At 60.7% G+C, this 175339-nt stretch carries 159 protein-coding genes and 1 tRNA gene; 73 read left to right on the top strand and 87 right to left on the bottom strand.

Features of this window, described 5'->3' with window-relative positions:
- Window positions 1–92: 92 nt before the first annotated feature.
- Entirely contained in the window at window positions 93–758 is a 666-nt protein-coding gene (locus tag HX812_RS00800) for a polysaccharide lyase family 7 protein (protein ID WP_033898011.1), read from the bottom strand.
- Window positions 759–1069: 311 nt separating this feature from the next.
- Between HX812_RS00800 and HX812_RS00795 the strand changes: the two genes are divergently transcribed.
- Genes HX812_RS00795 through HX812_RS00785 form a run of 3 tightly spaced genes read left to right on the top strand, consistent with a single transcriptional unit; the run spans window position 1070 to window position 4033 of the window.
- Window positions 1070–3175: a bifunctional diguanylate cyclase/phosphodiesterase gene (locus HX812_RS00795; RefSeq protein ID WP_038850226.1), complete on the top strand. Its 2106-nt coding sequence runs from the start codon at window positions 1070–1072 to the stop codon at window positions 3173–3175.
- 41 nt (window positions 3176–3216) lie between these two features.
- On the top strand, window positions 3217–3717 hold the full coding sequence (locus tag HX812_RS00790) for a M48 family metallopeptidase (protein ID WP_038850227.1): 501 nt from the start codon (window positions 3217–3219) through the stop codon (window positions 3715–3717).
- Between the two features lie 19 nt (window positions 3718–3736).
- Window positions 3737–4033 carry a helix-turn-helix domain-containing protein gene (locus tag HX812_RS00785; RefSeq protein WP_038850228.1) on the top strand — a complete coding sequence of 99 codons (297 nt, stop codon included), beginning with the start codon at window positions 3737–3739 and terminating at the stop codon, window positions 4031–4033.
- A 111-nt stretch (window positions 4034–4144) separates the two neighbouring features.
- Here HX812_RS00785 and HX812_RS00780 read toward each other — a convergent pair whose 3' ends face one another.
- Entirely contained in the window at window positions 4145–4597 is a 453-nt protein-coding gene (locus HX812_RS00780) for a GNAT family N-acetyltransferase (protein ID WP_038850229.1), read from the bottom strand.
- Window positions 4598–4798: 201 nt separating this feature from the next.
- Between HX812_RS00780 and HX812_RS00775 the strand changes: the two genes are divergently transcribed.
- Window positions 4799–5536: an ABC transporter substrate-binding protein gene (locus tag HX812_RS00775; protein ID WP_038850230.1), complete on the top strand. Its 738-nt coding sequence runs from the start codon at window positions 4799–4801 to the stop codon at window positions 5534–5536.
- 35 nt (window positions 5537–5571) lie between these two features.
- Here the strand turns inward: HX812_RS00775 and yccS are convergent, their stop codons facing one another.
- The 10 genes from yccS to betI form a co-directional block, all read right to left on the bottom strand.
- A complete protein-coding gene (gene yccS, locus HX812_RS00770) occupies window positions 5572–7755 on the bottom strand; it encodes a YccS family putative transporter (RefSeq protein ID WP_038850231.1) in 2184 nt (727 codons plus the stop codon).
- A gap of 105 nt (window positions 7756–7860) precedes the next feature.
- Window positions 7861–9039, bottom strand: a complete 1179-nt coding sequence (locus HX812_RS00765; protein ID WP_028618249.1) for an NAD(P)/FAD-dependent oxidoreductase — start codon at window positions 9037–9039, stop codon at window positions 7861–7863.
- Between the two features lie 12 nt (window positions 9040–9051).
- Window positions 9052–10389, bottom strand: a complete 1338-nt coding sequence (dbpA, locus tag HX812_RS00760; RefSeq protein WP_235165500.1) for an ATP-dependent RNA helicase DbpA — start codon at window positions 10387–10389, stop codon at window positions 9052–9054.
- A gap of 130 nt (window positions 10390–10519) precedes the next feature.
- Window positions 10520–11947, bottom strand: coding sequence for a multidrug transporter subunit MdtD (mdtD, locus tag HX812_RS00755; protein WP_016977771.1), 1428 nt, complete (start codon window positions 11945–11947; stop codon window positions 10520–10522).
- Between the two features lie 36 nt (window positions 11948–11983).
- Window positions 11984–12832, bottom strand: coding sequence for an alpha/beta fold hydrolase (locus HX812_RS00750; protein ID WP_038850233.1), 849 nt, complete (start codon window positions 12830–12832; stop codon window positions 11984–11986).
- A gap of 163 nt (window positions 12833–12995) precedes the next feature.
- Entirely contained in the window at window positions 12996–14312 is a 1317-nt protein-coding gene (locus tag HX812_RS00745; protein ID WP_038850234.1) for a TldD/PmbA family protein, read from the bottom strand.
- Window positions 14312–15754: a TldD/PmbA family protein gene (locus HX812_RS00740; RefSeq protein ID WP_038850235.1), complete on the bottom strand. Its 1443-nt coding sequence runs from the start codon at window positions 15752–15754 to the stop codon at window positions 14312–14314. The genes HX812_RS00745 and HX812_RS00740 overlap by 1 nt, the downstream gene beginning before the upstream one ends.
- A gap of 190 nt (window positions 15755–15944) precedes the next feature.
- The gene (gene betA, locus HX812_RS00735) at window positions 15945–17648 is read right to left on the bottom strand and encodes a choline dehydrogenase (protein WP_033898022.1); all 1704 of its coding nucleotides are present in this window, start codon (window positions 17646–17648) and stop codon (window positions 15945–15947) included.
- 194 nt (window positions 17649–17842) lie between these two features.
- The gene (gene betB / locus HX812_RS00730; RefSeq protein ID WP_016977776.1) at window positions 17843–19315 is read right to left on the bottom strand and encodes a betaine-aldehyde dehydrogenase; all 1473 of its coding nucleotides are present in this window, start codon (window positions 19313–19315) and stop codon (window positions 17843–17845) included.
- A gap of 110 nt (window positions 19316–19425) precedes the next feature.
- Window positions 19426–20019, bottom strand: coding sequence for a transcriptional regulator BetI (gene betI, locus HX812_RS00725; RefSeq protein ID WP_016977777.1), 594 nt, complete (start codon window positions 20017–20019; stop codon window positions 19426–19428).
- Window positions 20020–20398: 379 nt separating this feature from the next.
- Between betI and HX812_RS00720 the strand changes: the two genes are divergently transcribed.
- The gene (locus HX812_RS00720) at window positions 20399–22333 is read left to right on the top strand and encodes a BCCT family transporter (protein WP_235165501.1); all 1935 of its coding nucleotides are present in this window, start codon (window positions 20399–20401) and stop codon (window positions 22331–22333) included.
- 64 nt (window positions 22334–22397) lie between these two features.
- On the opposite strand, the gene choV is transcribed toward HX812_RS00720, so the two are convergent.
- The 3 genes from choV to HX812_RS00705 all read right to left on the bottom strand — a co-directional run bounded on the left by choV (window position 22398) and on the right by HX812_RS00705 (window position 25432).
- Entirely contained in the window at window positions 22398–23576 is a 1179-nt protein-coding gene (choV, locus tag HX812_RS00715; protein WP_038850237.1) for a choline ABC transporter ATP-binding protein, read from the bottom strand.
- Window positions 23573–24418: a choline ABC transporter permease subunit gene (gene choW, locus HX812_RS00710; RefSeq protein WP_016972877.1), complete on the bottom strand. Its 846-nt coding sequence runs from the start codon at window positions 24416–24418 to the stop codon at window positions 23573–23575. Before choW ends, choV begins: the two co-directional genes overlap by 4 nt.
- A gap of 66 nt (window positions 24419–24484) precedes the next feature.
- Window positions 24485–25432, bottom strand: a complete 948-nt coding sequence (locus tag HX812_RS00705; protein ID WP_038850238.1) for a choline ABC transporter substrate-binding protein — start codon at window positions 25430–25432, stop codon at window positions 24485–24487.
- Window positions 25433–25847: 415 nt separating this feature from the next.
- Here HX812_RS00705 and HX812_RS00700 point away from each other — a divergent pair, with 415 nt between their 5' ends.
- Together HX812_RS00700 and HX812_RS00695 are read left to right on the top strand one after the other, a co-directional pair.
- Entirely contained in the window at window positions 25848–27224 is a 1377-nt protein-coding gene (locus HX812_RS00700) for an L-serine ammonia-lyase (RefSeq protein WP_038850239.1), read from the top strand.
- Between the two features lie 519 nt (window positions 27225–27743).
- Window positions 27744–28847: a GlxA family transcriptional regulator gene (locus HX812_RS00695; RefSeq protein ID WP_005792167.1), complete on the top strand. Its 1104-nt coding sequence runs from the start codon at window positions 27744–27746 to the stop codon at window positions 28845–28847.
- Between the two features lie 70 nt (window positions 28848–28917).
- Here the strand turns inward: HX812_RS00695 and HX812_RS00690 are convergent, their stop codons facing one another.
- The 6 genes from HX812_RS00690 to HX812_RS00665 form a co-directional block, all read right to left on the bottom strand.
- Window positions 28918–29181 carry a hypothetical protein gene (locus HX812_RS00690; protein WP_010207120.1) on the bottom strand — a complete coding sequence of 88 codons (264 nt, stop codon included), beginning with the start codon at window positions 29179–29181 and terminating at the stop codon, window positions 28918–28920.
- 286 nt (window positions 29182–29467) lie between these two features.
- The gene (locus HX812_RS00685; RefSeq protein ID WP_038848900.1) at window positions 29468–30628 is read right to left on the bottom strand and encodes a gamma-butyrobetaine dioxygenase; all 1161 of its coding nucleotides are present in this window, start codon (window positions 30626–30628) and stop codon (window positions 29468–29470) included.
- A 9-nt stretch (window positions 30629–30637) separates the two neighbouring features.
- Window positions 30638–31117 (bottom strand): thioesterase family protein, encoded by a 480-nt coding sequence (locus HX812_RS00680; RefSeq protein WP_038848899.1) that lies wholly within the window; start codon window positions 31115–31117, stop codon window positions 30638–30640.
- Window positions 31118–31130: 13 nt separating this feature from the next.
- Complete coding sequence (locus HX812_RS00675; protein WP_038848897.1) at window positions 31131–32096, bottom strand: L-carnitine dehydrogenase; 966 nt, start codon at window positions 32094–32096, stop codon at window positions 31131–31133.
- Window positions 32097–32126: 30 nt separating this feature from the next.
- On the bottom strand, window positions 32127–33014 hold the full coding sequence (locus tag HX812_RS00670) for a 3-keto-5-aminohexanoate cleavage protein (protein ID WP_038848894.1): 888 nt from the start codon (window positions 33012–33014) through the stop codon (window positions 32127–32129).
- Between the two features lie 73 nt (window positions 33015–33087).
- Complete coding sequence (locus HX812_RS00665) at window positions 33088–34032, bottom strand: choline ABC transporter substrate-binding protein (protein ID WP_038848891.1); 945 nt, start codon at window positions 34030–34032, stop codon at window positions 33088–33090.
- Between the two features lie 193 nt (window positions 34033–34225).
- Between HX812_RS00665 and HX812_RS00660 the strand changes: the two genes are divergently transcribed.
- The 5 genes from HX812_RS00660 to HX812_RS00640 all read left to right on the top strand — a co-directional run bounded on the left by HX812_RS00660 (window position 34226) and on the right by HX812_RS00640 (window position 38450).
- Window positions 34226–35170, top strand: a complete 945-nt coding sequence (locus HX812_RS00660; protein WP_016977789.1) for a GlxA family transcriptional regulator — start codon at window positions 34226–34228, stop codon at window positions 35168–35170.
- A 68-nt stretch (window positions 35171–35238) separates the two neighbouring features.
- Window positions 35239–36402, top strand: coding sequence for an AAA family ATPase (locus tag HX812_RS00655; protein WP_038848888.1), 1164 nt, complete (start codon window positions 35239–35241; stop codon window positions 36400–36402).
- A 241-nt stretch (window positions 36403–36643) separates the two neighbouring features.
- On the top strand, window positions 36644–37150 hold the full coding sequence (locus HX812_RS00650) for a TIR domain-containing protein (RefSeq protein WP_038848884.1): 507 nt from the start codon (window positions 36644–36646) through the stop codon (window positions 37148–37150).
- Window positions 37150–38004: a macro domain-containing protein gene (locus HX812_RS00645; protein WP_152514740.1), complete on the top strand. Its 855-nt coding sequence runs from the start codon at window positions 37150–37152 to the stop codon at window positions 38002–38004. The genes HX812_RS00650 and HX812_RS00645 overlap by 1 nt, the downstream gene beginning before the upstream one ends.
- Entirely contained in the window at window positions 38001–38450 is a 450-nt protein-coding gene (locus HX812_RS00640; RefSeq protein ID WP_038848883.1) for an HIT family protein, read from the top strand. Before HX812_RS00645 ends, HX812_RS00640 begins: the two co-directional genes overlap by 4 nt.
- 40 nt (window positions 38451–38490) lie before the next feature.
- On the opposite strand, the gene HX812_RS00635 is transcribed toward HX812_RS00640, so the two are convergent.
- From HX812_RS00635 to HX812_RS00625, 3 genes are read right to left on the bottom strand one after another with little or no spacing between them, the layout of a single operon-like run.
- Complete coding sequence (locus HX812_RS00635; RefSeq protein WP_038848880.1) at window positions 38491–38904, bottom strand: DUF3010 family protein; 414 nt, start codon at window positions 38902–38904, stop codon at window positions 38491–38493.
- Between the two features lie 27 nt (window positions 38905–38931).
- On the bottom strand, window positions 38932–39414 hold the full coding sequence (locus HX812_RS00630) for a hypothetical protein (RefSeq protein WP_038848878.1): 483 nt from the start codon (window positions 39412–39414) through the stop codon (window positions 38932–38934).
- Window positions 39415–39452: 38 nt separating this feature from the next.
- Window positions 39453–39854: a lysozyme inhibitor LprI family protein gene (locus HX812_RS00625; protein ID WP_016977792.1), complete on the bottom strand. Its 402-nt coding sequence runs from the start codon at window positions 39852–39854 to the stop codon at window positions 39453–39455.
- Window positions 39855–40073: 219 nt separating this feature from the next.
- On the opposite strand from HX812_RS00625, the gene HX812_RS00620 reads away from it, so the two are divergent.
- The 6 genes from HX812_RS00620 to HX812_RS00595 all read left to right on the top strand — a co-directional run bounded on the left by HX812_RS00620 (window position 40074) and on the right by HX812_RS00595 (window position 47853).
- A complete protein-coding gene (locus tag HX812_RS00620) occupies window positions 40074–41051 on the top strand; it encodes a dipeptidase (RefSeq protein WP_005792153.1) in 978 nt (325 codons plus the stop codon).
- A gap of 77 nt (window positions 41052–41128) precedes the next feature.
- Complete coding sequence (locus HX812_RS00615) at window positions 41129–41659, top strand: DUF5943 domain-containing protein (protein ID WP_038848876.1); 531 nt, start codon at window positions 41129–41131, stop codon at window positions 41657–41659.
- Between the two features lie 15 nt (window positions 41660–41674).
- Window positions 41675–43735: a dimethylglycine demethylation protein DgcA gene (dgcA, locus tag HX812_RS00610; RefSeq protein WP_038848875.1), complete on the top strand. Its 2061-nt coding sequence runs from the start codon at window positions 41675–41677 to the stop codon at window positions 43733–43735.
- Between the two features lie 173 nt (window positions 43736–43908).
- On the top strand, window positions 43909–45852 hold the full coding sequence (gene dgcB / locus HX812_RS00605; RefSeq protein WP_038848873.1) for a dimethylglycine demethylation protein DgcB: 1944 nt from the start codon (window positions 43909–43911) through the stop codon (window positions 45850–45852).
- Window positions 45852–47072: an electron transfer flavoprotein subunit alpha/FixB family protein gene (locus HX812_RS00600; protein ID WP_038848871.1), complete on the top strand. Its 1221-nt coding sequence runs from the start codon at window positions 45852–45854 to the stop codon at window positions 47070–47072. Before dgcB ends, HX812_RS00600 begins: the two co-directional genes overlap by 1 nt.
- A gap of 10 nt (window positions 47073–47082) precedes the next feature.
- Complete coding sequence (locus tag HX812_RS00595) at window positions 47083–47853, top strand: electron transfer flavoprotein subunit beta (protein ID WP_033898046.1); 771 nt, start codon at window positions 47083–47085, stop codon at window positions 47851–47853.
- Between the two features lie 662 nt (window positions 47854–48515).
- Here the strand turns inward: HX812_RS00595 and gbcA are convergent.
- Window positions 48516–49811 (bottom strand): glycine-betaine demethylase subunit GbcA, encoded by a 1296-nt coding sequence (gbcA, locus tag HX812_RS00590; RefSeq protein WP_038848868.1) that lies wholly within the window; start codon window positions 49809–49811, stop codon window positions 48516–48518.
- A 282-nt stretch (window positions 49812–50093) separates the two neighbouring features.
- On the opposite strand from gbcA, the gene gbcB reads away from it, so the two are divergent.
- Window positions 50094–51194, top strand: a complete 1101-nt coding sequence (gene gbcB, locus HX812_RS00585) for a glycine-betaine demethylase subunit GbcB (protein WP_033898152.1) — start codon at window positions 50094–50096, stop codon at window positions 51192–51194.
- A gap of 3 nt (window positions 51195–51197) precedes the next feature.
- On the opposite strand, the gene HX812_RS00580 is transcribed toward gbcB, so the two are convergent.
- Both HX812_RS00580 and HX812_RS00575 read right to left on the bottom strand, forming a co-directional pair.
- Window positions 51198–52013: a nitrilase family protein gene (locus HX812_RS00580; RefSeq protein WP_038848865.1), complete on the bottom strand. Its 816-nt coding sequence runs from the start codon at window positions 52011–52013 to the stop codon at window positions 51198–51200.
- Entirely contained in the window at window positions 52010–53449 is a 1440-nt protein-coding gene (locus HX812_RS00575; protein WP_152514742.1) for a cytosine permease, read from the bottom strand. The genes HX812_RS00580 and HX812_RS00575 overlap by 4 nt, the downstream gene beginning before the upstream one ends.
- A 283-nt stretch (window positions 53450–53732) precedes the next feature.
- Here HX812_RS00575 and HX812_RS00570 point away from each other — a divergent pair, with 283 nt between their 5' ends.
- Window positions 53733–55550, top strand: coding sequence for an NAD(P)/FAD-dependent oxidoreductase (locus tag HX812_RS00570; protein ID WP_038848861.1), 1818 nt, complete (start codon window positions 53733–53735; stop codon window positions 55548–55550).
- 58 nt (window positions 55551–55608) lie between these two features.
- Here the strand turns inward: HX812_RS00570 and HX812_RS00565 are convergent, their stop codons facing one another.
- Both HX812_RS00565 and HX812_RS00560 read right to left on the bottom strand, forming a co-directional pair.
- Window positions 55609–55806, bottom strand: coding sequence for a hypothetical protein (locus tag HX812_RS00565; RefSeq protein ID WP_038848858.1), 198 nt, complete (start codon window positions 55804–55806; stop codon window positions 55609–55611).
- 176 nt (window positions 55807–55982) lie between these two features.
- Window positions 55983–57023 carry a low specificity L-threonine aldolase gene (locus HX812_RS00560; protein ID WP_010207092.1) on the bottom strand — a complete coding sequence of 347 codons (1041 nt, stop codon included), beginning with the start codon at window positions 57021–57023 and terminating at the stop codon, window positions 55983–55985.
- A 90-nt stretch (window positions 57024–57113) separates the two neighbouring features.
- Here HX812_RS00560 and HX812_RS00555 point away from each other — a divergent pair, with 90 nt between their 5' ends.
- The 8 genes from HX812_RS00555 (at window position 57114) to fdhA (ending at window position 66694) form a co-directional block, all read left to right on the top strand.
- The gene (locus HX812_RS00555; protein ID WP_038848856.1) at window positions 57114–57842 is read left to right on the top strand and encodes a TraX family protein; all 729 of its coding nucleotides are present in this window, start codon (window positions 57114–57116) and stop codon (window positions 57840–57842) included.
- A gap of 137 nt (window positions 57843–57979) precedes the next feature.
- Window positions 57980–59233: a serine hydroxymethyltransferase gene (glyA, locus tag HX812_RS00550; RefSeq protein WP_033898051.1), complete on the top strand. Its 1254-nt coding sequence runs from the start codon at window positions 57980–57982 to the stop codon at window positions 59231–59233.
- A 22-nt stretch (window positions 59234–59255) separates the two neighbouring features.
- Window positions 59256–60506, top strand: coding sequence for a sarcosine oxidase subunit beta (locus HX812_RS00545; protein ID WP_010207084.1), 1251 nt, complete (start codon window positions 59256–59258; stop codon window positions 60504–60506).
- A gap of 15 nt (window positions 60507–60521) precedes the next feature.
- Window positions 60522–60824, top strand: coding sequence for a sarcosine oxidase subunit delta (locus HX812_RS00540; RefSeq protein ID WP_010207083.1), 303 nt, complete (start codon window positions 60522–60524; stop codon window positions 60822–60824).
- On the top strand, window positions 60821–63838 hold the full coding sequence (locus tag HX812_RS00535; protein ID WP_038848853.1) for a sarcosine oxidase subunit alpha: 3018 nt from the start codon (window positions 60821–60823) through the stop codon (window positions 63836–63838). Before HX812_RS00540 ends, HX812_RS00535 begins: the two co-directional genes overlap by 4 nt.
- Window positions 63839–63895: 57 nt before the next feature.
- Window positions 63896–64528, top strand: coding sequence for a sarcosine oxidase subunit gamma (locus tag HX812_RS00530; RefSeq protein WP_038848850.1), 633 nt, complete (start codon window positions 63896–63898; stop codon window positions 64526–64528).
- A gap of 10 nt (window positions 64529–64538) precedes the next feature.
- Complete coding sequence (purU, locus tag HX812_RS00525; RefSeq protein ID WP_016977808.1) at window positions 64539–65396, top strand: formyltetrahydrofolate deformylase; 858 nt, start codon at window positions 64539–64541, stop codon at window positions 65394–65396.
- 98 nt (window positions 65397–65494) lie between these two features.
- Complete coding sequence (gene fdhA, locus HX812_RS00520; RefSeq protein ID WP_016977809.1) at window positions 65495–66694, top strand: formaldehyde dehydrogenase, glutathione-independent; 1200 nt, start codon at window positions 65495–65497, stop codon at window positions 66692–66694.
- 51 nt (window positions 66695–66745) lie between these two features.
- Here fdhA and HX812_RS00515 read toward each other — a convergent pair whose 3' ends face one another.
- From HX812_RS00515 to HX812_RS00495, 5 genes are all read right to left on the bottom strand, one after another.
- Window positions 66746–67132: a hypothetical protein gene (locus HX812_RS00515; RefSeq protein ID WP_038848848.1), complete on the bottom strand. Its 387-nt coding sequence runs from the start codon at window positions 67130–67132 to the stop codon at window positions 66746–66748.
- Between the two features lie 160 nt (window positions 67133–67292).
- Window positions 67293–67694 (bottom strand): DUF3757 domain-containing protein, encoded by a 402-nt coding sequence (locus HX812_RS00510; protein WP_038848845.1) that lies wholly within the window; start codon window positions 67692–67694, stop codon window positions 67293–67295.
- A 133-nt stretch (window positions 67695–67827) separates the two neighbouring features.
- The gene (locus tag HX812_RS00505) at window positions 67828–68286 is read right to left on the bottom strand and encodes an anti-sigma factor domain-containing protein (protein WP_038848844.1); all 459 of its coding nucleotides are present in this window, start codon (window positions 68284–68286) and stop codon (window positions 67828–67830) included.
- Between the two features lie 76 nt (window positions 68287–68362).
- A complete protein-coding gene (locus HX812_RS00500) occupies window positions 68363–69040 on the bottom strand; it encodes an anti-sigma factor domain-containing protein (protein WP_038848842.1) in 678 nt (225 codons plus the stop codon).
- Window positions 69037–69663, bottom strand: a complete 627-nt coding sequence (locus tag HX812_RS00495) for an RNA polymerase sigma factor (RefSeq protein ID WP_038848839.1) — start codon at window positions 69661–69663, stop codon at window positions 69037–69039. Before HX812_RS00495 ends, HX812_RS00500 begins: the two co-directional genes overlap by 4 nt.
- Before the next feature lie 151 nt (window positions 69664–69814).
- Here HX812_RS00495 and HX812_RS00490 point away from each other — a divergent pair, with 151 nt between their 5' ends.
- Window positions 69815–70387 carry a DUF2780 domain-containing protein gene (locus tag HX812_RS00490; protein ID WP_033898061.1) on the top strand — a complete coding sequence of 191 codons (573 nt, stop codon included), beginning with the start codon at window positions 69815–69817 and terminating at the stop codon, window positions 70385–70387.
- Here HX812_RS00490 and HX812_RS00485 read toward each other — a convergent pair.
- Complete coding sequence (locus HX812_RS00485) at window positions 70384–71271, bottom strand: acyltransferase (protein ID WP_038848835.1); 888 nt, start codon at window positions 71269–71271, stop codon at window positions 70384–70386. The genes HX812_RS00490 and HX812_RS00485 overlap by 4 nt on opposite strands.
- Window positions 71272–71444: 173 nt before the next feature.
- Here HX812_RS00485 and HX812_RS00480 point away from each other — a divergent pair, with 173 nt between their 5' ends.
- From HX812_RS00480 to creD, 4 genes are read left to right on the top strand one after another with little or no spacing between them, the layout of a single operon-like run.
- A complete protein-coding gene (locus tag HX812_RS00480; protein WP_033898063.1) occupies window positions 71445–71945 on the top strand; it encodes an ATP-dependent zinc protease in 501 nt (166 codons plus the stop codon).
- Between the two features lie 9 nt (window positions 71946–71954).
- The gene (gene creB / locus HX812_RS00475; protein WP_038848831.1) at window positions 71955–72623 is read left to right on the top strand and encodes a two-component system response regulator CreB; all 669 of its coding nucleotides are present in this window, start codon (window positions 71955–71957) and stop codon (window positions 72621–72623) included.
- Window positions 72623–74062, top strand: coding sequence for a two-component system sensor histidine kinase CreC (creC, locus tag HX812_RS00470; RefSeq protein WP_038848828.1), 1440 nt, complete (start codon window positions 72623–72625; stop codon window positions 74060–74062). The genes creB and creC overlap by 1 nt, the downstream gene beginning before the upstream one ends.
- 51 nt (window positions 74063–74113) lie before the next feature.
- Window positions 74114–75487 (top strand): cell envelope integrity protein CreD, encoded by a 1374-nt coding sequence (creD, locus tag HX812_RS00465; RefSeq protein ID WP_038848827.1) that lies wholly within the window; start codon window positions 74114–74116, stop codon window positions 75485–75487.
- Window positions 75488–75652: 165 nt separating this feature from the next.
- Here creD and HX812_RS00460 read toward each other — a convergent pair whose 3' ends face one another.
- The 8 genes from HX812_RS00460 to HX812_RS00425 form a co-directional block, all read right to left on the bottom strand.
- Window positions 75653–76282 carry a glutathione S-transferase N-terminal domain-containing protein gene (locus HX812_RS00460; RefSeq protein WP_038843112.1) on the bottom strand — a complete coding sequence of 210 codons (630 nt, stop codon included), beginning with the start codon at window positions 76280–76282 and terminating at the stop codon, window positions 75653–75655.
- 35 nt (window positions 76283–76317) lie between these two features.
- Window positions 76318–76494: a hypothetical protein gene (locus HX812_RS00455; protein WP_098467484.1), complete on the bottom strand. Its 177-nt coding sequence runs from the start codon at window positions 76492–76494 to the stop codon at window positions 76318–76320.
- Complete coding sequence (locus tag HX812_RS00450; protein WP_038843110.1) at window positions 76491–77594, bottom strand: PepSY domain-containing protein; 1104 nt, start codon at window positions 77592–77594, stop codon at window positions 76491–76493. The genes HX812_RS00455 and HX812_RS00450 overlap by 4 nt, the downstream gene beginning before the upstream one ends.
- Before the next feature lie 62 nt (window positions 77595–77656).
- A complete protein-coding gene (locus HX812_RS00445; protein ID WP_038843101.1) occupies window positions 77657–80086 on the bottom strand; it encodes a TonB-dependent siderophore receptor in 2430 nt (809 codons plus the stop codon).
- Between the two features lie 86 nt (window positions 80087–80172).
- Complete coding sequence (locus tag HX812_RS00440) at window positions 80173–81153, bottom strand: FecR domain-containing protein (protein WP_038843098.1); 981 nt, start codon at window positions 81151–81153, stop codon at window positions 80173–80175.
- The gene (locus HX812_RS00435) at window positions 81150–81668 is read right to left on the bottom strand and encodes an RNA polymerase sigma factor (protein WP_038843095.1); all 519 of its coding nucleotides are present in this window, start codon (window positions 81666–81668) and stop codon (window positions 81150–81152) included. The genes HX812_RS00440 and HX812_RS00435 overlap by 4 nt, the downstream gene beginning before the upstream one ends.
- 100 nt (window positions 81669–81768) lie before the next feature.
- Window positions 81769–82476 carry a PolC-type DNA polymerase III gene (locus HX812_RS00430; protein WP_038843092.1) on the bottom strand — a complete coding sequence of 236 codons (708 nt, stop codon included), beginning with the start codon at window positions 82474–82476 and terminating at the stop codon, window positions 81769–81771.
- Complete coding sequence (locus HX812_RS00425) at window positions 82473–84395, bottom strand: putative nucleotidyltransferase substrate binding domain-containing protein (RefSeq protein WP_038843118.1); 1923 nt, start codon at window positions 84393–84395, stop codon at window positions 82473–82475. Before HX812_RS00425 ends, HX812_RS00430 begins: the two co-directional genes overlap by 4 nt.
- Before the next feature lie 246 nt (window positions 84396–84641).
- Between HX812_RS00425 and HX812_RS00420 the strand changes: the two genes are divergently transcribed.
- Window positions 84642–85088, top strand: coding sequence for a response regulator (locus tag HX812_RS00420; protein WP_025857000.1), 447 nt, complete (start codon window positions 84642–84644; stop codon window positions 85086–85088).
- Between the two features lie 50 nt (window positions 85089–85138).
- Here the strand turns inward: HX812_RS00420 and HX812_RS00415 are convergent, their stop codons facing one another.
- On the bottom strand, window positions 85139–87316 hold the full coding sequence (locus HX812_RS00415; RefSeq protein WP_038843089.1) for a malate synthase G: 2178 nt from the start codon (window positions 87314–87316) through the stop codon (window positions 85139–85141).
- Between the two features lie 266 nt (window positions 87317–87582).
- Between HX812_RS00415 and HX812_RS00410 the strand changes: the two genes are divergently transcribed.
- Window positions 87583–88095: a glycine cleavage system protein R gene (locus HX812_RS00410; protein WP_038843084.1), complete on the top strand. Its 513-nt coding sequence runs from the start codon at window positions 87583–87585 to the stop codon at window positions 88093–88095.
- Between the two features lie 237 nt (window positions 88096–88332).
- Here the strand turns inward: HX812_RS00410 and rarD are convergent, their stop codons facing one another.
- The 5 genes from rarD to HX812_RS00385 form a co-directional block, all read right to left on the bottom strand.
- The gene (gene rarD, locus HX812_RS00405) at window positions 88333–89217 is read right to left on the bottom strand and encodes an EamA family transporter RarD (protein WP_033898075.1); all 885 of its coding nucleotides are present in this window, start codon (window positions 89215–89217) and stop codon (window positions 88333–88335) included.
- 55 nt (window positions 89218–89272) lie between these two features.
- A complete protein-coding gene (locus HX812_RS00400) occupies window positions 89273–90247 on the bottom strand; it encodes a serine/threonine protein kinase (RefSeq protein ID WP_016977838.1) in 975 nt (324 codons plus the stop codon).
- A 168-nt stretch (window positions 90248–90415) separates the two neighbouring features.
- Window positions 90416–92314, bottom strand: a complete 1899-nt coding sequence (locus tag HX812_RS00395; protein ID WP_038843081.1) for a PhoX family phosphatase — start codon at window positions 92312–92314, stop codon at window positions 90416–90418.
- Window positions 92315–92392: 78 nt separating this feature from the next.
- Window positions 92393–93157 (bottom strand): TOBE domain-containing protein, encoded by a 765-nt coding sequence (locus HX812_RS00390; RefSeq protein ID WP_038843079.1) that lies wholly within the window; start codon window positions 93155–93157, stop codon window positions 92393–92395.
- Between the two features lie 58 nt (window positions 93158–93215).
- Window positions 93216–93953, bottom strand: coding sequence for a ComF family protein (locus HX812_RS00385; protein WP_038843076.1), 738 nt, complete (start codon window positions 93951–93953; stop codon window positions 93216–93218).
- 92 nt (window positions 93954–94045) lie between these two features.
- On the opposite strand from HX812_RS00385, the gene bioB reads away from it, so the two are divergent.
- The 10 genes from bioB (at window position 94046) to HX812_RS00335 (ending at window position 106193) form a co-directional block, all read left to right on the top strand.
- A complete protein-coding gene (bioB, locus tag HX812_RS00380) occupies window positions 94046–95101 on the top strand; it encodes a biotin synthase BioB (RefSeq protein ID WP_016977842.1) in 1056 nt (351 codons plus the stop codon).
- A gap of 3 nt (window positions 95102–95104) precedes the next feature.
- The gene (gene bioF / locus HX812_RS00375; RefSeq protein WP_038843072.1) at window positions 95105–96286 is read left to right on the top strand and encodes an 8-amino-7-oxononanoate synthase; all 1182 of its coding nucleotides are present in this window, start codon (window positions 95105–95107) and stop codon (window positions 96284–96286) included.
- The gene (locus HX812_RS00370; RefSeq protein ID WP_038843070.1) at window positions 96279–97010 is read left to right on the top strand and encodes an alpha/beta fold hydrolase; all 732 of its coding nucleotides are present in this window, start codon (window positions 96279–96281) and stop codon (window positions 97008–97010) included. Before bioF ends, HX812_RS00370 begins: the two co-directional genes overlap by 8 nt.
- Window positions 97003–97815, top strand: a complete 813-nt coding sequence (bioC, locus tag HX812_RS00365; protein ID WP_038843067.1) for a malonyl-ACP O-methyltransferase BioC — start codon at window positions 97003–97005, stop codon at window positions 97813–97815. Before HX812_RS00370 ends, bioC begins: the two co-directional genes overlap by 8 nt.
- On the top strand, window positions 97812–98492 hold the full coding sequence (gene bioD, locus HX812_RS00360) for a dethiobiotin synthase (protein ID WP_038843064.1): 681 nt from the start codon (window positions 97812–97814) through the stop codon (window positions 98490–98492). Before bioC ends, bioD begins: the two co-directional genes overlap by 4 nt.
- A 106-nt stretch (window positions 98493–98598) precedes the next feature.
- Window positions 98599–98880, top strand: a complete 282-nt coding sequence (locus tag HX812_RS00355; RefSeq protein WP_016977847.1) for a hypothetical protein — start codon at window positions 98599–98601, stop codon at window positions 98878–98880.
- Window positions 98881–99132: 252 nt separating this feature from the next.
- Window positions 99133–100938: a phenylacyl-CoA dehydrogenase gene (locus HX812_RS00350; protein WP_016977848.1), complete on the top strand. Its 1806-nt coding sequence runs from the start codon at window positions 99133–99135 to the stop codon at window positions 100936–100938.
- 203 nt (window positions 100939–101141) lie between these two features.
- Window positions 101142–102431 (top strand): diguanylate cyclase, encoded by a 1290-nt coding sequence (locus HX812_RS00345; protein ID WP_038843061.1) that lies wholly within the window; start codon window positions 101142–101144, stop codon window positions 102429–102431.
- A 90-nt stretch (window positions 102432–102521) separates the two neighbouring features.
- Window positions 102522–104291, top strand: a complete 1770-nt coding sequence (locus HX812_RS00340; protein ID WP_038843059.1) for an acyl-CoA dehydrogenase C-terminal domain-containing protein — start codon at window positions 102522–102524, stop codon at window positions 104289–104291.
- Window positions 104292–104414: 123 nt separating this feature from the next.
- Entirely contained in the window at window positions 104415–106193 is a 1779-nt protein-coding gene (locus tag HX812_RS00335) for an acyl-CoA dehydrogenase C-terminal domain-containing protein (RefSeq protein ID WP_038843057.1), read from the top strand.
- 240 nt (window positions 106194–106433) lie between these two features.
- On the opposite strand, the gene HX812_RS00330 is transcribed toward HX812_RS00335, so the two are convergent.
- Window positions 106434–107333: a LysR family transcriptional regulator gene (locus tag HX812_RS00330; protein WP_016977852.1), complete on the bottom strand. Its 900-nt coding sequence runs from the start codon at window positions 107331–107333 to the stop codon at window positions 106434–106436.
- A 209-nt stretch (window positions 107334–107542) separates the two neighbouring features.
- Between HX812_RS00330 and HX812_RS00325 the strand changes: the two genes are divergently transcribed.
- The 3 genes from HX812_RS00325 (at window position 107543) to HX812_RS00315 (ending at window position 109624) form a co-directional block, all read left to right on the top strand.
- Window positions 107543–108805 (top strand): aspartate aminotransferase family protein, encoded by a 1263-nt coding sequence (locus HX812_RS00325; RefSeq protein ID WP_038843055.1) that lies wholly within the window; start codon window positions 107543–107545, stop codon window positions 108803–108805.
- Window positions 108806–109049: 244 nt separating this feature from the next.
- Window positions 109050–109370, top strand: coding sequence for a DNA-binding transcriptional regulator (locus HX812_RS00320; protein ID WP_038843054.1), 321 nt, complete (start codon window positions 109050–109052; stop codon window positions 109368–109370).
- A gap of 95 nt (window positions 109371–109465) precedes the next feature.
- The gene (locus tag HX812_RS00315; RefSeq protein ID WP_007904205.1) at window positions 109466–109624 is read left to right on the top strand and encodes a YqaE/Pmp3 family membrane protein; all 159 of its coding nucleotides are present in this window, start codon (window positions 109466–109468) and stop codon (window positions 109622–109624) included.
- Window positions 109625–109629: 5 nt separating this feature from the next.
- Here the strand turns inward: HX812_RS00315 and pqqE are convergent, their stop codons facing one another.
- The 10 genes from pqqE to HX812_RS00265 all read right to left on the bottom strand — a co-directional run bounded on the left by pqqE (window position 109630) and on the right by HX812_RS00265 (window position 119388).
- The gene (gene pqqE, locus HX812_RS00310; RefSeq protein WP_038843053.1) at window positions 109630–110760 is read right to left on the bottom strand and encodes a pyrroloquinoline quinone biosynthesis protein PqqE; all 1131 of its coding nucleotides are present in this window, start codon (window positions 110758–110760) and stop codon (window positions 109630–109632) included.
- Entirely contained in the window at window positions 110753–111028 is a 276-nt protein-coding gene (gene pqqD / locus HX812_RS00305) for a pyrroloquinoline quinone biosynthesis peptide chaperone PqqD (RefSeq protein WP_038843051.1), read from the bottom strand. The genes pqqE and pqqD overlap by 8 nt, the downstream gene beginning before the upstream one ends.
- A complete protein-coding gene (pqqC, locus tag HX812_RS00300; RefSeq protein WP_038843048.1) occupies window positions 111025–111777 on the bottom strand; it encodes a pyrroloquinoline-quinone synthase PqqC in 753 nt (250 codons plus the stop codon). The genes pqqD and pqqC overlap by 4 nt, the downstream gene beginning before the upstream one ends.
- 11 nt (window positions 111778–111788) lie before the next feature.
- Entirely contained in the window at window positions 111789–112700 is a 912-nt protein-coding gene (pqqB, locus tag HX812_RS00295) for a pyrroloquinoline quinone biosynthesis protein PqqB (protein WP_038843046.1), read from the bottom strand.
- 66 nt (window positions 112701–112766) lie between these two features.
- The gene (pqqA, locus tag HX812_RS00290; protein WP_003194766.1) at window positions 112767–112841 is read right to left on the bottom strand and encodes a pyrroloquinoline quinone precursor peptide PqqA; all 75 of its coding nucleotides are present in this window, start codon (window positions 112839–112841) and stop codon (window positions 112767–112769) included.
- 159 nt (window positions 112842–113000) lie between these two features.
- Window positions 113001–115343 (bottom strand): pyrroloquinoline quinone biosynthesis protein PqqF, encoded by a 2343-nt coding sequence (pqqF, locus tag HX812_RS00285; protein ID WP_038843044.1) that lies wholly within the window; start codon window positions 115341–115343, stop codon window positions 113001–113003.
- A gap of 48 nt (window positions 115344–115391) precedes the next feature.
- Window positions 115392–116186, bottom strand: a complete 795-nt coding sequence (locus HX812_RS00280) for a carbon-nitrogen hydrolase family protein (protein WP_038843041.1) — start codon at window positions 116184–116186, stop codon at window positions 115392–115394.
- Window positions 116187–116196: 10 nt separating this feature from the next.
- Window positions 116197–117888 carry an NAD(P)/FAD-dependent oxidoreductase gene (locus tag HX812_RS00275; protein ID WP_038843039.1) on the bottom strand — a complete coding sequence of 564 codons (1692 nt, stop codon included), beginning with the start codon at window positions 117886–117888 and terminating at the stop codon, window positions 116197–116199.
- 146 nt (window positions 117889–118034) lie between these two features.
- Complete coding sequence (locus HX812_RS00270; protein WP_038843036.1) at window positions 118035–118481, bottom strand: Lrp/AsnC family transcriptional regulator; 447 nt, start codon at window positions 118479–118481, stop codon at window positions 118035–118037.
- A gap of 37 nt (window positions 118482–118518) precedes the next feature.
- Complete coding sequence (locus tag HX812_RS00265) at window positions 118519–119388, bottom strand: LysR family transcriptional regulator (protein WP_038843034.1); 870 nt, start codon at window positions 119386–119388, stop codon at window positions 118519–118521.
- A 112-nt stretch (window positions 119389–119500) separates the two neighbouring features.
- Here HX812_RS00265 and HX812_RS00260 point away from each other — a divergent pair, with 112 nt between their 5' ends.
- Window positions 119501–119926 carry a VOC family protein gene (locus tag HX812_RS00260; protein ID WP_033898104.1) on the top strand — a complete coding sequence of 142 codons (426 nt, stop codon included), beginning with the start codon at window positions 119501–119503 and terminating at the stop codon, window positions 119924–119926.
- A gap of 44 nt (window positions 119927–119970) precedes the next feature.
- On the opposite strand, the gene HX812_RS00255 is transcribed toward HX812_RS00260, so the two are convergent.
- The 5 genes from HX812_RS00255 to rpsU form a co-directional block, all read right to left on the bottom strand.
- A tRNA-Ile gene (locus HX812_RS00255) sits at window positions 119971–120047 on the bottom strand.
- A gap of 16 nt (window positions 120048–120063) precedes the next feature.
- Window positions 120064–123807 carry a bifunctional diguanylate cyclase/phosphodiesterase gene (locus HX812_RS00250; protein WP_038843031.1) on the bottom strand — a complete coding sequence of 1248 codons (3744 nt, stop codon included), beginning with the start codon at window positions 123805–123807 and terminating at the stop codon, window positions 120064–120066.
- A gap of 122 nt (window positions 123808–123929) precedes the next feature.
- The gene (gene rpoD / locus HX812_RS00245; protein ID WP_038843028.1) at window positions 123930–125780 is read right to left on the bottom strand and encodes an RNA polymerase sigma factor RpoD; all 1851 of its coding nucleotides are present in this window, start codon (window positions 125778–125780) and stop codon (window positions 123930–123932) included.
- A gap of 67 nt (window positions 125781–125847) precedes the next feature.
- A complete protein-coding gene (gene dnaG, locus HX812_RS00240) occupies window positions 125848–127821 on the bottom strand; it encodes a DNA primase (protein ID WP_038843026.1) in 1974 nt (657 codons plus the stop codon).
- A 443-nt stretch (window positions 127822–128264) separates the two neighbouring features.
- The gene (gene rpsU / locus HX812_RS00235; RefSeq protein ID WP_002551877.1) at window positions 128265–128480 is read right to left on the bottom strand and encodes a 30S ribosomal protein S21; all 216 of its coding nucleotides are present in this window, start codon (window positions 128478–128480) and stop codon (window positions 128265–128267) included.
- Between the two features lie 202 nt (window positions 128481–128682).
- On the opposite strand from rpsU, the gene tsaD reads away from it, so the two are divergent.
- Window positions 128683–129708, top strand: a complete 1026-nt coding sequence (gene tsaD / locus HX812_RS00230) for a tRNA (adenosine(37)-N6)-threonylcarbamoyltransferase complex transferase subunit TsaD (protein WP_017739515.1) — start codon at window positions 128683–128685, stop codon at window positions 129706–129708.
- A 33-nt stretch (window positions 129709–129741) separates the two neighbouring features.
- Here tsaD and plsY read toward each other — a convergent pair whose 3' ends face one another.
- Window positions 129742–130311 (bottom strand): glycerol-3-phosphate 1-O-acyltransferase PlsY, encoded by a 570-nt coding sequence (gene plsY / locus HX812_RS00225; protein WP_038843023.1) that lies wholly within the window; start codon window positions 130309–130311, stop codon window positions 129742–129744.
- Window positions 130312–130385: 74 nt separating this feature from the next.
- Between plsY and folB the strand changes: the two genes are divergently transcribed.
- Window positions 130386–130739, top strand: coding sequence for a dihydroneopterin aldolase (gene folB / locus HX812_RS00220; RefSeq protein WP_015886183.1), 354 nt, complete (start codon window positions 130386–130388; stop codon window positions 130737–130739).
- Window positions 130730–131248, top strand: a complete 519-nt coding sequence (gene folK / locus HX812_RS00215; protein ID WP_038843020.1) for a 2-amino-4-hydroxy-6-hydroxymethyldihydropteridine diphosphokinase — start codon at window positions 130730–130732, stop codon at window positions 131246–131248. The genes folB and folK overlap by 10 nt, the downstream gene beginning before the upstream one ends.
- Here the strand turns inward: folK and HX812_RS00210 are convergent.
- From HX812_RS00210 to HX812_RS00160, 11 genes are all read right to left on the bottom strand, one after another.
- Window positions 131243–132472, bottom strand: a complete 1230-nt coding sequence (locus HX812_RS00210; RefSeq protein ID WP_177128186.1) for a multifunctional CCA addition/repair protein — start codon at window positions 132470–132472, stop codon at window positions 131243–131245. The genes folK and HX812_RS00210 overlap by 6 nt on opposite strands.
- Window positions 132473–132535: 63 nt before the next feature.
- Window positions 132536–134101 (bottom strand): SpoVR family protein, encoded by a 1566-nt coding sequence (locus HX812_RS00205; protein WP_033898111.1) that lies wholly within the window; start codon window positions 134099–134101, stop codon window positions 132536–132538.
- Window positions 134098–135369: a YeaH/YhbH family protein gene (locus HX812_RS00200; protein WP_016977872.1), complete on the bottom strand. Its 1272-nt coding sequence runs from the start codon at window positions 135367–135369 to the stop codon at window positions 134098–134100. Before HX812_RS00200 ends, HX812_RS00205 begins: the two co-directional genes overlap by 4 nt.
- A 113-nt stretch (window positions 135370–135482) precedes the next feature.
- Window positions 135483–137405, bottom strand: coding sequence for a PrkA family serine protein kinase (locus HX812_RS00195; protein ID WP_038843013.1), 1923 nt, complete (start codon window positions 137403–137405; stop codon window positions 135483–135485).
- Window positions 137406–137690: 285 nt separating this feature from the next.
- Window positions 137691–138020 (bottom strand): thiosulfate sulfurtransferase GlpE, encoded by a 330-nt coding sequence (glpE, locus tag HX812_RS00190; protein WP_033898114.1) that lies wholly within the window; start codon window positions 138018–138020, stop codon window positions 137691–137693.
- Window positions 138021–138029: 9 nt separating this feature from the next.
- Window positions 138030–138881, bottom strand: coding sequence for a symmetrical bis(5'-nucleosyl)-tetraphosphatase (locus HX812_RS00185; protein WP_038843011.1), 852 nt, complete (start codon window positions 138879–138881; stop codon window positions 138030–138032).
- Window positions 138881–139261, bottom strand: a complete 381-nt coding sequence (gene apaG, locus HX812_RS00180; RefSeq protein ID WP_038843007.1) for a Co2+/Mg2+ efflux protein ApaG — start codon at window positions 139259–139261, stop codon at window positions 138881–138883. The genes HX812_RS00185 and apaG overlap by 1 nt, the downstream gene beginning before the upstream one ends.
- A gap of 97 nt (window positions 139262–139358) precedes the next feature.
- Entirely contained in the window at window positions 139359–140171 is an 813-nt protein-coding gene (gene rsmA / locus HX812_RS00175) for a 16S rRNA (adenine(1518)-N(6)/adenine(1519)-N(6))-dimethyltransferase RsmA (RefSeq protein ID WP_038843006.1), read from the bottom strand.
- On the bottom strand, window positions 140168–141157 hold the full coding sequence (gene pdxA / locus HX812_RS00170) for a 4-hydroxythreonine-4-phosphate dehydrogenase PdxA (protein ID WP_038843003.1): 990 nt from the start codon (window positions 141155–141157) through the stop codon (window positions 140168–140170). Before pdxA ends, rsmA begins: the two co-directional genes overlap by 4 nt.
- Window positions 141154–142491 carry a peptidylprolyl isomerase gene (locus HX812_RS00165; RefSeq protein WP_038843001.1) on the bottom strand — a complete coding sequence of 446 codons (1338 nt, stop codon included), beginning with the start codon at window positions 142489–142491 and terminating at the stop codon, window positions 141154–141156. The genes pdxA and HX812_RS00165 overlap by 4 nt, the downstream gene beginning before the upstream one ends.
- Window positions 142466–145279, bottom strand: coding sequence for an LPS-assembly protein LptD (locus HX812_RS00160; RefSeq protein ID WP_038842999.1), 2814 nt, complete (start codon window positions 145277–145279; stop codon window positions 142466–142468). Before HX812_RS00160 ends, HX812_RS00165 begins: the two co-directional genes overlap by 26 nt.
- 130 nt (window positions 145280–145409) lie before the next feature.
- Between HX812_RS00160 and HX812_RS00155 the strand changes: the two genes are divergently transcribed.
- From HX812_RS00155 to HX812_RS00145, 3 genes are read left to right on the top strand one after another with little or no spacing between them, the layout of a single operon-like run.
- Window positions 145410–146435 carry an aminoglycoside phosphotransferase family protein gene (locus tag HX812_RS00155; protein ID WP_038842997.1) on the top strand — a complete coding sequence of 342 codons (1026 nt, stop codon included), beginning with the start codon at window positions 145410–145412 and terminating at the stop codon, window positions 146433–146435.
- Window positions 146432–147106, top strand: a complete 675-nt coding sequence (gene murU / locus HX812_RS00150; protein WP_038842995.1) for an N-acetylmuramate alpha-1-phosphate uridylyltransferase MurU — start codon at window positions 146432–146434, stop codon at window positions 147104–147106. Before HX812_RS00155 ends, murU begins: the two co-directional genes overlap by 4 nt.
- 1 nt (window position 147107) lies before the next feature.
- The gene (locus tag HX812_RS00145; RefSeq protein ID WP_038842992.1) at window positions 147108–147875 is read left to right on the top strand and encodes a TerB family tellurite resistance protein; all 768 of its coding nucleotides are present in this window, start codon (window positions 147108–147110) and stop codon (window positions 147873–147875) included.
- A 3-nt stretch (window positions 147876–147878) separates the two neighbouring features.
- Here the strand turns inward: HX812_RS00145 and HX812_RS00140 are convergent, their stop codons facing one another.
- Window positions 147879–148853, bottom strand: a complete 975-nt coding sequence (locus HX812_RS00140; protein WP_038842989.1) for an alpha/beta hydrolase family protein — start codon at window positions 148851–148853, stop codon at window positions 147879–147881.
- A 77-nt stretch (window positions 148854–148930) separates the two neighbouring features.
- Between HX812_RS00140 and HX812_RS00135 the strand changes: the two genes are divergently transcribed.
- From HX812_RS00135 to HX812_RS00070, 14 genes are all read left to right on the top strand, one after another.
- Entirely contained in the window at window positions 148931–150925 is a 1995-nt protein-coding gene (locus HX812_RS00135) for a histidine kinase (RefSeq protein WP_038842987.1), read from the top strand.
- Window positions 150926–150943: 18 nt separating this feature from the next.
- A complete protein-coding gene (locus tag HX812_RS00130; protein WP_038842984.1) occupies window positions 150944–151573 on the top strand; it encodes a response regulator transcription factor in 630 nt (209 codons plus the stop codon).
- A gap of 225 nt (window positions 151574–151798) precedes the next feature.
- Entirely contained in the window at window positions 151799–152911 is a 1113-nt protein-coding gene (locus tag HX812_RS00125; protein ID WP_038842981.1) for an ABC transporter ATP-binding protein, read from the top strand.
- 44 nt (window positions 152912–152955) lie between these two features.
- Window positions 152956–153996: an ABC transporter substrate-binding protein gene (locus HX812_RS00120; protein ID WP_033898127.1), complete on the top strand. Its 1041-nt coding sequence runs from the start codon at window positions 152956–152958 to the stop codon at window positions 153994–153996.
- Between the two features lie 164 nt (window positions 153997–154160).
- The gene (locus tag HX812_RS00115) at window positions 154161–155393 is read left to right on the top strand and encodes an ABC transporter permease (RefSeq protein WP_038842977.1); all 1233 of its coding nucleotides are present in this window, start codon (window positions 154161–154163) and stop codon (window positions 155391–155393) included.
- Window positions 155394–155405: 12 nt separating this feature from the next.
- Window positions 155406–156230: an ABC transporter permease gene (locus tag HX812_RS00110; RefSeq protein ID WP_017739612.1), complete on the top strand. Its 825-nt coding sequence runs from the start codon at window positions 155406–155408 to the stop codon at window positions 156228–156230.
- Window positions 156231–156315: 85 nt separating this feature from the next.
- The gene (locus HX812_RS00105; protein WP_038842971.1) at window positions 156316–157464 is read left to right on the top strand and encodes an iron-containing alcohol dehydrogenase; all 1149 of its coding nucleotides are present in this window, start codon (window positions 156316–156318) and stop codon (window positions 157462–157464) included.
- 84 nt (window positions 157465–157548) lie between these two features.
- Window positions 157549–158223: a ribulose-phosphate 3-epimerase gene (gene rpe, locus HX812_RS00100; RefSeq protein WP_010206952.1), complete on the top strand. Its 675-nt coding sequence runs from the start codon at window positions 157549–157551 to the stop codon at window positions 158221–158223.
- Window positions 158220–159038 (top strand): phosphoglycolate phosphatase, encoded by an 819-nt coding sequence (locus tag HX812_RS00095; protein ID WP_033898132.1) that lies wholly within the window; start codon window positions 158220–158222, stop codon window positions 159036–159038. The genes rpe and HX812_RS00095 overlap by 4 nt, the downstream gene beginning before the upstream one ends.
- 70 nt (window positions 159039–159108) lie before the next feature.
- On the top strand, window positions 159109–160590 hold the full coding sequence (gene trpE / locus HX812_RS00090) for an anthranilate synthase component I (RefSeq protein WP_025857058.1): 1482 nt from the start codon (window positions 159109–159111) through the stop codon (window positions 160588–160590).
- A 10-nt stretch (window positions 160591–160600) separates the two neighbouring features.
- The gene (locus HX812_RS00085; RefSeq protein ID WP_038842966.1) at window positions 160601–161194 is read left to right on the top strand and encodes an aminodeoxychorismate/anthranilate synthase component II; all 594 of its coding nucleotides are present in this window, start codon (window positions 160601–160603) and stop codon (window positions 161192–161194) included.
- A gap of 9 nt (window positions 161195–161203) precedes the next feature.
- Entirely contained in the window at window positions 161204–162253 is a 1050-nt protein-coding gene (gene trpD / locus HX812_RS00080; RefSeq protein WP_010206948.1) for an anthranilate phosphoribosyltransferase, read from the top strand.
- On the top strand, window positions 162250–163086 hold the full coding sequence (trpC, locus tag HX812_RS00075) for an indole-3-glycerol phosphate synthase TrpC (RefSeq protein ID WP_038842963.1): 837 nt from the start codon (window positions 162250–162252) through the stop codon (window positions 163084–163086). The genes trpD and trpC overlap by 4 nt, the downstream gene beginning before the upstream one ends.
- Window positions 163087–163088: 2 nt before the next feature.
- Complete coding sequence (locus HX812_RS00070; protein WP_038842959.1) at window positions 163089–163784, top strand: lipoate--protein ligase family protein; 696 nt, start codon at window positions 163089–163091, stop codon at window positions 163782–163784.
- Here HX812_RS00070 and crp read toward each other — a convergent pair.
- Window positions 163781–164425 (bottom strand): cAMP-activated global transcriptional regulator CRP, encoded by a 645-nt coding sequence (crp, locus tag HX812_RS00065; protein WP_038842955.1) that lies wholly within the window; start codon window positions 164423–164425, stop codon window positions 163781–163783. The two genes, HX812_RS00070 and crp, sit on opposite strands and share 4 nt — an antisense overlap.
- 247 nt (window positions 164426–164672) lie before the next feature.
- Here crp and HX812_RS00060 point away from each other — a divergent pair, with 247 nt between their 5' ends.
- On the top strand, window positions 164673–165095 hold the full coding sequence (locus HX812_RS00060; protein ID WP_005792019.1) for an OsmC family protein: 423 nt from the start codon (window positions 164673–164675) through the stop codon (window positions 165093–165095).
- A 71-nt stretch (window positions 165096–165166) separates the two neighbouring features.
- Here the strand turns inward: HX812_RS00060 and coq7 are convergent, their stop codons facing one another.
- The 6 genes from coq7 to hemJ form a co-directional block, all read right to left on the bottom strand.
- Window positions 165167–165814 (bottom strand): 2-polyprenyl-3-methyl-6-methoxy-1,4-benzoquinone monooxygenase, encoded by a 648-nt coding sequence (gene coq7 / locus HX812_RS00055; RefSeq protein WP_038842950.1) that lies wholly within the window; start codon window positions 165812–165814, stop codon window positions 165167–165169.
- Between the two features lie 116 nt (window positions 165815–165930).
- On the bottom strand, window positions 165931–166269 hold the full coding sequence (locus tag HX812_RS00050; RefSeq protein WP_010206940.1) for a histidine triad nucleotide-binding protein: 339 nt from the start codon (window positions 166267–166269) through the stop codon (window positions 165931–165933).
- A gap of 46 nt (window positions 166270–166315) precedes the next feature.
- On the bottom strand, window positions 166316–167104 hold the full coding sequence (locus HX812_RS00045) for an SDR family oxidoreductase (protein WP_038842947.1): 789 nt from the start codon (window positions 167102–167104) through the stop codon (window positions 166316–166318).
- 64 nt (window positions 167105–167168) lie between these two features.
- The gene (locus tag HX812_RS00040) at window positions 167169–168125 is read right to left on the bottom strand and encodes a DUF805 domain-containing protein (protein WP_038842945.1); all 957 of its coding nucleotides are present in this window, start codon (window positions 168123–168125) and stop codon (window positions 167169–167171) included.
- 69 nt (window positions 168126–168194) lie between these two features.
- The gene (locus HX812_RS00035) at window positions 168195–169157 is read right to left on the bottom strand and encodes a nitronate monooxygenase family protein (RefSeq protein WP_038842943.1); all 963 of its coding nucleotides are present in this window, start codon (window positions 169155–169157) and stop codon (window positions 168195–168197) included.
- A 24-nt stretch (window positions 169158–169181) separates the two neighbouring features.
- A complete protein-coding gene (gene hemJ / locus HX812_RS00030; protein ID WP_038842941.1) occupies window positions 169182–169610 on the bottom strand; it encodes a protoporphyrinogen oxidase HemJ in 429 nt (142 codons plus the stop codon).
- A gap of 135 nt (window positions 169611–169745) precedes the next feature.
- Between hemJ and argC the strand changes: the two genes are divergently transcribed.
- On the top strand, window positions 169746–170780 hold the full coding sequence (gene argC / locus HX812_RS00025) for an N-acetyl-gamma-glutamyl-phosphate reductase (protein WP_010206935.1): 1035 nt from the start codon (window positions 169746–169748) through the stop codon (window positions 170778–170780).
- Window positions 170781–170944: 164 nt separating this feature from the next.
- The gene (gene erpA, locus HX812_RS00020) at window positions 170945–171295 is read left to right on the top strand and encodes an iron-sulfur cluster insertion protein ErpA (RefSeq protein ID WP_038843114.1); all 351 of its coding nucleotides are present in this window, start codon (window positions 170945–170947) and stop codon (window positions 171293–171295) included.
- Between the two features lie 67 nt (window positions 171296–171362).
- Here erpA and HX812_RS00015 read toward each other — a convergent pair whose 3' ends face one another.
- On the bottom strand, window positions 171363–172454 hold the full coding sequence (locus HX812_RS00015) for an anhydro-N-acetylmuramic acid kinase (protein WP_038842939.1): 1092 nt from the start codon (window positions 172452–172454) through the stop codon (window positions 171363–171365).
- Between the two features lie 3 nt (window positions 172455–172457).
- The gene (locus tag HX812_RS00010; protein WP_038842937.1) at window positions 172458–173876 is read right to left on the bottom strand and encodes an OapA family protein; all 1419 of its coding nucleotides are present in this window, start codon (window positions 173874–173876) and stop codon (window positions 172458–172460) included.
- Between the two features lie 208 nt (window positions 173877–174084).
- Here HX812_RS00010 and tyrS point away from each other — a divergent pair, with 208 nt between their 5' ends.
- On the top strand, window positions 174085–175284 hold the full coding sequence (gene tyrS, locus HX812_RS00005; protein ID WP_033898150.1) for a tyrosine--tRNA ligase: 1200 nt from the start codon (window positions 174085–174087) through the stop codon (window positions 175282–175284).
- Window positions 175285–175339 lie beyond the last annotated feature (55 nt).

Here is a 175339-nt window from a genome sequence, read left to right as displayed (position 1 = left end):
AAGCCCGGCTCCCACAGGGATCGCTGGCGTGTTCAAAAAGGTGATTGATCTCTGGCTCGTTCGGATAGGGCCTACACGACAGGGAGCGATGCTCAGTCGTGATCAATATCCAACTTCGCAAACGTCACCCGCGCCCCTTCCTTGCTATCCCCACTGTTGTCCTGCACATACGCCCCCGCCTTGAAATACAGAGGCTTGCTGCCCCACGCCGCGCCAATGCGCTCATTCCACTCCCCATCCGCCGCATACACACTGAGCAGCCCGGCCTTATTGAGGTTGATCACATAGGTAAAGCTCTTCTCCAGCGGCACATTCGAGGCCACGATGATCACCCGCCCTTCACCATCATCCGGGCGCATGCGCACCTTGGCGACGATATTGCCGGTCTGGGTTTTTTCCTTGAATTGATACTCCAGTTTGATCAGTGGTTTCTGGCTGTCATAGGCATGGATCTGCCCAATCACGATCTTGCCGCTGGACGGCACCTGGTTGACCTCTAACGTGGCGCGCAGGAAGTTGTCCGCATCCGGGTAGGTCCAGTTACGCAGGCGTCCATCGGCATAGGTCTCACGCAATTCACTGCGCGGGTACACCGCGTTTTCAGTGCGGGTGCCGGTGACGGGGGTCCAGAATTGCACGTTGCTGCCTTCGGCCTGGAAATACTGGTCGTTGAAGCCGCTCATCAGCCTGGGAGTTTCGATGGTCGCGGGCGGGGAGCCGACAGGGATACTGAGGTTCCAGGTGGAAAGGTCGATCATGGCGTAGGCCTTTTTACAGAGAGGTGTAGGCTAAGGCCCTTGGGCCAGACAGGTTCTTTATAGGTGGTGTTAACCGTCTTGTTAAACGTTTGCTGGCAATTTATTGGCGTCAAGGAAGTGTCAAAAAGCCATGTTTCCCATGATCCGTGGGCTCCAGGCATTGACCGTTAGTCGGCTTCCTGAAAATTGGCGCAATGATGGCACCGCCATTACTTCTGATTTTTCGGAACCGGGGCTAGAGTGAGGCCTCAGAGTTTGTCCGGGTTTTCTGTCAGAATTGACCGGAATGGCTCCCAAGGAAGAGACGTAGCATGGAATGCGCTCCACATCACGGCGATGGCAGTTCGGTTCTTCTGGTGGTTGATGACTACCCGGAGAATCTGCTCAGCATGCGTGCGCTCCTGCAGCGTGAAGACTGGCAGGTCATCACGGCGGCGTCTGGCCTGGAAGCCCTGGAATTGTTGCTGCAGCATGACGTCGACCTGGTGCTGCTGGACGTGAAAATGCCCGGCATGGACGGCTTCGAAGTGGCCCGCCTGATGCGCGGCAGCCAGCGCACACGGATGACCCCGATCATCTTCCTCAGCGCCAACGCCCAGTCCCCAGCCGCCGTGCTGGAAGGCTACGCCAGCGGCGCCATCGACTACCTGTTCAAGCCCTTCGACCCGCATATTCTCAAGCCCAAGGTCCAGGCATTGCTGGAGCACCAGCGCAACCGCCGAGCCTTGCAGCGCTTGAGTCATGACCTGGAGTCCGCCCGTGCCTTCAACGCCTCGGTGCTGGACAATGCCGCCGAAGGCATTCTGGTGGTGGGCCAAGGCGGCGTGATCGAGTACGCCAACCCGGCGATCTCGCGTTTGCTCAATGCCACCCTGGACGAGCTGCAAGGCGAGGAATTCCTGGGTTTCCTGCAAAAACCCCATGTGCCGACATGGCTGGACTCGTCGATGTATGCCGCTTACGGCCAGGGCGAGACCTGGCGCCTGCATGATGCGATCCTGCGTACCAGCCGTGGTCAGCAGGTGCCGGTGGCGTTGTCGTGCGCGCCGTTGCCTGCGGAGCAGAAGGCGATGGTGGTGACGGTGCTGGACATGTCCGAGGTGCGTCACCTGCACCAGCAACTGGAATTCCAGGCCGTTACGGACCCCTTGACCGGGCTGCTGAACCGGCGCGGTTTCTACCAGGCAGTTGAGAACACCTTGCTGCGCAGTGAACGCACTGAGCAGTCGCTGGTGTTGCTGTACCTGGACCTGGATGGCTTCAAGCGGGTCAACGATTCCCTGGGGCATGACGCTGGCGACCGGGTACTGCGCTGGGTGTCGGAACAATTGCAGGGTTGCCTGCAGGCCGGCGACATCCTCGGACGCATGGGCGGCGACGAATTTACCGCGCTGCTGGAGCTGGAGTATCCCGAGCAGGCGGCGAAGATTGCAGAAAAACTGATCGAACGCGTATCGATCTGCCAGCAGATAGAGGGCCTGGATGTGATGCTCGGTGTCAGCATCGGCATCGCCACGTTCCCGGATTGTGGTTCGGACTTGAATGGCCTGCTGCGCGCCGCCGACATTGCCATGTACGAAGCCAAGCGTGCGGGCCGTCAGCAGTATCGCTATTACGACCAGGAAATGAACGGCCGCGCCCGCTCGCGGCTGATGCTGGAAGACAGTGTGCGCACGGCAATCCAGAACAAGGATTTCACCCTGGTCTATCAGCCTCAAGTTTCTCTGGACGATGGGCGCCTGCGCGGCGTCGAAGCGCTGTTGCGCTGGCAGCATCCGAGTGTTGGCGATGTGCCGCCGGGGCTGTTTCTGCCGTTGTTGGAAGAGGCGCGGTTGATCAGCCAGCTCAGCACCTGGATTTACCAACAGGTCGCCGCGCAACGCCAGGCCTGGAAAACCACGTTTGATGATGAATTGGTGCTGAGCGTGAGCCTGAGCAGCAACCAGTTCAATATGCCCAACCTGGCCAGCCAACTGCAGCAGGTACTGGAGCGACATGGGTTGCAGGGGCGGCAGTTGGAGGTCGAAATCAGCGAAGACTGCCTGATGAGTAACCTTGAAGAGTCGACCAAGCAGCTCAAGTTGTTGCGCCAGATCGGTGTGCGCACCGCGCTGGATGACTTTGGCTTGGGCAATTGTTCCCTGGCGCATCTGCGCGACCTGGCGTTCGATACGCTCAAGCTCGACCCGCAATTGGTCGCGCGCCTGCCGGGTTCCGCGCGGGACGCGGTGATGGCGCGCAGCATTATCGAACTGTGCGGGCATTTTGAGGTTGTGGTGGTGGCGGAGGGCGTCGAAACCCAGGAGCAAGCCCAATGGCTCAAGGCCAACGGTTGCCCGTTTATCCAAGGCCCGCTGGCAGCCCAGCCGTTGATGGCCGAGGAAGTGACCGACTGGTGCCGCGCTCGCCTGGGCTGAATTCGTTACACTGGCGGCCATCCGAACCTGTTGCAGACCCCATGACCGCGCTGAAATACCTACAGGCCTATCCCGCCGCCCTCCAGGAACAAGTGCGCCAGCTGATCGCCAAGGACCAGTTGGGTGCTTACCTGGAGCAACGTTACCCCGAACGCCACGCTGTGCAGAACGACAAGGCCCTGTACGCCTACGCCCTGGCCTTGAAGCAGGAGCACCTGCGCAATGCACCGGCCATCGACAAGGTGCTGTTCGATAACCGCCTGGACCTGACCCACCGCGCACTCGGCCTGCACACCACGATTTCGCGGGTGCAGGGCGGCAACCTTAAATCCAAGAAAGAGATTCGCATTGCCGCGCTGTTCAAGGAGGCCGCGCCGGAGTTTCTGCGCATGATCGTGGTCCACGAGCTGGCGCACTTCAAGGAATCGGACCACAACAAAGCGTTCTACAAACTCTGTGAGTACATGATGCCGGGCTACCATCAGGTGGAATTCGACCTGCGCGTCTACCTCAGGTACCGCGACCTGCAGGGCAAACCCTGACCGCACAAGGCGACCGACCATGGATGTGAGCAAGACCAAGAGCAGCTTTTACCGCCGCCTGTACGTGGCCTACTTGATCGACAGCGGCCAGGCCAGCAGCGTTCCAGCATTGACCGACGCCACCGGCATGCCTCGGCGCACGGCGCAGGACACGATAGCGGCGTTGGCCGACTTGGACATTGTGTGTGAGTTCGAGCAGGAAGACGGTGCCCGCAACCATGCCGGGCACTATCGGATTCGCAGCTGGGGGGCGATCGATCGGGTTTGGATCGAGGAGAATCTGGCGGTGATCAAGCAGGTGTTGGGGTATCCCTGAGGTCCTTCGGTGGCTGGGCTGACGCTTTCGCGAGCAAGCCCGCTCCCACATTCGACCGCATTACAAAGGTAGTACCCGGTCAAATGTGCGGGCTTGCTCGCGAAGAGGCCCTCAAGCGCGCCGCATACCAATATGTGGAATGTCATCTTCCAAATATTCCTCACCCGCCACCACAAACCCGTAACGCCCGTAGTAACCCTGCAAATGCGCCTGGGCTGACAGGAAGATCGGCGTCTGTGGCCAGATATCGTCAATCCGCTTGAGGGTTTCTTCCATCATCCGATGCCCCAGCCCGGTGCCACGCGCTACCGGCGCCACAATCACGCGGCCGATTACCACGTCACCACCTTGGGTTTCTGGGTCCAGCAGGCGCAGGTAGGCAACCAACTGGTCATCCTGCCAGGCCATCAGATGGTGGGTGTCGCCCGACAGATCCTGTCCGTCGAGGTCCTGATAAACGCATTTCTGCTCGACAACAAAAACCTCGTTGCGCAGGCGCAGGATGGCGTAGAGCTGCTCCTTGCCCAGGTCATCGTGGTGCTTGCAAACCCATTCAACGGTCATGGCGTGTTCTCTTATAGATGTCTGCTGCGGATAGTAAGCGCGGCAGCCGTTTGTGTCTAAATCGACTATTTTTGTGAGTGAAATCAAATTGCCATCATTGAGTGCGTCCGGCGCCGGTTTCTTTGTGTAATCTGAGCTACTGTTAGAACCTCAGGCCTCGCCTGAGCTAAGGCTACCGCCTGCCTGCCAAGGACTTTGAGCATGCCGCGATTCTCTCGTGCCGTTGCTTTGATTGGAGTGTTGTTGCTGGCCCAGCCGGCCTTCGCACAGCGTCTGCGTCTGGTAGCGGATGCCTGGCCGCCGTTTACTGACGCCACTTTGATCAATGGCGGGCTGGCCACCGATATTGTCAGCACCGCCCTGGCCCGCGCGGGTTATGTCAGTGATTTCGAACAGGTGCCCTGGGCCCGGGCATTAATGGGGGTGGGCGACGGGCGTTATGACGTGTTGGTGAACGCCTGGTACGACGATGCGCGCACGCAGCTGGGGCAGTTTTCCGGCGAATACCTGCTCAACCGCGTGCGTTTCATTAAGCGGCGTGACGATCCCATTGCATTCCAGAACCTTGAGCAACTGCACGACTACCCCATCGCCGTGGTGCGCGGGTATGCCTATTCGGCGGCGTTCGATGGCGATGCGCAGTTGCAGAAAGTGCCGGTGCATAACTTCGCCATGGCCGTGCGCATGCTTGCGGCGCAGCGGGTGCGGCTGACCGTGGAGGATGAATATGTGGCGCGTTATTACCTCTCCCGCGAGTCGGCGCGAGTGCGCAATGCGGTGGAGTTTTTACCCAAGCCTTTGAGTGAAAACAGCCTGCATATCTTGGTGAGCTTGAAGAACCCCGAGCATGAACAGATCGTCGCCAGCTTTGACCGGGAGATTGCCAAGATGAAGGCGGATGGCAGTTATGCGCGGTTGATGAAGCAGCATGGGATGTAGTGGCTGCCTCTTGTGGCAAGCCCGCTCACCACAGGTCAGGCCGCGCTGGTGTCTTTGATCAGATGCGCCGCCAACGTGCGCAACGGTCCCAACTGCCGACAGATCAACGCCAATTGCGTCTGCACCAATCGCTGCCCTTCATCAATCTCATCCGGCATCTGCTCCAGTTCGGCCGCCAACGCTTCCTCGGCATCGCTCTGAATCGCAATCGGCTGCTTGTTGGCCAACCCCGTGGCGATTTCATCAATACTCGCTGCCAACGTGTTCCCGGCGCCATCGATCAGATGCTCACGCACCTCAGCCGGCAATTGGGTTTCGCGGTGTGCGCCGAGGCCTGACAAGTAGCTGAGCAAGGTGTGCGACAGCACCAGGAAGCGGAAGCCCACATCTGCCTCCTTACGGAAGTGCCCAGGCTCCATCAGCATGTTCGCCAGCGTGGTCGACAACGCCGCGTCGGCGTTGTGCGCATTGCGTCGGGCCAGGCGATAAGCCAGGTCGTCGCTTTTGCCGGCGGCGTATTGCTGCATGATCTGGCGCAAATAGATGCTGTTGCAGGTCAGGGTGTTGGCCAGCACTTTGTTCAGGCGGCGGCCTTGCCAGTCCGGCAGGAACAGGAACACCGCCAGGCCCGCAATCAAGCTGCCGAGCAAGGTATCGAACAGACGCGGCAGGAACAGGCCGTAGCCGTCACCCACTTGGTTGAAGCAGAACAGCACCATCAACGTGATGGCGGCGGTGGCCAGGGTGTAGCGGGTGGTGCGGTTGATAAAGAACACCAGGCCGGCGGCGATGGCGAACATCGACTGCACCAGGGGGCTTGGGAACAGGTCGAACAGCGCCCAGGCCACGGTAAGGCCGATGGCAGTGCCGATGATCCGCTGGCCGAGCTTGCGCCGGGTGGCGCCGTAGTTCGGCTGGCACACGAACAACGTGGTGAGGATGATCCAGTAGCCTTGGGAGGCGTGGATCGCATGCAACATGCCGTAGCCGACCGTCAGCGCCAGGGACAGGCGCAGCGCGTGACGGAACAACAGTGATGTGGGCGTCATCTGCGTGCGCAGGCGCGTCCACATTTCCTTGAGGTTGCGCGGGGCGCGGTCCAGCAGGTTGCTGTCGGTGGCGTCCGCCAGGCTGTCGGGGTTGCTGGCATCGCCCAGCAGGCGGTCCAGCGTCGACAGGTTGGCCGCCAGCGCGCGCAACGAGCGCAGCAGGCCGCGCCAGGCTGGGTTGCTCTGGATGCGCAGGTGTTCCAGGGAGGCGTTCAGGTCGCCCAGGGCCTCGGCAAAACTGTCGTCATAGATGAACGGCTGGCGCAGCTGGATCGACTCGGCCAGGGTCTGGCACGCCTTACCCTGTTGACGCAGCAGGCGTTGGCAGCGGAACAGCACGTCACTGTGGAAGAAGGCTTCGGCCAATGCGTTGTAGGGATAGTGGGATGAGCTGGCACGCTCATGGATGTCTTGGGCGAGGAAGTACAGCTTGAGGTAGCGGCTGACTTTCGAGCCAGGGCGGCCATTGCCCACGCGATGCAGGATGATTTCCTTCGCGGCATTCAGCGCGGCCACCACCCGCCCATTTTGCTGGGCCAGTTCCAGGCGACGCGCTTCCACATCCAGCTGGCGGATCGGTTCGAACAACGATGACTTGAGCTTGAGGTAGCGCCCCAGTTCGCGAAACAACCGCGCCAGGCTCTGTTGCACCGGCTGGTTGGAAAACAACGCCTGCCACAGTACCGACAACGCGCCGTACCAGGCGGCACCGGCCACCAGCAGCAGCGGCTCATGCCAGAAGTCCGAGACCGCGCCACCGCGCTGGTCCACGCCGATCATGGTGTACACCGACAGGATCAGCGTTGCCGAGGCGATCGCGCCATAACGTTCGCCCAACGCGCCAAGCATGGTCAGGCAGAAGGTGGCCAGGGCGAGGGAGATCGCGAAGATCCAGGGATACGGGAACAGCAGCTCCACCGACAGCGCGGCGATGCTGAAACACACCAGCGTCACCGCCAGGGCATTGAGACGGCCTTGCCAACTGTCATCTGTCTCGGCCAGGGCGCTGGCGATAATCCCCAGGAACAACGGGATCAGCAGCGTCATTTCATCCTGATACCAGCACAGCGCCATGCTGCCGGTGAGGGCGATGAACACCCGGATGCTGTAACTGAATTTATCCAGCGCCCACAGGCGGCGCAGGGACTGCTTGAACGAGGTCGAGGACATGAAGGCTGGAGTCTTCCGGGACGATGCCGCTAAATTGAGCTATCAAGGACGCCACGGCAAGCGTGGCGATCACATCCAACAGCAAAATTTATTCCACTGCGCCGATCAGGCGTACTGCGCCGCCGCGTAACCCGAAGCCCAGGCCCACTGGAAGTTGAAGCCGCCCAGGTGACCGGTCACATCCAGCACTTCACCGATAAAGTACAGACCAGGGCTTTTCAGGGATTCCATGGTCTTGGACGACACTTCACGCGTGTCCACACCGCCCAGGGTCACTTCGGCCGTGCGATAGCCTTCGGTACCTGCCGGTACCAATTGCCAGTTGCCGAGCTTCTGCGCGATGTCGGCGATTTCCGCATGGGTGTACTGCTTCATCGGCTTGGACGCAAACCAGGTGTCCGCCAGCAGGTTGGCCATCTTCTTGGTGAAGATCTCGCCCAGCAGGGTTTTCAGCTCGCTGTTGGGGCGCTCGACCTGTTGCTGTTGCAGCCAGGTGTGGGCGTCATGGTCGGGCAACAAGTTGATTTCCACCGTGTCGCCGGATTCCCAGTACGAAGAAATCTGCAGGATCGCCGGCCCACTCAGGCCGCGATGAGTGAACAGGATGTTCTCGCGAAAGCTCTGGCCGTTGCAGCTCACCAGGCAATCCACCGAGGTGCCAGACAGCTCGCCGCACAAGTCTTTGAGCTGATCGGTGATGGTGAACGGCACCAGCCCGGCGCGGGTCGGCAGCAGTTCGTGGCCAAATTGCTTGGCCACCTGATAACCAAAGCCGGTGGCGCCCAACGTTGGAATCGACAGGCCACCGGTGGCGATCACCAGGGATTCGCAGCGCAGCTCGCCCAAGGTGGTCTGCAACTGGTAGCCGCTGTCGAGCTTGGCGATTTCCTGGATCGAGGTGTCCAGGTGCAGGCTCACGCCGACCTGGATGCACTCGTCCAAGAGCATGCCGAGGATGTCGCTGGACTTGTTATCGCAGAACAGCTGGCCGAGCTTCTTCTCGTGGTACGGCACGCCGTGCTTGGCCACCAGCCCGATAAAGTCCCACTGGGTATAACGGGCCAGGGCGGACTTACAGAAATGCGCGTTGTGCGAGAGGAAGTTGGCAGGCTCCGTGTACATATTGGTGAAATTGCAGCGGCCACCACCGGACATCAGGATCTTCTTGCCGGCCTTGTTCGCATGGTCGATCAACATCACTTTGCGCCCACGCCCGGCGGCGGTCAGTGCGCACATCAAGCCTGCGGCGCCGGCGCCAATAATCACTACTTCGGTAGAACGCAAAACGGTGTCCCCTTACAAGATACGAACGCGCAACGAACGGCCTTTGATCTTGCCGTCATTCAAACGCTGCAACGCCTGCTTGGCGATCCCGCGCTCCACGGCCACGAAGGCCTGGAAGTCAAAGATCGCGATCTTGCCCACCTGGGCTCCCGGGATGCCGGCTTCGCCGGTCAGCGCACCGAGGATGTCGCCTGGGCGAACCTTGTCTTTGCGGCCGGCAGCGATACACAGGGTGCTCATCTGTGGCAGCAGCGGACCACCGCTTTGCGGCTTGAGGTTGTCCAGTTGGTCCCAGTTCAGCGGCGACTTCTGCAGTTGCTCGATGGCTTGGGCGCGGTGCGCTTCGGACGGCGCCACCAGGCTGATGGCGATGCCGGTCTCACCGGCACGGCCGGTACGGCCGACGCGGTGGATGTGGATTTCCGAGTCGCGGGCCAGTTCGACGTTGATCACCATGTCCAGCGAGTCGATGTCCAGACCACGGGCAGCCACGTCGGTAGCGACCAGCACTGAGGTACTGCGGTTGGCGAACATGGCCAGCACCTGGTCACGGTCGCGCTGTTCCAGGTCGCCGTGCAGGCCGACGGCGGAAATGCCCTTGGCCGTCAGGTGATCCACGGTTTCCTGCACTTGCTGCTTGGTGAAGCAGAACGCTACGCAAGACGCTGGGCGAAAGTGCGCCAATACCTTGGTCACTGCGTCCATGCGCTCTTCCGGCGAGATCTCGAAGAAACGCTGCTCGATCTGGTCATCGGAGTGGAAGGCTTCGGCCTTCACTTGCTGCGGCGCACGCATGAACTTCGAGGCCAACTGCTTGATGCTCACCGGGTAGGTGGCCGAGAACAGCAGGGTCTGGCGGCGCGGCGGGGTCTTGCTGATGATGTCTTCGATGGCGTCGTAGAAGCCCATGTCGAGCATGCGGTCAGCTTCATCGAGGATCAGCGTGTTCAGGCCGTCGAGGACCAGCGAACCTTTGCGCAGGTGCTGCTGGATACGGCCCGGCGTGCCGACGATGACGTGGGCGCCGTGTTCCAGGGAGGCGATCTGCGGGCCGAGGGACACGCCGCCGCACAGGGTCAGCACCTTGATGTTGTCTTCGGCACGGGCCAGGCGGCGGATTTCCTTGGCAACCTGGTCGGCCAGCTCACGGGTCGGGCACATCACCAGTGCCTGGCAGCCGAAGTAGCGCGGGTTGATCGGGTTCAACAGGCCGATGCCGAAGGCGGCGGTCTTGCCGCTGCCGGTCTTGGCCTGGGCAATCAGGTCCAGCCCCTTGAGGATCACCGGCAAGCTTTGCGCCTGGATCTGCGTCATCTCGACATAACCCAGCGAGTCGAGGTTAGCCAGCATGGCGGCGGACAGGGGCAAAGTATTAAAAGCGGTGGCGATGGTAGTCACGGGACTGGCTCTGCAAAACAAAATGTCGCGCAGTGTACCAGCCCTGTGGGAATTTCCCCGCAAGTTCTAGACGAGAAGCCTGTTAATGCTCGATATGCTGCTCGGGGCTGGCGGCACGCTTGCCGTCTTTTGGCGACAGTTGCAGGAAGATCGCGGCCGCCAGCATCGCCATGATGCCCACCGTGAGGAAGGTCAGCTGGAATGCGCCGAGTACCGTGCTGACGCCGTCGTTGCCGGTTTCGGCAGTAAACCCGCCGAGCAGCGCGCCGGCGCAGGCGACCCCGAGGCTCAACGACAATTGCGCCACCACCGACAGCAGACTGTTGCCGCTGCTGGCTTGGGCGTCATCGAGGTCGATCAGGGTGACGGTGTTCATCGCGGTAAATTGCAGCGAGTTGATCGCCCCCAACACCGCCAGCATTCCCAGCAGCAGCGGGTAGGGCGTGTGTTCCGTGACCAGGCCCATGCTCGCCAGCATGATGCCCAGGGCCAGGGTGTTGCCGGTGAGCACGATGCGGTAGCCCAGGCGTTCGATCAGCGGGCGCGCCACGGACTTGGCAAACATCGCCGCCGCCGCCAGGGGCAACATGCTCATGCCGGCTTCTGACGGTGAGTACCCCAGCGCCACCTGTAACAGCAACGGCACCAGGAACGGCAGGGCGCCGCTGCCCAGCCGCGCGAACAGGTTGCCGAGGATGCCCACGGCAAAGGTGCGGGTCTTGAACAGCACCGGTGAGAACAGCGGATTATCGATATGCCCGGCCCGCAGCCAATACGCCGCCAGGCACGCGAGGCCGCCGAACAGCAGCAACATCACCCGCAAGTGCGGCAAGTGCAGTTCGCCCAGGCCTTCCATGGCGATGGTGATCAACACCATCGCGGCGCCAAACAGCAGGAAGCCGATCCCATCGAAGCGCGTGCGCTCGCTGCCGCGCAGGTCGGGGATGAATTTCCACACGGCGTAGCAGCCAATCATGCCCACCGGCAGATTGATCAGGAAGATCCAGTGCCAGGTCAGGTATTGCACCATCCAGCCGCCCATGGTCGGGCCGAGCAATGGGCCGAGCAAACCGGGAATGGTGATGAAACCCATGATGCGCACCAGTTCGGAGCGCGGGTAGGCGCGCAGCACCACCAGTCGCCCGACGGGCAGCATCAATGCACCGCCCAGGCCTTGGATCACCCGTGCGCCCACCAGCATGGTCAAGCTGCTGGACAGGGCGCACAGCAGCGAGCCAATGCTGAACAGCATGATTGCGCCAAAGAAGATTTTCTTGGTGCCGAAGCGGTCGGCGATCCAGCCCGACGCCGGGATCAGCAAGGCGACGGTGAGCATGTAGGCGATCACCACCCCTTGCATGCGCAGCGGGTTTTCCGCGAGGTCCCGGGCCATGGCAGGCAATGCCGTGTTGAGGATCGTCCCGTCGAGCGACTGCATGAAGAAGGCAATCGCGACCACCCAGGGGAGCCAGCGGGCGGTCTTGGCATCGAGCGGGACGCGGTTCGGCATGGAAACCCTTTTGGTTAGCAGGCTATGTGTTGGCGATTATGCGCCATTCGTCGCGCGTTTTCCCACCAGGAAATCCAGCAGTTCACGGTGCACCGCCACGGCGGCTTCGTTGGATTCAAGGTCGAGCAAGTGGCCAGTATGTTCGGCGACGGCAAAGCTGCTACGCCCCACGTATTGCTTGAACAGCTGGGCCTCGGCGGCGGGGGTGTATTCGTCCAGGGCGCCGTTGAGGAAGTGTACCGGCGTTTCGATCTGACGCAGTGCTGGCAGGTAGTTGCCGTCACCCAAGGCCAGCACTTGGTGGATATGAAACCGCGCCTGGCGGTATTCGGTGGTAGCCATGGTCGACAGGTGACGGTGGTTGTTGCGCTTGAGCCGGGGCGACAAATATTGGCCCACGGTTTCATTGAGCAAGTGGCCGACGGCGGACTTGTCATCGGCCTCGATCAATACACGTACACGTTCCACATAGTCGAGCATGGCCTGGTTGAGGTTGGGCGCCAGGGCCATCACCACCGAGCTTTCGATGGAGGGTGGGTTGTGCGCCAGGGTCAGCAACGTGGAGATGCCGCCCCAGGAGGCCGACACCAGATGGTTGACCTGGAAGCGCTCGACCAGGGCGCGCAGCATCTGCACTTCGTCGTCCTTGGTCACCAGGTCCAGCTCAGTGTTGTGTTCGCGGGAGTAGCCGGAGAACGGCAGATCGAACAACAACACATTGAAATGCTCGGCCAGGCATTTGCTGGTGCGGGCGAAGGAGCGCGTGGTGGACAGCGCGCCATTGACCATCAAGACGGTCTTCTTTCCAGAATCGTTTCCTAGCTGCTCAACATGAACGTTGTAGTGCTTGAACAGCTTCTCAATGACAAAACTTCCATGGTTCATGTCAACGCTCCAGCTTGCCCTTCCCGGGCAAGGTCGTGCTCTCGTGGGTGGGGGTGGCGGGATGCCATTAACCCTTATAACGAGGATTCTGGAGGAAAGGAAGGTGTCCTACGGTGGAGGAGAAACGCCTGTAGGAATGCCTCTGCCTACAGGCGTAAGACGCTTACAGAGTAAGCGTCAGGCGTTTTACCAACGCTCCTGGCAGCAGATTCGAGGCGGTATTGCGCTGACTGTAAGTGCTGGCAGAAAGCAGCAACTCCCGATCAGCGGTCAGGGCTTCGAGCTGCGAACCGAGCAGGCTGTAGACACTGTCATCAAAGCGCATGGTGCTGACCGGTGCCTTGATCTCGCCGTCTTCCACCCAGAAGGTGGCGAAGCGCGTCATGCCGGTCAGGCGGGCCGCCGGCAGGTCCGAATAGTTCAGGTACCACAGGTTGCTGATATACAACCCGGTGCCCAGCTGCTTGAGGATATCGGCCTGGGCCAGGCTGCCGGCGGCCATCTGCAAGGCGCTGGGCGATTCATCGCTGCTTGCGCCATTGGTGCTTAAGCCATATTCGGCGGCGCTGCGCGAGTTGATCAATTGGCCCTCGGCGCTTCCCGCCTTGATCAGCGTGACGTCGCCGCGCGGGTAACCTTCGGTGGAAAACGCCTGGCTCAGGGAACCGCTGATTTGTTCTGTCAATGTCACCAGCGGGCTCAGGGACTGTTCGCCGGCGTAGAGCTTTTGCAGCGAACTGCCCTTGCTGGCGATGGCCTGGGCTGAAAAACCACCCCAAGTGATGATGCTGATGATCTCTTCAATCGCCGCCGGGGCGAGGTAGGCGCGGTATTGCCCAGGCGCCAGTGTGTGCAGTGGCCGGCCGAGGAACTCCAGCTGTTCGCGGGCCTGCTGGAAGCGCGCGGCAAACTCGGCGCTGTCCCAGGTGTGCCCGGCGTAGCTGGCCTTCACCGCTTCGCCATTGGCGTGAAACAGGCTGAAATCGAAGTTGAAGCTATTGGCCTGGTGCCAGCCGAAGGCGCCCGACGAGCTGGCAAAGCCCCGGCTGATGGGGCCGGCCGCATAAAAGCCGACCAGGTCGACGCCGTGGGCGGCCTGGCTGATGTCTTCCAGTACCTGGGCCAGTTCCGGCAGCGGGCGGGTTTGTTCGTTGCTGCTTTGCCAGGCATTGTGGTTCAGCAGCAGGTACGGATCCTGAGGCAGCAGCGGCAGGGTTTCACGCAGCTGTTGCAGGCCATCGGCCAAACGCTGGCGGTCCAGCTCGGGCTCGCCGGCCAGGGTGATGCCCAGGTCAGCATGGCGGCCGTCGTTGATCAGTTTCAGGTTGAGGCTGGCTTGTTGGACCTGGCCGGCCTGGCGCACCTTGGCGTGATTGAAACGCACGAATTCGGACGCTTCATCCGCATAGCCCAGGTGGAATTGTTCGTTGTCGGTGATGGCGTGCTTGAGCCAGTCCACCAATGCCTTGAAGTTGTTCATCAGGCGTCTCCCCCAAATACGTCGACATCACTGAATACGCAGGCCGGCGACGCATGGCCGACGCGGATCACCTGGTTGGGTTCGCCTTTGCCGCAGTTCGGCGTGCCCAACACCTTGAAGGTGCTGGCGTCGCCGACTGCGCTGAGGTTGCGCCAGAAGTTGGCAGAAATGGCGCGGTAGTTGGGGTTCTTAACGACGCCTTTCAGCTCGCCGTTCTCGATCAATTGGCCCCATTCGCAGCCGAACTGGAATTTGTTGCGCGCATCGTCGATGGACCATGAACGGTTGGTCGACATCAGCACACCGTTTTCGATACCGCCGATCAGTTGCGCCAGGCTCTTGTCGCCCGCCTCAATGTTCAGGTTGGCCATGCGGTCGATGGGCGCACGGTTCCAACTGCTGGCCCGGCTGTTGGCTACGCCGCTCATACCCGAACGGAACTGCGACAGCGCACCGCCTAGCGGCTTGAGCAACAGCCCTTCGCGGATCAGGAACTGCTTGCTGGCGGGCGTGCCGTCGTCGTCATGACTGTAGCTGGCGAGTTGCTCTGGGATGTCCGGGTCGAACGTCACGTTGAGCAACTTGGAGCCATAGTGCAGATGGCCGAAGTCGCTGGCCTTCACAAAACTGGTGCCGGCGTAATTGCGCTCGTCACCCAGGATGCGGTCCAGCTCCAGCGGGTGGCCGATGGATTCGTGGATCTGCAGGATCATCTGATCAGGCATCAGCAACAGGTCGCGCGGGCCGTTGGGCGTGTTGGGCGCGAGCAGCAGTTGCAGGGCTTCGTCGGCAATGCGTGGCGCGGCGCCGACCAGGCCGAAGCGGCTGATCACATCAAAGCCGCCTTGCTGGCCGAAGTTGCTGCCGCCCAGGGTACGGCTCTGGCTATCGTTGCCGTCGTAGGCGGTCACGTTGACGCCGGGGAACACGAAGCGCTGGGCCTGGCGCAGTTCGGCGCCGGCGTTGTTGAGGTAGATCTGCTCGACGTGGGTCAGGCCGAGGCTGACTTCCCAGCTCACCAGGCGCTCATCCTTCGGCACGGCGGCAGACTCATCGCCCAGCAGTTGGTAGCAGTCGCTCAAGGACGGGAAGGGCTGGTTGAGCTCAGGGGACAAATAGTCCGCCACATCACTGGAGACATGCTGTTCGCGCAGGTCGAGCAGGGCGTGGGGCTTGATCAACCGGGCTTGCTGTTCGGCCCGCTCAAGGGCGGCTTGCAGGCCGGGCAGGGAAATATCGTTGGTTGCCGCGTAGGCCTCCACACCGTTGAGACGCACGGTGAGCATGGCGCCTTCGTCGTGGTTCAGGTGCGGTGGTTCGGCGACGTTCTTGCGTACAGACAGATATTGGCCGGATTCGCGTACGTAGCGCAGCGAGAAGAATTCGGCGGTGGTGCGCAGGGCACTGAAGTGTTTTTTGAGTGTGGCGTGGTGGTCGAACATGGGGCCTTCCTTGTGGGCGGCTCGTCGCGGGCAGGCAAACAGAGTAGCTGATCAAGGAGGGGTTTTGCAGTGACTGTTCGGGCCTCTTCGCGAGCAAGCCCGCTCCCACATTTGACCGAGTTCCAACATAGGAATGCGGTCAAAATGTGGGAGCGGGCTTGCTCGCGAAGGGCGCGACGCGGTGTATCAGTTACTGCGCAGTCGGACCCACTTCACGCATCGGCTTGCCACGCACCGGCGCATCGCCCGCGACGTAGTAGTCGGCGGTGCTGCGCGGCAGCGGCTGGCGGCCACGGATCTTGTCGGCGATTTTCTCGGCGATCATGATCGTCGGCGCGTTCAGGTTGCCGGTGGTGATGATCGGCATGATCGACGCATCCACAACGCGCAGACCCTGCATGCCATGCACGCGTCCTTCGCCGTCCACTACGGCCATCTCGTCGGTGCCCATCTTGCACGAGCAGGACGGGTGGAACGCAGTCTCGGCGTGCTCACGGATGAACGTGTCGAGCTGCTCATCGGTTTGCACGTCAATGCCGGGGCTGATCTCGCGGCCACGGTATTGGTCGAGAGCCGGCTGCTGCATGATTTCACGGGTCAGGCGGATGCCATCGCGAAATTCCTGCCAGTCCTGTTCGGTGGCCATGTAGTTGAAGAGGATGCTCGGGTAGTCCCGTGGGTTCTTCGACTTCAGCTGGATGCGACCACGGCTCGGCGAACGCATGGAACCCATGTGCGCCTGGAAACCGTGCTCTTTCACACCGTTGCTGCCGTTGTAGTTAATCGCCACCGGCAGGAAGTGGTACTGGATGTTCGGCCACTCGAATTCTTCACGGGTACGGATGAAACCGCCCGCTTCGAACTGGTTGCTGGCGCCGATACCGGTGCCGTTGAACAGCCATTCGGCACCAATGGCCGGCTGGTTGTACCAGAGCAGCGACGGGTACAGCGACACGGGCTGAGTGCACGCATATTGCAGGTACAGCTCAAGGTGATCCTGCAGGTTTTCGCCGACGCCGGGCAGGTCGTGGACCACCGGGATGTCCAGGCTTTCCAGCAGTTTGGCCGGGCCCACGCCGGAGCGTTGCAGCAGTTGCGGCGACGCGATTGCACCGCTGCACACCAGCACTTCTTTACGGGCGCGGGCTTCAACGCGCTCTTCGGCGGCGCCGATCAGGTAACGCACGCCCACGGCACGCTTGCCTTCGAACAAGACTTTGTCGGTCAGGGCGTGGGTGACGATGGTCAGGGTCGAACGTTTCTTGGCGGTGTCCAGGTAACCACGCGCGGTGCTGGCGCGACGGCCTTTAGGCGTGACGGTACGGTCCATCGGGCCGAAGCCTTCCTGCTGGTAGCCGTTCAAGTCAACCGTGCGCGGGTAACCGGCCTGTACGCCAGCTTCAACCATGGCGTGGAACAGTGGGTTGTTGCCGGCTTTTGGCGTGGTCACGCTGACCGGGCCATCGCCACCGTGCCAGTCGTTCGGGCCGATGTCGCGGGTTTCGGCCTTGCGGAAATACGGCAGGCAGTCCAGGTAGGTCCAGTTTTCCAGGCCTGGCAATTTCGCCCAGTTGTCGTAGTCCATGGCGTTGCCACGGATGTAGCACATGCCGTTGATCAGCGAAGAACCACCCAGGCCCTTGCCGCGACCGCACTCCATGCGACGGCCGTCCATGTGTGGCTCTGGATCGGTCTCGTAGGCCCAGTTGTAGCGGCGGCCTTGCAGTGGGAAGGCCAGGGCGGCTGGCATTTGCGTGCGGAAGTCGAAACGGTAGTCCGGGCCACCGGCTTCCAGCAGCAGGACGGTGACGCCTTCGTCTTCGGTCAGACGGGTCGCCAGGGTGTTACCGGCGGAGCCGGCACCCACAATGATGTAATCGTATTCTTGGGACATTGGATGCACCCTCATATGTGTGGTTCAAGCTGCTTTTGTGGCGAGGGAGCTTGCTCCCGCTCGACTGCGCAGCAGTCGCAAAACCAGCGAACGAGTTCGGTCTGAAGAACTGCGGTGCCTGGGGTGGGGCTGCTTCGCAGCCCAGCGGGAGCAAGCTCCCTCGCCACAAAGGCGCACCCCAGGGCTCCTGTGGGTTAGAACACCGAGGCGTAGTCGCCCAGCTCAACCTGTACCGATTTGATGCGGGTGAAGTTGTTCAGCGAGCTGATGCCGTTCTCACGGCCCACACCGGATTGCTTGTAGCCACCGACCGGCATCTTCGCGTCGGATTCGCCCCAGGCGTTGATCCAGCAGATACCCGCTTCCAGCTGATGAATCACGCGGTGGGCGCGGTTCAGGTCCTTGGTCACCAGGCCTGCGGCCAGACCGAAGTCGGTGTCGTTGGCGCGGCGGATCACTTCTTCTTCGGTTTCGTAGGTGAGGATGCTCATCACTGGGCCGAAGATTTCTTCACGCACGATGACCATGTCGTCGGTGCAGTCGGTGAACACGGTCGGGGCCACGAAGGCGCCTTTGGCGAAGTCACCGTCGGTCAGACGGTCGCCGCCGCACAGCAGACGGGCGCCTTGCTCTTTGCCCTTGGCGATGTAGCCCAGCACGCTTTCCATGTGGGCAAAGCTGACCAGCGGACCGAAGTTGGTGTTTTCGTCTTCCGGGTTACCGACGCGAATGCGCGCGACACGCTCAACGATCTTGGCTTCGAACGCGGCTTGCAGGTGCTTGGGCACGAACACGCGAGTGCCGTTGGTGCAGACCTGGCCGGAGCTGTAGAAGTTGGCCATCATCGCGGTGTCGGCGGCGCGGTCGAGGTCGGCGTCGTCGAAGATGATCAGTGGGGACTTGCCGCCCAGTTCCATGGTCACGTCTTTGAGCGAAGAGCTGGAAGCGCTGGCCATGACTTTCTTGCCGGTGTCGGTGCCGCCGGTGAACGAGACTTTCTCGATGCGCGGGTGCTCGGTCAGCCAGGTGCCGACTTCACGGCCGCTGCCAGTCAGTACGTTGAACACGCCCGCCGGAACGCCAGCTTCGGTGTAGATCTCGGCCAGTTTCAGGGTGGTCAGCGAGGTGACTTCGCTTGGCTTGAAGATCATCGCGTTACCGGCGGCCAGGGCCGGTGCGGATTTCCACAGGGCGATCTGGATCGGGTAGTTCCACGCGCCGATACCGGCGACCACGCCCAGCGGCTCGCGGCGGGTGTAGACGAACGAAGTGTCGCGCAGTGGGATCTGCTCGCCTTCGATGGCCGGCACCAGGCCTGCGTAGTATTCCAGCACGTCAGCGCCGGTAACGATGTCGACATACTTGGTTTCGGAGAAGGATTTACCGGTGTCCAGGGTTTCCAGGGCGGCCAGTTCGTCGTTGCGCTCGCGCAGGATGTCGACGGCACGACGCAGGATGCGCGAACGCTCCATGGCGGTCATGGCGGCCCAGATCTTCTGGCCTTTTTCGGCGCTGACCACGGCACGTTCAACGTCTTCTTTAGTCGCGCGTTGCACTTGGGCGAGAACTTCACCGTTAGCCGGGTTGATGGCTTCGAAGGTGGCATCGCTGCCAGCGTCGCTGTAGCCGCCGTCAATGTAGAGTTTTTGCAGGTCGAAACGGGCCATAAAGTCCTCGCAAGTGCATAAGTGGTTGGCGTTAACCGCCGAACAGTGGGCCATAAGGGTGTGGCAACACTGAGCGACAGCAGTTCAGGGGTTGAGCGGTTATGTGTGCTCTAACTCACCTGCTTGGCCAATTGGAAATCCATGTATTCGTAAGCGATCCGTTGCGCCTGCTCCGTGTCGAAAGCGTCTCCCGACAGGGCGCCGCGCAACCACAAACCGTCGATCAGGGCCGCCAGGCCACGGGCTGCTTTGCGCGCGCGCGGCAGCGGCAGCACTCGGCGAAACTGGCAGCACAGGTTGGAATACAGACGTTGATCGTTGATCCGCTGCAACCTGTGCAATGACGGGTGATGCATGCTGGTGGCCCAGAAGGCCAGCCAGGTTTTCATTGCCGGGCCGTTGACCTGGCTGGCGTCGAAGTTGCCTTCGATGATCACCTGCAGGTGCGCCCGTGGGCTGTCATCCTTCAGGGCACGCCTGCGTTCGTGGACGTTCTCGATCAGCGCATTCATCAAGTACCGCATCGTCGCGGCGATCAGGCCGTTCTTGTCCTGAAAGTAGTGACTGATGATGCCGTTCGAAACGCCGGCCAAACGGGCGATCAGCGCAATGCTGGCATCTCCCATTCCGACCTGATCGATGGCCGTCAACGTGGCTTCGATCAACTGCTGGCGGCGTATGGGTTGCATACCGACCTTGGGCATGTAGCACCTCTCCTTAGGCCTGCCGATGGGCGATCAACGTCCGTCGGCTTGAGGGCCAGTCTATTTTGTTTTGATTGAACGTTCAATCAACAAAGAATAAGATCTGCGACAAATGGTCGCGTCCTACAGGTATTTCCTACTTGTGGGCGCGACATCTGGCACCTGGTTAAACCCCTGAAACGTCCCTGGGCACTGCGCTCATGGGGTGCAGGGATTTAAGGGGTGTCTTTATAACACCCGTCCGTCGACTGCCGAAAAATCGATGTCCCGGGATAACCGTTGCCTTGTGTTTCTCTCTCGCACTGCCCGGAGCATCTGCGCCATGAGTTCTGCCTCTCTTATAAAGACCCCGCCAGAAAAGGTGCGGGTCAACGGTTGGGTGTTCTACACCTCCACCGCGTTGATTCTGTTGTTGACTGCCATCCTGATCATCGCCCCGCAGGAGGCCGGGCGCATGCTCGGTGTCGCCCAGGCGTGGCTGTCGAAAAGCTTCGGCTGGTACTACATGGTGGTCATCGCCTCCTACCTGGTGTTTGTGGTGGGCCTGGCGTTTTCCTCCTACGGAAAATTGAAACTGGGCAGCAAGGACGACACCCCGGACTTCAGCTACGGCGCCTGGGCCGGCATGTTGTTCTCGTCGGGCATCGGCATTTCGCTGTTGTACTTTGGTGCTTCCGAGCCTTTGGACCACTACTTCAACCCGCCCGAAGGCGCTGCAGCCAGCAATGGTGCCGCACGCCAGGCGCTGCAATTGACCTTCCTGCACTGGGGCCTGCACGGCTGGGCGATCTACGCCCTGGTCGGCCTGGCCGTGGCGTACTTCGCGTACCGTCATAACCAGCCGCTGGCCCTGCGTTCGGCGCTGTACCCGCTGGTGGGCGAGCGTTGGGTGAAAGGCGCGGCCGGCCACGCGGTGGACGGTTTCGGCATGTTCGTGACCCTGTTGGGCCTGGTGACGAACCTGGGGATTGGTTCGATGCAGGTGTCGTCCGGGTTGGAAAACCTGTTCGGCATGGAGCACAGCAACACCAACCTGCTGATCGTGATCATCGTGATGAGCACCGTGGCGACCATCGCCGCCGTGTCCGGCGTGGAGAACGGCATTCGCCGCCTGTCCAACCTCAACATCGTGTTGTTCAGCGGCCTGCTGATCTTCGTGCTGTTGTTTGGCCCGACCTTGCACTTGCTCAACGGCTTGGTGCAGAACACCGGTGACTACCTCAACGGCATCATCCTGAAAACCTTCGACCTCTATGTGTACGAAGGCGACGCCGACAAGACCGAGCGCTGGATGGGCCTGTGGACCCTGTTCTACTGGGCCTGGTGGATTTCCTGGGCGCCATTCGTGGGCATGTTCATCGCGCGTATTTCCCGTGGTCGCACGGTGCGTGAACTGGTGGCTGGCGTGCTGCTGATCCCGCTGGGCTTTACCCTGGCGTGGCTGTCGATCTTCGGGAACTCGGCCTTGGACCTGGTGCTGAACCACGGCGCGGTGGAGTTGGGCAAGACCGCACTGGAACAGCCGTCCATGGCGATCTACCAGTTGCTTGAGCATTACCCGGCGTCGAAAGTCGTCATCGGTGTATCGATCTTCGTGGGCTTCGTGCTGTTCCTGACCCCGGCGGATTCCGGCGCGGTGATGATGGCCAACCTGTCGTGCAAAGGCGGCAACGTGGATGAAGATGCGCCGCACTGGCTGCGGATCTTCTGGTCGGCGGTGATCACCCTGGTGACCATCGGCCTGCTGTTCGCCGGCAACTTCGAAGCCATGCAGACCATGGTGGTGCTGGCGGGGCTGCCGTTCTCGGTGGTGTTGATCTTCTTTATGTTCGGCTTGCACAAGGCGATGCGCCAGGACGTGGCTATCGAACAGGAGCAGGCGCAACTGGCCGAGCGTGGCCGCCGTGGTTTCAGCGAGCGTTTGACCGCGCTGGACCTGCAACCGAGCCAAGGCACCGTGCAACGCTTCATGGACAAGCACGTCACGCCGGCGTTGGAAGAAGCGGCCACGGCCTTGCGTGAACAGGGGCTGGAGGTGCAGACGCTGTTGGGTAAATCCAAGCGCTGCATCGGTGTGCGCATCGAGATGGAAGAGGGCAACCCGTTTGTCTACGAAGTGAGCCTGGATGCTTACTCGTCGGCACCGAGCGACCTGCCCGAGGAAGAGCGCACGCGTTACTACCGCGCCGAGGTCTACCTGCACAACGGACCTCAGGAATACGACCTGATGGGCTTCGCCCAGGAACAGATCACCCGGGACGTGCTCGATCAGTTTGAAAGCCATCGACAGCTCCTTGGCCGTGTCTATAGCTGAAGGTTGATCATCCACCTGTAAAACAAAACGCCGCGATCCTCGCGGCGTTTTTGTACCTGGGGGATTACCCCAGGTTTTTGCCCAGCAGGGCGTGGTACAACTCGCTGTCCCCGAGAATCCCCACCACCTGGTTGTTGTCATGCAACACCAGCTTGTTCCCGGTGTGATAACGAATCTGCAACGCGTCGCGCATGCCGATATTTGAATCCACCAGCGTCGGCACTCGGCCCAGGCCTTCCACCGCTTGCCCCGGCGCCCAGTTCTGCAGGTTCATCACCGCGCCATTCTGGCGGGCACCCTTGATGGTATTGCCTTCGGCCAGGTCCAGCCACGAGTCGCCGCCCGGGTCCAGGCACACTGAACCGTTGACGCGCTTGCAGTTGTCCAGCGTGCGCATCAGGCTGCGGCCGCACAGTACGTTCAGCGGGTTGGTATGCGCGACGAAGGTACGCACATAGTCGTCCGCCGGGTTCAGCACGATCTCTTCCGGCACGCTGTACTGGATGATCTTGCCGTCTTTCATGATCGCGATGCGGCTGCCCAGTTTGAGCGCCTCGTCGAGGTCGTGGCTCACGAACACGATGGTCTTGCTCAGCTTGCGTTGCAGTTCCAGCAACTCATCCTGCAGGCCTTGGCGGATCAGCGGGTCGAGGGCGGAGAAGGGTTCGTCCATCAGCAGGATGTCGGCGTCCATCGCCAACGCGCGGGCCAGGCCGACGCGCTGCTGCATGCCGCCGGAGAGTTCGTCCGGCTTCTTGTTGCGCCATTGGGTCAGGCCTACCAGCTCAAGTTTTTCATCCACCAGCTTGCGTCGGTCTTTCTCCGGCCGGCCCTGCATTTCCAGGCCAAAGCTGATGTTTTCGCGCACCGTCAGCCAAGGCATCAGGGCGAACTTCTGGAACACCATGGCGATGCGTTTGGTGCGCATCATTTTCAGCTCGGCGGGTGTGCAGGAGGCGATGTCGATCTGGCGACCTTCATGCTCCACGAACAGTTGGCCACGGCTCACGGTGTTGAGGCCGTTGATGCAGCGCAACAAGCTGGATTTGCCGGAGCCCGACAGGCCCATCAGCACGCAGATCTCGCCTTTCTCGACATCCAGGCTGGCTTTTTCAACGCCGACGATCTGCCCGGTCTTTTTCAGGATTTCGTTACGGCTCATGCCCTGGTCCAGCAGCTTGAGCGCCTCGCGTGGGTCTTTGGAAAAGATCACGTCGACATTGTCGAATCGGATAATGCTCATGCATCACCCCCTACTTTAGCGTCGGGTTGTTTGCAGATGCGGTCGAGCATGATGGCCAGCAATACGATCGCCAGACCGGCTTCAAAGCCCAGGGCGATGTCGGCGGTGTTGAGTGCGTTGACCACGGGTTTGCCGAGGCCGTCGGCGCCCACCAGGGCCGCGATCACCACCATCGACAACGACAGCATGATGCATTGGGTAATGCCGGCAGCGATGCTCGGCATGGCGTGGGGCAGTTCAATGCGCGAGAGCAACTGACGGCGCGAGCAGCCAAAGGCCTTGCCGGCGTCCATCAACTCTTGCGGTACATCGCGGATACCCAGGTAGGTCAGGCGGATCGGCGCGGCAATCGCGAACACCACCGTGGAAATCAGTCCAGGCACCACACCCAGCCCGAAGAGGGTCAGGGTAGGGATGAGGTAGACGAAGGTCGGTACGGTCTGCATCAGATCGAGCACCGGCCGCATCATGGTGTAGAACAACGGTTTGTGCGCGGCAACAATGCCCAGCGGCACACCGATGACCACGCAGACCAGGGTGGCGAACAGCACTTGCGCCAGGGTCTCCATGGTTTCCTGCCAGTACCCCAGGTTGAGGATCAGCAGGAAGGAGGCGATGACAAAAACAGTCAGTCCCCATTTACGTTGGATAAAGTGAGCCAGCAGCGCAATCAGACCGATCAATGCCAGCGGATTGAACCAGGTCAGCGCGAACGTCACGCCGTGGATCATCGTTTCCAGTGTCGATGCGATTGCGTCGAAGTAGTTGGCGCCGTGTTGGGTCAACCATTCGACGAAGGCAGCGATGTACTGGCCTAGTGGGATTTTCTGTTCAGTCAGCATGGTAGTGAATGTCCACATGCGAAGAGGGAAAACATCCCGGGGCAGCGCACCGCCCCGGGGACAACATTACTTGGCGAGGTAGGCTTTAACGGCGTCGAGTCCTGGTTTGCCATCTACGGTGGTGACACCGGCGAGCCAGGTGTCGAGGGCTTGCGGGTTGGCTTTCAGCCAGGCCTTGGCGGCGGCGTCAGGCTTTTGTTTGTCGTCCAGGACTTTACCCATCAGGGTGCTTTCCATGTCCAAGGTGAACACCAGGTTTTTCAGCAACTGGCCGACGTTGCTGCATTCCTGGGTATAACCCTTGCGGGTGTTGGTGTAGATGGTGGCCTGGCCGTAGTTGGGGCCGAACGAGTCGTCACCGCCGGTCAGGTACTTCATCTTGAAGCGGGTGTTCATCGGGTGCGGTTCCCAGCCGAGGAACACGATGGCCTGGTCGCGCTTGGAGGCGCGTTCGACCTGGGAGAGCATGCCGGCTTCGCTGGACTCGACGACTTTGAAGCCGGCGGTTTTCAGGCCGAAGGCGTCTTTGTCGATCAGCGTCTGGATGGTGCGGTTGCCGTCGTTGCCCGGCTCGATGCCGTAGATCTTGCCGCCCAGCTCATCCTTGAATTTGGCGATGTCGGCGAAGTCCTTGAGGCCTTTGTTGTACAGCGCTTCCGGGACGGCCAGGGTGTACTTGGCGTTCTCCAGGTTGGCGCGCACGGTTTCCACGGTGCCGGCATCACGGTACTGCTTGATGTCGTTTTCCATGGTCGGCATCCAGTTGCCGAGGAAGATGTCCATGTTCTTGCCGTCGGCCAGTGACTTGTAGGTCACGGGTACCGAAATCATCGTGGTGCGCGGCTTGTAGCCCAGGCCCTTGAGGATTTCGCTGGTGGTCGCGGTGGTGACGGTGATGTCGGTCCAGCCGACATCGGAGAAGTTGACGGTCTTGCACTGTTCCGGTTCTGCAGCGTGTGCCAGGACTGGCAGACTCAGCATGGCGGCCAACAACAACTGGGGTGAACCTTTCATCTGGGTAGACTCCTGTGTTTTTTCTGGCGGCATTCGCCGCGCTTTATAAGTGTTGCGGTTGGTGCGTGCGACAACAGCTCTGGCACGGTGCCTTGCAAACGAGTCGAGACTGATCATGTACCAGTGAAAATCTGACGCCTACAGGGGGCGTCGTATCCAGTACAGGGATGGTCGTATCCAGTGTCGGTGACGTCGCTTACAGATTTTTCCAGAGGCGAAACTGCAGTTTTCGTCCATCTGCACCGCTAAAAACGGCCAAAACAGGTGATCGTACGCAAGCGACGCTGGTGAGCATGGTTACGTCGGTGTGAGACGCCGTGGCGGTTAGCAAAAGCTTGATGATGCCGCCATCTGGGCGATTTGAGCGTAGCAGCTCCTTGGTGCCCGGTTTGCTCACCTGCGGAGTTCCACGGCAATGGCTATCAGTGTTTTCGACCTGTTCAAGATCGGCATCGGGCCTTCGAGTTCTCACACCGTCGGCCCCATGCGCGCCGCGGCGTTGTTCGTTCAAGGCTTGCGTGAACGTGAACTGTTGGAACAAGTACGGCGCGTCGAAGTTCAGCTCTACGGCTCCTTGTCCGCCACCGGCATCGGCCACGGCAGCGACACCGCGACCATCATGGGGCTGATGGGCGAGTGGCCGGACGCGATCGATCCATCGCAAATCGGCCTGCGCATTCACACCCTGCGCGAGACCGACACCTTGCTGCTGGACGGGCGTTTGCCGGTGCCCTTCGTCTGGGCGCGGGACATGCGTCTGCTCGACGAAAACCTGCCGTTCCACCCCAACGCCATGACGCTGGTGGTGTACGGCGACAGCGCTGAACTGCACCGCGACACCTACTATTCAGTGGGCGGCGGTTTCGTAGTGGATGAAGCCCAGGCGCAAAGCGGCGTGGCCGATATGGACCGCACCGAGTTGCCTTACGATTTTTCCAGCGCGGTCGAGCTGTTGCAGCTGTGCAAGACCCACAACCTGCGCGTGGCCGAGTTGATGCTGGCCAATGAAAAGGTCTGGCGTTCCGAAGAAGAAATCCGCAGTGGCCTGATGAAACTCTGGCGCGCCATGCAGGATTGCGTGGAGCAAGGCCTCAAGCACGAAGGCATCCTGCCTGGCGGTTTGAACGTGCGCCGGCGTGCGGCCAAGTTGCACCGCAGCTTGCAGGAACTGGGCAAGCCGAATGTGATCGGTTCGACCTTGAGCGCCATGGAATGGGTCAACCTGTTCGCCCTGGCGGTCAATGAAGAAAACGCCGCGGGTGGACGCATGGTCACTGCGCCTACCAACGGCGCGGCGGGGATTATCCCGGCGGTGTTGCACTACTTCATGAAGTTCAGCGAGGAAGTCACCGAAGCCAATGTGGTCGACTACCTGCTGGGTGCGGCGGCGGTGGGGATCCTGTGCAAGAAGAACGCCTCGATTTCCGGTGCCGAAGTCGGTTGCCAGGGCGAAGTAGGCTCCGCGTGCGCCATGGCCGCTGCCGGCTTGGCCGAGATCCTCGGCGCTACGCCGGAGCAACTGTGCAACGCCGCTGAAATCGGCCTGGAACATAACCTCGGTCTCACCTGCGACCCCGTAGGCGGACTGGTACAAGTGCCGTGCATCGAGCGCAATGCGATTGCGGCGGTGAAGGCGATCAACGCCGCGCAGATGGCGCTGCGTGGTGATGGCCAGCACTTCATCTCCCTGGACCGGGTGATCCGCACCATGCGCGATACCGGGGCGGACATGCATGACAAGTACAAAGAGACATCGCGGGGTGGGTTGGCGGTCAGCGCCGTAGAGTGCTGATCTGATCGGCTTCTGTGGCGAGGGAGCTTGCTCCCGCTGGAGTGCGCAGCGCTCCCAAGATTTTGGGGCCGCTACGCAGCCCAGCGGGAGCAAGCTCCCTCGCCACAAAGGTTTGCATGCGCATAAAGTGAACACCCGGATCCAAAAGCGCCACCTTTTAGCGCGTCGCAAACAGATAAGTAGCTACCGAACGATTTCCCGCCTGACCACCGGTCACCCGTGCTTGGGGTGACAGACTTCTCCCACGCCCGCAAAGCGCCTTCCCACAAGTGCTACCGTTCTGCTCACGCCCCGTGGGCAGACTCGTTCCTACAGCCGATTCCGGCTATATCCGTACTCGCGGCGCGGGCTTGTTTAGACACGTCATCAGGTCGTTTTTAGGAGTTATTGGACGGCCATTCAATTTTAGGCATGGCATTTGCTCTATCAATTCAAAGCCTCTCTCCTGGCTGGATGAAGAGCGCAATAACAAGAGCCTCGCCTGAGGCCATCACCCGCTTTGTGTGAGGAGATACCGCGATGACGTCGTTCAACTCCGGGGCCCAACCCCAGAACCGTGCGCCTCAATCCATCGGCTTTTTGCTGCTGGACAATTTCACGCTGATTTCCCTGGCCTCCGCAGTCGAACCCCTGCGCATGGCCAACCAGCTCTCCGGTCGCGAGCTGTATCGTTGGACGACCTTGAGTGTCGACGGAAACCAGGTGTGGGCCAGCGACGGTCTGCAAATCACCCCCGATGCTTCCATGCACAAAGCCCCAGCCCTGGACACCGTGATCGTGTGCGGCGGCGTGGGTATCCAACGTACGGTGACCCGTGAACATGTGTCGTGGCTGCAAAGCCAGGCGCGCCAATCGCGCCGTTTGGGCGCTGTATGCACCGGCAGTTGGGCCCTGGCCTGCGCCGGTTTGCTCGATGGGTTTGATTGCAGCGTGCACTGGGAATGCCTGGCCTCGATGCAGGAAGCCTTCCCCCGCGTGGCCATGAGCACACGCCTGTTCACCCTCGACCGCAACCGCTTCACCAGTTCCGGCGGCACCGCGCCACTGGACATGATGCTGCACCTGATCAGCCGCGACCACGGCCGTGAACTGTCGGCCGCCATCTCCGAGATGTTCGTGTACGAGCGCATCCGCAACGAACAGGATCACCAGCGTGTGCCGCTCAAGCACATGCTCGGCACCAACCAGCCGAAGCTGCAGGAAATCGTCGCGCTGATGGAAGCCAACCTGGAAGAGCCGATCGACCTGGACGAACTGGCGGTGTATGTCGCCGTGTCGCGTCGCCAGTTGGAGCGCCTGTTCCAGAAATACCTGCATTGTTCGCCGTCGCGTTACTACCTCAAGCTGCGCCTGATCCGTGCACGGCAGTTGCTCAAGCAAACGCCGATGTCGATCATCGAAGTGGCGTCGGTGTGCGGGTTTGTTTCCACGCCGCACTTCTCCAAGTGCTACCGCGAATACTTCGGCATTCCGCCACGGGATGAGCGTGTGGGTTCCAACACCACCCAACAAGTGGCGATGATGCCGATTCCGCAGGCGCTGGTGTTGTCACCGTTATCGGGACCGATGTCGGCGTTGAGTCAGGCCAGAAACGAATCGACGTTCGCCAGCGTAAGGCTCTAGACCTTTTGGTGAGCTGGGCTGTTGTGGTGAGCGGGCTCACCACAACAAGCCCGCTCACCACAACGATTTATCAGGCGCCAGAGTTCTGTTTGAACTGCACCAACGCCGGCAACAACTGCTTATCGATCGCCTGCCGCACCGCCGGCAATATCGTCGCACTACCGGTGTACATCTGTTCAACCATCCCCTTGAGCGCCTTGGCCCGCGCCTCGCTCAACCCACGCACCGCACATTCGCAGGCCTGCTCGGCGGTGGCGCCGCTGGACACTTCAAAACCCAGTGAGCGCAGTTGGCCCAGCAGGTCATCCTGGTCAATCAAATCCGCATGCATCATGACGTTTATCCTGGTGAAGGGAACGGGGTTTGACCTCGATTCTGGTAGCCGCCCAAGCGGTCGGCAAGGCCAGATTGCACGAATGCCTCAGATGGCTACGAGCATGTCGTTTTCGGGCCATTTACCGAGCGCATTAATGGGCACACTGAACCCAAGCACTCAGCTTGAAGGTTTGGTCACCCTCAGGATGTCACGCTCACACAAGGCACTCTGCCCCGATCCAGTCACGGCTGGATCGGGGCTTTTTTTGTGGGAGCGGGCTTGCTCGCGAAGGGCGCGCCACGGTCTACCGTTGCAACACCAAAATGCGCGAGAGCAACTCATCCCTATCGATATAACATCCTTGAAAATGCCGCGCCCCGGAAGCCGGGTCAAAAGCATGACGCGCATGCAAGGTGCGGCGGTTGTCGAAGCACCACAACTCCCCCGGATTCAAGCGCTTGACCAGACGAAAGCGATCCTCCCGCGTCATGGCGATAAAACCTCGATACGCGCGATACAGCAACGGCATCTGGGTAACGCTGGCCTCAAACGGCCCACGCAAAAAGTTGGCCATGCGAATCTCCGCCACATCCCCCAGCGCATCCAGCGCAATGATCGGCGCCAGGCGGCGATAGTCGCTGTGCCGGTCCTTGTTGCGAAACTCCACCGGGATCTCACACAGTGCCCGGAACGCTTCGGGCTCTTCCGTGCGCAGAGCGTTGGCGATGGCAAACCCGTCGACAAAAATGCTCTCGCCACCGCTGGCATCGTTCACCAGGCAATGCAGGAATTGCAGGCCCGGTTGCAGCTCCCGCGTGGGCAGATCGGTGTGCAAGGGCAGGTTGAAAGCGGTGTAGGCATTGCTATCGGCATCGGCCTTGGATTGCACATTGAACAGCACACCGAAGTTGCTCTCGCGGATGAAGGCAATGCGCTTGGCGATCAGCGCCAGCGAGCCGGGCTCGATTGGGACGCCTCGGATTTGCGTCAGGCCTGAATCGCGCAGCGCCAGCAACCATTGCAGCAGCGCGTTCGGGTCTTCCATGACCGCCGAGTAGTCGAACACCGGCAGTTGGAAGTGACGGTCCCACAGCTGCGATTGGGGCTTTGCCGCACGGCGTTCGGCGCGGGATTCGTCGTCATAGGCATGAGCCCGCAACCAGCCGGGATCGTACTGGCTGCGGTGGCCGCCGCTCCATTCCACCCACAGATTGCCTTGATCAAGACGGGCCGAGGCAGCCCTGAGATTGGCGTCCACGTCGACAATCTCCAGCACTTGTTCACGGGTCACGCTGTACACGCATTCTGCACAGGGGCAGTTGTCCCGCAGCCATTGATGATGAAACGGGCTGACCCGCCCATCGGCCCAATGCACGAGGATTTGATCGTCCAGCACCCGCACGTCCGCGATGTCGCAGATCTTCGGGTAGGTACGGAAATCGGCGACAGCGGCGGCGGTTTGCATGGTGGCTCCTTATTGTTTTTTAGGGGGCAGTCCAATCACTCGGCCAAGCAAGGCAGGGCGCGGCAGGTCAGCCTGCTGCGCACTGATAGCCGTAAGTTTTCCCAGCGTGGCCTCGGTGAACGGCGCCGAATTCGGACCGGCCAGATCAACGTGCAGCAGCATCTGCTCGTTGCCCGCCAGCTCCTTTTCATCGCCCACTAAATGCAGGCTGTGATAGAGGTGCAGGCGCTTGGCATCAAAGGCGATCAGTTGGGTATGCACCTCCACGTCGGCACCCAGTTTCACTTCGTGCAGGTAGTTGAGGTGCAGCTCCAGGGTGAACAGCGAATGGCCGCTGGCTTCGCGGTTTTCACTGTCCAGGCCCAGGGTGTCCATCAGCGCGTCGGTGGCGTAGCTGAAGATCAGCAGGTAGAACGCGTCGCGCAGGTGGCCGTTGTAGTCCACCCAGTCGGGGTGGACCTGGGTGGTGTAGGTGGTGAGTGCGGGCATGTCAGGGGTTCCGTTATTCGGCGAACGTCATGCCGTGCTTGGCCTTGGTGGTTTTCACCGCTTCCAGCACCGCCAGCAGGCAATCATCACGATAGCGCTCCAGTGCCGAAATGCTGTGTTTGCCCAGTTGATCGCTGGTGCCGTCGACCACATCGTCGATCAGCTTGTCGGTCAGCTCTGGCGCTGGCAGGTAGGTCCACGGCAATTGCAGCGCCGGGCCGAACTGCGCCATGAAGTGACGCATGCCGGCGTCGCCGCCTGCCAGGGTGTAGGTCAGGAAGGTGCCCATGAACGACCAGCGCAAGCCCGCGCCAAAGCGGATCGCGTCGTCGATTTCACCGGTGGTGGCCACGCCGTCATTGACCAGGTGCAAGGCCTCACGCCACAGCGCTTCGAGCAGGCGGTCGGCGATAAAGCCTGGGACCTCCTTGCGCACGTGCAGGGGGCGCATGCCGAGGGATTCATACACCTTGATCGCGGCCTGAACGGCTTGCGGCGCGGTGTTCTTGCCGCCGACCACTTCCACCAGCGGCAGCAGGTAAACCGGGTTGAACGGGTGGCCGACCACGCAGCGCTCAGGGTGGGTCGAACCCTCGTAGAACTCGCTCGGCAACAGACCGGACGTGCTCGAGCCAATCAACGCATTCGGTTTGGCCGCAGCGCTGATCTTGCTGTGCAGGTCGAGTTTCAGTTCCAGGCGTTCCGGGGCGCTTTCCTGGATGAAGTCGGCGTCTTTCACGCACTCTTCAATGGTGGCGACAAAGCGCAGGCGGTCCTGGGACGCACCCGGCGCCAGGCCTTGTTTTTCCAAGGCGCCCCAGGCGTTGGCGACGCGTTTGCGCAGTGCGGCTTCGGCACCGGGCGCCGGGTCCCAGGCGACCACATCCAGGCCATGGGCCAAGGCGCGGGACACCCAGCCGCTGCCGATGACACCGCTGCCGAGGGCGGCGAAGGTTTTGATTTCGGTGATAAAGCTCATGGCAAATTCCTAAAAAAGTGGTGGCTGCGATCAACCGCGCTTGGTCAAACCCATCTTGATTCGGCCCTCGGCCGGGGTCATGACCCGTGCACCCAGGCGGCTGAGGATTTCACTGGCGCGCTCCACCAACTGGCCGTTGGTGGCGAGCACGCCTTTGTCCAGCCACAGGTTGTCTTCCAGGCCGACCCGCACGTTGCCGCCCAGCAGCACCGCTTGCGCCGCCATCGGCATTTGCATGCGGCCGATGCCAAAGCCCGCCCACACCGCGTCGGCGGGCAGGTTGTCGACCATGGCTTTCATGGTGGTGGTGTCGGCCGGCGCGCCCCACGGGATGCCCAGGCACAGTTGGAACAGCGGGTTGTCGAGCAGGCCTTCCTTGATCATCTGCTTGGCGAACCACAGGTGGCCGGTGTCGAAGATTTCCAGCTCGGCCTTCACGCCCAGTTCCTGGATGCGCTTGGCGCCGGCCCGCAGTTGCGCCGGGGTGGAGACGTAAATAGTGTCGCCATCGCCAAAGTTCAGGGTGCCGCAGTCCAGGGTGCAGATTTCCGGCAGCAGCTCTTCGACGTGAGCCAGACGGGTCAACGGGCCGACCAGGTCGGTGTTGGGGCCGAACTCCATTGGGTTCTCGCCGCCGCCGATCTCCAGGTCGCCGCCCATGCCGGCGGTGAGGTTGACGATAATGTCGATGTCGGCCTCGCGAATGCGCTCCATCACTTCGCGGTACAGGGCGACGTCGCGGCTGAACTTGCCGGTTTCAGGATCACGCACATGGCAGTGCACAACGGTGGCGCCGGCCTTGGCAGCTTCCACGGCAGCGGCGGCGATTTGTTTGGGGGTGACCGGCACGTGGGGGCTGCGGCTGGTCGTGTCGCCAGCACCGGTGAGTGCGCAGGTGATGATGACGTCGTGATTCATTTGGCGGTTCCTTACAGGCGTGGTGGTGCCGTTCGCAGCCCGGTTGAGCTGCGAAACGGTGGTTCAGAAAAAGTTATTGGCTGGTCAGTTGCAGGTTGGCCGCGGCCGGCTTGCCGTCGAAGGTGGTCACACCCTCCAGCCAGCGCGCCTGGTCTTGCGGGTGGTCCTTGAGCCACTGCTTGGCGGACTCGATGGCGTCCTTGTGATCCAGCAACGGCTGCATCATCCGGCTCTCGTCGGCGGCGGTGAAGGTGAGGTTGGTCAGCAGTTTGTGCACGTTGGGGCACTGCTCGGCGTAGTTCGGCGCGGTGACGCTCCACACGGTGGCCATGCCTTCGTTCGGGCCCAGGGCGTCATCGCTGCCGGTGAGGTAGGTCATGGCGACGTTGACGTTCATCGGGTGCGGCGCCCAGCCGAAGAACACCACGGCTTCCTTGCGGCGCACCGCGCGGTCGACGGCGGCGAGCATGCCGGCTTCACTGGACTCGACCAGCTGGAACTTGCCCAGGCCGAACTGGTTCTTGGCGATCATTGCCTTGATCTGGGTGTTGGCGCCCGAGCCTGGCTCGATGCCGTAGATCTTGCCGCCCAGCTCTTTTTCGAACTTGGCGATGTCAGCGAAGGTTTTCAGGCCCTTGTCCGCCAGGTAAGTCGGCACGGCGAGGGTGGCGCGCGCGTCTTCGAGGCTGGGTTTGTCGAGGACCTTGACTTGCTTGGCGTCGACGAACGGCGTGATGGTCTGGGTCATCAGCGGGTTCCAGTAGCCCAGGAACAGATCCAGGCGCTGGTCGCGGATGCCGGCGAAGATGATTTGCTGGGAGGCGCTGGTCTGTTTGGTCTTGTAGCCGAGGCCGTCGAGCAACACTTGGGTCATGGCGCTGGTGGCGATTACGTCGGTCCAGTTCACCACGCCCATGCGCACGTTCTGGCAAGATGCCGCATCGGCAGCCAGTACGTTCGTGCTCAAGATGGCGCTGGCGCTGAGTGCAAGCACACAGCGGCTGATCAGTCGGTTCATGGTGGATCCCTCGGCAGGTCGTTATTGTGGGGTCCGGCGTCTTTGTGCGCCGTGGGATCAAGTTACGCAGCTTGAGGGCCTATAAAACGCACGGCGGCGACCAGCTCTTGCACTGCAGCGACCTGCCCCCTTGAATCCACCCGAGAACGGGAGTATCACAGTGCCACGCTGCCCGTCCGACGAGAGCGCCACCATGTCCCAGGATTTCTACTTTCTGCTGATGCCGGGCTTCTCGGCCATCGGCTTTATCTCCGCGCTGGAACCGCTGCGGGTGGCCAACCGCTTTCGTGGCGAGCTGTACCGCTGGCACGTGCTGAGCGCCGATGGCGGCGCGGTGCTGGCGAGCAATGGCATGTCGGTCAACGCCGACGCCGCGCTGGAACCGTTGAAAAAAGGCGCGACCTTGCTGGTGGTCGCGGGCTTCGAACCGCTGCAATTCGCCACCCCCGCGCTGGAACACTGGCTGCGCCGCCTCGACCACGACGGCGTGACCCTCGGCGCCATCGACACCGGCGCCTGCGTCCTCGCCGAAGCCGGCCTGCTCGACGGCCACCGCCTGACCCTGCACTGGGAAGCCATCGACGCGTTCAAGGAATCTTATCCACAGCTCACCGTGACCCAGGAGCTGTTCGAAATCGATCGCCGCCGCATCACCTGCGCCGGCGGTACGGCCTCCATCGACCTGATGCTCGACCTGATCGCCCAGGCCCACGGCCCCGAACTGGCGATCCAGGTCTCCGAGCAATTCGTGCTCGGCCGCATCCGCCCACGCAAAGACCACCAGCGCATGCAGATCGCCACGCGCTACGGCATCAACAACAAAAAACTGGTGCAAGTGATCGGCGAGATGGAGCAGCACACCGAGCCGCCCCTGAGCACTTTGGCCTTGGCCGAAGCGATCAAAGTCACGCGTCGCCAACTGGAGCGCCTGTTCCGCCTGCACCTGAACGACACTCCCAGCAACTTCTACCTCGGCCTGCGCCTGGAGAAAGCCCGGCAGCTGCTGCGCCAGAGTGATATGAGTGTGTTGGAAGTGAGCATTGCCTGTGGGTTTGAGTCGCCGTCGTATTTCACCCGTAGTTATCGGGCACGGTTTGCGAAGTGCCCGAGGGAGGATCGGCGAAGGGAAGTGGTTTGACGGCCAATTATAGTCAATTATACTCGTTACTATAATTTATAGTCCTTTCCATAATTGAGTATAAAACCATGTCCAAGCACAGCGGCTTTGTATTCCGCCGTCCCGCGCTGGCAAGCAGCATTGCCGACGGCCTGGTGGGGGCCGGTATCCAGGATTTCACCTCTGGCCTGTTTCTCGCGGCGCCGCGTCGCACGGGCAAAAGTACTTTTTTACGCGAAGACCTGATCCCGGAGTGTCAGCTTCGAGGGTGGCTGGCGGTGTACGTCGATCTGTGGGCTGACAAAGAAAAAGACCCCGCGGAGTTGATTGCCAGCGCCATTGCCGCAGCGCTGGTGCCCTATGAAAAGGGCATTCGCAAGCTGGCCAAGAACCTTGGGATCGAGAAACTGAGCTTTCTGCGTACGCTGTCCTGGGACTTCAGCAAGCCTCAATTGCCGGTCGGCGCGACCTTGACTCAAGCCTTGGAACTGCTGCATCACGCGGCGGAAAAAACCGTCGTCCTGGTGATTGACGAGGCGCAGCACGCCTTGACCAGCGATTCAGGCATCAATGCGATGTTTGCGCTGAAGGCCGCCCGGGATCAGCTCAACCAGGGGCGTGACGAGGAAGGCAGCGGTTTGCATCTGGTGTTCACTGGCTCCAATCGCGACAAGCTGGCCCACCTGGTATTGGGTAAAAGCCAGCCGTTCTTCGGTTCCAGCATTACGCCGTTCCCGTTGCTGGGCAAAGCGTTCACCCAGGCCTATACCGCGCACCTCAACGCGCACTTGGCGAAAACCAACCAATTCAACGCGGCCGATATCGATGAGGCGTTTGAGCTGGTTGGCCGGCGCCCCGAGATGTTGCGCACGATCATCGGTGAAGTGGCACTGGAGCTGGGCGAGGCGAGCAATTTGGGCCAACTGCTGCACAGTCGCGCCGAACTGTTGCGCGCAGGTGTGTGGACCGAATTCGAAAGCGCCTGGAACACGCTCACCATCCCCCAGCGCGCCGTGCTGCAAGTGATGGTAGAGCGCTCTCAAACCAACGAACCCTTCGCGCCGTTCACCGACAGCACCCTCGCTGCGGTCAGCAAAGCGCTGGAAGACATGGGCAGCGACGTGGTGCCGGGCACCCAGACGATTCAGGCTTGCATCGATGCCCTGCGCGACAAGGAACTGGTGTGGAAGTCGAGCCGGGGCGGTTATGCACTGGAGGACAAGACCTTTGGCGATTGGCTTAAAACCCGCTAATTGTTTCTTGAGCGGTGCCAGCAAGCATATTTGATGGGCGCGTGCTCATACTTGAGGTAGCTGCTCGTTTGGCACCAAATTTCACTACGGGATTTACCAAAAAATAAAATTATGAGGTGAGAATGTCTTCGCCCCAGCCATGATGTCATTGTGATATTGTTTGCTGTGCGTGGTGGTTAAATAGGCCGCTGTCAGCGTTGGTGTGTTTTGAATTAATTATTCTGCTAGGGACGGTCGAGCTATGAGTTATAGAAATAAAACTTATGTGGCATTTGCAAGCGAAGATATCAAATATTATTGGTTAATGGATGCTTGGCGAAAAAACGACCACATTGATTTTGAGTTTTTCAATGCTCATGATTTGTTTCAGGCAAGGGATACAAGTACTCCCGATACCATAAAAAGAAGACTTCGCGAGCGAATGAAAAACGCTAAGCAGATAGTTTTTCTCGGGAGTAAGGATGCGCGAAGGAAAGGTGGGGATTACAATACTTTTCTTGGGTATGAAGTGGAAATCCTTAAAGAGTTTAAACTACCTGTTGTGGTTGCTAATATTAATGGTATGCGCGAATCGGATGAACGTTTTATTCCTTCGCCATTGTTTGGGGTTAATTATTACACGCTGTCAGTGTCTTTTCAGCCAAAAATCATTAAGTACGCGCTTGATAATTTTGCTCCAGCCTTTGACTCGTCGAAGACGGGGGCGGTTCACTATATTCCAGATGTTTACTCGAGGTTGGGGTTATAATGGGGTCGTTAGTTAGTGATGTCCGTACGCTGAGATTCTGGCGTAAATTTGTAATAAATGCATTTGCGTTTTTAGGTGTGATCTCTAGTTCTATTCAGTTGCTTTTGTTGTTTTATCCTGAGTTAGATTTCTTTAAGGGAGGGTTGCCGTTTACAATTTTCACTGTGGCTTCACTTTTGTTTGGTGGGTATCGAGCGTGGCCCCGGCCGATAGAACAATCATTTAGCTCTCCTAAAACTGTAATACGTATTTTTAAAGGAGATCTTTTGGAGGAAAATTGTCACATAGTTATTGGGGTCAATGATACCTTCGATACTCAAACTCCTAGAATAATCGCGCCAAAAAGTGTGCAGGGCCAAGTTTTAAGTAAGTTTTTTGGTGATGACACTCAGGAACTTGACGAGTGTATTGATAGGGCTTTGGTCGGGAAACCTAAAGTTGGAGAAATCCTGAAGCCCGGGAAAACCACTCGTTATGGGGTTGGTGCGGTAGCATCAATTAAGCGAGGTAGCAGGTACCTATTTTTGTCCGCTTATACAGAAATGAACGAAAAAAACGAAGCCCGTGGCACGGTTGATGGAGTTTGGAAAAGTCTTCTTGCTTTATGGCAAGAAATTTCCGTTTATGGAAACGGAGAGGCTGTGGCAGTTCCAGTGATAGGTGGTGGTCAGGCAAGACTATCAAATATTCTACCTGCCCAAGATTCAATTAGACTTATTGCCCTTTCGTTTATGTTTGCATCTCGAAAAGAAAGAATCTGTGAAGAACTGAGAATTGTTGTTCATCCTACGGAATTTGAGAAGCTTGATAGGATGGAGTTGCAGTCATTTTTGTCATCTCTGAGGCCATCATGAAAACCTGTGACAATATAGAAATGCCCGATGATGGAGTCTGTGCGTTCTGCCAGTATCTCAATGGCGAGCGCGATTATACAATTGTAGCTCGAAATGATTTGATCGCTATTTTAGTGACGCGAGAGCAAAGAGGTAATCCTCACTTGCTCGTCATACCTATACAGCATAGGCCTAATATACTGCATGTCACCGACGAGGAGTTGGGGGCGTTGGCAATAGGTGTCAAGAGAGTAGCAATAGCAATAGACAAACTTTATGGCAGTGAGGGGATTTCTGTTTGGCAAAATAACGGTGTGTCAGCAAATCAAACAATTAGCCATTTTCATTTTCACGTTGCAGGTACCCTAGATGGCGGAGGGACCGAGTGGGGAGAGGTTCCCGAAATTGCAGTTGCAGATACCGATGGTATCGCAGCTAAAATTAGGCCCCTAATCATTATTGATTAAATTATCTCTCCTGTGCAATGTGATTGCGCAGGAGATGATTTTATTTTAATAACTGCGCGCGCGCGGTCTTGTAAGCCTCATGTTGGTATTTGTTCAACGTCGCCGGCAGTTCAAAAACGTGCTTCTTGTTCAGCGCATTAATGGTCTGCGGCGACAACAACGTCACGTCCACACCGTCCAGCAGCTGGAACACGCCCTCAATCTTGAACGTGGTCGGCCCACCGGCGAATTCACCTTTCTTGCTGCGCTTCTTGATCGCGATACGCTCGATGCCGTTGGCCTGCACAAACGCCTTCACCTGCGAGGCGAAGGTTTTCACGTTGACCGCTTCATCGTCGTCGTCCAAGGCGATTTTCTTGGTGGCCAGGGAGATGTGGTTCAGCGCCTGGTTGTCCAGGGAGGCAACGGCGATGATGGCTTCGCTGCCTTTGATTTCGATGCCGCAAATAATCATGTTCAAGCCTGTGGGATAGAGAAAGTTTCAGTAGTAGCGGTCTTCAGCCTTGTGCTGATAGATCCGATGCACCGTCCAGAGGATCAGCACCCAGCACAGGATCATCAGGCTGGCGCTCACACTCAGGATGTAGAAGTTGGGCGAACTGTAATGGAAGTTCGCCTTGATGTTATGCACTGATGGAAACCATCTTGAATACACCACGGCAACGTCGGCGCCGATTTCGTAGCCAGGGTCTTCAACGTGAAAACTGTTATTGACCATGCCGTCTTCACGCTGGCCTTCATGGTTGAACGTGTAATACACGTTGGTGCTTGAGTTGCGCGGGCCGACGCTTTCGAGTTGGGTGATCTGTCCGACTGTCTCAACGGGCCCCGCCTTGATCAGCCCATGGCGCGCGCCCCGGCTGACGGATAGCGACAACATCAGCGCCAGTATCAAGGTGAATAGAAACAGCAAGACAGCGTGCGTGAACAGGAAATCCCGTTCCGCTTCGCGGGCGTAGTACATGTGACTTCCTTTTCAGTGGATCAAGTTGCTCAACCGGGTTACTCCTGCCCGATCGACTCCAAAAACTCCGACCGCTCATCGCTCATCCGTGCCAGGCAGTCATTCTGCGCAATCGCATACGCCTTGGTGCCGTTCACTGCTGGGAAGGTGTCCACGGCGCAATCGGCATCCCGTAATTTTTCCCACTTCTGCTGGGCATCCTTCAGACGAGCGGTAATGTCCGCCAGCTTGGTCTTGTCGCTGCCGTAGGTCGAAGCCATGCGTTCCAGCAGGCCTTGATAGTTGTCTTTGAGCAGTTGTTCAGCAGTGGTTTTGTTGTAAGAGGCGCATTCCAGGGTTTGCTTGTCGTTTTCGATGCCGTCGCACGGCGTGCTGTCGGTGTCTTCGGCCGCGTGGACGCCGGTTGCGATGAGTGCCAAAGCCAGGAAAATCGATTTCATTGCGCCGTCTCATATCAGGTGATGCGGGAATTCTGGCTCAAGCGTAGGACAAAGAACAGCCGCCAGTCAGACCACTCATAACAGCCTTTGTCGTGGATTGACGCTTTCGGCAATTCCCCTGTCGTTTTTGCACCCGGCTCTGTCGGCCCCTGGGCATATGCTGGCCCCAAAGCGCCGGCAGACGATTCGGCGCATGAATCGCCAATAAGGGGACGCCTGATGAGCCCAGCCGAATTGCACGCCGACAGCATCGTTATCGACGGGCTGATTATTGCCAAGTGGAACCGCGACCTGTTCGAGGACATGCGCAAAGGCGGCCTCACCGCTGCCAACTGCACCGTGTCGGTGTGGGAAGGGTTCCAGGCCACCATCAACAATATCGTGGCCAGCCAGACCCTGATCCGTGAAAACAGCGACCTGGTGATCCCGGTGAAAACCACCGCCGACATCCGCCGTGCCAAGGAGCAGGGCAAGACCGGCATCATCTTCGGCTTCCAGAACGCCCATGCCTTCGAAGACCAGCTTGGCTATGTCGAGATCTTCAAGCAGCTCGGCGTCGGTGTGGTGCAGATGTGCTACAACACCCAGAACCTGGTCGGCACCGGTTGCTACGAGCGTGATGGCGGCCTGTCGGGTTTCGGCCGTGAGATCGTCGCTGAGATGAACCGCGTCGGCATCATGTGCGACCTGTCCCACGTCGGCTCCAAGACTTCCGAAGAAGTCATCCTCGAATCGAAAAAGCCGGTGTGCTACTCCCACTGCCTGCCGTCCGGCCTTAAAGAGCACCCGCGCAACAAGTCCGATGAAGAACTCAAGTTCATCGCCGACCACGGTGGTTTTGTCGGCGTGACCATGTTCGCGCCGTTCCTGGCCAAAGGCATCGATTCGACCATCGATGACTACGCCGAAGCCATCGAATACACCATGAACATCGTCGGCGAGGACGCCATCGGCATCGGCACCGACTTCACCCAGGGCCATGGCCAGGATTTCTTTGAAATGCTGACCCATGACAAGGGCTACGCCCGCCGCCTGACCAGCTTCGGCAAGATCATCAACCCGCTGGGCATCCGCACCGTGGGCGAATTCCCCAACCTCACCGAGACCCTGCTCAAGCGCGGCCACCCTGAGCGCGTGGTACGCAAGATCATGGGCGAAAACTGGGTCAACGTCCTCAAGGACGTCTGGGGCGAATAAGCCACCGCCAACGCATCTTTTTCCCCGGCCATTCGCGCCGGGGGCATTAACAAGAATTTTTCTGGAGTTAAGTTTCCATGGCCAAGATCGCCCCGCAATTGCCTATCGAAGTCGACAGCGAAACCGGTGTCTGGACCTCCGACGCCCTGCCGATGCTGTACGTGCCACGCCATTTCTTCGTCAACAACCACATCGGCATCGAAGAAGTGTTGGGCGCCGATGCCTACGCCGAAATCCTCTACAAGGCCGGCTACAAATCCGCCTGGCACTGGTGTGAAAAGGAAGCTGAATGCCACGGCCTGGAAGGCGTCGCGGTGTTCGAGCACTACATGAAGCGCCTGTCGCAACGCGGCTGGGGCCTGTTCAAGATCCAGGACATTGACCTCGATAAAGGCACCTGCAGCGTCAAGCTGGAACACTCCGCGTTTGTGTACGTGTACGGCAAGGTCGGGCGCAAGGTCGACTACATGTTCACTGGCTGGTTTGCGGGCGCCATGGACCAGATTCTTGAGGCGCGTGGCAGCAAGATTCGCACTGTTGCAGAGCAAGTCTACGGAGGCTCCGAAGAGGGCCACGATGACGGCCTGTTCACCGTCAAGCCGTTGTAAGCCGAGGACCGTGCCATGGCTTTCGAAGCAATGTTCCAGCCGATCCAGATCGGCAAACTGACCATCCGCAACCGCGTGCTCAGTACCGCCCACGCCGAGGTCTACGCGACCGACGGCGGCATGACCACCGACCGCTATGTGAAGTACTACGAAGAGAAAGCCAAGGGCGGTATCGGCCTGGCGATCTGCGGCGGTTCCTCGGTTGTGGCTATCGACAGCCCGCAGGAATGGTGGAGTTCGGTCAACCTGTCCACCGACCGCATCATCCCGCACTTCCAGAACCTGGCCGACGCGATGCACAAGCATGGCGCCAAGATCATGATCCAGATTACCCACATGGGCCGTCGCTCGCGTTGGGACGGCTTCAACTGGCCCACGCTGATGTCGCCGTCCGGCGTGCGTGAGCCGGTGCACCGTGCGACCTGCAAGACCATCGAGCCGGAAGAAATCTGGCGCGTGATCGGCAACTACGCCAGCGCAGCCAAACGCGCCAAGGCCGGCGGCCTGGACGGTGTGGAACTGTCTGCGGTGCACCAGCACATGATCGACCAGTTCTGGAGCCCGCGGGTCAACAAGCGTACCGACGAGTGGGGCGGCACCTTCGAAGGCCGCATGAAGTTCGGCCTGGAAGTGCTGAAAGCCGTGCGCGCCGAAGTCGGTGACGACTTCTGCGTGGGCATGCGCCTGTGCGGTGACGAGTTCCACCCGGACGGCTTGTCCCATGAGGACATGAAGCAGATTGCCAAGTATTACGATGACACCGGCATGCTGGACTTCATCGGCGTAGTGGGCTCGGGGTGCGACACGCACAACACCCTGGCCAACGTGATCCCCAACATGAGTTATCCACCGGAGCCGTTCCTGCACTTGGCGGCCGGTATCAAGGAAGTGGTCAAGGTCCCGGTGCTGCACGCGCAGAACATCAAGGACCCGAACCAGGCCACGCGCATTCTGGAAGGCGGTTATGTAGACATGGTCGGCATGACCCGTGCGCACATCGCCGACCCGCACCTGATCGCCAAGATCAAGATGGGCCAGATCGACCAGATCAAGCAGTGCGTCGGCGCCAACTATTGCATCGACCGCCAGTACCAGGGCCTGGATGTGTTGTGCATCCAGAACGCCGCGACCTCCCGTGAATACATGGGTGTGCCGCACATCATCGAAAAAACCACCGGCGTCAAACGCAAGGTTGTGGTGGTCGGTGCCGGCCCGGCCGGGATGGAAGCTGCACGCGTAGCGGCCGAGCGCGGCCATGACGTGACCCTGTTCGAAAAGAAAGAGTTTATTGGTGGGCAGATCACCACGGCGTCCAAGGCGCCGCAGCGTGACCAGATTGCCGGTATCACCCGCTGGTACCAACTGGAGTTGGCGCGGTTGAAGGTCGATCTGCGCCTGGGCGTGGCCGCTGATGCCGACACTATCCTGGACGTGCGTCCGGACGTGGTGGTGCTGGCGGTGGGTGGACATCCGAACGTGGAACAGAACGAACACTGGGGCGCGGCCGAAGGCCTGGTGGTGAGCAGCTGGGATGTGCTCGACGGCAAAGTGGCGCCGGGCAAGAACGTGCTGGTGTACGACACCATCTGCGAATTCACCGGCATGTCGGTGGCGGATTTCCTCGCGGACAAGGGCAGCCAGGTCGAGATCGTCACCGACGACATCAAGCCAGGCGTGGCCATCGGCGGTACGTCGTTCCCGACCTACTACCGCAGCATGTACCCGAAAGAAGTGATCATGACCGGCGACATGATGCTGGAAAAGGTCTACCGCGAAGGCGACAAGCTGGTGGCGGTGCTGGAGAACGAATACACCGGCGCCAAAGAGGAGCGGGTGGTGGACCAGGTGGTCGTCGAGAACGGCGTGCGCCCGGACGAAGCCATCTACTACGCACTCAAGGAAGGCTCGCGCAACAAGGGGCAGATCGACGTCGAAGCCTTGTTCGCGATCAAGCCGCAGCCGTGCCTGAGCGAGGCGGGTGAGGGGTACTTGCTGTTCCGTATCGGTGACTGTGTGGCACAGCGCAATACCCACGCTGCGATCTATGACGCCCTGCGCCTTTGCAAGGATTTCTGACCCAGCCTTGAACCAATGTGTACTCGGTCAAAAATGTGGGAGCGGGCTTGCTCGCGAACGCGGGGAATCAGCCACCGAATGCGTCAGCTGACACACCGCATTCGCGAGCAAGCCCGCTCCCACATTTGGGGCCAGTTTCACAGTAGACCTGTGTGGTCTTTGGGAGCTTCACCATGTTGAACACCCTGCTTCCCATTTTATTGTTCGCCGCCCTGGGTCTTGCCGTCCTCGGCGCCCTGCGCCGGGTGAACATGTGGCGCCGTGGCCGCGCGTCCAAGGTCGACCTTTTGGGCGGCCTGCTCGCCATGCCCAAGCGCTACATGGTCGACCTGCACCACGTGGTCGCCCGCGACAAATACATCGCCAACACCCACGTCGCCACCGCGCTGGGTTTTGTGCTGTCGGCGTTGCTCGCCATTCTGGTCCACGGCTTCGGCCTGCAGAATCGCATCCTCGGTTACGCCTTGCTGCTGGCGTCGGTGCTGATGTTTGTCGGCGCCACCTTCGTTTACCTGCGCCGCCGCAATCCGCCTGCACGTCTTTCGAAAGGCCCATGGATGCGCCTGCCGAAAAGCCTGATGGCGTTCTCGGTCAGTTTCTTCCTGGTGACCCTGCCGGTGGCCGGGATTCTGCCAGCGGACTTCGGTGGCTGGTTGCTCGCCGCGTTGCTCGGCGTGGGCGTGCTGTGGGGCGTGTCCGAGATGTTCTTCGGCATGACCTGGGGCGGCCCGATGAAGCACGCCTTCGCCGGTGCCTTGCACCTGGCCTGGCACCGTCGCGCCGAGCGCTTTGGCGGCGGCCGTTCCACCGGTTTGAAACCGCTGGACCTCGGCGATAAAACCGCGCCGTTGGGCGTGGAGAAACCCAAGGATTTCACCTGGAACCAACTGCTCGGCTTCGACGCCTGCGTACAGTGCGGCAAGTGCGAAGCCGCGTGCCCGGCCTTCGCCGCCGGCCAGCCGCTGAACCCGAAAAAGCTGATCCAGGACATGGTGGTCGGCCTGGCCGGCGGCACCGATGCCAAGTTCGCCGGAAGCCCGTATCCGGGCAAAGCCATCGGCGAACACAGCGGCAACCCGCATCAGCCGATCGTCAACGGCCTGGTGGACGCCGAGACCCTGTGGTCCTGCACTACCTGCCGCGCCTGCGTGGAAGAGTGCCCGATGATGATCGAGCACGTGGACGCCATCGTCGACATGCGCCGTCACCTCACCCTGGAAAAAGGCGCCACGCCGAACAAAGGCGCGGAAGTCCTGGAAAACCTGATCGCCACCGACAACCCCGGCGGTTTCGCACCGGGTGGTCGCCTGAACTGGGCGGCCGACCTGAACCTGCCGCTGCTCAGCGAAAAAGGCAGTGCCGACGTGCTGTTCTGGGTCGGCGACGGTGCCTTCGACATGCGCAACCAACGTACCCTGCGTGCCTTCGTCAAAGTGCTCAAGGCGGCCAAGGTCGACTTTGCCGTGCTGGGCCTGGAAGAACGCGACAGCGGCGATGTGGCCCGTCGTCTGGGCGATGAAGCGACCTTCCAGTTGCTGGCTTCGCGCAATATCCAGACCCTGGCCAAGTACAGCTTCAAGCGCATCGTCACCTGCGATCCGCACAGCTTCCATGTGCTGAAAAACGAATACGGCGCCTTCAACGGCAACTATCGGGTGCAACATCACAGCACCTTCATGGCCGAGCTGATCGGCGAGGGCGCGTTGAACCTGGGCCAGCACAAGGGCAACAGCGTGACCTACCACGACCCTTGTTACCTGGGCCGCTACAACGGCGAATACGAGGCGCCGCGCCAAGTGCTGCGCGCGCTGGGGATCGAGGTCAAGGAGATGCAACGCTCGGGCTTCCGTTCACGCTGCTGCGGTGGCGGCGGCGGTGCGCCTATTACCGACATACCCGGCAAGCAACGTATCCCGGATATGCGCATGGAAGACATCCGCGAAACCGGCGCCGAGCTGGTGGCCGTGGGTTGCCCGCAATGCACGGCGATGCTGGAAGGCGTAGTCGAGCCGCGCCCGTTGATCAAGGATATTGCCGAGCTGGTGGCCGACGCATTACTTGAAGATGCAGTGCCCACCAAAGCTCCCATCAAGCGTGAACCTGCGGAGGTGCATTAATGAGCGACATTATCCGCCGCGACCCACGGGCCGAATGGATCGCCCGCAACCGCCTGCACCCGCTGCACGCAGCGATGCAACCGGTGCAACACAGCTGGATGGGACCTAACGGGGTCATCCGCAAGAACGTCCATGGCGTCGGCTTCATCGGCCCCAATGGCATCAAGCGCATCGACCGCAGCGGCGCCCAGCAGGGCGGCGCGGCCAAGCGTACCGCGGCGGTGGAAGTGCAGTTGCCGCTGCATCAGGTGGCGGCGCCTGCGTTCTACATCAATGTGGTGCCGGACATGGTCGGTGGCCGCTTGAGCAGCCACGACCGTGACTTGCTCGGCCTGGCCCGACAATTGGCGGGCAGCGACGGTGCGGTGCTGGCGGTGGTGTTTGGCGAACACAAGGAAGGCGCATTTGCCACCGCAGGGGTTGATCGCCTGCTGGTGCTGGAAGGCCACGAATTCGACGGTTATTCACCGGAACAACGAGTGCAAGGTTTGCGCGCTGTGGATAACCAGTTCAATCCGCGTCACTGGTTGCTGCCTGACAGCCGCAGCGGTGGTGGCGAACTGGGCCGACGGTTTGCCGCCAGCCTCAAGGAACGCCCGGCTACGCGGGTTTGGCAGATCAAGGGCGACGAGTGCATCGGCCGCGCCGGTGCGGGCCAGGAAGACTTGGCCCGTCCGCTGCCACGCCTGATTCTGGCGGCCGCTGAATGCGCCGATCCTGTCAGTGAGACACGGCATGAAGTGCTCCCCGTGGAGTTATCCACAGCCCTGGCACGCAGCCTGCCGCGCATCGAAGACCTCGGTGCAGTGGCGGTGGATCCGGCGGCGATTCCCATGGCCGAGGCGGAATTCATTTTCTCTGGCGGCAACGGCGTGAAGGACTGGGCTCTGTTCCACCAGACCGCTGCGGCCCTGGGCGCCACCGAAGGCGCCTCGCGGGTGGCGGTGGACGATGGCTTCATGGCGCGTGATCGCCAGGTCGGCGCCAGCGGCACCTGGGTGACGGCGCGGGTCTACGTGGCCGTGGGTATTTCCGGGGCGATCCAGCACCTGCAAGGCATCGGTGCCTGCGACAAGGTGGTGGCGATCAACCTCGACCCTGGTTGCGACATGATCAAGCGGGCCGATCTCTCGGTCATCGGCGAAAGCGCCGCGATTCTGCATGCCTTGATCGCTGCGGTAGAGGCCTACCGCAACGGCGCCAAGCGCGATGCGGCTTGAGGATATGAGCATGAACACGAATGTTATCAGCCTGGTATCCATCGGCGCCCACCCGACCTCCGGGCGCCCGCGCCGCGCCGAGCAAGACGCGCGCGCAGTGGAACTGGGCCTGCAAATGGCTGGGGATAAGTTGCAGGTGCTGCACGCCGGTAACATTGCTGAGCCGACCCTGCGCAGCTACCTGGGCATGGGGTTGCCGCAGTTGCATGTGCTGGAGCAACCGGCGGGCAGCGATGCCTTGCCGGTGCTCAGCGAATACCTGCGCGACGCCGGTGCCCAGGTGGTGCTTGCCGGCAGCCAGGCCGAAACCGGTGAAGGCTCAGGCATGCTGCCGTACCTGCTGGCCGAGCAATTGGGTTGGCCGCTGATTGTCGGGCTGGCGCAGGTCGAGTCCATCGACGGCGGCGTGGCCCATGTGCTGCAAGCCTTGCCACGCGGCCAGCGGCGACGCCTGAAGGTACGCCTGCCGTTTCTGGCGACAGTGGATAACGCCGCGCCCAAGCCTCGGCAGAGTGCGTACGGCCCGGCGCAGCGCGGTGAACTGGCGGCCCATGAAGTCGAAATCGAACAAGACGAATTATTCACAGGCGCCGTGCTGCAACCGGCCAAGCCACGCCCCAAGCGCCTCAAGGTGATCAAGGCCAAGAGCGGTGCTGACCGCATGAAAGCCGCCACGGCCAAGGCCAGTGGTGGTGGCGGGCAAGTGCTCAAGGGCCTGAGCCCGGAAGCGGGCGCCGAAGCTATCCTCAAGCTGCTGGTTGAGGAAGGTGTGGTTCGCTGAAGCTGAACAGGGAATGTGGCTTACCCACAATCCCTGTTGACCCGTCTGTGGATAACCTGTTCGCGGTTGTCCACACCCCCTGTGAATCAAGCCCTCCAGCCCTCTGTACGAAAAACAACCAAGCTAACTTGCGGTTTTTACTTGGGTTTTTCGCTGCTCCTGTGCATTTCTCCGGCTCGACTTGCCCCCATAGTCTGTTGGCGCTTCTGTGGATAACATGTTCGCTGTCGGCTGAAGCCCTTATTAATCAAGGCTTTCATCGGATTGATCAAAATGTGATCGATTTGGTTTTTTTACCGACTAAAAACCCTGTAAACCCCGATTTGTGAAGGTTTGAGGTGGTTTTCCACAGCACTCTCCAAGTTGCCCCCAAAGTCTGTTGGTGCTTCTGTGGATAAGGTGTTCGCGTTCCGCTACAGGCCACGTACGTCGTGGCTTGTGCTGGTTTGGTCAATAAATAAACAAAGCCGGTTCAAACCGACTGGCTTGAATAAGTCACGGATTTTCTTCATTTAATTTCAGGGAGGAAGCGTAGTTGCCCACAATTGCTGTGGGTGGCTTTGTGGATAAGTTGTTGGGGAAAGGCTGGAGGGCAGGGGAATCAAGGGTTATCAGGGGGTTGGGTGTTTTTTGTACAACCCAGCCCCCCGAAGATCAACAGGTTATTCGTGAACCGCAACGCCCTTGAGGTACGGCGCCGGAGCGGCCCCCAGGTTGCTCAACAGGCGCTCGCTGTACCAGTCCACGAAGTTCACCACGCCGAACTCATAGGTCTTGGAGTACGGGCCAGGCTGATAGGCGGTGGAGTTGATGCCGCGCTGGTTCTCTTCGGCCAGGCGACGGTCCTGGTCGTTGGTGGCGTCCCACACCTGGCGCATGCGCTCCACGTCGTAGTCCACGCCTTCCACGGCGTCCTTGTGCACCAGCCATTTGGTGGTGACCATGGTTTCCTGGGCGCTGATTGGCCACACGGTGAACACGATGATGTGATCGCCCATGCAGTGGTTCCAGGAGTGCGGCAGGTGCAGGATGCGCATCGAACCCAGGTCCGGGTTCTTGATGCGGCCCATGAGCTTGGCACAGCCTTGCTTGCCGTCGAGGGTCATCGACACGGTGCCCTTGAGCAGCGGCATGCGCACGATACGGTTACGCAGGCCAAAGCTGGCGTGGGCGTATGGGATTTTCTCGGCATCCCAGGCGGCGGCGGAGGCGGCCACGTGGTCCTTGAACGCCTGGTCGGCGCGCGGGTCGGTGACGTCGTCCCACTCCAGCAGGGTTTTCAGCAGTTCCGGGTGCGACGCGTTGCAGTGGTAGCACTCGCGGTTGTTTTCCAGCACCAGCTTCCAGTTGGCTTTCTCCATCAAGGTGGTGGTAATCGCCACCTTGGTGTTCTCCATGTCGTAGGGTTCCATGTAATGGTTCAGCGTCGACAGGAAGTCATCGATGGCTGGCGGGTTCTCCGCCAGGCTGATGAAGATGTAGCCACCGGCGGTTTTCACGTTGACCGGCTTGAGGCCGTACTGCTTCATGTCGAAGTCGGCGCCCATCTCGGTGCCAGCGAACAGCAGACGGCCATCAAGCTCATACGTCCACTGGTGGTAGTGGCAGACCAGTTTGGCGACCTTGCCTTTGTCGCTGGTGCACAAGCGCGAGCCACGGTGACGGCACACGTTGTGGAACGCGTGCACCACGCCTTCGGCGCCGCGGATCACGATGATCGGGTTCTTGCCGATTTGCAGGGTCAGGTAGTTGCCCTTGGCCGGGATCTCGCAGGTCATGCCGGCGATCAACCACTCTTTCTGGAAGATCTCTTGCATGTCGATATCAAACAACCGCTCATCAGAGTAGAACGGCTGCGGCAGCGAGAAAGTGCGCTCGCGCTCTTGCAGCATTTGCGCGGTGGCCTTGCGTGCGGGTTCCAGCGGATCGCCCAAGCTTAAGGTTGCGGTGACGTCCATCGTGTGTGTCCTCATGGCCATTCTGTGTGGCCGGCGAATAGTGGCTACGGTTGGTGCTTTGCAAGGCGTAAAGAAAGCGTCTGTGTTGGGAGCGAGTGTGGGGCCGCCGATGCGCCGAACCTTATCCATGGGCGACATGGCCCAATCTGTTCCCGACGCGCAACCCTAGGTCGTTGGGGGCTGGTCGCGATAAGTATGTGAATGTCGCAGATAGGTAAATGGGTGGTTCTGGCGTTACGCAGAATCGCCACCATAAGGCCGATGTCGGCGGTGGAGAACAACATGTCCAATAATTTCCTGAATCCGGTAACCACCCAGACCTGGGCCAATGGTCGGCACATTGTCCGTTGCGTCAAAGTCATCCAGGAAACCTGGGACGTGCGCACCTTCTGTTTCATGGCCGACCAGCCGATCCTGTTCTTTTTCAAACCGGGGCAATTCGTCACCCTGGAGCTGGAAATCGAAGGCCAGCCGATCATGCGCTCCTACACCATTTCCAGTTCGCCGTCGGTGCCCTACAGCTTCTCGGTGACCATCAAACGTGTGCCGGGCGGCAAGGTGTCCAACTGGCTGCACGACACCCTTCATGAAGGGCAAGAGTTGGCGGTGCACGGGCCGGTGGGCTTGTTCAACGCCATCGACTTCCCGAGCCCGAAAGTGCTGTACCTCAGCGGCGGCGTGGGCATCACGCCAGTCATGTCCATGGCCCGCTGGTTCTACGACACCAACGCCAACGTCGACATGACGTTTATCCACAGCGCCCGTTCGCCCAAGGACATCATCTACCACCGCGAGCTGGAGCACATGGCGTCGCGCATCGACAACTTCAGCCTGCACCTGATCTGCGAGAAACACGGCCTGGGCGAGCCTTGGGCGGGGTATCGCGGTTACCTGAACCACAAGATGCTCGAACTGATGGTGCCCGACTTCCTCGAGCGCGAAGTGTTCTGCTGCGGCCCGACGCCGTACATGAACGCGGTGAAGCGCCTGCTGGAAGTGGCGGGTTTCGATATGACGCGCTATCACGAGGAATCCTTCGGTGCTACACCGCCAGAAGCCCGTGCGGATGCGGTCGAACAAGCCGAACAAGCCGCCGACGCGCCGGAAATCGACCTGGCGGATCTGCACCAGGTGGAGTTCATTGCGTCGGGCAAAAGCATTCGCGTCGCACCTGGGGAAACCGTGCATGCCGCGGCCGCCAAGCTTGGCCTGTTGATCCCGAAAGCCTGCGGCATGGGCATCTGCGGCACCTGCAAGGTGATGAAGCTGGGCGGCGAGGTGGAGATGGAGCACAACGGCGGCATCACTGAAGAAGATGAAGCCGAAGGCTACATCCTGTCGTGCTGCAGTGTGCCGAAGGGTGATGTGCGTATTGAGTTCTGATGCTCAGTACAAACCAGGCCGCCGATCCTGATGAACGTGGTTGTGGGCGCTGATTGACTTGTTTCGGGCCTGTTCCAGGGGCAGGTCCGCTACCAGTTGCTGTTCCTCTTGATGTGAGGCTGCCCCGGCCACTGGGTAGCCATCTGCGTCGACAATGACCGAGCCGCCCACCCAGTTGACGCCGCGTTCTTCGCCATGGCGATCGCACGCCGCGATGAACATGCGGTTGACCGCCGCGTTGGCCTGGATCCTTACGATCTCAGCCGGCCGCTCACCCACAGGGCGCGGACCGTCCGGCCAGTTCACCGGAACGCAAAGCAGCTCCGCTTGTGCCAGTGCCGGTAGGCGCACCCATTCGGGTAGTTCAAGGTCATAGCAGATCATCATGCCGATCCGTCCGACGGCGGTGTCGACCACCGGAGGCGGCGCATCACCGGGAGTGAAGATCAGTTTCTCGCGGTCCCACAGGTGTGCCTTGCGATACACGGTCAACCGTCCGGAGGGTTCGATCAGCGCCGCACTGTTGGCGACACGTCCCCCACTCAAGCGCTCGCAAAACCCTGCAACGACGATGATCCCAAGTTCTCGCGCCAGGTTTTTCCACAGGCTCAGGGTCGGGCCGTCGAGGGTTTCGGAGGCCGTGTGGGCTTCCTCGCGGTCGGTGAACGCGTAGCCACTCTGGATCAGTTCCGGCAGGACAATCAGCTGGGCCTTGAGGCTGGCCGCTCCACGGATCGCGTGCTCGGTCAGCGCCCGGTTGTACTCGGTATCGCCGATATGCGGCGCCAGTTGATGGCAAACGACGCGCAGCTGTGTCACGACAGGTCTCCTTCCAATACCCGCTCACTCGCTTGCATGGCCCGCGACTCGGCGGCGTGGTCGAGTCGGCGGCTCATCACGCAGTAAATCACTGCCGAGACCAGCAGGCCTACGACGAACGCAATATCGGCGCCGTCCAGCATCACACTGATCGGGCCTTGATAAAAACCCAGCGACATAAACGGAATCATTGCCGCCAGGCCGAGGAAATACGCAACCAACCCAGCACTCGACCAGCGACCATAGATGCCGGCGGGATTGAAAATGTCACTGATGGCGTAGCGTCCTTGTCGCACGACGTAGAAGTCCGCGAGGTTGACGGCCGTCCAGGGCACCAGGAAATACAGCATCAAGAGCACGAAGGTGTTGAAGCTGCTCAGGTAGCTCTCAGGGATGCTCAAGGCAATCACGAAAATGATTGCGGCCACCAGGCTGATCCCGACGATGCGGCTCTTGATCCTGGGTTTGATCGGGACAAAGCCGTCAATGGCACTGATCCCGGTGAGCATCGCGCCATAGCAGTTGACGGCCATGATGCCGACCAGCGCCGGCACTGCAATCAGTACGGTAAAGGTGCCAAAGCCGGGCAGCAGTTGGTTGCCCACAGCCTGCACACTGCCAATGGCGTCGGGCGAGGGCAGCGCCGAGGCGAGGAATGCTCCCAGCGACATCAACCACAGCGCCGAGCCGGCGGCCCCCAGGTAGGTCCAGAGGATGACACTGCGCGACGGGGTGTTGTGGGGCAGGTAGCGTGAGTAATCCGAGACATACACGGCGTAGCTGATCTGGTAGCCCGCAGCGGCTGACAATTGGATCAGGAAGGCCGACCAGGAAAAATGTGCGTCGGCCACGGCTGAATCGGCTTGCAGATGCAGCAAGGCCGCGACGGTCAGGACCGCGAACACGCTGATCATCACGTAGGTCAGCCAGCGTTGCACGGTGTGCAGCAGGTCGTGGCCAATGACTGCGATCACCACCGCGAGGATGATCATCAACGCATACCAGGGTGCGCGGTCGCCGGGCAGCACGGTATTGATGGCGTCGGTGGCCAGGATCACGTTGAACACGTTGAAGCCGATGTACACGAAAACCACCGCGATAAACGGCACGATGGCACCCCGCAGGCCGAACTGGGCGCGCGACTGGATCATCTGTGGCAAGCCCATGCGCGGCCCCTGGTTGGCGTGGAACGCCATGGCAAAGGTGCCCAGACATACGCCGATCACGATCGCCAGGATCGCGTACACCAGGCTTAGCCCCAAGGCGGCGCCGGTAAACCCGGTGACCATGGTGGTGAGTACGAAGTTACCGGTGAACCAGAACGGCGCCTGATGCCAGACCTTGCCGTGGCGTTCATTGCGCGGCACGTAGTCGATGGAGCGGGTTTCGATTTTCAGCGTGCTGGAAGGGGGAGCAGCCGATCGGTCAGAGGGCATGTTCATAGGTATCACGGTCTGTTTTTTATTGAGTGAGCTGTGCAGAGTCTTGTAAGCAAAAAAACAATTGAATCGGCATTCTCAAATAATCACTTTATGAATCTCTGAACTGAGTGCGCAAAACCCTCTGGAATAAGGTTTGCCTTACTGATGCACTTTTTATTTCCAAGGGATATAGAGATATTTCCTACGAGTGACTACGCTGATGAACACATTCGTCGTAGTCGCCCTTCGCAGTGAAGCAGTAGGTGGACGTCCTGTTTACATACCAAGGATGATTGCCATGTCTGCTATTCCCTCCCGCAGTAAAGGCGCTGCGCGCTTGCTTGCCAACGATGTCACTGCACTGCCTCCCGACTTTCCTTTTCACTACCGCCGGTTCCTTGATACCGCCGTCAGTAACGACACGCCGTTGGCGCAGGTTTCCAGCCTGGCGCATGGCAGCGAGGTGTTGATCGTCGGTGCAGGCGTTGCGGGAATGGTGGCGGCCTATGAAGCCATGCGCATGGGGTTGCACCCAGTGGTGGTGGAGGCCAGTGATCGTATCGGCGGGCGGCTGTATTCCTACGTGGCGGGTGATCCGCTGGATCCCGCTGACAGTGTGATCTGTGAAATGGGGGCGATGCGCTTTCCTATTTCAGGCAAGGCGTTGATGCACTATTTCGAGAAGGTCGGCATGACGGCCAACTCGGCGGATTTCCCTAACCCAGGCTCGGCTGCGACCCCCAGTACGGTGGTCGACTACCAGCAAACACAGACCTATTACGAAGGCAATAACCTGCCGCCGGAATACGCTGAGATTGAGCGGCTGTTGTTTGAGGAGTTCCTTGAGCAGGACCCGATCAAGTTCACCGAAATGGAAACGGCAATGTCCGAGGGCAGCATTGATCAGGCCAAGATCAAGACTTTGTGGAATGCCATTCTGGATGCGGGTTGGGACAACCTCAGTTTTTTTGCCGCGATGGTCGAGCAGGCGGGTTGGAGCCGCGAAGACATCGATCTGTTCGGCCAGATCGGTTTCGGCACCGGCGGCTGGAACACCGACTATCCCAATTGCTTCCTGGAAGTGTTGCGAGTGCTGTATACCGGGCTGGATACCAACCATAAGTTGATGTTCGACGGTTCCAGCGAGTTGCCAGCGCGGTTATGGAGCCGCGCCCCGGATACCTTCGGTGACGCCATGGCGCATTGGCCTGCGGGCACCACTGTCCAAGACCTGACGACCCAAGTCATTGCCCTGCCTTTCAAGCAGGAGGTGCGGCAGATCATACGTCGCCCGGATGGCGAGTTCGACGTATGGGTGTATGACCATAATCGGGGAGAAAATCGTCAATACACCTTTCCTGCCGTGGTCTACACCCCTCACAAGCGGATCCTCGACAAATTCCGCTACATGGATGGTGCCGCCCGCTTCAATCAAATGAACGACCTGTTATCCGCAAAGGAATGGGAAGCGGTGATGTACACCCACTACATGCAATCCGCAAAAATCTTCGCGCAGACGAAACGGCCGTTCTGGACCGATGTGGAAGCAGATTTCCAACACAAGATGAGCGTGACCCTGTCGGATCGCATCACCCGTGGTACCTACCTGCTGGACTACAGCCAAAGCCCTGGGCCATACAGGGGGAGCGGTATGTTTTTGTCTTACACCTGGAATGACGACAGCCTCAAGTTCCTGGGGGATCGCAGTACGGCGCTGCAGTCCCATGTGCAGGTGTGCACGAGCTTGCTGGACAGCGTGTATGCGCCTCATCGGTTGAACCTGGCGGCTGAATTCGGCATGACCAACCCCTTTGTCGAAATCAATTGGGAGGAGCAGCCGTTTTTCCTGTGCGCGTTCAAAATGAATCTGCCGGGACAGTACGAGTACCAGCGCTTGCTGTTTTCCCAGTTCATGAATGGCGTGAAGGGGCCTAATCCCGATGGGTTCATTCTGGCGGGTGACGACGTTTCGTTTACGGGAGGCTGGGCGGAAGGAGCGGTGACGACAGCCTTGAACGCCGTAAATAAGCTGGCGGTGAAATTCAACGGTGGGACCTATCCCAACAACCGCGGCCCCATTGATGATTGGCAAGTGCTTCAGCCGAAGGCGTTGTAAGAGCCATCACCTGAGTCCCGCGTCGCAGGTCATGAGTCTGCGACGCGGGCCTTAGGGGTTAGCGGACGAAAAGGTTGATGAGGTACCCGCCGGACGCTGTCATTTCAAACTCTTTTCCAGTAACGGTAAAGGTTCTGGATGGCTCGATGATGGTGTCGCCGACGTTCGCCAGCTTCCTCAGATCGTCCAGGCCGACGAGCGTGGCGTTGACGTCGGCGCGCAGTTGCGAATCAGTGGTGTAGCATTGAATTTCCATGATGTTGCCCTCGATAGGATTTCCTTTTCCAGCCGACTATTCGGCAGGCAGTCAGCCCCGAAGTGACGCGTCCGTTTGTTCGGGGTGACAAGATCCTATCCAAGGCAGGGGGTAGATAGATACTGTCAGAAATACGTACAAACAGTCTCTGAAAAAGCGCTGAAAGCCCCGTGGTTTCAGGCTTCCATCACTTTCCGAATATCCGCCGCCAATTCTCTTACACGTTCTTCCTCGGTATCCCACGCACACATGAAGCGTGCGCCGCCTTTGCCGATAAAGGTGTAGAAACGCCAGCCCTTGGCGGTCAACGCGGCAATCGCCGGTTCCGAGAGTTGCAGGAACACGCCGTTGGCCTGCACCGGGAACATCAACTCCACGCCAGGAATATCTGCCACCAGGCTGCTCAGCAGTTGCGCGCAGTGGTTGGCGTGACGGGCGTGTTTGAGCCAGGCGTCGTTTTCCAGCAGGCCTACCCATGGGGCGGACAGGAAGCGCATCTTCGACGCCAACTGGCCGGCCTGTTTGCAGCGGTAGTCGAAGTCTTCAGCCAACTTGTGGTTGAAGAACAGGATCGCTTCGCCCACGGCCATGCCGTTCTTGGTGCCGCCAAAGCACAGCACGTCCACCCCGGCTTTCCAGGTCAGGTCCGCCGGTGAGCAGCCGAGGAATGCGCAGGCGTTGGAGAAGCGCGCGCCGTCCATGTGCAGGTTCAGGCCCAACTCTTTGCAGGTGGCGCTGATGGCGCGGATTTCATCCGGGGTGTACACGCTGCCGACTTCGGTGGCCTGGGTCAGGGTGACCACGCGCGGCTTGGGGTAGTGGATGTCCTGGCGCTTGAGGGCGATCTCGCGGATCGACTCCGGGGTCAGCTTGCCGTTTTCGGTGCGAGCGGTGAGCAGCTTGGAGCCGTTGGAGAAAAACTCCGGCGCGCCGCATTCGTCGGTTTCGACGTGGGCGGTTTCCGAGCAAATCACGCTATGGTAGCTCTGGCACAGCGAAGACAACGCCAGGGAGTTGGCAGCAGTGCCGTTGAAGGCGAAGAACACTTCGCAGTCGGTTTCGAACAGGTTGCGGAAACCGTCGGCGGCGCGGTGGGTCCATTCATCATCGCCGTAGGCGCGTTGATGGCCCTGGTTGGCTTGTTCCATGGCGGCCCAGGCTTCCGGACAGATGCCCGAATAGTTGTCACTGGCGAATTGTTGGCTCTTGTCGGTCATGGCCCATTCCTGTGGTCGATGTTGGTGCGCACTGTAACCAAGATTGTCGCGAGTGCGCACGCACTGTAAATGCAAAGTCACTGGGGAATTATGCACGGTACTGGAACCCTGCCTGTCGGACGTGTCCGTGATGGCGCTTTGGATCTGCTCAAGTGGCTGGCGCTGTTGAGCATGGTGCTCGATCACCTGCGCTATGTCGGTTTGAGCCTGGACGGCCTGTATGTGCCGGGGCGCCTGGCGTTCCCGTGGTTTTGCCTGGCGATTGCGGCGAACCTGCACCGGGTCAGGAGTGCGCCCGTGACCGGCCAATGGCGCTACCTGGGCTGGCTGTTACTGTTCAGCGTGATCAGCGAAGTGCCGTACCGACTGTTTATCGAGGACGCCGATACGTTGAACGTGTTGCCGACCTTGGCGCTGGGCCTGCTGGTTGCCCGAGGATGGCAGCAGAAGGCGCTTTTTGATCGAGGATTGGCGTTGATTGCCCTCATGATCGCGGCGGTGTTTTCCGCGCAGCTGATGTTCGGTTTTTTCGGCGTATTACTGCCACTGGCGACGCTGCTGGTATTCCGTCGCCCCTGGTATTTGAGCGTATTGCCGGGCTTGATCTGTGTGGCGGCCAATCAATGGCAGGTTCTGCTCAATAGCGGCACCCCCGTAGCGTTGGTCGGATTCGCCGCTTGCCTGATTGCGCCAATGCTTGGCCTGGTCCTCTTGCGACACGCTCAAAACGCCTCGCCACCGGCCATGCGCCGCTGGGCGTATGCCCTCTATCCCGCGCATTTCCTGCTACTGCTGGCTTTGCGCCACAGCCTTGCCTGAGTCGCTGAATTCATTCCATGTCGTAAACGCACCTTTGCGTGGCGTGCGTAGGCATTTGACCTGCTGACGCCAGCCCTACCATCGCATCAAAGGGCCCTGCACGGGCCTCAACAATACGAAAGGCTGGGAGAGACGCGATGTTCAGCAAACAAGACCAGATCCAGGGATATGACGACGCACTGCTGGCGGCCATGAATGCCGAGGAGCAACGCCAGGAAGATCATATCGAGCTGATCGCGTCAGAGAACTACACCAGCAAACGCGTGATGGAAGCCCAAGGCAGCGGCCTCACCAACAAATACGCCGAAGGCTACCCAGGCAAGCGCTACTACGGTGGCTGCGAGCACGTGGATAAAGTTGAAGCCCTGGCCATCGAGCGCGCCAAGCAACTGTTCGGTGCCGATTACGCCAACGTACAGCCGCACTCCGGTTCGTCCGCCAACAGCGCGGTGTACCTGGCTCTGATCAATGCGGGCGACACCATCCTGGGCATGAGCCTGGCCCATGGCGGTCACCTGACCCACGGCGCCAAAGTGTCTTCCTCGGGCAAGCTTTACAACGCGGTGCAGTACGGTATCAACACTGACACCGGCCTGATCGACTACGACGAAGTCGAGCGCTTGGCCGTCGAGCACAAGCCGAAAATGGTTGTGGCCGGTTTCTCTGCCTACTCCAAGACTCTGGATTTCCCACGTTTCCGTCAGATCGCCGACAAAGTGGGCGCGCTGTTGTTCGTCGACATGGCCCACGTCGCCGGCCTGGTTGCCGCTGGCCTGTACCCGAACCCGCTGCCGTACGCCGATGTGGTCACCACCACCACCCACAAGACCCTGCGCGGTCCACGGGGCGGTCTGATCCTGGCCAAGTCCAACGAAGAAATCGAAAAGAAACTCAACGCCGCCGTATTCCCTGGCGCCCAGGGCGGCCCGCTGATGCACGTCATCGCCGGCAAGGCCGTGTGCTTCAAGGAAGCGCTGGAGCCAGGCTTCAAGGCTTATCAGCAACAAGTGATCGACAACGCCCAGGCCATGGCCGAGGTGTTCATCAAGCGCGGGTATGACGTGGTGTCCGGCGGTACCGATAACCACCTGTTCCTGGTCAGCCTGATCCGTCAGGGCCTCACCGGCAAAGAGGCGGACGCCGCCCTCGGTCGCGCCCACATCACCGTCAACAAGAACGCCGTGCCGAATGACCCGCAGTCGCCCTTCGTGACCTCGGGCCTGCGCATCGGCACCCCGGCGGTGACCACGCGTGGTTTCAAAGTGCCGCAGTGCATCGAACTGGCCGGCTGGATCTGCGACATCCTCGACAACCTCGGCGACGCCGATGTCGAGGCCAACGTGGCCAAGCACGTGTCTGCCCTGTGCGCTGATTTCCCGGTTTATCGCTGAGCGCGGTTTTGGAGTAATGACTATGCAACGCTACTCGGGCTTCGGCCTCTTCAAGCACTCACTCAGCCACCACGAAAACTGGCAGAAAATGTGGCGCACGCCGACCCCTAAAAAGGTCTACGACGTGGTCATCGTCGGCGGCGGCGGGCATGGTCTGGCGACCGCCTACTACCTGGCCAAGGAACACGGCATCACCAACGTGGCCGTGGTCGAGAAAGGCTGGCTGGGCGGCGGCAACACCGCGCGCAACACCACCATCGTGCGTTCCAATTACCTGTGGGACGAGTCGGCGCACCTGTACGAACACGCGATGAAACTGTGGGAAGGCCTGTCCCAGGACCTGAACTACAACGTGATGTTCTCCCAGCGTGGTGTCTACAACCTGTGCCACACCCTGCAAGACATCCGTGATTCCGAGCGCCGCGTCAGCGCCAACCGCCTCAATGGCGTGGACGGCGAACTGCTCAACGCCAAACAAGTGGCCGACGAGATTCCGTACCTCGACTGCTCGAAAAACACCCGCTACCCGGTACTCGGCGCCACCGTGCAACGTCGCGGCGGCGTGGCCCGTCACGATGCCGTGGCCTGGGGTTTTGCCCGCGCCGCCGACGCACTGGGCGTGGACTTGATCCAGCAGACCGAAGTGATCGGCTTTCGCAAGGAAAACGGTGTGTGCATCGGTGTGGAAACCAACAAAGGCTTTATCGGCGCCAAGCGCGTCGGTGTGGTCACCGCCGGTAACTCCGGGCACATGGCCTCGCTGGCCGGGTTCCGCCTGCCGATCGAATCCCACCCGCTGCAAGCGTTGGTGTCGGAGCCGATCAAGCCGATTATCGACAGCGTGATCATGTCCAACGCCGTGCACGGCTACATCAGCCAGTCCGACAAGGGCGACCTGGTGATCGGCGCCGGTATCGACGGCTACAACGGCTACGGCCAGCGCGGCTCGTACCCGGTGATCGAACACACCATCCAGGCCATCGTCGAGATGTTCCCGGTGCTGTCGCGCGTGCGCATGAACCGCCAGTGGGGCGGCATCGTCGACACCACGCCGGATGCGTGCCCGATCATCTCCAAGACCCCGGTGCCGAACATGTTCTTCAACTGCGGCTGGGGCACCGGTGGCTTCAAGGCCACGCCGGGCTCAGGCAACGTGTTTGCCGCCAGCCTGGCCAAGGGTGAAATGCACCCGTTGGCGGCACCTTTCTCCATCGACCGTTTCCACAACGGTGCGTTGATCGACGAACACGGCGCTGCGGCCGTCGCCCACTAACAGGAGAAATTTCCTATGTTGCATATCTTCTGTCCTCACTGTGGCGAACTGCGCTCCGAAGAGGAATTTCACGCGTCCGGCCAAGCGCACATCCCGCGCCCGCTGGACCCGAATGCCTGCACCGATGAAGAGTGGGGCGACTACATGTTCTTCCGCGACAACCCCCGTGGTCTGCACCACGAACTGTGGATCCACGCCGCCGGTTGCCGCCAGTACTTCAACGCGACCCGCGACACCCTGACCTACGAAATTCTTGAAACCTACAAGATCGGTGAGAAGCCACAATTCACCGCCAAGGCCTCTGGAGAGAAGGTATGAGCCAGACCAATCGCCTGTCCAACGGTGGCCGGATCGACCGTAACAAAGTCCTCACGTTTACCTTCAACGGCCAGACCTACAAGGGCTTTGAAGGCGACACCCTCGCCGCCGCCCTGTTGGCCAACGGCGTCGATATCATTGGCCGCAGCTTCAAGTATTCGCGCCCTCGCGGCATTTTCGCTGCGGGCGCTGAAGAGCCGAACGCGGTGCTGCAGATCGGCGCCACCGAAGCCACCCAGATTCCTAACGTGCGCGCCACGCAACAGGCGCTGTACCAAGGTTTGGTCGCCACCAGCACCAACGGCTGGCCGAACGTCAACAATGACGTGATGGGCATTCTCGGCAAGGTTGGCGGCAAGCTGATGCCGCCGGGTTTCTACTACAAAACCTTCATGTACCCGCAATCGTTCTGGATGACGTACGAGAAGTACATCCGTAAGGCCGCTGGCCTTGGCCGCTCGCCGACCGAGAACGATCCGGACACCTACGACAACTTCAACCGTCACTGCGACGTGCTGGTCGTCGGCGCGGGCCCTGCCGGTTTGGCTGCCGCACTGGCCGCCGCACGCAGCGGTGCCCGCGTGATCATTGCCGATGAGCAGGAAGAGTTCGGCGGCTCGCTGCTCGATTCCCGTGAAAGCCTCGACGGCAAGCCCGCCGCGGAATGGGTCGCCAGCGTCATTGCTGAACTGAAAGCCCTGCCGGACGTGGTGCTGTTGCCCCGCGCCACCGTCAACGGCTACCACGACCATAACTTCCTGACCATTCACGAACGCCTCACCGACCACCTGGGTGACCGTGCGCCGATTGGCGTGGTGCGCCAGCGTATCCACCGTGTGCGCGCCAAGCGTGTAGTGCTGGCGACCGGTGCGTGCGAGCGCCCGCTGGTCTACGGCAACAACGACGTGCCGGGCAACATGCTGGCCGGTGCGGTTTCGACCTACGTGCGTCGCTACGGCGTGGCACCGGGCAAGAAATTGGTGCTGTCGACCAACAACGATCACGCCTACCGTGTTGCGCTGGACTGGCTCGACGCTGGTCTGCAAGTGGTGGCCGTGGCCGATGTGCGCCACAACCCACGAGGCGCGCTGGTGGAAGAAGCCCGCGCCAAAGGCATTCGCATCCTCACCGGCAGTGCCGTGGTCGAAGCCCGTGGCACCAAGCGCGTCACCGCTGCTCGCGTCGCTGCGATCGATGTGAAAGCACATAAAGTCACCAGCCCTGGCGAGTGGCTGGACTGCGACCTGGTGGCCAGCTCCGGCGGTTACAGCCCGGTGGTCCACCTGGCTTCGCACCTGGGCGGCAAGCCGACCTGGCGTGAAGACATCCTCGGTTTTGTTCCGGGCGAAGCACCGCAGAAACGTGTGTGCGTGGGCGGCATCAATGGCGTCTACGGTCTTGGTGATTCTCTGGCGGACGGTTTTGAAGGCGGCGTGCGTGCAGCCAGCGAAGCCGGTTTTGCGCCAGTCGAAGGCACCTTGCCGAAAGCCCTGAGCCGCTTGGAAGAGCCGACACTGGCTGTCTACCAAGTACCGCATGACAAACCAACCGCACGCGCACCGAAGCAATTCGTCGACCTGCAAAACGACGTGACCGCCGCCGCCATCGAACTGGCGACCCGCGAGGGTTTCGAGTCGGTCGAGCACGTCAAACGCTACACCGCGCTGGGCTTCGGCACCGACCAGGGCAAGCTGGGTAACGTCAACGGCCTGGCGATTGCCGCCCGTTCGTTGAATGTGACCATCCCGCAGATGGGCACCACCATGTTCCGCCCGAACTACACGCCGGTGACTTTCGGCGCGGTAGCCGGCCGTCACTGTGGGCACATCTTCGAGCCGGTGCGCTACACCGCGCTGCAAGCCTGGCACGTGAAGAACGGCGCCGAGTTTGAAGACGTCGGCCAGTGGAAACGCCCGTGGTACTTCCCTCGCAATGGTGAAGACCTGCATGCGGCGGTAAAACGCGAATGCCTGGCCGTGCGCGACAGCGTCGGCCTGCTGGATGCATCCACCCTCGGCAAGATCGACATCCAGGGCCCGGACGCACGCGAATTCCTCAACCGCATCTACTCCAACGCCTGGACCAAGCTCGACGTGGGCAAGGCGCGCTACGGCCTGATGTGCAAGGAAGACGGCATGGTCTTCGACGACGGCGTCACCGCCTGCCTCGCTGACAACCACTTCCTGATGACCACCACCACCGGCGGCGCGGCCCGCGTGCTGCAGTGGCTGGAAATCTACCAACAGACCGAGTGGCCAGACCTCAAGGTGTACTTCACCTCGGTCACCGACCACTGGGCCACCATGACCCTGTCCGGCCCCAACAGCCGCAAGTTGTTGGCGGAAGTCACCGATATCGACCTGGACAAGGACGGCTTCCCGTTCATGACCTGGAAGGAAGGCTTGGTCGGCGGCGTACCGGCGCGGGTGTTCCGGATTTCGTTTACCGGTGAACTGTCGTACGAAGTCAACGTGCAGGCCGACTACGCCATGGGCGTGCTGGAAAAAATCGTCGACGCGGGCAAGAAGTACAACCTGACCCCGTACGGCACCGAAACCATGCACGTACTGCGGGCGGAGAAGGGCTTCATCATCGTCGGCCAGGACACTGACGGCTCGATGACCCCGGACGACCTGAACATGGGCTGGTGCGTCGGTCGTACCAAGCCGTTCTCGTGGATCGGCTGGCGCGGCATGAACCGTGAAGACTGCGTGCGCGAAGAGCGTAAGCAACTGGTGGGCTTGAAGCCGATCGATCCGAATGTGTGGCTGCCGGAAGGCGCGCAGTTGGTGTTCGATCCGAAGCAGACGATTCCGATGAAGATGGTCGGCCACGTGACCTCAAGCTATGCGCACAACTCCCTGGGCTATTCGTTCGCGATGGGCGTAGTGAAGGGCGGCTTGAAGCGTATTGGTGAGCGGGTGTTCTCGCCGCAGGCGGATGGCAGCGTGATCGAGGCGGAGATTGTTTCCTCGGTGTTCTTTGATCCGAAAGGTGATCGGCAGAACATCTGATGGACCGAGTTGCGGCCCCACAGGGGCCGCATTCCAAGCAGCATTCAAAGGTGCTTTATGACAGCAGCCAATGTGTACCAACAACGCCCAACCACCGGGGCCAAGGCCGAGTCGTCGCTGCACCATGCCGACCTCGCCAGCCTGGTCGGCAAGGGTCGCAAGAACGCCGGCGTGACCGTGCGCGAAAAGAAACTCCTGGGCCACCTGACCATCCGTGGCGACGGCCATGATGCCGCCTTCGCCGCTGGCGTACACAAGGCCCTGGGCATCGAGCTGCCGAGCGCCTTGACCGTGATCGTCAAAGGTGAAACCAGCTTGCAGTGGCTCGGCCCGGACGAGTGGTTGCTCATCGTGCCAAGCGGCGAAGAATTCGCCGCCGAGAAAAGCCTGCGTGAGGCCCTGGGTGAGCTGCATATCCAGATCGTCAACGTCAGCGGCGGCCAGCAGATCCTTGAACTGAGCGGCCCGAACGTGCGCGATGTGCTGATGAAGTCCACCAGCTACGACGTGCACCCCAACAACTTCCCGGTGGGCAAGGCGGTGGGCACGGTGTTCGCCAAGTCGCAACTGGTGATCCGCCACACGGCCGAAGACACCTGGGAATTGCTGATCCGTCGCAGCTTCTCGGATTACTGGTGGTTGTGGTTGCAGGATGCGTCTGCCGAATTCGGCCTGAGTGTTCAAGCCTGAGGAATGCCCCATGAGCCGCGCACCTGATACATGGATTTTGACCGCCGACTGCCCCAGCGTGCTCGGCACGGTGGACGCGGTCACCCGCTATCTGTTCGAACAGGGTTGCTACGTGACTGAGCACCACTCGTTCGATGACCGGCTTTCGGGCCGGTTCTTTATCCGCGTGGAGTTTCGCCAGCCCGACGGTTTTGACGAACAAGGTTTCCGCGATGGCCTGGCCACGCGCGGCGAAGCCTTCGGCATGATCTTCGAGCTGACGGCGCCGAACTACCGGCCAAAAGTGGTGATCATGGTCTCCAAGGCCGATCACTGCCTCAATGATTTGCTGTATCGCCAGCGCATCGGCCAACTGTCGATGGACGTGGTCGCGGTGGTGTCCAACCACCCTGATCTCAAACCCTTGGCCGACTGGCACCAGATTCCCTACTACCATTTCCCGCTCGACCCCAATGACAAACCGTCCCAGGAGCGTCAGGTGTGGCAAGTGGTGGAAGACACCGGCGCGGAACTGGTGATCCTTGCGCGCTACATGCAAGTGCTGTCGCCGGAGCTATGCCGCAAGCTGGATGGCAAGGCCATCAACATTCACCACTCGTTGTTGCCGGGGTTCAAGGGCGCCAAGCCGTATCACCAGGCGTACAACAAGGGCGTGAAGTTGGTCGGCGCCACGGCGCATTACATCAACAACGACCTGGATGAAGGCCCGATCATTGCCCAGGGCGTGGAGGTGGTGGATCACAGCCACTATCCCGAGGACTTGATTGCCAAGGGGCGGGATATTGAAGGACTGACATTGGCCCGGGCGGTGGGGTATCACATTGAGCGGCGTGTGTTTCTAAACGCCAATCGGACTGTGGTGCTCTGATTGCAAAGACAACAAACAGCATCTGTACCCGAGCACTTAAACGCGCTGCCCACCCAACGGGCAACGCGGTTCCATAAAAACAACAGCGAGGTGAAAGCATGTCTGGTAATCGTGGTGTCGTGTATCTCGGCAACGGCAAGGTCGAAGTACAGAAAATCGACTATCCCAAAATGCAGGACCCCCGTGGCAGGAAGATTGAGCACGGCGTCATCCTGCGCGTGGTTTCCACCAACATCTGCGGCTCCGACCAACACATGGTGCGCGGCCGCACCACTGCCCAGACCGGCCTGGTGCTCGGTCATGAAATCACTGGCGAAGTAATCGAGAAGGGCAGCGACGTCGAGAACTTGAAAATCGGCGACCTGGTTTCGGTTCCTTTCAACGTCGCGTGCGGTCGCTGCCGCTCCTGCAAAGAGCAACACACCGGCGTCTGCCTGACCGTCAACCCGGCCCGTGCCGGTGGCGCCTACGGCTATGTCGATATGGGCGACTGGACCGGCGGCCAGGCCGAGTACGTGCTGGTGCCATACGCAGACTTCAACCTGCTGAAACTGCCGGACCGCGACAAGGCCATGGAGAAAATCCGCGACCTGACGTGCCTGTCGGACATTCTCCCGACGGGCTACCACGGTGCCGTGACTGCGGGCGTTGGCCCAGGCAGCACCGTGTACATTGCAGGCGCCGGCCCGGTCGGCCTGGCTGCTGCCGCTTCTGCACGCCTGCTGGGCGCGGCGGTGGTGATCATCGGCGACGTCAACCCGATCCGCCTGGCCCACGCCAAGGCCCAGGGTTTTGAAGTGGCCGACCTGTCCACCGATACCCCACTGCACGAACAGATCGCCGCGCTGCTGGGCGAGCCGGAAGTGGATTGCGCCGTCGACGCCGTCGGTTTCGAAGCCCGTGGCCACGGCCATGAAGGCGTGAAAGCCGAAGCCCCGGCCACCGTGCTCAACTCGCTGATGGGCGTGGTGCGCGTGGCCGGCAAGATCGGTATCCCCGGCCTGTACGTCACCGAAGATCCAGGGGCTGTGGATGCCGCTGCCAAAATGGGCAGCCTGAGCATTCGCTTCGGCCTGGGCTGGGCCAAGTCCCACAGCTTCCACACCGGCCAGACCCCGGTGATGAAGTACAACCGCGCGCTGATGCAGGCGATCATGTGGGACCGTATCAACATTGCCGAAATCGTCGGCGTGCAGGTGATTAGCCTGGATGACGCACCACGTGGCTACGGTGAGTTCGATGCGGGCGTGCCGAAGAAGTTTGTGATCGATCCGCACAAGCTGTTCAGTGCGGCGTAAGGTTCAAGGCTGAAAAAAATGGCGACCCTGGAGGTCGCCATTTTTTATGGGTTACTTGAGGGTCGTGAGTCGCAGATAGGGATCGGCCACCTCACCGTTCTTGATCAGGCGTTTGCCGCCGTAGTCGCAATGGATCTTGCCGTTGCGTTCATTGATGGCCTCGGCCTTGAGCTCGTACTCCGCGGCCAGGTAGTCATCCTGGGTGGCTGCCGTTTGGCCTGTCCACGCCTTGCCGTTGGTGGTGGCAGTGTATTGATAGCCCTCGCCATAGGGCGCTGGAAGGTCAGGGTCTGTGTAGGGTTTGGATTGGATGTCACGGGGGGCGGGGCATTGGTCGATGCCAGTGGCTTGGGGCCGTGTAGCCTGGGCTTGGCTGCGAGATGGCAAATGGTTGAGTGCGCTGAAGGCAGCATAAAAATTGGGTATCAATCCGATCATGATCGTTACAGCTCCTTGTAGTGTGGCTGAGCCTCCCCGTTGAATGTGAATGGGAAGGCGAGCTTGGGTGGGCTGTGTCGATGGATGCGTTCCGCCATAATCTGGACCGCGGGTCGTGGATGTGTGGACGGTCACCGTAGGAATAATTCGGTGGCGCTTTTCAATGATGTGTAAATAAGCATTTGGCAATCTCCAGGGCTTCGCAATACGTGCCTCTCCAGTCGCCTATAGGGGTAAGGTTCCAACCTGAGACCTGTTTGAGTGTGACCGAAAAGCTCGCGGCGTTATTCATTGGCCCTTTGTAGGTGCAGATGACGGCTTGGTTGATCGCATCGTACCGGGCATCGTGGAACGTTGAGTCAGTGAGGTATGACGCCGTAGCCTGCGGGTTCTCGCCTGACCAAATGCGCCCGTCAGGCTGGAGCATCTCGTAGCGATAGCCGCCGCTGCCCATGGCTTTTTGTTTGATCTCCTGGGGCGTCGGACAGGTGGAGGTCGCTGCATCCGACGTGTTCACCAGTGCAATGACAGCGAATACACCTGCAAGCATTGCGCTTTTCATGACGGCTTCCAGTAGGGGAAAGGCATCATGCTGCAGGTGAATACTGGAGGGTGGCTACTGTCAAACGTGACAGTTATTTAGAGCGGTTCGTGATCAGCAACCGGTTCTTTAGTCCAATAGGCAGCGCATCGACTCAGCGAGCAGCCAACGCCCCCTGATAAATCGTCGGCCCCGTCGGCTGCTTACTCAACGACCCGCCCTTGGTCTCCGAACTCACCATCAATTCCACCGGCTTACGGATGCTTTTCTGCTGGCGCGGGTTGAGGCCGATAATGCCTTTGCCATCTTCTGGCAATAGCCCCAGGGAGACCGGCGCACCACCTTCGGGCATGGCCCAGAGTTCCAGGCTGCGATCCGGCTCGGGTGCCGTGGTGGCGATCGGTTCGACTTCGAGGTAATCCTTGTGCGCCATTATTTGCGCGGCCGGCTGCTGGGCAGTGGTCACCAGCGTGGCGGCGGCCTTGACGTTGTCCTGGGTGTAGAGCGCGCCGCCGAGGCCGGCGACGATGGCCATGCAGACGCCGATAAACACACGTGGGCGGCTCCAGAATGGGGGTTTTTGCTCAATCACTTGGGGGCGGGTCGCGCTCATGGGGCTATTCCTGACAGGGCTTTCAGTCCTGTCATGGACCCTGGTTTGCACGATGGGTTCCTGGCCCCGGTTCAGCTCAAAGTAATGCCAATTGGCCCTGATACAGCACCGGTCCGGTAGGTTGGCCGGTCGGTGAGCCGCCGTGCGGCTCCAGGCTCACGGCCAGGGTCAGTGGCGCACTGAACAACGCACGCTGTGTCTCGCTCAGTTGAATCCGGCCTTTGCCTGCGGCGGGCAGCAAGCCCAGTGAGATGGGTTTGCCACCCGGCGCAATCGCCCACAATTCCAGGCTCAACGTCGGTGCTATCGCGGCCAGTGTCAGGGGTTCCACTTGCAGGTGGTCGGCGAACGCGCTGATCTGCAGCGCGGGTTGTTGGTTGGCGTTGACCAGGGTGGCGTTGTACGCCACCCCTGTGTCGCGTTGGTACAGCACACCGACGGTGACGGCGACGACCACTGCGCAGGCGGCGGCCAGGACGCGGAGGTTTTTCCAGAACGCTTGCTTCGCCGGCACATGCAGTACCTGCGGCTCGATGCGTGCCTTGATGCCTGCCCACACGTGTTCCGGAACGGGTCGCTCAGGCAGGGCACCGGTCAGGCTGGCGAGCGCGTCCTGCCAATGGCTGAGTTCCACGCGCAGCGCGACATCCTCCCGCAACAGCGCATCAAAACGCCGACGTGCGGTAGCGGGCATCAGCCCGATGGCGTAGTCGGCGGCCAGGGCGCGGCGCAGGGCGGTGGTCTGGTAGTTCATGATTCAAGGCACCTGCGCAGGCGTTCCATGCCGCGGCGGATCCAGGATTTGACCGAACCCAGGGGCGCTGCCAACTGCGTGGCCAGCTCCGAGCAGGACAGGCCCTGGAAGTACGCCACGCTGATCGACCGGCGTTGCATGCCGTCGAGGGTGTCCAGGCAACGGTTCAAGGCATGGGCTTGGCGTTCGTGGTCGAGTTGGTCGTGGGCGCTGGGGGCGTCATCGATCAAGGCGTCTTGCTGACCATCGGCCAGCGGCTGTTCGCGGTGTTTGCGCAACTGGTCGATGGCCAGGTTGCGGGTGATGTTGACCATCCAGGTCATCGGCGCCGCCAGGTGCGCCTCGTAGCGCGAAGCGTTGTACCAGATGCGTACGAAGGCTTCCTGCAGCACTTCTTCGGCCAGGTCCGTGCGGCCCATGAAGCGCAGGGCCACACCGTGAAGGCGCGGCGAAACGCTGCGGTAGAGGGTTTCGAACGCTTGGCGGTTACCCAGGGCACATTGCGCCAGCAAAGGGCGCAAGGGGTCAGCATCATCGGCGCTAATAAGGCTTCTCCAGACCCTCGTTCGAGGGTTACGGGACGGCACGCGGTAAGCGGAGGGTAGTTCAGCCTGGGCATTCATTCCATCCAACTCCGAGTGGCGTATGCAGGCTATACGCGGGCCGAGGCCATTCGGATGCAGAAAAATCTGAACTAACCTTGGTGTGGGAACAATCGTTCCGGACTGTCAGTCAAACGCCTGCTTTTAGCTCTTACACCCAGAGGTTGTTTCGATGAAGATTTCACGCGGTTTCGCCCTTTCCTGCCTGATGACCCTGGCAGCCGCCCCGGTGTTCGCCGCAGGCTTCAGCCTTGGCGACGCGGCCAATGCGATTTCCGGCATGCAGGGTGGCAACAACAAGGCAGCCGCTGCCGCCCCGTCGTCCGAGACGGCCGGCCTGTTAAGCGCACTGACCTCGCAACTGAACATCACCCCCGAACAAGCGGTCGGCGGTACGGGCGCCATGCTCGGCCTGGCCAAGAACAAGCTGAGCGGCAACGATTATTCGCAACTGGGCAACAGCGTGCCGGGCCTCGACCAGTTGTCGGGCAACAACGCATTGGGCAGCCTCGGCGCCTTGAGCGGGATGCTCGGCCAGACCGGCGGCAGCAAGACCAGCGGCCTGGATGGCTTGCTGGGTAATGTGAAAAGCACCAACGACCTGAACACCGCCTTCAGCGCCTTGGGCATGGACAGCGGCATGGTCGGCCAGTTTGCCCCGGTTATCCTGCAATACCTGGGCGGCCAGGGTGCCAGCAGCTCCGTGCTGGGCAAGTTGGCCCAGGCCTGGGGCACCGGCAGTTAAATCCGTTCCGCGCGCAGTTGCTCGATACGCGCGTCCTTCTCCGTCCAGAGCTGGTTGACCCAGTTCTGGACGGTCTGGCGAAACGCCGGATCATTCTCGTAATCCCCTTGCCACAACGCCGGATCCAATTCGCGGGTGCGGATATCAATGATCACCTTGGGCACTGCGCCACTGATCAAATCCCAGAACCCCGGAATCTTCTGCTGCGGATAGACCACGGTCACGTCGAGCACGGCATCCAGTTGTTCACCCATCGCCGCCAATACAAACGCCACGCCGCCCGCCTTGGGCTTGAGCAAGCGAGTGAAGGGTGAATCCTGCTGCTTGCGCTTGGTTTCGTTGAACCGCGTGCCTTCCAGATAATTGACCACCGTCACCGGCTGGCGCTTGAACAGCTCGCAGGCCTCCTTGGTGATTTTCAAATCCTGCCCGGCGAGTTCCGGGTGCTTGGCCAGAAAGGCCTTGCTGTAGCGCTTCATGAAGGGGTAATCCAATGCCCACCAGGCCAGGCCGAGGAAGGGCACCCAGATCAGCTCTTTTTTCAGGAAGAATTTGAAGAACGGCGTGCGGCGGTTGAGGGCCTGGATCAGCGCCGGGATATCCACCCAGGATTGGTGGTTGCTGATCACCAGGTAGGACGTATCGCCCCGCAGGTCTTCGCCACCGCGAATATCCCATTGGGTCGGGATGCACAGCGCGAAAATCAGCTTGTCGATCTCGGCCCAGGTCTCGGCGATCCACATCACCGCCCAGGACATGTAGTCACGCGAGCGCCCAGGGGCCACCAGCTTGAGCAGGGCAAACACCATCAACGGCCCGATCAGGACCAGGGTGTTGAGCAGCAGTAGCAATGACACAAAACAGCCGGTGAGCAGGCGGCGCATAAGTAACTCTTGAAATCCTGTGGGCGGGCCATGATAAGCAGCTTGAGTCTAGAGGCCAAATGCCAATTCGCCGGACGAATGTTTCACAATGTGCCGGTTATGCTGGGGCGAGCTAACTAAGTGCTGCCTTTGCGGTCTAGAATCCGCCTACTTCTTTCCGAGGAAATCACTTCGTGAAACTGCTCCTTGCCTCTCTCGCCCTGGCTGCCCTGCCGGTCATGGCCGCCGAACCGACCCTCTACGGTCGCTACGAATACATCCAGTTGCCGGAGATCGGCGAAACCTTCAAGGCCAAGATGGACACCGGCGCGCTGACGGCTTCGCTGTCGGCCCGCGACATCGAGACCTTCACCCGTGACGGCGACGATTGGGTGCGCTTCCGCCTCGGCGGCAAAGACGCCTCCAACAAAGTCTACGAACACAAGGTGTCGCGCATCAGCAAGATCAAGAGCCGCGCCGATGAAGACGACGACAAGGACGAAGCCACCGTGGCCAAGCGCCCGGTGATCGACCTGGAAATGTGCCTGGGCGACGTCAAGCGCACCGTCGAGGTCAACCTCACCGACCGCAGCAGCTTCAACTACCCGTTGCTGATCGGCGCCAAGGCCCTGCGTGAATTTGGCGCTGCGGTAAACCCGGCCCGTCGTTACACTGCCGACAAACCGGACTGCTGACGGACCTACATGCCGCATATCCTGATTGTCGAAGACGAAGCGGCGATTGCCGACACGCTGATCTTCGCCCTGCAAGGCGAGGGCTTCACCACCACCTGGCTGACCCTCGGCCAGGCGGCGCTGGAGCATCAGCGCCAGACGCCCGCCGACCTGATTATCCTCGACATCGGCCTGCCGGATATCACCGGCTTTGAGACCTGCAAGCAACTGCGCCGGTTCAGCGAAGTGCCTGTCATGTTTCTCAGCGCGCGGGATGGCGAGATCGATCGCGTGGTCGGCCTGGAGATCGGCGCCGACGATTATGTGGTCAAGCCCTTCAGCCCACGGGAAGTGACGGCGCGGGTCCGGGCGATCCTGAAGCGCATTGGCCCAGGTGCTGCGCCGGCCGTGTTCCAGGTGGATCTGGAACGTATGCAGATTACCTTTCGCGGCCAGCCGTTGAGCCTGACGCGCCATGAATTTCGTTTGCTGCAAAGCCTGCTGGAACAACCCGAGCGTGTGTTCAGTCGCGAGCAACTGTTGGACGCGGTGGGCGTGGCGGCAGATGCGGGTTACGAGCGCAATATCGATAGCCATATCAAAAGCCTGCGCAGCAAGTTGCGCAGCGTGGCCGCCGATGCCGAGCCGATCCAGACCCATCGCGGCCTCGGCTACAGCTACAGCCCGAGCAACAGCTGATGCGCCTGGGGCTACGGATCTTCCTGGTGTATGCGCTGTTTATCGGCCTGACCGGCTACTTCGTGCTCAGCACCGTGATGAAGGAAATCCGCCCTGGCGTACGTCAGTCCACCGAAGAAACCCTGGTGGACACCGCCAACCTGTTGGCCGAGATCGTGCGCAATGACGTAAAGAACGGCACTCTCGGCCAGAGCCACTGGCCGGAGCTGCTCAAGGCCTATGGCAACCGCCAGCCGGGCGCGACCATCTGGGGCTTGCCGAAGAACCAGGTCAACCACCGTATCTACGTAACCGATGCCAAGGGCACCGTGTTGCTCGACTCTACGGGCGAAGCGGTGGGGCAGGATTATTCCAAGTGGAACGACGTGTACCTGACCCTGCGTGGCGAGTACGGCGCGCGTTCCACCCGCAGCGAACTGGATGACCCAGCTTCATCGGTGATGCACGTGGGCGCGCCGATCCGTGACAACGGCCAGATCATCGGCGTGGTCACCGTGGCCAAGCCGAACAGTTCATTGCAGCCTTATGTCGACCGCACCGAGCGCCGCCTGCTGTGGTACGGCGGTGGCCTGGTGATTCTGGGCCTGCTGCTGGGCGCACTGCTGTCGTGGTGGCTGAGCGTGGCGCTGCGCCGTTTGACCGCCTACGCCGAAGCCGTCAGCGAGGGGCGGCGTGCCGAGCTGCCCCATTACCGTGGCGGTGAGCTCAAGCAACTGTCCACCGCCGTCGAGCACATGCGCACGCAGTTGGAAGGCAAGGCCTACGTCGAGCATTACGTACACACCCTGACCCACGAATTGAAGAGCCCATTGGCCGCGATCCGCGGTGCGGCGGAGCTGTTGCAGGGTGAGATGACCCGCGAGCAACAGCAGCGCTTCGTCAGCAACATCGACAGCGAAAGCGCGCGTCTGCAGCAGTTGATCGAGCGCCTGCTGAACCTGGCGCAGGTGGAACAGCGCCAGGGCCTGGAGGAGCAGGCGAGTATCCCGCTGGCGGCGATGGTCGATGAAGTGCTCAAGGCTCAATGCGCGCGGATTGAAGGCGCCGGGTTGCAGGTCGAGCAGTCAATTGCGGCGGATGTGAAGGTGTACGGTGAACCCTTCCTGTTGCGTCAGGCCCTTGGCAATCTGCTGGACAATGCCCTGGACTTCACGCCGCCCGGCGGGCTGTTGACGTTCAGCGCACAGACGCGACACAACGACGTGCAAGTCAGCCTGTTCAACCAGGCCGCGCCGATTCCCGACTACGCCCTGCCGCGCCTGAGCGAGCGTTTCTACTCGCTGCCACGTCCGACCAGTGGGCGAAAAAGCACGGGGCTGGGCCTCAACTTTGTCGAGGAAGTGATGAAGTTGCACGGCGGCGCGTTGCAGATCGGCAATGTCGACGGCGGCGTGCAGGTGGTGCTGCATCTCCACACAGTCTCCACATTGCCCACATAAATCGCCCACACGGGCTGCCCAGACTCTCCCCATCAAAACAGGGAGAGACCCATGAACCGCAGCCTGCTTTTCAAACTTGGCGCGATTGCGCTGCTGATGCTGGTATTGCTGATTCCATTGCTGATGATCAACGGCATCATCGCCGACCGCCAGTTCACGCGTGATCAGGTGTTGGATGACATTGCCCGCAGCTCCAGCTACAGCCAGCGCCTCACCGGCCCGGTGATGGTGGTGCCGTATCGCAAGACCGTCCGCGAGTGGAAGCTCAATGAAAAGCTCAACAAACGCTACGAAGTCACCCGTGAAGAGCGCGGTCGTCTGTATTTCCTGCCGGATCGATTTGAACTCGATGGCAAGGTGCAGACCGAACTGCGCGCACGGGGCATCTACCAGGCGCGGCTGTTCCATGCCGACAACCGCATCAGCGGGCGTTTCGAGCTGCCTGCGCAATTGGGTATTACGGAGAATTTTGCCGATTACCGTTTTGAACCGGCGTTTCTGGCGGTGGGCATCAGCGATATTCGCGGCATCGAGAACGCGCTGAAACTGGAGCTGGGCAGCCAGCAACTGGAGTTCGAGCCCGGCTCCCAGGTGGACTGGCTGGGTGAGGGCGTGCACGTGACACTGCCGGAGCACGACAGCAAAAAGCCCAACGTTGTGGACTTTGCTTTCGACCTGCGCCTGCAAGGCACCGAGCAACTGCAAGTGGTGCCGGTGGGCAAGACCAGCCAGGTCTCAATCGCTTCAAACTGGCCACACCCCAGCTTCATCGGCAACTTCCTGCCGGCACAACGCGAGATTACCGACCAGGGCTTTACCGCCAACTGGCAGACCTCCTTCTTCTCCACCAACCTTGAGCAAGCCCTGCAAACCTGCCTGGACAAGCAGGGCTGTGAAGACTTCAACAACCGCAGCTTCGGCGTGAACTTCATCGACCCGGTGGACCAATACCTCAAGAGCGATCGTGCGATTAAATACGCGCTGCTGTTCATCGCCCTGACCTTCGCCGGCTTCTTCCTGTTCGAAGTGCTCAAGAGCCTGGCGGTGCATCCGATTCAATACGCGTTGGTGGGGTTTGCGCTGGCGTTTTTCTACCTGTTGTTGCTGTCGTTGTCCGAGCACATCGGGTTCGCGCTGGCTTATCTGATCTCTGCCAGCGCCTGCGTGTTGTTGATTGGCTTCTATGTGTGCCATGTGCTGCGCAGCGTCGCCCACGGGCTGGGGTTTTCCGCGGGGTTGGCGGCGTTGTATGGCTTGTTGTACGGGCTGTTGAGTGCCGAGGATTACGCGTTGCTGATGGGCTCGTTGCTGCTGTTCGGCCTGCTGGGCACGGTGATGGTGCTGACACGAAAGTTGGATTGGTATGGGGTGGGCAAGCGTAAAGCGGCTGAGCCTTTGGAGTTTGACCTGGAGGCGGTGCAATGATCGGGTTACGGGAGGATAGGCTGGAGCGGGCAAAATTGGTGCTACGGATTAATCAGCTGTTTTCTGTGGCGAGGGAGCTTGCTCCCGCTGGGGCGCGAAGCGGCCCCAAAGAATGGGCCTGCTACGCAGTCCAACGGGAGCAAGCTCCCTCGCCACAGTAAAATCTTACACCGGGGGTTGGGTCTGCTGCATCGAAGGCCGTTGGCTGACCTCGGCGTACCAGGAGGCAAGCTGCGGGTTATCCAGGCGCCATTGCATGTCCGGATGGCGGAAGTCGAGGTAACCCAAGGCGCAGGCCACGCTGATGGCGGCGATGTCGAAGTGGCTGGTCAGTTCAGCAATCGCATCCGCCTCCAATTCAGAGAGGCTGCGGCGGATCTTGTTGCGCTGCTCATCGAGCCACTGGTCCCAGTGCTTTTCGGCTGGACGCAGGGCCGTTTCGTAGCGCACCAACACGGCGGCATCCATGATGCCGTCGGCCATCGAGGCCAGGGTCAGACGGCGCCAGCGGGCCGAGCCGTCGCGGGGAATCAGTGGGTTGCCGACGTGCTGGTGGTCGAAGTAATCGAGGATCACCCGGCTGTCGTGCAATACCGTGCCATCGGCCAGGCGCAGGGCCGGGATCTTGCCCACGGGGTTGCCTTGAACCACCTGCGCATCCGGGTTGACCGGGGTCGGCATGCAGCCGTGCAGCGCGACGCGGTCCTGCTGGCCGGTTTCAGCCAGCAGCACGCGCACCTTACGCACGAAGGGGGAAGCGGGGTTGTGGAACAAGGTCATGCTGGGAGCGGACATGGGCATTCCTCAAGAAAGGGCCGGGCTAATCTATCTCACCGCTTGAGCAAGGCCCAAGTGCCAATTGCAGCGGGAATGCCCAAACCGACCCAACTGAGCGAATCCCACAGCCCATCCCCCAGCAACGCCGCAAACAACCCGGCTGCGCTGAGCAGGCCGATCCCCAGCGGAATACCAAACACTTTCCAGAAGTTCGACTGACGCGGCTTCATGCCTTGCCCGCCTTGCGCCGCACCATCCACAAGTAAATCCCACTGACCAACACGATGATGGTCAGTACATCCAGCGCCGCCCATAGGACTTTCATCGGCATGCCGCCGTAGTCACCGAAGTGCAGCGGTTGGGACATGCCCATGGCGTCCATGTACCACGGCCGTTCGGCGATGGCGGTGACGGCCAGGGTGCTGGCGTCGATCAGCACCGGCGTGAGCAGGTGTGAGGTCAGGTGGGTGCTGCCTTTCATGAACACGGCATAGTGGTGCTCGCTGGAAAAGCGCGTGCCGGGGAAGGCGATGAAGTCCGGCTCCATGCCGGGAGCGGCCTTGGCGGCGATGGTCAGCAGTTCGGTAGCCGGTGCGCGCTGGGTCGGCGGCGGGGCGTTTTTGTAGGGCTCGATCATGGCGCTGAGACTGTCCTGGCGCCAGGCGGCGATGATCAGGTCAGCGCAGGCGCTGATCACGCCGGTCACGCCCACCACCAAGGCCCAGGTCAGAGTGACCACGCCGATCAGGTTATGCAGGTCGAGCCAGCGCAGGCGCGTGGACTTGTCCTGGCGCACCGTGGCGAACTTCAGGCGACGCATGAACGGCAGGTACAGCACCGTGCCCGAAATGATCGCCAGCACAAACAGAATGCCCATGAACGCCAGCAGCAACTTGCCCGGCAAGCCGGCGAACATGTCGACGTGCAGGCGCAGCAGAAACAAGGTGAATCCACCGTTGGCCGCCGGGGTTTCCAAGGCTTCACCGGTGCGCGCATCAAGCATGAAGGTGTGGGACGCGTTGGGCTCGGTGCCAGCGGTGGCGGCCATGATCGCGATCACGCCGTTCTTGTCATCCTCGTCCCAGGCCAGGTATTGCAGGGCATCGCCGGGGCGATGGGCCTGGGCGGCGCTGACGAGTTGTTCGAGGTTGAGCTGCGGCGTATCAGCAGGCATTTGCGCCAGTTCCGGCTCGTTGCCCAGCAGGTGGTCGATCTCATGGTGAAACACCAACGGCAGGCCGGTGAGGGCGAGCAGCAGCAGGAATACTGTGCAGATCAGGCTGGTCCAAGTGTGGATGAAGGACCAGCGGCGGATGGTTTTGCTTTTCATTTTTTCAACCTTCAGACACACCAAAGCCGCCCACGGGGGCGGCCTGGGGTTAACTCAGCCGATTACCACTGGTAGGTGGCGCTGGCGACGACGCTGCGTTGGTCGCCGAAGTAGCAGTAGTTGCCATCGCAGGTCGACAGGTAGTCCTTGTTGAACAGGTTGGTGGCATTCAACTTGACCGATGCGCCTTTGAGGCTGTTGTCCAGGCGGCCCAGGTCGTAATGCACCGAACCGTCGAACACGGTATAGGCGTTGGCCTTGCCCAGCCAGGTGTTGGCCTGGTCGCCGTAGGTGTTGCCAGTGTAGCGCGCGCCGAAGCCGATGCCGAAGCCATCGAGCGGGCCGGTGTGCCACGTGTAGTCAGTCCACAGCGAAGCCTGCTGGTTGGGCATCAACGTCAGGCGGTTGCCTTTGTAGATGCCTTTTTGCACCTCGGATTTGGCCAAGGTGTAGGCGGCGATGACCTTAAGGTTCTCGGTCACGTCAGACACGGCTTCCAGCTCCAGGCCCTTGACCTTCACTTCGCCGGTCTGGCTGTTGATTTGCTGGCCTCCTGCGCCGAGCGTCGTGACCTGCACGTTTTTCTGGGTCAGGTCGTACACCGCTGCGCTCAGCAAAGTGTTGGAGCCGGGCGGCTGATACTTGACGCCCATTTCCCACTGCTTGCCTTCCGTCGGTTTGAAGGTCTTGGTGGCATTGGTATCGGCGTTGCTTGCCGGCTGGAAGGACTCGGCGTAGGACAAGTACGGTACGAAGCCCGAATCGAACACGTAGCTCAGCGCCGCGTTGCCGCTGAAATGCTTGATGCGGTCGGTGTTGGTTGCGTCGCTGTCGTTGAAATAGGTGGTGCCCTGATGCACCCAGTCTTCACGCCCACCCAGGGTCAGGCGCCATTTGTCCAAGGCCATCTGGTCCTGCACGTAGAGGCCGGTCTGTACGGTTTTCTGGTTGTAGTCGTAGAAAGGCCGCACGCCGGTTGGGCGCAGCGTCGGCGTGGTATTGATCGGGTTGAAGATGTTGATGTTTGACGCGGTCCCGTAAATCGCACGGTAGGACGTGTCGGTGCGTTGGTGATCCAGGCCCAGCAGCAGGGTATGGATCACGTCGCCCGTGGCGAAATCCGCCTGGAAATTGTTATCCACCGCGAACTGGCCAATGCTTTCGTTGACGTTGGTGGTCGAGCGGCTGATATCGCCCGCCGCATTTGCCGGGGAAAATGCATAAGAGCCCACGGTCAACTGCCGGAAGTCCAGTTCCGACTTGGTGTAGCGCAGGTTCTGCTTGAACTGCCAGGTGTCGTTGAAACGGTGTTCGAACGCATAGCCCAGCGCATAGTAGGTGCGGTCGTAGAACTCGTAGTCCGGATCGCCCAGGTTCTTGTGGTGGGAAACGTCACCCAGCGGCGAGTTGATCTTGGTGCCTTGGATCGGCATGAACTGGCTGGTCGTGCCGGTATCGTCCCGCGTGAACTGCGACAAGAAGGTCAGCTTGGTATCCGGATCGATGTTCCACGTCAGGCTTGGCGCAATGTTGTAGCGCTTGTTGTCGATGTGGTCGACCTGAGTGCCGGCGTCGCGCACCACGCCGCTGAGGCCGTAGAGGAACTGGCCGTCATCGTCGATCTTGCCGGTGCTGGCAAAGTTGATCTGACGGTAGTTATCGCTGCCGTATTGCACCTGGACGGCGTGGCTCGACTCCTCGCTGGGACGGCGGCTGACCATGTCCAACAGGCCGCCCGGCGGCGTCTGGCCGTACACCGATGAGGCCGGGCCGCGCAGCAGGGCGAGGCGGTCGAGGTTCCAGGTCTCGGCTTTCGGGTTGGCGTAGACGCCACGTGGCAGCGGCAGGCCGTCGAGGAACTGGGTGGGTTCGAAGCCACGTACACGCATCCAGTCGTAGCGGGTGTCGCTACCGTAGCTGGCGGACACGATGCCCGGCATGTATTTCACCGCGTCATCCAGGTTCTGCACGTTGCGGTCTTGCATCTGCTCGCGGGTGGCGACCGAGATCGAACGCGGCGCCTCGACCAGCGCGGTGTCGGTCTTGGTGCCGGCGGCGGTGCGCTTGGCCAGGTAACCGTCGACCGGGCCCCAGGCGCTTTCATAGCTGTCCTGGCCGGTGATGTTGGTGGTCGGCAACGCCACGACGCCTTCTGGAATCGCCACCAGGGTGTACGTCCCCGCACTGCTCTGTTCCAACTGCAACCCCGTGCCACGCAGTGCTTCACGCAGCGCGCCCGGAGCATCGAACTGGCCCTTGACCGGCGCCGAGGTCTTGCCTGACGCCAAGGCCGGGCTGAGGGTCAGCGCCAGGCCGCCCTGGCTGGCGATCTGGTTCAGGGTGGTGGCCAGGGGGGCCGCCGGCAGATTGTAGGTGCGCACGCTGGACGCCTGTTCCGCTGCGATCAGCGAAGTGCTGGCCAGCGGGGCGCTGAGGGCAATCGCCACGGCTAACAGGCTGGGGCGCAACAAGGTGTCTAGCGTGCGGGACATAGGGCGGCTCCTGAATGGAAATATTTCGCAATTGCCTAGGTGCCGAACGAGAATCGAAAAGTGATAGGGCAGGATGAAAATATTTTTTATTTGGCCGCGGGTGCCTTGCCGATCACGGTCACCCACCACGGCGTGTGCTGCTCGATCTGCACCGGCAGCGTCGGCAGCAGCGCGTTGAGCGCCAGTGTGGTGTCGTGCAGCGGGAAGCTGCCAGTGATGCGCAGGTCAGCGACGTTTTTATCCACACCCAGGTAACCGGTGCGGTAACGGCTGAGCTCCGCAACCACATCGCCCAGGCGCGCGTTATCGACTACCAACATGCCGCGGGTCCAGGCGTCGGTGGCGGGGGTGACGGCAAGCGCAGGGCCGAGGCCGTCGCTGCGCATCAGCACTTGCTGGCCTTCCTTGAAGATCTGTTCCTGATTCAGCGCTTCGGGCTGGGCGGCCACGGCCGATTGCAACACGCTCAAGCGCGTGGCGTCGTCTTCGCGCTTGACGATAAACCGCGTACCCAGCGCCCGCAGGCTGCCGTCGCGGGTTTGCACATAGAATGGCCGCGCATCGTTGTGGCCGGTCTCGACCAGGATTTCGCCTTCCTGCAACACGATCAGCCGGCGTTTTTCATCAAAACGTACGTCGATGGCGCTGTGGGTGTTGAGGTTGATCAACGTGCCATCCGCCAGCTTCAGCGTGCGCTGCTCGCCGGTGGCGGTGCGTTGGTCGGCCAGCCAATAGTGGATCGGCACATAGCGTTCACCGGCAAACAGCGCCAGGCCAATCACCAGCGCGATACTTGCAAGACCACTGCCCAGCTTGCGCACGCGCTGGCGAATGCCTTCACGCGATTGCAGCAACGCCGCCCGCGCCGGACCCGAGGCCACGCTGAAACGCTGGTCGAGCATGCCCAACTGGCGCCAGGCGCGGGCGTGTTCTTCATCGCTGGCCAGCCATTTATCGAATTCTTCACGCTCAATTACGCTGCCATCGCCCGAATCGAGGGACAGCTGCCAGGCAATCGCCGCATCCAGCACGCGGGCCGAGACGGGTTTGGAGCTGATCACCGTCACAGCGGCTCGCCATACAGCGCGATGTAGCACTGGCGAATGCCCTCGGCGAGGTACTGGCGCACGCGGGGCACCGACACGCCGAGGCGCTGGGCGATTTCGGTGTGACCCATGCCGTCGAGGCGGTTATAGAGGAAGGCGGCGCGAGCCTTGCTCGACAGCTTGCCGAGCAGGCGGTCGATGGCCTTGAGGTCCTCGAGGATCATTTGCTGTTCTTCCGGCGACGGGTGTTCGCTTTCCGGGATCAGCATCAGCTCGGTGAGGTAGGCCTGTTCCAGGGCCGCGCGACGGAAGTAGTCGAACAACAAGCCCTTGGCGATTGCCACCAGGAACGCCCTTGGTTCGCGGGGTTCACGCAACTCATCACGGCCGAGCAGGCGCATGAAGGTGTCCTGGCTCAGGTCTTCGGCGCGGCTCGGGCAGGCCACGTTGCGTCGAAGCCAGGCCAGCAGCCAGCCACGATGGTCGCGATACAACGCGCCAACAAGCTCACTGTGTGGGTTCTGGATCGACGACAAGGCATCACCTGGTAAACGCGATGTTTAAACTAACGAGAATTATTCGCGATTGTGTCAGAGCCGTGGAGTGGGCGCAATTGGCGTCTGTCGGGAGATGACATTAAAACGATGGCGCGTGCTGACGCCGTTTCCATTGGCTCAAACGCTCTTGCAACGCCTGTGTCGTGTCGATGTGTTGCTGGCGCGCGCGGCTGAACAGGATCAGCATCAGCTCCGCCGTGGCCAGGGCATCGGCGCTGGCGTGGTGGCGCTCGCCCACATGCAGGTGGAAGTGGTTGATCCAGTCGTCCAACCCGGCCTCGCGAATATGCGCATCCGGGCACAGCAGCGGGGCGATGTCTGCAACATCGAGAAACGGATGGGCCAGGCGATAACCCAGGCTGTCCTTGAGCGCCCGGCACAGCATGTGTTGATCGAACGGCGCATGGAAGGCCAGCAATGGGCTGTCGCCCACAAAGTCCATGAAGTCCAACAACGCATCGACCGGATCGCTGCCAGCGGCAATCGCACTGGGGCCGAGGCCGTGGATCAACACGCTGGGGCTGAGTTTGGTTTCGGTCCGTTGCAGCGTGCGTTCGAACAGTTGCGAGAAATCCACCGCGCCATCTTCGATCACCACCGCGCCAATCGACAGCACCTGGTCACGGTTGAGGTTGAGGCCGCTGGTTTCCAGGTCCACCACCACCCAGCGCTGGTTGCGCAGGGTGACGTCGCCCAGCGGTGTGGGTTTGCGCAGTTGCGCCAGGCGCTGCTGTTGCGCGCTGTCGAGCCCCGGCGTTTTCTTACGCAGCCAGTTGAACAAGCTCACAGCTGATACCGCAATGTCAGGCTGCTTTGCAGGCGCTGGGCCTGGCGCAGGGATTCACGCAGGATGCGCCGGTCCAGATGGTTGAGGCTGTCCGGGTCGACACGGTTGGAATACGGCTGATTCTCGCGGGTTTGCAGTTGGTGCTGCTGCATGCGGGTCTGCTGGATAAAGTGGTAGGCCTCTTCATACGCCGCGCCGTCCAGGGGCTCGATCACCTCCTTGACCACTAACTGGCGCAGGCGCTCCAGGGTGTTGTTGGCGTGGATGCCATTGGCCAGGGCCAACAGGCGCGCGCCGTCGACAAAAGGGGTCAGGCCCTGCACCTTGAGGTCGAGCGTGGCTTTTTCGCCGCCTTTACGCGTGAGTACAAATTCGCGGAAACGTCCTACGGGCGGCCGCTGGCGCAACGCGTTTTCGGCCAACATGCGTTGAAACAACCGGTTGTCCGCCACCTGGTCGAGAATACCTTGGCGCAATTGCTCGCAGCCGCGTTCATCGCCCCACACCACACGCAGATCGAAATAGATGCTGGAACCCAGCAGATTCTCCGGCGTGGCTTCGCGGATAAACGCTGCAAACCGTCGCGCCCATTCCGCCCGTGACAGGCACAGCTCCGGGTTGCCGGCCATGATGTTGCCTTTGCACAGGCTGAACCCACACAGCGCCAGGCTCTGGTTGATCTGCTGCGCCAGCGGCAACAACCGGCCTCGGATCGCCGCGGCTTCGGCCGCGTCCTTGGCATCAAACAGGATGCCGTTGTCCTGGTCGGTGTACAGCGTCTGCTCGCGGCGGCCTTCGCTGCCAAAGCACAACCAACTGAAGGGCACGCCGGGGTCGCCTTTTTCGGCCAGGGTCAGCTCGATCACCCGGCACACGGTGTGATCGTTGAGCAGCGTAATGATGTGGGTGATCTGGGTGGACGAGGCACCATGGGCCAGCATGCGTTCGACCAACTGGCCGATCTCGCCGCGAATCGCCACCAGATTGTCCACCTTCGGCGCATTGCGGATGGTGCGCGCCAGGTGCACCAGGTCCACCCGTTGCAGGGAAAACAGATCGCGCTCGGACACCACGCCGCACAGGCGCTGGTCCTTGACCAGGCAGACGTGGGCGATATGCCGCTCGGTCATGGCGATCGCGGCGTCGAAGGCGCTGTGGTCCGGCGTCAGGAAGAACGGTGCCTGGGTCATATGCCCTTCGATGGCCTGGCTGAAATCGCTGGTGCCATCGGCCACCACCTGGCGCAGGTCGCGCAGGGTGAAAATCCCCAGGGGCGCCTTGTGTTCATCCACGATCACGATGCTGCCGACCTGTTGCTCATGCATCAGCGTGACGGCTTCGCGCAGCGGCGTGGCGGGGCTGCACGTGACGGGGTGGCGCATGGCCAATTCACCGAGCCGCGTGTTCAGGGAATATTGAGTGCCGAGGGTTTCCACGGCTTTTTGCTGCACCTGCTGATTCACCTGATCCAACAGGCTGCTGACGCCGCGCAGGGCAAAATCGCGAAACGGGCTGGAGAGTGCAAACAGCTTGATGAACGCCGGTTTGTTCAGTTGCAGGCAGAAGGTGTCTTCGGCGGCCTTGTGCTCGGTGCGCGTCGCGCGTTCGCCCAACAGTGCGGCGAGGGGGAAGCATTCGCCAGTGGTGATTTCAAACGTGGTTTCGGCGCTGTCTGGCCGCTCACCGACCACCCGGCCCTGCTTGACGATATAAAAGTGCTCCACCGGCCCGCCCGACGGTTTGAGGATGCTGTCGCCGGGGCCATAGAAGCGTAACTGGCACTGTTCCACCAAAAACGCCAAGTGGGCGTTTTCCATCTGGTTGAACGGCGGGAAGCGTTGCAGGAATTGCAGGGTGCCGTGGATATTTTGCAACACAGCAGTTTTCCCCGCCTGGGCGAAGGCATCAGCTTTACTCATAACAATGACCGCAGTTTTTTTGTCGTTATCGTCCCTCATGGTCGACTCCTGCGCAGCGGGTGCCCATTGGACGTAAGTCTAGGTCGATACAAACGGCACACACCTAGGGAAAAACCTTACATGACTATCGTCCAAAACCCGTAGAACGCCCACTAGGCAAACTTTCCGACGAAGTGCACATTGATCGCCCTTCCGCAGATGTCTGACGAGTGTGCTGGGAGATTGATGAGAACTGCTGAGAACCGTATGTCCGACCACGATATTTTGAGTGATGCCGAGCGCGAGGCGCTGAGCGCCGTGATGCTGGAGCCTGATTTACCGCCACAACGCGTGTTGATCGTCGACGACGACAAGGACGCACGCGAACTGCTGGCGGAAATCCTGGGGCTGGACGGTATTCGCTGCATGACCGCCGACAGTGGTGAGGCGGCGTGGGATTTGTTGAAGTCGAGCAGCTCCATCGGTTTGCTGATCACTGACCTGCGCATGGCACCCAGCAACGGCCTGGAACTTATCCGACAAGTGCGTGAGTCCACCCGTGCGGCGCTGCCGATCATCATCATGTCGGGGGATGCCGAAGCGCCGGATGTGATCGATGCGATGCACTTGAGCGTAGTGGATTTTTTGCTCAAGCCGATCGATAGCGTGAAGTTGGCAAAGATGGTGAAGCGAGAGTTGGGGATGGCGCAGTAAAACCCAGCCGGATAAAAAAAGCCCTGATCGTGTGATCAGGGCTTTTTCATTTACAAGCCGTTCTTGGCCTTGAACTCCCGACGCCGACGGTGCAATACCGGCTCGGTATACCCATTAGGCTGTTTGGTCCCTTCAATCACCAACTCCACCGCTGCCTGGAACGCGATGTTGCTGTCGAAATCCGGTGCCAGTGGGCGGTACAACGTATCCCCAGCATTCTGACGGTCCACCACCGGCGCCATGCGCTTGAGGCTTTCCATCACCTGAGCTTCGTTGACGATGCCGTGGCGCAGCCAGTTGGCGATGTGCTGGCTGGAGATGCGCAGGGTGGCGCGGTCTTCCATCAGGCCTACATCGTTGATGTCCGGCACTTTCGAGCAACCGACGCCTTGGTCGATCCAACGGACCACATAACCCAGGATGCCTTGGGCGTTGTTGTCCAGTTCGTTGCGGATTTCTTCGTCGGACCAATCGGTGTTGCTGGCCAGCGGAATGGTCAGGATGTCGTCCACCGACGCACGCTCGCGCTTGGCCAACTCGGCCTGGCGGGCGAACACATCGACCTTGTGGTAGTGCAACGCGTGCAGCGCAGCCGCTGTCGGCGACGGCACCCAGGCGGTGTTGGCGCCGGCCAGTGGGTGGGCGATTTTCTGTTCGAGCATCGCCGCCATCAGGTCGGGCATGGCCCACATGCCTTTACCGATCTGCGCGCGACCTTGCAGACCGGTGCTCAGGCCGATATCGACGTTCCAGTTTTCGTAGGCGCCGATCCATTTTTCCGCCTTCATTGCCGCCTTGCGCACCATCGCGCCGGCTTCCATGGAGGTGTGGATCTCGTCGCCGGTACGGTCGAGGAAACCGGTGTTGATAAACACCACGCGCTCGCTGGCGGCCTTGATGCAGGCCTTGAGGTTGACCGTGGTACGGCGCTCCTCGTCCATGATCCCGACTTTCAGCGTGTTGCGCGGCAGCTTCAGCACGTCTTCGATGCGGCCGAACAGCTCGTTGGTGAACGCGGCTTCTTCCGGGCCGTGCATCTTCGGCTTAACGATGTACACGGAGCCAGTGCGGCTGTTCTTGCGGCTGTTGTTGCCGTTGAGGCTGTGGGTCGCGGCGAGGCTGGTGACCAGGCCGTCGAGGATGCCTTCCGGCACTTCGTTGCCGTCTTTGTCGAGGATCGCATCGATGGTCATCAGGTGACCCACGTTGCGCACGAACAACAGCGAGCGACCGTGCAGCGTTACGTCCTGGCCATCCACGCCGGTATAAACGCGGTCGGCGTTCATGGTGCGAGTAAAGGTCTTGCCGCCCTTGGCCACTTCTTCGGCCAGGTCGCCCTTCATCAGGCCGAGCCAGTTGCGGTAGATCACCACTTTGTCGTCGGCATCGACGGCGGCGACGGAGTCTTCGCAGTCCATGATGGTGGTCAGCGCGGCTTCCATCAGCACGTCTTTGACGCCGGCGGCATCGGTCTGCCCGACCGGGGTGCTGGCGTCGATCTGGATTTCGAAGTGCAGGCCGTTGTGTTTCAGCAGGATCGCAATCGGCTCGGCCGCAGGGCCCTGGAAACCGATCAACTGTGCGTCGTCGCGCAGGCCGCTGTTGCTGCCGCCCTTGAGGCTGACGATCAGCGTGCCGTCGACAATCTTGTAGCCGGTGGAATCGACGTGGCTGCCGGCGCTGAGCGGTGCGGCCCCATCGAGGAAGGCGCGGGCGAAGGCGATGACCTTGTCGCCACGCACTTTGTTGTAGCCCTGGCCCTTTTCGGCGCCGTCGGCTTCGCTGATGGCGTCGGTGCCATACAGCGCGTCGTACAGCGAGCCCCAGCGCGCATTCGAGGCGTTGAGGGCGAAGCGGGCGTTCATCACCGGCACTACCAGCTGCGGGCCGGCCATGCGGGCGATCTCGTCATCGACGTTTTGGGTCGTGGCCTGGAAGTCCGCGGCTTCTGGCAGCAGGTATCCAATGTCTTGCAGGAAGGCTTTGTAGGCCACCGGGTCGTGCGCCTGGCCGGCATGAGTCTGGTGCCAGGTATCGATCCGCGCTTGGAAATCGTCGCGTTTGGCGAGTAGGGCTTTGTTCTTCGGGGCCAGGTCATGGATGACCTTGTCGGCACCGGCCCAGAACTGGTCGGCAGTAATGCCGGTGCCGGGAATGGCTTCGTTGTTCACGAAGTCGAACAGGACTTTGGCGACCTGCAGGCCACCGACTTGAACGTGTTCAGTCATTGCTTGCCTCACTCTGCACAGCTTAAGCGCTTTTTAGATTTTCATTATGTAGTGCCAGGTTGCGCATACTACATGATGACTTGCGGTTGTGAAAATTAGACTAAATACGTCGTTTAGCGACCCACTTTGGTCGTACGGTCACAGCGGAGAACCGGATGTTCTCAAAAAACTATTGGATTGTTCCAGATAAATATAAAAATGGTACACGATTTGTTATCGAGGGCCTTCGGGTCCACCTTGTAGATTGAATTCCAGAGGGCGTTGCCATGGACCATCTTGTACTCACAATTATCGCTGCCGACAAACCCGGCCTGGTCGAGCGCATCGCGCAGAATATCGCCGCCCACGGTGGCAACTGGCTGGAAAGCCGCATGGCGCACATGGCCGGGCAGTTTGCCGGGATCCTGCGGGTCAGCGTGCCTACAGAGCACCGTCAGGCGTTGGTCGGGGCGTTGGAGGATTTATCCACCCATGGCATTCGCGTGCTGGTGGGCGAGGGCAGTAGTGGGCAAGCGTCGGCGTCCAAATCGATCATGATGACGCTGGTGGGCAATGACCGTGCGGGCATTGTACGCGAGATCACCGCGCTGCTGAGCCAGCAGGGCGTGAACCTGGAGAGCCTGAGCACCGATGTGCGCCCGGCCCCCATGAGCGGCGATCCGTTGTTTACCGCCGAGGCGATGTTGCAGGTGCCGACCGCGTTATCCCTGGACACCTTGCAGCTGTCCCTGGAAACCCTGGCCGATGACTTGATGGTGGAACTGCACCACGAGGAATAAATGACGAGGAATAATCTGCCCACAGGGTTATGCATGGAAATCTTGCATGGGCCTGTGGATAACCTGTAGAGACCCCTCGCCAGCCCACGCCGGCCGGGGTTCTTCGCTGTTTGAGCAAAAAACGAGCAATTTCAAAAGCTTGTGCACAAATGGCGGGGACCAGGTTGTGGATAACCTTGGGGTGGATGTCTGCAAGCCACGCGCCCTGTAGCCTGCAGAGGTTTGTACGTTATTTGATCAACGTTTGCGCACGCTGAGCCAGATATCCACGCTATACACCACCAGCCCCGCCCAGATGAAGGCGAACGCGGTCAGCGTGCTCGGTGCCAGGTGTTCGCCGAACAGCAGCACGGCTTCGAGCAATACCAGGGTCGGCGCGACGTACTGCAAAAAGCCCAACGCGGTGTAGGGCAAATGCCGTGCGGCGGCGTTGAAACACACCAGCGGGATCAGCGTTACCGGGCCGGCCGCCACCAGCCACCAGGCTTCGGACGTACTCCAGAACGCCATTTGCGCGCTATGGGCGGTTGGGTTGAACAGCAGCCAGGCAACTGCAATCGGCACCAGCATCCAGGTTTCCACCACCAGCCCCGGCAGCGCCTTGACCGGCGCCTGCTTGCGAATCAGCCCGTAGAAACCGAAGGTCAACGCCAGCACCAGCGACACCCATGGCAAGCTGCCGACCTGCCAGACCTGTTGCGCCACACCCACGGCTGCCAGCCCGACGGCGACCCACTGCAAGCGGCGCAGGCGTTCACCCAGGATCAGCATGCCCAACACTACGTTCACCAATGGGTTGATGTAGTAACCCAGGCTCGCTTCCAGCATGCGCCCGGTGTTCACCGACCACACATACGTCAGCCAGTTACCCGCGATCAGCGAACCACTGAGGGCCAGGATCGCCAGGCGCTTGGGGTTATCGCGCAACTCGCGGAACCAGCCGGGATGCTTCCACACCATCAACAGCAAACCGCCGAACAGCGCCGACCACAACACGCGGTGCACGATGATCTCGGCGGCGGGCACGCTGGCGATGGCTTTGAAGTAGAGCGGGAACAGACCCCAGATGACGTAGGCGCTCAGGCCCAGGATATACCCCTTGCGGGGGTTGGCGGCTTGCATTGCAGAATCCTTGCTTAGGCAGCTAACAAAGCGCGATTGTAAGGATATTTGTCCGTCAAAACAGCTTCAACGGTTCTTCATTCAAGGCGGCCAGTTGTTCGCGCAATGCCAACACCTGATCGCCCCAATAACGCTCGCTGCCAAACCACGGGAAGCTGTGGGGGAACGCTGGGTCGTCCCAACGCCGTGCCAGCCAGGCGCTGTAGTGCATCAGGCGCAATGCACGCAGCGGTTCGATCAGCGCCAGTTCACGCGGGTCGAAGTCATGGAATTCCTGGTAGCCGTCCATCAGTTCCGACAACTGTCCCAGACATTCCTGACGATCTCCGGCGAGCATCATCCACAGGTCCTGTACCGCCGGGCCCATGCGGCAGTCGTCCAGGTCGACGATATGGAACATCTCGTCACGGCACATCATGTTGCCGGGGTGGCAATCGCCGTGCATGCGGATGTTCTTGTGCGGTGTGGCTTTGTACACCTCTTCCACGCGCTTGAGCAGGTCGCGGGCCACGGACTCGTAGGCCGGCAGCAGGCTCTTGGGAATGAAATTGCCTTCAAGCAAGGTGGTGAGTGAGTCGTGACCAAAGTTCTTCACGCCCAAGGCTTCGCGGTGTTCGAACGGGCGGGTGGAGCCCACCGCATGCAAACGTCCGAGCAATTGCCCAAGGCGATACAGCTGATCGAGATTACCCGGCTCCGGCGCACGGCCGCCACGGCGGGGGAACAGGGTAAAGCGGAAACCGGCGTGTTCGAACAGGCTTTCGCCGTTGTGGATCAGTGGCGCGACCACCGGCACTTCGCATTCGGCCAGTTCGAAAGTGAAGCGGTGTTCTTCGAGGATTGCCTCGTTGGTCCAACGCTGCGGCCGATAGAACTTGGCGATCAGCGGTTCCGAGTCTTCGATGCCCACTTGATAGACGCGGTTTTCGTAGCTGTTGAGCGCCAGAACGCGAGCATCGCTGAGAAAACCGATGCTTTCGACAGCGTCGAGCACCAAGTCGGGCGTGAGTGTTTCAAACGGGTGGGCCATGCGAACTCCTGCGCGCAGCAGGGCGCCGCGTCCGGCCGGGTATGGTAACAGTGATAGGTGGTGACTGTGCGGACGCCTTCGCGAGCAAGCCCGCTCCCACATTCGACCGCATTCTCATGCTGGAACTCGGTCAAGTGTGGGAGCGGGCTTGCTCGCGAAGAGGGCTTATCAGGCGCCGACTATCCCACCGTCATCCCGCCGAATCGCCATCACCGACGAGCGCGGCTTGCCATTCGGCAGATGCTCCGGCCAGGTCGAACCACCGGTTTCGCCTGGGTGCTGGATCCCCACAAACAGCGTCTTCTGATCCGGCGAGAAGCTGATGCCCGTCACTTCACAGGCCACCGGTCCGACCATGAAGCGGCGGATTTCCCCGGTGGAAGGGTCGGCGCAGAGCATCTGGTTATTACCCATTCCCGCGAAATCTCCCGCGTTGCTGTAGTCCCCATCCGTAAGAATCCACAGGCGTCCAGCCTTGTCGAAGCCCAACCCGTCCGGGCTGTTGAACATGTTCTGCGGGTTGATGTTCGACGAGCCACCCTTCGGCGTACCGGCGTGCACGCCAGGGTTGCCGGCCACCACGAACAGGTCCCAGGTGAATTCCGAGGCACCGTGGTTATCGGCGTCGGCCTTCCAGCGCAGGATCTGGCCGTAGACGTTTTTCTCACGCGGGTTGGGGCCGCCCACCGGCTGGCCCTCTTCACCGCGCTTGGCGTTGTTGGTCAGGGTGCAATAGACCTGGCCGTCGGTGGGGCTGACCACGATCCATTCCGGGCGGTCCATGCGCGTGGCTTTCACCACACTGGCGGCTAGGCGCGCGTGGATCAGCACTTCGGCCTGGCTGGCGAAGCCGGTGCTGGCGTCGATGCCGTTTTTGCCGTGGGTCAGCTCGACCCATTGGCCCTTGCCCTTGGGGTGGTCGGCGTTGCCGTCGCCTGCGTCGAAAATCGCCACATACAAGGTGCCGTGGTCGAGCAGGTCTTTGTTGGCCTTGGGGTTCTTGTGGTTGATCTTGTCGCGGCTGACGAACTTGTAGATGAACTCGCCGCGCTCATCGTCGCCCATGTACACCACGGCGCGGCCGTCGCGGGTTTCCGCCAGGGCGGCGTTTTCATGCTTGAAGCGGCCCAGGGCGGTGCGCTTGGCCGGGGTGGATTGCGGGTCGAACGGGTCGATCTCCACCACCCAACCGTGGCGGTTGAGTTCGTTGGGGTTCTTGGCCATATCGAAACGCGGGTCGTGCTGGTGCCAGTTGATGTCCTTGCTGGCGGCAACCACGCCATAGCGTTTCTGCCCGGCGTCGAAGGTTTGTTGTGGGTTGCTGCTGCCGAAGCAGTCGGTGAAGTTCTCTTCACACGTCAGATAAGTGCCCCATGGCGTCTTGCCGTTGGCGCAGTTCTGGAAGGTGCCCAGGGCTTTTTTGCCGGATTTGTCGGCGCTGGTTTTCAGCCAGTCGTGGCCGGCGGCGGGGCCGCTGAGGCGGATCGGCGAGTTGCCGTGGATGCGGCGGTTGTAACGCGAGTCCTGCACGAACTGCCAGGTGTCGCCCTTGCGCCGCACTTCGATGACCGACACGCCTTCGCTGGCCTGGGCCTTGTGCACGTCTTCGGCGGATTGCGGCGCGCCGCCGTGGGCGAAGAGGTAGCGGTAGTTGGTGTATTCGTTGTTGATCGCCATCAGCGCGCGGTTGTCGTCACCGGGGAAGGCAAACAGGCTCATGCCGTCGTTGTTGTCGCCGAACTGCTGTTCCTGGGCTTTGGCCGTGCCGTTGCCGGACGGGTCGAAGGCCGGCGCGCTCTTGCTCAGTGGCTGGCCCCAGCTGATCAGCACCGACGCGCTGTAGCCCGGCGGCAAGGTGATGGCGTCGCTGGTGGCGGCGGCGATGCTGGTGAACCCCAGCAACGGGCTGGCGCTGGCGGCGTTGACGGCGAGGGCGCTGCGGGTCAGCAGGTTGCCACCCAGGAACATCGCGGCGCCACACAGGGCACCGGCGCCGATGAAACGGCGGCGGGTGAGGCCGACCATCTGCTCAAGGTCGGTGGCTTGGTTTTCTTCTAATAGGCTCATCTCAGGCTCCCTGCGGTTTTTGCAGACACCATAAGGAGCGGGCGTGACGAAATTGTTGCAGTTTTAATAGCGGGCCGCTTACACCGGCGTGCCGAGCAGCACATTGCTCGGCGCAAATTGAACCTGGATCGCTTTGCCTTCGGTCACGCGCAGCGTCTTGAGCGTGGCGGGCTGCGCCAAGGCGCACAAAACCTGGCCGTTGGGCAGGGTGACGCGCACTTCGCTGGGCCCGTCTTCGGCATCGAGAATGGCGTCGACGATGCCGCTCATGCAATTGTGTCCAGTTGTTGCGAAGGCCTCGGGTGCCAGCAACTCCAGCCAGCCGGCCTTGATCAATGCGACCACTTCCACGCCGGTTTCCAGCTCCAGTCGCTGGGTGCTGTCGTGGGTGATCTGCGCAGCCAGGGTCAGCCCGCCGGCCAGTTGCAGGCGGATCAGATCATTGCGGCCATGCTGCTCGATGGCGACGACCTGACCATGCAGTTGGTTACGTGCGCTGGTGCGCAGCATCAAGCGGCCCAGTAGATTGAAATCGCTGGCGGCTTCGTCCGAGCCCAACACTTCGGCCTGCACCACTTGCAGGCGCTGGTAAAGGCGCAACACACGCTCACCTTCGACCGTCAACCTGGCGCCGCCGCCGCCCTTGCCGCCGACGCTACGTTCCACCAGTGGTTTTTGCGCCAAGTTGTTCAGCTCGTCGATGGCATCCCACGCCGCTTTGTAGCTCAAGCCCGCGCTCTTTGCCGCGCGGGTGATGGAGCCCTGCTCAGCGATATGCGCCAGTAAGGCAATGCGCTGGGGACGGCGGATGATGTGTTGGCTGAGGGACGTTGGCAGAGACATGGGGATACGCTTCGATGGGATAAGCCGAACGTTGCGGGCAAGGGTGACCGGAGTCAAGTCAACTGCCCGGTTTGGGCGTGCGGGCCACGCAGTACACATCGACTTGTCGTGCGCCGGCATTCATCAACAACCGCGCCAGGCTGTGGGCGGTGGCGCCGGTGGTGAGTACGTCGTCCACCAGCGCGAAGTGACGGCCTTGCACCCGTGCGTCGGGCGCCAGGGCGAAAGCGCCGAGCAGGTTGCGTTGGCGGGTCTTGGCATCGAGGGCTTGTTGGGCGACGGTTTCATGGGGGCGTAACAACAGGTGTTCATCGTAGGGGATGTTCAAGTCGCTGCTGAGCCAGCGCGCCAGCATCAAGGCCTGGTTATAGCCGCGTTCACGCAGGCGCTTGCGGGCCATGGGTACCGGCAGCAGGCAGTCGGGACGTGTGAGTCCGGTGTTGTCGAAGCGATGTTGCAGGTGCTGGGTCAACAGCCGCGCCAGCATCTGCCCCAGGGGCCAGCGCGCTTGGTGCTTGAAGCGGCTGATCAGGCTGTCGACCGGAAAGCTGTAGGTCCAGGGCGCGATCACCTGTTTAAAGGCCAGCGGATGTTTCTGGCATTGGCCGCAGATCAAGCCCTCCATCGGCAAGGGCAGGGCGCACAGGTTGCAGTGTTCTATCAGCCACGGCAGCTCGGTTTCGCAGACGTTGCACACAGAGTCGGCCGATTCCGTCGCCTCATCGCAGATTAAACAGGTTTGTGTGTTTTTTGACCAGATGTAAACCTGGTGTTTGTGTCCTGGTTGACAGTGCATGAATCTTCCTTAAATATGCCGAGCATCCGTGTCGTGCCTGTGGGTATTGCCCTTCCCGCAGCGCTTGCCAAAACATAATCAAGGAATCGCCCATGAGCGCCAGCACCACCGCCACTTTGCGTCACGATTGGTCCCTCGCCGAAGTCAAGGCCCTGTTCGTACAGCCGTTCAATGACCTGCTGTTCCAGGCGCAGACCGTGCACCGCGCGCATTTCGACGCCAACCGTGTGCAGGTTTCGACGCTGCTGTCGATCAAGACCGGCGCCTGCCCGGAAGATTGCAAATATTGTCCGCAGTCGGGCCACTACAACACTGGCCTGGAAAAAGAGAAGCTGATGGAAGTGCAGAAGGTCCTCGAAGAGGCTGCCCGCGCCAAAGCCATCGGCTCGACCCGCTTCTGCATGGGCGCCGCCTGGAAGCACCCGTCGGCCAAAGACATGCCCTACGTGCTGCAGATGGTCAAAGGCGTGAAGGCCATGGGCCTGGAAACCTGCATGACCCTTGGTCGCCTCGATCAGGACCAGACCGAAGCCCTGGCCCAGGCCGGCCTGGACTATTACAACCACAACCTGGATACATCGCCCGAGTTCTACGGCAGCATCATCACCACCCGTACCTACAGCGAGCGCCTGCAAACCCTGGCGTACGTGCGGGATTCGGGGATGAAGATCTGCTCCGGTGGCATCCTCGGCATGGGCGAGTCCCTCGACGACCGCGCCAATTTGCTGATCCAACTGGCCAACCTGCCGGAGCATCCGGAGTCGGTGCCGATCAACATGTTGGTGAAAGTGGCCGGTACGCCGCTGGAAAACGCCGAAGACATCGACCCATTCGACTTCATCCGCATGCTCGCCGTGGCGCGCATCCTGATGCCGCAGTCCCATGTACGCCTGTCGGCCGGTCGTGAGGCAATGAACGAGCAGATGCAGGCCCTGGCGTTCTTCGCCGGCGCCAACTCGATTTTCTACGGCGACAAATTGCTGACCACCGCCAACCCGCAGGCTGACAAGGACATGCAACTGTTCTCGCGCCTGGGCATCCTCCCGGAAGCCCGTGAAGAACACGCGGATGAAGTGCATCAGGCGGCGATCGAGCAGGCGTTGGTGGAGCAGAAGAGCAGCGAGCAGTTCTATAACGCTGTGGTGTGAGGGATGTCTTTCGATCTCGCCGCGCGCCTCGCTGCCCGCCGTGCCGAACACCTTTATCGCCAGCGCCCGCTGCTCGACAGCCCCCAAGGCCCGGAAGTGGTGGTGGACGGCAAGCCGCTGCTGGCGTTCTGCAATAACGATTACCTGGGCCTGGCCAATCACCCGCAAGTGATTGAAGCCTGGCGCGCCGGTGCGTCCCGCTGGGGCGTGGGCGGCGGTGCTTCGCACTTGGTGGTCGGGCATGCGACGCCGCACCATGAGCTGGAAGAAGCGCTGGCCGACCTCACCGGCCGCCCGCGTGCGCTGCTGTTTACCACCGGCTACATGGCCAATCTCGGTGCGGTCACGGCGTTGGTGGGGCAGGGCGATACGGTGCTGGAAGACCGGCTCAACCATGCCTCGTTGCTGGATGCGGGCCTGCTGTCGGGGGCGCGTTTCAATCGCTACCTGCATAACGACGCTGCAAGCCTCGCCAAGCGCCTGGAGAAAGCCACCGGCAATACCCTGGTGGTCACCGATGGCGTGTTCAGCATGGACGGCGACCTGGCCGACCTGCCCGCCCTGGCCCGTGAAACCAAGGCCAAGGGCGCCTGGCTGATGGTGGATGATGCCCATGGTCTCGGCCCATTGGGTGCCAACGGCGGCGGTATCGTCGAGCACTTCGGCCTGAGCCAGGAGGACGTACCGGTCCTGGTTGGCACCCTTGGCAAGGCGTTCGGCACGGCCGGCGCTTTTGTGGCGGGCAGTGAAGAACTGATCGAAAGCCTGATCCAGTTTGCGCGCCCGTATATCTACACCACCAGCCAACCGCCGGCACTGGCCTGCGCCACCTTGAAAAGCCTGGAGCTTTTGCGCACCGAACATTGGCGACGCGAGCACCTCAACGGCCTGATCCGCCAGTTCCGTCACGGCGCCGAGCAGCTTGGGCTGGACCTGATGGACAGCTTCACGCCGATCCAGCCGATCCTGATCGGCGACAGCGCCAAGGCCATGCGCCTGTCGCAGATGCTGCGCGAGCGCGGCCTGATGGTTACCGCGATTCGCCCACCCACCGTGCCGGCTGGCAGTGCGCGTTTGCGCGTGACCTTGACGGCGGCCCACACCGAGGCGCAGGTGCAGCTATTGTTAAACGCATTGGAAGAATGTTTCCGCTTGTTAGGCGCCACGGAGCCCGACCATGCGTGATCGACTGATATTGCTGCCGGGTTGGGGCCTCGGTGTATCGCCGCTGGAACCGTTGGCCGCTGCATTGCAAGGCCTGGACGAACACCTGCAGGTGCAGATCGAGCCGTTGCCCGCACTGGATTCCAGCGACCTGAATGAATGGCTCGACGAACTCGACGCCACGCTGCCGGACAACGCCTGGCTGGGCGGTTGGTCGCTGGGTGGCATGCTCGCTTCGGAGCTGGCGGCGCGGCGTGGCGAACGTTGCTGCGGCTTGCTGACGCTGGCGAGCAACCCGTGTTTTGTCGCCCATGAAGGTTGGCCCAGCGCGATGCCCGCCGAGACGTTCGATGCGTTTCTCGCCGGTTGCCACGCCGACTCCCAAGTGACCCTCAAGCGTTTCGGTTTGCTGTGTGCCAAAGGCGCCGAAGACCCGCGTGGGTTATCGCGCTTGCTGGTCAGTGGCGCGCCGAATACGCCTTCCAGTGTGCTGATGCCCGGCCTCGAACTGCTCGCCCAACTCGACACCCGCGAAGCCTTGCTGGCGTATCGGGGTCCGCAGTTGCACCTGTTCGCCGGGCTGGACGGGTTGGTCCCCGCCGAAGCCGCCAGCGACCTGCTGGCACTGCTGCCCGATGTTGAAGTCGGCCTGATTGAACAGGCCGGCCACGCGTTTCTTCTGGAAGACCCCCACGGTGTTGCGGGGGCCATCCAGGCTTTTTTGCATGAGTGCGTCGATGACTGATTTATCCCACGCCCCGCTGCCGGGTGCCTTGCCCGACAAACGCCAGGTGGCGGCGTCGTTTTCCCGTGCAGCCGCCAGTTACGACAGCGTTGCCGAGTTACAGCGCGCAGTGGGCAGCCAATTGCTGGCACGCTTGCCGGCTGACATTGCGCCGCAACGCTGGCTGGACATGGGCTGCGGCACCGGTTATTTCAGCCGCGTGCTGGCCGAACGTTTGCCCGCCAGCCAAGGCATTGCACTGGACATCGCCGAAGGCATGCTCAATCACGCGCGTCCGCTGGGGGGGGCGCAGCACTTCGTCGCAGGCGATGCCGAGCGCTTGCCGCTTAAAGCTGACAGCGTGGCGCTGATCTTCTCCTCCCTCGCGGTGCAGTGGTGCGCCAACTTTGAGGCGGTGCTCAGCGAGGCCTACCGCGTGCTGCAACCGGGTGGCACGTTCGCTTTTGCCAGCCTGTGTGTGGGCACCCTGGAAGAGCTGCGCGAAAGCTGGCGCGCGGCGGATGGCCTGGTTCACGTCAACCGCTTTCGTACGTTCGAGGCTTATCAGCATCTGTGCGCAGCCAGCGGCTTGCGGGTAGTGAGCCTGGAGCGCCGCGCCCACGTGTTGCATTACCCGGACGTGCGCAGCCTCACCCATGAATTGAAGGCCCTGGGTGCGCACAACCTCAACCCCGGCCGGCCGGGAGGGTTGACGGGGCGCGCGCGGATTGTTGCACTGGTGCAGGCGTATGAGCGGTTCCGCCAGGCCCAGGGCCTGCCGGCGACTTACCAAGTGGTGTATGCCGTACTGGAGAAACCTCTATGAACGCCGCCTACTTCATCACTGGCACCGACACCGATGTTGGCAAGACCACCATCGCTGCTGGCCTGCTGCACGCGGCGCGACAAGCCGGCAGAAGCACTGCCGCTGGCAAGCCCGTGGCTTCCGGTTGCCAGGTCACGCCCAAAGGCTTGCGCAACGCTGATGCACTGGCGTTGCTGGCCGAATGTTCGTTGCCCCTGACGTATGCCGAGGTCAACCCGGTGGCGTTCGAACCGGCCATCGCGCCGCATCTGGCGGCGCGGGAGGCGGGCGTCTCTCTGACCGTGCAATCGTTGCTCAAGCCCATGCAGCAGATTCTGGCGCGCGAAGCGGATTTCACCTTGATCGAAGGCGCAGGCGGTTGGCGGGTGCCTCTGGCCGATCAGGCGAACCTGTCGGATTTGGCCATGGCGCTCAAGCTGCCGGTGATCCTGGTGGTAGGCGTGCGCCTGGGTTGCATCAGCCATGCCTTGCTCACCGCCGAAGCCATCGCCCGCGACGGTTTGCAGCTGGCCGGGTGGGTGGCGAATATCATCGACCCCAAGACCTCCCGTCTGGAAGAGAACCTCGCCACCCTGGCCGAACGGCTGCCTGCGCCCTGTCTGGGCCGTGTGCCGAAACTCAAGCAGGCGGGGGCTGAAGCGGTGGCAGAATACTTGCAGCTGGACTTGCTTGACTGATTTTGGCTATCGCTAAGGCATTATGCCATTAGTGTTTTTGACGGGCGTTTTGCGGGCAACTCTGCTTCAATCACGGTTCACGATTCTCTAAAGGCAGGCTTACGCCATGGAAATCTCCGGAAGCAGCGCGTTTTATTCGGGCCTGAGCAGCATTCAGACCGGGCAGAACCGTGTCGACCAGGCCGCCGGAAAAATCGCCAGCGCCGCGACGACCCAGCCCTCGGATGCGCAAAGCGACCGCCTGCAAGCCAACGACCGTGCCCAGCCGTCCAACTCGGCCAGCAACATGGTCGAAATGGCCCAAGGCAAATTCCAAGTGGAGCTCGGCGCCAAAGTGGCCAAGGCTTCGGATGAAATGCTCGGCACCCTGATCGACACCTACGCTTAATCCCCTCTGACTCCCACCGGCCTCTTACAGAGGTCGGTTGTGCTTGCACAATTCTTGATTCCCTTCTGAACTCCTTGTGGCAACCCGCCGCAGGCGTCGCCGTGCGCGCCTTTGATTCACGTCATGACAAACGGCATCCGGACGACGCTTGACATCCCCAGGTGGTAAACGTATGTTTCAAACACCTGTTTGACCGCCACAACAATTCCACGCGGTTGTTCATTCCAGATACATCAGCAGAGGTTTATCGCTATGCCTGACTACAAGGCCCCCTTGCGTGATATTCGCTTCGTTCGTGACGAACTGCTTGGCTATGAAGCGCACTATCAGAGCCTGCCGGCTTGCCAGGACGCTACCCCGGACATGGTTGACGCCATCCTTGAAGAAGGCGCCAAGTTTTGCGAGCAAGTACTGGCACCGCTGAACCGCGTGGGCGACATCGAAGGCTGCACCTGGAGTGAGTCGGGCGTTAAAACCCCAACCGGTTTCAAAGAAGCCTACAAACAATTCGTCGAAGGCGGCTGGCCAAGCCTGGCCCACGACGTGGAGCACGGCGGCCAAGGCCTGCCGGAATCCCTGGGCCTGGCCGTAAGCGAAATGGTTGGCGCCGCCAACTGGTCGTGGGGCATGTACCCGGGCCTGTCCCACGGTGCGATGAACACCATCTCCGAGCACGGTACTCCCGAGCAGCAAGAGGCTTACCTGACCAAGCTGGTGTCGGGTGAATGGACCGGCACCATGTGCCTGACCGAGCCACACTGCGGCACCGACCTGGGCATGCTGCGCACCAAGGCCGAGCCTCAGGCCGACGGTTCCTACAAAGTCTCCGGCACCAAGATCTTCATCTCGGCCGGTGAACACGACATGGCCGACAACATCGTCCACATCGTACTGGCCCGCCTGCCGGACGCACCGGCCGGCACCAAAGGTATCTCGCTGTTCATCGTGCCTAAGTTCCTGCCGAACGCCGACGGTTCGATCGGCGCGCGCAACGCCGTGACCTGTGGATCCCTTGAACACAAGATGGGCATCCACGGCAACGCCACCTGCGTGATGAACTTCGACGCGGCCACCGGTTTCCTGATCGGCCCGGCGAACAAAGGCCTGAACTGCATGTTCACCTTTATGAACACCGCTCGCCTGGGTACCGCGCTGCAAGGCCTGTCCCACGCCGAGATCGGCTTCCAGGGCGGCCTGAAGTACGCTCGCGATCGCCTGCAAATGCGCTCCCTGACCGGCCCGAAAGCGCCGGACAAAGCTGCCGACCCAATCATCGTGCACCCTGACGTGCGCCGCATGCTGCTGACCATGAAAGCCTTCGCTGAAGGCAACCGTGCGATGGTGTACTTCACCGCCAAGCAAGTGGATATCGTCAAGTACGGCACCGACGACGAAGCCAAGAAGCAAGCCGACGGCCTGCTGGCGTTCATGACCCCGATCGCCAAGGCGTTCATGACCGAAGTCGGTTTTGAATCCGCCAACCACGGCGTGCAGATCTACGGCGGCCACGGCTTTATCGCCGAGTGGGGCATGGAACAGAACGTTCGCGACAGCCGCATCTCGATGCTGTACGAAGGCACCACCGGCATCCAGGCCCTCGACCTGCTGGGCCGTAAAGTGCTGATGACCCAGGGCGAAGCGCTCAAGGGCTTCACCAAGATCGTGCACAAGTTCTGCCAGGCCAACGAAGGCAACGAAGCGGTCAAAGAGTTCGTTGCACCGCTGGCTGCACTGAACAAAGAGTGGGGCGAGTTGACCATGAAGGTCGGCATGGCCGCGATGAAAGACCGCGAAGAAGTGGGTGCCGCCTCGGTGGACTACCTGATGTACTCCGGTTACGCGTGCCTGGCTTACTTCTGGGCCGACATGGCGCGCCTGGCTGCCGAAAAATTGGCTGCCGGCACCACCGAAGAGGCGTTCTACACCGCCAAGCTGCAGACTGCGCGCTTCTACTTCCAGCGCATCCTGCCGCGTACCCTGGCCCATAAAGCCACCATGCTGTCGGGCGCAAACAACCTGATGGACATGAAAGAAGAAGACTTCGGCCTGGCTTACTAAGCCTTACCGGGTTCTCGTGAAGCCGCCGCGCCCCTTGGGTGCGGCGGTTTTTTTATGGGTGATAAAAAACCACAGCACAGCGCTCAGGGATTGCGTTCGGCTGCCGTTACAGTGATGGCAATGTGATACATGCGTGCCAGGTTGTGCTTAACTGTCTGCATCAAGGCATAGTGCCATCATTTCTGCGGGTCGGAGTTTTACCCTTGTCGCGCGTGTCCGCTGTACGTTTCAGTCATTTTCTACCTTCGTTGCTGCTCTTGCTGGCCGGGCTCTCGGCTGCGTACGTCAAGGACCTCAACGTCTTCTTCACGTCACTGTTCAATGTGTTGCCGACCCTGGTGCTGTTGCTCGGCGGTTCGTACTGCGCGGTGTATCGCCGTCAGCGCGAACTGTTTCTGATGATCACGGTGTACATCGCCTACTTCCTGCTGGATACCCAGACCGATTTCTACCGCGACAACGGCCGCGTGCGCGAAGACGCGGCGGTGGTGTTTCATCTGTGCTGCCTGCTGTTGCCGCTACTGTTCAGCATCTACGCGCTATGGCAGGAGAAGACCCACCTGTTCCGCGACTTCGTCGCCCGTGGCGCGGTGTTGCTGGCGATCGGCAGCGTGGCGCTGGCGCTGGAGCAAAGTTATCCCCAGGCCGTGCTCAATTGGCTGGCGGAGATTCGCTGGCCGGCGCTGCATGGCAGCTGGATGAGCCTGATCCAGCTGTCATACCCGATGTTCCTGATCGGCTTCCTGACCCTGGCGGCGCAGTACTGGTATCAGCCACGTCCGCTGCACGCCGCGCAACTGGTGGGTTTGCTGGGGATGTTCTGGATGTTGCCGCAGACGTTCATCCTGCCGTTCACCCTGAACATCATGTGCAGCCAGGTGATGCTGATGATTGCTGCCGGTGTGGCACACGAGGCTTATCAAATGGCCTTTCGCGATGAACTCACCGGTTTGCCGGGGCGTCGCGCACTGAACGAACGCATGCAGCGGCTGGGGCGCAACTACGTGCTGGCGATGAGCGACGTCGACCACTTCAAGCGCTTCAACGACACCCATGGCCATGATGTCGGCGACCAGGTGCTGCGCCTGGTGGCGAGCAAGCTGTCCAAGGTCAACGGTGGCGGGCGCGCTTATCGCTATGGCGGTGAGGAATTTGCCGTGGTGTTCGCCGGCAAGACGGTGGAGGAATGCATGCCGCACCTGGAGGAAATCCGCGAAATCATCGCCGACTACGACATCAAGCTGCGCAACTCGGACCGCCCTCAGGACGATCATCAAGGCCGTCAACGCCGTTCCGGCGGTGGCGCATCGAGTGTTTCGGTAACCATCAGCATCGGCGTGGCCGAGCGCCAGGCCGAGCAGCGCACGCCGGAAGAAGTGCTCAAATCCGCCGACCAGGCGTTGTATGCCGCCAAAGGCGCGGGGCGCAACTGCGTGGTCGCCGCCGGGCAAACCCGGCGTGGCGCGGTGCGCATGGAGAGCGCTGCCGGTTGAGTGATGGCGCTGTATTCAGCAGCGCTACAGTGATTGTCCGAGGCAATGCCCGGCAGTAGGTTGAAACCATCTGCTGACGGAGACATTGCCATGCCTGACTACAAAGCCCCCCTTCGCGACATGCGCTTCCTGATCGACAACGTGTTTGATTTCCACGGCCATTACGCCGCCTTGGGCGCGACCGATGCCAGCCCGGACATGGTCAGCGCGATTCTCGAAGAAGGCGCCAAATTCTGCGAAAACGTCCTCGCGCCGCTCAACCGCAGCGGCGACGAAGAAGGCTGCCATTTCGACAATGGCGTGGTGACTACGCCCAAGGGTTTCAAGGAAGCCTTCGCCCAGTACGTGGAAGGTGGCTGGCACGGTGTGGCGGCAGACCCGGCCTACGGCGGCCAGGGCTTGCCGTCGTCGCTGGGCCTGGTGCTCAGCGAGATGATCGGCTCCAGCAACACGTCCTGGGGCATGTACCCAGGGCTGACCCACGGCGCGATGTCGGCGATCCACGCCCACGGCACCGCCGAGCAGAAAGACACGTTCCTCAACAAACTCACCGCCGGCGAATGGACCGGCACCATGTGCCTGACCGAAGTCCATTGCGGCACCGACCTGGGCCTGATCAAGACCCGCGCCGTGCCCCAGGCGGACGGCAGCTATGCGGTCTCCGGCAGCAAGATCTTCATCTCGGCCGGCGAACACGACATGAGCGCCAATATCATCCACCTGGTGCTGGCCAAACTGCCGGACGCACCGGCGGGCACCAAGGGCATCTCGCTGTTTATCGTGCCCAAGTTCCATGCGGATTCGGGTGCGCGTAACGCGGTGCACTGCGGCTCCATCGAACACAAGATGGGCATCAAGGGTTCGGCCACCTGTGTGCTGAACTTCGACGGCGCCAAGGGCTTCCTGATTGGTGAGGCGAACAAAGGCCTCAATTGCATGTTCACCATGATGAACCACGCGCGCCTGGGCACTGGGATGCAGGGCCTGTGCAATGGTGAGGCGAGCTTCCAGGGCGCAATCAAGTACGCCAACGACCGCCTGCAGATGCGCTCGCTGACCGGCGCCAAGGCTCCGGATAAAGCCGCCGACCCGATCATCGTGCATCCCGATGTGCGCCGCATGCTGCTGACCATGAAGGCCTTCAACGAAGGCAATCGCGCACTGACCTACTTCACCGCACAGTTGCTCGACACCGCGCACCTGAGCAGCGACGCCACCCAGCGCCAGGACGCTGAAGACCTGCTGGCGTTTCTCACACCCATCTGCAAAGCCTTCATGACCGACACCGGCCTTGAGGTGACCAACCACGGCATGCAGGTCTTCGGCGGTCACGGTTACATCCGCGAGTGGGGCATGGAACAACTGGCCCGCGACGCGCGGATTGCGCCGATCTATGAAGGCACCAACGGCATCCAGGCCCTCGATCTGCTGGGGCGCAAGGTGTTGGGCAGCCAGGGCAAGTTGCTGCGTGGGTTTACCAAGATTGTGCATAAGTTCTGCGCGGCGAATGCCGAGCATCCGCAGCTCAAGGCCTATGTAGCGCAGCTCAACCAACTGAACGGGGAATGGGGCGAACTGACCACCCAGGTCGGCATGGCCGCGATGAAGAACCCCGATGAAGTGGGTGCGGCGGCCGTGGATTACTTGATGTACAGCGGCTACGTGATCCTCGCCTACCTGTGGCTGCGCATGGCGATGGCTGCCCTTGAGCAACCGGACTCGGATTTTTCCAAGGCCAAGCTCGCGACCTGCGACTTCTATTTCAAGCGCCTGCTGCCACGTACCGCCACCCACCGCGCTGCGGTGGAAGCGGGCAGCGAATGCCTGATGAGTCTGCCTGCGGAGGCGTTTGCGTTGTAATGACTTAAAAATACCAATCAGTCACAAGTGGACCCTATGTGTCTGAAAAGTTGTTCGGGTACACTCTGAGCCTGTAAAACCGACTCTTACCGAATTACTTTTCACGTTCTCACGAGGTTTGCCATGGCTGATTACAAAGCGCCGCTGCGTGATATGCGCTTCGTCCTCAACGAAGTCTTTGAGGTCGCCACCACCTGGGCCCAATTGCCGGCATTGGCAGACACCGTTGACGCCGAAACCGTAGAGGCCATCCTCGAAGAAGCCGGCAAGGTCACCGCCAAATCCATCGCCCCGCTCAGCCGCGGTGGCGATGAACAGGGTTGCCGCTGGGACAACACCGCAGTGTTTACGCCGGATGGTTTTCCACAGGCCTACAAAACCTATGCCGAAGGCGGCTGGGTGGGTGTAGGGGGTGACCCGATGTTTGGCGGCATGGGCATGCCCAAGGCGGTGTCGGCCCAGGTTGAAGAGATGATCAACTCGTCGAGCCTGGCGTTCGGTTTGTATCCGATGCTGACTTCCGGCGCCTGCGTGTCGATCAATACTCACGCCAGCGAAGAACTGAAGGCGGCTTATCTGCCGAAGATGTATTCCGGTGAATGGGCCGGCTCCATGTGCCTGACCGAGGCCCACGCCGGTACTGACCTGGGGATTATCCGCACCAAGGCCGAGCCACAGGCGGACGGTTCCTACAAAGTCAGCGGCACCAAGATCTTTATCACCGGCGGTGAACACGACCTCACCGACAACATCATCCACCTGGTGCTGGCCAAGCTGCCGGACGCACCGGCCGGTCCCAAGGGCATCTCACTGTTTCTGGTGCCGAAGTTCATGGTCACTGCCGACGGCAGCCTGGGCGCACGTAACACCGTGAGTTGTGGTTCCATCGAGCACAAGATGGGGATCCAGGCGTCGGCGACCTGCGTGATGAACTTCGACGAGGCCGTGGGTTACCTGGTGGGCGAACCGAACCGGGGCTTGGCGGCGATGTTCACCATGATGAACTACGAGCGACTGGGTGTAGGCATCCAGGGCCTGGCATCCGGCGAGCGTTCCTACCAGAACGCCATCGAGTATGCGCGCGACCGCGTGCAAAGCCGTGCGCCAACCGGGGCTCAGCACAAAGACAAAGTGGCCGACCCGATCATCGTGCACCCCGACGTGCGCCGCATGTTGCTCACCATGAAGGCCGCGAACGAAGGTGGCCGGGCGTTCTCCACCTATGTGGCGACGCAACTGGACATCGCCAAGTTCAGCGACGACGCTGCTGCGCGTGAGCGTGCCGATAACCTGGTCGCCCTGTTGACCCCGGTAGCCAAGGCGTTCTTGAGCGACCTGGGCCTGGAAACCACTGTGCTCGGCCAACAGGTGTTCGGCGGCCATGGCTACATTCGCGAGTGGGGCCAGGAGCAACTGGTGCGTGATGTGCGCATCACCCAGATCTACGAAGGCACCAACGGCATCCAGGCACTGGACTTGATGGGGCGCAAGATCGTCGGCAGCGGCGGGGCGTTCTACACCCTGTTTGCCGACGAGGTCCGTGCTTTCATTGCCTCGGCGGGTGCCGAGTTGACGGAGTTCACCAAGCCGCTGGGCGCAGCAGTGGATAACCTGGATGAGTTGACCGCCTGGGTGCTGGACCGCGCCAAGACCAACCCGAATGAAATCGGCGCGGCGTCGGTGGAGTATTTGCACGCCTTTGGCTACATGGCCTACGCCTATATGTGGGCGCGTATGGCCAAGGCTGCGTTGGGCAAGGAATCTGAAGAAGACTTCTACGCCAGCAAATTGGGCACTGCACGCTTCTACTTCGCGCGCTTGTTGCCACGCATCCACTCGCTGAGTGCGTCGGTAAAAGCCGGTAGCGAATCGCTGTTCCTGCTGGATGAGACCCTGTTCTAAGGGCTTGGAGGGCGTGTAAGCATTCTCTTACATGACGTGCTGCTAATCGTCCTCTATCGCCAGATTGGATCCACGGATAATCTACTTCACATGGACGTCGCGCAGGAAGCGCAAAGCAACAACACGGACACGTAGGATTCTGCCAGGACGGCGGAGTGAAATGGATGTCAGGGAAACAGTCTGCAAAGCCCCGCTTCGGCGGGGTTTTCTTTTGCCCGCGAAAAAGTCAGCCTCTTGAGTTCAGGGCTGCGCCTGCGGGGCGTTCATCACGTCTTCCAGCAGGGTGCGCAGCAACGCCACCGTCGCTTGCTGGCGCTGCACATCGCGGCACACCAGGCCGACTTTCAGCGGCACCCTGGGTTCACTCAAGGGTTTCCACAGCAGCGACTGGCTGTTGTGTTCGTCCTGAGAGCGGCCCGGCAGCACCGTCGCCAGTTTTGTGTGGGGCAGGCTGTCGAGAATCCCCACCATGGTGTTCAGCTCCGCCTGTACTTGCGGGCGTCTTCCGAGGTTGGACAGCTGTCCTTGCCAGATCTGCCGGACCTGGAACTCTTCCCCCAGCAGCAACATCGGCAGCTCCGCCGCCTGCTTCAGCGAGACTTTCTTGAATTCCCGCAAGGGGTGATCCTCGGGGATGACCACCTTCAGTTCATCTTCATACAGCAACACGCCATGCAGCCCCGGCTGGCGCGGCGGCAAGTAGCTGATGCCGATATCCAGCGAGCCATTGAGCAGTCGGCGCTCGATCTCAAGCCCGGTCAATTCGTAGATCTGCACCACCAGATGTGGCTGGGCCTTGCGCACGCGCTCCAGCATCTGCGGGACCAGGCTGGTGTGTACGGTTTGCAGTACGCCGATAGCCAGCGTGCGCATCGCCTGGCCCTTGAAATTGCGCAAGGCTTCAACCGCCTGTTGCATGCCGTCGATCAATGGCAGCGCGTGGTTGTACAGTGTGTGCGCCGCCAGTGTCGGCAGCAGGCGCTTGCTGCTGCGCTCGAACAGGCTCACATCCAGGTTCTGTTCCAGTTGGCGAATCTGCTGGGACAGCGCCGGTTGGGAGATCGACAGACGCTCGGCGGCACGGCCTACGTGGCCTTCCTCATACACCGCGACGAAATAACGCAGTTGCTTGAAATCCATAAGACTTACTTATCGAAAAAGCTGGAAAAACGAAATGGCTGTTGGCCCCCGAGGCGCCTAGTCTAGCGCCTATTCGCAGGGCTTACAGGGCCGGATCGGGCAATGAACAGCGTTTATGTTGATAGCGTTTACATAGGCAAGGCAAAAAACCTCAAGGCAGCACAGGCGTGTCGCACCGACCAAGGTCCGGTTGCTATTGGGGGCGAGCTATGAATCTGTTTCGTCGCCCCGCGCCGAGCCTGGACGATTTGATGTTCGAAGCGCCCAGCGATACTTCTTCCAGCGACTCCCTGATGCCCTCCGTCGCTCGCCCTGCGCAAGTTTTCGTACGCGGACAAGGCTCCTGGCTGTGGGACAGCGAGGACCGTGCCTACCTGGATTTCAGCCAGGGCAACGCGGCCAACAGCCTCGGCCACAGCCCTCAAGTGTTGATCAAGGCGCTGACGGACCAGACCCAGGCGCTGATCAACCCCGGCAACGGCCTGCATAACCGCGCTCAACTCAACCTCGCTGAGCGCCTGTGCCATCGCACCGGCAGCGATCAGGCATACCTGCTCAACAGCGGCGCTGAAGCCGTTGAAGCCGCGATCAAGTTGGCGCGCAAATGGGGCCAGCTGCATCGCGGGGGAGCGCATCGCATCCTCAGTGCCAGCGCAGGTTGCCATGGCCGCAGTTTTGCAGCGATGTCGGCGTCGGCGGGTGGTCCAGAAAACCGTTTCGAACCGCAATTACCCGGCTTCAGCCATGTGCCCTTCAACGACCTGCCGGCGCTGCATGCGGCCGTCGACGCGCAAACCGTCGCCATCCTGCTCGAACCGATCCAGGGCGAAGCGGGCGTCATCCCTGCGACCGAGCATTACCTCAAAGGCGTCGAGCGCTTGTGCCGTGAACTGGGGATCCTGCTGATCCTCGACGAAGTACAAACCGGCATGGGCCGCTGCGGCACCTTGCTCGCCGAGCAGCAATACGGCGTACGTGCCGACATCATCACCCTCGGCAAAGGCCTGGGCGGCGGGGTGCCCCTTGCAGCGCTACTGGCGCGGGGCAAAGCCTGTTGTTTCGACGTGGGCGAGTTGGACGGTACTCACCACGGTAATGCACTGATGGCATCGGCCGGGCTGGCGGTACTCGATGCCGTGCTGGAGCATGGTTTTATGGACCACGTGCGTGAGTCCGGCGTGTATCTGGGCGAAGGTCTTGCCCGCCTGGCCTACCGCTACGACCACGGTCAACTGCGTGGTCACGGCCTGATGTGGGGCCTGACGTTGTCAGATGATTCTGCGGATGCTGTCGTAAAGGCAGCGCTGCACGAAGGCCTGATCCTCAATGCCCCGCAACCCAACTGCCTGCGCTTCACCCCGGCCCTGAGCGTGAGCAAAAGCAACATCGACGAAATGCTCCTGCGCCTCGCCCGTGCCTTCTCCCGCGTGCGCACCGCTCAACTGCAATGCCGCAAGGGCATCGCCGTTTAACCCCCTATTCCTGAACCGTCTCGCGGTCTACGCGGCGCCTCCGGCCTGATTCTTTTGGCTGGGGGCGTTTTTTTGGGCGTGAAACCTTTGGATTGAAAAGGGCGCTTGAACGTCGCTGAAAAAGATGTTTTTTTGCTGACTCTTTAGGGAGTGGTCGCAGCGAGTGGAGCACGCTTTTGTACTCTTTACCTAGTGCATACCACAGCTGTCACGGGTCTAAGACGGCATATTGAGGGAGTGCATCATGACCAACAAATATGTAAGTGAAGCAATGGAGTCCATCCACCAGTCCGCCTTGGCGCTTTACGCAATTGGCGCCATCAATAAAAACATGCTTCGTGAGTTCGATGAAGCGTGTCTCACGCCCGTCCCGTTGCAGATGTCTGCCGAGCGAATCAAGGATCTGCGCGAGCGATGCCATGTGAACAGACCTGTGTTCGCCCGCTACCTGAACACCAGCGCGTCCACCGTGAAAAAGTGGGAATCCGGCGAGAAACAACCCAGCGGCATGGCGCTCAAGTTGCTGAGCATCGTGAAGAAGCACGGCTTGGAGATTCTCGCCTGACAGTGGCCCAACGCCAGATCCCACTGAACCCTCACGAACGCCCAAGGTCGATTAGCTACACGGCTCACACGAGCCGATTTTCTGGAGCTGACCCCATGGATTTCATTCGTATCATCATCGCCATTCTGTTGCCGCCACTGGGTGTGTTCCTGCAAGTGGGTTTCGCTGGCGCGTTCTGGCTGAATATCCTGCTGACCCTGTGCGGCTACATCCCTGGCATCGTGCACGCGGTGTACATCATCGCCAAGCGCTGAGGCCGTCAGCCTTTTGCGATGAGCCGTGAGTTGCGCTCGTTGCGAAAGGCCAACTGCTCGATGGTCTGGGTGGCGTGTTCGGCTTCTTCCCGCGCTTGCAGGATGAGGCCGTGCTGCTCGGACTTGCTGCACACCGGGTCGGCATTGCTCGCGTCCCCCGTGAGCATGAAGGCCTGGCATCGGCAGCCGCCGAAATCCTTTTCCTTTTCATCGCATGACCGGCATGGCTCGGGCATCCAGTCGTAGCCGCGAAAGCGGTTGAAGCCGAACGAGTCGTACCAGATGTGCTGCATGCTGTGGTCGCGCACGTTGGGAAACTGCACCGGCATCTGTCGGGCGCCGTGACAGGGCAGGGCCGTACCGTCTGGTGTCACGGTCAGAAAGATACTGCCCCAGCCGTTCATGCAGGCTTTCGGGCGTTCCTCGTAGTAATCCGGGGTGACGAAAATCAACTTGCACGGGTGACCTTCGGCTTCCAGCTTGGCGCGGTATTCGTTGGTGATGCGTTCGGCGCGCACCAGTTGTGCCTGGGTCGGTAATAGTCCGACACGATTGAGCTGGGCCCAACCGTAGAACTGGCAGGTGGCGAGTTCGACGAAGTCCGCTTCCAGCGCAATACACAGCTCGATGATGCGGTCGATCTTGTCGATATTGTGCCGATGGGTGACGAAGTTCAGCACCATCGGGTAACCATGTGCCTTCACCGCACGGGCCATTTCCAACTTTTGCGCGAAGGCTTTTTTCGAGCCGGCCAGCAGGTTGTTCACCTGTTCGTCGCTGGCCTGGAAGCTGATCTGGATATGGTCCAGGCCGGCTTTCTTGAAGTCGCTGATCTTCTGCTCGGTCAAGCCGATGCCGGAGGTGATCAGGTTGGTGTAGAACCCCAGCCTGCGCGCCTCGGCGATCAGCTCGGCCAAGTCTTGACGCACCAACGGCTCACCGCCGGAAAACCCCAGTTGTGCGGCCCCCATCTCGCGGGCTTCGCGAAACACCTTGAACCACTGCTCGGTACTCAGCTCCTTGCCCTGCTCGGCAAAATCCAGCGGGTTGGAGCAGTACGGGCATTGCAACGGACAGCGGTAGGTCAGCTCGGCCAGTAGCCACAGCGGCAAGCCAACCGGCGGTTTCTCAGGCAAGGGTAATCCAGTGCTCTGCACGGGCGACCTCCATGAAATCCTCGATGTCTTTACCGAGTTCTGGCACGCCGGGGAACTGTTTATCCAGCTCAGCGATGATCGCCGCCACGTCGCGCTCGCCGTCGATCAAACCACCGATCAGCGCAGCGCTGTCGTTGAGCTTGATCATGCCCTCGGGGTAAAGCAGCACATGGCCTTTTTGCGCGGGTTCGTACTGGTAGCGATAGCCCTGGCGCCAGGTGGGTGTTTTGCTGCGATCAAAGCTCATAGGGGGATCCCTTTATGCCACACCCGTTGGTCGGTCACGCTGTGATACGGCGGGCGTTTGAGTTCGTAGGCCATGCTCATGGCGTCCAGCATGCTCCACAAAATATCCAGTTTGAACTGAAGAATTTCCAGCATGCGCTCCTGGCCCTCACGGGTGGTGTAGTGCTGCAACGTGATCGCCAAACCGTGCTCCACATCACGACGAGCCTGGCCCAGGCGGGTGCGGAAATATTCATAACCGGCCGGGTCGATCCACGGGTAATGCTGCGGCCAGCTGTCGAGGCGCGACTGGTGGATCTGCGGCGCGAACAATTCGGTCAGCGAACTGCTGGCGGCTTCCTGCCAACTCGCGCGGCGGGCGAAGTTGACGTAGGCGTCTACCGCGAATCGTACACCGGGCAGTACCAATTCCTGCGAGCGCAGTTGATCCGGGTCGAGGCCTACGGCCTGGCCCAGGCGCAGCCAGGCTTCGATACCGCCGTCTTCACCGGGGGCGCCGTCGTGGTCGAGCAAGCGTTGGATCCACTCGCGGCGGATCTCGCGGTCTGGGCAGTTGGCCAGGATCGCGGCGTCTTTCAGGGGGATGTTCACCTGATAGTAGAAACGGTTGGCGACCCAGCCCTGGATCTGCTCGCGGGTCGCGCGGCCTTCGTACATCGCCACGTGGTAGGGGTGATGGATATGGTAGAAGGCGCCCTTGGCACGCAGGGCGGCTTCGAATTCGGTGGTGGTCAATGGCGTGTCAGTCATGTCGGTCGCTCCTACAATTCAATGCTCATGCCGTCGTAAGCCACTTCGACATCGCGTCGCACCAGTTCCGCTCGCTCGGCGGAGTCTTCATCGAGGATCGGGTTGGTGTTGTTGATGTGGATAAGTACTTTGCGCTGCTCGGGCAATTGCTCCAGCACTTCCAGCATGCCGCCGGGGCCGTTCTGCGCCAGGTGGCCCATTTCGCGGCCGGTGCGGGTGCCGACGCCACGGCGCTGCATTTCGTCGTCGTCCCACATCGTGCCGTCCACCAGCAGGCAGTCGCTGTTGGCCATGATTTCCAGCAGCGGCGCGTCCACTTTACCCAGGCCCGGGGCGTAGAACAGCTTGCCGCCGGTGCGCAGGTCTTCGACGATCAGGCCGATGTTGTCGCCGGGGTGCGGGTCGAAGCGGTGCGGCGAGTAGGGCGGTGCGGCGCTGCGCAGGGGCAGTGGGGTGAAGCGCAGGTTGGGGCAGGCCGGAATGGTGAAGCTGGCGTCCAGCTCAATGCGATTCCAGGCCAGGCCGCCGTTCCAGTGGGTGAGCATGGTGAACAGCGGGAAGCCGGTGCTCAGGTCTTCATGGACCATGTCGGTGCACCACACTTGGTGCGGGCAGCCTTCGCGCAGGCTCAACAGGCCGGTGGTGTGGTCGATCTGGCTGTCCATCAGGATGATTGCGCTGATGCCGGTATCGCGCAGGGCGCGGCCGGGTTGCATCGGTGCAAAGCCCTGGAGTTGCGCGCGGATATCCGGCGAGGCGTTGCACAGCACCCAGTTCACACCATCGTCGGAGATCGCGATGGACGACTGGGTACGCGCCTGGGCCCGCAGGCTGCCATCACGAAAACCCGCGCAGTTCACGCAGTTGCAGTTCCACTGCGGGAACCCACCGCCGGCGGCGGAACCTAGAATCTGGACAAACATGGCAGCTCCATCAAGCTCAAAACAAAAACGCCCCGGGCGAACCGAGGCGTTGTATTACCCAGCGGATTAACGGCTGGCGAAGTACATGGTGACTTCGAAACCGATGCGCAGATCAGTGTAAGCAGGTTTGGACCAGGTCATATTCTTACTCCTACGAAGGGATGGGACGTTTACTACCAAGTAATACATATAGTCCACCTCCAGTCGGAGATGTTCAGATGTGTGCGTAGGAATGTTACGCAATTCTTTTCAAGTTAGCGCTGTCTTGGCGGAAAAAGCCTTTTGCAGGGGCGGCAATGATCAGTCTGCCGCTTGCCAGGTTGCCGAGATACGCGGGCCGTTGGTCACGCAGCGCCAGCCGCCTGCGGCGTCGTTCAATTGCTGGGCGGCGAGCTGTAATGCTTCGCGGGTATAGGTTTGGATGTGGGATTGAAGGTCAGCCAGGTAGCCCGACGAGTGGCCCGCCAGATGGGCGTGCCACAACAATTCGGCGGCTTGGGCGCTGGGCAGCTCCTGTGCTGAGAATTGCTGTGCCAAAGTCATGTTGCCCAGGTCGGCGCTGCTATCGATCAGGGCTGGCAGTTGTTTCAGGAATACGTGCAGGTGATCAACGATACCTTCCAGCGACACGCTGGGGGATTGCACGCCGAATAGCAGGCCGGTCTGCCCATTGATCTGTCGGATGCCGCTGAACACGGCGTAGCCGATTTGCAGCTCGACGCGCAGGCGCTGGTAGAACGGGCCTTGGAGCAAATGGCCAAGCAATCGCCAGGCGGCTTCATCCTCCAGGGACTGACTTGGCGTTGGGCAAAACAGCAGCAGTGCGGCTTCGTCAGCGTTGGTTTCAATCTCATGCCAGATACGCTGGCCGCTGAGAGCGGGCAGAACATGATCGAGGTGTGCAGGCTGCCCTGGCAGACGGGCCGCTGCGGTCTTGATCGCGGCTTCAAGCGTTGCCGAGAAACCCAGTCCCAGGCCGTGCCAGCGCGCAGTGGACCAGGATGCCGATTCGGGATTGTGCCCGTTGCAGCACGCGGGGAGCGCCTTGAGCAATTCACGGATGGCGATCATCGGCGGTGAGGCGGGTGGGGCCTCTTGCGGTTCGTTCAGGCTTTGCGCCAACGCGTCCAGCACGGCCGACATGGGCGCCTGCAGCCCAATCATTTTCACCTGCCAGTCTTGGCCCAGGCTTTCGAACGATAATTCGACGCCCGCCTGACGGGCATGCTCGTGCAACGGCTGCAAAGCGTTTTCCAGGCCGGAAGGCGCTGAGCGCCATTGCAGATACAGCGCACCTTCATCACCGTCGTTTGCCAATGCCTGGCTGAATGCCAGCGCCGACACTTCCCTACGTCCACGGGAGCGATCCTGCGCAAAGGTGCGCAAGCCCCGGTGAGCGCTGGTCTGGCCGCGAATCAGGCCGGCGCGTTCTTCCTTGACCGGTGGGCGCAGGAATGGGTTGTTCGGTGGCAGTTGCCATGAGTGCTCGGAGGGCGGCAGGTGCAGCGAATCAAGCAGGGCCTTGAGGGCGACGACGTCCTGTTCCGACAGCCCTTTGCTGTCGTTTCGAGCCAAAGCCAGGGCGCCTTGGACCTGCTGTTGACGCGCGGCCAGCAGCGCAAACTCTTCCCGCAGTGAAGTCCAGTCGCTGTGTGCGAAAAAGCTCAACCAGTCGTGCAGCAACGCCTCGATTTGCGTAGCCGATTCGCCTGGGGTGGTGAAGTCGATATCCAACACAGCCTGCCCGGCGAAGTCATAAATCACAGACGCCTGCAGGGCAGCCGCCAGTTGCCGCGTCTTCAATTCAGCCAGCAATCCGCCGGGTGCCGAGGCGTTAAGCCAGGTGCAGAGAAACGCCAGTGCTTCCCGTGGCGCATTGCAGGCGATGACGTGGTGCAGGTGATGGTGGGTGATGCGCTGATAGCTCCACGCATCGCCCTGCATCAATGCCGGTGGAGCGGATTGTGGGCGTAGCGGTCCTGAGGTGAGTTGCTCGCTGAACAGCTGTGCCAAGGCTTCCAACGCTTCCAGTGATTGCGGACCCGCCAAGCTCAAGGTCATCTGCCCGCTCTGATAGAACTGCGTGTGGAATTCCTGCAACGCCTGCTGAAATGCCTCACGCTCCACCGGCAGGCTGTCGCGGTTGCCTGCATGGAAACCCCGCAGCGGATGATCCGCCGCCAGGCCTTCCAGCAACGCGACCTGCTGCTGCGCCTTGGCATCGCGGGACCAGGCGACAAACTCGGCGTGCAGCACCTCGCGCTCACGCAACTGGTCCTCCAGCGCCAGGCGCGGGTGGCTCAGCATGTCAGCCAAACGCTCCAATCCACCGACAAACAGTGCAACGGGCAGCTCAAAGAAAAATTCCGTGGTGCGCTCACGGGTGCTGGCATTGATCTGACCCCCATGACGTTGCACGTAGGCCATCAACCCTTCGTTCGTAGGAAAACGCTCAGTTCCCAAGAACAGCAGATGCTCCAGGAAATGCGCCAACCCTGGCCACGCCAGCGGCACGTCATGGCTGCCTGCGGCTACGCGCAAAACGGCGGCGCAACGTTTCAGACGTGGCGCATGCTGCAAGGAAACCCGCAAGCCATTGGCGAGGGTCAGGTGAAGGTGATGAGGGGGGGCCGGCGCAGGCATGGGCACTTCCGAAACGTGGGATGTGCCTATGCTAACAAACCGGCTGAATCAGGGCTTGTGCAGCGCGCCGTATAACTCGGGGCGACGGTCCTGCAAGTAGTGATTGGCGGCACGGGCCTCCAGGATCGACTGACGATCCAGTTCCCCGACGATCAAGGCTTCATCCAGGCCCGCCTGGGCAATGCGCTGGCCATTCGGCGCGGCGATGCTGCTTTGCCCGCAGTACTGGATCTCGCCTTCGTGCCCGCAATAGTTGGCGTAGGCCACATAACATTGGTTCTCGAAGGCCCGCGCCCGCACGGTGACGTCGGCAACAAAGTCGAACGGCACCATATTGGCGGTGGGCACCAGGATCAGTTCGGCACCGGCGAGGGCCAGTCGTCGGGTGTTTTCCGGGAACTCGAGGTCATAGCAGATCAGGAAACCCAGCTTCCAGCCGTTGAGTTCCACCAGCGGGAAATCATCGCCGCCGGCACTGAACATCGAGTGGTCCAGGTCGCCAAACAGGTGGGTCTTGCGGTAGTTGCACAAGCGCTGGCCGTGGGCGTCGATCAACTGCACAGCGTTGTAAATCTTGCCGTCCTCGGCCCGCTCCGGGTAACCGTAAAGAATCGCCAGCCCTACACTTTTGGCCAGTTCGGCGATCGCCTGTGCCGACGGCCCATCCTGCGCCTCGGCCAAGGCGCCAACCGCCTCGGTGCCGATGTTGTAGCCGGTGAGGAACATCTCCGGCAGCACCAGCACATCGGCGCCGGACGCCTCATGCGCCAAAGCGTGCAGGCGCTTGAGGTTGCCGGCCACATCCAGCGGCAACGGTGGGCATTGGTACAGGGCGACGCGCATGTTCAACTCCTTAGTCGGCCAGGGCGATCGGCCCGATTTCATCGAATACGTCACCCGGTCCTGGGTTTTCCGGGTGAGTGCTGCCACCGAAGTGGGTCATGATGCCCCACACCGCGTTCAGCGAGGTCTGCACCGCGCCCTCGACCCAGGCTGGGGTCCACGACACATCATCACCGGCGATAAAAATCCCACGTTGTTCGGCGGGCATGTCCTTCTGCATGAAGTGCGCATACATACGCTGGTTGTAGCGATAGTGGCCCGGCAGTGCGCCTTTGAAGGCCCCGAGGAAATGCGGGTCGGCTTCCCATGACACGGTGATCGGGTCACCGATGATGCGTGCCTTGATATCGACGTTCGGGTAGATCTTTTTCAGGGCGTCGAGGGCCAGTTTTACACGCTTGTCGATGGGCTGCGGCAGCATTTTCAGGGCGTCGCTCATCCACGAGTACGACAGGCAGATCACCCCCGGCTTATCGTCGCCGTTATCGAACAGATAGGTGCCACGGGTCAGGCGGTCGGTGAGGGTCATGCTCATCAGGTCGCGGCCGGTTTTCGGGTCTTTGTCTTTCCAGAACGGGCGGTCGACCATCACGAAGGTTTTCGAGGACTGCATGTAGCGCGTGCGGTCCAGGGCCATCCACATCTTTTGCGAGAACAGGGTTTCGTCGCATTCGATCTGGGTGGTCAGCAGCCAGCTTTGGCAGGTGGTCAGCACCGCGGCGTATTCGCGGGTGTCGCCATAGTTGTCGGTGACGGCGAAACGGCCATCGGCGGCATGGGCGATACGTTTCACCCCGGCCCGAGGCGCGCCCCGGTGTAGCGAACTCAGGCTGGTGCCGGCTGGCCAGTGGGCGCAGCGCTCCGGTACATGGCGCCAGATGCCCATCGGCACCTGGGCCACACCGCCGACCACCAGGTGTTGATGGTCGTCGCAGTTGGTCATCACTACACGGAAGATTTCCAGCATGGAGTTGGGGAAGTCCGAGTCCCAGCCGCCAGTGCCAAAACCGACCTGGCCGAAGACTTCGCGGTGCAGGAATGACAGCTTGGCGAACGCCTTGGAGGTCGCGACGAAGTCGTAGAAGGTGCGGTCATCCCACAGTGGCACCAGCTTGTTCCATAGCTCCTTGAGGCGCGGCACGTCACGGTCGCGGATGGCCTGCTGGATATCGCCGAACTGCGAGCCAGCTTCCAGGGCATCGGCCCAGGCGTCCGCCACTTCCTGGAACAGCACCGGCAAGTCGGAGAGTTTTTGCGCGTAGTGGGTCTGGCCTTCAAGGTCGATGACCGTACTGCCGGACGCCGGGGTCAGTGGGTTGGGGAAAGGTTTGGTTTCCAGCCCCAGCTTATCGACATAGTGGTAGAACGCGGTGGACGACACCGGAAAGCGCATGCCGCCCAGCTCGGCGATGATGCCTTCGGCACCTTCGAAGGCTTGGGAGCGCAGACGGCCACCCATTTTCGAGGCTTCGTACACCACCGGCTTGAGACCAAGCTTCATCAGCTCGTAGGCGGCCACCAGGCCCGCGATCCCGGCGCCGACGACCGCCACTTCGGCACCGTGGTGGGCGGCGGGGATGCTGCCGAGGCCGGCCGGGTGTTCGATCCAGTCATCAAAGGCAAACGGAAAGTCTGGGCCAAAGATGGTGATGGGCTTTTTACCGTCTGCAGGGTGGCGATTGTTTTTGTTGAACGTGTTCATGGCTGACCTTGCTGGATACCCGGCGGGGCACGACCCGCTGAGTATAGGAAAAGATGGCAGCCAGTTTAGTGAGCGTTGCGTACGTTAATAAGACGCAATGTGTCGTCGAATTGATCTGTTTTGAGTCAAAGTGACGAGTTGCGTGGTCAAACTGGCTGTCCACGATCCAATTTGTTACTGAGGATGATCGAAGTCGTGGTTTTCTCCACGCCGTCCACGCTGCCGATCTGGTCGAGCAATTGGTCCAACTGCTCAGGCGAATCCGTGCGCAGCCAGGCGACGTAATCGAACTCGCCACTCACTGCGCACAGCTGCTGCACCTGGGCCATGGCGCTTAACCGGCGCAACACCTCTTTGCCAGAGCGCGGTTGCACGGTGATGCCCACGTAGGCTTGCAAACCTCCGTCCGCCACCCGCTGGCTCAGGCGCACGCCATACCCGGTGATCACCTGGGTTTTCTCCAGGCGCGCCAGGCGAGAGGTCACCGTGGTGCGTGCGATGCCCAGCTGCCGGGCCAGCATGGCCACGCTTTCGCGGGCGTTGATCTGCAAGGCGGCGATCAGTTGGCGATCGATTTCATCTAGGGCGGGCAAGGTGAGGGCTCCGAAACGGGGGCAATAAGCAGGCATCTTACAGGCTGGCGTCAGCGAGCAGGCAGCGGGCAAACAGTTGCGGTACGGGGAGTTGGCGCTGGTTATAGCGACTGAGCAGGATGATTTCGCGGTAAAAGGTCAGGCTGCCCAGCGGGATAATTCGTATCTTGGGCGAGCGTTCCAGCCACAACCCGGCCTGAGGAATCAGCGATACACCCAAGCCGCACTCGACCATCTTGACGATGGCCTCCAACTCGTCCAACTCCAGCGACACCTGCACATCGAGCTTCTGCTCACGCAGGAATCGACTGACCAACCGACCACCAAATGAGGCACGGTCATAACGCACGTGAGGCTGCGTCGCGAGCAGTTGCAGAGGGTTATCGCCCGCCAGCGTGTCAGGCACGATCAGCACAAACGGCTCCTTGCGCAGCACCTGCACATGCAACTCCTTGGGCAGGTCGAAGGGCGGACGGATGATGATGGCCGAGTCCAATTCGCCTGCATCTACCTGGCTCAACAGCTCCAGGGACACCCCCGGTATCAGCTTGCACTCCACCGCCGGCGCCGCCTGGCGCAAACGCACCAGCGCCTGGGGCAGCACACCGGTTTGCGCGGTAGTGATGGCCCCGACTTTCAACTCACCCCGGTACTCGTTGGCGTCTACCGGCACTGCCATGCGGTTGAAGGTTTCCAGAATCTCCTTGGCCAGCGGCAGTGCGCGTAGCCCGGCAGCATTCGGCGTGGCCTGGCGTCCGGTGCGGTCGAACAATGGCACGCCGAGGGCCTGCTCCAATTGACGAATTTGTGCACTGACCGCCGACTGCGTCAGCCCGATATGCATACCCGCCGCCGCAAACGTACCGTGCCGGGTTACCGCAATAAAGGTTTTCAGTTCGCGCAGCATGGGCCTCTCGATTGATCGAAATAATTTGAGCTCGACGCAAAAACTATCGTCTTTTCATCGTCAGGAGCAAGGCTAAACTCGATGCACTTAACGCCCATAGAGGTTTGACCTGATGACACTTGCGCCTTTTCACCTGGCAATTCCGGTATTCGATCTGGCCGCCGCGCGGCACTTCTACGGCGACGTCTTCGGCCTGGAAGAAGGCCGCTCCAGCGACCATTGGGTCGACTTCAACTTCTTCGGCCACCAATTGGTGATCCACGAACACCCGAAAACCGCCTCGCAGGAGGCCGCCCACACCAATGCCGTAGACGGCCACGATGTGCCTGTGCCGCACTTTGGCGTGGTGCTGGGCTGGGACGATTGGCATGCCTTGGCGGAGCGCTTGCAGGCGCGGCAAACCCGGTTCGTGCTGGAACCGCATATTCGGTTCAAGGGGCAGGTGGGGGAACAGGCAACGCTGTTTCTGTTTGATCCGTGCGGGAATGCGCTGGAGTTCAAGGCATTCAGGGATATTGGGCAGTTGTTTGCGAAGTGAGGCTGCCAGACACACAAAAGCCGCGCAATGCGCGGCTTTCGAATTGGTGGGCCCACACGGACTTGAACCGTGGACCAAAGGATTATGAGTCCTCTGCTCTGACCAACTGAGCTATAGGCCCTGTAACAGGTCGCGGATTATAACGATGGTTTCCCCGCTGTGCCATCCGAATAATCCTCAATGCGCATACGAAGAAACGTAGCAGCAAAAAGCTCCGGCGGTAGCGGCAGGCTGACGATGTAGCCTTGCATCTGTTCGCAGCCTTCGGCCGCCAGGAAGGCTTGCTGTGCGGGGTTCTCCACGCCTTCGGCGATGATGGTGAATTGCATGCTGTGGCCCAGGGCGATGATGGCGCGCACGATGGCGGCGTCGTGGGGGTCGTCGGGCAGGCCGCGGACGAAGGACTGGTCGATCTTGAGGAAGTCCAGGGGCAGGCGCTTGAGGTAGCTGAGGGATGAATAGCCGGTGCCAAAGTCATCAATGGCCAGCTGTACGCCAAGGTCTTTGAGTTGGTGCAACACCTCCAGCGCCTCTTCAGCCTGGCTCATGATGAAATTTTCGGTGATTTCCAATTGCAGACGGCCGGGGGCGAGTTGGTAGTCATGCAGCAACTGTTCGATACGGCTCAGTAAGCCGGGGTGGCGCAACTGCGCGCCAGCGAGGTTGACCGACAGTGGGCCGAAATCGTCGAAGTGGCCTTGCCAGGCGTGCATTTGCCGGCAGGCTTGTTCCAGTACCCAGTCGCCAATTTGCAGGATCATGCCGTTTTCTTCGGCCAGGGCGATGAAGTGTTCGGGGGGGACGTCGCCAAAGGTGGGGTGGCGCCAGCGGATCAAGGCTTCGGCGCCGATCAGTTCGTGGGTCGTCAGGCTTAGTTTGGGCTGGTAGTAGAGGCTCAACTCATCGCGCTCGATGGCGCGGCGCAGTTCGTGTTCGAGTGCCACGCGTTCGTTGGCCTGGGCGGTGAGGTCTCGGGTGTAGCTTTCGACCCGGTTGCGCCCTTTGGCCTTGGAGCGGTACATCGCCGCGTCAGCGTTCTTGACCAGCGTGGCAACGTCGGTGCCGTCCTCGGGGTACAGGCTGGTGCCGATGCTGGCGCTGATAAAAAACTCGTGCTCACCCGCCTGGAACGGCGGTGTGAAGCAGGCCAGCAGTTTATTCGCCAGGTACTGGGCGTCGCTGGCGTGCTGCAAGCCGGGGAGCAGGATGATGAATTCGTCGCCGCCCAGGCGGGCGACGGTGTCGATGTCGCGCAGTTGTTCCTTGAGGCGTACGGCGATGTCTTTGAGCAGCAGGTCGCCGATCGGATGGCCGAGGCTGTCGTTGATGTGTTTGAAGCGGTCCAGGTCGAGAAACAGCACGGCGCCCTGTTTACCGGTTTCCTGATGGCCGTTGAGGGCCGCTTGCAGCCGGCTTTCGAACAGCGTGCGGTTAGGCAGGCCGGTCAGCGGGTCGTGGTGCGCCTGGTAGTCGAGGCGGGCCTGGGCGAGTTTGAGGCTGGAGATGTCGGCAAACACTGCGACGAAGTGCGTGATCAACTGGTCGCGATTGCGCACGGCACTGATCGTCAACCAGCTTGGGTACACTTCGCCGTTCTTGCGACGGTTGGAAATCTCGCCCTGCCAGTGGCCCTGGGCAGTCAACTGGTGCCACATGGCGGCGTAAAAGGCGCTGTCATGCAGGCCGGATGCCAGCAGGCGCGGGGTGTGGCCGAGGGCTTCGGCCTCGCTGTAGCCAGTGATCTCGGTGAAGGCACGGTTGACGGCGCTGATGTTCTGCCGGGTGTCAGTGATCAACACACCTTCAGCGGTGCTCTCGAACACCGTGGCGGCCTGTTGCAGTTTTTCCTGCATCAGCTGGCGCTCGGTGATATCGCGGGCAATGGTCAGCATGCAGTCTTCGTCGCCGATCGGCAACGGGCGGCTGGACAGTTCGCACAGGCGGATCTGCCCATCGCTGCGGCGGATATGGCAGATGAAGTCACGCACAAAGCCATCGCGTTGCATCATTTCCAGCATGTGCTTGCGTTCGTTGAGGTCGACCCAAATGCCAAGGTCCAAGGTCGATTGGTCGAGGGAGGTGGCGCTGGTGAAGCCGGTGATCCGGCTGAAACCATCGTTCACTTCAATCAGCAGGCCATCGCGTTGTCGGCTCAGCAACAAGCCGTCGGGGGAAGCGTGGAAGGCCTTGGCGAATTTCTCCTCGGAGGTTTGCAGTTGTTGCTGGGTTTCCTTGAGTTGGGTGATGTCACGCACCACCACCACGATGGCCTCTGTGGTGTCGAGTTGGAACGGCTCGGCGGAAATCAGCCCGGTGAAGGCCTGACCGTTGCTGCGCAGAAAGGGCATTTCCAGGTTGCGGATGCTGGTGGTCTGCACCCGCTGCAGCAGGTCGGGACCAACGCCCTGAATGCCCCAGATATTCAGCTCGGTAGCGGTTTTACCGACGACCTGTTCGGCCGTCAGGCCAATCTGGTCTTCAAACGCCTTGTTCACTTCCAGTAGGCAGCCATCAGACAGTCGCGCGATCACTAGCATGTCCGGGCACTGCTGGAACACCGAGGCGAATTTTTGCTCGGACAGCTGCAAGGCTTCCTCGGTGCGCTTGGCCTCACTGATATCGATCATCAAGCCGCGCAGAACCGGCTCATGACCATGTTCGATCAGGCTGACAATGTCGCGTACCCACAAGCAACGGCCGTCAGCGGTGATCACCCGGTAATCAATGCTATGGTCGCGGTTAGCGCGGGTTTCGCGATAGCAGTAGGCTTCGGTGCGGATCAGATCGGCGGGGTGAATGATGTTGCGCCAGAAGCCTGGGATCAGCCAGTGCGCACGCGGGTAACCGAGCAAATCTTCAGCGTGGGGCGACACATAGCTGTAGGTGAAGTCGGTGATACTGGCTTCCCAGGCAATGGCGGACAGGCTCTCCACCAGGCCGCGATAGTGGTACTCGCTGCTGCGCAGTTCCTGTTCGAGGGCAACACGGCGGGAAATTTCCGAACTGAGCCGGCGATTGATCCGAATCACCACGGCCAATACGGTACTCAGCATGAGCACTGCGGGCAGGCCGTAGGTCAGCAGGTCGGTCCAGAAGGTGCGGTGATCGGTAAAGCTGCCGACCCAATGTTGCTGGATGGCGTCGGTTTCTTGTGGGCTGAGGTCGGCGAGTACCTTGTCCAGAATGCCCACCAGCATTTTGTTGTCACGCGGTACGCCCATCGCCAATTGGTAGCGGTAGGGTGTTTCGCCGCTGACGTACAAGCCGTCGAGCTTGAGTTGGCGCAGGCTCCAGACGCTGGAAGCCAGGTCGCCGACCACCGCATCCACTTCATCGGTCGCCAGGGCTTGCAGCGTCGAGCTGACATTCGGCATGGCCACCAGGTTGAGATCCGGGTGATGGGTGCGCAGCAGCTCATGGGGGGCGTAGTTTTCCACCACGGCAATCTTCAAGCCGTAGAGGTCCTTCAGGGTACGTGGTTTGGCGCCGCCCTCATGGGCCAGGATGACGATGGGAAAGTCCAGGTAAGGCCGGGTGAACGCCATATAGCCCTGGCGCTCCGGCGTGGACATGATGCCTGGCAGCAGATCGAGCTGATTGTTACGGGCCTGTTCCAGTACCGCACTCCAGTTCGCCGGCTCGATCAATTTGACGCGCACGCCAAGGCGGTCCTGGATCAGGCGCACATAATCCGCTGCCAAGCCTTGGTAGCGGCCATTCTCGTCACGGTATTCAAAGGGTGGCCATGACGCATCCACCCCGAGGCGCAACTCCTGATGGTCCGCCAGCCAGCCACGCTCATCATCACTAAGAGTCAACGCGCCAGCCGTTGCGGTCCAGGTCAGCAGCGACAGCAGCAACACAGTCGGCAATCTGGGCATAACGGTCTCGTTATGGCACGGGGAATGTTTCGAGTGTAGACGGGCATTGCGGGGGAGGAGGGGGGGCGTAGGATTTTATCGATACAAAACAAAACCCCCGGCCTGGGCCGGGGGTTCTGTTATCACTCGTCGAGGAAGGAGCGCAGATGCTCGCTTCGCGTCGGGTGGCGCAACTTGCGCAGCGCCTTGGCTTCGATCTGACGGATCCGCTCGCGGGTCACGTCAAACTGCTTACCGACTTCCTCAAGGGTGTGGTCGGTATTCATGTCGATGCCGAAACGCATGCGCAGTACCTTGGCTTCACGGGCAGTGAGGCCGGACAGTACGTCGCGAGTCGCTTCTTTCAAGCTCTCAACGGTGGCGACATCGATTGGCGACTGCATGGTCGAGTCTTCGATGAAGTCACCCAAATGGGAGTCTTCGTCATCACCAATCGGGGTTTCCATGGAGATCGGCTCTTTAGCGATCTTCAATACCTTGCGGATCTTATCCTCAGGCATTTCCATGCGTTCGCCCAGCTCTTCCGGGGTCGGTTCACGACCCATTTCCTGCAACATCTGCCGGGAAATACGGTTGAGCTTGTTGATCGTCTCGATCATGTGCACCGGAATACGGATGGTGCGGGCCTGGTCGGCGATCGAGCGAGTGATCGCCTGACGGATCCACCAGGTGGCATAAGTCGAGAACTTGTAGCCGCGACGGTATTCGAACTTGTCCACAGCCTTCATCAAGCCGATGTTGCCTTCCTGGATCAGGTCGAGGAATTGCAGGCCACGGTTGGTGTACTTCTTGGCGATGGAGATCACCAGACGCAAGTTCGCTTCAACCATCTCTTTCTTCGCGCGGCGGGCCTTGGCCTCACCGATCGACATGCGACGGTTGATGTCCTTGATCTCGGCAATCGTCAGACCGGTTTCGGTCTCCAATGCTTGCAGCTTCTGCTGGCAACGAATGATGTCCGGCTGCAGGCGACCAATGGCTTCGGCGTATTTCGCCTTGCCCTTGGCCAGTGCGTCGGTCCAGCTTTCGTCTACTTCGTTGCTCGGGAACTGGCGCAGGAAGTCGGCACGCGGCATGCGTGCATCACGGACACAGAGCTGCATAATGGCGCGCTCTTGTGCACGCAGACGTTCCAAGGCACTGCGAACACGCTCAACCAGGCCTTCGAATTGCTTCGGTACCAGCTTGATCGGCATGAACAGCTCAGCCAGGGCCAGCAGCTCGGCGATTGCCAGCTTGTTGGCGCGACCATGCTTTTTCAGGGCCTTGCGGGTGATTTCCATTTGATCGGAAACGGCACCGAAACGCTGGGCAGCGATGATCGGGTCTGGACCGCTTTCAACTTCATCTTCGTCGTCGCCGCTGGCTTCAGCGTCGTCGTCTTCGGAGTCGTCGTCCGCTTTCGCAGCCTTGGCATCGACTGGCGGCGGCACTTCGGCGGCCGGCGGCGCAATGCCGTCGTCCGGGTCAATGTAGCCACTCAGTACGTCGGACAGGCGACCACCTTCGGTGGTGACGCGGGTGTACTCGGAGAGAATATGGTCAACCGTGCCAGGGAAGTGCGCGATTGCGCCCATCACTTCACGGATGCCCTCTTCGATACGCTTGGCGATTTCGATTTCGCCTTCGCGTGTCAGCAGCTCGACGGTACCCATTTCACGCATATACATGCGCACAGGGTCGGTGGTACGACCGATATCGGTCTCCACAGCAGCCAGCGCGGCAGCCGCTTCTTCAGCGGCAGCCTCGTCGGTATCGGCGTCCGCCAGCATAAGGGAATCCTTATCTGGCGCAGCTTCGAATACGTTGATCCCCATGTCGTTAATCATGCGGATGATGTCTTCCACCTGCTCTGGATCTGAAATATCCTCAGGCAGGTGGTCGTTGACCTCCGCGTAAGTCAGGTAACCCTGCTCACGACCGAGAACGATCAACTCTTTGATACGAGACTGCTGTTGCGCTTTTCCGGACATAACACCCTATCCACTGAAGGTCTTGGCGGGCAAAAAACAAGCCGAGGATTATACCCGAGCTATGACCTCACACGCCAGCTGAGGTCGGGTTTGATGCGGAAACATTCTGTTTTAAGAGGTCGCGCATCTGTTTTGCTATCTGAATTTGCTCTTCAGCCGATAATCCAGGCTGCCTTGCTCTCTTGATGAGTTCGTCGAGGGTCTGCGTGTGCTGACCCGCGGATAACCTAGTAATGGTGTCTAAAAACTGTTGTTCAAGGTTATCGCCGTCAATTAGCCACTCCTTTTCTGCGAGTGCTTTCAATAACCGGCCTTGTTCGGTGCCATGCCAGCGCGCCATCAACTGAATGGAGTTTAGCTTAGGATTTTTCTGTACCGCCTCGATCAAGGCGATCAGTACCTGGGCATAAGTGTTACTTGCGTTGGCAAAGTGATCGGCGCTCTCGACTTTTTCCGCCAATTGCGGGTGGTGGATGAGCGTGCGCAGGGCAATGAGCGTTGGCGCCTCTACAGCAACCGGCGTTCGTGGAGCGTAAGCCTCGTCGCGATCACCGCGCTTGCCGTTCTTGCTCCAGGGTTTCTTTTCCCATTTCTTGCCGTCGTTGCCAGACTTTTTCGGTGTCCACTCCTGCTGGGGCGCGTAGGCCTCCTGCGGTTGGTGGAAGTCTGAATAGTCAGGCATGGCGTCGTAATCCATGCCTGGGTCGTAGGCCGGCGGCGGCGCATCATGCGGCGCGTTGTGCACCAGCTGGCTGACGGCTTCGCCGCTTAGCCCGGTGATTTCCTGCAAGCGCATGCGCATCAACGATTTCAGGTTGGCGCCGGGGACTTTGTCGATCAGCGGCGCCGCAAGGGTGGCCATATGGGCCTTGCCTTCCAGGGAGCGCGGGTCGGCTTCCTCGGTCAGTTGCTGGAAGAAGTAGTCTGCCAGCGGTTGAGCGTGTTGATTGATGCGTGCGCGGAATGCATCGGTACCTTCAGAGCGAACCAGGGTGTCCGGGTCTTCGCCTTCGGGCAGGAACAGGAAGCGCGCGCGACGTCCATCTTGCAGGCTGGAAAGTGTTGCCTCCAGCGCGCGCCAGGCGGCGTTGCGGCCCGCCTGGTCACCGTCGAAGCAGAACAATACGCTGGGCACTACGCGAAACAGGCGCTTCATGTGTTCTTCGCTGGTCGCGGTGCCGAGTGTGGCGACGGCATTGCGCAAGCCCTGTTGGGCGAGCGCGATCACGTCCATATAGCCTTCAACCACGATGATTTCATCGAGATTGCGGTTGTTCTTGCGCGCCTCGAACAGGCCGTAGAGCTCCTGGCCCTTGTGGAATACCGGGGTTTCCGGGGAGTTCAAGTACTTGGGCTTGTCGTCCCCCAGCACACGGCCACCAAAGGCGATGATGCGGCCCCGGCTGTCGCGGATCGGGAACATCACGCGGTCGCGGAAGCGGTCGTAGCGTTTGCCGGTTTCGGCGTTTTCCACCAGTAGGCCGGCGTCGATCATGGCCTTTTGCTGGAGGGTGTCGCTGCTCAGGTGCTTGTACAGGTTGTCCCAGCCGGGCGGGGCGAACCCCAGGCCGAAGTCGCGGGCGATTTCCCCGGTAAGGCCGCGACCTTTCAAATAGTCGACGGCGGCCTTGCGCTGCGGATGGCTTTTAAGCGCCTGACGGTAAAAGTCGGCAGCGGCCGTCAGCAGCGGGTACAGCGGCGAGTCGGTGGGTTGGCGCGGCTTGTGTGCGCGGCCACTTTCTTCGCGAGGGACTTCCATGCCCGCCGCTTTTGCCAGGTCCTCGATCGCCTGGGGGAAGTCCAGGTTGTCGTGGTCCATGAGAAAACCCAGGGCGTTGCCACCTGCGCCGCAGCCGAAGCAGTAATAGAACTGCTTGTCCGGGCTGACGCTGAACGATGGGGTTTTCTCTTTATGGAACGGGCAGCAGGCGGTGTAGTTCTTGCCGGCTTTTTTCAGTTGTACGCGCGAGCTGACAACATCGACGATGTCGGTGCGGTTCAGAAGGTCGTCAATAAAGCTCTGGGGAATCAGCCCGGCCATGGCGTTCTCGTCATCACTGCGTGTCAATGAGGGCCCAATGATTGCTCAAGCGCACGCGTTGCGCGGCTCGATCATCAGTTGTCTGCTTGGGCATTCAGGAAGTGTATCTGCCGTTCATTCACTGACGTTAGTTTCAATCAGGTTTTTGGCATGGAAATGTTGCCCCGGCATCCGGTCTTGGCCAATGGCGGCCTCGGAAGCTCATCGTCGGGCACAGTCGATACAGTTGATCGCCTGTTTGAAGAATAAGTGTGCTCGTCAGTAGCCTTGATAGGCTCGTCAGAAGACGTGCACCGCTGGCAAAAGAGCCAGTCCTGACGTGTGAAGCAGTTGTCTCGGTCGCGTCTGCGGCGTCAACAGTGAAGCATCAAGCGATATCCGCAAATGCCATTAGCCCGGCTGAGGGCCGGGCTTGGCAGAAGCTTGCTACGAACGTCTGTGTATTAGTACAGACGAACGGCGCGGCGCTGTTCGCGCTGAACTTTCTTGGCGTGACGCTTAACAGCGGCTGCTGCTTTACGCTTACGCTCAGAAGTTGGCTTCTCGTAAAATTCGCGGCTACGAACTTCAGCCAGTACACCGGCTTTTTCGCAGGAGCGCTTGAAACGACGCAGAGCTACGTCGAAGGGTTCGTTCTCTTTAACTTTGACGGCTGGCATCCAGAGCTACCTTCTTTCATTACCGGGATCAACGTTCTCGTCGCAAAAAATTCGCGGCTGAGGTCGTCGGTTTTTAAGGGTTGCGGATGTTAACCCCTCATTGCCCGGAATGCAAAGCCTCTGATCGAAAACCGCTAGTCGGGAGGGGGAGTGACGACTATTATGCGCGCCTTCGAATTCAGCCTCTACAAGGCGCAAACCCATGCTAGTACTGGGACTTGAAACCTCCTGCGACGAAACCGGTGTCGCACTTTACGACAGTGAACGCGGGCTCTTGGCCGATGCGTTGTTCAGTCAGATCGACCTGCACCGTGCTTATGGTGGCGTGGTGCCGGAGCTGGCCAGCCGTGATCACGTCAAACGCATGCTGCCCCTGATCCGCCAGGTGCTGGATGAAGCCGGCTGCGTGCCGACCGAGATCGATGCAATCGCCTACACCGCAGGCCCCGGATTGGTCGGAGCCCTGCTGGTTGGGGCCTCTTGCGCCCAGGCGCTGGCGTTTGCCTGGGGCATTCCGGCCCTCGGCGTGCACCATATGGAAGGCCATTTATTGGCGCCGATGCTGGAAAAAACACCGCCAGAGTTCCCGTTCGTCGCATTGTTGGTGTCGGGCGGCCATACGCAGTTGGTTCAGGTGGACGGAATCGGCCAATACACCCTTTTGGGTGAATCCCTGGACGACGCTGCCGGTGAAGCTTTCGACAAGACCGCGAAGATGATGGGCCTCAATTACCCCGGTGGCCCGGAAATCGCGCGTCTCGCCGAAAAAGGCGTGGCGGGCCGTTACACCTTCCCGCGCCCGATGTGTGATCGCCCTGGCCTGATGTTCAGCTTCAGTGGTTTAAAAACCTCCGCGCTGAACACTTGGCAGCACAGCGTCAGCGCCGGAGACGACAGCGAGCAAGCCCGTTGCGACATCGCGCTGGCGTTCCAGCAGGCCGTGGTGGAGACTTTGACCATCAAGTGCAAGCGCGCCCTGAAACAGGCGGGCATGAAGCGCCTGGTGATCGCAGGCGGCGTCAGCGCCAACAAGGCCTTGCGCACGTCGCTGGAAAAAATGCTCGGCGACATGAAGGGCGACGTGTTCTATGCGCGCCCGGAGTTCTGCACCGACAACGGCGCGATGATCGCCTATGCCGGTTGCCAGCGTTTGCAGGCTGGGCAGCACGAAAGCCTGGCGATCAGCGTGCAGGCGCGCTGGCCGATGGAGCAGTTGTCGCCGTTGTAAGGCCACAAGGTGGGCTGGGCTCGTCGACGGTATTTAAAAATGCCGTTCGCGCCCGGCAAACAGGTCGCGTAAATTGCCCCGGTGGCGCCAGACGATCAGCAGTGTCAGCACGCTCATCGGCAGCAGTGCCGCCGGTTCTTGCCAGGCCAGTAGTGGCAGGGTGAGCGGGGTGGCGATCAGCGCGGCGAGCGAGCTGGTGCGGGTCAGGTAGAACGTCAGCAGCCAGGCGAGTACGGCCAGCAAGGCCGCCGGCGGGTAGATCCCCAGCAACATACCGGCTGCCGTGGCGACGCCTTTGCCACCGCGAAAGCGGAAGTACAGGGGAAACAGGTGGCCGAGGACCGCGCATACGCCGATCCAGGCCTGCTGTTGCAGGGGCAGGCCGGCGAGGCTGGCGATCAGCACGGGCAACAAGCCCTTGCACAGGTCGCCCAGCAGCGTCAGTACGGCGAGTTTCTTGCCGGCCAGGCGCAACATATTGGTGGCGCCGGCATTGCCTGAGCCACTCATTCGCGGGTCGGGATTTCCCGTCAGGCGGCTGAGCAAAATGGCGAAGGACAGCGAGCCGAGCAGGTAGGCGAAAATCGCCAGTGACCAAAACATGCTAACTATTCCGGGCGAGGACGCCCTGATTCTAACGGGGCATCGCGCCCTTGTCGTGCTGCGGAGAAGAGTGCTTGGACAGAGTGTTTATCGAAGGCCTGGAAGTCGACACCGTCATCGGGGCCTACGACTGGGAGCGTGGAATCCGCCAATGCCTGCGCCTGGACCTGAGTTTCGCCTGGGATAACCGCCCGGCCGCCGCCGGGGATGACCTGACGTTGGCGCTGGATTACGCCAGTGTGTCCGCGCGTATCCAGGCCTTTGCCGAGCAATCCCAGTACCAGTTGGTGGAAACCTTTGCCGAACGCCTGGCCGAAGTATTGATGAGTGAATTCCAGATTCCCTGGTTGCACCTCAAGCTGACCAAGCCAGGCGCCGTGCCGGCTGCCAAGGGTGTGGGCGTGGAGATCGAGCGCGGATGCCGCTAACTCAGGTTTACCTCGGCCTAGGCAGCAATATCGAGCGCGAGTCTCATCTGCGCGCTGGCCTGGATGCGTTGGCGAGTTTCTTGACCGATCTGCGTTGTTCGGCGGTGTTCGAAAGCCAGCCGGTGGGCATCAAGAGCGGTCCGTTCTTCAATCTGGTGGTGTCGGCCTACACCGACCTGCCGTTGATGGAGCTGGACCGTCGGTTGAAATTCATCGAGGCCGACAATGGCCGTTACGCGCCGGATCGCAAGGGTCTGCCGCTGGATATCGATGTGCTGTTGTATGGCGATCTGGTGGGCAATTTCGATGGGTTGATCCTGCCGCGTGCGGAAATCCTGAAGAACGCGTTTGTGCTGTGGCCGCTGTCGTTGATGGCGCCGGAGCGTGTGCATCCTGAGGTGGGCAAGACCCTGGCCGAGCTATGGCGCGATGCGCAGATTGACCAGGTGCTGGCGCCTGTCGGGTTTGAATGGCAGGGCCAGCAGCTGACATCAGACACACTTCTATAGGGCGTGCTGTTCCTTGTAGGTCTTCAGGGCCCTGAGCCGCTCGCGCTTCAGCGCCTCGCCCAATTCCGGGCCTTTGAAGCCTTTCTCCAGCAATGGCGCAACGGCAACCTCGCGGGTTGCCTTCGCCGCTCCGCGTAAATAATCCGCTTGTGGATAACTTCGTTGCTCCAGGCCCTTGCGGCCTCGGGCGTCCATCTCGCAAGCGACGATGAATTCCTCAAAGCGCTGCGGCCGACGGTAAACGTCGAAACTTTGCAGCAACTCCAGCAAAGTCGAGGCTTTTAGCTCCAACGCACGATGACCATGGGTGTGGTACTGGCCCACCAATAACGCCAATTCCTGGCAATCCCTTGGCACCTTGAAGCGCTCATTGACGGCCTTGATCAGCTTCAATCCCCGCTGCTCATGGGCGATGTGCTGCGGCAACTTATCCACAGGTGTCGTGCCTTTGCCCAAGTCGTGCAGCAAGCAGGCCCAGCGTACGGTCAGGGGCTGTTGGTGCAAGGCAGCCTGTTCCAGCACGCTCAAGGTGTGAATGCCGGTGTCGATTTCAGGGTGATGGGCTTCGGGTTGTGGGACGCCGAACAGCGCGTTCACTTCTGGCATCAAGGTTTTCAGCGCATCGCAGTCGCGCAGTACCTGGATGAACACGTGGGGTTGGTCTTCCATCAGCGCACGGGAGATTTCTTTCCAGCTGCGCTCAGGCGTCAGCGCCTCCAGTTCGCCGGATTCGCTGAGCTGGCGCATCAGTTCGAGTGTTTCTGGGGCAACGGTAAAACCCAGTGATGCGTAGCGTGCGGCGAAGCGTGCAACGCGCAACACGCGCAGTGGATCTTCGGCGAACGCCGGAGAAACATGGCGTAAAACGCGCTCTTCGAGATCACGCTGACCCTGATAAGGATCGGTCAAGTTGCCGTCATCATCTTCCGCCATGGCGTTGATCGTCAGGTCACGGCGGATCAGGTCTTCTTCCAGCGTCACCTCGGGGCTGGCGTGAAACACAAAGCCGCCATAGCCCCGGCCACTTTTGCGCTCAGTGCGGGCGAGGGCGTACTCGTCACCGTTTTTTGGGTCGAGGAACACTGGAAAGTCAGAACCCACCGGCTTGTAGCCCTTGGCGAGCATCTCTTCGGCCGTCGCGCCCACCACGACGCGGTCGATATCGGTAACAGGGATATCCAAGAGACGATCCCGTACCGCACCGCCGACTTTGTAGATTTTCATGAAAAAGCCTCCATTAGCGGCACAGGATACCGCCTGCGCCTGGCCAATGGAGGCTTTGCTGTTTCAGAGGTGAACGACGGCCAGGTCCAGGCGGCCGTAGTCGTTGTCGTTGTGATCGGTACGCGGTGGCACGTGGTGAGTTTTCATCACCTGGTCGCCCTGCAGGGTTTCCAAATGAATATCGAAGCCCCACAACCGGTGCAGGTGCTTGAGCACTTCCTCGGTGGATTCGCCCAGGGGTTTGCGGTCGTGCTGTTGGTGACGCAAGGTCAGCGAGCGGTCGCCGCGCACATCGATGCTGTAGATCTGCACGTTGGGCTCGCGGTTACCCAGGTTGTACTGGGCCGCCAGGGTTTCGCGGATGGTGCGGTAGCCGGGTTCGTCGTGGATTGCCGGTACCACCAGGTCATCCTTGAGGTCGTCATCCAGGATGCTGAACAGTTTCAGGTCCCGAATGACCTGCGGCGACAGGTACTGCAGGATAAAACTCTCATCCTTGAAGCTGCTCATGGCGAACTTGATGGTGGACAGCCAATCGCTGCCGGCGATTTCCGGGAACCAGCGGCGGTCCTCCTCGGTGGGGTGTTCACACATGCGCCGGATATCGCGGTACATGGCAAAGCCCAGGGCATAGGGGTTGATGCCGTTGTAGTAAGGGCTGTCGAAGCCGGGCTGGAATACCACGCTGGTGTGGGAGGTGAGGAACTCCATCATGAAGCCGTCGGTGACCAGGCCTTCGTCGTACAGGTCGTTCATCAGCGTGTAGTGCCAGAACGTGGCCCAGCCTTCGTTCATCACCTGGGTCTGGCGCTGTGGATAGAAGTACTGGGCGATCTTGCGCACGATACGCACGATTTCACGCTGCCAGGGTTCCAACAGCGGCGCGTGTTTTTCCAGGAAATAGAGGATGTTCTCCTGCGGTTCGGCGGGGAAGCGCGCATTGTCTTTGTCGCTGTTCTTTCCGGCTTTTTTCGGAATGGTGCGCCACAGGTCGTTGATCTGTTTCTGCAGGTGCTCCTCGCGCTCCTTCTGGCGCAGGCGTTCTTCCTCGGCGGAGATCGGATACGGGCGTTTGTAGCGGTCGACGCCGTAGTTCATCAGCGCATGGCAGGAATCGAGCAGGTCCTCCACCGCATCGATGCCGTGGCGCTCCTCGCACTGCATGATGTACTGCTTGGCGAACACCAGGTAATCGATGATCGAACTGGCGTCGGTCCAGGTGCGGAACAGGTAGTTACCCTTGAAGAAGCTGTTATGCCCATAGCAGGCATGCGCCACCACCAGTGCCTGCATGCAGATGGTGTTCTCTTCCATCAGGTAGGCGATGCACGGGTCGGAGTTGATCACGATCTCGTAGGCCAGGCCCATCTGACCGCGGGTGTAGGACTTCTCGGTGCTGAGAAAGTGTTTGCCGTAGGACCAATGGTGATAACCCAGCGGCATGCCAACCGAGGCGTATGCATCCATCATCTGTTCGGCGGTGATCACCTCGATCTGGTTGGGGTAGGTGTCCAGGGCATAACCCGCCGCAATGCGGCTGATTTCCCGGTCATAGGCCTGGATCAGCTCAAAGGTCCACTCGGAACCCGTGGAGATCGGTTGGCGTCTTTGCTCTTTTTTGGCGGTCATGTCACTAACCTGCGCTGGAAGAGTTCACGGAAGACCGGGTAGATATCGCCGGCCGAGACCAGTTGCTGCTGGGCGAACGTGTCGGCAAAGGCTTCGCCGATGCGCTCGTATTCGAACCACAGGGCCTGATGCTCACGGGGGGTGATTTCAACGTAAGTGTAGTACTGCACGAACGGCATGATCTGGTTGATCAGGATGTCGCGGCAGATCGGGGAGTCATCGTTCCAGTTGTCGCCGTCCGAGGCCTGGGCGGCGTAGATGTTCCATTCGTTGGCCGGGTAGCGCTCGGCCATGATTTCCTGCATCAGCTTCAAGGCGCTGGAAACGATAGTGCCGCCGGTTTCCCGTGAATAGAAGAATTCCTCTTCGTCGACTTCCCGGGCGCTGGTGTGATGGCGAATAAACACGACGTCGATCTTGTCGTAGTTGCGCTTCAAGAACAGGTACAACAGGATGAAGAAACGCTTGGCGATGTCCTTGGTGGCTTGGGTCATGGAGCCGGATACGTCCATCAGGCAGAACATCACCGCCTTGGAGCTGGGGTTGGGTTGTTTGACCAGCAAGTTGTACTTCAAGTCGAAGGTGTCGAGGAACGGCACGCGGTGAATGCGCGCGCTGAGTTTCTCGATTTCTGCCTCGATTTCCTGAATGTCGCCGAAGTTGTCCGGTTCTTCACGCTTCAGGCGCGCCAGCTCTTCCTTGGCTTCCTTCAGCTTGGCGCGGCTGCTGCCCGATAGGGCGATACGTCGGGCATGGGCCGAGCGCAGGGTGCGGATGATATTGATGCGGGACGGGTTGCCCTCGTTGCTGATCCCGGCGCGCACTGTCTTGAAGGTGTCGGTGCCGGTCAGGTTGCGTTTGACCAGGTTGGGCAGTTCCAGGTCTTCGAACATGAATTCGAGGAATTCTTCCTGGGTGATCTGGAACACGAACTCATCCATGCCTTCGCCGGAATTGCCCGCCTTGCCCGGTCCTTTACCGCCGCCACCGCCTTGGGGGCGCTGGATATGCTCGCCGGTGGTGAATTCCTTGTTGCCGGGATGAACCACGGTCTGTTTGCCGCCCCGGCCGTGGTGCAGCACCGGTTCGTCGATGTCCCGTCCGGGAATGCTGATTTGTTCGCCATGCTCCATGTCAGTAATGGAGCGGCGGCTGACGGCCTCTTCAACGGCCTTTTTGATGTGGTCACGGTAACGCCGCAGGAAACGCTGGCGGTTTACCGTGCTCTTGTTCTTGCCATTGAGGCGTCGGTCGATCACATAGCTCATGGGGAGCCCTCCGGGCAGCTTCACGTTACAAGCTTCAAGCCGCGAGCTGGAAGCTTAGAGACAAGCGGTCAGCTGCCAGGCCAGTGGCCTGGCAGTTAACGCCTGTCGCTGCCTTACTGCGATTTGCGAACCCGCAGATACCACTCGGAGAGCAGCCGTACCTGTTTGTCGGTGTAGCCGCGCTCAACCATGCGTGTGACGAAGTCGTTGTGTTTTTGCTGATCCTCCTTGCTGGCCTTGGCGTTGAAGCTGATGACCGGCAGCAGATCCTCGGTGTTGGAGAACATTTTCTTCTCGATGACCACCCGCAGTTTCTCGTAGCTGAGCCAGGTGGGGTTCTTGCCGTTGTTGTTGGCGCGGGCGCGCAGCACGAAGTTGACGATTTCGTTGCGGAAATCCTTCGGATTGCTGATGCCGGCCGGTTTCTCGATTTTTTCGAGTTCCTCGTTGAGGGCTACGCGGTTGAGGATCTCGCCGGTTTCCGGGTCGCGGTATTCCTGGTCCTGGATCCAGAAGTCGGCGTACAGCACATAGCGGTCGAAGATGTTCTGGCCGTATTCGCTGTAGGACTCCAGATACGCGGTCTGGATTTCCTTGCCGATAAACTCGATATAGCGTGGCGCCAGGTATTCCTTGAGGAAGCGCAGGTAGCGTTCGCGAGTTTCTGCCTGGAACTGCTCCTGTTCTATCTGCTGTTCCAGCACGTAGAGCAGGTGCACCGGGTTGGCGGCAATTTCGTGGGGGTCGAAGTTGAAGACCTTGGACAGGATCTTGAACGCGAACCGCGTCGACAGGCCGTTCATGCCCTCATCCACGCCGGCGGTGTCGCGATACTCCTGGATCGATTTGGCCTTGGGATCGGTGTCCTTGAGGTTTTCGCCGTCGTACACGCGCATCTTCGAATAGATGTTCGAGTTCTCCGGTTCCTTGAGGCGTGACAGCACGGTGAACTGGGCAAGCATCTTCAGGGTGTCGGGTGCGCAATGGGCCTTGGCCAGCGAACTGTTGAACAGCAGTTTGTCGTAGATCTTGATTTCATCGCTGACCCGCAGGCAGTACGGCACCTTGACGATGTAGATCCGGTCGATGAAGGCTTCGTTGTTCTTGTTGTTGCGGAAGGTGTGCCACTCCGATTCGTTGGAGTGCGCCAGCAGGATCCCGGTGAACGGAATCGCGCCCAGGCCTTCGGTGCTGTTGTAGTTGCCTTCCTGGGTCGCGGTGAGCAGTGGGTGCAGCACCTTGATCGGTGCCTTGAACATCTCCACGAACTCCATCAGGCCCTGGTTGGCCCGGCACAGCGCGCCCGAGTAGCTGTAGGCGTCGGCGTCGTTCTGCGGGTATTCTTCGAGCTTGCGGATATCGACCTTGCCCACCAGCGCCGAGATGTCCTGGTTGTTCTCGTCGCCTGGTTCGGTCTTGGCCACGCCGATCTGGTTGAGGATGGACGGGTAGAGCTTGACCACGCGGAACTGGCTGATGTCACCGCCGAACTCGGCCAGGCGCTTGGTAGCCCAGGGCGACATGATGGTGTTGAGATAGCGGCGTGGAATACCGAAGTCTTCTTCGAGGATCGCGCCATCTTCGGTGGCGTTGAACAGGCCCAGGGGCGACTCGAAGACCGGTGAGCCCTTGATGGCGTAGAAGGGCACCTTCTCGATCAATTGTTTGAGCTTCTCGGCCAGGGACGATTTACCGCCGCCGACGGGGCCGAGCAGGTAGAGGATCTGCTTCTTCTCTTCCAGGCCTTGGGCAGCATGGCGGAAGTAGGAGACGATCTGGTCGATGCATTCTTCCATCCCGTGGAAGTCTTCAAAGGCCGGATAGCGGCGGATCACCTTGTTGGAAAATATTCGCGACAGGCGCGAATTGTTCGAGGTGTCTATCAGCTCCGGCTCGCCAATTGCCAGCAGCAGGCGTTCGGCGGCAGACGCGTAGGTGCTGCGATCCTGTTTGCACAGCTCGAGATACTCTTGCAGCGTGAGTTCTTCCTGCTGTGTGGATGCGAAGCGTTGTTGGAAGTGGCTGAAAATACTCATGACGTCGTCACCTCGCTCGATACGTGGAGCCGACGCCGGATCAATCAGTCGATGCTGGCAGACATTGGCAGACGCCAATGGCCGTTTTCCCCCCAGAACACCCTGAAACGCTACCGATGACCCGCACGCCGGTGTACCGGCTCTCCCCTGATTCGGATGGCCTGCGCTTAAGGATAGTTCGGAATCGGAGAGGTCAAGGCGCGATGCGCAATTAGTTTGGCTGCGCCGTTCGTCAGAAACGGCGCGAGCCCAAGCGTCACGCGGGGTAGCGGGGTGTGAAAAAAATTATTGCGAATTGCCTGAAGAAATTTCCGCAGGATAAGTCGTACGCCACAGTTCAAAGCCGCCGTCCAGGCTATAGACGTCGGAGAAGCCCTGGCTGATCAGGTAGGCTGCTGCGCTCTGGCTGGAATTGCCGTGGTAACAGGCCACGATCACCGGTGCGTCGAGGTCGGCGGCACGGATGAAATCCGCAATGTTGACGTTGTCCAGGTGCTGGGCACCGGTGATGTGGGCGGCCGCATAGGTCGGTTGGTCACGGATATCGACCACCACCGCGCCTTGCTCGCGCAGGGCCTGGGCTTGTTCGGGAGGGATACGTTTGAATTCGCTCATGGCGGGCTCCTATGGCTTGGCAGTAGCCGGCAGTGTAACGGGAAGGGGAGGTTCGCACTGGCAGCTATAACGCTCGCCGGTGTCGATGTTCATCAGGGTCATGGCGCCGCCCCACACACAGCCGGTGTCGAGGGCGAATACGCCGGGTTCATTGCACTTGCCCTCAAGGGCCGCCCAGTGGCCGAAAATGATTTGGGTGTCACGGGTCTTGCGCTCTTTGTGAGCGAACCACGGCTTGTAGCCCGGCAGCGCGGTGTCGGCGCCTTCCTTGCTCTTGAGGTCGAGCTTGCCCTCGGCGGTACAGAAACGCATGCGCGTGAAGTAGTTGGTGATGACCCGCAGGCGCGTGACGCCGCTGAGGTCATTGTCCCACTTCACGGGCTCGTTGCCGTACATGCCATCGAGGTAGGCGGTATAGAGGTTGTCATCGGCCAGGGCGCTCTCGACTTCGGCGGCGCACTTGAGGGCTTTCTTCAGTGTCCACTGGGGCGGGATGCCTGCATGGACCAGGGCCATTTTGCGGTTTTCGTCGTAATGCAGGATTTTTTGCTGGCGCAGCCAGTCGAGCAGCTCGGTGCGATCCGGCGCTTCGAGAATTTCCCGCAGGGTGTCGCCCTTTTTCAGGCGCTCGACGTTATTGCCAGCGGCCAGCAGGTGCAGGTCGTGGTTGCCCAATACGCAGACCAAAGAGTCACGCAGGCCATATAAATAGCGCAGCGTCTCCAGGGATTGCGGGCCGCGATTGACCAGATCACCCACTAGCCACAGGCGATCGTCGGCAGGGTTGAAGGTCACGCGCTCAAGTAGGCACTTGAGCGGTTCCAGGCAGCCTTGCAGGTCGCCGACCGCATACGTCGCCATCAGTGCAGGGCTCCCGGCACGGCGAGGCGGAAGGGCGCGATGACGGCGTCGAACAACTGGCCGTCGGTGGCTTTCATTTGATATGAGCCCTGCATGGTGCCGACTTTGGAGGTCATCACTGTGCCGCTGCTATAGGTATGGCTGGCGCCGCTGTCGATCAACGGTTGCTGACCCACCACACCGGCGCCTCGAACTTCTTCGACCTGACCGTCACCGTCGGTGATCACCCAGTGGCGCGACAGCAGCTTGGCCGGCACCAGCCCGTTGTTTTTCACCGTGATGGTGTAGGCAAAGGCGAAGCGGTTGTGTTCAGGTTGGGATTGATCCGCCAGGAAGCGGGTGACGACGCTGACGTCGATCTGGTAGCGAGGATCGGACATGCAAGAGGCCTTAAAAGCGGAGGACAGCAGATGCGGGTCAGTCTAGGCCAAGAGGAGGGCACTAGGCCAGACATGTGTCTGGCCTTGCTCGGCACTGTCAGTCTGCGGCTGGCGCAGGCTGGATAGCCAACTGGTCGGCCAGGCGCACAAAGGCGGCCAGGTCGAGTTGCTCAGGACGCAAGCTGCCATCGACGCCGGCGGCTTCGATTTCGGCGTTGCTCAGCAGGGCCTTGAGCGTGTTGCGCAGGGTCTTGCGGCGTTGGTTGAACGCTTCGCGCACCACGCGCTCCAGCAATTTGTGGTCCTTGGCCGGATGTGGCAACACAGCGTGAGGCACCAGGCGCACGATGGCCGAGTCGACCTTCGGCGGCGGATTGAACGCGCCAGGGCCCACGTTGAACAGGTGTTCGACGCGGCAGTGATACTGAACCATGATCGACAGACGGCCCCAATCACCACCACCAGGGCCAGCGGCCAGGCGCTCCACCACTTCCTTTTGCAGCATGAAGTGCATGTCGCGAATGATCCCTGCGTTATTCAGCAGGTGGAAAATCAGCGGTGTAGAGATGTTGTACGGCAGGTTACCCACCACACGCAGGCTGTTAGGCTCAGCGTTGAGGGTGTTGAAGTCGAACTTCAGCGCATCACCCTGATGCAGGTTGAAGTTGGGCTTGCCGGCGAACTGCTGGTTAAGGATCGGGATCAGGTCCTTGTCCAGCTCCACCACGTCGAGTTGGCCGCCGCTGGCCAGCAGGCCTTGGGTCAACGCGCCCTGGCCCGGGCCGATTTCCAGCAGGCGATCTTCAGGCTTGGCATGGATGGAGCGCAGGATGCGGTCGATCACGCCAGCGTCGTGCAGGAAGTTTTGCCCGAAGCGCTTGCGCGCCCGGTGTTGGTAATGCTCAGTCATATACGGGTCTCGGCCATCTGATAGGCGGTTTCCAGGGCCACGTGCAGGCTGCCGGTATCGATCTTGCCGCTGCCCGCCAGGTCCAGGGCGGTGCCATGGTCGACGGAGGTGCGGATGATCGGCAGGCCCAGTGTCACGTTGACTGCGGCGCCGAAGCCTTTGTATTTAAGCACCGGCAGCCCCTGGTCGTGGTACATCGCCAGCACTGCGTCGCAGTGCTCCAGATATTTGGGGGTAAACAGAGTGTCCGCAGGCAGCGGGCCGCGCAGGTCCATGCCTTCTTGGCGCAGACGCTCCAGGGTAGGTTCGATGATGTCGATTTCTTCATGGCCCAGGTGACCGCCTTCGCCAGCATGGGGGTTGAGCCCACAGACCAGGATGCGCGGTTGGGCGATGCCGAATTTCTGTTGCAGGTCGGCGTGCAGGATGCGTGTGACGCGTTCCACCCGCTCGGCGGTGATGGCATCGGCAATCTCGCGCAGCGGCAGGTGCGTGGTCACCAAGGCGACCCGTAGGCCGCGCGTGGCCAGCATCATGACGACTTGTTCGGTGTGGGTCAGCTCGGCGAGGAATTCGGTGTGGCCCGAAAACGCGATACCGGACTCGTTGATCACGCCCTTGTGCACGGGCGCAGTGATCATGCCGGCGAAGTCGCCATCGATGCAGCCTTGCCCGGCGCGAGTCAGGGTTTCCAGCACGAACGCTGCGTTGGCTTTGTTCAGTTGCCCGGCAACCACCTTGGCTTGCAGCGGGGTGTCCCATACATACAGGCTGCCGGCGGGGGCGGGCAGGTCGGGCCAGTTGCCAGGCGCTGTGTCCAGCAAAGTGACAGCCACACCCAGCTGCGCGGCCCGCTCAAGGAGCAGGTCGCGGCTGGTGATGGCAATCAGGGGGTGTGGCTGGGGTTGCGAGGCGAGCAGCAGGCACAGGTCAGGACCAATGCCGGCCGGCTCGCCGGGTGTCACCGCGAAACGCTGGGGTTTCACTGAACTGCCTGGTCGGTGCCCGTTGGGGCGCCTGGCAGCTTATTCTCTACGTAGGCTTCGTCACGGATCTGACGCAACCAGGTTTGCAGCTCTTCATCATATTTGCGGTTACGCAATACGTTCAGTGCCTGTTGCTCGCGGGCCTGGTTGGTGTTGTCGGTGGCGCGACGGCCAAGGACTTCCAGTACGTGCCAGCCATATTGGGTCTTGAACGGCTTGGACAGCACGCCTTGCGGGGTGTCGGCCATGACCTGCTGGAACTCCGGCACCAGGGCTTTCGGGTCGATCCAGTTCAGGTCGCCGCCATTGAGGGCAGAACCGGGGTCTTCCGAGAAGCTCTTGGCCAGGGTGGCGAAGTCTTCACCGCTTTCGATGCGGTCATAGATCTTCTGGGCCAGTTCCTTGGTTTGGGCTTCGGTGCGGATTTCACTTGGCTTGACCAGGATGTGGCGAACGTGCACCTCATCTTTGAGCGAAGTTTCGCCGCCACGTTTTTCCAGGAGCTTCAGGATGATGAAACCACCCGGTGTGCGCGCAGGTTGGGTGATGCCACCCACTTCCATCGCACTCAGCTCGCGGTCGAACGGAGGAGGCAATTGAGCCGCTTTACGCCAGCCCATGTCGCCGCCTTCCAGTGCGTTGTCGCTGCCGGACTGGGCGATCGCCATTTGGGCAAAGTCGGCACCCGCCTTCAAGCGATCATAGATAGCCTGGGTTTTTGCGGCGGCTGCGTTGAGCTGCTCGGAGTTTGCGCTGTCCGGTGTCGGGATCAGGATATTGGCCAGGTGCAGTTCTTCGGAAAGCTGCATCTTGCCCAGATCCGACGCCAGGAAGTTCTTCACTTCCTGTTCGGACACCTGAACCCGCTCGGCCACACGGCGCTGACGTACACGGCTGATGATCATTTCACGGCGGATCTGGTCACGGGCGTCCTCATAGGACAACCCGTCGTGGGCCAGGGCTGCACGGAACTGGTCGATGCTCATGTTGTTGCGCTGGGCAATGGTGCCCACGGCCTGGTTCAGTTCTTCGTCCGAAATACGGATGCCGGAACGATCGCCGATCTGCAGTTGCAGGTTCTCGACGATCAAGCGCTCCAGAACCTGCTGGTCCAGAACGCTGGTCGGTGGCACGCCACCGCCACGCTTGGCGATGGTTTGCTGGACTTCCTTGACGCGCTGGTCCAGTTGGCTCTGCATGATCACGTCGTTATCGACGATGGCCACTACCTTATCCAGTTCTTGAACCGCAGCGTGCGCCGATGCGGTGCCCAGGAACAGTGCGCCCAGCACTAGCGGGCGCAGACAATCAGAAAGCTTGGTCTTCACGTTCACGATAACCTTCAATGCCTTTGTCGAGGAAGCTCTCTACCTTGGCGCCGGTCAGGCCGCCGAGTCCTTTGAGGACGATCTGGAAGAAGAGCCCGTGGTCACCCTTTTCGTTAAGCGGGGCGATCTGGCTGTATTCGTCGTTGGAAACCCAGTAACGGTTGATGACGCGCAGTTTCCAGCAGCAGTTGTCGTACTCGAAGCCACCGAAGGCTTCCAGGGTACGGTTGCGAGCGTAGTCATACTGCCAGCGGGTGATCAAGTTCCACTGGGGAATGATCGGCCACATCATCGAGAAGTCATGTTGTTGGATTTTGTAGTAATCCTTCACATAGTTATCTGCGCCAGGCGTGCCGTAGTCGCCACCGAACTGCCATTTGCCGGTCAACTGGTTGTAGACGACCTGGTCATTACGATAGCGATAGCCGACGTTGATGATCTTGTTCGGGTTGTCTTCCGGCTGGTAGTGAAGCATCGCGCTACCGGAACGAGGGCTGTGTTCCTCGGTGTCCCAGTTGTAGTCGGCAGTGGCGCGCCAGTCGCGGTTGAAACGGAACTCGTAGTCCAGGGCTACCGGCGAAACATCGGACTGTGCGTCGGCACGGTCGGCAGCCAGGATGCCCGGCAGTTGAACTTCACGATCCTTGAAGTACAGCGCCTGGCCTACGGATACGCGCTGACGCTCAAAGCCGTTTTCTTCGATCCAGCGGCTGGTCAAGCCCAGGGACAGCTTGTTCTCGTCGCCGATACGGTCAGAGCCGCTGAAGCGGTTGTCGCGGAACAGCGACGAGTAGCTGAACGAGTACTCGCTGGTGTCGAAGACCGGGATATCAGCCTGGTCCTTGTTCGGTACGTACAGGTAGAACGCACGCGGTTCAAGGGTCTGGCGATAGTCTTTGCCGAACCAGTTGGTATTGCGGTCGAAGTACAGGCCGCTGTCGATGCTGGCCACCGGGACGGCGCGGTCCTGAGAGCTCTTGAACGTACCACCGGCATCGCGGGTGCCGGCATTGGCTGCTGCCGTTTGTGCCGCGACGATGTCGTTCTTGCCCTGGCTATCCAGGTCCAAATCGTACTTGGTGTACACATACTTGAGCTTCGGCGTCACAAAGCCGAAGGTCCAGTTCATCGGGTATTCAACGGCAGGCGCAACGTTCAGGCGGGTACCGTTTGCACGGGTCAGGCCTGTGACGTAGGTGTCCAGGCGACGTTCCGTGCCACCGTCTTCATTGATGAAGTCACCGTTCTCCAGGTCGCGGTCGAAACGCACGGCTTCGGCATCGTAGGTGAAGTTCAAGCCACCCGGATGGTACGGCAGCTGACCATTGAAGGTGAGCTGCGGCAGGCGGTTATACGGGGTGACCTGGGAAATCGTCGCCAGTTGGTAAGCCTGCAGGTTCAAGCGAGCCTGGAAGCTGTCGCCGCGATAAGTCACGGCACCTTGCTGGTTCACGTAGTCACGGCTCTCTACGCCTTCCTGGTAGGACTTGAGGTCCTGGAAGTAGTAAGGGTCGCTGATCGTGGTGTAGTCAACTTCGGTCAGTACGCGTGAGTCCAGCCCGCCCTTGTGCTGCCAGTTGAGCATGTAGCGGGTTTTTTCGTAGTCGGTCTGACGCTTGCGCTCGTCGTTGTCGTCGTTCAGGTACGCGCCGCCGAACTGACCTTCGCTGGACTTGGTGAGGTAGCGGAACTCGCCTTCCATCATCATGCCGCGCTTGGTCATGTATTGCGGGTACAACGTGGCGTCGTAGTTGGGCGCCAGGTTGAAGTAGTACGGCGTCACCAGGGTGAAGCCGGTTTCGCTGCCGGTGCTGAAGCTCGGCGGCAGGAAGCCGGATTGACGACGGTCGTCGATCGGGAAATAGATGTAAGGGGTGTACAGGATCGGGATGTTCTTGACCCGCAACGTCGCGTTGGTGGCGGTACCGAAACCGGTGGCCGGGTTCAACGTGATGTTGTTGCCCCTGAGCTGCCAGGCATTGCTGTCTGGCTCGCACGTGGTGTACGTACCATCCTTGAGACGGATGATCGCGTTTTCAGCACGCTTGGCGTACAGCGCGTTACCGCGGATGCGCGATTTGTGCATCACGTATTCGGCGTTGTCGATCTGGGCGGCGCCGGTGTCGAGTTGCACTTCGGCGTGGTCGCCGACGATCAGTGCGCCGTTGTCGCGCAAACGAACATTGCCGTTCAGCTCGCCACGGTTCTCGGCCTGGTACAGGCTGGCTTCTTCAGATTCCAACTGCATGCTGCCCTGGCGCATAACCACGTCACCGGCCAGGGTAGCGACTTGTTGTTCCTGCTCGTAACGCGAGGCCTTGGCGCCGATGAAGGTGGGGGCATCGCTCTTGTTCGTCTTGTCGTTCATGCCAGGACGAATCGGCTCGATGTACGCACCGCCGCAGTACGGGCCGGTTTCGGCCAGCTGCGCTGCGGTCAGCTTCTCGCGTGGGACCCAGTCCAGGTGGCTGTAGTCGGCGCTGCGCGAGCGCAGGCCACGGCCCTTGGATTCGGTGACCAGTGCGGTCTTGGGCTCGGCCTCGGCTTTGCCGCCAGCATCGGCCTGCGCCGTGCTGTTGGCGGAGCTGATGGCAGCGCCATCATGCACCGGGCGTGGTGGTAGCGGGGCTGCGGCGGTTTTCGGCGCGCAATCCCAGGCACCCGAAGCAGAGACTGAGCAGTCATACTGTTCCGCGGCGACCACGAATGAGGTGGCGAAGGGTTGCAAGGCCAGCAGACTGCCGGTTACCAGCAACGGAAATTTTCTACGAAACGCGGGGGATTTCAATGCCATCTTATTAGTCCGGGCTTCCTGCGTGCCATCTGCCCGCGGTTTGGGCCGCACGCCTCTCGATGGTCTGAAAAAGATGCGTGATAATAAAGCATGCCCCGCTTGACGGCTAGCGCCGTCGGAGACCCTTGTAATGCCCGAGCAAGATCTACGTTTACAACAGCTGGAAGTCTGGCTGGATGAGCAGTTGCCGATCCTTTTCAACGCTCAAGGCTGGGGTGCCGTACCCCCGGCCACATTGACCGCGGCCAGCAGCGACGCGAGTTTCAGGCGCTACTTCCGTTGGGAAGGCGGCGGCCGGACCTTCGTCGTCATGGACGCTCCGCCCCCCCAGGAAAACTGCAAACCTTTCGTCGATATCGCACGTTTGCTGGCAAAGTCAGGAATAAATGTTCCAAAAATTTATGCAGAAGATTTGCCGCGTGGCTTTCTTTTGCTCAATGACCTGGGCAGAAAAACCTATCTGGACGTGATTGACGACAAAAACGCCGATGCATTGTTTGCCGATGCCATCGACGCCTTGTTGGCCTTCCAGCAATTGCCGATGGACGCGCCGCTGCCCAGCTATGACGTCGCCTTGCTGCGCCGCGAGCTGGAATTGTTTCCAGAGTGGTACGTGCGCCGGCACCTGGGTATCGAACTGGATACGCAGCAGCAAGCGCTTTGGCAGCGGGTCAGTGATCACCTGATCGACAGCGCCCTGGCGCAGCCGAAAGTGCTGGTGCATCGCGACTATATGCCGCGCAACCTGATGATCAGCGAACCCAACCCCGGCGTGCTGGATTTCCAGGATGCGGTCTACGGGCCGGTCACCTATGACATCACCTGCCTGTTCAAGGACGCCTTCCTCAGTTGGCCCAAGGCCCGCGTGCGGGAATGGCAGCTCGGCTATTGGGAGCGTGCGGGGCAACTGGGCATTCCGGTGCAGGCGAATTTCGACGATTTCCTGCGCGCCAGCGACCTGATGGGCGTGCAGCGCCACCTCAAGGTCATCGGTATCTTCGCGCGCATTTGCCATCGCGATGGCAAGCCACGCTACCTGGCCGACGTGCCGCGCTTCTTTGCTTATATAGAAGCGGTGCTGGCGGACCGTCCCGAGTTGAGCGAGTTGGGTGAATTGCTCGCCAGCCTGCGCCAACCCGCCGAGGCACGTGTATGAAGGCGATGATCCTGGCCGCCGGCAAAGGCGAGCGGATGCGCCCGTTGACCTTGCACACGCCAAAGCCGCTGGTACAGGCCGGCGGCAAGCGCCTGATCGAATATCACCTGGAAGCACTGGCCAAGGCTGGCTTCACCGATATCGTGATCAACCATGCCTGGCTCGGCCAGCAGATCGAAAGCTACCTGGGGGATGGCGCGCAATTTGGCTTGCGTATCCGTTACTCCCCCGAAGGCGAGCCGCTGGAAACCGGTGGTGGGATTTTCCAGGCGTTGCCGTTGCTGGGGGATGAACCCTTCCTGGTGGTCAATGGCGATATCTGGACCGACTACGACTTCATCCAACTCAAGCAGCCGCTCAAGGGCCTGGCCCATCTGGTGATGGTCGATAACCCGGCGCACCACCCTTCGGGCGGTGATTTCTACCTGGATCAAGGTTTGCTTCATGATGCAGCGCCCGGTGCCGATAACCTGACCTTCAGTGGCATTTCAGTGCTCGACCCCAAGCTGTTCGCGGGTTGCAGCGCGGGTGCCTTCAAACTGGCGCCGCTGCTGCGGGCGGCCATGGCCAAAGGCCTGGTAACGGGGGAACACATGGCGGGACGCTGGATCGATGTTGGCACGCTGGAGCGCCTGGCGCAGGTCGAAACACTGCTGACAGCGAGGCAGTAACATGCTGTGGCCAGGGACGCTGATCGGCGCCGGGGCTGGCTATGCCATTGCCAGTATTCCGGGGGCCATGTTGGGGGCACTGTTGGGGCAGGCGTTGGACCGTCGCCTGCAGCTGCACAGTTGGGCGCAGTTGCGCGAGCGCCTGGGTGGTCGCCCGGCGTTGCGCAATGACGAGCTGTTGTTCGTGTTGCTGGGTCGCTTGGCCAAGAGCAATGGCCGGGTGGTGGATGGGCATATCCAGCAGGCGCGTCAGGAGATGCGCTCGCTCGACATGACCGAGTCGGCCCAGCGTCGTGCGATTGCGGCGTTCAATCGCGGCAAGTCCGGTTCCGACCGCGTCCGCAGTTATCTACGTGTGCTCAAGGCTCAACCCCACGCGGCGGAGGGCGTATTGCGCGCGTGCTGGCGCATGGTCTGGGCGGACGGCAAGGCGGATGACGCCGAGCGTGACCTGATCGACCTCTGGGGCAAATGGCTGGGCTGGACGCCGCAACAGTTGCAGGCGCTGGCGGCCGACTACACGCCGGAGCGCAAGCCGCTGGTCAGCCGTGGCCCCTCTTATCAGGACGCGTTGCGCTTGCTGGGGGTGACGGCCACCACCGAGCCGTCTGTGATCAAGCGGGCTTATCGTCGCCTGCTCAGTCGCCATCACCCGGACAAGATCGCCGGCACCGGCGCCAGCCCCGCGCAAGTGCGTGAGGCCACCGAGCGCACTCGCGAATTGCACACTGCCTATACATTGATTCGCGAGCGCCGGGACTTCCGGTAGGTTTCAGTCAGTTTTGGCCTGTGGGCTCAGCCAGCCGCGAACCCTGCGATACAACTGCTCCTGCTCGGCAGCACTGTTGCCGGGCAATGCTTTCAATGACACTTGCTTGTAACCGTCATTCTTTAAACGCTTGGCTGCCTGGACGCGGGCCAGGGCGTTTTTGCGTGATTGGGCGTTGTCCTGATAGAAGACATCGGCGGTCGGCAACTTCAGGGCGGGGGCCAGTTGCTGCACATCTGGATGCCGTCCGTTGGGCGTCTGCGCCCCCACCATCACAAATTTCTGCACTTGGGACGGTTGTTTCTCGCTCAAATAGCGTGCGGCCCACCAGGCACCGGTGCCATGGCCGAGCAGCACTACACTGCGTGCGCTCTGGGTCTGGGCGAAGGCCACGGCGGCGTCGATGCGGTCGAAGATGCGCGAGGCGTCGGTCTTGTCCTGCTCATCGGCACCCGGCACCACCGCCGGGTCGGTGCCTTCGGCTTCGGCGCTGGCGGCCTGCTCGATGGGTTTGTCAGCGGTGCTCGCTTCCTTACTGCTGGTGTCGACAGTGGCCTTGGGCGCTTCCATCACGCGGGGTGGCAGCGTATCCACGCTTACATCCGGCAACGACAGGCTGAGGCTGCCCCAATTGGCGTCCGGCAATTTGTGTCGCAGCGGGCTGATTGCTTGCGGCCAGTCAGCATTTTCGCCGGCGCCGGGGACGATAATTACCACGCCATCGGGCTCGGCGCTGTTGGCGGGTTTCCACAGGGCGAGGAATGAATCGCTGCCGGCCTGCAATTGCTGCTGTTCTTGTTGCGGGATCGTGCGTTCCAGGGCACTGGCTTCTGCCTGGCTGCGCTCGGGCAAGGGTTGGCGCTCGACCGGTTTTTCCGCGGCAGGTGCGGGCGCGTCGGCCGCCTGTGCAGAAAAGGCACTGGTAAAAAGCAGCGACAGGCACAATGCTGGCAGTGCTGAACGGTGAAGAAAGGGCATCGTAAATTCCCGGCCAGAAGTGATTCCAGCAGCCTAATGGGTTGGTCAGTATTTGTCAGTGATGTGAGACGTGGATCATGGGTTTTCGCTGTCTGCTGGTTATCGGCTGTTTGTGCCTTGCCTTGATGGCAAATGCCGCGCCTGCGCCCGTCGCGCCCCAGGCGCAGCTCAATGCGCAGCAACGCGAATGGCTGGCCCAGCACCCGGAATTGCGGGTGGGCCTGGTGTTGCAAGCGCCCTATGCGCAATACGATCGGCGTTTGCAACGGCTGTCCGGGGCGAATGTCGAGTTGATGCAATGGCTGGCCAAGGCGCTGAATATCGAGCTGACCTGGCGTAATTTTCCCAACCAGGAGCAGCTGGAAGCCGCCGTGCGCGACGGCGAAGTGGATATCGCTCCCGGCTTGCAACAAACCCCGGCCGGTTTGCGGCTGTGGTTGTTCAGCGACCCCTACATGCGCGTACCGCAACACATCATCGGCATCCGCGAGGGGGGTGGCGCCGTGGAGTTGGAAAAACTCGATGAGCAATCCCGCGTCGCCGTGCGCATGCCCAGTGCCGTCGCCGATTACCTGCGTGGCACCTATCCCGGCCTCAACCTGCAAGGCGTACCCATGGAGCGCCAGGCCCTGCAATTGTTGGTGAGCCAACAGGCGCGTTATGCGGTGGTGGATGAAGCACAATTGAGCCGCTTGTCCGGCGAGGCGGAGTTTGCCGGCCTGGCAGTGGTGGGCGATATCGGCCTGCCGCAATTGCTGCGGGTGGCCACGCGACGAGAATGGCCGGAACTGGCCGGCATCATGCAAAGCGCCTTGCGTGCGATTCCTGCCCGTGACCTGGATCAACTGCACAACCGCTGGCTGCAACCCAAATACCCACGGCTGACGGAATCCCCTGGCCTGTGGCAAAACCTCAGTCTATTGCTGGGCCTGTTGCTGCTTGCCAGCCTGGCCGTGGTGTTCTGGCAACGCCGCCAGCAACGGGTGCTGGAACACGGCCTGTTGGCCGCGCGGGAAGAAAGCGCCGCCCGCGCCGCGGGTGCCGAGGCCTTACGGTTGACGCAGTTTTCCATCGACCAGAGCACCGTCGGCATCCTCTGGGTCAATTGGGACAGCCATGTGCGTTACGCCAATCGTGCGGCCGAAAGCATGCTCGGCTACGGCGCCGGTACGCTGATCGAGCGACCGCTCGCCGACCTTGACCCGAGCCTGGACATGGACCGTTGGCTCAACCTGTGGAAGCGCGCGCGGGCCAGCGAAGAAGGACCACAGAACTTTGCCACCGACTGTGTGCGCGCCGACGGCAGCGTCCTGCCGACTAACGTGTCGCTGAGCTTCCTGCGTTTTGCCGAAGCCGAATACCTGGTGGTCTACCTCAACGATGTCAGCGAACTCAGGCGGACGTTGGCTGCGCTGCTGCAAAGCGAGGCGCAACTGCGCGAATTGTCTGCTCACCTGGAAACCGTACGCGAGGAAGAAAAGGCGCGTATTGCCCGTGAGGTGCACGACGAACTGGGGCAAATGCTCACCGTGCTCAAGCTCGAAACCTCCATGTGCGAATTGGCTTATGCGCAACTCGACCCCGGCTTGCATGAACGCTTGAACAGCATGAAGCGTTTGATTGCCCAGTTATTTCAATTGGTGCGAGATGTGGCCACTGCGCTGCGCCCGCCGATTCTTGACGCCGGTATCGCTTCCGCCATCGAATGGCAGGCCCGGCGCTTCGAAGCGCGCACACAAATCCCCTGTCTGGTGCAGGTACCGGATAACCTGGCGCCCCTGAGCGATGCCAAGGCCATCGGCTTGTTCCGTATCCTGCAAGAGGCGCTGACCAACGTGATGCGTCATGCACAGGCGCATACTGTGGAGCTGACGCTCGCCGTAGACGGCAGGAATTTGCGGCTGACCATCAGCGACGATGGCGTCGGTTTCGCCCAGGCCCAGGGTCGCCCAGTGTCGTTTGGCCTGGTGGGTATGCGCGAGCGCGTGCTGATCATGGGCGGGCAGTTGAGCCTGGACAGCGCGTTGGGGGAGGGCACCACCCTGAGTGTCACGGTGCCGTTGGATGCATAACACCATGAGGAAGTCCCTGTGATCCGCGTACTGGTAGCCGAAGACCACACCATCGTTCGTGAAGGCATCAAGCAATTGATCGGCCTGGCCAAAGACCTGTTGGTGGTGGGGGAGGCCAGCAATGGCGAGCAATTGCTGGAAACCCTGCGCCACGTGGCCTGCGAGGTGGTGTTGCTGGACATTTCGATGCCCGGCGTCAACGGCCTGGAAGCGATTGCGCGGATCCGTGCGCTGAACAATCCGCCAGCAATCCTGGTGCTGTCGATGCACGACGAAGCGCAAATGGCCGCCCGCGCCTTGAAGGTCGGCGCCGCCGGTTACGCCACCAAGGACAGCGACCCGGCGCTGTTGCTCACAGCGATTCGCAAGGTGGCGGCGGGTGGGCGTTACATTGACCCGGACCTGGCCGACCGGATGGTCTTCGAAGTCGGCCTGACCGATGCCCGCCCGTTGCATTCATTGCTGTCGGAGCGCGAGTTCTCGGTATTCGAGCGTCTGGCCCAGGGCGCCAACGTCAACGACATTGCGCAACAGCTGGCACTGAGCAGCAAGACCATCAGCACCCATAAGGCGCGGCTGATGCAAAAGCTCAATATCACGTCCCTGGCGGAGTTGGTGAAGTACGCCATGGAGCACAAGCTGCTCTAACCACATACCTGATAACGACACCGCGAAAACCCCGCCGGGCCCATTCTTGCTGCTTGCAGCTCGCCCCCTGTCGCTGCACCGTCCCGTGCGCGCCATCCGTGTAGGGCAATCCCTACCCCGAACCTTCCATCCGACTGATGCAATTCTCTCCTGGCCCCCGATTTTCGGGGCCTCGCGCCTGGACTACGCTTGTCTCACAGCAGTCCAAAACACAAAGGTGCGGGTATGAGCGAGGTGGATTCAAATGATGTGCTGGTCAGCTTTCGTGGCGTGCAGAAGAGCTACGACGGCGAGAACCTGATCGTCAAAGACCTCAACCTGGAGATTCGCAAGGGCGAGTTCCTTACCCTGCTCGGGCCTTCCGGTTCGGGCAAGACCACCAGCCTGATGATGCTCGCCGGCTTTGAAACACCGACCGCCGGCGAAATCCAGCTGGCCGGCCGCGCCATCAACAACGTGCCGCCGCATAAGCGCGACATCGGCATGGTGTTCCAGAACTACGCACTGTTTCCGCACATGACCGTGGCCGAGAACCTGGCGTTCCCGCTGTCGGTGCGGGGCTTGAGCAAGACCGATATCAGCGAGCGGGTCAAACGCGTATTGAGCATGGTCCAGCTTGATGCGTTCGCCCAGCGCTACCCGGCGCAACTCTCCGGCGGCCAGCAACAGCGCGTGGCATTGGCACGTGCGCTGGTGTTCGAACCGCAACTGGTGCTGATGGACGAACCCCTCGGTGCCCTCGACAAGCAACTGCGCGAACACATGCAGATGGAGATCAAGCACCTGCACCAGCGCCTCGGCGTGACCGTGGTGTACGTGACCCACGACCAGGGCGAGGCGCTGACCATGTCTGACCGGGTGGCGGTATTCCACCAGGGTGAGATCCAGCAGATCGCCGCGCCGCGCACCCTTTACGAAGAACCGAAGAACACCTTCGTCGCCAACTTCATCGGCGAGAACAACCGCCTCAACGGCCGCTTGCACAGCCATACCGGCGAGCGCTGCGTGGTGGAGCTGGCGCGCGGCGAGAAGGTCGAGGCGCTGGCCGTGAATGTCGGCCAGATCGGCGGTCCGGTGACCCTGTCGGTGCGCCCGGAGCGCGTCAGCCTCAATGGCTCCAGCGAAAGCTGCGTCAACCGCTTCTCTGGGCGCGTGGCCGAATTCATCTACCTGGGCGACCACGTGCGCGTGCGCCTGGAAGTCTGCGGCAAGGCCGATTTTTTTGTGAAACAACCGATTGCCGAGCTGGACCCAGCCCTGGCGGTCGGCGACGTGGTACCGATTGGCTGGCAAGTCGAGTACGTTCGCGCACTCGACCCACTTCTAGAGGCGAATTGATCGCCCCCTTGGCTTCACCAACCCTGCACGTGGAGAGAACAACAATGTTGAGATCCCTGAAGTATTCCGCCCTGGCTTTGGGCTTGATGGGCGCGACACAGGCCATGGCAGGCCCGGACCTGACGGTCGTGTCCTTTGGCGGCGCGAACAAGGCGGCCCAGGTCAAGGCCTTCTACGCCCCGTGGGAAAGCGCGGGCAACGGCAAGATCATCGCTGGCGAGTACAACGGTGAAATGGCCAAGGTCAAAGCCATGGTCGACACCAAGAGCGTGTCCTGGGACCTGGTGGAAGTGGAGTCGCCGGAATTGTCTCGTGGCTGCGATGAGGACATGTTCGAACCACTGGACCCGAAACTGTTCGGCAACAGCGCCGACTACGTGAAGGGTGCTATCCAGCCGTGCGGCGTGGGCTTCTTCGTGTGGTCCACCGTGCTCGCCTATAACGCCGACAAGTTGGCCAGCGCGCCGACCAGTTGGGCGGATTTCTGGGACACCAAGAAATTCCCCGGCAAGCGCGGCCTGCGCAAAGGCGCCAAGTACACCCTGGAGTTCGCACTGATGGCCGACGGCGTCGCGCCGAAGGACGTGTACAAAGTGCTGGCCGGCAAAGATGGCCAGGACCGAGCGTTCAAGAAACTCGACGAACTCAAGCCATCGATCCAGTGGTGGGAAGCGGGCGCACAGCCGCCGCAATACCTGGCTTCGGGCGACGTGGTGATGAGCTCGGCCTACAACGGCCGCATCGCCGCCGTGCAAAAAGAAAGCAACCTGAAAGTGGTGTGGAACGGCGGTATCTACGACTTCGACGCGTGGGCGATTCCTAAAGGCCTGGCGAAAGACCGCGCCGAAGCGGCGAAGAAATTCATCGCCTTCTCGGTGCAGCCACAGCAGCAGAAGACCTACTCGGAAAACATCGCCTACGGCCCGGCCAACACCCAGGCCGTGCCGTTGCTGGCCAAGGACATCCTCAAGGACATGCCGACCACCCCGGAAAACATCGCCAACCAGGTGCAGATCGACGTGAGCTTCTGGGCGGATAACGGTGAGCAACTGGAGCAACGCTTCAACTCCTGGGCCGCCAAGTAACCAGCAACGCCGCTAAGCCCATGTGGGAGCGGGCTTGCTCGCGAATGCGGTGGGTCAGTTAACACCTGCATCGACTGACACTCTGCTTTCGCGAGCAAGCCCGCTCCCACAGGGGATCTGCTGTGTTGGGCAGATTGCATTCATTTTCATCATCGGAGTTTGCCATGGCTATCGCCATTCCTGGCCCCACCCTCAAGCAGCGCCTGGCGCGTGCCGAGCGGCTCAATCGCTGGAAGGCCCAAGCCTTGATCGCGCCGCTGGTGCTGTTCTTGCTGCTGGTGTTCCTGGTGCCGATTGTTGCGCTGCTGTTCAAAAGCGTCGGCAACCCCGAAGTGGTCGGCGGTTTGCCGCGTACGGTGGTGGCGGTGACGGCCTGGGATGGCCGCGGGTTGCCGGGCGAGCCGGTGTACCAGGCCCTCAGTGAGGACTTGGGCGAGGCCCGTCAAAATCAGACCTTGGGCGATCTGTCCAAACGCTTGAACATGGAACTGGCCGGCTACCGCAGCCTGCTGACCAAAACCGCGCGGGCGCTGCCCTTCAGCGAAACGCCTGCCTCCTATAAAGAAGCGCTGGAAAACCTTGATGAACGCTGGGGTGACCCGGCGTACTGGCAGGCGATCCGGCGCAATACCAGCAGTCTTACCCCGTTCTATCTGCTGGCGGCCGTCGATCACCGCATCGATGACCTCGGTGAAGTGGCGCCGGCCACGCCGGACCAGGCGATTTACCTGGACATCTTCGCCCGGACCTTCTGGATGGGCCTGGTGATCACGGCGATCTGTCTGCTGTTGGCCTATCCGCTGGCGTACCTGCTGGCCAACCTGCCAGCCCGCAAAAGCAACCTGCTGATGATCCTGGTGTTGCTGCCGTTCTGGACCTCGATCCTGGTGCGAGTCGCCGCGTGGATCGTGCTGCTGCAATCCGGCGGCCTGATTAACAGCGCACTGCTGGGCATGGGCCTGATCGATAAGCCGCTGGAGTTGGTGTTCAACCGGACCGGCGTCTACATCTCCATGGTGCACATCTTGCTGCCGTTCATGATCCTGCCGATCTACAGCGTGATGAAGGGGATTTCACCCACCTACATGCGCGCGGCGATTTCACTGGGCTGTCACCCGTTTACCAGTTTCTGGCGCGTGTACTTCCCGCAGACCTACGCCGGTGTCGGAGCCGGTTGCCTGTTGGTGTTCATCCTGGCGATTGGTTACTACATCACCCCGGCGCTGCTGGGCAGCCCGAACGACCAGATGGTCAGCTACTTCGTGGCGTTCTACACCAACACCAGCATCAACTGGGGCATGGCCACGGCACTGGGCGGCTTGTTGCTGCTGGCCACGGTGGTGCTGTACCTGATCTATAACCGGTTGGTAGGCGCCAGCCGCCTGCGCCTGAGCTGAGGAGACCTTGCGATGCTGAGCCCTTATATGTCGCCCGTCGAACGGGTGTGGTTCTACAGTTTGCGGATTCTCTGCGGCTTGATCCTGTTGTTTTTGATTCTGCCGGTGCTGGTGATCATCCCGCTGTCGTTCAACAGCGGCAGTTTCCTGGTGTACCCGTTGCAAGGTTTTTCGCTGCATTGGTACCAGGACTTCTTTGCCTCCGCCGAGTGGATGCGGGCGCTGAAAAACAGCATCATCGTCGCCCCGGCGGCCACGGTGCTGGCGATGGTGTTTGGCACCTTGGCGGCGATTGGCCTGACGCGTGGCAATTTCCCCGGCAAGGCGCTGGTCATGGCGCTGGTGATTTCACCGATGGTGGTGCCGGTGGTGATCATTGGCGTGGCCAGTTACTTGTTTTTTGCCCCGCTGGGCCTGGGCAATAGCTTCTTCTCGCTGATCGTAGTGCATGCAGTGCTGGGTGTGCCGTTTGTGATCATCACCGTGTCGGCCACATTGCAGGGTTTCAATCACAACCTGGTGCGGGCGGCGGCCAGCCTGGGTGCTTCGCCACTGACCGCATTCCGCCGGGTGACCTTGCCGTTGATTGCGCCGGGGGTGATTTCCGGGGCGCTGTTTGCGTTCGCAACGTCGTTTGATGAAGTGGTGGTGACGCTGTTCCTCGCCGGCCCCGAGCAAGCCACGCTGCCACGTCAGATGTTCAGCGGCATTCGCGAAAACCTCAGCCCGACGATTGCGGCCGCGGCAACCCTGCTGATTGCGTTCTCGGTGTTGCTGTTGCTGACCTTGGAATGGCTGCGCGGCCGCAGCGAGAAACTGCGCACCGCCCAGGTGTAACGACCATTCGCCCGATGAATGGCTGACAACACGCCATAGGGAGCTACTCTTGTGCCAGCCCATCACTTAATAAGAGGCCGCGCACATGAGTACTTCCTCATTCAAGATCGCCCACAAACTGCTGACCGGCGCTGGCGCCATCGAACAACTGGCCTCTGAGCTCACACGCCTGGATGTGGACAACCCGCTGATCGTCACCGATGCCGCGTTGGTCAAGTCCGGCACCGTGGCGTTGGCGCTCGAACACCTGGGCGAGCGCACCTACGAGATTTTTGACCGGGTGTTACCCGACCCGGAAATCGCCATCGTCGAAGACTGCATGCGCGTCTACCGCGAGGGCGGGCACGACGGCCTGATTGGCGTGGGTGGCGGCAGCGCCATAGACATTGCGAAAAGTGTTGCGGCGTATGCCGGCTACCACGGCGCGCTGGCGGATTTGTTCGGCGTCGACCAGGTGCCGCGCAAGGGCCCGCCGCTGATCGCGATCCCCACCACCGCCGGCACCGGCTCGGAGGTGACCAATGTGGCGATTCTCTCCGACAAGGCCGCGCAGCTGAAAAAGGGCATTGTCAGCGACTACCTGCTGCCGGACGTCGCGCTGATCAGCCCGCAAATGACCCTGACCTGCCCGCGCAGCGTCACCGCCGCCAGTGGCGTGGACGCGCTGGTACATGCCATCGAATCCTACCTGTCGCTGAACGCCTCGCCGATCACCGACGCCTTGGCTATCGGCGCAATCAAGTTGATCGCCAGTGCGCTGCCCAAGGCCTACGCCAACCCGGCCAACCTGCAGGCCCGCGACGATATGGCCACCGCCAGCCTGATGGCCGGCATGGCGTTTGGCAATGCCGGGGTCGGCGCGGTGCACGCGTTGGCGTATCCGTTGGGTGGGCGTTTCAATATCGCCCATGGCGTGAGCAATGCGCTGTTGCTGCCCTATGTGATGCACTGGAACAAGCTGGCCTGTGTGGAGCGCATGCAGCAGATTGCCCAGGCCATGGGCGTGAATATCACCGGCTTGAGCGTCAACGATGCCGCCGACCAGGCCGTGGAGGCGATGACGCGACTGTGCGCCGCCGTCGAGATCCCGGCAGGGCTGCGCAGTTTCGGGGTGCCAGAGGATGCGATCCCCGCCATGGCGGTGGAGGCTGCGGGCATTGAGCGGCTGATGCGCAACAATCCGCGCAAGCTCAGCGCGGCCGATATCGAGAAAATCTACCGGGCCGCTTACTAACCGTTGAGTTAGGTCACGGTGCGCGCGGCAAAGCATGAGGTATACAATGCGCGCCATCGTGATTTAGCTCAAAAAAGGTGCGTCATGCAGCCCTTCGTTATTGCTCCATCGATTCTCTCCGCCGACTTCGCCCGCCTGGGTGAGGAAGTGGACAAGGTATTGGCCGCCGGTGCCGACTTCGTGCACTTCGACGTCATGGACAACCACTACGTGCCCAACCTGACCATCGGCCCGATGGTCTGTGCTGCGCTGCGCAAGTACGGCATCACTGCGCCGATCGATGCACACTTGATGGTCAGCCCGGTGGATCGCATCATCGGCGACTTCGTCGAAGCCGGCGCCACCTACATCACCTTCCACCCGGAAGCCTCGCTGCACGTCGACCGCACTTTGCAGTTGATCCACGAAGGTGGCTGCAAGGCGGGCCTGGTGTTCAACCCGGCCACTCCGTTGAGCGTGCTTGAGTACGTGATGGACAAGGTCGACATGATCCTGTTGATGAGCGTCAACCCAGGCTTCGGCGGCCAGAAATTCATCCCCGGCACGCTGAACAAGCTGCGCGAAGCTCGCGCGCTGATCGATGCCTCCGGCCGCGATATCCGCCTGGAAATCGACGGCGGGGTCAACGTCAACAACATCCGCGAAATCGCCGCCGCTGGTGCCGACACCTTTGTGGCTGGCTCGGCGATCTTCAATGCGCCGGACTATCAGGAAGTTATCGACAAGATGCGTGCCGAGTTGGCGCTGGCGCGTCCATGAGCGGCTTTGAGCAGCTGTTCCCCGGCAAATTGCCACGGCTGGTGATGTTCGATCTGGACGGCACTTTGATCGACTCGGTGCCCGACCTGGCGGCGGCGGTGGACGACATGCTGCTCAAGCTGGGGCGCAAGCCGGCCGGGATCGAGTCGGTGCGCGAATGGGTCGGTAACGGCGTGCAGATGCTGGTGCGCCGGGCCTTGGCCAACAACATTGATGCCGAAGGCGTGGATGATGTGGAGGCCGAGCATGCCCTGGAACTGTTCAACGCCGCCTATGAAGACGGCCATGAACTGACCGTGGTTTACCCCGGCGTGCGCGACACGCTCAAGTGGCTGAGCAAGCAGGGCGTGGAAATGGCCCTGATCACCAACAAGCCGGAACGCTTCGTCGCACCGCTGCTGGACCAGATGAAAATCGGCCGGTATTTCCGCTGGATCATCGGTGGCGATACCCTGCCGCAGAAAAAACCCGACCCGGCGGCGCTGTTTTTCGTGATGAAAATGGCCAATATCCCGGCCTCGCAGTCCTTGTTTGTCGGCGATTCACGCAGTGATGTGCTGGCGGCAAAGGCGGCGGGCGTGCAGTGCGTGGCCCTCAGTTACGGCTATAACCATGGTCGGCCAATCGCCGAAGAGTCGCCTTCATTGGTGATTGATGACCTGCGCCTGTTAATCCCCGGTTGCTTGGGAGCTGGCGCTGAGATAACGTTGCCCGATACCGATCCGTCCCCTTCTGGAAATTCCATCGTGGTGGTCACTCGCAAACTCTGGATGAAAGTCATCAAGGCCCTGGCCCGCTGGCGTTGGCGCGCCTGACTGATCCTGGCCGCACTCTGCGGCGCGTTTGCATACCTGACCGTTAGACCCTCAAGCCACGAGGCATATCATGACCCGCGAAGAATTCCTGCGTTTGGCCGCTGCCGGCTATAACCGCATCCCCCTGGCCTGCGAAACCCTGGCCGACTTCGACACGCCGCTGTCGATCTACCTGAAACTGGCCGACGAGCCAAACTCCTACCTGCTCGAGTCCGTACAGGGCGGCGAGAAGTGGGGCCGTTATTCGATCATCGGCCTGCCGTGCCGTACGGTGCTGCGGGTACACGACCATCATGTGAGCATTACCCATGATGGCGTCGAGATCGAAAGCCACGACGTAGAAGATCCGCTGGCGTTCGTCGAAGCGTTCAAAGCGCGCTACAACGTGCCGACCATTGCTGGCCTGCCGCGTTTCAATGGCGGCCTGGTGGGTTACTTCGGTTATGACTGCGTGCGTTATGTGGAAAAACGCTTGGGCAAATGCCCGAACCCGGATCCGCTGGGCGTGCCGGACATTCTGTTGATGGTTTCCGATGCCGTGGTGGTGTTCGATAACCTCGCCGGCAAGATGCACGCGATCGTATTGGCCGACCCGTCCCAGGCGGACGCGTTCGAGCAAGGCCGGGCCAGCCTGGAAGCCCTGCTGGAAAAACTGCGCCAGCCGATCACCCCGCGTCGCGGCCTGGACCTCAGCCGTCCACCGGCCGCCGACCCGGTGTTCCGCTCCAGCTTCACCCAGGATGACTACGAGCGCGCCGTCGACACCATCAAGGAATATATCCTCGCCGGTGACTGCATGCAGGTGGTGCCGTCGCAACGTATGTCCATTGACTTCAAGGCCGCGCCAATCGATCTGTACCGCGCCCTGCGATGCTTCAACCCGACGCCGTACATGTACTTCTTCAACTTTGGTGACTTCCACGTGGTGGGCAGTTCGCCGGAAGTGTTGGTGCGCGTCGAAGACAACCTGATCACCGTGCGCCCGATTGCGGGTACCCGCCCACGTGGTGCGACCGAAGAGGCTGACCTGGCGCTCGAAGAAGACCTGCTGAGCGACGACAAGGAAATCGCCGAGCACCTGATGCTCATCGACCTGGGCCGCAACGACACCGGGCGTGTCTCGGAAATCGGTTCGGTGAAACTCACCGAGAAGATGGTCATCGAGCGTTATTCGAATGTGATGCACATTGTGTCCAACGTCACCGGCGAGCTGAAGGCCGGCCTGACGGCGATGGACGCACTGCGCGCGATTCTGCCGGCGGGCACCTTGTCAGGTGCGCCGAAGATCCGCGCGATGGAAATCATCGACGAGCTGGAGCCGGTCAAGCGTGGTGTCTACGGCGGTGCCGTGGGTTACTTCGCCTGGAATGGCAACATGGACACGGCCATTGCGATCCGCACGGCCGTGATCAAGGACGGGGAACTGCACGTGCAGGCCGGTGGCGGGATCGTCGCCGACTCGGTGCCGGCCCTCGAATGGGAAGAAACCCTGAACAAGCGCCGCGCGATGTTCCGCGCCGTTGCGCTGGCTGAACAGACCCCCAATTCCTGAGGTTTCCCCCATGTTGCTGATGATTGATAACTACGACTCCTTTACCTACAACGTTGTGCAGTACCTGGGTGAGCTGGGTGCCGAGGTCAAGGTGGTGCGCAACGACGAACTGACCGCGGCCGAAATCGCCGCCCTGAACCCGGAGCGCATCGTGGTTTCGCCAGGCCCGTGCACGCCGACCGAGGCAGGCATTTCCCTCGAAGCCATCCAGTATTTCGCAGGCAAGCTGCCGATCCTGGGCGTGTGCCTGGGCCACCAATCCATCGGCCAGGCCTTTGGTGGTGACGTGGTGCGTGCGCGCCAGGTGATGCACGGCAAAACCAGCCCGGTGTTCCATAAAGATGCAGGCGTGTTTCATGGCCTCAATCTGCCGGTGACCGTGACCCGCTATCACTCGCTGGTGGTCAAGCGCGAAACCCTGCCGGACTGCCTGGAGCTGACCGCCTGGACCCAGCTGGAAGACGGCTCCGTCGATGAGATCATGGGCCTGCGCCACAAGACACTGAATATCGAAGGGGTGCAATTTCACCCCGAGTCGATCCTGACCGAGCAGGGCTACGAGCTGTTCGCCAACTTTCTCAAGCAAAGCGGCGGCACGCGCTAAGGACTTTCCATGGATATCAAGACTGCCCTGAGCCGTATCGTCGGCCACCTGGACCTGAGCACCGCTGAAATGAGCGATGTGATGCGCGAAATCATGACCGGTCAATGCACCGACGCGCAGATCGGCGCGTTCATGATGGCCATGCGCATGAAGAGCGAGAGCATCGACGAGATCGTCGGCGCCGTGTCGGTGATGCGCGAGCTGGCGGACAAAGTCGAACTCAAGACCCTCGACGGCGTGGTCGATGTGGTCGGCACCGGTGGTGACGGTGCGAACATCTTCAACGTGTCGACGGCCTCTTCGTTTGTGGTCGCGGCGGCGGGCTGCACCGTGGCCAAGCACGGTAACCGCGCGGTGTCCGGCAAGAGCGGCAGCGCCGACTTGCTGGAGGCGGCCGGGATCTACCTGAACCTGACGCCGGTACAAGTGGCGCGCTGCATCGACAGCGTCGGTATTGGCTTCATGTTTGCCCAATCCCACCATGGTGCGATGAAGCACGCCGCCGGCCCGCGCAAGGACCTCGGCCTGCGCACCTTGTTCAACATGCTCGGCCCGCTTACGAATCCGGCCGGTGTGAAACACCAGGTGGTGGGTGTGTTCAGCCAGGCGCTGTGCCGGCCATTGGCCGAAGTACTGCAACGCCTGGGCAGCAAACATGTGCTGGTGGTGCATTCCAAGGACGGCCTGGACGAATTCAGCCTGGCGGCACCGACCTTTGTGGCGGAGCTGAAGAATGACCAGGTCACCGAGTATTGGGTCGAGCCGGAAGACCTGGGCATGAAGAGCCAGAGCCTGCACGGCCTGGCGGTGGAAAGCCCGGCTGCCTCCCTGGAGTTGATTCGCGATGCCCTGGGGCGTCGCAAGACCGAGAACGGTCAAAAAGCTGCCGAGATGATAGTGTTGAATGCGGGTGCTGCGCTGTATGCGGCCGACCACGCCTATAGTCTTAAAGAAGGTGTCGCCTTGGCCCACGATGCGCTGCACACCGGTCTGGCTCGCGAAAAGCTCGAAGAGCTGGGAGCATTCACCGCGGTATTCAAGATGGAGAATGAAGGATGAGTGTGCCGACCGTTCTGGAAAAGATCCTGGCCCGCAAGGCCGAAGAAGTGGCTGAGCGTCGTGCCCGCGTGAGCCTGGCCGAGCTGGAAGCCCAGGCGAAGGTCGCCGATGCACCGCGTGGCTTTGCCAATGCGTTGATCGCCCAGGCCAAGCTCAAGCAGCCGGCCGTCATTGCTGAAATCAAGAAAGCTTCGCCGAGCAAGGGCGTGATTCGTGAGGTCTTCATTCCTGAAGAGATCGCCAAGAGCTATGAGAAGGGCGGTGCGACCTGCCTGTCCGTACTGACTGATATCGACTATTTCCAGGGTTCCGACCTGTTCCTGCAGCAGGCCCGCGCCGCGTGCAAGTTGCCGGTGATCCGCAAGGATTTCATGGTCGACCCGTATCAGATCGTTGAAGCCCGTGCCCTTGGCGCCGATTGTGTGCTGTTGATCGTCTCCGCCCTGGATGACGTGAAGATGGCGGAACTGGCGGCTGTGGCCAAAAGTGTTGGCCTGGATGTGCTGGTGGAAGTGCACGACGGTGACGAACTGGAACGCGCCCTGAAAACCCTCGACACACCGCTGGTGGGGGTCAACAACCGTAACCTGCACACCTTCGAAGTCAGCCTGGAAAACACCCTCGACCTGCTGCCGCGCATTCCGCGTGACCGTTTGGTGATTACCGAGAGTGGCATCGTCAACCGTGCCGATGTGGAGCTGATGGAGATCAGTGGGGTGTATTCGTTCCTGGTGGGCGAAACTTTCATGCGTGCCGAGAGCCCGGGGGCTGAATTGCAGCGCCTGTTCTTCCCGGAGCGTGGCGTGGCGGTCAGCGGTTCGACCCTGGATTGATGATGACTCAGCCGGTGGCGATGACTGTCGAAGCAGGGCTTGCCGCCGAACAAGACCTGTTGGCGGCGGTTTGCGCGGGTGAGCGGGAATATGGGTTGCTGTTCTGGCAACCCAGCGACCAAGCCTTGGTCATGCCGCGTCGTTTGAGCCGCTTGCCGGCTTTTGAGACCGCCAGCCAAGTCTCCGCCGACGCCGGTTGGCCAGTACTGCTGCGCGAAACCGGTGGTGAACCGGTGCCGCAGTCGAGTGCCACAGTCAACATCGCCCTGGTCTACGCACCGCCACGCAGTGAAGGCGACCAGAACCGTATCGAAACGGGTTACTTGCGTTTGTGCCAGCCGATCTGCGATTTGCTGATCGAGTTGGGAGGCGATGCGTCCGTCGGTGAAATCGACGGCGCGTTTTGCGACGGCCGCTACAACGTCAACCTCAAGGGCCGCAAAATGGTCGGCACCGCCCAGCGCTGGCGGCAAAGTGGCGGCCGCCCGGTGGGGTTGGTGCACGGTGCGCTATTGCTGGAAAACGATCGCGAAGAGCTGATCGCGGCGGTCAATCGCTTCAATGAAGCCTGCGGCCTCGACCAGCGGGTGCGCGCCGACAGCCACATTGCCCTGCACGAAGCCTTCCCCGCGCCGGATGCGATCAGCCGGCTGGACGCCCGGTACCGCAAAATGCTGGCCAGCTTCCTGCCGGTTTAGCGGGTGCCGAACACCACCATCGTCTTGCCTTTGACGTGTACCAGGTTGCGCTCTTCCAGGTCCTTGAGCACGCGACCGACCATCTCCCGTGAACAGCCGACAATGCGTCCGATTTCCTGGCGTGTGACCTTGATCTGCATGCCGTCGGGGTGCGTCATGGCGTCCGGCTGCTTGCACAAATCCAGCAGGCAACGGGCGACTCGTCCGGTTACATCAAAAAATGCCAGGTCGCCGACCTTGCGCGTGGTGTCGCGCAGACGCTGGGCAATCTGGCCGCTCAGGGCATAGAGAATGTCGGGATCGTGCTGGGAAAGCTCGCGGAACTTGGCGTAGCTGATCTCGGCCACATCACATTCGACCTTGGCGCGCACCCAGGCGCTGCGTTCCTGTTCCTTGCCGGCTTGTTCGAACAGCCCCAACTCCCCAAAAAAATCTCCGGTGTTCAGGTAGGCGATGATCATTTCGCGGCCGTCTTCATCCTCGATCAAGATGGTGACCGAGCCTTTGATGATGAAGAACAGCGTTTCGGAGCGTTCACCCGCGCAGATGATGTTGTGCTTGGCCGGGTAGCGGCGTCGCTGGCAATGCATCAACAATTTGTCGAGATTCTTGATCTTGGGTATGGGAGTAAGGGCAACCATGGTTGTATCCCGAAAAGACTGCGCTAAATAGTTTGAGTTGTTGTATTCATCGGGTATCGGCACTGATACGCGCTGTATAAAGGGTGGCATTACGCCATCGATTTGGCGTCAGCTTAACAGACACATTCTGACTCGATTAGCCAATTTTCCGTGCAAACCCTGCTATTGATCGCTTTTGTTGGAAACGCTGACGCAGGCGGGCCCTGTGCTAAGCTGGCGACCCTTTTTTAGCAGTGGAGTCTGGGCGATGAAGGCACGCATCCAATGGGCGGGCGAAGCCATGTTCCTCGGTGAGTCGGGCAGTGGCCATGTGGTGGTCATGGATGGCCCGCCGGAAGCCGGTGGCCGTAACCTGGGCGTACGCCCGATGGAAATGCTCCTGCTGGGCGTAGGCGGTTGCAGCAATTTCGACGTGGTCAGCATCCTGAAAAAGTCCCGCCAGGCCGTGGAAAGCTGCGAAGCCTTCCTGGAAGCCGAGCGCGCCACTGAAGACCCCAAGGTGTTCACCAAGATCCACATGCATTTCGTGGTGAAGGGCCGGGCGCTGAAAGAAGCCCAGGTCAAGCGTGCTATCGAGCTGTCAGCCGAGAAGTATTGCTCGGCGTCGATCATGCTTGGCGCGGCCGGTGTGGCCATCACCCATGATTACGAAATCATCGAGTTGGGTTGATCACTCAATCGGCGGGCAAAAAGAAAGGGCGCTGTGATAGCGCCCTTTTTTTCGGCTTAGATCCGATGCATTCAAATTCTATAGGTGCTTTTGGTCATGACTTTGGCCAAGAGACTCATGCCGAACCGCACCGGCGCCGGAAACCGGAAACCGCCCGCATCCAGCGCGCTTTCCGCGTGGTGTTCTTCATCGATGCGCATCTGTTCAAGAATTGCCCGGGACTTTTCGTCCTCGGCTGGCAGTTGTTCCAGATGCTCATCCAGGTGTTTGCACACTTGGTGTTCGGTGGCGGCGACAAAACCCAGGCTGACTTTGTCGCTGATCAGGCCGGCAGCAGCGCCAATCCCGAACGACAAACCATAAAACAGCGGGTTCAGCACGCTCGGGTGACTGCCCAATTGGCGAATGCGTTGCTCGCACCAGGCCAGGTGGTCGATTTCTTCCTCGGCGGCATGTTCCATGGCGGCACGGACCTGCGGCAGCTTGGCGGTCAAGGCCTGGCCCTGGTACAGCGCCTGGGCGCAGACTTCGCCGGTGTGATTGATACGCATCAGGCCGGCAACGTGGCGGGTCTCGGTCTCGCCCATTTGGGCGTCGGGCTGCACGATCGCGGGCGAAGGGCGATACGGCTGGCCGCTGAACGGCAGCAGCGTGCGCATGGCCATATCGGCTTGCAGCAATAGACGGTCAATCGGCGAGTAGTGACGTTGGGTAGTCATGCTGACCTCCGGGAAGAATCTCGGCGGCCAGTTTACCGCAAGAGAGGGGGAAGCGTTTGCGCTGCATCAAGGGCATGGGGTCGCAGCCTGGGCCGCGACCTTCGCCGAAAGGCTGATCAGCCCGGCGGCCAGTTCATCTGGCGCTGACCCAGCACATGCATATGGATGTGATAGACGGTCTGCCCACCTTTCGGGTTGCAGTTCATCACCACCCGGAAACCTTCTTCACAGCCTTGTTCCACGGCCAGGCGCTGGGCGGTGAACAGAATATGACCGGCCAGGGCTTTATCTTCTTCGGTCAGGTCATTGAGGGTCGGGATGTGTTTCTTGGGAATGACCAGGAAATGCACAGGCGCCGCCGGGTGGATGTCCTTGAAGGCCAGGACTTGATCATCTTCGTAGATGATATCCGCGGGTATTTCTCTGTTGATGATCTTGGTGAACAGAGTATCCACAGCTGTTTCTCCATTATGAATGTGCAGGGTGAGTGTACTCAGCCAATCAACGTGGGCAATAGGCCTTGTTGATGGCGCCGGCGATCTTGCGGGTCAGCCAGCGTGGGCTGAAGCGCGGGCTGAAGGCGATCCAGCGGTTACGGCGGCCAGGGATGATGATGGCTTTGTTTTTATCCAGGGCGCGCACGGTGTAGAGCGCCACTTCTTCGGGGCTCATCAGCTGCTGGCTGCGGTCGAGCTTGGCTGTGTCCATTTGCGCGGTGCCAAAGAAGGCGGTGCGTGTAGGGCCGGGGCAGAGCACCGAGACCTTGATGCCGCAGGTTTTCAACTCCTCACGCAAGCCTTCGGAGAAGTGCAATACATAGGCTTTGCTGGCGTAGTACGTGCTCATCCACGGGCCGGGTTGGAACGCCGCGACGGAGGCAACATTGAGAATCTGCCCGCCGCCGTGCAGCGCCATGGTGTTACCGAGCGCGTGGCACATACGGGTCAGAGCGAGGATGTTGACCTCCATGAGGTCTTGTTCGGTCATCCAGTCCTGGGCCAGGAATGGTCCGCTGGTGCCGATACCGGCGCAGTTCACCAGCAGGTCGATCTGCCGCTCGCCTTCTTCAAGCTCCAGCAGGAACCCGGACAAACGCAGCGGCTCGCCCAGGTCGCAGGCCCGGAACAGCACCTCGACGCCAAAGCGTTGGGTCAACTCGATTGCAATGCTTTCCAACTGATCACGCTGGCGGGCCACCAGAATCAAGCTGCGGCCGCGACGGGCCAGGGCTTCGGCCATGGCCAGGCCGATGCCGCTGGAGGCGCCGGTGATCAGAGCGTAACGGGTCATGCCTTTCTCCATCGCAACGCCACCGCGCCTGTGACAAAGGCATCACAGGCCGGGGGGCGTTTCTTCACTGTTCTGGAGAGTCTACAGGTTCGCCCGCTTCGTCAGCACTCTGCGCTTCGTCTTCTTCGACGGTCGCGGCTTGGTCAGCGTCTTCATCGGAGGTGATGGAGCTGCTTTCGTAGCTGCTGTCCATGTTGGCTTCAAGCTGGTTCAGGTAGCCGTTCATGCCCAGGGTGACCACGATGGCAAGCATGACCGGGATAAACGCCAGCCACAGGGTGGCCAGGACTTTTACCGCCGTGGAGTTGCGTGGTGGTGGCGCGCCGTATTGGTTGGCGCCTGCGTTGCCCGGCAATACCAGCAGCAGGATCGGGAACACGCTGTTTACCAGCGGAACCAGGTTGAGGAAGTACAGCCAGCCCGACCAACCCAGGTCGTGCAGGCGCTGCACACCGATTTGCACACTGACCCAGACCAGCGCAACAAACAGCCCGAGGCCTAGCAGTACACCAAGAATGGTCCCCGCCGTTGGCGAAGCGGTGGCAACGGCAAAGCTGACGGTGCTGATGATGCCGCCCGCAACCAGCAGTGTGAGGGTCAACACCAGGGTCCAGGCGAGGTATCGCAGTCGACCGATGCGGCCGTGGATAGTGAACACCTTGAGGGTGGCGTATTCCGGCAGGTCATCACCCACGGCGGAACGTGGTGGTGCGTAAGGTGAAGCTGCAGGGCGCGAGAAGCTGCCAGAGTCAGTTTCGTGAGTTTCGTCCAGGCTGAAGGCCACAGGCTGTTCGGGTTCAATGCGCGCATCGATCCCGGCGTTTTTCAGTGCGGTGAGGTAGGTTTCCGCATCCGGGCGCGACAGGTCACGTTTGAGCGCGACCGGGCGACCGGTGAAGAGCTTCTCGATGGCTTCGACGTCGCTCTTGAACAACTCGGCCAGGTTCAGCTTGGCCGTGGTGCTTTCGACACCCGGGAGCAAGGCTCCATCAAACACAATCTTGAAACGGTTGTCGCTCATGCGGGCTTCCTTGTCACTTGATTCAGGGAGGTAGTGCAGGCCGGCTCAAGCAGCAGGCCATGCGGTGGGTCAGCGCGGCCAGCGCAATTGAGCTGCCTGTTCACGGGCCTTGCGGTATTCGGCATCCAGACGGGCAACCAGTTCATCGACGCTGGGCAAATCATCAATCTCACCGACACCTTGGCCGGCGGACCATACAGTCTTCCATGCCTTGGCCTCGTCGCTCAACGGCTTGAGCTTGGAACCGAAGTTGACTTCGCCTTTGCCTTGCAGGGCGGCGAGGTCGAAACCGGCGTTTTCCAGGCTCTGGCGCATGAAACTGGCGGGCACGCCGGAGACAGCGGGAGTGTGCACGATGTCGGCGGCGCGCGATGTGAGCAGCATCTCCTTATACGCATCCGGGGCGTGGCTTTCGGTGGTGCCGATAAAACGTGTGCCGAAATAGGCCAGGTCGGCGCCGAGCAGTTGGGCCGCAAGTATCTCATGCCCGTGGTTGAGGCAGCCGGCCAGCAGCAGGGTTTTGTCGAAGAACTGGCGAATTTCGGCAATCAGCGAGAACGGGCTCCAGGTGCCAGCGTGGCCACCCGCGCCTGCCGCCACGGCGATCAGGCCATCGACGCCGGCTTCGGCAGCCTTCTCGGCATGGCGTCGGGTGGTGACGTCATGGAACACCAGGCCGCCGTAGCTGTGTACGGCGTCTACCAATTCCTTCACGGCGCCCAGGCTGGTAATGACGATCGGCACTTTGTGCTCGACGCAGATCGCCAGGTCCGCCTCCAACCGTGGGTTGCTGTGGTGCACGATCAGGTTGACGGCGTAGGGCGCGGGGTTATCCAACTGTGCCAGGCCCACTTCGATTTCCTCCAGCCAGGCCTTGAACCCACTGCTTTCGCGTTGGTTGAGCGCCGGGAAACTCCCGACCACCCCATTGCGGCAGCACGCCAGGACCAGTTGCGGGTTGGAAATCAGGAACATCGGCGCCGCCACGACGGGCAGGCGCAGACGTTGTTCAAGCAGAGCGGGCAATGACATTGGAGGTACCCCGAGTAATTGAAATTAGAACGGTTTGACCACGACCAAAATTACGATAGCCAGCAATAGCAGAACGGGCACTTCATTGAACCAGCGATAAAAGACATGGCTGCGGGTGTTTTCGCCACGGGCGAAGCGTTTTACCTGCGCGCCGCACATGTGGTGGTAACCAATGAGCAGCACGACGAGGGTCAGCTTGGCGTGGATCCAGCCGCCCGAATGAAAGATGCTCGGGTTCAGGTAGATCAGCCAGCCGCCGAATATCAGCGCGGCAACCATCGCAGGCCCCATGATGCCGCGGTAGAGCTTGCGCTCCATGACGCTGAAACGCTCTTTGCTGACGGTGTCCTCGCTCTGGGCGTGGTAGACGAACAGGCGTGGCAGGTAGAACAGCCCGGCAAACCAGCAGACGATGCTGACGATATGGAAGGCTTTGACCCATAGATAAAGCATTTTTAGTTATTCCCAGGTTCACGGTAGCCGAGATAGTAGTGGCTCATGCGCCCGTACGTCACGTTGACGGTTGTCGCAGGACGATACGGCCCCTATTATCGACGGCTTTCCAGTGGGTTCGTTGAGGGCAGGTTTATGGTCAAGGTCGGTATCGTCGGCGGCACGGGTTACACCGGTGTCGAATTGCTGCGTCTGTTGGCACAGCATCCGCAAGCTGAGGTGGTGGTCATCACTTCCCGATCCGAGGCCGGGCTGGCCGTGGCCGATATGTACCCGAACCTGCGAGGCCACTACGACGGCCTGGCATTCAGCGTCCCGGACATCAAGACCCTGGGCGCCTGCGACGTGGTGTTCTTCGCCACCCCGCACGGCGTTGCCCACGCATTGGCCGGTGAACTGTTGGCGGCGGGCACCAAGGTGATCGATCTGTCGGCGGATTTCCGTCTGCAGGACGCTGATGAATGGGCCAAGTGGTACGGTCAGCCTCACGGTGCGCCGGAGCTGTTGGAAGAGGCGGTGTACGGCCTGCCGGAAGTCAATCGTGAGCAGATCAAGCAAGCGCGCCTGATTGCGGTGCCGGGTTGCTATCCGACCGCTACTCAGCTGGGTTTCCTGCCGTTGCTGGAAGCTGGGTTGGCGGATGCTTCGCGTTTGATCGCAGATTGCAAGTCGGGCGTCAGTGGCGCCGGTCGTGGTGCTGCCGTAGGGTCCCTGTACTCCGAGACGTCGGAAAGCATGAAGGCCTATGCAGTGAAAGGTCACCGTCACTTGCCGGAAATCCGCCAGGGGCTGCGTCGCGCGGCTGGCAAGGATGTGGGCCTGACGTTCGTGCCGCACCTGACGCCGATGATCCGCGGTATTCACTCGACGTTGTACGCAACGGTGGTTGACCGCTCGGTCGACCTGCAAGCGCTCTTTGAAAAGCGTTACGCCAATGAGCCGTTCGTCGACGTGATGCCTGCTGGTAGCCACCCGGAGACCCGCAGCGTACGCGGTGCCAATGTGTGCCGGATTGCTGTGCACCGTCCACAGGATGGCGACTTGGTGGTGGTGCTGTCGGTGATCGATAACCTGGTCAAGGGCGCGTCGGGCCAGGCGGTGCAGAACATGAACATCTTGTTCGGCCTGGATGAGAAGCTGGGCTTGTCCCACGCGGGCATGCTGCCTTAAGACTTTCAGGTGGTTGCGCAAAAGGCCCGTTGATCGGGCCTTTTGTGTTTTTAATGGCGGCAGCGCAGATTGATATACCGTAACAATAGTTGACCGCTTTTCTAGGAGAAGCGGATAATGCCGCCATTACGCATATGGCGGCGGTACGCCGGGAGATTATCAGCATGAGCGTTGAATCCTTCACCCCCACGGCTTTGCAATTCACCCACGGTGCTGCGCACAAGGTGAAGAGCCTGGTCGATGAAGAGGGTAATGATCGCTTGAAGCTGCGCGTATTCGTTACGGGCGGCGGTTGTTCAGGGTTTCAGTACGGTTTTACCTTCGATGAAGATGTGGCCGATGATGACACCATCGTTGAGCGCGCGGGCGTGAGCTTGGTCGTGGATCCGATGAGCTTCCAATACCTGGCAGGTGCCGAGGTGGATTACCAGGAAGGTCTGGAAGGTTCGCGTTTCGTGATCAAGAACCCTAATGCCACCACGACCTGTGGTTGCGGGTCTTCGTTCTCGATCTGATCTGTAGCGCATACAAAAACGCCGCTTGGCTGTGATAGGCCAAGCGGCGTTTTGCTGTCCGGATATTTTAGGCGGGGTAGATCGCTCCCAGTACTCGAAGCCCGCGTGCGCCTGTGACGCTCGGGCGGTTGGCGGCAATGCCTTCGAGGCAGCAGTGGGCCAGCCAGGCGAAGGCCATGGCTTCGACCCAGTCGGGATCCACCCCGTAGGTAGCGGTGCTGCTGACTTGAGTTGACGGAAGCAGGGTGGCCAGACGGTTCATCAGCGTGGCGTTGTGAGCGCCGCCGCCACATACCAGCAATGTTTCTGTCTGGGATTGGGCCGACTGTAGGGACTCAACGATCGTCAGGGCGGTCAGCTCAAGCAGCGTTGCCTGCACATTCTGAGGCTCAAATGCAGGCAAGCGGCCAAGGTGTTGGCGCAGCCATTCCAGGTTGAACACTTCGCGCCCAGTGCTCTTGGGGCCTTTGGTCACGAAGAAGGGGTCGCTCAGCAGGGCATTGAGCAACTTTGGCTCGACCTTGCCGCTGGCTGCCCACTGACCATCGCGATCAAAGTGCTCGCTGCGTTGTTGGTGAATCCATGCATCCAGTAAGACGTTGCCCGGGCCGCAGTCGAAGCCGGCGACAGGCTTGCCAGTCTCGATCAGGCTGAGGTTGCTGAAACCTCCCACATTCAATACGGCACGGTTACCGGTGCGCTCACCAAACAGCGCTTCGTGGAATGCAGGCACCAGCGGGGCGCCCTGACCACCGGCGGCCACATCGCGGCTGCGGAAGTCGCTGACCACGGTGATATTCGTCAGCTCGGTGAGCAAGGCCGGATTACCGACCTGTACGGTAAAACCCCGGGCAGGCTCATGGCGGATGGTCTGGCCATGGCTGCCTATCGCACGAATATCCTGCGGCTTGAGCTTTTGCTGATCGAGTAGAGCGTGAATACCTTGTGCGGCCAAGGTCACCCATTTCTGTTGGGCAATGGCGGAGCGGGCGATTTCATCCGGCCCGCTGGCGCATAGGGCAAGCAGCTCGGCGCGCAGGGTATCTGGCATTGGGATGTAGTGCGTGGCGATCAACTTGATCGCCGGGTCTTGCTCGATCAAGGCAATGTCCAGGCCGTCGAGGCTGGTCCCGGACATCACGCCTATATAGAGAGGCATACCTTAACGCTTCGCCGAAGCCAGCAGGGTGGAGCGCTCTTGATCCATGCGCGCCATCAAGGGCTGGCTTTGTTGCATGAAACGGGCGCGCTCGGCCTTGGCGATCGGGTCGGCCATCGGCAGCTTCTGGCCCAGTGGGTCGACGTGGACGCCATTGACCTGGAACTCATAGTGCAAGTGCGGGCCAGTGGACAGGCCGGTAGTACCGATATAGCCGATCACCTGGCCTTGCTTCACGGTACCGCCGGTTTGCACGCCCTTGGCGAAGCCTTGCATGTGGCCGTACAGCGTACGGTAAGTATTGCCGTGCTGGATGATCACAGTATTGCCGTAACCGCCGCGACGACCGGCCAACAGTACCTTGCCGTCGCCGGCAGCTTTGATTGGCGTGCCACGCGGGGCAGCATAGTCCACACCTTTGTGGGCGCGGATTTTGTTCAGAATTGGATGCTTGCGACCCATGGAGAAACGCGAACTAATACGAGCGAAGTCCACCGGGGTGCGGATAAAGGCCTTGCGCATGCTATTGCCATCGGCAGTGTAGTAGCTGCTGTTGCCTTGTTTATTGGTGTAACGCACGGCGGTGTAGGTTTTGCCGCGGTTGGTAAAGCGCGCGGAGAGGATATTGCCAGTGCCGACGACTTTGCCGTTGGCGACTTTCTGCTCGTAGATCACGTCGAATTCGTCGCCTTGGCGGATGTCCTGAGCGAAGTCGATGTCGTAGCCGAACACACTGGCCATGTCCATGGTCATGCTGTGGGACAGGCCGGCGCGGGCTGCGGATTGTGACAGCGAGCTGTTGATAACGCCGTGTACGTAGGCGGAGCGCATCACGGGTTTGGTGGTGATGCGATTGAAGGCATAGCCCTTGGCACCTTTGGTCAGGGTGATGCTTTCGAGGTCGCTGACATTGCTGTGCAGGTTGTGCAACTGACCATCAGGTGTCAGTTCGAATTCAAGTTTCTGACCGTGTTTGAGCTGGGTAAATTGCTTGGCTTGCTTGTCGCTGGCCAGTACTTCATTGACGGTGGCAGCAGGGAGGCCGACTTTCTCAAACAGGGTCGACAATGTGTCGCCCTTGGCCACGATCACTTCGCGGTGTTGGGGGCTCTTGGCGGCATCGGCGACCGGCGCAGACGGCTCTTGGGCGGCTTGCTGGGTATCTTCCGGGCTGCTTTCTATCTGGGCGAACGGTGATTCGGTCGGTGCATTTGTGGCTTGTTGCGCGTCGGAAGCGTCTTGATCTTGTGTCAGTTGTTCAACTGGACTTTCCAGGTCAAGGCTCAGGGATGTTCGTTTGGCTTCTACGTCACTGGAAGGGAATACCAGGAGTGCCAGGCTGAGAAGGGCGGCGATACCACTTGCGGCGAGCAGGTGGGTCTTCGGGTAAAGCGGCGGCGCTTTAGACGGTTCAGTGGTCATAGGTAATTTGACTTTGAAGATGAAATGGAAAAGATGAATGACATGATGAAGATGAAATAACTGTATAAAATATAACCAAATCATCTGTGGCGCAAGCTCGCGAACGCTGGGCTTGCTGAACGGTGTCCGTTCGCAGGGCAAAACTTGTAATTAGTCCCTGATCTTGTATGGTTGGTTCCCTTTTGAATCTGAGCCTTGCGGGTCTGTTATGAAGTCGGTTGAAGAGCAGCTAGCGCTGATAAAACGTGGTGCGGAAGAACTGTTGGTTGAAGCTGAGCTGATCGAAAAGCTCAAGCGTGGCCAGCCCCTGCGTATTAAGGCTGGCTTTGATCCGACCGCGCCGGATCTGCACCTGGGTCATACCGTGCTTATTAATAAGCTGCGCCAGTTCCAGGAGCTGGGGCATCAGGTCATCTTCCTTATCGGTGACTTCACCGGAATGATCGGTGATCCGAGTGGCAAGAGCGCGACGCGCCCGCCGCTGACGCGTGAGCAGGTGCTCGATAACGCCGAGACCTACAAGACCCAGGTGTTCAAGATTCTCGATCCGGCCAAGACTGAAGTTGCATTCAACTCTACTTGGATGGACAAGATGGGGCCGGCGGACTTCATTCGTCTGACCTCTCAGTACACCGTTGCGCGCATGCTTGAGCGTGATGACTTCGACAAGCGCTACTCCACCAATCAGCCGATCGCTATACATGAGTTCCTCTATCCGCTGGTTCAGGGTTACGACTCGGTCGCCTTGCGCGCGGACGTTGAACTGGGTGGCACCGATCAGAAATTCAACCTGTTGATGGGGCGTGAGCTACAGCGCGCGTATGGGCAGGAAGCGCAGTGCATCCTCACCATGCCGTTGTTGGAAGGGTTGGATGGCGTCAAGAAGATGTCCAAGTCCCTGGGCAACTATGTCGGTATCCAGGAAGCGCCGGGTGTGATGTACGGCAAGCTTGTTTCGATTCCTGATGCACTGATGTGGCGTTACTTCGAGTTGTTGAGCTTCCGCTCGATGGATGAGATCAATGCGCTGCGTGCTGAAGTAGAGGCGGGTGCGAATCCGCGGGATGTGAAGATCAAGCTGGCCGAAGAGATTGTTGCGCGTTTCCATGGTGAAGAGGCTGCTGCCAATGCTCACCGTGCTGCGGGCAATCGCATGAAGGATGGCGAGCTGCCGGATGATCTGCCGGAGATTGAGCTGTCTGCTGCCGAGGCGATGCCCATCGCGGCTGTGCTTAATAAGGCAGGCCTGGTCAAGAACTCTGCGGTTGCGCGTGACCTCCTGGGTTCCGGTGGTGTGCGTATAGATGGTGAGGTTGTGGATCGCACCTTTATATATGAGCTGGGTGCTACCCATGTTTGTCAGGCTGGCAAGAAGGCCTTTGCACGTATTACGCTCAAATCCGAATAAAACTGAAATTAGGTGTTGACGGCGAATTGTAACTGTCTATAATTCGCCCCACTTC

Origin of the sequence: Pseudomonas sp. IPO3749 (genome assembly GCF_013386605.1) — a bacterium.
Lineage (GTDB): Bacteria > Pseudomonadota > Gammaproteobacteria > Pseudomonadales > Pseudomonadaceae > Aquipseudomonas > Aquipseudomonas azotoformans_A.
The sequence above is the reverse complement of the archived record's forward strand: the minus strand, read 5'-3'. Positions and strand labels throughout refer to the sequence as shown.

Excerpts from the sequence above, each read along its gene's own strand:
- HX812_RS00800 (WP_033898011.1), bottom strand. The coding sequence starts at position 758 with ATGATCGACCTTTCCACCTGGAACCTCAGTATCCCTGTCGGCTCCCCG.
- HX812_RS00795 (WP_038850226.1), top strand. The coding sequence starts at position 1,070 with ATGGAATGCGCTCCACATCACGGCGATGGCAGTTCGGTTCTTCTGGTG.
- HX812_RS00790 (WP_038850227.1), top strand. The coding sequence starts at position 3,217 with ATGACCGCGCTGAAATACCTACAGGCCTATCCCGCCGCCCTCCAGGAA.
- HX812_RS00785 (WP_038850228.1), top strand. The coding sequence starts at position 3,737 with ATGGATGTGAGCAAGACCAAGAGCAGCTTTTACCGCCGCCTGTACGTG.
- HX812_RS00780 (WP_038850229.1), bottom strand. The coding sequence starts at position 4,597 with ATGACCGTTGAATGGGTTTGCAAGCACCACGATGACCTGGGCAAGGAG.
- HX812_RS00775 (WP_038850230.1), top strand. The coding sequence starts at position 4,799 with ATGCCGCGATTCTCTCGTGCCGTTGCTTTGATTGGAGTGTTGTTGCTG.
- yccS (WP_038850231.1), bottom strand. The coding sequence starts at position 7,755 with ATGTCCTCGACCTCGTTCAAGCAGTCCCTGCGCCGCCTGTGGGCGCTG.
- dbpA (WP_235165500.1), bottom strand. The coding sequence starts at position 10,389 with ATGCTGGCTAACCTCGACTCGCTGGGTTATGTCGAGATGACGCAGATC.
- mdtD (WP_016977771.1), bottom strand. The coding sequence starts at position 11,947 with ATGCCGAACCGCGTCCCGCTCGATGCCAAGACCGCCCGCTGGCTCCCC.
- HX812_RS00750 (WP_038850233.1), bottom strand. The coding sequence starts at position 12,832 with ATGAACCATGGAAGTTTTGTCATTGAGAAGCTGTTCAAGCACTACAAC.
- HX812_RS00745 (WP_038850234.1), bottom strand. The coding sequence starts at position 14,312 with ATGAACAACTTCAAGGCATTGGTGGACTGGCTCAAGCACGCCATCACC.
- HX812_RS00740 (WP_038850235.1), bottom strand. The coding sequence starts at position 15,754 with ATGTTCGACCACCACGCCACACTCAAAAAACACTTCAGTGCCCTGCGC.
- betA (WP_033898022.1), bottom strand. The coding sequence starts at position 17,648 with ATGTCCCAAGAATACGATTACATCATTGTGGGTGCCGGCTCCGCCGGT.
- betB (WP_016977776.1), bottom strand. The coding sequence starts at position 19,315 with ATGGCCCGTTTCGACCTGCAAAAACTCTACATTGACGGCGGCTACAGC.
- betI (WP_016977777.1), bottom strand. The coding sequence starts at position 20,019 with ATGCCCAAGGTCGGTATGCAACCCATACGCCGCCAGCAGTTGATCGAA.
- choV (WP_038850237.1), bottom strand. The coding sequence starts at position 23,576 with ATGAGCATTATCCGATTCGACAATGTCGACGTGATCTTTTCCAAAGAC.
- choW (WP_016972877.1), bottom strand. The coding sequence starts at position 24,418 with ATGCTGACTGAACAGAAAATCCCACTAGGCCAGTACATCGCTGCCTTC.
- HX812_RS00705 (WP_038850238.1), bottom strand. The coding sequence starts at position 25,432 with ATGAAAGGTTCACCCCAGTTGTTGTTGGCCGCCATGCTGAGTCTGCCA.
- HX812_RS00700 (WP_038850239.1), top strand. The coding sequence starts at position 25,848 with ATGGCTATCAGTGTTTTCGACCTGTTCAAGATCGGCATCGGGCCTTCG.
- HX812_RS00695 (WP_005792167.1), top strand. The coding sequence starts at position 27,744 with ATGACGTCGTTCAACTCCGGGGCCCAACCCCAGAACCGTGCGCCTCAA.
- HX812_RS00690 (WP_010207120.1), bottom strand. The coding sequence starts at position 29,181 with ATGATGCATGCGGATTTGATTGACCAGGATGACCTGCTGGGCCAACTG.
- HX812_RS00685 (WP_038848900.1), bottom strand. The coding sequence starts at position 30,628 with ATGCAAACCGCCGCCGCTGTCGCCGATTTCCGTACCTACCCGAAGATC.
- HX812_RS00680 (WP_038848899.1), bottom strand. The coding sequence starts at position 31,117 with ATGCCCGCACTCACCACCTACACCACCCAGGTCCACCCCGACTGGGTG.
- HX812_RS00675 (WP_038848897.1), bottom strand. The coding sequence starts at position 32,096 with ATGAGCTTTATCACCGAAATCAAAACCTTCGCCGCCCTCGGCAGCGGT.
- HX812_RS00670 (WP_038848894.1), bottom strand. The coding sequence starts at position 33,014 with ATGAATCACGACGTCATCATCACCTGCGCACTCACCGGTGCTGGCGAC.
- HX812_RS00665 (WP_038848891.1), bottom strand. The coding sequence starts at position 34,032 with ATGAACCGACTGATCAGCCGCTGTGTGCTTGCACTCAGCGCCAGCGCC.
- HX812_RS00660 (WP_016977789.1), top strand. The coding sequence starts at position 34,226 with ATGTCCCAGGATTTCTACTTTCTGCTGATGCCGGGCTTCTCGGCCATC.
- HX812_RS00655 (WP_038848888.1), top strand. The coding sequence starts at position 35,239 with ATGTCCAAGCACAGCGGCTTTGTATTCCGCCGTCCCGCGCTGGCAAGC.
- HX812_RS00650 (WP_038848884.1), top strand. The coding sequence starts at position 36,644 with ATGAGTTATAGAAATAAAACTTATGTGGCATTTGCAAGCGAAGATATC.
- HX812_RS00645 (WP_152514740.1), top strand. The coding sequence starts at position 37,150 with ATGGGGTCGTTAGTTAGTGATGTCCGTACGCTGAGATTCTGGCGTAAA.
- HX812_RS00640 (WP_038848883.1), top strand. The coding sequence starts at position 38,001 with ATGAAAACCTGTGACAATATAGAAATGCCCGATGATGGAGTCTGTGCG.
- HX812_RS00635 (WP_038848880.1), bottom strand. The coding sequence starts at position 38,904 with ATGATTATTTGCGGCATCGAAATCAAAGGCAGCGAAGCCATCATCGCC.
- HX812_RS00630 (WP_038848878.1), bottom strand. The coding sequence starts at position 39,414 with ATGTACTACGCCCGCGAAGCGGAACGGGATTTCCTGTTCACGCACGCT.
- HX812_RS00625 (WP_016977792.1), bottom strand. The coding sequence starts at position 39,854 with ATGAAATCGATTTTCCTGGCTTTGGCACTCATCGCAACCGGCGTCCAC.
- HX812_RS00620 (WP_005792153.1), top strand. The coding sequence starts at position 40,074 with ATGAGCCCAGCCGAATTGCACGCCGACAGCATCGTTATCGACGGGCTG.
- HX812_RS00615 (WP_038848876.1), top strand. The coding sequence starts at position 41,129 with ATGGCCAAGATCGCCCCGCAATTGCCTATCGAAGTCGACAGCGAAACC.
- dgcA (WP_038848875.1), top strand. The coding sequence starts at position 41,675 with ATGGCTTTCGAAGCAATGTTCCAGCCGATCCAGATCGGCAAACTGACC.
- dgcB (WP_038848873.1), top strand. The coding sequence starts at position 43,909 with ATGTTGAACACCCTGCTTCCCATTTTATTGTTCGCCGCCCTGGGTCTT.
- HX812_RS00600 (WP_038848871.1), top strand. The coding sequence starts at position 45,852 with ATGAGCGACATTATCCGCCGCGACCCACGGGCCGAATGGATCGCCCGC.
- HX812_RS00595 (WP_033898046.1), top strand. The coding sequence starts at position 47,083 with ATGAACACGAATGTTATCAGCCTGGTATCCATCGGCGCCCACCCGACC.
- gbcA (WP_038848868.1), bottom strand. The coding sequence starts at position 49,811 with ATGGACGTCACCGCAACCTTAAGCTTGGGCGATCCGCTGGAACCCGCA.
- gbcB (WP_033898152.1), top strand. The coding sequence starts at position 50,094 with ATGTCCAATAATTTCCTGAATCCGGTAACCACCCAGACCTGGGCCAAT.
- HX812_RS00575 (WP_152514742.1), bottom strand. The coding sequence starts at position 53,449 with ATGCCCTCTGACCGATCGGCTGCTCCCCCTTCCAGCACGCTGAAAATC.
- HX812_RS00570 (WP_038848861.1), top strand. The coding sequence starts at position 53,733 with ATGTCTGCTATTCCCTCCCGCAGTAAAGGCGCTGCGCGCTTGCTTGCC.
- HX812_RS00565 (WP_038848858.1), bottom strand. The coding sequence starts at position 55,806 with ATGGAAATTCAATGCTACACCACTGATTCGCAACTGCGCGCCGACGTC.
- HX812_RS00560 (WP_010207092.1), bottom strand. The coding sequence starts at position 57,023 with ATGACCGACAAGAGCCAACAATTCGCCAGTGACAACTATTCGGGCATC.
- HX812_RS00555 (WP_038848856.1), top strand. The coding sequence starts at position 57,114 with ATGCACGGTACTGGAACCCTGCCTGTCGGACGTGTCCGTGATGGCGCT.
- glyA (WP_033898051.1), top strand. The coding sequence starts at position 57,980 with ATGTTCAGCAAACAAGACCAGATCCAGGGATATGACGACGCACTGCTG.
- HX812_RS00545 (WP_010207084.1), top strand. The coding sequence starts at position 59,256 with ATGCAACGCTACTCGGGCTTCGGCCTCTTCAAGCACTCACTCAGCCAC.
- HX812_RS00540 (WP_010207083.1), top strand. The coding sequence starts at position 60,522 with ATGTTGCATATCTTCTGTCCTCACTGTGGCGAACTGCGCTCCGAAGAG.
- HX812_RS00535 (WP_038848853.1), top strand. The coding sequence starts at position 60,821 with ATGAGCCAGACCAATCGCCTGTCCAACGGTGGCCGGATCGACCGTAAC.
- HX812_RS00530 (WP_038848850.1), top strand. The coding sequence starts at position 63,896 with ATGACAGCAGCCAATGTGTACCAACAACGCCCAACCACCGGGGCCAAG.
- purU (WP_016977808.1), top strand. The coding sequence starts at position 64,539 with ATGAGCCGCGCACCTGATACATGGATTTTGACCGCCGACTGCCCCAGC.
- fdhA (WP_016977809.1), top strand. The coding sequence starts at position 65,495 with ATGTCTGGTAATCGTGGTGTCGTGTATCTCGGCAACGGCAAGGTCGAA.
- HX812_RS00515 (WP_038848848.1), bottom strand. The coding sequence starts at position 67,132 with ATGATCGGATTGATACCCAATTTTTATGCTGCCTTCAGCGCACTCAAC.
- HX812_RS00510 (WP_038848845.1), bottom strand. The coding sequence starts at position 67,694 with ATGAAAAGCGCAATGCTTGCAGGTGTATTCGCTGTCATTGCACTGGTG.
- HX812_RS00505 (WP_038848844.1), bottom strand. The coding sequence starts at position 68,286 with ATGAGCGCGACCCGCCCCCAAGTGATTGAGCAAAAACCCCCATTCTGG.
- HX812_RS00500 (WP_038848842.1), bottom strand. The coding sequence starts at position 69,040 with ATGAACTACCAGACCACCGCCCTGCGCCGCGCCCTGGCCGCCGACTAC.
- HX812_RS00495 (WP_038848839.1), bottom strand. The coding sequence starts at position 69,663 with ATGAATGCCCAGGCTGAACTACCCTCCGCTTACCGCGTGCCGTCCCGT.
- HX812_RS00490 (WP_033898061.1), top strand. The coding sequence starts at position 69,815 with ATGAAGATTTCACGCGGTTTCGCCCTTTCCTGCCTGATGACCCTGGCA.
- HX812_RS00485 (WP_038848835.1), bottom strand. The coding sequence starts at position 71,271 with ATGCGCCGCCTGCTCACCGGCTGTTTTGTGTCATTGCTACTGCTGCTC.
- creB (WP_038848831.1), top strand. The coding sequence starts at position 71,955 with ATGCCGCATATCCTGATTGTCGAAGACGAAGCGGCGATTGCCGACACG.
- creC (WP_038848828.1), top strand. The coding sequence starts at position 72,623 with ATGCGCCTGGGGCTACGGATCTTCCTGGTGTATGCGCTGTTTATCGGC.
- creD (WP_038848827.1), top strand. The coding sequence starts at position 74,114 with ATGAACCGCAGCCTGCTTTTCAAACTTGGCGCGATTGCGCTGCTGATG.
- HX812_RS00460 (WP_038843112.1), bottom strand. The coding sequence starts at position 76,282 with ATGTCCGCTCCCAGCATGACCTTGTTCCACAACCCCGCTTCCCCCTTC.
- HX812_RS00455 (WP_098467484.1), bottom strand. The coding sequence starts at position 76,494 with ATGAAGCCGCGTCAGTCGAACTTCTGGAAAGTGTTTGGTATTCCGCTG.
- HX812_RS00450 (WP_038843110.1), bottom strand. The coding sequence starts at position 77,594 with ATGAAAAGCAAAACCATCCGCCGCTGGTCCTTCATCCACACTTGGACC.
- HX812_RS00445 (WP_038843101.1), bottom strand. The coding sequence starts at position 80,086 with ATGTCCCGCACGCTAGACACCTTGTTGCGCCCCAGCCTGTTAGCCGTG.
- HX812_RS00425 (WP_038843118.1), bottom strand. The coding sequence starts at position 84,395 with ATGAGTAAAGCTGATGCCTTCGCCCAGGCGGGGAAAACTGCTGTGTTG.
- HX812_RS00420 (WP_025857000.1), top strand. The coding sequence starts at position 84,642 with ATGTCCGACCACGATATTTTGAGTGATGCCGAGCGCGAGGCGCTGAGC.
- HX812_RS00415 (WP_038843089.1), bottom strand. The coding sequence starts at position 87,316 with ATGACTGAACACGTTCAAGTCGGTGGCCTGCAGGTCGCCAAAGTCCTG.
- HX812_RS00410 (WP_038843084.1), top strand. The coding sequence starts at position 87,583 with ATGGACCATCTTGTACTCACAATTATCGCTGCCGACAAACCCGGCCTG.
- rarD (WP_033898075.1), bottom strand. The coding sequence starts at position 89,217 with ATGCAAGCCGCCAACCCCCGCAAGGGGTATATCCTGGGCCTGAGCGCC.
- HX812_RS00400 (WP_016977838.1), bottom strand. The coding sequence starts at position 90,247 with ATGGCCCACCCGTTTGAAACACTCACGCCCGACTTGGTGCTCGACGCT.
- HX812_RS00395 (WP_038843081.1), bottom strand. The coding sequence starts at position 92,314 with ATGAGCCTATTAGAAGAAAACCAAGCCACCGACCTTGAGCAGATGGTC.
- HX812_RS00390 (WP_038843079.1), bottom strand. The coding sequence starts at position 93,157 with ATGTCTCTGCCAACGTCCCTCAGCCAACACATCATCCGCCGTCCCCAG.
- HX812_RS00385 (WP_038843076.1), bottom strand. The coding sequence starts at position 93,953 with ATGCACTGTCAACCAGGACACAAACACCAGGTTTACATCTGGTCAAAA.
- bioB (WP_016977842.1), top strand. The coding sequence starts at position 94,046 with ATGAGCGCCAGCACCACCGCCACTTTGCGTCACGATTGGTCCCTCGCC.
- bioF (WP_038843072.1), top strand. The coding sequence starts at position 95,105 with ATGTCTTTCGATCTCGCCGCGCGCCTCGCTGCCCGCCGTGCCGAACAC.
- HX812_RS00370 (WP_038843070.1), top strand. The coding sequence starts at position 96,279 with ATGCGTGATCGACTGATATTGCTGCCGGGTTGGGGCCTCGGTGTATCG.
- bioC (WP_038843067.1), top strand. The coding sequence starts at position 97,003 with ATGACTGATTTATCCCACGCCCCGCTGCCGGGTGCCTTGCCCGACAAA.
- bioD (WP_038843064.1), top strand. The coding sequence starts at position 97,812 with ATGAACGCCGCCTACTTCATCACTGGCACCGACACCGATGTTGGCAAG.
- HX812_RS00355 (WP_016977847.1), top strand. The coding sequence starts at position 98,599 with ATGGAAATCTCCGGAAGCAGCGCGTTTTATTCGGGCCTGAGCAGCATT.
- HX812_RS00350 (WP_016977848.1), top strand. The coding sequence starts at position 99,133 with ATGCCTGACTACAAGGCCCCCTTGCGTGATATTCGCTTCGTTCGTGAC.
- HX812_RS00340 (WP_038843059.1), top strand. The coding sequence starts at position 102,522 with ATGCCTGACTACAAAGCCCCCCTTCGCGACATGCGCTTCCTGATCGAC.
- HX812_RS00335 (WP_038843057.1), top strand. The coding sequence starts at position 104,415 with ATGGCTGATTACAAAGCGCCGCTGCGTGATATGCGCTTCGTCCTCAAC.
- HX812_RS00330 (WP_016977852.1), bottom strand. The coding sequence starts at position 107,333 with ATGGATTTCAAGCAACTGCGTTATTTCGTCGCGGTGTATGAGGAAGGC.
- HX812_RS00325 (WP_038843055.1), top strand. The coding sequence starts at position 107,543 with ATGAATCTGTTTCGTCGCCCCGCGCCGAGCCTGGACGATTTGATGTTC.
- HX812_RS00320 (WP_038843054.1), top strand. The coding sequence starts at position 109,050 with ATGACCAACAAATATGTAAGTGAAGCAATGGAGTCCATCCACCAGTCC.
- HX812_RS00315 (WP_007904205.1), top strand. The coding sequence starts at position 109,466 with ATGGATTTCATTCGTATCATCATCGCCATTCTGTTGCCGCCACTGGGT.
- pqqD (WP_038843051.1), bottom strand. The coding sequence starts at position 111,028 with ATGAGCTTTGATCGCAGCAAAACACCCACCTGGCGCCAGGGCTATCGC.
- pqqC (WP_038843048.1), bottom strand. The coding sequence starts at position 111,777 with ATGACTGACACGCCATTGACCACCACCGAATTCGAAGCCGCCCTGCGT.
- pqqB (WP_038843046.1), bottom strand. The coding sequence starts at position 112,700 with ATGTTTGTCCAGATTCTAGGTTCCGCCGCCGGCGGTGGGTTCCCGCAG.
- pqqF (WP_038843044.1), bottom strand. The coding sequence starts at position 115,343 with ATGCCTGCGCCGGCCCCCCCTCATCACCTTCACCTGACCCTCGCCAAT.
- HX812_RS00280 (WP_038843041.1), bottom strand. The coding sequence starts at position 116,186 with ATGCGCGTCGCCCTGTACCAATGCCCACCGTTGCCGCTGGATGTGGCC.
- HX812_RS00275 (WP_038843039.1), bottom strand. The coding sequence starts at position 117,888 with ATGAACACGTTCAACAAAAACAATCGCCACCCTGCAGACGGTAAAAAG.
- HX812_RS00265 (WP_038843034.1), bottom strand. The coding sequence starts at position 119,388 with ATGCTGCGCGAACTGAAAACCTTTATTGCGGTAACCCGGCACGGTACG.
- HX812_RS00260 (WP_033898104.1), top strand. The coding sequence starts at position 119,501 with ATGACACTTGCGCCTTTTCACCTGGCAATTCCGGTATTCGATCTGGCC.
- HX812_RS00250 (WP_038843031.1), bottom strand. The coding sequence starts at position 123,807 with ATGCCCAGATTGCCGACTGTGTTGCTGCTGTCGCTGCTGACCTGGACC.
- rpoD (WP_038843028.1), bottom strand. The coding sequence starts at position 125,780 with ATGTCCGGAAAAGCGCAACAGCAGTCTCGTATCAAAGAGTTGATCGTT.
- dnaG (WP_038843026.1), bottom strand. The coding sequence starts at position 127,821 with ATGGCCGGGCTGATTCCCCAGAGCTTTATTGACGACCTTCTGAACCGC.
- rpsU (WP_002551877.1), bottom strand. The coding sequence starts at position 128,480 with ATGCCAGCCGTCAAAGTTAAAGAGAACGAACCCTTCGACGTAGCTCTG.
- tsaD (WP_017739515.1), top strand. The coding sequence starts at position 128,683 with ATGCTAGTACTGGGACTTGAAACCTCCTGCGACGAAACCGGTGTCGCA.
- plsY (WP_038843023.1), bottom strand. The coding sequence starts at position 130,311 with ATGTTTTGGTCACTGGCGATTTTCGCCTACCTGCTCGGCTCGCTGTCC.
- folK (WP_038843020.1), top strand. The coding sequence starts at position 130,730 with ATGCCGCTAACTCAGGTTTACCTCGGCCTAGGCAGCAATATCGAGCGC.
- HX812_RS00210 (WP_177128186.1), bottom strand. The coding sequence starts at position 132,472 with ATGAAAATCTACAAAGTCGGCGGTGCGGTACGGGATCGTCTCTTGGAT.
- HX812_RS00205 (WP_033898111.1), bottom strand. The coding sequence starts at position 134,101 with ATGACCGCCAAAAAAGAGCAAAGACGCCAACCGATCTCCACGGGTTCC.
- HX812_RS00200 (WP_016977872.1), bottom strand. The coding sequence starts at position 135,369 with ATGAGCTATGTGATCGACCGACGCCTCAATGGCAAGAACAAGAGCACG.
- HX812_RS00195 (WP_038843013.1), bottom strand. The coding sequence starts at position 137,405 with ATGAGTATTTTCAGCCACTTCCAACAACGCTTCGCATCCACACAGCAG.
- glpE (WP_033898114.1), bottom strand. The coding sequence starts at position 138,020 with ATGAGCGAATTCAAACGTATCCCTCCCGAACAAGCCCAGGCCCTGCGC.
- HX812_RS00185 (WP_038843011.1), bottom strand. The coding sequence starts at position 138,881 with ATGGCGACGTATGCGGTCGGCGACCTGCAAGGCTGCCTGGAACCGCTC.
- apaG (WP_038843007.1), bottom strand. The coding sequence starts at position 139,261 with ATGTCCGATCCTCGCTACCAGATCGACGTCAGCGTCGTCACCCGCTTC.
- rsmA (WP_038843006.1), bottom strand. The coding sequence starts at position 140,171 with ATGACTGAGCATTACCAACACCGGGCGCGCAAGCGCTTCGGGCAAAAC.
- HX812_RS00160 (WP_038842999.1), bottom strand. The coding sequence starts at position 145,279 with ATGGCATTGAAATCCCCCGCGTTTCGTAGAAAATTTCCGTTGCTGGTA.
- HX812_RS00155 (WP_038842997.1), top strand. The coding sequence starts at position 145,410 with ATGCCCGAGCAAGATCTACGTTTACAACAGCTGGAAGTCTGGCTGGAT.
- murU (WP_038842995.1), top strand. The coding sequence starts at position 146,432 with ATGAAGGCGATGATCCTGGCCGCCGGCAAAGGCGAGCGGATGCGCCCG.
- HX812_RS00145 (WP_038842992.1), top strand. The coding sequence starts at position 147,108 with ATGCTGTGGCCAGGGACGCTGATCGGCGCCGGGGCTGGCTATGCCATT.
- HX812_RS00140 (WP_038842989.1), bottom strand. The coding sequence starts at position 148,853 with ATGCCCTTTCTTCACCGTTCAGCACTGCCAGCATTGTGCCTGTCGCTG.
- HX812_RS00135 (WP_038842987.1), top strand. The coding sequence starts at position 148,931 with ATGGGTTTTCGCTGTCTGCTGGTTATCGGCTGTTTGTGCCTTGCCTTG.
- HX812_RS00125 (WP_038842981.1), top strand. The coding sequence starts at position 151,799 with ATGAGCGAGGTGGATTCAAATGATGTGCTGGTCAGCTTTCGTGGCGTG.
- HX812_RS00120 (WP_033898127.1), top strand. The coding sequence starts at position 152,956 with ATGTTGAGATCCCTGAAGTATTCCGCCCTGGCTTTGGGCTTGATGGGC.
- HX812_RS00115 (WP_038842977.1), top strand. The coding sequence starts at position 154,161 with ATGGCTATCGCCATTCCTGGCCCCACCCTCAAGCAGCGCCTGGCGCGT.
- HX812_RS00110 (WP_017739612.1), top strand. The coding sequence starts at position 155,406 with ATGCTGAGCCCTTATATGTCGCCCGTCGAACGGGTGTGGTTCTACAGT.
- HX812_RS00105 (WP_038842971.1), top strand. The coding sequence starts at position 156,316 with ATGAGTACTTCCTCATTCAAGATCGCCCACAAACTGCTGACCGGCGCT.
- rpe (WP_010206952.1), top strand. The coding sequence starts at position 157,549 with ATGCAGCCCTTCGTTATTGCTCCATCGATTCTCTCCGCCGACTTCGCC.
- HX812_RS00095 (WP_033898132.1), top strand. The coding sequence starts at position 158,220 with ATGAGCGGCTTTGAGCAGCTGTTCCCCGGCAAATTGCCACGGCTGGTG.
- trpE (WP_025857058.1), top strand. The coding sequence starts at position 159,109 with ATGACCCGCGAAGAATTCCTGCGTTTGGCCGCTGCCGGCTATAACCGC.
- HX812_RS00085 (WP_038842966.1), top strand. The coding sequence starts at position 160,601 with ATGTTGCTGATGATTGATAACTACGACTCCTTTACCTACAACGTTGTG.
- trpD (WP_010206948.1), top strand. The coding sequence starts at position 161,204 with ATGGATATCAAGACTGCCCTGAGCCGTATCGTCGGCCACCTGGACCTG.
- trpC (WP_038842963.1), top strand. The coding sequence starts at position 162,250 with ATGAGTGTGCCGACCGTTCTGGAAAAGATCCTGGCCCGCAAGGCCGAA.
- HX812_RS00070 (WP_038842959.1), top strand. The coding sequence starts at position 163,089 with ATGACTCAGCCGGTGGCGATGACTGTCGAAGCAGGGCTTGCCGCCGAA.
- crp (WP_038842955.1), bottom strand. The coding sequence starts at position 164,425 with ATGGTTGCCCTTACTCCCATACCCAAGATCAAGAATCTCGACAAATTG.
- HX812_RS00060 (WP_005792019.1), top strand. The coding sequence starts at position 164,673 with ATGAAGGCACGCATCCAATGGGCGGGCGAAGCCATGTTCCTCGGTGAG.
- coq7 (WP_038842950.1), bottom strand. The coding sequence starts at position 165,814 with ATGACTACCCAACGTCACTACTCGCCGATTGACCGTCTATTGCTGCAA.
- HX812_RS00045 (WP_038842947.1), bottom strand. The coding sequence starts at position 167,104 with ATGACCCGTTACGCTCTGATCACCGGCGCCTCCAGCGGCATCGGCCTG.
- HX812_RS00040 (WP_038842945.1), bottom strand. The coding sequence starts at position 168,125 with ATGAGCGACAACCGTTTCAAGATTGTGTTTGATGGAGCCTTGCTCCCG.
- HX812_RS00035 (WP_038842943.1), bottom strand. The coding sequence starts at position 169,157 with ATGTCATTGCCCGCTCTGCTTGAACAACGTCTGCGCCTGCCCGTCGTG.
- hemJ (WP_038842941.1), bottom strand. The coding sequence starts at position 169,610 with ATGCTTTATCTATGGGTCAAAGCCTTCCATATCGTCAGCATCGTCTGC.
- argC (WP_010206935.1), top strand. The coding sequence starts at position 169,746 with ATGGTCAAGGTCGGTATCGTCGGCGGCACGGGTTACACCGGTGTCGAA.
- erpA (WP_038843114.1), top strand. The coding sequence starts at position 170,945 with ATGAGCGTTGAATCCTTCACCCCCACGGCTTTGCAATTCACCCACGGT.
- HX812_RS00015 (WP_038842939.1), bottom strand. The coding sequence starts at position 172,454 with ATGCCTCTCTATATAGGCGTGATGTCCGGGACCAGCCTCGACGGCCTG.
- HX812_RS00010 (WP_038842937.1), bottom strand. The coding sequence starts at position 173,876 with ATGACCACTGAACCGTCTAAAGCGCCGCCGCTTTACCCGAAGACCCAC.
- tyrS (WP_033898150.1), top strand. The coding sequence starts at position 174,085 with ATGAAGTCGGTTGAAGAGCAGCTAGCGCTGATAAAACGTGGTGCGGAA.